The organism is Photobacterium lipolyticum (genome assembly GCF_003026475.1).
In the GTDB taxonomy this organism is placed as follows: Bacteria; Pseudomonadota; Gammaproteobacteria; order Enterobacterales; family Vibrionaceae; genus Photobacterium; species Photobacterium lipolyticum.
The window spans coordinates 346,029-576,714 of the sequence record NZ_PYMC01000001.1; the positions used below are offsets into that span (position 1 = coordinate 346,029).

Annotated in this window: 207 protein-coding genes, 1 other RNA gene, 3 pseudogenes, 1 riboswitch and 1 other annotated feature; of the genes and pseudogenes, 68 read left to right on the forward strand and 143 right to left on the reverse strand. The window is 46.2% G+C overall.

Annotation, left to right across the window (positions count from 1 at the left end; translation table 11 throughout):
* Positions 1-23 precede the first annotated feature (23 nt).
* The gene (locus C9I89_RS01465) at positions 24-611 is read left to right on the forward strand and encodes a UPF0149 family protein (protein ID WP_107281564.1); all 588 of its coding nucleotides are present in this window, start codon (positions 24-26) and stop codon (positions 609-611) included.
* Positions 612-718: 107 nt separating this feature from the next.
* Here the strand turns inward: C9I89_RS01465 and nadA are convergent, their stop codons facing one another.
* The 17 genes from nadA to aspS all read right to left on the reverse strand — a co-directional run bounded on the left by nadA (position 719) and on the right by aspS (position 16,829).
* Positions 719-1,780, reverse strand: coding sequence for a quinolinate synthase NadA (nadA, locus tag C9I89_RS01470; protein WP_107281565.1), 1,062 nt, complete (start codon positions 1,778-1,780; stop codon positions 719-721).
* Between the two features lie 169 nt (positions 1,781-1,949).
* The gene (gene ybgF, locus C9I89_RS01475) at positions 1,950-2,702 is read right to left on the reverse strand and encodes a tol-pal system protein YbgF (protein ID WP_107281566.1); all 753 of its coding nucleotides are present in this window, start codon (positions 2,700-2,702) and stop codon (positions 1,950-1,952) included.
* Positions 2,703-2,717: 15 nt separating this feature from the next.
* Positions 2,718-3,251: a peptidoglycan-associated lipoprotein Pal gene (pal, locus tag C9I89_RS01480; protein ID WP_107281567.1), complete on the reverse strand. Its 534-nt coding sequence runs from the start codon at positions 3,249-3,251 to the stop codon at positions 2,718-2,720.
* 37 nt (positions 3,252-3,288) lie between these two features.
* The gene (gene tolB, locus C9I89_RS01485; RefSeq protein WP_107281840.1) at positions 3,289-4,638 is read right to left on the reverse strand and encodes a Tol-Pal system beta propeller repeat protein TolB; all 1,350 of its coding nucleotides are present in this window, start codon (positions 4,636-4,638) and stop codon (positions 3,289-3,291) included.
* 11 nt (positions 4,639-4,649) lie between these two features.
* A complete protein-coding gene (tolA, locus tag C9I89_RS01490; protein ID WP_107281568.1) occupies positions 4,650-5,684 on the reverse strand; it encodes a cell envelope integrity protein TolA in 1,035 nt (344 codons plus the stop codon).
* Between the two features lie 12 nt (positions 5,685-5,696).
* The gene (gene tolR, locus C9I89_RS01495) at positions 5,697-6,140 is read right to left on the reverse strand and encodes a protein TolR (protein ID WP_107281569.1); all 444 of its coding nucleotides are present in this window, start codon (positions 6,138-6,140) and stop codon (positions 5,697-5,699) included.
* Positions 6,141-6,146: 6 nt separating this feature from the next.
* Positions 6,147-6,833 (reverse strand): protein TolQ, encoded by a 687-nt coding sequence (gene tolQ, locus C9I89_RS01500; protein ID WP_107281570.1) that lies wholly within the window; start codon positions 6,831-6,833, stop codon positions 6,147-6,149.
* Positions 6,830-7,237: a tol-pal system-associated acyl-CoA thioesterase gene (gene ybgC, locus C9I89_RS01505; protein ID WP_107281841.1), complete on the reverse strand. Its 408-nt coding sequence runs from the start codon at positions 7,235-7,237 to the stop codon at positions 6,830-6,832. Before ybgC ends, tolQ begins: the two co-directional genes overlap by 4 nt.
* A 292-nt stretch (positions 7,238-7,529) precedes the next feature.
* The gene (gene ybgE / locus C9I89_RS01510; RefSeq protein ID WP_107281571.1) at positions 7,530-7,832 is read right to left on the reverse strand and encodes a cyd operon protein YbgE; all 303 of its coding nucleotides are present in this window, start codon (positions 7,830-7,832) and stop codon (positions 7,530-7,532) included.
* Complete coding sequence (gene cydX / locus C9I89_RS01515; protein WP_006233074.1) at positions 7,825-7,932, reverse strand: cytochrome bd-I oxidase subunit CydX; 108 nt, start codon at positions 7,930-7,932, stop codon at positions 7,825-7,827. Before cydX ends, ybgE begins: the two co-directional genes overlap by 8 nt.
* An 11-nt stretch (positions 7,933-7,943) precedes the next feature.
* A complete protein-coding gene (cydB, locus tag C9I89_RS01520; RefSeq protein ID WP_107281572.1) occupies positions 7,944-9,080 on the reverse strand; it encodes a cytochrome d ubiquinol oxidase subunit II in 1,137 nt (378 codons plus the stop codon).
* A gap of 16 nt (positions 9,081-9,096) precedes the next feature.
* Positions 9,097-10,683 (reverse strand): cytochrome ubiquinol oxidase subunit I, encoded by a 1,587-nt coding sequence (cydA, locus tag C9I89_RS01525; RefSeq protein ID WP_107281573.1) that lies wholly within the window; start codon positions 10,681-10,683, stop codon positions 9,097-9,099.
* Positions 10,684-11,719: 1,036 nt separating this feature from the next.
* Positions 11,720-12,733 carry a Holliday junction branch migration DNA helicase RuvB gene (gene ruvB, locus C9I89_RS01530; protein WP_107281574.1) on the reverse strand — a complete coding sequence of 338 codons (1,014 nt, stop codon included), beginning with the start codon at positions 12,731-12,733 and terminating at the stop codon, positions 11,720-11,722.
* Between the two features lie 22 nt (positions 12,734-12,755).
* Entirely contained in the window at positions 12,756-13,376 is a 621-nt protein-coding gene (ruvA, locus tag C9I89_RS01535; protein WP_107281842.1) for a Holliday junction branch migration protein RuvA, read from the reverse strand.
* A 261-nt stretch (positions 13,377-13,637) separates the two neighbouring features.
* Complete coding sequence (gene ruvC / locus C9I89_RS01540) at positions 13,638-14,159, reverse strand: crossover junction endodeoxyribonuclease RuvC (protein WP_107281575.1); 522 nt, start codon at positions 14,157-14,159, stop codon at positions 13,638-13,640.
* Between the two features lie 4 nt (positions 14,160-14,163).
* The gene (locus C9I89_RS01545) at positions 14,164-14,907 is read right to left on the reverse strand and encodes a YebC/PmpR family DNA-binding transcriptional regulator (protein WP_107281576.1); all 744 of its coding nucleotides are present in this window, start codon (positions 14,905-14,907) and stop codon (positions 14,164-14,166) included.
* A 113-nt stretch (positions 14,908-15,020) separates the two neighbouring features.
* Complete coding sequence (gene aspS, locus C9I89_RS01550) at positions 15,021-16,829, reverse strand: aspartate--tRNA ligase (protein ID WP_107281577.1); 1,809 nt, start codon at positions 16,827-16,829, stop codon at positions 15,021-15,023.
* 331 nt (positions 16,830-17,160) lie between these two features.
* Here aspS and cmoA point away from each other — a divergent pair, with 331 nt between their 5' ends.
* The 7 genes from cmoA (at position 17,161) to C9I89_RS01585 (ending at position 23,860) form a co-directional block, all read left to right on the forward strand.
* Positions 17,161-17,889: a carboxy-S-adenosyl-L-methionine synthase CmoA gene (cmoA, locus tag C9I89_RS01555; protein WP_107281578.1), complete on the forward strand. Its 729-nt coding sequence runs from the start codon at positions 17,161-17,163 to the stop codon at positions 17,887-17,889.
* Positions 17,890-17,905: 16 nt separating this feature from the next.
* Complete coding sequence (gene cmoB / locus C9I89_RS01560) at positions 17,906-18,880, forward strand: tRNA 5-methoxyuridine(34)/uridine 5-oxyacetic acid(34) synthase CmoB (RefSeq protein WP_107281579.1); 975 nt, start codon at positions 17,906-17,908, stop codon at positions 18,878-18,880.
* A 90-nt stretch (positions 18,881-18,970) separates the two neighbouring features.
* Complete coding sequence (locus tag C9I89_RS01565) at positions 18,971-19,738, forward strand: ATP-dependent zinc protease family protein (RefSeq protein ID WP_107281580.1); 768 nt, start codon at positions 18,971-18,973, stop codon at positions 19,736-19,738.
* Between the two features lie 33 nt (positions 19,739-19,771).
* Positions 19,772-21,277 carry an inactive transglutaminase family protein gene (locus C9I89_RS01570; protein WP_107281581.1) on the forward strand — a complete coding sequence of 502 codons (1,506 nt, stop codon included), beginning with the start codon at positions 19,772-19,774 and terminating at the stop codon, positions 21,275-21,277.
* 3 nt (positions 21,278-21,280) lie between these two features.
* On the forward strand, positions 21,281-22,255 hold the full coding sequence (locus C9I89_RS01575) for an alpha-L-glutamate ligase-like protein (protein ID WP_170107594.1): 975 nt from the start codon (positions 21,281-21,283) through the stop codon (positions 22,253-22,255).
* A gap of 194 nt (positions 22,256-22,449) precedes the next feature.
* The gene (locus tag C9I89_RS01580; protein ID WP_107281582.1) at positions 22,450-22,959 is read left to right on the forward strand and encodes a VC2046/SO_2500 family protein; all 510 of its coding nucleotides are present in this window, start codon (positions 22,450-22,452) and stop codon (positions 22,957-22,959) included.
* A 211-nt stretch (positions 22,960-23,170) separates the two neighbouring features.
* On the forward strand, positions 23,171-23,860 hold the full coding sequence (locus tag C9I89_RS01585) for an SDR family oxidoreductase (RefSeq protein ID WP_245905379.1): 690 nt from the start codon (positions 23,171-23,173) through the stop codon (positions 23,858-23,860).
* Between the two features lie 136 nt (positions 23,861-23,996).
* On the opposite strand, the gene adhE is transcribed toward C9I89_RS01585, so the two are convergent.
* Positions 23,997-26,699 (reverse strand): bifunctional acetaldehyde-CoA/alcohol dehydrogenase, encoded by a 2,703-nt coding sequence (adhE, locus tag C9I89_RS01590; protein WP_107281584.1) that lies wholly within the window; start codon positions 26,697-26,699, stop codon positions 23,997-23,999.
* A gap of 628 nt (positions 26,700-27,327) precedes the next feature.
* Between adhE and C9I89_RS01595 the strand changes: the two genes are divergently transcribed.
* Both C9I89_RS01595 and C9I89_RS01600 read left to right on the forward strand, forming a co-directional pair.
* Complete coding sequence (locus tag C9I89_RS01595) at positions 27,328-27,966, forward strand: YchE family NAAT transporter (RefSeq protein WP_107281585.1); 639 nt, start codon at positions 27,328-27,330, stop codon at positions 27,964-27,966.
* Between the two features lie 133 nt (positions 27,967-28,099).
* Entirely contained in the window at positions 28,100-28,918 is an 819-nt protein-coding gene (locus C9I89_RS01600; RefSeq protein WP_107281586.1) for an ion transporter, read from the forward strand.
* Between the two features lie 124 nt (positions 28,919-29,042).
* On the opposite strand, the gene glpQ is transcribed toward C9I89_RS01600, so the two are convergent.
* Together glpQ and cysS are read right to left on the reverse strand one after the other, a co-directional pair.
* Positions 29,043-30,122, reverse strand: a complete 1,080-nt coding sequence (gene glpQ, locus C9I89_RS01605) for a glycerophosphodiester phosphodiesterase (RefSeq protein ID WP_107281587.1) — start codon at positions 30,120-30,122, stop codon at positions 29,043-29,045.
* Positions 30,123-30,444: 322 nt separating this feature from the next.
* The gene (cysS, locus tag C9I89_RS01610) at positions 30,445-31,827 is read right to left on the reverse strand and encodes a cysteine--tRNA ligase (RefSeq protein WP_107281588.1); all 1,383 of its coding nucleotides are present in this window, start codon (positions 31,825-31,827) and stop codon (positions 30,445-30,447) included.
* A gap of 366 nt (positions 31,828-32,193) precedes the next feature.
* Here cysS and C9I89_RS01615 point away from each other — a divergent pair, with 366 nt between their 5' ends.
* From C9I89_RS01615 to hisIE, 13 genes are all read left to right on the forward strand, one after another.
* Positions 32,194-32,691 carry a peptidylprolyl isomerase gene (locus tag C9I89_RS01615; protein ID WP_107281589.1) on the forward strand — a complete coding sequence of 166 codons (498 nt, stop codon included), beginning with the start codon at positions 32,194-32,196 and terminating at the stop codon, positions 32,689-32,691.
* Between the two features lie 42 nt (positions 32,692-32,733).
* A complete protein-coding gene (lpxH, locus tag C9I89_RS01620) occupies positions 32,734-33,468 on the forward strand; it encodes a UDP-2,3-diacylglucosamine diphosphatase (protein WP_107281590.1) in 735 nt (244 codons plus the stop codon).
* A gap of 358 nt (positions 33,469-33,826) precedes the next feature.
* Positions 33,827-35,047 carry an EAL and HDOD domain-containing protein gene (locus C9I89_RS01625; RefSeq protein WP_107281591.1) on the forward strand — a complete coding sequence of 407 codons (1,221 nt, stop codon included), beginning with the start codon at positions 33,827-33,829 and terminating at the stop codon, positions 35,045-35,047.
* Between the two features lie 2 nt (positions 35,048-35,049).
* The gene (locus C9I89_RS01630; RefSeq protein WP_107281592.1) at positions 35,050-35,592 is read left to right on the forward strand and encodes a YchJ family metal-binding protein; all 543 of its coding nucleotides are present in this window, start codon (positions 35,050-35,052) and stop codon (positions 35,590-35,592) included.
* A 217-nt stretch (positions 35,593-35,809) separates the two neighbouring features.
* Positions 35,810-35,992 carry a hypothetical protein gene (locus C9I89_RS01635; protein WP_107281593.1) on the forward strand — a complete coding sequence of 61 codons (183 nt, stop codon included), beginning with the start codon at positions 35,810-35,812 and terminating at the stop codon, positions 35,990-35,992.
* 254 nt (positions 35,993-36,246) lie between these two features.
* Positions 36,247-36,383: a sequence feature (His leader region), on the forward strand.
* A gap of 60 nt (positions 36,384-36,443) precedes the next feature.
* The gene (gene hisG, locus C9I89_RS01640) at positions 36,444-37,340 is read left to right on the forward strand and encodes an ATP phosphoribosyltransferase (RefSeq protein WP_107281594.1); all 897 of its coding nucleotides are present in this window, start codon (positions 36,444-36,446) and stop codon (positions 37,338-37,340) included.
* A 4-nt stretch (positions 37,341-37,344) separates the two neighbouring features.
* A complete protein-coding gene (gene hisD, locus C9I89_RS01645) occupies positions 37,345-38,676 on the forward strand; it encodes a histidinol dehydrogenase (RefSeq protein WP_107281595.1) in 1,332 nt (443 codons plus the stop codon).
* A 2-nt stretch (positions 38,677-38,678) separates the two neighbouring features.
* The gene (gene hisC, locus C9I89_RS01650) at positions 38,679-39,731 is read left to right on the forward strand and encodes a histidinol-phosphate transaminase (RefSeq protein ID WP_107281596.1); all 1,053 of its coding nucleotides are present in this window, start codon (positions 38,679-38,681) and stop codon (positions 39,729-39,731) included.
* Between the two features lie 18 nt (positions 39,732-39,749).
* Complete coding sequence (gene hisB / locus C9I89_RS01655) at positions 39,750-40,835, forward strand: bifunctional histidinol-phosphatase/imidazoleglycerol-phosphate dehydratase HisB (protein ID WP_425440397.1); 1,086 nt, start codon at positions 39,750-39,752, stop codon at positions 40,833-40,835.
* Positions 40,835-41,476: an imidazole glycerol phosphate synthase subunit HisH gene (gene hisH / locus C9I89_RS01660; protein WP_107281598.1), complete on the forward strand. Its 642-nt coding sequence runs from the start codon at positions 40,835-40,837 to the stop codon at positions 41,474-41,476. Before hisB ends, hisH begins: the two co-directional genes overlap by 1 nt.
* 23 nt (positions 41,477-41,499) lie before the next feature.
* Entirely contained in the window at positions 41,500-42,234 is a 735-nt protein-coding gene (hisA, locus tag C9I89_RS01665; protein ID WP_107281599.1) for a 1-(5-phosphoribosyl)-5-[(5-phosphoribosylamino)methylideneamino]imidazole-4-carboxamide isomerase, read from the forward strand.
* Positions 42,235-42,252: 18 nt separating this feature from the next.
* A complete protein-coding gene (gene hisF / locus C9I89_RS01670; protein WP_107281600.1) occupies positions 42,253-43,026 on the forward strand; it encodes an imidazole glycerol phosphate synthase subunit HisF in 774 nt (257 codons plus the stop codon).
* Positions 43,023-43,646 carry a bifunctional phosphoribosyl-AMP cyclohydrolase/phosphoribosyl-ATP diphosphatase HisIE gene (gene hisIE / locus C9I89_RS01675; RefSeq protein WP_107281601.1) on the forward strand — a complete coding sequence of 208 codons (624 nt, stop codon included), beginning with the start codon at positions 43,023-43,025 and terminating at the stop codon, positions 43,644-43,646. Before hisF ends, hisIE begins: the two co-directional genes overlap by 4 nt.
* A gap of 121 nt (positions 43,647-43,767) precedes the next feature.
* Here hisIE and C9I89_RS01680 read toward each other — a convergent pair whose 3' ends face one another.
* Both C9I89_RS01680 and C9I89_RS01685 read right to left on the reverse strand, forming a co-directional pair.
* Complete coding sequence (locus C9I89_RS01680) at positions 43,768-44,346, reverse strand: thymidine kinase (protein WP_107281602.1); 579 nt, start codon at positions 44,344-44,346, stop codon at positions 43,768-43,770.
* 189 nt (positions 44,347-44,535) lie between these two features.
* On the reverse strand, positions 44,536-46,131 hold the full coding sequence (locus tag C9I89_RS01685) for a Na+/H+ antiporter NhaC family protein (protein ID WP_107281603.1): 1,596 nt from the start codon (positions 46,129-46,131) through the stop codon (positions 44,536-44,538).
* A 97-nt stretch (positions 46,132-46,228) separates the two neighbouring features.
* Positions 46,229-46,412, reverse strand: a riboswitch (Lysine riboswitch).
* A 369-nt stretch (positions 46,413-46,781) separates the two neighbouring features.
* On the opposite strand from C9I89_RS01685, the gene C9I89_RS01690 reads away from it, so the two are divergent.
* Positions 46,782-47,177, forward strand: a complete 396-nt coding sequence (locus C9I89_RS01690; RefSeq protein WP_107281604.1) for an H-NS family histone-like protein — start codon at positions 46,782-46,784, stop codon at positions 47,175-47,177.
* A 396-nt stretch (positions 47,178-47,573) separates the two neighbouring features.
* Here C9I89_RS01690 and C9I89_RS01695 read toward each other — a convergent pair whose 3' ends face one another.
* Positions 47,574-48,545 (reverse strand): lytic murein transglycosylase, encoded by a 972-nt coding sequence (locus C9I89_RS01695; RefSeq protein ID WP_107281605.1) that lies wholly within the window; start codon positions 48,543-48,545, stop codon positions 47,574-47,576.
* A 9-nt stretch (positions 48,546-48,554) separates the two neighbouring features.
* Positions 48,555-48,833 carry a YcgL domain-containing protein gene (locus C9I89_RS01700; RefSeq protein WP_107281606.1) on the reverse strand — a complete coding sequence of 93 codons (279 nt, stop codon included), beginning with the start codon at positions 48,831-48,833 and terminating at the stop codon, positions 48,555-48,557.
* 223 nt (positions 48,834-49,056) lie between these two features.
* On the opposite strand from C9I89_RS01700, the gene minC reads away from it, so the two are divergent.
* Genes minC through minE form a run of 3 tightly spaced genes read left to right on the forward strand, consistent with a single transcriptional unit; the run spans position 49,057 to position 50,821 of the window.
* Entirely contained in the window at positions 49,057-49,719 is a 663-nt protein-coding gene (minC, locus tag C9I89_RS01705; RefSeq protein ID WP_107281607.1) for a septum site-determining protein MinC, read from the forward strand.
* A 22-nt stretch (positions 49,720-49,741) separates the two neighbouring features.
* A complete protein-coding gene (gene minD, locus C9I89_RS01710; RefSeq protein WP_107281608.1) occupies positions 49,742-50,554 on the forward strand; it encodes a septum site-determining protein MinD in 813 nt (270 codons plus the stop codon).
* A 6-nt stretch (positions 50,555-50,560) separates the two neighbouring features.
* Positions 50,561-50,821, forward strand: coding sequence for a cell division topological specificity factor MinE (gene minE, locus C9I89_RS01715; protein ID WP_107281609.1), 261 nt, complete (start codon positions 50,561-50,563; stop codon positions 50,819-50,821).
* A gap of 59 nt (positions 50,822-50,880) precedes the next feature.
* Here the strand turns inward: minE and rnd are convergent, their stop codons facing one another.
* The 6 genes from rnd to yoaA form a co-directional block, all read right to left on the reverse strand.
* Positions 50,881-52,011, reverse strand: coding sequence for a ribonuclease D (gene rnd / locus C9I89_RS01720; protein ID WP_107281610.1), 1,131 nt, complete (start codon positions 52,009-52,011; stop codon positions 50,881-50,883).
* Between the two features lie 209 nt (positions 52,012-52,220).
* Positions 52,221-53,912 carry a long-chain-fatty-acid--CoA ligase FadD gene (fadD, locus tag C9I89_RS01725; protein ID WP_107281611.1) on the reverse strand — a complete coding sequence of 564 codons (1,692 nt, stop codon included), beginning with the start codon at positions 53,910-53,912 and terminating at the stop codon, positions 52,221-52,223.
* A 184-nt stretch (positions 53,913-54,096) separates the two neighbouring features.
* On the reverse strand, positions 54,097-54,999 hold the full coding sequence (locus C9I89_RS01730; RefSeq protein ID WP_107281844.1) for an alpha/beta fold hydrolase: 903 nt from the start codon (positions 54,997-54,999) through the stop codon (positions 54,097-54,099).
* Positions 55,000-55,324: 325 nt separating this feature from the next.
* The gene (locus C9I89_RS01735; protein WP_107281612.1) at positions 55,325-55,606 is read right to left on the reverse strand and encodes a hypothetical protein; all 282 of its coding nucleotides are present in this window, start codon (positions 55,604-55,606) and stop codon (positions 55,325-55,327) included.
* A 67-nt stretch (positions 55,607-55,673) separates the two neighbouring features.
* Entirely contained in the window at positions 55,674-56,375 is a 702-nt protein-coding gene (gene tsaB / locus C9I89_RS01740) for a tRNA (adenosine(37)-N6)-threonylcarbamoyltransferase complex dimerization subunit type 1 TsaB (RefSeq protein WP_107281613.1), read from the reverse strand.
* A gap of 15 nt (positions 56,376-56,390) precedes the next feature.
* On the reverse strand, positions 56,391-58,334 hold the full coding sequence (gene yoaA, locus C9I89_RS01745) for a DNA repair helicase YoaA (RefSeq protein WP_107281845.1): 1,944 nt from the start codon (positions 58,332-58,334) through the stop codon (positions 56,391-56,393).
* 212 nt (positions 58,335-58,546) lie between these two features.
* Here yoaA and purU point away from each other — a divergent pair, with 212 nt between their 5' ends.
* Positions 58,547-59,380, forward strand: a complete 834-nt coding sequence (purU, locus tag C9I89_RS01750) for a formyltetrahydrofolate deformylase (protein ID WP_107281614.1) — start codon at positions 58,547-58,549, stop codon at positions 59,378-59,380.
* 50 nt (positions 59,381-59,430) lie between these two features.
* Here the strand turns inward: purU and C9I89_RS01755 are convergent, their stop codons facing one another.
* Positions 59,431-60,021: a VOC family protein gene (locus tag C9I89_RS01755; protein WP_107281615.1), complete on the reverse strand. Its 591-nt coding sequence runs from the start codon at positions 60,019-60,021 to the stop codon at positions 59,431-59,433.
* Between the two features lie 484 nt (positions 60,022-60,505).
* Here C9I89_RS01755 and argS point away from each other — a divergent pair, with 484 nt between their 5' ends.
* Positions 60,506-62,236, forward strand: coding sequence for an arginine--tRNA ligase (gene argS, locus C9I89_RS01760; RefSeq protein WP_107281616.1), 1,731 nt, complete (start codon positions 60,506-60,508; stop codon positions 62,234-62,236).
* A gap of 318 nt (positions 62,237-62,554) precedes the next feature.
* Positions 62,555-63,574 carry a GGDEF domain-containing protein gene (locus C9I89_RS01765; protein ID WP_107281617.1) on the forward strand — a complete coding sequence of 340 codons (1,020 nt, stop codon included), beginning with the start codon at positions 62,555-62,557 and terminating at the stop codon, positions 63,572-63,574.
* Positions 63,575-63,691: 117 nt separating this feature from the next.
* Here C9I89_RS01765 and C9I89_RS01770 read toward each other — a convergent pair whose 3' ends face one another.
* Complete coding sequence (locus C9I89_RS01770; protein WP_107281618.1) at positions 63,692-64,297, reverse strand: DUF924 family protein; 606 nt, start codon at positions 64,295-64,297, stop codon at positions 63,692-63,694.
* Positions 64,298-64,484: 187 nt separating this feature from the next.
* Here C9I89_RS01770 and C9I89_RS01775 point away from each other — a divergent pair, with 187 nt between their 5' ends.
* Positions 64,485-64,913, forward strand: a complete 429-nt coding sequence (locus tag C9I89_RS01775; RefSeq protein ID WP_107281619.1) for an HIT domain-containing protein — start codon at positions 64,485-64,487, stop codon at positions 64,911-64,913.
* A gap of 75 nt (positions 64,914-64,988) precedes the next feature.
* Here C9I89_RS01775 and C9I89_RS01780 read toward each other — a convergent pair whose 3' ends face one another.
* From C9I89_RS01780 to znuA, 6 genes are all read right to left on the reverse strand, one after another.
* A complete protein-coding gene (locus C9I89_RS01780; RefSeq protein ID WP_107281620.1) occupies positions 64,989-65,231 on the reverse strand; it encodes a FeoC-like transcriptional regulator in 243 nt (80 codons plus the stop codon).
* Complete coding sequence (feoB, locus tag C9I89_RS01785; RefSeq protein ID WP_107281621.1) at positions 65,228-67,504, reverse strand: Fe(2+) transporter permease subunit FeoB; 2,277 nt, start codon at positions 67,502-67,504, stop codon at positions 65,228-65,230. The genes C9I89_RS01780 and feoB overlap by 4 nt, the downstream gene beginning before the upstream one ends.
* A complete protein-coding gene (locus C9I89_RS01790) occupies positions 67,504-67,731 on the reverse strand; it encodes a FeoA family protein (protein ID WP_107281622.1) in 228 nt (75 codons plus the stop codon). Before C9I89_RS01790 ends, feoB begins: the two co-directional genes overlap by 1 nt.
* A gap of 499 nt (positions 67,732-68,230) precedes the next feature.
* The gene (locus C9I89_RS01795; protein ID WP_170107595.1) at positions 68,231-71,686 is read right to left on the reverse strand and encodes an AraC family transcriptional regulator; all 3,456 of its coding nucleotides are present in this window, start codon (positions 71,684-71,686) and stop codon (positions 68,231-68,233) included.
* A gap of 187 nt (positions 71,687-71,873) precedes the next feature.
* Positions 71,874-73,229 (reverse strand): murein DD-endopeptidase MepM, encoded by a 1,356-nt coding sequence (gene mepM, locus C9I89_RS01800; protein ID WP_107281624.1) that lies wholly within the window; start codon positions 73,227-73,229, stop codon positions 71,874-71,876.
* Positions 73,229-74,155: a zinc ABC transporter substrate-binding protein ZnuA gene (gene znuA, locus C9I89_RS01805; protein ID WP_107281846.1), complete on the reverse strand. Its 927-nt coding sequence runs from the start codon at positions 74,153-74,155 to the stop codon at positions 73,229-73,231. The genes mepM and znuA overlap by 1 nt, the downstream gene beginning before the upstream one ends.
* 126 nt (positions 74,156-74,281) lie before the next feature.
* On the opposite strand from znuA, the gene znuC reads away from it, so the two are divergent.
* Together znuC and znuB are read left to right on the forward strand one after the other, a co-directional pair.
* Positions 74,282-75,058 carry a zinc ABC transporter ATP-binding protein ZnuC gene (znuC, locus tag C9I89_RS01810; RefSeq protein WP_107281625.1) on the forward strand — a complete coding sequence of 259 codons (777 nt, stop codon included), beginning with the start codon at positions 74,282-74,284 and terminating at the stop codon, positions 75,056-75,058.
* A complete protein-coding gene (znuB, locus tag C9I89_RS01815; RefSeq protein WP_107281626.1) occupies positions 75,051-75,836 on the forward strand; it encodes a zinc ABC transporter permease subunit ZnuB in 786 nt (261 codons plus the stop codon). Before znuC ends, znuB begins: the two co-directional genes overlap by 8 nt.
* A gap of 92 nt (positions 75,837-75,928) precedes the next feature.
* Here znuB and sucD read toward each other — a convergent pair whose 3' ends face one another.
* The 8 genes from sucD to sdhC form a co-directional block, all read right to left on the reverse strand.
* Complete coding sequence (sucD, locus tag C9I89_RS01820) at positions 75,929-76,801, reverse strand: succinate--CoA ligase subunit alpha (protein WP_107281627.1); 873 nt, start codon at positions 76,799-76,801, stop codon at positions 75,929-75,931.
* Complete coding sequence (sucC, locus tag C9I89_RS01825; RefSeq protein WP_107281628.1) at positions 76,801-77,967, reverse strand: ADP-forming succinate--CoA ligase subunit beta; 1,167 nt, start codon at positions 77,965-77,967, stop codon at positions 76,801-76,803. The genes sucD and sucC overlap by 1 nt, the downstream gene beginning before the upstream one ends.
* A gap of 159 nt (positions 77,968-78,126) precedes the next feature.
* Entirely contained in the window at positions 78,127-79,344 is a 1,218-nt protein-coding gene (odhB, locus tag C9I89_RS01830; RefSeq protein WP_107281629.1) for a 2-oxoglutarate dehydrogenase complex dihydrolipoyllysine-residue succinyltransferase, read from the reverse strand.
* Positions 79,345-79,375: 31 nt separating this feature from the next.
* On the reverse strand, positions 79,376-82,186 hold the full coding sequence (gene sucA, locus C9I89_RS01835; RefSeq protein WP_107281630.1) for a 2-oxoglutarate dehydrogenase E1 component: 2,811 nt from the start codon (positions 82,184-82,186) through the stop codon (positions 79,376-79,378).
* 113 nt (positions 82,187-82,299) lie between these two features.
* Positions 82,300-83,013, reverse strand: coding sequence for a succinate dehydrogenase iron-sulfur subunit (locus C9I89_RS01840; RefSeq protein ID WP_107281631.1), 714 nt, complete (start codon positions 83,011-83,013; stop codon positions 82,300-82,302).
* A 14-nt stretch (positions 83,014-83,027) separates the two neighbouring features.
* The gene (sdhA, locus tag C9I89_RS01845; RefSeq protein ID WP_107281632.1) at positions 83,028-84,794 is read right to left on the reverse strand and encodes a succinate dehydrogenase flavoprotein subunit; all 1,767 of its coding nucleotides are present in this window, start codon (positions 84,792-84,794) and stop codon (positions 83,028-83,030) included.
* Complete coding sequence (sdhD, locus tag C9I89_RS01850; protein WP_107281633.1) at positions 84,795-85,142, reverse strand: succinate dehydrogenase, hydrophobic membrane anchor protein; 348 nt, start codon at positions 85,140-85,142, stop codon at positions 84,795-84,797.
* Positions 85,136-85,528 (reverse strand): succinate dehydrogenase cytochrome b556 subunit, encoded by a 393-nt coding sequence (sdhC, locus tag C9I89_RS01855; RefSeq protein WP_170107596.1) that lies wholly within the window; start codon positions 85,526-85,528, stop codon positions 85,136-85,138. The genes sdhD and sdhC overlap by 7 nt, the downstream gene beginning before the upstream one ends.
* Before the next feature lie 398 nt (positions 85,529-85,926).
* Between sdhC and C9I89_RS01860 the strand changes: the two genes are divergently transcribed.
* Positions 85,927-87,216, forward strand: a complete 1,290-nt coding sequence (locus C9I89_RS01860; protein ID WP_107281634.1) for a citrate synthase — start codon at positions 85,927-85,929, stop codon at positions 87,214-87,216.
* A gap of 51 nt (positions 87,217-87,267) precedes the next feature.
* Here C9I89_RS01860 and C9I89_RS01865 read toward each other — a convergent pair whose 3' ends face one another.
* Both C9I89_RS01865 and C9I89_RS01870 read right to left on the reverse strand, forming a co-directional pair.
* The gene (locus C9I89_RS01865) at positions 87,268-88,026 is read right to left on the reverse strand and encodes a Nif3-like dinuclear metal center hexameric protein (protein WP_107281635.1); all 759 of its coding nucleotides are present in this window, start codon (positions 88,024-88,026) and stop codon (positions 87,268-87,270) included.
* A gap of 119 nt (positions 88,027-88,145) precedes the next feature.
* On the reverse strand, positions 88,146-88,352 hold the full coding sequence (locus C9I89_RS01870; protein WP_107281636.1) for a DUF2517 family protein: 207 nt from the start codon (positions 88,350-88,352) through the stop codon (positions 88,146-88,148).
* 142 nt (positions 88,353-88,494) lie between these two features.
* On the opposite strand from C9I89_RS01870, the gene C9I89_RS01875 reads away from it, so the two are divergent.
* Positions 88,495-89,310 carry a DUF1853 family protein gene (locus tag C9I89_RS01875; RefSeq protein ID WP_107281637.1) on the forward strand — a complete coding sequence of 272 codons (816 nt, stop codon included), beginning with the start codon at positions 88,495-88,497 and terminating at the stop codon, positions 89,308-89,310.
* 117 nt (positions 89,311-89,427) lie between these two features.
* Here the strand turns inward: C9I89_RS01875 and pgm are convergent, their stop codons facing one another.
* On the reverse strand, positions 89,428-91,074 hold the full coding sequence (pgm, locus tag C9I89_RS01880) for a phosphoglucomutase (alpha-D-glucose-1,6-bisphosphate-dependent) (protein ID WP_107281638.1): 1,647 nt from the start codon (positions 91,072-91,074) through the stop codon (positions 89,428-89,430).
* 35 nt (positions 91,075-91,109) lie between these two features.
* Entirely contained in the window at positions 91,110-91,646 is a 537-nt protein-coding gene (seqA, locus tag C9I89_RS01885) for a replication initiation negative regulator SeqA (protein WP_107281848.1), read from the reverse strand.
* 104 nt (positions 91,647-91,750) lie between these two features.
* Between seqA and C9I89_RS01890 the strand changes: the two genes are divergently transcribed.
* The 4 genes from C9I89_RS01890 to fcrX all read left to right on the forward strand — a co-directional run bounded on the left by C9I89_RS01890 (position 91,751) and on the right by fcrX (position 94,366).
* Positions 91,751-92,515 carry an alpha/beta fold hydrolase gene (locus C9I89_RS01890; protein WP_107281639.1) on the forward strand — a complete coding sequence of 255 codons (765 nt, stop codon included), beginning with the start codon at positions 91,751-91,753 and terminating at the stop codon, positions 92,513-92,515.
* A gap of 53 nt (positions 92,516-92,568) precedes the next feature.
* A complete protein-coding gene (locus C9I89_RS01895) occupies positions 92,569-92,790 on the forward strand; it encodes a DUF2788 domain-containing protein (RefSeq protein ID WP_107281640.1) in 222 nt (73 codons plus the stop codon).
* A gap of 230 nt (positions 92,791-93,020) precedes the next feature.
* The gene (fldA, locus tag C9I89_RS01900; RefSeq protein WP_107281641.1) at positions 93,021-93,548 is read left to right on the forward strand and encodes a flavodoxin FldA; all 528 of its coding nucleotides are present in this window, start codon (positions 93,021-93,023) and stop codon (positions 93,546-93,548) included.
* A gap of 371 nt (positions 93,549-93,919) precedes the next feature.
* Positions 93,920-94,366 carry a ferric iron uptake transcriptional regulator FcrX gene (gene fcrX / locus C9I89_RS01905; protein WP_107281642.1) on the forward strand — a complete coding sequence of 149 codons (447 nt, stop codon included), beginning with the start codon at positions 93,920-93,922 and terminating at the stop codon, positions 94,364-94,366.
* A gap of 95 nt (positions 94,367-94,461) precedes the next feature.
* On the opposite strand, the gene glnS is transcribed toward fcrX, so the two are convergent.
* Entirely contained in the window at positions 94,462-96,126 is a 1,665-nt protein-coding gene (gene glnS / locus C9I89_RS01910; protein ID WP_107281643.1) for a glutamine--tRNA ligase, read from the reverse strand.
* 357 nt (positions 96,127-96,483) lie between these two features.
* Positions 96,484-97,977, reverse strand: a complete 1,494-nt coding sequence (gene nagE, locus C9I89_RS01915; RefSeq protein ID WP_107281644.1) for an N-acetylglucosamine-specific PTS transporter subunit IIBC — start codon at positions 97,975-97,977, stop codon at positions 96,484-96,486.
* Between the two features lie 259 nt (positions 97,978-98,236).
* Here nagE and nagB point away from each other — a divergent pair, with 259 nt between their 5' ends.
* The 5 genes from nagB to asnB all read left to right on the forward strand — a co-directional run bounded on the left by nagB (position 98,237) and on the right by asnB (position 105,224).
* A complete protein-coding gene (nagB, locus tag C9I89_RS01920) occupies positions 98,237-99,037 on the forward strand; it encodes a glucosamine-6-phosphate deaminase (RefSeq protein WP_107281645.1) in 801 nt (266 codons plus the stop codon).
* A gap of 85 nt (positions 99,038-99,122) precedes the next feature.
* The gene (gene nagA, locus C9I89_RS01925) at positions 99,123-100,265 is read left to right on the forward strand and encodes an N-acetylglucosamine-6-phosphate deacetylase (RefSeq protein WP_107281646.1); all 1,143 of its coding nucleotides are present in this window, start codon (positions 99,123-99,125) and stop codon (positions 100,263-100,265) included.
* Complete coding sequence (gene nagC, locus C9I89_RS01930; protein ID WP_107281647.1) at positions 100,262-101,476, forward strand: DNA-binding transcriptional regulator NagC; 1,215 nt, start codon at positions 100,262-100,264, stop codon at positions 101,474-101,476. Before nagA ends, nagC begins: the two co-directional genes overlap by 4 nt.
* A 120-nt stretch (positions 101,477-101,596) precedes the next feature.
* Positions 101,597-103,183, forward strand: a complete 1,587-nt coding sequence (locus C9I89_RS01935) for a cation:proton antiporter family protein (protein WP_107281648.1) — start codon at positions 101,597-101,599, stop codon at positions 103,181-103,183.
* A gap of 376 nt (positions 103,184-103,559) precedes the next feature.
* Positions 103,560-105,224: an asparagine synthase B gene (asnB, locus tag C9I89_RS01940; protein WP_107281649.1), complete on the forward strand. Its 1,665-nt coding sequence runs from the start codon at positions 103,560-103,562 to the stop codon at positions 105,222-105,224.
* Between the two features lie 149 nt (positions 105,225-105,373).
* On the opposite strand, the gene C9I89_RS01945 is transcribed toward asnB, so the two are convergent.
* The 4 genes from C9I89_RS01945 to htpG all read right to left on the reverse strand — a co-directional run bounded on the left by C9I89_RS01945 (position 105,374) and on the right by htpG (position 110,732).
* Positions 105,374-106,678, reverse strand: coding sequence for an inosine/guanosine kinase (locus tag C9I89_RS01945; protein ID WP_107281650.1), 1,305 nt, complete (start codon positions 106,676-106,678; stop codon positions 105,374-105,376).
* Positions 106,679-106,826: 148 nt separating this feature from the next.
* Positions 106,827-107,801, reverse strand: coding sequence for a ferrochelatase (gene hemH, locus C9I89_RS01950; RefSeq protein ID WP_107281651.1), 975 nt, complete (start codon positions 107,799-107,801; stop codon positions 106,827-106,829).
* A 219-nt stretch (positions 107,802-108,020) separates the two neighbouring features.
* A complete protein-coding gene (gene adk / locus C9I89_RS01955) occupies positions 108,021-108,665 on the reverse strand; it encodes an adenylate kinase (RefSeq protein WP_107281652.1) in 645 nt (214 codons plus the stop codon).
* 162 nt (positions 108,666-108,827) lie between these two features.
* Positions 108,828-110,732, reverse strand: coding sequence for a molecular chaperone HtpG (gene htpG, locus C9I89_RS01960; RefSeq protein WP_107281653.1), 1,905 nt, complete (start codon positions 110,730-110,732; stop codon positions 108,828-108,830).
* 200 nt (positions 110,733-110,932) lie between these two features.
* Between htpG and C9I89_RS01965 the strand changes: the two genes are divergently transcribed.
* Positions 110,933-111,802, forward strand: a complete 870-nt coding sequence (locus C9I89_RS01965) for a winged helix-turn-helix domain-containing protein (RefSeq protein ID WP_107281654.1) — start codon at positions 110,933-110,935, stop codon at positions 111,800-111,802.
* Positions 111,793-112,341: a regulatory protein ToxS gene (locus tag C9I89_RS01970; protein WP_107281655.1), complete on the forward strand. Its 549-nt coding sequence runs from the start codon at positions 111,793-111,795 to the stop codon at positions 112,339-112,341. Before C9I89_RS01965 ends, C9I89_RS01970 begins: the two co-directional genes overlap by 10 nt.
* 147 nt (positions 112,342-112,488) lie before the next feature.
* Here the strand turns inward: C9I89_RS01970 and recR are convergent, their stop codons facing one another.
* The 5 genes from recR to C9I89_RS01995 all read right to left on the reverse strand — a co-directional run bounded on the left by recR (position 112,489) and on the right by C9I89_RS01995 (position 116,908).
* Entirely contained in the window at positions 112,489-113,091 is a 603-nt protein-coding gene (recR, locus tag C9I89_RS01975; protein WP_107281656.1) for a recombination mediator RecR, read from the reverse strand.
* A 3-nt stretch (positions 113,092-113,094) separates the two neighbouring features.
* Complete coding sequence (locus C9I89_RS01980) at positions 113,095-113,424, reverse strand: YbaB/EbfC family nucleoid-associated protein (protein WP_107281657.1); 330 nt, start codon at positions 113,422-113,424, stop codon at positions 113,095-113,097.
* Positions 113,425-113,452: 28 nt separating this feature from the next.
* Positions 113,453-115,642 carry a DNA polymerase III subunit gamma/tau gene (gene dnaX / locus C9I89_RS01985; RefSeq protein WP_107281658.1) on the reverse strand — a complete coding sequence of 730 codons (2,190 nt, stop codon included), beginning with the start codon at positions 115,640-115,642 and terminating at the stop codon, positions 113,453-113,455.
* 174 nt (positions 115,643-115,816) lie between these two features.
* Complete coding sequence (gene apt, locus C9I89_RS01990) at positions 115,817-116,377, reverse strand: adenine phosphoribosyltransferase (protein WP_107281659.1); 561 nt, start codon at positions 116,375-116,377, stop codon at positions 115,817-115,819.
* Positions 116,378-116,509: 132 nt separating this feature from the next.
* Positions 116,510-116,908, reverse strand: a complete 399-nt coding sequence (locus C9I89_RS01995) for a YbaN family protein (RefSeq protein WP_425440398.1) — start codon at positions 116,906-116,908, stop codon at positions 116,510-116,512.
* A 381-nt stretch (positions 116,909-117,289) separates the two neighbouring features.
* Between C9I89_RS01995 and C9I89_RS02000 the strand changes: the two genes are divergently transcribed.
* A complete protein-coding gene (locus C9I89_RS02000) occupies positions 117,290-117,652 on the forward strand; it encodes a conjugal transfer protein TraR (RefSeq protein WP_107281660.1) in 363 nt (120 codons plus the stop codon).
* 208 nt (positions 117,653-117,860) lie between these two features.
* On the opposite strand, the gene C9I89_RS02005 is transcribed toward C9I89_RS02000, so the two are convergent.
* The gene (locus C9I89_RS02005; RefSeq protein ID WP_107281661.1) at positions 117,861-118,499 is read right to left on the reverse strand and encodes a YccT family protein; all 639 of its coding nucleotides are present in this window, start codon (positions 118,497-118,499) and stop codon (positions 117,861-117,863) included.
* Between the two features lie 164 nt (positions 118,500-118,663).
* A complete protein-coding gene (locus tag C9I89_RS02010) occupies positions 118,664-119,623 on the reverse strand; it encodes a porin (RefSeq protein ID WP_107281662.1) in 960 nt (319 codons plus the stop codon).
* Positions 119,624-120,157: 534 nt separating this feature from the next.
* Between C9I89_RS02010 and dinG the strand changes: the two genes are divergently transcribed.
* From dinG to C9I89_RS02030, 4 genes are all read left to right on the forward strand, one after another.
* Complete coding sequence (dinG, locus tag C9I89_RS02015; RefSeq protein WP_107281663.1) at positions 120,158-122,236, forward strand: ATP-dependent DNA helicase DinG; 2,079 nt, start codon at positions 120,158-120,160, stop codon at positions 122,234-122,236.
* 120 nt (positions 122,237-122,356) lie between these two features.
* Positions 122,357-122,908: a primosomal replication protein PriC gene (gene priC / locus C9I89_RS02020; protein WP_107281664.1), complete on the forward strand. Its 552-nt coding sequence runs from the start codon at positions 122,357-122,359 to the stop codon at positions 122,906-122,908.
* A gap of 64 nt (positions 122,909-122,972) precedes the next feature.
* The gene (gene rsmS / locus C9I89_RS02025) at positions 122,973-123,134 is read left to right on the forward strand and encodes a pleiotropic regulatory protein RsmS (protein WP_107281665.1); all 162 of its coding nucleotides are present in this window, start codon (positions 122,973-122,975) and stop codon (positions 123,132-123,134) included.
* Between the two features lie 235 nt (positions 123,135-123,369).
* Complete coding sequence (locus C9I89_RS02030) at positions 123,370-124,701, forward strand: hypothetical protein (RefSeq protein ID WP_107281666.1); 1,332 nt, start codon at positions 123,370-123,372, stop codon at positions 124,699-124,701.
* A gap of 73 nt (positions 124,702-124,774) precedes the next feature.
* On the opposite strand, the gene C9I89_RS02035 is transcribed toward C9I89_RS02030, so the two are convergent.
* Positions 124,775-127,549, reverse strand: coding sequence for a M16 family metallopeptidase (locus C9I89_RS02035; RefSeq protein ID WP_107281667.1), 2,775 nt, complete (start codon positions 127,547-127,549; stop codon positions 124,775-124,777).
* A 256-nt stretch (positions 127,550-127,805) separates the two neighbouring features.
* Here C9I89_RS02035 and dhaK point away from each other — a divergent pair, with 256 nt between their 5' ends.
* The 3 genes from dhaK to dhaM are packed head-to-tail and all read left to right on the forward strand — an operon-like array spanning position 127,806 to position 130,390.
* On the forward strand, positions 127,806-128,873 hold the full coding sequence (dhaK, locus tag C9I89_RS02040) for a dihydroxyacetone kinase subunit DhaK (protein ID WP_107281668.1): 1,068 nt from the start codon (positions 127,806-127,808) through the stop codon (positions 128,871-128,873).
* A 25-nt stretch (positions 128,874-128,898) separates the two neighbouring features.
* Entirely contained in the window at positions 128,899-129,531 is a 633-nt protein-coding gene (dhaL, locus tag C9I89_RS02045; protein ID WP_107281669.1) for a dihydroxyacetone kinase subunit DhaL, read from the forward strand.
* A gap of 19 nt (positions 129,532-129,550) precedes the next feature.
* Positions 129,551-130,390 (forward strand): dihydroxyacetone kinase phosphoryl donor subunit DhaM, encoded by an 840-nt coding sequence (gene dhaM, locus C9I89_RS02050; protein ID WP_107281670.1) that lies wholly within the window; start codon positions 129,551-129,553, stop codon positions 130,388-130,390.
* 131 nt (positions 130,391-130,521) lie between these two features.
* Here the strand turns inward: dhaM and C9I89_RS22385 are convergent, their stop codons facing one another.
* The 16 genes from C9I89_RS22385 to C9I89_RS02130 all read right to left on the reverse strand — a co-directional run bounded on the left by C9I89_RS22385 (position 130,522) and on the right by C9I89_RS02130 (position 149,664).
* Positions 130,522-130,695 (reverse strand): hypothetical protein, encoded by a 174-nt coding sequence (locus C9I89_RS22385; protein ID WP_170107597.1) that lies wholly within the window; start codon positions 130,693-130,695, stop codon positions 130,522-130,524.
* A gap of 115 nt (positions 130,696-130,810) precedes the next feature.
* The gene (locus tag C9I89_RS02055) at positions 130,811-133,009 is read right to left on the reverse strand and encodes a ferredoxin (protein WP_107281671.1); all 2,199 of its coding nucleotides are present in this window, start codon (positions 133,007-133,009) and stop codon (positions 130,811-130,813) included.
* Positions 133,006-133,980 (reverse strand): thiamine pyrophosphate-dependent enzyme, encoded by a 975-nt coding sequence (locus tag C9I89_RS02060; protein WP_107281672.1) that lies wholly within the window; start codon positions 133,978-133,980, stop codon positions 133,006-133,008. Before C9I89_RS02060 ends, C9I89_RS02055 begins: the two co-directional genes overlap by 4 nt.
* Positions 133,977-135,962 carry a 2-oxoacid:acceptor oxidoreductase subunit alpha gene (locus C9I89_RS02065; RefSeq protein WP_107281673.1) on the reverse strand — a complete coding sequence of 662 codons (1,986 nt, stop codon included), beginning with the start codon at positions 135,960-135,962 and terminating at the stop codon, positions 133,977-133,979. The genes C9I89_RS02060 and C9I89_RS02065 overlap by 4 nt, the downstream gene beginning before the upstream one ends.
* Entirely contained in the window at positions 135,959-137,473 is a 1,515-nt protein-coding gene (gene gltA, locus C9I89_RS02070) for an NADPH-dependent glutamate synthase (protein WP_107281674.1), read from the reverse strand. Before gltA ends, C9I89_RS02065 begins: the two co-directional genes overlap by 4 nt.
* A 275-nt stretch (positions 137,474-137,748) precedes the next feature.
* Positions 137,749-138,654 carry a sulfide/dihydroorotate dehydrogenase-like FAD/NAD-binding protein gene (locus tag C9I89_RS02075; protein ID WP_107281675.1) on the reverse strand — a complete coding sequence of 302 codons (906 nt, stop codon included), beginning with the start codon at positions 138,652-138,654 and terminating at the stop codon, positions 137,749-137,751.
* Positions 138,655-138,782: 128 nt separating this feature from the next.
* Entirely contained in the window at positions 138,783-138,971 is a 189-nt protein-coding gene (locus C9I89_RS02080) for a hypothetical protein (RefSeq protein ID WP_107281676.1), read from the reverse strand.
* A 266-nt stretch (positions 138,972-139,237) separates the two neighbouring features.
* Positions 139,238-139,726 carry a hypothetical protein gene (locus C9I89_RS02085; protein ID WP_107281677.1) on the reverse strand — a complete coding sequence of 163 codons (489 nt, stop codon included), beginning with the start codon at positions 139,724-139,726 and terminating at the stop codon, positions 139,238-139,240.
* Positions 139,727-140,115: 389 nt separating this feature from the next.
* Positions 140,116-140,802, reverse strand: a complete 687-nt coding sequence (locus C9I89_RS02090) for a Crp/Fnr family transcriptional regulator (RefSeq protein ID WP_107281678.1) — start codon at positions 140,800-140,802, stop codon at positions 140,116-140,118.
* A 117-nt stretch (positions 140,803-140,919) separates the two neighbouring features.
* The gene (locus C9I89_RS02095; RefSeq protein ID WP_107281679.1) at positions 140,920-141,645 is read right to left on the reverse strand and encodes a nucleoside phosphorylase; all 726 of its coding nucleotides are present in this window, start codon (positions 141,643-141,645) and stop codon (positions 140,920-140,922) included.
* A gap of 109 nt (positions 141,646-141,754) precedes the next feature.
* Positions 141,755-142,960, reverse strand: a complete 1,206-nt coding sequence (locus C9I89_RS02100; RefSeq protein ID WP_107281680.1) for a NupC/NupG family nucleoside CNT transporter — start codon at positions 142,958-142,960, stop codon at positions 141,755-141,757.
* On the reverse strand, positions 142,960-143,511 hold the full coding sequence (locus C9I89_RS02105) for an NAD(P)H-dependent oxidoreductase (RefSeq protein WP_107281681.1): 552 nt from the start codon (positions 143,509-143,511) through the stop codon (positions 142,960-142,962). The genes C9I89_RS02100 and C9I89_RS02105 overlap by 1 nt, the downstream gene beginning before the upstream one ends.
* A 486-nt stretch (positions 143,512-143,997) precedes the next feature.
* The gene (locus tag C9I89_RS02110; RefSeq protein WP_107281682.1) at positions 143,998-146,523 is read right to left on the reverse strand and encodes an ATP-binding response regulator; all 2,526 of its coding nucleotides are present in this window, start codon (positions 146,521-146,523) and stop codon (positions 143,998-144,000) included.
* A complete protein-coding gene (locus C9I89_RS02115) occupies positions 146,516-147,724 on the reverse strand; it encodes an acyl-homoserine-lactone synthase (RefSeq protein ID WP_107281683.1) in 1,209 nt (402 codons plus the stop codon). Before C9I89_RS02115 ends, C9I89_RS02110 begins: the two co-directional genes overlap by 8 nt.
* A 564-nt stretch (positions 147,725-148,288) precedes the next feature.
* Complete coding sequence (locus tag C9I89_RS02125) at positions 148,289-148,999, reverse strand: hypothetical protein (protein WP_107281684.1); 711 nt, start codon at positions 148,997-148,999, stop codon at positions 148,289-148,291.
* A gap of 65 nt (positions 149,000-149,064) precedes the next feature.
* Positions 149,065-149,664: an outer membrane beta-barrel protein gene (locus C9I89_RS02130; RefSeq protein WP_107281685.1), complete on the reverse strand. Its 600-nt coding sequence runs from the start codon at positions 149,662-149,664 to the stop codon at positions 149,065-149,067.
* Positions 149,665-150,015: 351 nt separating this feature from the next.
* On the opposite strand from C9I89_RS02130, the gene C9I89_RS02135 reads away from it, so the two are divergent.
* A complete protein-coding gene (locus C9I89_RS02135; RefSeq protein ID WP_107281686.1) occupies positions 150,016-151,002 on the forward strand; it encodes a helix-turn-helix domain-containing protein in 987 nt (328 codons plus the stop codon).
* A 225-nt stretch (positions 151,003-151,227) separates the two neighbouring features.
* On the forward strand, positions 151,228-151,989 hold the full coding sequence (locus C9I89_RS02140; RefSeq protein ID WP_107281687.1) for an AraC family transcriptional regulator: 762 nt from the start codon (positions 151,228-151,230) through the stop codon (positions 151,987-151,989).
* Between the two features lie 182 nt (positions 151,990-152,171).
* On the opposite strand, the gene C9I89_RS02145 is transcribed toward C9I89_RS02140, so the two are convergent.
* The 14 genes and pseudogenes from C9I89_RS02145 to C9I89_RS02215 all read right to left on the reverse strand — a co-directional run bounded on the left by C9I89_RS02145 (position 152,172) and on the right by C9I89_RS02215 (position 170,956).
* On the reverse strand, positions 152,172-155,264 hold the full coding sequence (locus C9I89_RS02145; protein WP_245905380.1) for a cache domain-containing protein: 3,093 nt from the start codon (positions 155,262-155,264) through the stop codon (positions 152,172-152,174).
* 419 nt (positions 155,265-155,683) lie between these two features.
* Positions 155,684-157,546, reverse strand: coding sequence for a methyl-accepting chemotaxis protein (locus C9I89_RS02150; RefSeq protein WP_107281689.1), 1,863 nt, complete (start codon positions 157,544-157,546; stop codon positions 155,684-155,686).
* 173 nt (positions 157,547-157,719) lie between these two features.
* Positions 157,720-159,792: a methyl-accepting chemotaxis protein gene (locus C9I89_RS02155; protein ID WP_107281690.1), complete on the reverse strand. Its 2,073-nt coding sequence runs from the start codon at positions 159,790-159,792 to the stop codon at positions 157,720-157,722.
* Positions 159,793-160,511: 719 nt separating this feature from the next.
* Positions 160,512-161,060: pseudogene (locus C9I89_RS02160) on the reverse strand (reverse transcriptase N-terminal domain-containing protein); the annotation flags it as partial.
* Between the two features lie 1,058 nt (positions 161,061-162,118).
* Entirely contained in the window at positions 162,119-163,327 is a 1,209-nt protein-coding gene (locus C9I89_RS02165) for a cation:proton antiporter (protein WP_107281850.1), read from the reverse strand.
* Positions 163,328-163,449: 122 nt separating this feature from the next.
* Positions 163,450-164,058, reverse strand: a complete 609-nt coding sequence (msrA, locus tag C9I89_RS02170) for a peptide-methionine (S)-S-oxide reductase MsrA (protein ID WP_107281691.1) — start codon at positions 164,056-164,058, stop codon at positions 163,450-163,452.
* A 160-nt stretch (positions 164,059-164,218) separates the two neighbouring features.
* Positions 164,219-164,767 (reverse strand): cytochrome P460 family protein, encoded by a 549-nt coding sequence (locus C9I89_RS02180; RefSeq protein ID WP_245905381.1) that lies wholly within the window; start codon positions 164,765-164,767, stop codon positions 164,219-164,221.
* Positions 164,768-164,848: 81 nt separating this feature from the next.
* Positions 164,849-165,253: pseudogene (gene msrB / locus C9I89_RS02185) on the reverse strand (peptide-methionine (R)-S-oxide reductase MsrB); the annotation flags it as partial.
* Positions 165,254-165,472: 219 nt separating this feature from the next.
* The gene (locus C9I89_RS02190) at positions 165,473-166,363 is read right to left on the reverse strand and encodes a LysR family transcriptional regulator (RefSeq protein WP_170107598.1); all 891 of its coding nucleotides are present in this window, start codon (positions 166,361-166,363) and stop codon (positions 165,473-165,475) included.
* Between the two features lie 509 nt (positions 166,364-166,872).
* A pseudogene (gene tnpC, locus C9I89_RS02195) lies at positions 166,873-168,400 on the reverse strand (IS66 family transposase).
* A gap of 59 nt (positions 168,401-168,459) precedes the next feature.
* Positions 168,460-168,813, reverse strand: coding sequence for an IS66 family insertion sequence element accessory protein TnpB (tnpB, locus tag C9I89_RS02200; protein WP_107281695.1), 354 nt, complete (start codon positions 168,811-168,813; stop codon positions 168,460-168,462).
* A complete protein-coding gene (gene tnpA / locus C9I89_RS02205; protein WP_107281696.1) occupies positions 168,810-169,133 on the reverse strand; it encodes an IS66 family insertion sequence element accessory protein TnpA in 324 nt (107 codons plus the stop codon). Before tnpA ends, tnpB begins: the two co-directional genes overlap by 4 nt.
* Before the next feature lie 201 nt (positions 169,134-169,334).
* Complete coding sequence (locus C9I89_RS02210) at positions 169,335-170,237, reverse strand: hypothetical protein (protein WP_146155035.1); 903 nt, start codon at positions 170,235-170,237, stop codon at positions 169,335-169,337.
* Between the two features lie 17 nt (positions 170,238-170,254).
* A complete protein-coding gene (locus C9I89_RS02215) occupies positions 170,255-170,956 on the reverse strand; it encodes a hypothetical protein (protein ID WP_107281698.1) in 702 nt (233 codons plus the stop codon).
* A 608-nt stretch (positions 170,957-171,564) separates the two neighbouring features.
* Between C9I89_RS02215 and C9I89_RS02220 the strand changes: the two genes are divergently transcribed.
* Positions 171,565-171,900: a site-specific integrase gene (locus tag C9I89_RS02220; protein ID WP_107281699.1), complete on the forward strand. Its 336-nt coding sequence runs from the start codon at positions 171,565-171,567 to the stop codon at positions 171,898-171,900.
* A gap of 170 nt (positions 171,901-172,070) precedes the next feature.
* Here the strand turns inward: C9I89_RS02220 and C9I89_RS23020 are convergent, their stop codons facing one another.
* The 3 genes from C9I89_RS23020 to C9I89_RS02235 form a co-directional block, all read right to left on the reverse strand.
* Positions 172,071-172,214, reverse strand: coding sequence for a helix-turn-helix domain-containing protein (locus tag C9I89_RS23020; protein ID WP_107281700.1), 144 nt, complete (start codon positions 172,212-172,214; stop codon positions 172,071-172,073).
* Positions 172,215-172,391: 177 nt separating this feature from the next.
* An RNA gene (gene ffs / locus C9I89_RS02230) (signal recognition particle sRNA small type) lies at positions 172,392-172,488 on the reverse strand.
* A 190-nt stretch (positions 172,489-172,678) separates the two neighbouring features.
* Positions 172,679-173,413 (reverse strand): VP0952 family biofilm-associated protein, encoded by a 735-nt coding sequence (locus tag C9I89_RS02235; protein WP_107281701.1) that lies wholly within the window; start codon positions 173,411-173,413, stop codon positions 172,679-172,681.
* A gap of 95 nt (positions 173,414-173,508) precedes the next feature.
* Between C9I89_RS02235 and C9I89_RS02240 the strand changes: the two genes are divergently transcribed.
* Positions 173,509-173,841: an MGMT family protein gene (locus C9I89_RS02240; protein ID WP_107281702.1), complete on the forward strand. Its 333-nt coding sequence runs from the start codon at positions 173,509-173,511 to the stop codon at positions 173,839-173,841.
* Positions 173,842-173,845: 4 nt separating this feature from the next.
* Here C9I89_RS02240 and C9I89_RS02245 read toward each other — a convergent pair whose 3' ends face one another.
* Positions 173,846-174,265: a YbaY family lipoprotein gene (locus C9I89_RS02245; protein ID WP_107281703.1), complete on the reverse strand. Its 420-nt coding sequence runs from the start codon at positions 174,263-174,265 to the stop codon at positions 173,846-173,848.
* 160 nt (positions 174,266-174,425) lie between these two features.
* Between C9I89_RS02245 and tesB the strand changes: the two genes are divergently transcribed.
* Complete coding sequence (tesB, locus tag C9I89_RS02250) at positions 174,426-175,289, forward strand: acyl-CoA thioesterase II (protein ID WP_107281704.1); 864 nt, start codon at positions 174,426-174,428, stop codon at positions 175,287-175,289.
* Positions 175,290-175,425: 136 nt separating this feature from the next.
* On the opposite strand, the gene C9I89_RS02255 is transcribed toward tesB, so the two are convergent.
* Positions 175,426-175,887: an Lrp/AsnC family transcriptional regulator gene (locus C9I89_RS02255; RefSeq protein WP_107281705.1), complete on the reverse strand. Its 462-nt coding sequence runs from the start codon at positions 175,885-175,887 to the stop codon at positions 175,426-175,428.
* A 317-nt stretch (positions 175,888-176,204) separates the two neighbouring features.
* On the opposite strand from C9I89_RS02255, the gene queC reads away from it, so the two are divergent.
* Entirely contained in the window at positions 176,205-176,903 is a 699-nt protein-coding gene (gene queC / locus C9I89_RS02260; RefSeq protein ID WP_107281706.1) for a 7-cyano-7-deazaguanine synthase QueC, read from the forward strand.
* A 74-nt stretch (positions 176,904-176,977) separates the two neighbouring features.
* On the opposite strand, the gene prmB is transcribed toward queC, so the two are convergent.
* Positions 176,978-177,910: a 50S ribosomal protein L3 N(5)-glutamine methyltransferase gene (gene prmB / locus C9I89_RS02265; RefSeq protein ID WP_107281707.1), complete on the reverse strand. Its 933-nt coding sequence runs from the start codon at positions 177,908-177,910 to the stop codon at positions 176,978-176,980.
* Between the two features lie 53 nt (positions 177,911-177,963).
* Here prmB and smrB point away from each other — a divergent pair, with 53 nt between their 5' ends.
* Positions 177,964-178,494, forward strand: a complete 531-nt coding sequence (smrB, locus tag C9I89_RS02270; protein WP_107281708.1) for an endonuclease SmrB — start codon at positions 177,964-177,966, stop codon at positions 178,492-178,494.
* A gap of 74 nt (positions 178,495-178,568) precedes the next feature.
* Here the strand turns inward: smrB and C9I89_RS02275 are convergent, their stop codons facing one another.
* Both C9I89_RS02275 and sixA read right to left on the reverse strand, forming a co-directional pair.
* On the reverse strand, positions 178,569-178,964 hold the full coding sequence (locus C9I89_RS02275; protein ID WP_245905382.1) for a hypothetical protein: 396 nt from the start codon (positions 178,962-178,964) through the stop codon (positions 178,569-178,571).
* 96 nt (positions 178,965-179,060) lie between these two features.
* Positions 179,061-179,534, reverse strand: a complete 474-nt coding sequence (sixA, locus tag C9I89_RS02280) for a phosphohistidine phosphatase SixA (RefSeq protein WP_107281709.1) — start codon at positions 179,532-179,534, stop codon at positions 179,061-179,063.
* Between the two features lie 354 nt (positions 179,535-179,888).
* Here sixA and C9I89_RS02285 point away from each other — a divergent pair, with 354 nt between their 5' ends.
* The gene (locus C9I89_RS02285; RefSeq protein ID WP_107281710.1) at positions 179,889-182,654 is read left to right on the forward strand and encodes an insulinase family protein; all 2,766 of its coding nucleotides are present in this window, start codon (positions 179,889-179,891) and stop codon (positions 182,652-182,654) included.
* 135 nt (positions 182,655-182,789) lie between these two features.
* On the opposite strand, the gene fadJ is transcribed toward C9I89_RS02285, so the two are convergent.
* Both fadJ and fadI read right to left on the reverse strand, forming a co-directional pair.
* A complete protein-coding gene (gene fadJ / locus C9I89_RS02290) occupies positions 182,790-184,952 on the reverse strand; it encodes a fatty acid oxidation complex subunit alpha FadJ (RefSeq protein WP_107281711.1) in 2,163 nt (720 codons plus the stop codon).
* Positions 184,952-186,262: an acetyl-CoA C-acyltransferase FadI gene (fadI, locus tag C9I89_RS02295; protein WP_107281712.1), complete on the reverse strand. Its 1,311-nt coding sequence runs from the start codon at positions 186,260-186,262 to the stop codon at positions 184,952-184,954. Before fadI ends, fadJ begins: the two co-directional genes overlap by 1 nt.
* A 600-nt stretch (positions 186,263-186,862) precedes the next feature.
* Here fadI and C9I89_RS02300 point away from each other — a divergent pair.
* From C9I89_RS02300 to C9I89_RS02315, 4 genes are all read left to right on the forward strand, one after another.
* Entirely contained in the window at positions 186,863-187,432 is a 570-nt protein-coding gene (locus tag C9I89_RS02300) for a sigma-70 family RNA polymerase sigma factor (protein WP_107281852.1), read from the forward strand.
* A complete protein-coding gene (locus C9I89_RS02305) occupies positions 187,419-188,132 on the forward strand; it encodes a DUF3379 domain-containing protein (RefSeq protein ID WP_107281713.1) in 714 nt (237 codons plus the stop codon). The genes C9I89_RS02300 and C9I89_RS02305 overlap by 14 nt, the downstream gene beginning before the upstream one ends.
* Before the next feature lie 297 nt (positions 188,133-188,429).
* Positions 188,430-189,680, forward strand: a complete 1,251-nt coding sequence (locus tag C9I89_RS02310; protein ID WP_107281714.1) for an outer membrane protein transport protein — start codon at positions 188,430-188,432, stop codon at positions 189,678-189,680.
* Positions 189,681-190,039: 359 nt separating this feature from the next.
* Positions 190,040-191,278, forward strand: coding sequence for an outer membrane protein transport protein (locus tag C9I89_RS02315; protein ID WP_107281715.1), 1,239 nt, complete (start codon positions 190,040-190,042; stop codon positions 191,276-191,278).
* Positions 191,279-191,443: 165 nt separating this feature from the next.
* Here C9I89_RS02315 and C9I89_RS02320 read toward each other — a convergent pair whose 3' ends face one another.
* From C9I89_RS02320 to ccmA, 10 genes are all read right to left on the reverse strand, one after another.
* Positions 191,444-192,256: an MlaA family lipoprotein gene (locus tag C9I89_RS02320; protein ID WP_146155036.1), complete on the reverse strand. Its 813-nt coding sequence runs from the start codon at positions 192,254-192,256 to the stop codon at positions 191,444-191,446.
* A 74-nt stretch (positions 192,257-192,330) separates the two neighbouring features.
* Positions 192,331-193,548, reverse strand: coding sequence for a c-type cytochrome biogenesis protein CcmI (gene ccmI / locus C9I89_RS02325; RefSeq protein ID WP_107281716.1), 1,218 nt, complete (start codon positions 193,546-193,548; stop codon positions 192,331-192,333).
* On the reverse strand, positions 193,548-194,054 hold the full coding sequence (locus tag C9I89_RS02330; RefSeq protein ID WP_107281717.1) for a cytochrome c-type biogenesis protein: 507 nt from the start codon (positions 194,052-194,054) through the stop codon (positions 193,548-193,550). Before C9I89_RS02330 ends, ccmI begins: the two co-directional genes overlap by 1 nt.
* The gene (locus C9I89_RS02335) at positions 194,051-194,605 is read right to left on the reverse strand and encodes a DsbE family thiol:disulfide interchange protein (RefSeq protein WP_107281718.1); all 555 of its coding nucleotides are present in this window, start codon (positions 194,603-194,605) and stop codon (positions 194,051-194,053) included. The genes C9I89_RS02330 and C9I89_RS02335 overlap by 4 nt, the downstream gene beginning before the upstream one ends.
* Positions 194,605-196,587, reverse strand: a complete 1,983-nt coding sequence (locus C9I89_RS02340) for a heme lyase CcmF/NrfE family subunit (protein WP_107281719.1) — start codon at positions 196,585-196,587, stop codon at positions 194,605-194,607. Before C9I89_RS02340 ends, C9I89_RS02335 begins: the two co-directional genes overlap by 1 nt.
* Positions 196,584-197,069: a cytochrome c maturation protein CcmE gene (gene ccmE / locus C9I89_RS02345; RefSeq protein WP_107281720.1), complete on the reverse strand. Its 486-nt coding sequence runs from the start codon at positions 197,067-197,069 to the stop codon at positions 196,584-196,586. Before ccmE ends, C9I89_RS02340 begins: the two co-directional genes overlap by 4 nt.
* Positions 197,066-197,272, reverse strand: a complete 207-nt coding sequence (gene ccmD, locus C9I89_RS02350) for a heme exporter protein CcmD (protein WP_107281721.1) — start codon at positions 197,270-197,272, stop codon at positions 197,066-197,068. Before ccmD ends, ccmE begins: the two co-directional genes overlap by 4 nt.
* A gap of 7 nt (positions 197,273-197,279) precedes the next feature.
* Complete coding sequence (locus C9I89_RS02355) at positions 197,280-198,011, reverse strand: heme ABC transporter permease (RefSeq protein ID WP_107281722.1); 732 nt, start codon at positions 198,009-198,011, stop codon at positions 197,280-197,282.
* Positions 198,012-198,057: 46 nt separating this feature from the next.
* Positions 198,058-198,726, reverse strand: a complete 669-nt coding sequence (gene ccmB, locus C9I89_RS02360; protein WP_107281723.1) for a heme exporter protein CcmB — start codon at positions 198,724-198,726, stop codon at positions 198,058-198,060.
* A complete protein-coding gene (ccmA, locus tag C9I89_RS02365; RefSeq protein WP_107281724.1) occupies positions 198,720-199,382 on the reverse strand; it encodes a cytochrome c biogenesis heme-transporting ATPase CcmA in 663 nt (220 codons plus the stop codon). Before ccmA ends, ccmB begins: the two co-directional genes overlap by 7 nt.
* A gap of 114 nt (positions 199,383-199,496) precedes the next feature.
* Between ccmA and C9I89_RS02370 the strand changes: the two genes are divergently transcribed.
* Entirely contained in the window at positions 199,497-200,342 is an 846-nt protein-coding gene (locus C9I89_RS02370) for a hypothetical protein (protein WP_107281725.1), read from the forward strand.
* 37 nt (positions 200,343-200,379) lie between these two features.
* Complete coding sequence (locus tag C9I89_RS02375) at positions 200,380-200,676, forward strand: EscU/YscU/HrcU family type III secretion system export apparatus switch protein (RefSeq protein ID WP_107281726.1); 297 nt, start codon at positions 200,380-200,382, stop codon at positions 200,674-200,676.
* 20 nt (positions 200,677-200,696) lie between these two features.
* Here C9I89_RS02375 and C9I89_RS02380 read toward each other — a convergent pair whose 3' ends face one another.
* From C9I89_RS02380 to C9I89_RS02520, 29 genes are all read right to left on the reverse strand, one after another.
* The gene (locus C9I89_RS02380) at positions 200,697-201,134 is read right to left on the reverse strand and encodes a DUF2802 domain-containing protein (RefSeq protein WP_107281727.1); all 438 of its coding nucleotides are present in this window, start codon (positions 201,132-201,134) and stop codon (positions 200,697-200,699) included.
* The gene (locus C9I89_RS02385; protein ID WP_107281728.1) at positions 201,134-201,619 is read right to left on the reverse strand and encodes a chemotaxis protein CheW; all 486 of its coding nucleotides are present in this window, start codon (positions 201,617-201,619) and stop codon (positions 201,134-201,136) included. The genes C9I89_RS02380 and C9I89_RS02385 overlap by 1 nt, the downstream gene beginning before the upstream one ends.
* Before the next feature lie 24 nt (positions 201,620-201,643).
* Entirely contained in the window at positions 201,644-202,987 is a 1,344-nt protein-coding gene (locus C9I89_RS02390; RefSeq protein ID WP_245905383.1) for a chemotaxis protein CheW, read from the reverse strand.
* Complete coding sequence (locus C9I89_RS02395; RefSeq protein WP_107281729.1) at positions 202,977-203,756, reverse strand: ParA family protein; 780 nt, start codon at positions 203,754-203,756, stop codon at positions 202,977-202,979. Before C9I89_RS02395 ends, C9I89_RS02390 begins: the two co-directional genes overlap by 11 nt.
* Positions 203,757-203,766: 10 nt before the next feature.
* On the reverse strand, positions 203,767-204,927 hold the full coding sequence (locus tag C9I89_RS02400) for a protein-glutamate methylesterase/protein-glutamine glutaminase (RefSeq protein ID WP_107281730.1): 1,161 nt from the start codon (positions 204,925-204,927) through the stop codon (positions 203,767-203,769).
* A gap of 93 nt (positions 204,928-205,020) precedes the next feature.
* Positions 205,021-207,291 (reverse strand): chemotaxis protein CheA, encoded by a 2,271-nt coding sequence (locus tag C9I89_RS02405; RefSeq protein WP_107281731.1) that lies wholly within the window; start codon positions 207,289-207,291, stop codon positions 205,021-205,023.
* A gap of 9 nt (positions 207,292-207,300) precedes the next feature.
* Positions 207,301-208,020 carry a protein phosphatase CheZ gene (locus tag C9I89_RS02410; RefSeq protein WP_107281732.1) on the reverse strand — a complete coding sequence of 240 codons (720 nt, stop codon included), beginning with the start codon at positions 208,018-208,020 and terminating at the stop codon, positions 207,301-207,303.
* A 37-nt stretch (positions 208,021-208,057) separates the two neighbouring features.
* Positions 208,058-208,429 carry a chemotaxis response regulator CheY gene (gene cheY, locus C9I89_RS02415; RefSeq protein WP_170107603.1) on the reverse strand — a complete coding sequence of 124 codons (372 nt, stop codon included), beginning with the start codon at positions 208,427-208,429 and terminating at the stop codon, positions 208,058-208,060.
* Between the two features lie 74 nt (positions 208,430-208,503).
* A complete protein-coding gene (locus tag C9I89_RS02420; protein ID WP_107281734.1) occupies positions 208,504-209,226 on the reverse strand; it encodes an RNA polymerase sigma factor FliA in 723 nt (240 codons plus the stop codon).
* Positions 209,219-210,106: a MinD/ParA family protein gene (locus C9I89_RS02425; RefSeq protein WP_107281735.1), complete on the reverse strand. Its 888-nt coding sequence runs from the start codon at positions 210,104-210,106 to the stop codon at positions 209,219-209,221. The genes C9I89_RS02420 and C9I89_RS02425 overlap by 8 nt, the downstream gene beginning before the upstream one ends.
* Positions 210,099-211,793, reverse strand: coding sequence for a flagellar biosynthesis GTPase FlhF (gene flhF, locus C9I89_RS02430; protein ID WP_107281736.1), 1,695 nt, complete (start codon positions 211,791-211,793; stop codon positions 210,099-210,101). The genes C9I89_RS02425 and flhF overlap by 8 nt, the downstream gene beginning before the upstream one ends.
* 109 nt (positions 211,794-211,902) lie before the next feature.
* Positions 211,903-213,999 (reverse strand): flagellar biosynthesis protein FlhA, encoded by a 2,097-nt coding sequence (gene flhA / locus C9I89_RS02435; protein ID WP_107281737.1) that lies wholly within the window; start codon positions 213,997-213,999, stop codon positions 211,903-211,905.
* 258 nt (positions 214,000-214,257) lie between these two features.
* Entirely contained in the window at positions 214,258-215,388 is a 1,131-nt protein-coding gene (gene flhB, locus C9I89_RS02440) for a flagellar biosynthesis protein FlhB (protein WP_107281738.1), read from the reverse strand.
* 224 nt (positions 215,389-215,612) lie between these two features.
* Positions 215,613-216,395, reverse strand: a complete 783-nt coding sequence (gene fliR / locus C9I89_RS02445) for a flagellar biosynthetic protein FliR (protein WP_107281739.1) — start codon at positions 216,393-216,395, stop codon at positions 215,613-215,615.
* A 113-nt stretch (positions 216,396-216,508) separates the two neighbouring features.
* Positions 216,509-216,778 carry a flagellar biosynthesis protein FliQ gene (fliQ, locus tag C9I89_RS02450; RefSeq protein WP_107281740.1) on the reverse strand — a complete coding sequence of 90 codons (270 nt, stop codon included), beginning with the start codon at positions 216,776-216,778 and terminating at the stop codon, positions 216,509-216,511.
* A gap of 23 nt (positions 216,779-216,801) precedes the next feature.
* Positions 216,802-217,659: a flagellar type III secretion system pore protein FliP gene (gene fliP / locus C9I89_RS02455; RefSeq protein ID WP_107281741.1), complete on the reverse strand. Its 858-nt coding sequence runs from the start codon at positions 217,657-217,659 to the stop codon at positions 216,802-216,804.
* A complete protein-coding gene (gene fliO, locus C9I89_RS02460; RefSeq protein ID WP_107281742.1) occupies positions 217,646-218,047 on the reverse strand; it encodes a flagellar biosynthetic protein FliO in 402 nt (133 codons plus the stop codon). Before fliO ends, fliP begins: the two co-directional genes overlap by 14 nt.
* 8 nt (positions 218,048-218,055) lie before the next feature.
* Positions 218,056-218,448, reverse strand: coding sequence for a flagellar motor switch protein FliN (fliN, locus tag C9I89_RS02465; RefSeq protein WP_107281743.1), 393 nt, complete (start codon positions 218,446-218,448; stop codon positions 218,056-218,058).
* 16 nt (positions 218,449-218,464) lie between these two features.
* Positions 218,465-219,517: a flagellar motor switch protein FliM gene (gene fliM / locus C9I89_RS02470; protein WP_107281744.1), complete on the reverse strand. Its 1,053-nt coding sequence runs from the start codon at positions 219,515-219,517 to the stop codon at positions 218,465-218,467.
* 7 nt (positions 219,518-219,524) lie between these two features.
* Positions 219,525-220,010, reverse strand: a complete 486-nt coding sequence (gene fliL / locus C9I89_RS02475) for a flagellar basal body-associated protein FliL (protein WP_107281745.1) — start codon at positions 220,008-220,010, stop codon at positions 219,525-219,527.
* A gap of 127 nt (positions 220,011-220,137) precedes the next feature.
* Entirely contained in the window at positions 220,138-221,961 is a 1,824-nt protein-coding gene (locus tag C9I89_RS02480; RefSeq protein WP_107281746.1) for a flagellar hook-length control protein FliK, read from the reverse strand.
* Positions 221,962-222,242: 281 nt separating this feature from the next.
* Positions 222,243-222,680: a flagellar export protein FliJ gene (fliJ, locus tag C9I89_RS02485; protein WP_107281747.1), complete on the reverse strand. Its 438-nt coding sequence runs from the start codon at positions 222,678-222,680 to the stop codon at positions 222,243-222,245.
* A gap of 75 nt (positions 222,681-222,755) precedes the next feature.
* Positions 222,756-224,081: a flagellar protein export ATPase FliI gene (gene fliI, locus C9I89_RS02490; RefSeq protein WP_107281748.1), complete on the reverse strand. Its 1,326-nt coding sequence runs from the start codon at positions 224,079-224,081 to the stop codon at positions 222,756-222,758.
* Complete coding sequence (gene fliH / locus C9I89_RS02495) at positions 224,081-224,881, reverse strand: flagellar assembly protein FliH (protein ID WP_107281749.1); 801 nt, start codon at positions 224,879-224,881, stop codon at positions 224,081-224,083. Before fliH ends, fliI begins: the two co-directional genes overlap by 1 nt.
* 30 nt (positions 224,882-224,911) lie before the next feature.
* Positions 224,912-225,955, reverse strand: a complete 1,044-nt coding sequence (gene fliG / locus C9I89_RS02500) for a flagellar motor switch protein FliG (RefSeq protein ID WP_107281750.1) — start codon at positions 225,953-225,955, stop codon at positions 224,912-224,914.
* Positions 225,948-227,696 (reverse strand): flagellar basal-body MS-ring/collar protein FliF, encoded by a 1,749-nt coding sequence (gene fliF, locus C9I89_RS02505; RefSeq protein ID WP_107281751.1) that lies wholly within the window; start codon positions 227,694-227,696, stop codon positions 225,948-225,950. The genes fliG and fliF overlap by 8 nt, the downstream gene beginning before the upstream one ends.
* Positions 227,697-227,711: 15 nt before the next feature.
* Positions 227,712-228,023: a flagellar hook-basal body complex protein FliE gene (gene fliE / locus C9I89_RS02510; protein ID WP_107281752.1), complete on the reverse strand. Its 312-nt coding sequence runs from the start codon at positions 228,021-228,023 to the stop codon at positions 227,712-227,714.
* 120 nt (positions 228,024-228,143) lie between these two features.
* Positions 228,144-229,562: a sigma-54-dependent transcriptional regulator gene (locus C9I89_RS02515; protein ID WP_107281753.1), complete on the reverse strand. Its 1,419-nt coding sequence runs from the start codon at positions 229,560-229,562 to the stop codon at positions 228,144-228,146.
* On the reverse strand, positions 229,559-230,644 hold the full coding sequence (locus C9I89_RS02520; protein WP_107281754.1) for a sensor histidine kinase: 1,086 nt from the start codon (positions 230,642-230,644) through the stop codon (positions 229,559-229,561). The genes C9I89_RS02515 and C9I89_RS02520 overlap by 4 nt, the downstream gene beginning before the upstream one ends.
* Positions 230,645-230,686 lie beyond the last annotated feature (42 nt).

Below are 230,686 nucleotides of genomic sequence, written 5' to 3' on the forward strand. Positions count from 1 at the left end.
AACAAACGAATTGAGATTCTACTATGTCCTCACAACCATCTTCACAACTGAGTGCGTTACTTCAAGACCCAGAGCTGGCAGATCAGCTGTTATCAGAAGCACAAACCCGAGGTTTTGTTACCGCGATGGCTGCGGCCCCTCATCTTCTTGATCCATCTGAGTGGCTTGCTTTTCTATGGGGCGGGGATGAAATATCACCGTTTGCCAGCCATGAAGATCTTGAAGCTTATGCTAACGCTATCATTAATATTTGGAATGAAAGCCGTGAAGCACTACTTTCTGGTAGCTGGCAGTGGCCAGAAACGTGTTCACTCGATGACAAAGAGCTGGTGTCTGAAGATACCCGTGATTTTGCAGAAGGCATGTTACAAGGCTGGCAACTAACCCGTGATGACTGGGAAACCATCATGCCTGAAGACAGTGAAGATAATGCTCTGCTAGGCGGCGTACTGTTGTCTATCAGCTTACTGTATGATCCGGAAAATGCCATGATGGTGCTGGCTGAAGAAGGTGCCGATGGTCTTGCGCAGTTTGAAGAGATCTTCAACTCAGTACCCACGATGTTATGTGGTCTTACTCTGCGTGCACAGGGTTTGGTAACGTTGCACTAATCAATCATACCGATGACTTAAGTGCAATATAAATTACTGCCCGTGTACTGCATATAAAAATGGCGGCTCAATTGGCCGCCACTTCAGAAAAGATCCAAAGAGTACGCTTAAGCGTTACCTTTTACCTTAAGTTGTAATTCAGCCGCAAAATCGAGCATACGGTTCAACGGGATCAATGATTTCTCACGCAGAGACTCATCAACAAAGATCTCGTGTTTTTCACCGCCTTCTCTCAGTCCCAGCTCAATCGCTTTCAGGCCGTTCATTGCCATCCACGGGCAGTGGGCACAACTACGGCATGTTGCTCCGGCACCAGCCGTTGGCGCTTCCATTAACTCTTTTTCCGGTACCATTTGCTGCATCTTAAAGAAGATACCTTTATCAGTCGCAACGATTAACTGCTGATTGGGTAACTCTTTAGCCGCTTTAATCAACTGGCTGGTAGAGCCAACAGCGTCAGCCAAAGCAACAACGCTTGCGGGTGATTCCGGGTGAACAAGAATAGCGGCATCAGGGTACAGGGCTTTCATGTCACGCAAGGCTTTTGCTGAAAACTCGTCGTGCACCACACACTCGCCCTGCCACAACAGCATCTCGGCACCGGTTTGCTTCTGAATGTAAGCCCCTAAATGGCGGTCTGGCCCCCAGATAATTTTCTTACCTTCACTATCAAGGTGCTCGACGATTTCAAGTGCAATACTAGATGTTACCACCCAGTCAGCACGTGCTTTTACTGCGGCTGACGTATTGGCATACACCACAACGGTATGATCAGGGTGGGCATCACAAAACTCGGAAAATTTATCTGCCGGGCAACCTAAATCAAGCGAGCATTCGGCTTCGAGGGTCGGCATCAGTACCTGTTTTTCAGGCGTCAGAATTTTTGCAGATTCCCCCATAAAGCGAACACCACATATAATCAACGTTTTTGCCGGATGTTGATTACCGAAACGGGCCATCTCCAGAGAATCACCGACAAAACCGCCGGTTTCTTCTGCCAGGGCCTGAATTTCGGGATCGGTATAGTAGTGGGCAACCAAAACTGCATCTTTTTCCTTCAGCAGGCTTTTGATTTTCGCTCTATATGTCAGTTTCTCATCATCTGACAGTGGTACTGGCTTAGGTGGAAACGGATAAATCATTTCAGAGGGATCGAATGTTAAGCTCATGACTTCTTGCTCTATCAGCTGGTCCTTACTAATCCGGGTATTATACCCAAATCATCTTAAGATGCGAAATTCAGCGTATTCTCTGGGTGCTCAATTCGAACGAAATGCTATATACAAAAAGACCAGCGTAAAAGCTGGTCTTTATCAATTAATAAATGAATTCCGGTGATCACTTACCAAGCTTCTTCAGGTGACTTTCAGCCTGACGAGAACTGGTTGAATCCGGATACGCAGAGATAACTTCTTGATAGTATTTCTTCGCCTGCTCGGGCTGTTTGCTACGTTCGGCAATCACACCCAATTTCAGCATCGCATCCGCGCGTTTATTAGAATCTTTAACACTGGCAACCGCGGTAAAGTTTTCACTCGCTTCCTGCAACTGATTCTGGGTAAAGTACAATTGACCCAGCCAGTATTGTGCATTCGGCTTATAAGCAGACTCAGGATAAGCGGTTAAAAATTCATTGAAAGCTGTCACAGCACCGACATAATCCTTTTCTTTCAGAATAAGATTTACGGCCTTTTCATACGCTTCGTTTTCACTCACGTTGCTGGTATAAGTTTCTGAAGATGCTGATTTAGCCCCTACATCTTCAGCCTCTTTTTTCTGAGGCTGTCGACTTAATGAATCAACTTCGCGATATAGTTCGCGCTGACGCTCGAGCATCTGACTTAAATCATAGCTATTGCGTTCAACCAAACCCCGGAGTTCATCCATTTCAGATGCAAGCTGATCCAGCTGGCGCTGCATATCAAGCTGTACCTGATTACGAGATTCAAGCATCCGCTCCAATCGCTCAAGGCTGCTGCCTTGAGCATTATTACTGTTAAGTTCAGTAACCGGAGCAGGTGCGGCGACCACCTGGGTCGCCGCACCAACCAGCAACGCTAATGCAATATTTCGCATAATGTTACTGTTCATAATGTTTACCTGTTATTAGTAAACAAGAACCGCACGACGGTTCTTCGCATAGTCAGTATCAGTGTGGCCCAGAACTAGAGGCTTTTCTTCACCGTAGCTAACGATTGAGATTTGGCTAGCAGATACACCTAACGCTTGCAGGTATTTTGCGACAGCGCTTGCACGGCGTTCACCCAGTGCAATGTTGTACTCTGGAGTACCACGCTCATCAGCATGACCTTCAACGATAACTTTCATCTCAGTATTGCTGCTCAGGTATTCAGCGTGAGCTTCTAGCATTGCCTGAAAATCAGCCTGAATTTCTGCATTATCAAACTTAAAGTAAACAGTTTGATCTTGACGAAGCTCTTGGCTACGTAGCTCTTGCTCAGACAGTGAAGCTGAACCACCATCTACCGGTGTTGCCACTACAGTTTGCTCTGTACTAGAGCCCGTTGTAGATGTTTCGGAAGCAGCTGAACTATCAGTGCTTTCAGTTGAGCTACATGCTGCAAGCGTCATCATTGGCAGCGCAATTGCCAGACCCTTTAAAATTTTATTCAGTTGCATTTTATTTTTCCTTTCTTATCACTATTTACGGTGAACGTTATTGAAACGGCCCCCAGGATGGAGCACGCACACGCCCGTTCGTCGCAGGTAATCGTGCTTTAAAACGTCCGTCAATCGACACTAACGACAACTCATTAGATTTATTATTTACTGAGCTGTAGATAACCATGCCGCCATTAGGAGCAATACTTGGCGACTCATCCAAAAATGTTTTTGTTAAAATTTGAAGAGCACCGGTTTTCAAGTCTTGTTTGGCGATGTTGTACCCAGAATCTGACCTGTGCACCATCACCAGGTATCGACCATCGGGCGTCAATTGACCCCCAAGGTTTTGACTTCCCTGCCAAGTCAGGCGCTTAGTAAGACCGTCAGCTAAATTTACTCGATATATCTGAGGTTTACCACCTCTGTCTGACGTAAAGATCAAAGACTGACTATCTGGGTCCCAAAATGCTTCGGTATTATTGGCCCGGCCACGGGTAACCTGAGTCAGTTTTTTTGTTGCCAGATCTTTTACGTAAATCTGCAAACTGCCGCTTTTCGATAAGACCATTGCCAGTTTCTTTCCATCAGGAGAGAAACGCGGCGCACCATTATGACGCGGGAAAGAAGTGATCATTTCACGGGTACCTTTATAGATATCCATGATAAAGATCTGCGCTTGTTTGTTCTCGAAACTTACATAAGCTAATTTGCTGCCATCGGGTGACCAGGCCGGTGACATCAATGGCTGTTGCGATTTGAGTACCAGGCGCTCGTTAAAACCATCATAGTCAGCAACGCGCAGCTGATACGGGTACTTCGCCTTATCATCAATAACCACATAAGCAATGCGGGTTAAAAAGGCCCCGCGTTCGCCGGTTAATTTTTCGTATACCACATCAGATATACGGTGGGCGTATTGACGCAGGCGACTTTCCTTCACGGTGGCACGGTTATTCACTAACAGGTGATCTTTGGTCAGCACCAATTCGCCATTGCTTAACCCACGGCTGTCACCACTGGTTAGCTGACCGCGAACCAGATCAACTAATTGATAATTGATTACATAGTTACCATCCGCATTCAGGCTGATCTTGCCCGTGACTAAGGCATCGACACCCAGCGATGTCCAGGCCGTGTAATCAACCTGCTCTTCACTGTATGGCGTTTGCGGCATTTTACTGGTCGCAATCGGACTGAATTTACCGCTTCGACGTAAATCTGAAGCAATGACCGATGAGATATCGGTGGGCAGTTTGCCTTCCCCTTCCCATTGAAACGGCACCACGCCTATCGGGCGGGCTGAGTCAATGCCTTCGGTAATGACCAGTTCAAGTTCAGCTTGTGCGATTTGGCTAAAACTCAAAAGAGCAATACACAAGCCCATAATCCAACGTTTCATCAACAGCTCCTTCATCATTGTGGGCTTACAGTCAGTCTGATATTGCGAAGTTTCTCGATGACCAGGGGATCCTCCGGCATATTGAACTGGCTCACTTTCACCACCGCCGCTTTCGCCGCTCGGCAAACATTTGGATCCCCACCTTCATCTGATATATCTAATACCAACCCATTAACCGATAAGCGCATTTTCACAACGCACTCTCTTCCCAAAAAACTCTCGTCGATTAACAAATTTTGTTGTATCTGCTGCTTAAATATAGCCCCATAACGGTCAGCTTCATCACTTGCAAACTGACCGCGCGCCCCGCCTCGTTGCTCGTTTTCCGCTTCTAAGCCGGAAAACATGTCGTTAAGCGCAGCTTCTTGCTGACGCTGTAACTCTTTCGCTTCGGCAGCCTTTCGCTGAGCTTCCTTCGCTGCAGCTTCGGCTTTACGGGCTTCTTCGTCCGCTTTTTTCTTAGCTGCAACTTTCGCCTTGCGATCTTCTTCCGCTTTACGCGCCGCTTCCTCTGCCTTGCGTTGCTCTTCTACTTTTTTCTGACGTGCTAATTCAGCTTTACGTGTCGCTTCTTGTTTTGCTTTCCGGTCAGCTTCGGCCTTTGCGGCCTGCTGCTTGGCAACGCGTGTCGCTTCATCCGCCTTGCGTTTTTCTTCCGCCGCTTGCTTTTCCTCTTTTTCTTTTGCAGCAGCAACACGCTTACGATCGGCTTCGGCTTTACGGGTTTCTTTTTCCGCTTGTAGCTTATCGGCTTTCAGCTCCCGCAGACGTTGCTCTTCCGCTTTACGCTGCTTCTCGAGTGAGTCCGCTTGCTGCTCAAGCCGTTTTAGTCGATCTTGTTCTGCTTGTTTTGCGGCATTACGTTGCTGGCGGATCTTCTGAGCCTGCTGGTTAACCAGCGCAGGATCAACAACCACTGCTTTAATCGTATTGCCGTGTATTTTCGGTTTGTTCATGGAGAAGTCCGTTCCCCATAACAGCGCAGCTAAGAGTAACGCATGTAGACATAACGAAATGATGACGGCCATACTGTAATTATTCTTTTTCATCCAGCCGCCTGCCTATTGCTCTAATGGTTCGGTCATTAAGCCAACAGAACCAACCCCGGCCTGATTTAGGGCATCAAGTGTTTCAATGATAAATGAATACGGCACCCGGCCATCCCCCCCCACCATCACTGACGACTTAGGGTTAATTTGCAACTCGGCCTTAACCCGGGTTAATAGCTCTCTTTGTACTAAACCGCGGATCATGTCGCCATTATCGACGCTCAACCCCAAATTTCCGTCTTGATCAACTTCAACAATAATGGGGGCACCATCACTGTTCTCAGCCAGTTCAGCAGCTGTTTTAGCTGTTTGCGTCGACGGTAGTTCCACATCTACACCCTGAGTGACAAAAGGAGCGGTTACCATAAAGATGATCAACAGTACCAGCATTACATCAATGTAAGGGACGACATTGATTTCAGCCGTCATTTTTCGCTTCTTAGGCTGATAATTCATGGCTTATTACTCCTGACCGGCGGCAAATGCCTGACGGTGAAGAATACTTGAAAATTCTTCCATAAAGGTTGCGTAGGTATGTTCCAGTTTCGAGACCTGATTGGTGAGCTTGTTATAAAACATAACAGCCGGGATCGCGGCAAACAGACCCATCGCAGTCGCAACAAGCGCTTCGGCAATACCCGGTGCGACCATAGCCAATGTGGCTTGCTTCACCGCACCTAAGGCGATAAAGGCATGCATGATCCCCCAAACAGTACCAAACAGGCCTATATAGGGGCTGATTGAACCAACGGTTGCAAGGAAAGGCAGGCTGGTTTCCAGCTCATCGACTTCACGAGACAATGAAACGCGCATTGCCCGGCCCGTACCTTCCATCACGGCTTCCGGCACCTTGCCATTGCTGCGGTGCAGACGGGCAAACTCTTTGAAACCCGAATAAAAAATCTGTTCAGTTCCCATCAGGTTGTCTTTGCGCGCCTGAACTTCCTGATAGAGCTGTGAGAGATCAATGCCCGACCAGAAACGATCCTCAAAACGCTCAGCCTTGTTGGCGGCATTTGACAGTATCTGGGACCGTTTGATAATCATCGCCCAGGAAGCCACTGACATACCAAGTAGTATCAGCATAACGATCTTTACTAACAGGCTGGCCTGCAAGAAAAGATCTAGGATCGAAAGTTCAGCACTCACTTAGATATCTCCGACTTTATATTTTCTGGAATAGCGATGGGTTTCATTGTCACAGGATTGATACAGGCTACCCTAACCGTAGCTTTACACAAGATTTGACCGTCATTGTTTACTAAATCCTGACAAAATTCGATGGAAGCTTTACGTACGGCGTCAGCTTTAGTTCGTATGACAAGTTTTTCGTCTAATCGTGCGCCTTTGAGAAAATCAATATTCATATGGCGTACAACGAAGCTGGCATTGTCATCAAACATGCTTTGTTGGCTAACCCCTATGCTTCGTAATAATTCAGTTCGGGCACGTTCAAAAAATTTGAGGTAATTGGAGTGATATACCAAGCCTCCCACATCTGTATCTTCGTAGTAAATGGTAATGGGCCATTTAAATACGTTTTCTTCTGTCATTTGCATTCCACAATCATGGCATTAAGTTAATAGCAGGATTCACGGACTAAGCATTACTTACAAGCTATATTTACAAACTACGCTTTAAGCAACTTACTATACCTAACTTAATGAGGTTTATGAACTTTATCGGAAGTAACTTGACCTCTATCAGATAAAAAATACCCTACCCCGAATTCAAATCCTCATCATCTTTCATCCATCCTTCATTTCAATGAGCAATTATGTATAAAAAAACAGCCTACTGCAAAACGCAATAGGCTGTTTAATCTGTTACTAGTTGTGACAATGTTTAAAACACGCGCAACTGTAAGATGTAAATGAGGATCGGCATAGCGATATATGGCGTGAAAATGAGCTGCCAGTACCAGCGGCGAGGAATAAAACCCACACCGAAAATCATTGCTGCACAGGTCGACCAGATCAATGCCGTCGATATGATCGGGCCAAAACCGCCTATCGCCTGAGCAAAATGCGAAGGATCCCACATCACCAGACCTGCCGACAATAATGCCAGCAGCAAAGACAATGCGCGTAGCAGCGCATTATCCAGTGGTTGATGCAGTCTCTTTACCCAGAAGCTCAGGTTACTCACCTTTGTTATCCATATCTTCGGTTGTTTCAAGCCATAGGGCATTGATGATACCGAACGAACAGGCTAGCAGAACACCTAAAATCCAAGCGAAATACCACATAGTCTGTCTCCTTAGTACAGTGAAGTCTTGTTTTCTTCGATAAACTTGTTATCAAGACGGCCAAACATTTTGTAGTAACACCATATGGTGTAACTAAGGATGATAGGTACCATTACAAAGGCTACGCCTGTCATTATGTTCAGAGTGAGTTCGCTTGACGTTGCATCCCACATAGTCAGGCTATGACTTGGAACTAAGCTTGAAGGCATGATGAATGGGAACAGAGCAAAACCAAACGTCAGGATAATCCCCGCCATGGTCAGGCTTGAGGTTAGGAACGCAAAGCCAGCACGATTAGCGCGAGAAGCGATAACCGTTAGTAACGGCATGACTACGGCGACCAATGGTGCAGCCCACAACAGCGGATACGCATCAAAGTTAGCAAACAATGCACCAGACTCTCGCATAACTTCTTTTGCTAATGGGTTTGACGGACCATTCGTGATGATCTCAGACGTAATAACGAAACCTTCAATGCTCTGTGCCCAAAAACCTGCAATCGCAAAACAGACAGCCGTCACCAGCGCGGTGATTGGCGCAACATTACGCGATCTAACATGTAGCTCGTCAGTCGTTTTCATCTGTAGGTATGTTGCCCCCTGAGTGACAATCATCATCAGGCTAACAATACCGCAAAGCAGTGCAAACGGATTCAACAGACCAAAGAAAGAACCTTTGTAAGTCGGGATCAACAGATCACTTAGCTCAAAAGGAACACCTTGGAGCAAGTTACCGAAAGCAACACCAAAGATCACCGGCGGTACAAAGCTACCCACAAAGATCGCTTTATCCCATGCATCGCGCCATTTTGGTGATTCAATCTTCGAACGGTAATCAAAGCCTAGCGGGCGTAACCAAAGTGCTGCCAGCGTCAGTACCATTGCAAAATAGAAACCAGAGAATGCCGTCGCATAAACCAAAGGCCATGCGGCAAACAATGCCCCACCGGCGGTGATTAACCAGACCTGGTTACCATCCCAATGCGGTGCAATAGAGTTAATCATAACTCGACGTTCTGTATCTGTTTTACCAATCACGTTAGTTAAAATACCAACGCCCATATCAAAACCATCTGTCACAGCAAAACCGATGCAAAGCACACCAATTAGTACCCACCAGATGAATCGCAATACTTCATATTCAAACATTGCTTACTCTCCCTGACTACGCTTCAACCTGACGCGATACCACATTCTGCGGAGCATCATTTTGTTCAAAGTGATAACGACCTGTTTTCAGGCTGCTTGGACCAAGACGAGTGAACTTAATCATCAGGTACATTTCAGCAATCAGGAAGACAGTGTATAGCGCAATCATCGCAACGATTGTTGTGATAATCGCTGACGGTTCTAGATTAGATACCGCCATTGATACTGGCAGGATCTCACCGACAGCCCATGGCTGACGACCATACTCGGCAACGAACCAACCGGCTTCAACCGCAATCCATGGTAATGGAAGACCATACAGCGCAGCGCGTAGAATCCACTTCTTGTCCGTGATTTTATGACGACAGGTCTGAATGAACGCAGCACCAATAATGCCCAGCATCAGGAAGCCAGCACCAACCATGATCCGGAAGCTCCAGAATAGCGGCCACACTGTCGGGATGGAGTCATCTGCGGCTTGAGCAATATCTTCTTCGGTTGCATCAACCACGTTATCGGCATACGGCTTGAGCAGGAAGCCATAACCAAGATCGTGTTTCACATCATCGAATGCTGCAACGTTTTCAGGTGAGCGATCGCCATTACGTAGTTTATCTAACAAACCGTAAGCAACCATACCGTTACGAATACGTACTTCGTGCTCTGCTTTCAGATCGCGCAAACCCGTAACTTCGGTGTCAATAGATCGCGTCGCGATAATACCCATCAGATAAGGGATCTTAACCGCATAATCTGTTTCCATGGTTTCCTGATTAGGCAGGCCAAACAGGGTAAAGGCAGCGGGTGCTTCTTCGGTGTGCCATTCAGCTTCAATCGCAGCCAGTTTGGTTTTCTGTACATCACCCAACTCATAACCGGATTCATCACCCAGAATAATAACCGATACAATCGATGCCATACCGAAAGATGCGGCAATCGCAAACGAACGACGGGCAAAAGGAATATCACGGCCTTTAAGTAGGTAGTAAGAGCTGATACCAAGAACGAACATTGCCCCCGTTACGTAACCCGATGCAACCGTGTGAACGAATTTCACCTGAGCAACCGGATTTAGAATAACCTCAGCAAAGCTCACCATTTCCATACGCATGGTTTCGAAGTTAAATTCGGCACCCACTGGGTTTTGCATCCAGCCGTTAGCAACCAAGATCCACAGAGCGGAGAAATTAGAAGCAATCGCCACCAGCCATGTTACGGCAAGGTGTTGACGCTTAGACAGACGGTCCCAACCAAAGAAGAAAAGACCAACTAGGGTGGATTCCAGGAAGAACGCCATTAAGGCTTCGATTGCCAGCGGGGCACCAAAGATGTCGCCGACATAGTGAGAGTAGTATGCCCAGTTTGTTCCAAACTGGAACTCCATGGTCAGGCCAGTACTTACACCTAACGCAAAGTTAATACCAAAAAGTTTACCCCAGAACTTGGTCATGTCCTTGTAGATTTGCTTTCCAGTCATTACATAGACTGATTCCATGATGGCAAGCAGGAACGCCATCCCCAGAGTCAGTGGTACGAACAAAAAGTGATACATCGCAGTTAATGCGAACTGTAACCGCGATAGTTCGACGATATCAGTGAACATTGAGAACTCCTTTTTTCGTCAGGCTGACTGACGACAGTACGAACAGTGTACCGATTATTGGGCTTAGCAAAAAAACGTAGCCTATATCACTTTTATTGGAGCAAAACTGCAATTTGGGCCAACTCCCTGGCAGTCATCTGATAAATCAATGATTCCACCCGTGTTGCAGTTATGTGCCAGATTAGTTGATTTATTGTTAAGCTACAGCTAATAAAGTCATTGCTAATATTACTGGTATTATGCGCCCACAGCAAAGGATTTATCGCACAATTTGCTTTGATGAAGATCAATAAACCCTGCTCGGTTTTTAATCAGTGTCGTTTAGATTGATATAAATCAAATTCCGCAACACACCTCAAGCTAATCTGTAAGTCGCAAAAAGACAGCTTTTTTCAAAATTAAATCACCAGGTCAACAGACATTCATATTCTATTATTCATTGTTCACACCCTTTATGGTTACTGTTAGAAAAAGAATGGAAAAATACCCACCACCCCCTTTCAACAACTGTATTAAATCTACACAATAACCTCAAAAACATTAACTTAACCAATTTACCAACCAAACCAAATGGATTAGATTTTCTAATAAAAAAACGCAAAAATTATTGCTTTCGCCCATCATAAAAACATCTATAATCAGCATCAGAAACAGGTTAAGCCGCCCAGACAATAAAACAGTCTCTTAGGCGGGTTGTAAACGGTTTCCCCAACATGACCTAAATAGATTGAGGAAGTAGTTATGGCTCGTATTTTTGAAAAAATCATCACTCTGTACCAACCATGCTTTGTTGAGTTGTACAAACGTGCCTATTAAACAGTACGTATATTTGTGATATTCAGACCAGCTTAAGCGGGTAGTATTTGAAAAATAACGCTGACGCTTAGCTTATGCCCCACCTGAATTGTCATTATTTTGTAAACAACACATACGATAAATGGCAACTTAGCAAAAAATAGCCCACACAAATAAAAAACGAGGCCAGTTGGCCTCGTTTTTTTACATTTGCGTTACCTGCACACATAACTGACTGGTATTAGCGCGCTTCGGGTATATCTAACCCAAAGTGTAAATAAGCACGGTGGGTAGCAATCCGTCCTCTTGGGGTACGCTGCAGGAATCCCTGCTGGATCAAGTACGGCTCAAGTACATCTTCGATGGTATCTTTCTCTTCACCGATTGCCGCAGCCAGATTATCCAGCCCTACCGGCCCGCCCATGAATTTATCAATGATGGCCAGTAACAGCTTACGGTCCATATAATCAAAGCCACTGCTATCGACGTCTAACATATCTAATGCTTTAGCCGCGGTATCCGGACAGATATGGCCATTGCCTTTCACTTCGGCATAGTCACGTACCCGGCGCAGTAAACGGTTAGCGATACGTGGTGTGCCACGGGCACGCTTAGCCATTTCCATTGCCCCCTCTTCTTGCATTGAGAGTCCCAGACAATTTGCACTTCGCTTCACAATGTCTTTTAAATCTTCGACTTTGTAATATTCCAGACGCTGTGTAATACCAAAGCGATCGCGTAACGGTGACGTCAGCGAGCCGGCCCGAGTGGTTGCGCCAATTAATGTAAACGGCGGTAAGTCAATCTTAATAGATCGCGCAGCCGGCCCCTCACCAATCATGATATCCAGCTGATAGTCTTCCATGGCCGGATACAACACCTCTTCGACCTGAGGACTGAGACGATGGATCTCATCAATAAATAGCACATCATTAGGCTCAAGGTTCGTCAGTAATGCCGCTAAATCTCCAGCTTTTTCTAATACCGGGCCCGAAGTAGTACGGATATTCACCCCCATTTCGTTGGCAACGATATTCGCTAATGTTGTTTTACCGAGGCCCGGTGGACCAAAAATCAATAAATGATCGAGGGCTTCTTCACGGAGCTGTGCCGCCTTGATGAAGATTTCCATCTGGCCACGCACGTGATCCTGCCCCTGATAATCATCAAGTAGCTTCGGACGAATCGCACGATCAATAACCTCATCGTCGCGGCTTTCGAATGTATTTGATATTAATCGATCTGCTTCAATCATTATGAACTACGCCTGTTTCACCTTACACCATTGAACGCAGTGCTTCGCGGATGATGCTTTCACTACTCATTTCAGGTTTCACTACCTGCGATACCACTTTTGACGCTTGCTGTGGTTTATAACCCAGAGCAACCAGTGCACTGACGGCTTCATCTTCGGCGCGAACAGAAACAGAGCTCTCAACGGATGCATTCGATGCCGCAGCATCTGAGGCCGGCGTAAAGAGATCACCTTCTCCCCACCCTTTCAGGCGATCCTTCATTTCAACCACCAGACGCTCGGCGGTTTTCTTTCCGACACCAGGGATTTTTACTAAGGTAGTAATGTCTTCATTCTCGACACTCAACACAAACTGGCTGGCAGTCATCGCAGACAAGATGGCCAGGCCCAGTTTAGGTCCGACACCATTGGCTTTAATCACTTCGCGAAACAGCTCTCGTTCGCTTTTTTTATTAAAGCCATACAACAGCTGAGCATCTTCCCGAACAATAAAATGGGTACAGAGAATGGCTTCCTGGCCCACTTCTGGCAGTTCATAAAAACAACTCATCGGCATTTGAACTTCATAGCCAATACCACCGACCTCGATAATTACTTCAGGCGGTTGTTTTTCTAAAATCGTTCCACGTAGTCGGCCAATCACGGCAAAATCTCTGTCTGAGTTGAAATTGGCTCTAGGATAGTAAAGTGCTGGATGGATATCCAGCACTTTATCCCTGTCGCATTTACGATGCGGTTTATATTGTTACTTACCGACGGGCGGATCAGATACCACCGCGCTCACTCCATCGGCAAATACTTGAAGGGCATCCACTTCTTTGCTGCTTTTCGCTGACAACTCGCGAGCTAGCATAATACAAGAACCATTTCATCAACAATCATTATGATAATGATCTATATGGCTTTATCTGTAACGACCTCGACGGACACTACGGGCATGACCTGCCATAGCGATAAGTGTCTTATGGGTATGGGCATGACAAATTGCGACCGCTAAGGCATCAGCAGCATCGGCTTGGGGTTTACCCGGTAATTTCAATACCGAGCAGACCATATGCTGTACTTGTGCTTTATCGGCACCACCCGTACCGACCACGGCTTGTTTAATCAAGCGGGCGGCATATTCACTAACCGGAAGATCACTATTCACGGCGGCAACAATAGCACTTCCGCGAGCCTGGCCAAGTTTCAGGGCTGAACTGGCATTTTTACCCATGAAAACTTCTTCAATGGCAAACGCATCAGGTTGAAATTGGGTGATGACTTCAGAAACGCCTGCATAAATTTGCTTTAACCGACCGGGAATATCTTCAGCCGAGGTACGGATACACCCGCTGCCAAGGTATTCGAGGTGTCGTCCGACTTGGCGGATCACACCATAACCGGTGATTCGAGAGCCGGGATCTATCCCTAAGATGACTGTCATTCAGTTATAGCTGCTCTGCAATTTCATCGGTGATATCACCGTTGTGATAAACTTCCTGAACATCATCCAGATCTTCAAGGGCGTCGATCAGACGCAACAGCTTAGGCGCAGTCGTGATATCCAGATCAGCTTTTGTCGAAGGAACCAGCGTCACTTCTGCATTTGCCGCTTCAAAACCTGCCGCATCCAGCGCATCTTTCACCGTACCGAAATCAGACGGGGTTGTGTAAACGTCGATTGAACCATCATCGTTTGATTCAACATCATCAGCACCGCCTTCCAGCGCCGCTTCCATAATTGCATCTTCATCAATACCCGGAGCATAAGAAATTACACCTTTCTTATCGAACAGGTAATTAACGCTACCATCGGTACCCAGGTTACCACCAGATTTGCTGAATGCGTGACGCACGCCTGAAACCGTCCGGTTACGGTTATCCGTCATACATTCAACCATTACAGCAGTACCTGCCGGACCGTAGCCTTCATAGATAACCGTTTCCAGGTCATCTTCACCTTCACCACCGGCACCACGCTTAACCGCGCGGTTAATGGTGTCACGTGTCATATTGTTTGACAGTGCTTTATCAACAGCCGCACGTAAACGTGGATTATTTTCAGCTTCCGGGCCGCCTTCTTTGGTTGCAACAACGATTTCACGGATTAGCTTAGTGAAGATTTTGCCACGTTTAGAATCTTGCGCAGCTTTACGGTGTTTGATGTTAGCAAATTTACTATGACCGGCCATGAATACTCCGAATTAGAATTAACTTGTAGGCTTAACATTTCACGAGGATGAAAAAATGGCCAGTGAAACCACTGGCCAAAATGAACACTGCGTTTAATTAAAGCACTTAGTCTTTATTCAGCACTGTTTTCTGTAGCATTGTCTTCTTTAGCGATGTCTTTTTTTGCAATGGCAACAGCAATAGACAGCTCTTCAAGTGATGCCGGGTTAGCAAGACTTGGTGCATTCGTTAACAGGCAAGAGGCTGCTGTTGTTTTAGGGAATGCGATAACATCACGAATGTTATCAGTACCACATAGCAGCATGACTAAACGGTCAAGACCGAAAGCCAGACCTGCGTGTGGTGGCGTACCATACTTCAACGCCTCCAGCAAGAAACCAAACTTCGACTGCTGCTCTTCAGCGTTAATACCCAGCAGATCAAACACAGCCGACTGCATCTCTGCATTGTGGATACGCACCGAACCACCACCAACTTCATAACCGTTGATGACCATATCGTACGCATTCGAGTTTACAGCCGCAGGGTTAATTGCTAATTCTTCAGCCGTTACGCCCAAAGGAGACGTGAACGGGTGGTGCATTGCGTGCAGGTTACCCTCGTCATCGTCTTCGAACATTGGGAAGTCAACAACCCATAGCGGAGCCCATGCATTTTTATCTGACAGGTCAAGGTCTTCACCCAGCTTCAAGCGAAGTGCGCCCATTGATTCCGTAACAATGCGCTTTTTATCTGCACCGAACAGGATGATATCACCCGTTTCTGCATTAGTACGCTCCAGAATGCCAGCCACAACTTCCTCGTTAAGAAATTTCGCTACCGGAGACTGAATGCCAGCCAGACCGGCTTCACGATCATTGACCTTCGCCCAAGCCAGACCTTTCGCACCGTAGATGGTCGCGAATCGAGTGTACTCATCAATTTGCTTACGAGATAGTGATGCACCGCCTGGTACACGGATCACAGCGACTCGACCTTTAGGATCGTTAGCCGGGCCTGCAAACACTTTGAAGTCGACATCTTTCAGTAGATCAGCAACGTCCACCAGCTCTAGCGGGTTACGTAGATCCGGCTTATCAGAACCGAAACGACGCATCGCTTCTTCATACGACATCGTTGGGAAAGCACCCAGATCAACATCCAGCAACTCTTTCCACATTTCGGTGATCATACGCTCAGTCACTTCACGCACTTGTTCTGCGCTCATGAAAGAGGTTTCAATATCGATCTGAGTAAATTCCGGCTGACGGTCAGCACGCAAATCTTCGTCACGGAAACATTTAACGATCTGGTAGTAGCGATCGAAGCCAGACATCATCAGCAGCTGCTTGAATAGCTGAGGAGACTGCGGCAACGCATAGAAGCTGCCTTTATGAACACGGCTCGGTACTAAGTAGTCACGGGCACCTTCTGGTGTCGCTTTAGTCAGAACCGGTGTTTCGATGTCTAAGAAAGCGTTGTCATCAAGGAAACGACGAACAAAGCTTGATGCTTTTGCACGCAGCTTGATGCGGTCGCTCATTTCAGGGCGACGCAAATCTAAATAACGGAATTTAAGTCGCTGTTCTTCAGTATTAGTCTGATTGAAGTCTAGCGGTAGCACGTCAGAACGGTTGATGATTTCCAGGCCTGTTGCCAAAATTTCAACTTCACCGGTTGCCATGCCTTTATTTACCTGGCTCTCTGGGCGAACACGTACTTCACCCGTCAGGTGAATACAAAATTCGTTGCGCAGTTGGTTAGCCACTTCGAATACATCTTTCATATCCGGATCGACGACTACCTGAACAATGCCTTCACGATCTCGCATATCAACGAAGATCAGACCGCCTAAGTCACGGCGACGATTAACCCAGCCGCATAATTCTACTGTTTGCCCTGCTAGGGACTTGTTCAGGTGACCACAATATTGGGTGCGCATATGAAATTCCCGATCTATTTACTAACTTTCCTGTGAGCGATTTCAGCAAGCGAATTACTTACCTTGCACAGGCTGATTCATTCCCGGCCACAAACCGCTCAATATTCATCCAATTTAAGACGTTAAGTGGGGCCGAGACGTAAAAATGACGAAACATTATAAAGCAAAAAATCCAATGAAGGAAAAATCACAGCCTTAAATCAAGGAAAAATACCAATAACCATTTCGCTAAAGACAAATGATCGCATTTTCTCTACAATACGCGACCTTTCAGGGGTCACCTTACTTAAACCCAGGGAACCCTGTTTTTTTAGTTAAGAGGTTCGTGAGAATGGCAGGCCACGATAATATTTTTGCAGCACCAATCGAAAAGCTGGGCGATTTTACATTCGACGCAAAAGTCGCTGAAGTTTTTCCGGATATGATTCAACGTTCTGTACCCGGTTACAGCAATATCATTTCTGCTATTGGCATGTTAGCGGAACGCTTCGCCAAACCCCATTCTAAGATCTACGATCTGGGTTGTTCGTTAGGCGCAGCAACCTTGTCGATGCGCCGTCATATCAATCAAGAAGGCTGTGAGATCATCGCTGTTGATAATTCAGCCGCCATGGTTGAGCGTTGCCGCCTTCACATTGATGCCTACCGTTCAGACACCCCCGTACAGGTGGTGGAAGCCGATATCCGTGATATCGAGATCAACGACGCTTCCGTTGTTGTTCTGAACTTTACCCTGCAGTTCCTGGTACCGGAAGACCGACAACTTCTACTGGAAAAAATCTACGCCGGACTGCGACCTGGGGGGATCCTAATCCTTTCCGAAAAATATATTTTTGACGATGAGCGTGCGCATGAGCTGCTGATCGACTTACATCACGACTTTAAACGCGCCAACGGCTATAGCGAACTTGAAATAAGCCAGAAACGCAGTGCTATTGAAAATGTCATGCGTCCTGACAACATTGAAACCCATAAAGCGCGCTTTACAAATATTGGCTTCAGCAGCAGTGAAGTCTGGTTCCAGTGTTTCAACTTCGGCTCTATGTTTGCCATTAAATAAGGTATTTCGTTCCAATATGTTTAGTTTTTCTGAATTTTATCAGCTGATTGCCCAGCACGACCAATTACGCCCTTGGCTAAATACCTTACCTAAGCAACTGAGCGACTGGGAAGAGGCCGAACATGGTGATATGGGACGCTGGATCCGCGCACTGAACAAATTTCCGACCTACAAACCGGATATTATTGATCTCAAAGAGGCTGTCAGCGTAAAAAATGAAGACGGTATTGCATCGGGAGAGCAAAAACGTCTGGAAAGCCTGCTACGTCTGTTACACCCATGGCGTAAAGGCCCCTATCAGATCCATGACATTCATATCGATACTGAGTGGCGTTCTGACTGGAAATGGGATCGCCTGCTACCACACATCACTCCGTTAAAAGGCCGCTCTGTGCTGGATGTGGGCTGTGGTAACGGTTATCACATGTGGCGCATGCTGGGTGAAGGCGCTGCACTCACCGTTGGTATCGACCCTTCCAACCTGTTCTTAATTCAGTTTGAAGCCATTCGTCGCTTAATGGGCAATGACAATCGTGCCTTTTTATTGCCTTTAGGCATTGAGCAGCTACCTGAACTGAAAGCCTTTGATACCGTTTTCAGCATGGGTGTACTGTATCACCGCCGCTCTCCACTCGACCATATCATCCAACTGAAGAACCAGTTGCGCAAAGATGGTGAAGTGGTGTTGGAAACCCTGGTTATTGATGGCGACGAAAATGACGTTCTGATCCCGACACATCGTTACGCCCAAATGCATAACGTCTATTTCTTCCCCTCCGCCAAAGCACTCAAAGTCTGGATGGAGAAATGCGGCTTCGTTGATGTTCGTATCGTTGATGAATGTGTTACCACTACTGATGAGCAACGCTCGACAGACTGGATGACAAATAATTCACTACCTGAATACTTGAACCCGGAAGATCCAACAAAAACGATTGAAGGCTACCCGGCCCCCAAACGCGCTATCCTGGTTGCCAGGAATCCTGACTAAGCACTGACAAAGGGATGCTGTTCGCATCCCTTTTTGTACGCTAAACTATCGCTGTCTATAGAAAAATAAGAAGTATCTCTGGGAGACACCATGCTTCGCCGCAGTATACCATTACTCACTTTTGCATTACTTTCCGGCTGCACCCTTACGCCGTCGCATGACCAAGAAAAAACGTTGAATGCCATCACAGCAATGGAAACTAACGTTAACGGTCGACTTACCGCAATGTCAGAACAAATAAATGAACAAAATGAATACATTGCTAATCTTGAAAAAGAGCTATCATCAATTGCAGAAGATTTGAATAGAGACAAGACGAGCGCCAATACTAAACCTCAGGTCATGGTTGAGAAAAAAATCATCCCGCGACCGGTGATCGAACCTGTCGTTGATCCCAAGGTGGCTCATGGTAAAGCTATTCTGGGCGAGGAAGAATGGGTTTGGCTAGACTCAATACAGTCACGGTTTAAAGCCCGAATTGATTCTGGCGCAACCACATCGTCACTGAATGCCGTCGATATACAGCTATTCGAGCGTGACGGTAAAGAATGGGTCCGTTTTAATCTGAACCATACCTCTGAGGTGTATGAGCAAAAGCCAGAGATCGTTGAAGCACCGGTTTTACGCTGGGTGAAAATTCGTCAGTCAACGTCTGAAAATGCTATTCGCCGCCCTGTTATTGAAGCATGGGTGAATCTGGGCCCACTGCATGAGAAAGCGCAGTTTGCATTGGCTGATCGTAGCCAGATGGTTTATCCAGTGCTATTAGGACGAGATTTTTTTAAAGATATTGCACTTGTTGATGTTGGCAAACGATACGTTCAAGGACTGAGTGTTCAAAAACCGAGTGTTCAATAGATAAAAACACTAACAAGAAATGATGAGGATGTCATGACGTCAAGAATACCGTTTTACTTTTTAATTTCGTTGCTCGTCATTGCTGGTGTTGCGCTAAGCCAATACCGTCATGATGTTTACGGTGTGCCGTGGACCCCCGGCGAAGAACGTGCGCTTTGGGAACTGGAAGCACGTATCGAGTTTGATGCTATTGGTGATCCGGTTAAAATCTCGATGGCTGCCCCTGAAACACAACAGGGATTCACCCTGATCGATGAAAGCACATCCTCTCCGGGTTATGGGGTGGCACTGATCGATACGGATAAAGGTCGTCGGGCTGAATGGTCAATCCGTCAGGCCACCGGCAAGCAAATCCTCTATTACAAAACCCAAATGTTGGTTGATGATCAAGCAAGCTATCGCGTGATACCACCGAAAGGCGATCCTATCGCCGTTAGCCTTGACAACCCGCAACAAACTGCAGCCACCGCGCTACTGACTCAGGCGCGTAACCTATCAGCAGACAACCTGACCTTCACTCGCGAGATCATTAAACAGTTTAATGATAAGCAGAACCAGAACGCATCGCTGCTGCTTAACAACCTGAGCCGCGAAGATGCCATCATCAGCTTGCTTTCACTTGAAGGGATTCATGCCCGTCTTGTCGGTGGCCTGCAACTTGAAGATGGGCGCCGCCGCCAAAGCATCAATCTTCTGGTTGAACTCTGGGACGGTCAAAATTGGCAGTTATTCGATCCGCAAACAGGTATCGAAGGTAAACCGGAAGATGTTTTAATCTGGAACCAGCAAAGCCATTCATTATTAGATGTCGTCGGTGGCCGCAATTCCAACATCAGCTTTTCGATCATTGCCCAGGATATTACGCCTCAGCAGGCCACCCGTGAAAAAGTACTGGCCGATGATCTGCTGAATTTCTCGATTCACAGCCTGCCGGTTGAAGAACAAGCCATGTTTAAAACCATTATGCTGGTGCCAATCGGTGCTTTAGTTGTGGTTTTCCTGCGTATTATCGTCGGCCTGAAAACATCCGGTACCTTCATGCCGGTACTGATTGCCGTGGCGTTTGTTCAGACTCAGCTGCTTACCGGTATTCTTGGTTTCTTACTCATCGTCGGCACCGGCTTAATCATTCGAAGTTATCTGTCTAATTTGAATTTGCTGCTGGTGGCCAGAATATCTGCCGTAATCATCACGGTCATTATGATCATTTCAGTTTTCACCGTTGTAGCCTTTAAGATCGGTCTGGTAGAAGGCTTGAGCATTACCTTCTTCCCGATGATTATCTTGTCATGGACCATCGAGCGTATGTCGATCCTGTGGGAAGAAGAAGGCGCGAAAGAAGTCTTGGTTCAAGGCGGTGGTTCACTGCTCACCGCAGTACTGGTCTACCTCGCAATGACCAATGATATAGTACGTCACCTGACCTTTAACTTTGTTGGTATGCAGCTGATTATCCTAGCTCTGATCTTAATGCTTGGTAACTACACCGGTTATCGCTTAAGTGAATTACGTCGCTTCAAACCACTTGCGGAGGACTAAGCTATGTCACTGTTTTCACAGTTTACCTCTCCGTTCAAGCTTCGTGACCGCGGCATTATGGGAATGAATAAGCGAAACCACAGTTTCATCGGCCGGTACAATGACCGTAGTCTCTATCCGCTCGTTGATGACAAACTCAAAACGAAGAAAATTGCTCACCGAGCCGGTGCGACGGTTCCCGAACTGATTGGGGTCATTCACAGTCAGGCCAACGTAAAAAAAGTTCACGATATGGTCAAAGACTGGCCCGGCTTTGTTATCAAGCCAGCCCAAGGCTCCGGTGGTAAAGGTATTTTAGTTATCATCAAGCATAAAGATGGTATTTATACCAAACCCTCCGGTGTCGAAATCAATAAACAAGATGTCGAGCGTCATATCACCAATACCCTGGCGGGACTCTTCTCTCTGGGAGGAAAGAATGACGTTGCTATGGTTGAAGATCTGATCCAGTTTGATGACGTGTTCGATGGCTTCAGTTATGAAGGTGTGCCAGACGTCAGGGTTATCGTTTTTAAAGGCTACCCGGTGATGGCCATGATGCGCTGCTCAACGGCAGCCTCAGACGGGAAGGCCAACCTCCACCAGGGCGCTGTCGGCGTAGGGATCGATATTGCCACAGGTAAAGCAATCCGAGCCGTACAGTTTGACCACCCTGTTGAACGCCACCCAGACACAGGCAGACTGCTTAGCGAACTGGCCGTTCCCAATTGGTCTAAATTGTTGACGCTGGCTGCGAGCGCCTGGGAAATGGCAGGGCTCGGCTATATGGGAACCGATATGGTACTTGATAAGGTAAAAGGGCCAATGGTGCTTGAGCTGAATGCGCGCCCTGGTTTGGCGATACAGATCGCCAACGGATGCGGGCTGTTACCGCGTTTGCACCATATAGAAAACTTAGGTACGCCAAACACGCCACCAACACCAGCCGAACGAGTGGCCTATGCTGCCGAGCAGTTTGGCGTGAAACCGATGTTCTAAGTTCACCGTCAATTGGCAATAAAAGCCCTGACATCACTGTCAGGGCTTTTTTATATCAGGCAAGGCAACGAGTGCACATTGCAATTGAAACCCTGTAGCGTCAAATAAATAACTATCCGATTTTTATTTAGAACTAAAGTTCTGACATCTGAAACCGATAAAGAGGAATCGTAACCAGGAACCTCTTTTATCAAATGCAGATCCACACGTTAGATAAAGCTATGCTGATCAACGAAGTGCAGCTCGGCAACCAACTCAACCATGCGGTTGAAGGTGGGCGCAGGGCTGATTTCGCGTTGATGCTGGCTATGCTATCGCCGGATCACCTGGAAAAAAACCCGACCGATGTTCCTCCCGGGCAGGGAAAAACGGAGGCGGAATTACGCGCATATTTTGAATTACCCGATCCGCAGCCGTTAACCAGCACCGAGAACTGCTACAGAAAAGCGGCGGCCCAAGCCGATGCTTTCCATCAAGGGGGGCTCGCCAGCTCTCAATTTCTTCATGATCTGCAACCAACGGCATTAACGTTCCCGCCATTAGGCACCAAAGGGATGCCAGAGGAGATATACCATAACCTTTCCGGTCATGAGCGCCGCCGCCTGCCTCCGACTGAAGATGCAACCATTCAAGCGTCACCACAAGATCTGTATTTATCTCTTATACAATCAAAACGTTATGCCGAGATGTATCAGACAGGGTAAATTACACAACAATTATTCCTATCTCACACAAATAAATATTTCGTGACCACCGTCATATCTTTGACACAACCAGCAAGTAGCACAGTCACAATTTACTAACATTTAATAACAAAACAACACAATATGCGTGCTTTTTCACATTATAACTAATCTGAAAACGTCACTATGACAAGAGTTGTTTCGACGAATCTTATTGGTACGGATGGTGATTATGAATATCGCGCACTCTGTTATATTAATAACCGCGGCAGGCAGCCCGATGGGGAAAGCTCTTTCGCTTCATTTTGCTTCGCTCGGAGCAAAACTGGCGTTAGTGGATATTGATGCTGAACGACTAGAGTTGTCTCACCAAGCCTGCCTGGCTATTGGTGGAACGAGTTACCCTTTACTGCTTACTTCACGGAATGAGCAAGCCATCGCCAGTTTAATGAATGACATTGATAAGCATTATGGCTCGATTAATGTCTTGATTAATTACTGGCTGGGTGCCGATCTGCCAACACTTTTCAGTCCTTCTTCTGTTGACATGTTTTGCCACTCAATGACTGAAGTGGCAACGACCTTTTTTACCTTTGGCAAACAGGCTGCGAATTATATGCGAGAGCATCATTGTCAGGGGGTTATTATCAACCTGGCTACCAACCAGCCCGATAGCCAGCATCCAATAGCAGGCTGTTCGAAAGCTGTCATTTCAGGCCTTACACAAAGCTGGGCCAGAGAATTAGCTGAATTTAATATTCGGGTGGGCGGTGTCGTGCCACTGGTGTTTAACGATGAAGCATCCCACTCACAGAGCACTGTTTTCAGTCAGTCCCTGCAATACGAAATTGTCCGAAGCGCCGAGTATATTGTGGAAAATGATTACTTCAATGGCCGGATGATAGAAGCAGAGGTGGTATAAGAGCAGGGTCTAGGGTCTAGCAGCGAAGCATACTCGAAACTCGCTACTTACTATTTACTACTGATCTAAAAAAGCCCGCCAAAGTGGCGGGCTTAATAATTTATGTCAAAAGAAATGCGCTAGCTATAACAGATGATTATGCTTTAGCTGTTTCTTTCTTTGCTTTAGCTGTCTTTTCAGCAACTACAACGTCTTTTTCAGACTTCTTGATAACAGTCGTACCTTCGAACGTTTCACCTTCAACGTACGGAGTACCGTAGTAAGCGGACGTTAGTACTTCTTTCAGCTCGCTGATTAGAGGGTAACGTGGGTTTGCACCAGTACACTGGTCATCAAACGCTTCAACGGATAGCTCGTCTAGTTTCGCCAGGAAGTCAGACTCTGAAACACCTGCCGCTTGGATAGATAGTGGAATATCCAAATCACCCTTAAGCTCTTCTAACCAAGTTAGTAGACGCTCAATTTTCTGAGCTGTACGGTCGCCAGCTTGAGACAGACCAAGGTGGTCAGCAACTTCTGCATAACGACGACGCGCTTGTGGGCGGTCATACTGAGAGAATGCAGTTTGCTTCGTTGGGTTATCGTTCGCGTTGTAACGTACAACGTTAGAGATAAGCAGTGCGTTAGCAAGACCGTGTGGAATGTGGAATTCAGCACCAATCTTGTGAGCCATTGAGTGACACACACCCAGGAAGGCATTCGCAAACGCGATACCAGCGATAGTTGCAGCATTGTGTACTTTCTCACGAGCGATTGGGTCAGCAGCACCATTCGCATAGCTTGAAGGTAGGTATTCTTTAAGCATCTTAAGCGCTTGAAGAGCCTGACCGTCAGAGTATTCGTTCGCAAGAACAGAAACGTATGCTTCTAGTGCGTGAGTAACTGCATCGTAACCACCGAATGCTGTTAGCGACTTAGGCATGTTCATAACCAGGTTCGCATCAACGATAGCCATGTGAGGCGTTAGCTCGTAGTCAGCCAGTGGGTACTTAGCACCAGTCTTGTCGTCGGTAACAACCGCGAAAGGTGTAACTTCAGAACCCGTACCAGATGTAGTAGTGATACATACAAGCTCAGCTTTCTTACCCATTTTAGGGAACTTGTAGATACGCTTACGGATGTCCATGAAGCGCATTGCCAGTTCTTCAAATGCTGTTTCTGGGTGCTCGTACATTACCCACATGATCTTCGCGGCATCCATTGGAGAACCACCACCAAGAGCAAGAATTACGTCAGGCTGGAAGCTCTTCATTGCTTCAGCGCCTTTCTCAACAACAGATAGCGTTGGATCCGCTTCTACGTCGAAGAACGTTTGTACTTCGATACCTTGTGCTTTAAGAAGTGATACCACTCCGTCAGCATAACCGTTGTTGAATAGGAAACGGTCCGTTACTAGGAATGCACGCTTCTTACCTTCAAGGTCGCTCATTGCAATTGGAAGGCTACCACGACGGAAGTAGATTGATTTTGGTAGTTTGTGCCACAACATATTCTCAGCTCGCTTCGCTACTGTCTTTTTGTTGATAAGGTGCTTAGGACCTACGTTCTCAGAGATAGAGTTACCACCCCATGAACCACAACCAAGAGTCAGAGAAGGCGCAACGTTGAAGTTGTAAAGGTCACCGATACCACCGTGAGTCGTCGGGATGTTTACAAGAATACGTGCAGTCTTCATCTTGTCGCCGAAGTACTTGATACGATCCTGATTAACATCCTGGTTAGTATACAGGCCAGATGTGTGACCGATACCGCCAATCTCAACCATTGTTACCGCTTGGTCTACCGCGTTCTCAAAAGAAGACGCACGGAACATACCCAGTGTAGGAGACAGTTTTTCGTGAGCGAATTCGTCTTCGTACTTAACTTCAACACCTTCACCGATAAGGATCTTAGTGTCAGCAGGTACTTTAACGCCTGCTAGTTCAGCGATTTTTGTTGCTGGCTGACCAACGATAGCTGCGTTCAGGTTACCGTCGATTAGCAGAACTTTACGTACTTTGTCCGCTTCTGCTTTAGACAGCACATAACCGTTGTGAGAAGCAAAACGTGCTTTCACTTCGTCATAGACTTCGTCCATAACGATAACAGCCTGCTCAGAAGCACAAACTACACCGTTATCGAACGTTTTAGACATAAGAACAGATGCGACTGCACGCTTAATGTCAGCAGTTTCATCGATAACAACAGGAACGTTACCCGCACCAACACCGATAGCTGGTTTACCTGAAGAGTAAGCCGCTTTAACCATACCTGGACCACCAGTCGCAAGGATAAGGTTAATGTCATCGTGCTTCATTAGCGCGTTAGAAAGCTCAACTGAAGGCTGGTCAATCCAACCGATGATGTCTTTTGGCGCACCAGCCGCAACAGCAGCATCAAGTACAAGCTTAGCTGCATCGTTCGTTGAGTTTTTAGCACGTGGGTGTGGCGAGAAGATGATTGCGTTACGTGTTTTAAGAGAAATAAGAGATTTGAAGATTGCAGTCGATGTTGGGTTCGTAGTTGGTACGATACCGCAAATGATACCGACTGGTTCTGCGATAGTGAATGTGCCTAGGCTCTCGTCTTCGTCAAGAATGCCACACGTTTTTTCATCTTTGTATTTGTTGTAGATAAATTCTGATGCGAAGTGGTTTTTGATAACCTTATCTTCAACAATACCCATACCAGACTCAGCTACAGCTTGTTGAGCTAGAGGAATACGAGCGTTGTTAGCCGCTAGAGAAGCAGCACGGAAGATTTTGTCAACTTGCTCTTGAGAGAAAGTCGCAAACTCTTTTTGAGCAGCTTTAACGCGGGCAACCATTGCATCTAGTTCAGCCATATTTGTAACAGGCATAGTTAACTCCTAACTTAATATTAAAAACTTTTTAGTAAGGATACGTCTTAAATCCTTTCAAGCGGCAGGAAGGTAGTGAACACATCCAACAATCCCGCAACACACATGCTTAGTAAATCGCTTTCAAAACTGATTATAAAATTTCACACCGTGAAATAATTTGATTTAGATCACTTGTCATTTAAAAGGAGTAAAAATCGTCAAACCTTGATCTGTAGAAGCCATATTCAACACCTTACAGAGTAAATTTGTGAGCTAGTTACTTGATCCCTCAGCACGATGTAAATTTTCTTGTCATCACAGGTTGTGAATATTACGTAATAAACTTACATTCATTACAACAAATAACACTAACTGTGAAACTGATCACGTTTTTTTAGGCTAATTGACTAATCTTTGATTCACCTTTAACTGGCACGTTGTTCACCCACTAAGAGTAATACAGTCACACGTATATTTACAGCCTATTAACACTTTAAAATCCATAAGATTGTTTAGGGTTTGATATAACTATTTTTAATTGGTGGATTTACGTTCTTTAGCTTAAAGTGTCGCCGATGACAGAGGCACTCTGCTCAGTTCAAGAAGCTATCTTCTTTTTTATCAACGTTTGTCTGATGGTCAAACAATGCAGTCTTTAGAATTCGCCATTTTCCTACAATTTTTCGTCGGTCTTATCGCAGCAGTAAACCCAATAGGTATCATGCCTATCTTCGTTTCGTTAACTTCGCACATGGGCCAAGAAGAAAGAAACAAAACCGCTGTTACGGCCAATATCGCAGTTGCGGTTATTCTGACCGTCTCACTACTCGCAGGACAATTCTTGCTGGATATGTTCAGCATTTCGCTTGATTCATTCCGGGTTGCGGGTGGTTTGCTACTGCTTACCATCGCCTTCTCGATGATGAGTGGTAAGCTGGGTGAGGATAAACAGAATAAACAAGAAAAATCTGAATCGGCAAGCCGAGAGCAAATTGGTGTCGTACCTTTAGCTATGCCTTTGATGGCGGGGCCGGGTGCGATCAGCTCAACCATTGTCTATGGCGCCCGTTTCCCAGGCTTACCAAATACAATCGGCATTGCACTCACCATCTGCATTTTTGCGTTTTGTTGCTGGCTGTTATTCCGCGGTGCCCCGATCATAGTGCGTTTTCTTGGTCAAACCGGTATTAACGTTATTACACGTATTATGGGCTTAATCCTTGCCGCATTAGGGATCGAGTTTATTGCCACGGGCTTACGGGCCCTGTTCCCTGGATTGGCATAACGTCGCACAAAGGAAAAGGGTTACGATAAAATCGTAATCCTTTTCAACAACCTTTCTTGCTATTGCTACTCTGGCTTAAGCCGCTTTTCTTCTTTATGCTAAGGCTAACCCTATAACTCAGCAAAGAAATAACATGTCCATACTCACCCTTCGGCAAAAGATCTATGAAGTCATTTTCGGTACCGACACCCGTGCGGGGCAGAACTTTGACATTGTGTTAATCCTCGCAATACTGAGTTCAGAGTTAATTCTCGTACTTTCATCAGTCACCCATATTCAAGAGCAGTACTCAGACATTCTCTTTTACGGCGAATGGGTTTTTACGCTCCTTTTCACCGTTGAATACCTGTTGAGGCTATATAGCTCACCTAAACCGCTTGCTTATGCGCGGAGTTTTTTTGGTGTCATCGATCTAATCGCCATTTTACCGGTCTATCTTGCGCTCATGATTCCCGGCGCCCACTACTTACTCATCATTCGTTTGATTAGAGTATTACGTATTTTCCGGGTATTGAAGCTGGCACGTTACCTCAAAGATTCCAATATCTTACTGCGTGCTTTACTTCAATCCCAACGCAAAATCCTGGTATTTTTCAGCTCCGTATTCATTCTTGTGACCGTTTTCGGCGCATTGATATTTGTTATTGAGGGGCCAGACAATGGCTTTACCAGTATTCCGCAAAGTATCTACTGGGCAATTGTCACCATCACTACCGTCGGTTATGGCGATCTTGTTCCGCACACCTTTCTCGGTAAAGCGGTTGCATCCATGACCATGTTGCTCGGTTACTCCATATTGGCCGTTCCGACCGGCATTATCACCGCAGAACTGAGCCAGGAGATGAAAGCTCAACGGGAATTGATACGCTGCATGAACTGCACCCGTGGCGGCCATGAGTCTGATGCGAAATTCTGTAAAAACTGTGGCAGTGAACTGCCTGAACAGCTCTAACACCGCATTTAATTCAAGACTAAAAATAAAAACTAATGAGCAATAAGGCGACGCCAAGCACAGCGTCGCCTTATTGCCACTACGAGTTACCGCCCTGATGGCGATCTATGTTTTATTTAACAGATTATTTCTGGACTGACAGATAATTTACAGCCCGATCCGGGAAGTCAGTAAAGACCCCATCGACGTTTGCGGTATTATAGAAAATATCTAACATATCGTTGAAATTATTTGCATACGCCGGAATACGACCTGTATCTGCACGGAATGTATAAGGATGCACTTGCATGCCGTGCTGGTGAGCGGCTTTCACCAAGCCCGTTAACTTGATATTCCCTTTGGTAGACTGATCAGATACCACCATTGGCTTCCACGGGCCAATACCATCAGCATATTTTGCGACTTCCTCCATCCCGCCTTTTACAAACATCCAATCGTAATTGTATGGCTGCGCTTGGCCTTTGCCGTTATACACCATAGTTTCGTTCCAGTCGGTGTATGCCAGTAGCTGAACCAGTTTCACATCCATATCCATGGCTGGCATTAGCTCGTCATGAATACGCTTAAGCTCATCAAAATCAAAAGTCTGAAGGTAGACTTTACTTGCTTTGTCGGTATAGCCGTACTCTTTAAGTACTTTTAACACCGCTGTACTGATATCTTTGCCTTCATGGCGATGGAACCATGGCGCTTTGATTTCTGGGTAAATACCAATGTCGTAACCCAGCGTTTTGTTCAACCCCTGGATCATCTCGATTTCTTCTTCGAAGGTCGGTACCTTAAAATCAGACTTCCATATCGGATAACGTTCCGGGAAGCCCTGGACTTGCTTGCCATCTTTAATGTTAAAGCCTTCAGTCACGCTCAGCTGCTTGATTTCGGCAAGAGTAAAATCAATAGCATAAAAACGGCCGTCTTCGCGGGCACGACTCGGGAAAATCTGGGCAACATTGGTAACGCGATCAAGGAAGTGATCGTGTAGCACCACTAGCCTGTTGTCTTTAGTCATCACCACATCCTGCTCAATATAGTCAGGCTTCATGGCATAAGCCATCGCTTTGGCCGGTAAGGTGTGTTCAGGCAGGTATCCCGAGGCACCACGGTGGGCAACCACGATTTTATTGGAGTCAGGAGTTGATTGGGCAAAAGCAGGAGACGCGAGCAAGGTGCTGCCAACGGCAGCGGCAAGCCATATTTTTTTCATTATTATCATCCTTAGCAATCTGTGCTTTCATCTGGGGGAACAAAGCACATCTGAGTTATACATCGGAAAGCATAATAATCAGAAATAAATGAACATTTTCGAATTTCTACTCTTAATGTGATCAATGACGCTCGAATTGGAGCGCGTGATTTTCGAACAGTGACACCGGATCAAATTTTATTGTTCATCTGAAAGATGATAGCGTACCGTCTTGATTTTATATTGGTTGGTAATTCTTTAGTAAGATCAATCGATAAAAGCCTTCCATCGGGCATAAAAAAACCGGAGCCACTGCTCCGGTTTTTTCATTGAGAACTAAGGTTTATTTACGACGCCATGTCGTACCTTGTGGGCCGTCTTCCAGAATAATTTCCATCGATAGCAGCTTATCACGGGCCGCATCGGCAGCTGCCCAGTCTTTCGCTGCACGGGCATCCAAACGCTGCTGGATCAGCGCTTCGATTTCAGCTACATCATCACTTTCACCTGCACCGCCTTGCAAGAAAGCTTCTGGCTCTTGGGATAACAGGCCAAGAATATCAGCCAGTTCGCGCATGCGTGCACCCAGTGCAGAGGCCACTGCCAGATCATCAGATTTCAATCGGTTGATTTCACGCGCCATATCAAACAGCACCGAGTAGGCTTCCGGGGTATTAAAGTCATCATCCATCGCTTCTTTAAAACGGGAAACGAACTCTTCACCACCTTCCGCTTTAGCCGTCAAGTCAAGACCACGCAAAGAGGTATAAAGTCGCTCAAGAGCAGAGCGCGCCTGCTTGAGGTTGTCTTCGCTGTAGTTCAGCTGGCTGCGGTAGTGACCAGACATTAGGAAGTAGCGAACAGTTTCGGCATCGTAATAGCCTAAAACATCACGGATGGTGAAGAAGTTACCTAATGATTTAGACATCTTCTCACGGTCAACCATTACCATGCCACTGTGCATCCAGGTATTCACGTATTGTGAACCTGTTGCGCAGCATGACTGTGCAATTTCATTTTCATGGTGTGGAAACTGTAGATCAGAACCACCACCGTGAATATCAAAGTGATCACCAAGAATGGCAGAGTTCATTGCCGAACATTCGATGTGCCAACCCGGACGGCCAGCACCCCATGGTGATTCCCATGTTGGCTCACCTGGCTTAGACATTTTCCACAATACGAAATCAAGCGGACAACGTTTCGCCGTGTCGATATCAACACGTGCACCGGCTTGTAGTTGATCTAAGTCCTGTTTAGACAGGCGGCCATATTCTTCGAACTTGCTCACTTCGAACATAACATCGCCATTGCTCGCAACATAAGCAAAGCCACGTTCAATCAAACGCTCACACATTGCAATAATTTCAGCAATGAATTCTGTTGCACGCGGCTCGATATCAGGACGTTTCATGCCCAGCGCATCAAAATCAGAGTGCATTTCACCGATCAAACGCTCGGTCAATGATTCGCAGCTCTCGCCGTTTTCTGCTGCACGCTTGATGATCTTATCGTCGATATCAGTGATATTTCGAACAAAAGTTAAATCGTAACCAGAGTAACGTAGGTAACGAGACACAACATCGAAAGATACAAAAGTACGACCATGGCCAATGTGACACAAATCGTAAATGGTAACCCCACAGACATACATGCCTACTTTACCAGGCTGAATGGGCTTGAATTCCTCTTTCTGTTTTGTCAGTGAGTTATAGATCTTTAACATATCTCGTAATTACTCATTTTATGGGGTTACTATTAAGAACAGTAATTACACCTTTTATGGCAAATGAAGGCAAGGAAAAATACCTCAGGTTATGCCGAACAATGGCAGGTTTCATCTATAAGATAAGAAAAAGCCAGCCTTACCTTCTTTATCTCGCTAAACCGCTTGACGTAATCCACTAAAAATAAAAGTATCAATCACCGTTCCAATACCGCTTTATGATTTTTACTAACCTTTTACCGCCCCCATTTGGGACACCACCAAACAGATCAAAATTTGTATGAACAGGTACTAATAAGATAAAATCCAACATTAAAGAAAGTTATATACTTTAAAAGCTATATACATCCATTAAAGGACAGACTCATGGTAACGCTTCACACTACTTTTGGTGACATCAAGATCCAGCTAAATTCAGAAAAAGCGCCTGAAACGTGTGCAAACTTCCTGCAATATTGCCGTGACGGTTTCTACGACGATACTATTTTTCACCGTGTTATCGATGGTTTCATGATCCAGGGCGGCGGTATGGCCTCTGGCATGGTCGAGAAAGAAACCCGTGCAACAATCAAAAATGAAGCGAACAATGGCCTGAGCAACAAAGTTGGTACGCTTGCAATGGCCCGCACAAATGCACCGCATTCTGCAAGTTCTCAGTTCTTCATTAATGTTAACGACAATAAATTCCTGGACTTCAAATCAGAAACACCTGATGGCTGGGGTTACTGCGTGTTTGCTGAAGTTGTTGAAGGTATGGACGTAGTAAATAAAATCAAAGCTGTCTCTACGGGTAACTGGGGTTATGTACACCAGGACGTACCAGTTGAAGAAGTGGCTATCAATAGCGTAACGATCGAAGATTAATTCTTCGGTCAGGGTGGCCTTGTTGCCACCCTATCCTTCCTTATGACTACACTTTTTATTGCAGATCTGCACCTAAGTGCCGAACGTACTGACATTACTGATTGTTTTCTCTCATTCATGCAGCAAGAAGCAAGAGGGGCCGATGCCCTCTATGTGCTTGGGGATTTGTTTGAAATGTGGATTGGTGATGATGACAACTCCCCCTTCCACCAGCAAATCAAAAATGCATTTAAGCAACTCACCGATTCAGGCGTACCTTGCTTTTTCATTCATGGTAACCGTGATTTCCTCGTTGGTTCGCATTTTAGCCGGGAAACTGGCGTACAATTGTTGCCACAACACAGCATCATTGACTTGTATGGTACACCGACCTTGATCCTTCATGGTGATACGCTGTGCACTTTAGATGAGGCTTATCAGCGTTATCGTAAAAAAGTGCATAACCGATTTATTCAGTGGCTGTTTTTCCGTTTGCCCCTGCGTTATCGCCAGAGGATCGGTGATAAAATACGAAGTAGCAGCAGTCAGAATAATCAAGCCAAGAATATGACGATCATGGATGTGACTCCTGATGAAGTGAGCAAAGTGATGGCAGAGCATAACGTACTCAGTATGATCCATGGTCATACTCATCGCCCTGGCGTACACACGTTAATCGTCGGTGGAAAAGCCGCCACTCGGATCGTGTTAGGTGACTGGTATGATCATGGTTCGGTGCTGGTATGCAGACCAGAAGGTAATCGGTTGGAGAAAAGGGATTTTTCTAATCAGTACTGACAAAAAACGGTACGCCCAGCGTACCTTTTCATTGTAGCCAGGCCCGTTCCGTCAGGAAGCAAGCCAACTATCAACGGCAATTATTTGAATAATAAAATATTTAGTGGGATTGGTATAAAATAAAGGCGGTCATATATAACCCAAAACATTAATAACAGAACAATATTATCCATCAATGTCTCATATTGTTCGATATTCTTCATCATTCTTTTAATATGTTACAACTATCACTATGTGTACCTATAATTATTTGTACTATTCGTAAGTTAAGACATCGCATCTGTTATCTGACTTGTCATTCGATATTATTACCTTAAATAATATTTCACTTATAAATCAAGAGCCTGCATTAGTCATCATGCATTCATACCATGCTAGACAGCCAATACTGAACAAAGAAAAAGCAACCGTAGGGTACGAATTGCTTTTTCGAGACGGGCCAGATAACTGCTTTCCGGATGTCGGTGATGAACAAGCAACCAATCGCTTATTAATCGATAACTTCATTACGTCTGGTTCATTGCAAATTACTGATGATAAACGGTTTTTTGTAAACTTCCCATATACAAGCCTAATTCAGCGCACTCCACTGATGTTTCCTAAAAAGAGTTTCGTCATTGAAATTCTTGAAACCTGTGAACCAACTGACGAATTGTTAGAAGCCGTGACAGAGCTTCACCAGAAAGGTTACATACTTGCTCTGGATGACTTTATACCAAGTAAAGAATGGAATCGTTTTTTACCCTATATTCATATTGTTAAGTTCGATTTACGTTCGACGCCTGTTGCAAGGGCTGGTTTTTTCATTCGTCGCCATAAAGACGGCAACCTTAAGTTTCTGGCTGAAAAAGTAGAGAGCCATGAAGAGTTCATTGCGGCTTGTGACGCTGGATTCGACCTTTTCCAGGGCTTTTTCTTTAGCAAACCAGAGATGGTTCAACGCAAATCTTTAGCCCCTTCGGCTTTATCGACGATCCGCCTCTATCAGGAGATTTGCCTGCCAGAGGTCGATTACGACAAGGTCGAAGGTATCATCGCCACCGATGTGTCGCTTTCCTATAAATTGCTGCGCCATGTCAACACCATGACTTCAGCACGCACCGAGGCGATATCTTCGTTTAAACAGGCTTTAGTTTATCTTGGCGAAGAAAAGCTACGACGTTTTATTTCCTTTGTTGCCGCCTCTCATGCGCTAGCAGACAAACCACAATCGTTATATAGCTTATCGCTACAGCGCGCCCATTTTTGCGAACGACTGGGAATACTTGTCACCCCTAAGATTAGCGGCAATCAGGCCTTTTTAACCGGACTCTTTTCATTGCTTGATTCACTGTTGGATCAACCTATTGATGAACTGATCACCCTCCTACCTTTAAGTGAAGAGATTCAACAAGCTCTGGTTAACCAGACCGGGACACTGGGCACCATTCTCAAATTAGCCACTGCCTACGATCTGGCGCAGTGGGACGACGTCAGCCAATACAGTAAACAACTTGGCATCAATGAAACAAACGTTGCAGATCGCTATGCCGAATCATTAAAATGGGCGACCTTTTTTGAAAAAGCAGCAACAAAATAATCATGTCAAACCCTCAAGAACCCTGCCCATGTGGCAGCCAGAAATCACTGGCAGAGTGCTGCCAGCCGATACATTTGTCAGCGATACAAGCTGAGCATCCAGAGCGACTTATGCGTGCCCGATACAGCGCGCATGTATTAGGCTTGGTAGACTTTGTTATCGCAACCTACCATCCAAGTTGTCAGGCAGAGCAATACCGTGAGGCTATTGCCGAATCGGTGGACTCTCAATGGCTGGGTCTTGACGTCATCAGCAGTGAAATTGCAGATACCGGCGAAGGCTTCGTCGAATTCAAGGCCTATTACCAAGAGGGGAAAAAACAATATTGTTTGCATGAGCGTTCTCGCTTTCTGAGAGAGCCCGTTAATGGTGAGCAACAATGGTTCTACATTGATGGAGACTATCCCGAGTCATCGACGCAAGAGCCACCATTATCACACGAATCGACTGCGCCAGTGGTCAGCCCTACAGTAAGCAATAAAGTTTGCCGCAACGATCCTTGTCCTTGTGGTAGTGGCAAAAAATTCAAAAAATGTTGTAGTTAATACCAATCGAGACAACGCCCCCTCTAGAATAATGCCAACCCTCAGAAGATAAGGAGTAAGTACCCGCTTACTCCTTGTACAGCTTAACATCCATATTTCAATCTCTAACATTACCCACCGTCGATTTCACAACCAAAAAGCGAACAAAAAACACTCAAGACGTACATTTGGTTGCCGATGTTGTAATCAGACACTTTCAGTTTGATGAGGCAATGACATGATCAACCCGAACAACAATCTGCCACCGCCCGCTCAAAAACAACTTAAAAAAGTAACTCAGGCATCACTCATTGATGAACGGCGACAGCGGGTCGAGCCAAAAAAAGAAAGAAACAATGAACAGGAAAGTGATCAACCCAAGAAGAAACCGCCTAAGGGTCTACTAGATATTTATGTCTAATTTCGATTAACTGGCCGCTATCTCTTACTATAAAATAAACAATAGAATGTCGGTAAACCAACAGGATATCGGCCATTTACTCGCTTGTTTTGCCATCCGCCTGTTACCAGCCGGCGCCACTTAAATATAAATTAAATATTTCCATAAAATTAATGTTGCAAAATCTGACAAGCTTCGTTAGTGTGAAAGACAAGCATTAAGTAAATAATGATTTAGACAGAGTACATAATTATGCGCATCCAAATGGTAAATCTACATCACCATCATCATCCTGACTAGTCTTTCGGGAGGATACGCCTCACTCTGGAAGACAGTAATAATTCTTCCAGCGTTTGATATAAATACAGAATTCAAACCCTTGGAAGAGCAACGCTTCCGAGGGTTTTTTCGTTTTAAGAGATAAAAATATTCACGGATTGGCTTTACAGAATTCAAACAGGGATAAATAACAATGCAAACACAACGACTTCGAATTGCGATTCAAAAGAAAGGGCGACTAAGTAAAGAGTGCCAGAACCTGCTGAAACAATGCGGTGTCAAATTTAACCTGGTGGGTGAGCGTTTAGTCGTACACGCTGAAAACATGCCTATCGACCTGCTTTTAGTCCGCGATGACGATATTCCTGGTTTAATCATGGATGGGGTTGTTGATCTGGGTGTCATCGGCGAAAACGAATTGGAAGAAGTCGGCCTTGAGCGTTCAGCCCTCGGAGAGCCAAGCGAATACCAGAAACTTCGCCGCCTAGACTTTGGGGGATGTCGATTGTCTATCGCGATCGATAAAGACGAAACCTACAGTGGCCCGCAAGATCTACAAGGCAAGCGCATTGCGACGACCTACCCCCAGCTGGTGAAACGCTATATGGACGAGCAAGGTGTGACATTCAGTCCTTGTATGCTCAATGGCTCGGTAGAAGTCGCTCCAAGAGCTGGCTTAGCCGATGCCATCTGTGATTTGGTTTCAACCGGTGCCACCCTTGAAGCTAACGGCTTGAAAGAAGTTGAAGTGATCCTCCGTTCCAAAGCCGTACTGATCCAGCGTAATGGCGAGTTCAGTGCAGAGAAACAAGCCCTGATTGAGCGACTGCTTACCCGCATGCAAGGGGTTATTCAAGCCAAGGAATCAAAATACATCATGCTGCACGCGCCAACAGAGTGCCTAGATAAAATCACGGCATTGCTTCCTGGTGCTGAAGATCCGACGGTATTGCCACTCGCTGCCGATAAAAGCCGCGTTGCCGTTCATCTGGTCAGCACTGAAAACCTGTTCTGGGAAACAATGGAGCAGCTAAAAGCGCTTGGTGCCAGCTCAATTCTGGTGCTGCCAATCGAAAAAATGATGGAGTAAGGCAATGAAAACGGTTGTTTGGCAATCCCTGAGTGAAAACCAGCAAGACACCTTGCTGCAGCGTCCGGCGATTGCTGAGGGCGCAAACATCACCGCGATAGTTGCCGCTGTGGTTGCTGATGTCCGTCAGCGTGGTGATGAAGCCCTGCTCGATCTCACTGAAAAATTTGACCGGGTACGGCCTGATTCGATTCGCGTTTCTGAACAAGAAGTCAGCGCGGCATCATCACGCTTAAGCGATAAGATGAAACAAGCGCTGCAGCAGGCTTATCAAAATATCGCGACATTCCACCAGGCGCAAAAGATGGATACCCTGCGCGTTGAAACCCAGCCCGGCGTCGTTTGTGAACAGGTCACCCGTCCGATCAATTCGGTAGGTCTATACATTCCGGGAGGAAGCGCACCGCTACCTTCAACAGTTCTCATGCTGGGCGTGCCGGCACAGATTGCGGGATGTTCCCAGGTAGTATTATGCTCACCACCGCCAATTGCCGACGAGATCCTCTATGTGGCTCAGCTATGCGGCATCAAAGAAATCTACAATGTCGGGGGGGCTCAAGCGATTGCGGCTATGGCTTATGGCACCGAATCGGTCAGTACTGTTAATAAAATCTTCGGCCCGGGCAATGCCTTTGTTACTGAAGCCAAGCGCCAGGTCAGTAATGACTTCCGCGGTGCGGCAATTGATATGCCCGCAGGCCCGTCTGAAGTTTTGGTGATTGCTGACAGCACTGCCGACCCAGCGTTTATTGCGGCAGATCTGCTCAGTCAGGCTGAACACGGGCCGGATTCCCAGGTCGTGCTGGTAACACCAGATCCAAGTATTGCCGATCGGGTTGCTGATGCCATTCAGCAACAGCTTAAAGAACTACCTCGTGCCGATATTGCACGTCAGGCATTGGGCTCAAGTCTGTTGATTGTCGCAGAAACACTGACTCAGTGTATTGCGATTTCTAACCATTACGGGCCTGAACACCTGATTGTACAAACCCGGGCCCCAAGAGAATTAGTGCCTCTGCTAGATAATGCCGGTTCGATTTTCTTAGGTGACTGGTCGCCGGAGTCGGTTGGTGATTACGCTTCGGGGACTAACCACGTATTGCCGACCTATGGCTATACCCGTACCTATTCAAGCCTGGGCTTAGCCGACTTTTCTAAACGCATGACAGTGCAGGAATTAACAGCAGATGGCCTTAAAATTCTTGCCCCGACCGTGGTTACGATGGCGGAAGCAGAAGGACTTGATGCACACAAACGCGCAGTGACCATTCGAATAGAGAAACTGCAGCAACAAGACGCGTGTAACGCATCGCTAGTTAACGAGAAAGAGGCGTAATCATGACTATCGCAAAACTGGCACGGAAAACCGTGCGCGAACTAACGCCTTACCAGTCTGCTCGGCGCTTGGGTGGAAGTGGCGACATCTGGCTCAATGCCAACGAATCACCATTTGCCAACGAATACAACATCAGCTGCAGCCGCCTGAACCGTTATAGTGAATGCCAGCCTGCAGAGCTGATCCAGGCCTATGCTGATTATGCCGGCGTACCAAAAGAGCAAGTACTGACTTCGCGCGGTGCCGACGAAGGCATCGAACTGCTAATTCGTACTTTTTGCGAGCCAAACCAGGAGAGCATTCTATACTGCCCCCCGACCTATGGCATGTATGCCATCAGCGCAGAAACGTTCAATATAGCGACCAAAACGGTACCGTTAACCGCTGATTGGCAGCTGGATTTACCAGCCATTCAAGACAATCTTGATGGCGTTAAGTTGGTGTTTGTTTGTAGCCCTAACAACCCTACCGGTAACTTGATGAAACGTCAGGATATCGAGGCGCTACTCGATATGACGGCCAATAAAGCATTAGTGGTCGTCGATGAAGCCTACATCGACTTTTGCCCTGAGGCCTCAACCGTTGATCTGCTAAACCAGTACCCGAATCTGGTGATTCTGCGCACTCTGTCAAAAGCGTTTGCTTTAGCCGGACTACGTTGTGGTTTCACCTTAGCCAATAACGATGTTATCGAGTTGTTATTAAAAGTGATTGCTCCGTATCCGGTACCCGTACCTGTGGCTGACATTGCCGTTCAGGCACTTTCACCTGCCGGATTAGCAAAAACCAAATTCCAGGTTCTCGATCTCTGTGCCAACCGTGCTTACCTTCAAGCGGGCTTGAGCATGCTAAATGACGTTCGCGTATTTGATGGCTATGGCAACTACTTACTGGTGCAATTCCCGAATGCAGACGCCTTATTTAATGCGTTGTGGGATCACGGCATCATTCTTCGGCGCTCCCCTATTGAGAACTGTATTCGTATTAGTGTCGGCAACCGTGATGAATGTGAAAAAACGTTGGCATTCATCCGAGAGCAACTCAAGCAGAATTAAGCATAAAGGATAAGCATTGTGAGCAAGGAAAAGATTTTATTTATTGATCGTGACGGCACCTTAATTGTTGAGCCCCCTATTGATTTTCAGGTCGATCGCTTAGACAAACTGAAACTAGTACCTTTCGTGATCCCGGCGTTGCTTCAACTGCAAGATGCTGGCTATAAGCTGGTTATGATCACCAATCAGGACGGCCTCGGCACGGATAGCTATCCACAGGCGAACTTCGACGCCCCGCATACAATGATGATGGAGATCTTCGAATCACAAGGTGTGAAATTTGACGATGTCCTCATTTGTCCGCATTTTGACGATGAAAACTGCACCTGCCGCAAGCCTAAACTTGGCCTTGTTAAAAGCTACCTGCAACAGGGGCGTGTCGACTTTGCAACATCAGCCGTAATTGGCGATCGTCCCACCGATCTGCAGCTGGCTGAAAATATGGCCATTCGCGGCATCCTTTACAATCCGCAGCCGCTCGATGAAAAAAGCATGAACTGGCCACAGATCGTTAAAGATCTCACGACCAACCCTAGGATCGCCGAAGTGGTTCGCACCACCAAGGAAACCGATATCCGGGTGAAAGTGAATCTCGATGAAACCGGTAGCAACAAGATTGAAACCGGTCTGGGATTCTTTGACCACATGCTTGATCAAATCGCTACCCACGGTGGTTTCCGCATGGAACTCACCGTCAAAGGTGATTTGCACATTGACGATCACCACAGCGTTGAAGATACCGCGCTGGCCTTAGGTCAGGCGTTAAAACAAGCGTTAGGCGACAAGCGGGGCATAGGCCGCTTTGGATTCAGCCTGCCTATGGATGAATGTCTGGCGCAATGTGCCTTAGATCTGTCTGGCCGCCCGTACCTGAAATTTGACGCAACATTCGGTCGTGAACAAGTCGGCGATTTATCAACAGAAATGGTACAGCACTTCTTCCGCTCACTGACCGATACTCTGGCCTGTACCCTGCACCTGTCCTCGACCGGCGATAACGATCACCACATTGTCGAGAGCCTGTTCAAAGCCTTTGGCCGCACGTTACGCCAAGCGATTCAGGTCGAAGGCAACGAATTACCAAGCAGTAAAGGAGTGCTGTAATGGTGAGCAAAAACCAGAAGATCGTCATTATTGATACCGGCTGTGCCAACGTCTCTTCAGTACGTTTTGCTATCGAGCGCTTGGGCTACACGGTCACCGTCAGCAAAGAGCCGAGCATCGTACTGGCTGCCGACAAATTGTTTTTGCCAGGTGTCGGTACCGCCAGCGAGGCGATGAAGAACCTGCAGGAACGCGATCTGGTCGAGCTTGTCAAGCAGGTCGACAAGCCGCTGCTGGGTATCTGTTTGGGGATGCAGTTGCTTGGGGCATTATCGGAAGAACAAGGCCAGAGTGGTACCGATCTCGTTCCGTGCCTTAGCCTATGCGATGCGCCAATAAAGAAAATGCAAACCGGTGACTTGCCACTGCCTCACATGGGCTGGAATACCATCACCCCCGTTGACGGTCACCCGCTGTTCAAAGATATCCCGGCGGGTAGCTACTTCTATTTTGTTCACAGCTATGCCATGCCAGTCTCTGAGGCCGTATTTGAAGAAAAGGGTTATACCATCGCCCAGTGTGAATATGGTCAGCCGTTTAGCGCTGCAATTCAGAGCGGTAACTACTACGGGGTGCAATTTCACCCAGAGCGGTCAAGCAAAGCCGGCGCTCAGCTAATTAAAAACTTTTTAGAGATGTAAGGACGACATAAAAGGACCTTATGATGATTATTCCCGCCCTCGATTTAATTAACGGTCAAGTTGTTCGTCTGTTTCAGGGAGATTACGGACAAGTTACTGAATACAAGGTAGATCCAGCTGAACAATTCAAACTTTATAACCAGGCTGGAGCCGACTGGCTGCATCTGGTTGATTTGACAGGCGCCAAAGATACCTCAGCCCGTCAGCTTGATCTGATCCGGCAATTACTTGCCAGCACCCCGGCCAATATTCAGATTGGCGGTGGAGTTCGCACCGAAAAAGACGTCGCTGATTTATTAGATGCCGGGGCACAACGTGTTGTTGTCGGCTCTACCGCAGTCAAGCAGCCAGAGCTGGTTAAAGGCTGGATGGAAAAATACGGTCCGGACCACATCGTATTAGCACTGGACGTCAACATTGATCAAGACGGCAACCGTAAAGTGGCGATCTCAGGCTGGCAAGAAGATTCCGGTGTCAGTATTGAAGCCCTGCTGGATGACTTCCTGACGGTAGGCCTGAAGCATGTACTCTGCACCGATATTTCTCGTGACGGCACACTTGCTGGCTCTAACGTCGAGCTGTATGTCGATCTTTGCGCCCGGTATCCGCAAGTCCAATTCCAGTCTTCCGGTGGTATTGGCGGCCTGCAAGATATCGAAGCCTTAAAGGGCAGTGGTGTCGCGGGTGTCATCGTCGGGCGCGCTTTGCTCGATGGTAAGTTTACCGCCGAAGATGCCTTCAAGTGCTGGAACAACTAACAAACAAGGAGTAATAGCATGCTAGCAAGAAGAATCGTTCCTTGTTTAGATGTCCGCGACGGACAGGTGGTCAAAGGGGTGCAATTTCGAAACCACGAGATCATCGGTGACATTGTACCGCTTGCCAAACGTTACGCCGAAGAAGGTGCCGATGAGCTGGTTTTCTATGATATCACGGCCTCGAGTGATGGCCGTGTAGTTGATAAAAGCTGGGTCGCCCGTGTTGCTGAAGTGATTGATATACCATTTTGTGTTGCTGGCGGTATTAAATCAGCAGAAGACGCAAGCCGTATTTTGCAGTATGGAGCCGATAAAGTATCAATCAACTCCCCTGCGCTGGCAAACCCGGATTTGATCACCGAACTTGCCGATAAGTTTGGCGTGCAATGTATTGTGGTCGGCATCGATTCCTATTTTGATGCCGAAACAGGAAAATATCAGGTCTACCAATTTACCGGTGATGAAACCCGCACCAAAGCAACCCAATGGGAAACCCGCGATTGGGTACAGGAAGTACAGAAACGTGGCGCTGGTGAAATCGTGTTAAACATGATGAATCAGGATGGCGTGCGTAACGGTTACGATCTAAAGCAACTCAACATGGTACGAAAAGTCTGCCATGTTCCTTTAATTGCTTCCGGTGGTGCTGGGGAAATGGTGCACTTTGCTGAGGCCTTCAACAAGGCCAATGTTGATGGCGCGTTGGCGGCTTCTGTCTTCCATAAACAAATTATCAATATTGGCGAGCTTAAGCTGTATCTAAAAAAACAGAATGTGGAGATCCGACTATGAGCCTGATAACAGCGATTAATTGGGAAAAGGTAGACGGCTTAGTCCCGGCGGTGATTCAAGATAACACCAGCGGCCAGGTACTGATGCTGGGTTACATGAACCAGGAAGCCTTAAATAAAACATTAGAAACCCAACAGGTAACCTTCTGGTCTCGTACCAAGAACCGCCTGTGGACCAAAGGGGAAACCTCCGGCAACGTCCTTGAGCTGAAAAGTATCAACCTAGATTGTGATCAGGACACTTTATTAGTAAAGGTGAAGCCAGTTGGACCAACCTGCCACCTGGGCACCCCAACCTGTTTTGACAATGATGCCGAGGGCAAACAAGACCAGCCTGCACTGGTGTTTCTTCATCAACTTGAACAAGTTCTGGCTAGTCGTAAAGGTGCTGATCCCGAGTCCTCTTACACTGCCAGTCTCTATGCTCGCGGCACCAAACGTATATCGCAAAAAGTGGGCGAAGAAGGCGTTGAAGTCGCGCTTGCGGCAACGTCGGGGGATAAGGCGGAGTTAGTCTGTGAATCTGCCGATCTGATTTATCACCTGATTGTTCTGCTGCAAGATCAAGATCTGACTCTGGCCGATATCACCGCCAAGCTTCAGGAGCGACACAATAAATAAGGCGGAAGTCTGAGGCGTTATATCCATAGGTATAATAAGAACGCACTAAAAATATGATGTATAAAAAGGAAGCTTACGCTTCCTTTTCCTTATTCATGGCTGTTTCCTAGCGAGACGTGTTTTAACGACCCAATGCTTCTTTATAGTGTTTGCGACAAACTGAGACATAGCGGTCATTACCGCCAATTTCAACTTGATCACCATCAGCAATCGCCTGACCGGACTCGTCCTGACGTATCACCATATTTGCTTTGCGGCCACAATGACAAATTGTCTTTAGCTCGACCAGCTTATCAGCCCATGAAAGTAAATATCGGCTTCCCTCGAAAAGTTCACCTCGGAAATCACTACGAAGTCCATAGCATAAAACCGGCACATGCAGTTTATCGACGACTTCCGTTAATTGGTAAACCTGATCTTTTGTCAGGAACTGGCACTCATCAATCAAAACACAGTCAATTTTGGATTCACGGTGAAGAGCTTGCAGTTTTTCCCAGAGATCGTCTTCGGGAGCATATAGCTCCGCATCTTCCTGCAAACCGATCCGAGAGCTGACCTTGCCCTTACCAAATCGGGTATCAATCGCCGCGGTGAGGATCACCGGAGACATACCACGTTCGCGATAATTAAAAGATGATTGTAATAACGTCGTCGATTTACCCGCATTCATTGCTGAGTAGTAGAAATACATCTGGGCCATGAGGCTCCCCAAAGGCTGAAAAACTGCCGAAATGCTACAGAAATTAACACGGAAATGAAAGAACATACCGCATGGAAAGCGAGGAATATAGAGTCTTCTCTTTTACCCACGAATGATACCAACGGGATACAAAAAAAGCCTGCGAAAACATCGCAGGCTTCGTCGCAGATTAAGGATCTGTTACTGGTATTAGACGTTTGCAGTCGTAGCTATAGGACGGCGAGAGAGCCACGATAGCATTACACAAACCACAATAAATGTGACAGTTGCTGCCATAAATGACACAGCCAGTGAACCTGTCATGCCCAGCACCAAGAAACCAATGGCTGAAATAAAGGCGACTGAAAGCGCGTAAGGTAGCTGAGTCGATACATGATCAATATGGTGACAACGAGCTCCGGTTGAAGACAGGATTGTGGTATCAGAAATTGGTGAGCAGTGGTCACCGAATACCGATCCAGCCAGAACCGCACTTAACATCGGCAGTAGCAGAGCAATATCTGTCGCGGCAGACAAATCACCTGCAATCGGTAGCATGATACCGAAAGTGCCCCAAGATGTTCCTGTTGAGAACGCCATAACACCTGATAGCAAGAACAGGATAACGGGTAGCATCATTGGGTCAATATTGCCTTGTACCAATGTAGACAAATACTTTCCGGTCGCCATATCGCCGATTACACTACCGATGCTCCAGGCGAACAACAGGATTAGAATGGCACCAAACATCGATTTCGCACCAATCCACAATGTTTTCACGGTATCAGCCATTGGGATTTTCTGACGCAGCACAGGAATAAGCGCCGACACCAAACCAAATAAACCACCGTAACATAACGATTTACCCACATCGGTATTTTCAAAAGCACCCAGAATATTGAATGCAATACCATCCGCGTCCAGAGCCTGATAACCTGTATAAATCATAAAGAAGAAAGTGGAGAGGATCAGAATCACAATCGGCATGACCAGATCAGCAACACGGCCATTATCGCTTTCTTCGATTTCCAGCTCATCATTCAGATCTTTAGCCTGACTGTCATCATCACCCTCATCGAACCCATAACCATGACTTGCCTGCACTTCATGCTTTTTCATGGAGCCAACATCGATTTGGAACCAAGCAACAGCGAATACCATCAGCAGAGCAAATACGGCATAGAAGTTCATTGGTGCCAGCTGCAAGAATGCACTTAATGCTGAATATTCAGTCACACCATGTGACACCAGAATGCCACCAATCACGGTAATGATATAAGCGCCCCAGCTTGATGCCGGCATCAATACACACATAGGTGCGGCCGTTGAATCCAGAATATAAGCCAGTTTAGCGCGTGAAACGTAGAAACGGTCAGTGACCGGACGAGAAATCGAACCTACCGCCAGACTGTTAAAATAGTCGTCAACAAAAATGAAAACGCCTAAAAATGCAGCCAGTAACTTCGCACCACGTTTACTTCTAATTTTAGTTTGTGCCCATTCGGCAAATGCGCGTGTACCACCCGATAAGGTCAGTAATGCAGTCATCATTCCCAATAAAACCAGGAATACCACAATACTCATGTTCCAACTATTAATTGCGCCATCTTCGATGAAAACGCTTTTGACTGTTGTTAACAAGTAATCTGCGGTAGCCCCCGCAGAGAAATCGGTTAATAACAACGCACCTAATACGACACCAACACCTAAAGAAACCAATACTTTACGTGTAAGCACAGCCAATGCTAATGCCACTAATGGTGGTAAGAGTGAAATGGAGGAATGGGAAAAATCTACAATATTCATGATCTCTACTACAACCGGTCTGGTCGGAGATCTACTGCTGAACACGGGAAAAACCGTGATTAAATGAGTATAAGGAAAGAAGATAAACCTCTCCCGACCCCACAGTAGCGCTCCATAGTTAATGTAATTATATACTATGGCAGTGTTGCCCCTATTCGGTGACAACCCCAGCAAGAAGGCTTGATAAACCTTTCTAACTTCGGCATCGGCTCCTTTCGCAAACTATCATCGGAATCACCCTACAGCTTGCTACTCATAGACAATGCGCCTCTACCCTTAGTCAAGGAATGGTTCATTCTACGGAATGTCGACTCTTTTGCAACAACTTAAAGTGAAAGTTTTTACAGGAATAGTGAATAATATTGCCGATATGGTGATTATTTAACCACAAAAGCCTAAACTATAATGCGATTATTATGAAATGGCGGGCATTTATATATCACGACAAATCACATTTTGGTTCTTATTTTCAAACCAAAATGTGATTACATTTTTCCATAATTGAGAATTCATTCGACAAACGAACATAATTTAATTATGAAACAAATAAATTGTTTGGCACTGACACGATAAAAGTATTATTATTGATAAATATTGCTTTTTGACTGCTATTATTAATGTAGCAAGTTTGAAATTAACAGGAAATAAAAATGTCTGATGTAATGAAAGCGCTATTAAACCTTCGTAGCCTTCGCGCACTTTCTCGCGAATATACACTTGAGCAGCTACAAGAAGCTCTGGAAAAACTACAAACAGTCGTTTCTGAGCGTGAAGAATCTGAAGCAGAAGAGATTGCTAAAGAGAATGAGCGTAAAGAAAAGCTGGATCATTACCGTGAAATGCTTCTGGCTGATGGTATCGACCCAGAAGAATTACTTTCTACCCTAGCTAAAGCACCAAAAGCTAAGCGTGCTTCGCGTCCAGCAAAATATAAATTCATCGATGAAAACGGTGAAGAAAAAACGTGGACAGGCCAAGGTCGTACACCAAGTGCATTGAAGAAAGCGTTAGATGCCGGTCAATCTATTGAAGATTTCGAAATCTAATAAGCTGTATACTAGTTGAATAAAAGCCCGGCTATCACGCCGGGCTTTCTATATTCAGTAATAGCCTTTTCATTTAATATCAATCTACTAATACTTCCTGGTTAATCACCCACCCCTCAGGCAATTTATAAAGCTACTAATAATCGCAATACTCATTGATGATGTTAATAATAGCCATTCAAAACCCTGCACAGTGAGCAGATCACCACTTTTCAGGAGAACAATATTTTATCCGCACACAGCTGCCATCTCTCGCCGAAACAGCCCTATAACATTGAAATAAAAGAAAATCCCACACCAATAAATCGCTTAATGATAAACGGTATAATGCCATTTGATCCAACGAAATAGAGCCAGGCATTAATGCCTGGCTTTATCTTTTTTTAAAATGAAATGCTATCGAATTCGATCAGCGAGATGACTCACCGCCAAAGCAAAATAATGCGAACGATTCCAGCTTAATAGGGTTTGATAATTACCATAAATCAGATATGCACGCCCACTTTCATCATCAGGTTGAATAAGCCATGCGTCAATATTAGCCTTGGGTAGGGCATGGCCATTTATTTTCCTGACTCCTAGCTTCTGCCATTCATCTAAAGGTCTCGCTTTTTCCTTTTCGACACCCTTAAAAGATTCACTTATTCCTTCAGGTGACTTAACCTGCCTTCCCCAGGTATATTCATCATTCCAGCCAGACATCTTCAAATAATTTGCCGCTGAGGCAAAAACATCCTCTTCGCTCTGCCAGATATCAATACGTCCGTCATTATTTCCATCGACAGCATAGGCAAGAAAAGATGTCGGCATAAACTGGGGTTGCCCCATCGCACCGGCCCATGAACCTTTCATCTCTTGTGGCGTAATATGACCATCATTCAGAATCGTTAATGCCGCCATTACTTGCTTGCGGAAAAAGGTTTCACGACGCCCTTCATAAGCCAGAGTAGAAAGTGCTTCGATCACATTGTAATTTCCCATCAAGCGGCCAAAGTTGCTTTCGACCCCCCATAACGCGACAATGAATCTTGGCTGAACACCATATTTACGTCCAATCCTATCCAGCGTCGGTTTATGCTCTTGGTATAAGCGATTAGCCTGCTTTACTTTCCAATCCGGTACTGCGCGTGGGATATATTCATCTAAGGTCAGCTTTTTCTCAGGCTGATTCTTATCGGCCTTTACAGCATGCTCTGTATATTTTATGCCTTCGAAAGCAGAGTTGATTATCGACTCTGAAATTCCATGCTCACGTGCTTCAGCTTTAAGCTCAAGCACATATTCGTCAAACCCTTCATCAGCCGCAAAAACTGTAGAAGATATCCCTAACCCTATGGCCACCAAGGCCGATATCAAACGCTTATGCATAGTTACCTTTTACGAATTAAGTTCAGCTTTTGCTGCCTTATGTTGTTCAAGTAAATTTGTCACTGGTGGTGGTATCTGAAGATAATAACCAACCGTCGCTAACGCCTGTTTAACCTTCTCGGCATCGGCCAGTGCTAACTTACGCCCTTCCAGCTTTAACACCATAACAAACTGCGGCATACCAAACGTTGTCATCAGAGATTCTGGTATGTCAGAAAAATCATCTTTTTTATTGATATATAAATATGTATTTTCTTTTTTGGAGCTTTTATAAATTGAACAAAACATCAAAATAGCCTGCTTGTTAAAGTCTTCATCTTTTCAGACACTCATTTTACTCAATCATTCCCCAAAAGTGCTAACTTTAAGGCAATGCAGATTGAGACGCTGGTCTTAAATTGCAACGCCAGGGCAAGGATAGCTTGCCGATACATCCTTTGGAATATACCATGCAAGTACCTTTGTGATAACGTACCTAATTGGCTAATTTTTCGTCAGTCATATAATAATCATGAGCAAATCGCCAGAATTAAAAGGGAGCACATTCACGCTCTCAGCCCTGCATTTAGTTGATGGGGATATAAAGCAGGCAACTGACCACTTAAAAGAGAAAGTGAGCCAAGCACCTAGTTTCTTCGCCTCTGCTCCCGTGGTAATTGATGTTACCCTTGCGGGAAGTCAAATTGACTTCAAACAGCTAAAAGCTGGTGTTGAAAATGCCGGTATGATCCCGGTCGGTATTAGCGGCTGTAAAGATCCGTACTTACAGACACAAGCAAAATCAGCAGGTTTTGCTATCATGAATGCTGCACGTCAGATGCAAGCGGCAGAAAAAGCCATGGAGCCAACGAGAATCATTCGCACCCCTGTGCGCTCAGGACAGCAAATCTACGCGAAAAACTGCGATCTCGTTGTGATGAACCACGTTAGCGCAGGCGCCGAAATCATTGCTGATGGCTGTATTCATGTCTATGGCGTGTTACGGGGACGGGCTATTGCCGGCGCAAGCGGTCAACAGCAAGCAACAATTTTCTGCCAGAACTTACAATCAGAGCTGATTTCCATTGCAGGTAACTACTGGCTCAGTGATAAAATCCAGGAAGAGTTCTGGGGTAAAGGTGTCGTTATCTCACTTGCTGAAAATAATTTAAACATAGAGCACCTTGCTTTATAACGTTTGATAAGGAATTTAATAGATGGCACGTATTATCGTTGTTACCTCGGGCAAAGGTGGCGTTGGTAAAACAACATCCAGTGCGGCAATCGCATCAGGCCTCGCTCTTTCCGGGAAAAAAACCGCCGTTATCGATTTCGATATTGGTCTGCGTAACCTTGACCTCATCATGGGTTGTGAACGTCGCGTCGTATATGATTTTGTTAATGTCATTAATGGCGAAGCGAATCTGAACCAAGCACTGATTAAAGATAAGCGCGTTGATAATCTTTTTGTGCTTCCAGCATCTCAGACTCGCGATAAAGACGCATTAAGTAAAGAAGGCGTTGAACGTGTTCTGAAAGATCTCGATGAGATGGGCTTTGATTTTATTATATGCGATTCACCTGCAGGTATCGAAACCGGGGCGCTAATGGCATTGTATTTTGCTGATGAGGCCATTGTCACCACGAACCCGGAAGTCTCCTCGGTTCGAGACTCCGATCGAATTCTGGGTATCTTAGACTCAAAATCTCGTCGCGCTGAAAATGCCGATCGGCCTGTTAAGCAGCACCTTTTGTTAACTCGCTACAATCCAGCCCGTGTGACTCTGGGTGATATGCTAAGTGTACAAGATGTAGAAGACATCCTTCATATTCCGTTGCTTGGTGTTATCCCTGAAAGCCAGGCAGTTCTGAATGCCTCCAACAAAGGTGAGCCGGTTATTTTTGACAAAGAATCAGATGCAGGCTTGGCATATGAAGATACTGTTGGCCGTTTACTGGGCGAGGAACGCCCGTTCCGTTTCTTAGAGGAAGAGAAAAAAGGCTTCCTGAAACGCTTATTTGGAGGCTAATTAATTATGGCTTTGTTAGAATTCTTCCGCCCCAAAAAAACAACGACGGCTAGTGTGGCGAAGGAAAGGCTGCAAATTATCGTCGCTGAGCGCCGTTCTGCGGGTCAGGCTGCGCCTTCTTACTTGCCTCAATTAAAACAAGATATTCTGGACGTTATTCGCAAATATGTGAATATCACGCCAGAGCAGGTAAGTGTGAACCTGGATCAAAGAGAAGAAGATCTGTCGGTTCTGGAATTAAACGTCACCCTGCCAGAAGACAAATAAAAAAATCCCCTGAAGCGAACCTTCAGGGGATTTTTACTATTTGAGACTACCTAACAGACTTATCGGGCTGACTTTTCCAATAGTGATAGTACGCGTTCTTCAAACAATGGCTTACGCCATGTTTTCAGCATGTCAGGCAACTTGTCTGCTGACTTCTGATGTTTCCACGCCCATGAAACAAGCTGGTTCACTTGCTTTTTCGATGCCAAAAATTCTGGGGCCAACCCCGTTTCTGCCTCGACGCGGGTAACTTCATCTTTAATTTGTTTAACAATTTGCTTATAACCCGGCAAATCAACCAGCCGAACAATTTTTTCCGGGTACTGTTCTGGCGGAATATTTTCAGCGTCGTGCACTATTTTCAACAAACGCCCGGCATGGCGTTGGATCTCCATGCTATCGAAACCTTCTTTAGCCATCACCGCTTTAGATGTGATGTTGTAACGCGCTAATTTCCAGATATTTAATTCTTTAACGATAAAGTTTAACGCGATGTCTCGTTTACGCGCTTCCAGGACCCGCCACTTCGCCACTTGTTGCAATACTGCAAGCTGCTTAGGACTCAGCTGCCAGGCATTTTTCACCTTCAGATAAGCTTGATCCGGGTCAACGGGCTGAACACGTTTCAACATCAGAGACGAACACTCTTGCTCTAATGCTTTCATCCAGCCTTTCGCTTTTACCTGTTCAATCAGCTTTTCATAAAGCGGGAGTAAATAGAATACATCAGCCGCTGCATAATCAAGCTGTTTCTCAGTTAAAGGACGGGCTAACCAATTGGTTCTGGCCTCACCTTTATCAAGCTCAACCCCCAGATACTCATTGACGAGTGTCCCGAACCCCGTTGAAATCCCGTGGCCCAAAAAGGCAGCCATCAGTTGCGTGTCTAGCATAGGTTCCGGCAAGCATCCTGCGTGGTACTGGAATACTTCTAGATCTTCTCCACAGGCATGCAAGACTTTAGTCACGGACTTATCTTGTAACAGATCCCAGAATGATGTCATGTCGTCAATTTCGAGTGGATCAATAAGCGCTAAATTAACCCCATCAAACAACTGGATCAGCCCGAGTTTCGGATACAAAGTACGTGTGCGTACAAACTCCGTATCCAGCATTACTACAGAGTGCGCACGCGCATGCTCACAGATTGTCTCTAATTGTTGGGTCGTCGTTATTATTTCGAAATTCACAGCAAACCTTTAAAAGAGCTGGTTGCAACAGACCAGCCGAAAGTACATAACTTGTAGTTGTTCTAATGGCCGCTATCTCGTTCAATAGCAATAGGATGAATAACTACCCGATCATAAGTGCCGGCTCTATAGCCGGCACTTACAGTATCGCTCAATTGTAACCTGAAAGGCTCATACGTGCTTGTTTTTTACTCGTAAGACATGTTCGTTCACGCTTCTTGCTCTTTAGCCTTTTTGTCGGACTCTTCGCGCAACACACGGCGTAAGATTTTGCCTACGTTGGATTTTGGCAATTCATCACGAAATTCAACAATTTTAGGTACTTTATAACCCGTCAGGTGTTCACGACAATGCATCAGCAACTCATCACGGGTCAGGCTTGGGTCGCGCCTAACAACACAAATCTTCACCAGTTCACCCGAAACATCATGTGGCTGGCCGATAGCGGCAACTTCGAGCACTTTGCCATGTAAAGCGACAACATCTTCGATTTCGTTCGGGTAAACATTAAAACCGGACACTAAGATCATGTCTTTCTTGCGATCGACAATGTGCAGGAAACCTTCGTCATCAAAACGTACAACGTCACCCGTCGATAACCAGCCGTCATCAGTCAACACTTCTTTCGTGGCTTCCGGACGCTGCCAGTAGCCTTTCATGACCTGCGGACCACGAACTTGCAGCTCACCCGTTTGATCATTGCTTAAGACGTTGCCCTCGTCGTCAACAATTCGCACATCTGTCGACGGGACCGGCAGACCAATGGAACCGTTATACTCAACAAGATCATATGGGTACGCAGCCACCAGCGGTGAACATTCCGTTAAGCCATAACCTTCCAGCAAGTAATTGCCAGTGACACTTTTCCACTTTTCTGCCACCGCACGCTGAACAGCCATACCACCGCCGACCGATAAACGGAGCTTACTGAAATCCAATTCATGAAAGTCTTCATTATTGAGCAGAGCATTAAATAACGTATTCACTCCCGTTAATGCGGTGAACGAATAACGCTGTAGCTCTTTAACAAAAGTCGGAATATCTCGCGGGTTAGTGATCAGCAGGTTCTGGCCTCCGATTTCAATAAACAGTAAGCAGTTCACGGTCAAAGCAAACACGTGGTACAGCGGTAATGCCGTCACGATCAGCTCACGACCTTCAGTGAGAACCGGACCATATGCCCCTTTGGCCTGCATCAAGTTCGCCAGCATATTGCGATGCGTCAGAATCGCCCCTTTGGCCACCCCTGTCGTACCACCGGTATACTGTAAAAATGCGGCATCATCGCCAGACATAAACGGCTTCACATACTGCATGCGTCGCCCCTTTCTCAAGGCGGCACGCATTGATGTCGCATGAGGCAGGTGGTACTTGGGCACCATTTTTTTGATGTACTTCACCACAAAATTGACCACAGTGCCTTTCGGGCGGGACAGCTGATCACCCAGGCTGGTTAAGATAACGTGCTGAACGCCTGTTCTCTTCACGACCGTTTCCAGGGTGTGAGCAAAGTTCGAAACAATGACAATGGCTTTCGCCCCGGCGTCATTCAATTGATGCTCAAGCTCTCGCGGGGTATAGAGCGGATTAACGTTTACGACAACACATCCGGCACGGAGAATACCAAACAACGCGATAGGATATTGAAGCAAGTTCGGCATCATTACTGCGACACGATCACCTTTTTTCAGTTTCAGATCGTTCTGTAAGTAAGCAGCAAAAGCACGGCTACGCTCTTCCAATTTCCGGAAGGTCATGACCTGGCCCATGTTAATAAACGCGGTTTGGTCAGCAAACTTGTGGACCGATTGCTCAAACATATCGACCAGCGATGAGTATAAATCAGGGTTGATTTCTGCCGGTACATCTTCCGGATAGCGGTTAAGCCAAACCTTATCCACTTGCACTCTCCTTACTTTATTCTGGCGCTATCGCCACTTTCTATGAGGTAGTTCAAACAATTGATACACCCGCCACGACAGCGCGGGTAACAAAAACTTAACACCAACCAATTAGACTAATCACTCTAAAATTAAAGTGACAATTAATATATTGCTCTACAGGGCAATCGAATGTTCTTAGCATTTAAAATCTAGCGGTAAACATCAAGATATGACGACAGACATCTTGCGGGCTTTCCATATGACAGTGATGACCACCTTTCACTTGTACTTGCCTGAGCTGCTGAAACCAGCTTTTCTCCGGCCCTGTCCGTTGCAGGTGGGAGAAACCTTGATCACCAACAATGGATAAAACCGGACATTGGATCTGTGACATTAAAGCTTGCGCATGTTCTGCCGCCATACGATATAAAGAATCACAGCGTAGCCGGTCATCATGTCGCCAGTACCAATGTTCGCCATCAGTCTCCGTTCCTCTTAAGACCAGAGGCCGTAAACAGGATTCGGGTAATCGATTGACCGTACAACGCAAATCAAGCGCTTCCTGCAGCGCTTTCATTTTGCGTGCTGGCCGTCTGGTAACACGCAGACGATAACGCTGGCGACTTTCGATGCCTTGTTGCAAACGGGCTGCAGCATTATCGGGCTGCTCATATAACGGTGCCAGCCCTTCAATCATTACCACGCCCGCTACCTTGTCGGGAAAAGCAGCGGCATAACAACCGGCAACCAGCGCGCCTAGCGAATGACCCACTAAATACAAGGGGGACGCCGACAGCTGTTCAACGATCTGGTGCAGATCATCAATATAATCAAAAAAATGATAATAGTTATCTGCATCACGTTTATCAGAATAACCATGTCCCGGCCAGTCAATCGCAACTAGATGGAAATGTCTTGCTAAAGACGCAAATAACGCATCAAAACTGGCAGCATTATCTTGCCAGCCATGCAGCAGCAACAGTGTCGGTTTTTGATCACCACGGCCACCCTCTACAGGCGGAACCTGCACTTCATTAGCTGAGTGTTGAAACGAGCAGAGCCCGGCCAGCTGTTTTTCAGCTAGCTGGAAAAAAGTGTTATACATCACCATGTCGTCTCTATAACAGATTCTTGGGTTACGCGCTGATGGATGACACCTTGGGTTTTCAACCTGTTTTTCAGGCTAGCTGGCGCACTTGCGCAGCCTATCATAAACACCGTAGACAGCCCAAGAAATAGCTTTATAAACATTAGGTTCTCCATCATAAATGTTCAATATACGCTCAACGGTCTATTATACCCACTCCATTAATTATCTAACCGTTAGGCCATAACGATCAGCAAAAGCAGCGAGTAATGGTCAGTTAAAAAAGGTACCAAGGGGGACTTATCTATTAAGGGGGGGATAAATCAGGGATCACAATGTCAGTTCACACGTAAACATCAACGCCCATCAGGTTAGAGAATTCATCTTTTTTATTTTGATACATCACGCCCAGATACGATTCAAGCGCTTCGCGATTATTCCCTTCGGGTTGATCATATTGAATGTGGGCATGAGCATCGCGGATCGACTCAGGGCTGCGAACCGATTTTGATACCGCACTAGCGACTGCGGTAGGTTGAGCAACGCCTGACGGATGAGCAGGCGCTGAAACCCGCGGCTTCTGCTGCGGATTTATCGAAGGTGGTAAGCGATGAATTGAAACCATAACGTCCCCCTGAGAACAACGAGCAGTGTGGTGCTTGATCTAGCCTGTTACTGCTCGTCTCTGGAATTTATTCCCGACCCGGCAGTTTCTTCCAGGTCACGGTATCACGCACATAAACCGGGCTGGCCGCTTCAGGTGCTACTGCTTCGCCACGAGCAAGGGCGAACTTTGCAAGCAATACCATATCTTGAGAATCCGGATATAAGATTGTGCCTTTCTCAGTTTGGACTTTCAGTTGACTGAGAGCGTCAGCATAACTTTCCCAACCTGTACCTGCCGTATACCAGATCCCAGATACAGTCTCAAATTCATTAACGAGAGTATCAGGTGCAATGACTTGCTCCGCACCAACCACTCGCCAGTCACCATCAGCCTGACGTTGATACTGGCCCCAGTAGATCTCTCCCATACGGGCATCAATCGCAGTCAGTACTTGCTCGGACTGATGCTTACGGAAGGTCCCCTGCGCCATTGTTGCTAACGTAGAAACGCCGACCATCGGCAGATCAGCACCGAAAGCTAAGCCTTGCGCTATACCAATACCAATACGTACCCCCGTAAAACTACCCGGGCCACGGCCGAAAGCTAATGCATCAAGCTGATTTAATTTTACACCGCCTTCTGCCAGTACGGTATCAACCATTGGCAAAATTTTTGTTGTATGTTCACGTGGTGCATATTCGCAACGTGAGATAACTTCATCGCCCATAAGTAAGGCAACAGAACAATTTTCAGTTGCGGTATCAACCGCAAGAATTTTGGTGCTCATTCAAGCCTCTGAATGCTAATCGTCACAATGAATGGCTGTAGTTTCACCATTCACTTGTGACAGAAACTGCCCGACACCACTGATATTCCGCGTACGCGGGATCGGCGGCAGGCTTCTTAAAAATACCGCGCCATACGGGCGCGTTACCAGTCGATTGTCGCAAATGACCAGTACACCTTTATCCCGCTTATCGCGGATCAGGCGTCCGACCCCCTGTTTCAGGGTGATCACGGCGTCAGGTATCTGGACTTGCGAAAACGGATCACCACCTCGCAGGCGGCAATCCTCTATTCGCGCTTTTAGCAACGGATCATCCGGTGCAGTAAAAGGCAATTTGTCGATAATAACACAGCTAAGGGCCTGGCCTCTAACATCAATCCCCTCCCAGAAAGCACCGGTGGCAACTAATAAAGCATTCCCACGCTCTAAATATTCGGCCAGTAACTTCTGCTTGGTCGTTTCACCTTGTACTAACACTGGTAATTCAAGCTTCGCGCGAAAACCTTCCGCCAAATCACGAACCATCTGGTGAGAAGTACAGAGAAAGAAACAACGGCCATTATTTTCTTCAATCAATGGCGTCAGCATCCCCACCAGCTGATCGGCAATACCAAAGCTATTGGGCTCAGGCAGAAAACGAGGCACACACAGCAAGGCCTGCTGCTGATAATCAAACGGACTTTCCAGTGAGAACTGCTGTTTCGGCTCCAGCCCCAGTCGGTGGCTGAAATGGCTAAAATCGTCATCAACAGCCAGCGTCGCGGAGGTGAAGATCCATGCACCTTTCTGTTGCTGCATCTGTTCACGGAATTTTTCTGCTACTGACAACGGCGTGATATGCAACGTAAAATGACGAGGCGTACATTCAAACCAATAGGAATAGCCCGTTATCGTGGTATCGCACAAACGAGCCAAACGAGCTTTTAATAAGGTTGCCCGTTCAAATGCGGCATCTAACAACTGACTGCGGCCCAGAACCAACTTCAGCACATCATAAGTTAAATCAAGGGCATCATTTAACCGGGTCAGCTCTCGCTGGATCACCGGGCTTCTTACCGCATCACGCCAATTACCACGAAAACCCGGCTCACCAAGTACAATACGTAAATCGAATGCCGCCTGGGCCAGTCGGTCGGCGGTCTTTTGCAGTTGGCGCATATCTCTGGCTTCTGTGCGATAGCCAATTTCGACATCTTTCGCCAGCTCCTGCACCTGGCGACTGGATAAGCTCTGACCGAAATACTGGCTGGCAATATCTGGCATCTGATGGGCTTCATCAAAGATAAAAACATCGGCTTCAGGGATCAACTCACCGAATCCGGTCTCTTTAATTGCTAAATCGGCCAGAAAGAGGTGATGATTCACCACCACGACATCGGATTCCATGGCTTTACGACGCGCTTTAACCACAAAGCAATCTTCATAAGACGGACATTCCCGCCCAAGACAATTGTCGTTGGTAGAAGTAACCATCGGAAGAACAGGACTGTCCTCCGCAATGGCTTCACACTCGCCCAAATCACCACTTTTAGTCGATGACGACCAGCTGCGAATTTTGACCAATTGGCTAAGCAACGTAGGATCGACATGAGTACCATGGCTTTCGGTCACTTGCCGGCTAAGTCGATCGAGGCACAAGTAGTTAGATCGCCCTTTTAGCAGTGACACTCGTCCGGTAAAACCAAGCGCGTCGGTCATCAGCGGTAAATCACGGTGAAACAGCTGTTCCTGTAAGTTTTTCGATCCGGTGCTGATTATGATTTTTTTCCCACTAACCAGTGCAGGCACCAGATAGGCAAATGTTTTACCGGTTCCCGTGCCCGCTTCAATTACCAGTTGAGTCTGCTCGCGAATAGCATCATCGACAGCTTGTGCCATATCAATTTGCGGTTGTCGGGCCTGAAAGCCGGGAAGGGCTTTGTCCAACGCGCCTCCAGAGGCGAAAAACTTGGCAATCATGATGTCAAAACTATTGGTTATATATACAGTGAGAGACTCACCATTATGCCAAGTTTGTCTGCAGCCGACCATGATTAATTCACAAGGAGCTGCCTGCCATCTGCATACAAGTGGACATTCACTTACGTGATAATTCATTTATCTTTTGACGCTGAAATAAATAAAAGGTAAACAATAAGAAGTTGAATTAAAAATACCGTTCAAGGAAGACCATGGAAAAGAAAACCCTGCTTACCGATTGTCCTGATGCCGTCGGCCTTATTTCAAAAATCACCAACATCTGTTACAAGCACCAACTTAACATCGTACATAACAATGAGTTTGTTGATAACACCAATAAACAGTTCTTCATGCGTACAGAACTAGAAGGCTATTTTAACGATGAAACCTTCTTGGACGATCTTGACCACGCCCTACCGGCAGGAAGCCACCGTAGCCTGGTGAGTTCGGCACGCAAGCGCATCGTGATCATGGTAACCAAAGAAGCCCATTGTATCGGCGATATTCTGGTGAAAGCGTATGACGGCACGCTCGATGTAGACATCGCAGCCGTTGTCGGTAACTACGACACTTTGGGTAAGTTAACTGAAAAATTTGATATTCCGTTCCATCATGTTAGCCACGAAGGGCTAAGCCGTGAAGAACATGAAGAGAAGCTACTTGCTGCAATTAAGCAATATGAACCGGATTACGTGGTACTCGCAAAATACATGCGCATTTTAACGGCCGATTTTGTCGCTCAGTTCCCACACCAAATCATTAATATTCACCATAGTTTCCTGCCTGCATTTATTGGAGCGAAACCGTATCAGCAAGCCTTCGAGCGTGGGGTAAAAATTATCGGCGCAACCGCACACTTTGTTACCAATGATCTCGATGAAGGGCCGATCATCACCCAGAGTGTGATCCCGGTTGACCATAATTTCAGTGCCAGTGACATGGCACGATCAGGCCGCGATGTCGAAAAGTCTGTACTAAGTAAAGCGCTCGGTTTAGTGCTCGATGATCGGGTCTTTGTACACGGTAACAGAACCGCAATACTCTAGGTCCGCGTATCGAGTTGCGAGAATCCTTAAACTCGTAACTCGATTCTAAGTTATACTTCTTCGCTCTCAATCACATCCTTCAGAGAGCAAGGATGCAGCTTAATGCACACCCCGTTTTTCTTAAACGCGTAAGTCGGATTTGGTAAACGCTCTTTTTCACCCGATGGTGAGCTGGCTTTGACGCTAATCCCTTTATCTGCCATTAATGCCCACTGCTGTTCAAGCTGAGGGAATGCCTGCTCCAATACCACTTTCAATTGATCGGTGTTGCCTGCTTTTGCCGGGATCACAAATTCTACATGCTCCCACCCTTCCTGCGGATACGCTTTATCACCAGGATAGGGTAATTCCAGGCATTCAATCACCCAGCTACCCACCTGAATCGGCTGGTGAAAACCAATAACAATAATCGGTCTGCCATTGATAATATTATTCGACCACTCTTCACCATAAACGAGCCACGACTGATGCAGCGCTTCTGCCATTTCCCGGTCATTTACCCGCAGTGCAATATGGTCAGCCTGATATTGCTCAAGAGAAAAGCCTAATTCACTGGCCAACGCCATAATGCGCGCCATGAAAGCAGGTAAATCCACCAACATTTGTTCAGGGTGAAGACCCGCTTCTCTCAGCTTCTGCATGTTTTTTCTCCAATTAATTTTGTATCCGAGGCTAATACTAAATCCATTAATTATCTGATCAATGGTTAAATTAATTGATAGAATTGGTATGACGCATAATTATCCACAGTTTAGATATCAACGGAACCCCGAACCATGCTACTACAGACCTTGTAGCATCTTGATCCATGCATATTTTTCATCAAGCCTTTAAAGCAAAAAAAAAATTGCAAACAATGGCCTTTTCGGGTTGCCAAAGTACCTAAATATGTGGGTATTATTAGGAAATACTATTTGTGTATTCAAGATACCACCTCTGACTCAAGAGGATGCCCCGTCAAAAATACTCACGAGCTCTTCATTTGCATTAATAACATTGAATTAATGTAACCACTTTCGTGACTATTTTTGACGTTTTTTGCTTACTGGCAACTCTTGAATACTGTAACGTTGATGCCTCACTAATGAATACATTGGCGTTACAAACGATTTAAAGGATCAGCGTGTGAACATTCAAGCACTAATTAATGACAAAGTATCTCAGGCATTAGAAGCCGCAGGCGCACCAGCAGGTAGCCCGGCAGCTGTACGTCAGTCTACAAAGGCACAGTTTGGTGATTACCAGGCTAACGGCGTAATGGGCGTAGCAAAAAAATTAGGCATTAACCCTCGCGAGTTTGCACAGAAAGTTATCGATGTTCTGGAGCTTGACGGTATCGCTGAAAAAGTAGAAATCGCCGGCCCTGGTTTTATCAATATCTTCTTATGCAAAAGCTGGCTTGCAGCACGTGCTGAAGAGGCACTGGCTGATGCACGTGTTGGCGTTGCCACTGAAGAGCAGCAAAATATTGTTGTTGACTACTCTGCGCCAAACGTAGCGAAAGAAATGCACGTTGGTCACCTGCGCTCAACCATCATTGGTGACGCGGTTGTTCGTACTCTTGAGTTCTTAGGCCACAATGTTATCCGTGCTAACCACATCGGTGACTGGGGTACTCAGTTCGGTATGCTTATCGCAAACCTTGAACGCGTACAGAAAGAGACGGGGGAAGTTTCGATGGAGCTTTCCGATCTTGAAGCGTTCTACCGTGAATCTAAAAAGCTGTACGACGAAGATGAAGAGTTCGCAGCCCGTGCTCGTGGTTATGTGGTTAAACTGCAGGGCGGCGACGAATACTGTGCTGAAATGTGGAAGAAGCTGGTTGACGTTACGATGGTTCAGAACCAGCGTAACTATGATCGCCTGAACGTATCACTTTCTCGTGAGAACGTGATGGGTGAATCCATGTATAACGACATGCTGCCGGGCATTGTTGCTGACCTGAAAGAAAAAGGTCTGGCCGTCGAAAGTGACGGCGCGCAAGTGGTATTCCTGGACGAGTACAAGAACAAAGACGGCGATCCTATGGGTGTTATCATCCAGAAGCGTGATGGCGGCTTCCTGTACACAACTACTGATATCGCATGTGCTAAGTACCGCTACGAGCAGCTAAATGCTGACCGTGTACTTTACTTCATCGATTCACGTCAGCATCAGCACCTGATGCAAGCGTGGTCTATCGTTCGTAAAGCGGGCTACGTACCAGAAGAGGTGACCCTTGAGCACCACGCATTCGGTATGATGCTGGGCAAAGACGGTCGTCCTTTCAAAACCCGTGCGGGTGGTACCGTGCGTCTGACGGATCTGCTTGATGAGTCAGAGCTGCGCGCAGCTAAACTCATCGAAGAGAAGAACCCGACACTGGACGCTGAAGAAAAAGCAAACATTGCAAAAACAGTTGCGATGGCCGCGGTTAAGTATGCGGACCTGTCTAAGCACCGCACAACTGACTACATCTTCGACTGGGATAACATGCTGGCGTTTGAAGGTAATACCGCGCCATACATGCAGTACGCTTACACGCGTGTTGCTTCTATCTTCAAACGTGCTGACGTTGAGCTGGCAGATCTGACTCACCCTGTTGTTATCAACGATGAGAAAGAACAAGCACTGCTATCTGCACTTCTGCAATTTGAAGAAGCAGTACTGGCGGTAGCTCGTGAAGGCCAGCCACACCTGATGTGTACCTACCTGTTCGAACTGGCAGGCAAGTTCTCTAGCTTCTACGAAGCATGTCCAATTCTAAATGCAGAAGAAGCTGTTAAGCAGAGCCGTCTGAAACTCGCTCTTCTCACCGCGAAAACAATTAAACAGGGTCTGGATCTACTTGGTATCGAAACCCTTGAACGTATGTAATTAACTGTATAATTACAAACTAATAACTTAAAGCCTTCTAGGGTAACCTTAGAAGGCTTTTTTGTGGCTGTTGCAATCATTATTCTTTCTATCTGAAATTAAAAATATGATTACATACTAATAATTTAGAGCCTTCTGGGGTATCCTTAGAGGGATTTTTTATAGCTGTGTATATCTTTGTTATTGGTATAACAGATTGAGGCTAAATATCTTCACGGTCATTTGTTTCCGCTCAGGCAATCCAATGAATTCTGTTCCATCAAGCGGTCTCACTATGACAAGTTTTTTATATTTGCTGCAACAAATGGAATTCGTGTTATGAGCAACGATAATTTTGTGGAATCGACAAAAACGTTAAAAAAAACGGTTCCCTTGATGATCAAACACAAAGTACCGACGACGCCCACCAACTATGCACTTTGGTACACTTATGCAAAACAACAGCTCCCAATTCTCAACCAGGCGATTGATCAGGGAATTGCCGAACTAGGCCTCTGTACACCAACGCTATGTGACACCCTCTATCAAGAGCATTTGGCTAGTCAGACCGATAAAGACATGGCTCAGCTAAAACAGAGCCTGACCGCGATGGTACAAGAGATCTCCCATAGCATGGCAGATACTCTATCGGATACAGAAGACTTTCAGGGCGTATTAACCAAGACTTTCGGCAAACTCGAAACAGCGGAACAAGATGGACTGTCACTAGAAGAAACCATGAAGCTGGTACGCGAGCTAGTTCGCGAATCCCGTCAGATTCACACTTCAACCGGTACCTTTAAAGGGCAACTGAGCAGCACGCAACAAGAGATATCGGCCTTGCGTCAGGCGCTAATTGAAAGCCAGAAAGAAGCGAATGAAGATGCGTTAACCGGCATTTTGAACCGCCGCGCTTTCGACCGTGATTTTCAAAATTACATCCAAAATAATGTCCCCCTAAGCCTGATACTGTTAGATATCGACAGGTTCAAAAGTTTTAACGATAATTATGGCCATTTGCTCGGTGATCAGGTCCTGAAAATCGTTGCCCGCAGACTCAAAGAAAGCTGCCGAGATTATGCCCAGGCCTACCGCTTTGGCGGGGAAGAATTTGTATTAATTTTACCACATAAAATGAAGTCATCTGCCAGACAGCAAGCCGAAACCCTCCGTCGCACTTTAGAAAAAATATCGGTTCTGGACAAAAAATCGGGCCAACGTATTAATTCGGTTACGGCTTCATTTGGTGTGGCAGAAAGGCAGGAAAATGAACCGGGGGAAAGTATGATTAACCGTGCCGATGCATTTATGAATCAGGCTAAAAAACTCGGTCGTAATCGAGTATTGCCGCTCACCTAATCCCTGAACATTTCAAAAACAACTCTTACTTCAAAGATAAATGCAAGGCTATGCTCATAAGCATAGCCTTGTTTCCTTTGGAAGGAATATATTCCTGAGGACTGTATTAAATCAAGACTATTGGCCGAATCGCTGACCACCGTTGCTCAACCACCTTAGCTCTTCCTGAGTAGATAAACGCCCCAAGGCGGCGTTACGGTGCGGAAAGCGGCCAAATTTATTAACCACATCACGATGACTGACGGCATACTGATAGAAGCCTTCAAAAATAATCGCATTTTCTGGTGAAACAGCCTGACGCAACTGATTAAAGCAGAATACTGACTCTTCCTGATCTTCGATGGCTTCAGAATGTTCTAATGGCAAATAAAGAAATACCCGTTCGATTGGTGTTAGTCCTTCATCGCGGTTTTGAGCCAGTGCTCGTTTACAAATAGCCTGAGCCAGCGAATCATAACGAAATGCGGCACTGAGTCCGCGATAAATATTACGGGTAAATTGATCAAGCAAAATGATCAGAGCAAGAGATCCTTTCGCGGTCTCAGTCCAATGGCCTAATCCGCCACGACCCGCCAGACTGACTAAGTGTTGAAACTTGTCGGCGATGAGCTTATCTGTCTCTTCTTCGCCTTTAAACCACAGGGCATTTTTGTCGGTTATTGTGACTTCCTTATCTAACTCACCAAACCAAAAATCTAAGACTTGCTGATATTCATCCGCCATCTTTATCTCCATTATCACTACAACAACCACAAACGCATGTACCTGTATATCAAATGGCCAGACTATTATCGCGATTGGTATAATATATTTATCTCAAAGATAATGTCAGAATACCGAACTACCTATTTTAAAAAATCAGCAATGTTCCAGCTTGTGAGCGGCACTGTACTCTTAAGGAATATTTACAATGAGTTTCACCCTACACCCGCAATTAGCGACAGATACTACGATTTTAGGTGACTTACCACTGAGCCGGGTTCTGTTGTCCAAAGAGGCCTTAGGCCCGTGGCTAATCCTTGTACCTCGTAAAGATAATCTAACCGAGATCCATCACTTATCTGTTGACGAACAGTACCAATTAATCCGTGAATCAAGTGCTGTGGCGGCTTTATTAGAAAGTGACTATCAGGCCGACAAAATTAACATCGGCGCACTCGGTAATCTGGTCCCGCAATTACATATCCACCATATTGCACGTTTCACCACCGACATTGCCTGGCCGGGCCCGGTTTGGGGCAATACCGATGGCACCCAGCGCAATGACGAACTACAACAAGCTTTAGCAGAAGAGCTACGTGATGAGTTGAACAGTATAGACGGCTTTGTTAGAGCTTAAATTTGATCAGTTTCTGCAGAGATAGCAAAAAGGCAACCGAGTGGTTGCCTTTTGTTTTCTAATGATCAGACGTGATTATCGCATCACCGTTACCGACAGCTCGTTAGCATGTAAACAACGATACCAAACCTCTTTGGCTGATTGAAAACAATTATCACTATCGCAGCCAACCAGCTCTTTACCAACAGAGCCTTGGCGAACCCAAACATCGAGCATTGCTTCGACGCCATCTTCAGACATACCAAAATGAGTCGCCAGGTTTTTACGGCTCGAACGCCCATGTTGTTCAATATACTGTTTCAGCTGCTGAAGAATCATAATACAACCAACTCTTTTTGTTGTTTCTTACCCTGATGTTTGAACACGGCAAATAAACCTGCGTTAATCAGAACAAAGAAAGCAATCCAAGACATACTGGTAACAGGGTGATCGGCGAAGTGCGCAGCTTGATAGAAAACAGTGGCAAATGTATAAGCTAATAGCATTGTCCAACCCGCGATGAACACAGAGAACCTTTCACCAAACTCACGAACATAAGCCCCCATCGCGGCAGCACAAGGCGTGTATAACAAGATGAAAATCAAGTATGCCATCGCTGCAGCAGAACTCACGAAGTGCGCTTGAATGTTACCAAATATTGATTGGTCAACTTCTTGCTCTTCAGCAACTGTATTCAAGTCATCTAACTCACCCACTGTAATACCCAGTGGATCTGAGTAACTAAGATCAGCCAAGTTGGCCGGAATGGTAGCTACCGCTTCGTGCAAACTGGCCAATAGATCATATTCCGCATCATCGTCACTGGCAGATGGCGCATATAAACTATTCAACGTTCCTACTACCGCTTCTTTGGCAAAAATACCGGTAATAATACCCACGGTTGCAGGCCAGTTATCTTCCTTCACACCGATTGGTGATAGCAATGGTGTTACAATTTGTGCCGCTTTCGATAGCACTGAATTCTCAGAGTCTTCATTACCGAATGTGCCGTCCGTACCCAATGAATTGAAAAAGCTGAGGCATGCAACAACCACAACGATCGTCTTACCCGCACCAAAGACAAAACGCTTCAGTTTCTGCCAGGTTTTAATCCCCACATTACGCATAGTTGGGAATTCGTAATCTGGCATTTCCATGATAAAGCTATCGCTCTTACCAGGGTAAAGCGTGTAGCGCAGAATAATACCGGTCATTACTGCGGCAGCAATACCCAGTAAGTAAAGGGCAAATACAATATTCTGACCGTTTTGTGGGAAGAACGCTGCTGCAAATAACGCGTATACAGGAAGGCGAGCTCCACACGACATGAATGGTGCCATTGCTGCCGCCAGCTTACGCTCACGTTCCTGTTCGAGAGTACGCGTTGCCATGATCGCTGGAACGTTACAACCAAACCCCAGCACCAACGGTACGAATGCCTTACCCGGCAGGCCCACTTTCTGCATCACTTTATCAAGCACAAACGCCGCGCGAGCCATATAACCAGAGCTTTCTAACAACGCCAGAAACAGGTACAAGCAGGCAATAACAGGAATAAAGGTCGCAACAGTCTGAATACCGCCACCAATACCATCAGCAATCACGGTTACCAGCCACTCTGGCAAATGACCGTCAAATAGATAATGACCACCGTCGACAAAAATGGCACCAACGCTGATATCAAAGAAATCGATAAATGCACTACCAATGTTAATGGAGAACATAAACATCAGATACATCACGACAAAAAAGAATGGTATACCAAACGCACGGTGTAAAAGAACACTGTCAATTTTGTCACTGACACTGCGGCTCAGTTTGCCTTCTTGACGGCGAACTTTCTGACAAAGCTGATGCAGGAATGTGTAACGAACATCAGCGACCTGAATATCAGGGTCTACATCCACTAGCAATTTATTGCGGATATTACATGCCAGGCCCTTATCGGCTTCAGATAATCCGTTAATAACCAAGGTATCATTTTCAAGCATACGGATAGCTTGTGAACGCGCTTTTAACTGGCCGTCAGAGAACAGACCTTCAAGCTCAGTAACAGCATTTTCAAAGTGCTCGCCGTAATTTAATGCCAGATCGCCAACAGCCACGCCCTGTGCCAGCATTTTGTGCAATCGAATTTTAAACTCGCTAACCTGTTTTTGGTTATGTGCTGAGAGGGATAACACGGGGCAACCAAGGGCTTTTTCCAACGCTTGGATATCCAGAACCTGACGCTGGCGCTTTAACACATCCATTTTGTTCAATACCACCACCATTGGGCGGCCAAGCTCACGCAGCTGAAGAGTCATATATAAGCTGCGCTCTAAGCAGGAAGCGTCAACAACATTGATAATGACATCGGCCGGTGTCGTTAAAATCGCTCGAGAGGCAATTGCTTCATCTAAGCTATTGGCGTCATTGGCACTGTCTAAATTGTAAATGCCCGGAAGATCGGTCAGAGCAAAAGTGTCACCCGCACATTGGTAATTACCCGTTTTTTTCTCAACAGTTACCCCTGCCCAGTTACCCACTTGCTGTTTAGCTCCGGTAAGACCGTTAAATAAGGTCGTTTTACCGCTATTCGGATTACCAACGGTAAGAATGTTGTACTGCATTAGCGCACCTCTACGTCAATATTCGCGGCAATTTGTTTACGGAGTGCTATATCAACACCACGAACCCGAACTTGCAGAGGATCGCCAAGGGGCGCTAACCGAATAACAGTTACTTCAGTGTTAGGTAATAAACCCATAACCATTAGTTTTTTCCGGGTGGCGGCAGGGAGTTCCGACATACCTGTTACGACTCCATTTACGCCGCACGACAACTCTGAAAGTTTCATACTAAACCGACACCTTAATGAGAATTATTAGCATTTCTACTCGCTATCTTACACATCTGCCGGATGCGGGTCTTGTTTTAAATCAAAAATAACACCCAGCCAAAATGAAAACATTGATTGCAGAAATGAAACCCTCTCGACGCCTTGGATAATAACTTACAAATAAACATTTTGACGTTTTTAGCGCACAGAAACAACTAACCACTGTGCATTGATTTTATAGTGATTTTTACTGTTGGCGTATTTTCATAGAAAGCTGGCGGGTATCTTATAACAGGGGGATACTCAAAAACGTTATATTGATTTCAACACAGAGCAACGGGCTCTTTTGTTATTCCGAAGACAATATGGCACACCATATTGTCTGGCAGCAAGCGAAGGTGTCATTGACACCCGTGGTGTAGTTTCTATAACTACACCACGTTTTTTTTCATTCGTCATCTTGATTGAGCCATCAATCTTCCCGACAAATTCCCGTCATCTTATTTATTTCGTGCCTTTATTTACACCCTTGTGCCGAAGCAACAAACTGCGATGGCGTCATCCCAAAACTATTTTTGAATCTGGCACTAAAGTATGATGGATCATTGAAACCACAGGATAACGCGACATCAGAAATCTTATCGCCTTGCTTCAACATCAATTGTGCCTGCTCAAAACGAAACTGAATCACGTAATCTTTAAAAGACATATTGAATTCTTGCTTGAACTTGCGCTGCAAACTGCGCTCTGAGGTAAATATTGCCTTTGCCGCCGCCGCCGTACCAAAATCGGCATCATGGAAATGCTGCTCCACCAACGCAATGACTTCTTTACGCCACGATGTTGAATTATCAGTCGTAGTATTAGGTGCCACTTTTGTCATCGGTAAATCATCGATATACGGGCAGTCATTCGCGGCTGACGCAACGCCGCGTTTATCATATCGGTATAACGGAAGCTTCAGTACAAACTCACTGCCAACCCCCTTGTAGCTAATAACCGAGATATCACCTTCGTAACATTCCACCAGCTGTTTCACCGAAGTCAAGCCAAGTCCGAACCCAGATTCAACGTTAAATTCAGCCCCTTCCTTAAAGTACTGAGTAAAGATACTGTCACGAATATCTTCAGACATCCCTTTACCTGTATCTGCCACCGATATTGTCAAATAGACACGATCATTTTTAGCCGTCACTGTAATACAACCCCTAGTAGCAGTATATTTCAGTGCATTTGACAGCAGGTTACCGACCATAATTTCTAAATGGTAAGGGGCGGTTTTAATACTGGCACCTTCGGTTTTATCCTCAAGGCACAAAATAATATCTTTTTGATCCGCCTCCATCTGCCAACTCATTACCGTGGCCTGAAGAATCGGGCTGACTAACTGCTCACACAATTTTTCCGGCTCAAGAAATGCCAATGCACCTTTTGCCAGTAACTGATCCGCCAGATGCAGCGAACGCTCAACATTACGGGCAATCATACTGAATTTCTCGGCCTCCTCACCATGGCTAGCCTCCTGCATTTTCTTAACCGGGCCTAAAATTAAAGTTAACGGTGTACGCAACTCATGCGATAACTGGGCCATGACGTTTTGGCGAACATTTAAAATATACTGTAACTGCTTATTGCTTGAATGAAGCTGCTGCTTTTGCCGTTCTATACGAACTGTCTTACGGAAGACCGCTTGTTTTAAATGTAGATTTTGTTCTTTAACATTCTTTGAGCGCCAGGAAATCAACAACATAATAATTGAACAGATTAATAAGATGAAGGTACCTATTGTCCAATAAGAAAGGTACCAGGGCTTCAGGATCTGAAATGGGAATGTCGTGACTTGTTGCAATTCACTATTCAGTGAATCAATTCTGAGTTCTAACGTATAGTTACCCGGATGCAATGTATCAAAGATCAGCAAATAACCATTCAAAGAATGCCAACTGTCATCCTCATTTCCCGATAAACGAAATTGCAGTTTAGTCGGTCCGGAAAAGGGGAAAACACCTAAATTAAAGCTGACTGAATCACCAAACGGTACAAGCAGTAACTCCTCGCTGGCACCAGCAAACTGACGTAATTGATGATTGATTCGTATTTCACCAATCACAACCTGCGATAACTCAGTATCTAACTGAAGTAACTTATCAGGGGTGACTTCCAACAGCCCTTCACGACCACCAAAAAGTAACTTACCCGACAATAATCGCTCACACGCTTGTGAATAAAATTCATTTTCAATGACCCCAGCCGGTGGTGCAAAATGCTGACGTAAATCAGCATTAAATGAAAAATGTGACATACCTTTACTTGAGCCTAACCACACTCCTTTATTATCACTCACCACGCAATAAGGATTGGCTCGCTCACCCATAAGTTTGATGGTGGATGGCTGCAAGTTTTTCAAATCAGGTGAAAACTGCAAACTATGATTATTCACAATCCAAAGCTGCGCCATCTGATCTTCATATAAATCTAAAACTCCGCCTTGACCTCGGGTTTGCTCAATAACTTGAAGACGTCCGGCGTCAAAACGATACAGCGCGTAGTCCGTTCCTATCCATACTTGTTTTGCACTATCTTCAAAGATAATTGTGGCCAGCTCATCGCCCTTCGGATCCAGCTGCCAATGACTGCCAAATGAAACCAACTCCTGGCTATCAGGCCAGTAGCGATACAACGTTGATCGCATACCAATCCAAACCGACTCATAATGATCAACCATAATGCTGACGACGTGCTTATTGTTAAACCAAGGAGGCAGTTCATAAGAAACCTGTTCATTGCTCGATAGTGAAAAAACTTTCAGTCCACGCTCGGTCGCGAGCCATAGCTCATTATTACGATAAGCTATATGGTTAACGACTCCCAGACTGGTAATTTGGCGCACAATATCAAGCTCGGCATTCAGCTCAACCAGCCCCAGATCAGTAGCCAGCCAAATATCGCCGTCAGGCAATTCGATCACATCATTGATCTGTCCAGCCTGAATCAGATCAGCCTGCATACCGTAACGAAGACGTTTAAATAGGGTTGTGATGTTAGGAAAATAATTGATCCCATTATTGGACGCTATCCATAAGTCCCCTTGGTCATCACGGTGTAAGGCCTGGATCTGATTGCCATCAATGGAAAAAATATCATGCCGACGGGCTAGAAACTGATGCAGTTCACGACTCTCTAGTTCGAGTAGATTCAGCCCTTTTTTTGTACCAATCCACAATCCTGAATCTGTTTCAGAAATACTCGAAATATAATGATGACTTAGCTGTTTGCGATCTTTAAACAAGTAAGGCTTTTCAATGTGATTCACGAAAAGTCCTTCATTGGTACCCACCCAGAGCTGGTTGGCTTTATCGGCATAAACCGCCGTCACCTGATATTCAGGGTACGTCATGGGTTCAATCAGCTGATGATCTTTAAATTCGTAAAGACCGCTTTCTCCGGCAACAAACAACGACTCACCGGCAAGATACAAACCCGTAGCAATAAAGCCTTCCGGCAAACTAAAAAATGCCGGACGAACCTGACGTTCTGTAACGAGATAAAGACCTTTGTCATTGGCAAACCAAACTTCTCCACCTTTGCTAATAACATGTTTCAGTGGGATCTGACTGATCTTGAGATTACGTAATCGAGTTTCTGCCGGAGAGTATTGAAAAGCTTCCCCATCTCTGATCAACCACAGTGACTGGTTCACCATAACAGCATCCGTTACGCCTTTAATGATATTGCCTTGCCCGTCAACAGTACTATGCAGAATACGACCATCATAAAAAATCAGCTCCCCCTGAACGTCAACAAACCATAAACCACCGTTGGTGTTATTAATAATTTTGACTGCCGAAACAAGACTCCCCTGCTCTTGGTGAGGTAATGGATAAAAGGCGTGATTCGCACCAGCGTTAGCGGCAGGGAGCCTGCCAAGCAGTGAAAACAACAAACAAACAATTGCGATAAAGGCTTTATTCATATTCATATTCTTAAGTGCGAGTAACATCAACAACACACCAGTAACTTGCGAACTGGTACATTATTGAATCTGCTATTATGCAGTATGAATGATTCTAATATAATCTCAGTTTTATAAATTACACCCTCTGACATAAAAAAAGCGCACCTCGTGCGCTTTTATATGCCCAAACCTCTCAATAAGAAAACTAACCGGGCATCACCGCCAGTAATTTCTGTCTTTCGCTATTGGCCAGTTGCTTATATTTAGACCGCGCGTTACTTGGAACAGGATCCGCTTGAGGCAATGGTACTTTCATTGCGTTAACTGGACGATTCTTCTTGATTAGCTCAAAGTGAAGATGCGGGCCGGTCGAACGTCCTGTATTGCCACTTAACGCAATACGCTGGCCCATGGTCACTCGGTCCCCGACTTTTACCAGCAACTTATGCAGGTGCAGGTAACGGGTCATATATTCGCGGCCATGCTTGATAACAACATAGTTACCTGCGAGTCGGTGCTTACTAGCTTTAACCACCACACCATCGCCTGCCGCCAATACCGGGGTACCAATCGGAGTCGCGAAGTCAGTACCATTATGTGGCGAAATACGACGGGTTACCGGATGCTTTCGCGTCGGATTAAACGACGAGCTGATACGATAGCGCTTCGCTAATGGAATACGGCGTAATGCACGATTCAAGCTATTGCCATCGGTGTCATAAAACTGATCGTCGCTATGACGCATCACGAAAATTTCACGGTTATCACTCAGATAGTAAAGCGCTTTCAGTTCACCTTTAGTCACCGCCTTACCATCAATGAACTCACGCTCTACTGATACGGCAAAACGATCGCCTTTACGCACTTCCCGGCCGAAATCAAAACGCCATTGTAAAACCTGAACTAAGGTTTGAATCTGATTAGGTGTTAAGCCAGCGGCAAGTGCTGAATTATAGAAGCTTCCTGTAATCCTTCCGGTTAAGAAGACAGGCTTAATCACACCGTTTTCTTCAACCTGTTTGAACTGATAGCCCTTGTTAACCAAGGTATAGCTATCAGTGATTTTTTTACTGCGCTGGATATTAAATTCTTTTACCTGCCCATCATCATTAACAGACCATTCTATCGTCTGCCCGACCCGAAGATTCTGAATCGACTTGTTGACCTTGATCAGTCGGTACATATCAGAAATAGGCAGCGCATATTGCGAGAAAATCGAACCTAATGTTTCACCTGACGTAATTTTATGCTTATGAGCAACGTCCGTAACTTGCTCTAATTTCTGCTCAAGTGCATCTTTTGGCGCTGAAAACTCAGGATCTTCCGGATCCAGATCAGCCCCCAGCGGCTCACTGTTCTGTTCTGATAATACTTCAACTTTCTCGTGTGGCAGCTCAATTTCAACCCGTTCAGCGCGTTGAAATTTTGGTGTCTGATACGTTTGTTGGGATGGCTGCCACATAAGTGCAGCCATCACCAACAGAGAGGTTGAGGCTAACGCAATCCGATGCTGACGAGGTAATTGTTTTATTGAAGAGACCGCAACCTTATACAATTTCATTATTCAAGACACTTGGTAAAACTCGCACCCAATTCTGTAAGAAAACGTGCATATCCTCCCTTGCCCTCTGCAATCTCAGTTGCCATTGGGTCAAGAGTTCCTATTTTAACGTCAGTACCACTAACAACACTATTGACTACAGCTGGAGAAAACTGGGGTTCGCTGAATACACAAAAAGCTTGTTGATCTTGCAGCGCACGACGTATTGAAATTAACGTCTTTGCACCAGGTCGTCGATCTGGCTTAACCGTGAAATGTCCAAGATTATTCAGCCCAAATTGTTCTTCAAAGTAGCCATAGCCATCATGAAAAACAAAGTAGCCATGCTCTGCTAATGGTTTGAGTTTATTATTCAACTCAGAGATAGTTTGATTGACCTCTGATACGAACATCGTGAGATTATCCTCATACCCCTTTTTATGCAATGGATCATGTTTAACAAGCGCCCCTGTGATCACATTTGCAGCCTGAATTGCTTGTTTTGGCCCCAACCAAAGGTGTGGATCAATACCGTCATGGCTGTGATTGTGATCATCGTGATCATCGTGATCATTATCAACTGCATGCTCATAATGGCGGAAATCAATAGAATGCTGTTCAGTTAACGCCAGACTGTTTTCTTTACCTTCAAGCATATTGGCAAGAAACATTTCTAGTTCAGGCCCCACCCAAATCACTAAATCAGCGTCTCGCAACTTTTTCATATCAGAAGGGCGTAATGCATAATCATGCGGTGACGTACCAGGTGGTAGCAATGTGTCACTGCGGGTTATTCCTGCAGTCAGATCCTGTACAATCATATTCAGTGGTTTTACCGTTGTGACTACTGAAAATGCTTTCGCTTCATTAGCAAAGGCAGGTCCGGCATAAACAGTGCCAGAAAATACCAGAGCAACAGCACAGCACCATGAAGTAAAGCGACGCATAACGATGTCCATTAAACAATGCCTAATAAAATTAAAGAATACTAATAAGAAAATGAATGTTATATTATAACATCTCATTTTAGCAAACTCCTTCTCCGTATTCTTTCATGACAGCCTATTTTTCTTATGACAACATTAATTGAACTTCAGTCGGTCACCGTCACTTTCGCTGATCGGCATGTCCTAGATCAGGTTTCTCTAAAACTTGAACGAGGTCAAATCACCACTTTAATCGGGCCTAACGGGGCTGGTAAATCAACCTTGGTTAAGGTGATCACCGGTTTGCGCAAGCCCACGATAGGAAAAGTGATTCGTCAAAAGGAAGTACGTATTGGCTATGTTCCGCAAAAGCTGCAACTGAATACGTCTTTGCCTCTAACGGTAGATCGTTTCATGCGATTAGCAGGCCGTAACAAAGAGAGTACCAGAGTCGAAGCCTTGAGCCTTGTCGGCGGTGTCCACCTCCAGCACAGTGATATGCATTCACTATCAGGTGGGGAAATGCAACGGGTACTGTTGGCCAGGGCACTGCTGCAAAAACCGGACCTGCTCGTTTTGGACGAACCTGTACAAGGTGTTGATGTAAACGGCCAGCTGGAGCTGTATAACTTAATTCAGTCCCTGAGAGATAATCTTAACTGTGCCATCTTGATGGTTTCGCATGACCTGCATTTAGTCATGGCAAAAACCGACAATGTCATCTGTCTGCACCATCATATTTGCTGCTCGGGAGAGCCCGACACCATTACCAGCCACCCTTCCTACGTGGCTTTATTTGGTCAGCAGCAAAGTGAACAACTGGCTTTATACCATCATAATCATAATCACGATCACGACCTTGCGGGTAGCCCTGTCGGTCCATGCCTGCACCATAAAGAACATCACGGTGATCATAATGCTTGAGTTTCTTCTTCCAGCCCTTGCCGCGGGCATTGGCATTGCCTTACTGGCAGGCCCGCTAGGCTCATTCGTCGTCTGGCGCAAGATGGCCTATTTTGGTGACACCCTGTCCCACGCCTCGCTGTTGGGGATCGCTTTAGGTTTCTTATTTGATGTCAATCTTAACCTGGCCCTGATCATTTGCTGTTTAGTGTTAGCGGTCATTCTGGTCGCTTTACAAAAGCAAAAATATGTTGCCACCGATACTTTATTGGGGATTCTTGCCCATAGTGCGTTATCGCTGGGTTTAGTAGCGGTCAGCTTTCTCGATCATGTTCGTATCGATCTGATGGCTTATCTGTTTGGTGACTTATTAGCCGTCACCGCGACAGATCTGTTATGGATATACGGCGGCGGATTGCTGGTGCTGATCGCACTGTTCACCCTCTGGCATCCTTTGCTCTCCATGACAATTAATGAAGATATGGCCCAAGTTGAAGGGGTCAATGTTGATTTGATGCGCCTTTTGCTGATGCTGATGGTTGGTATGGTTATCGCTGTCGCAATGAAATTTGTCGGTGCGCTGATCATCACTTCGCTACTGATCATTCCGGCCGCAACGGCTCGCCGCTTTTCTCATAGTCCAGAGTTTATGGCAGGCTTAGCCTCTGCTATCGGTGCAGTTGCTGTCGTCATTGGCCTGACCATGTCGTGGCATTACGATACACCGGCAGGCCCCTCAGTGGTCGTTGCCGCTGCCGGAATGTTCATGCTAAGCCAGCTAAAACGTACCGAAAGTTAGACTTTTTGTTTGGGGCACAAAAAACCGCCAGGCGGCGGGTTTTAAAAACAAGGTCTGATACCAATCGGGGCTATTATCCCGATTGGTATTAATTACCAACCTGTTACTTCACGTAGTGCTGTACCGATCTCGGCCAGGCTTTTCACCGTCTTAACACCCGCTTCTTCAAGGGCCGCAAATTTATCTGCTGCTGTACCTTTGCCACCAGAGATAATGGCACCGGCGTGACCCATCCGTTTGCCCGGAGGCGCAGTAACACCCGCAATGTAAGAAACAACGGGCTTAGTAACGTTCGCTTTAATGTAAGCTGCCGCTTCTTCTTCAGCGGTACCGCCGATCTCACCAATCATCACGATTGCTTCAGTCGCGGGATCTTTCTCAAACATTTCCAACACGTCGATGAAGTTCGAGCCCGGTATTGGGTCACCGCCAATACCGACACAAGTAGACTGGCCGAAACCTTCATCAGTAGTTTGTTTGACCGCTTCGTAAGTTAAGGTACCAGAGCGAGAGACAATACCAACTTTACCCGGCTTGTGGATATGGCCAGGCATGATACCAATCTTACACTCGCCAGGAGTGATCACACCCGGACAGTTAGGACCAATCATACGCACGCCAGCTTCATCAAGACGCACTTTAACATCCAGCATATCCAGTGTCGGAATGCCTTCAGTAATCGTTACGATCAGCTCGATACCCGCATCGATTGCTTCAAGGATAGCATCTTTACAAAATGGGGCAGGTACATAGATAACCGTGGCCGTTGCACCAGTAGCTTCAACTGCATCACGAACGGTGTTGAAAACCGGCAGGCCCAGGTGAGTGGTTCCCCCTTTACCGGGTGATACACCTCCAACCATTTTCGTACCGTACGCAATAGCTTGCTCTGAGTGGAAAGTTCCCTGACCACCCGTGAAGCCCTGACAGATCACCTTAGTGTCTTTATTGATTAAAACTGACATTATTTACCCTCCGCTGCAGCAACAACTTTTTCCGCAGCTTCAGTTAAGGAAGTCGCAGCTATAATATTCAGACCACTTTCAGCTAGCTTAGCCGCACCTACTTCTGCATTGTTACCTTCAAGGCGAACAACAACCGGTACTTCAACGCCAACTTCTGCGATTGCACCAATGATGCCTTCTGCAATAAGGTCACAACGAACGATACCGCCGAAGATATTTACCAGTACCGCTTTTACGTTGCTGTCTGACAGGATAATTTTAAATGCTTCGGTTACACGCTCTTTTGTCGCACCACCACCAACATCCAGGAAGTTTGCAGGCTGGCCTCCGTACAGGTTGACGATATCCATCGTCCCCATTGCAAGACCTGCGCCGTTAACCATGCAACCAATGTTGCCGTCTAGTGCTACGTAGTTCAGTTCCCACTGTGCGGCATGCGCTTCACGTTTATCTTCCTGAGTTGAATCATGCATGTCACGCAGTTTTGGCTGACGGTACATTGCATTTGAATCGATGTTAATTTTACCATCCAGACAAACGAGACTGCCATCACCTGTAACAACCAGCGGGTTAATTTCAAGCAGCGCCAGATCGTAATCAGCAAACATGTTACCAAGACCGAGGAAGATTTTTGTAAACTGCTTAATTTGATCCCCTTTCAAGCCAAGCTTGAATGCCAGCTCACGACCTTGATATGGCTGTGGGCCAACCAATGGATCAATTGCCGCTTTGTAGATCAACTCAGGAGTTTCTTCCGCCACTTTCTCAATTTCCACACCACCTTCAGTTGATGCCATGAAAACGATACGACGAGAAGCGCGATCAACCACCGCGCCGAGATACAGCTCATTAACAATGTTTGATGCTTCTTCGACCAGGATTTTTCTAACCGGCTGACCATTGGCGTCTGTTTGGTAAGTCACCAGGTTTTTACCCAGCCATTTTTGGGCAAACTCTTTCAGTCCTTCTTTCGTGTTGTGCAGTTCAACACCACCCGCTTTACCACGCCCACCAGCGTGAACCTGACATTTGATAACCCACTTGCCACCACCGATTTTACCAGCAGCCTCAGCTGCTTCTTGCGGCGTGTCACAAGCATAGCCTTCTGGAACTGGCAGACCGTACTCAGCGAAAAGCTGTTTTGCCTGATATTCATGCAGATTCATGATGTTCTATCCATTTTCATATCCCTTTGGACTGTTATATCCATTTGAGACTGTTATATCCATTTGAAATACTCTTGGGTATTTCTTCGTCAGTGATACCTGACAGCGTAATGTAAGCCGGACGTTGAGCCTGTCCGGCTTAAGCTGCAAAAACAGGTATTAAACGTCTAGGAGCAGACGGGTTGGATCTTCTAGCAACTCTTTAATCGTAACCAGATAACCTACCGACTCACGGCCATCAACCAAACGGTGATCGTAAGACAGTGCCAGATACATCATTGGAAGGATTTCTACTTTGCCATCAACGGCCATTGGGCGGTCGGCTATTTTATGCATGCCCAAAATAGCGGCTTGTGGCGGGTTAATGATTGGTGTCGACATCAGTGAACCAAACACACCGCCGTTAGTGATCGTGAAGTTACCACCTATCAGTTCGTCAACCGTTAGCTTACCGTCACGACCTTTGATGGCTAGCTCACGGATCCCTTTCTCGATTTCAGCAAGGCTAAGCTTGTCACAGTCACGAAGTACCGGAGTCACCAGGCCACGGGGAGTCGACACAGCAATGCTTATGTCGAAGAAGTTATGATAAACAATATCATCACCATCAATCGAAGCATTGACTTCAGGATAACGCTTCAGCGCTTCTACAACCGCCTTCACGTAGAAAGACATAAAGCCCAGGCGAATGCCATGTCGCTCTTCAAAAATGTCTTTGTACTGCTTTCGAAGATCCATGATTGGCTTCATGTTTACTTCGTTGAACGTGGTCAGCATTGCGGTACTATTTTTCGCTTCAAGCAGACGCTCAGCGACACGCTTACGTAAACGCGTCATAGGAACACGTTTTTCGCTGCGATACGCCAGCGGTGCTTCCACTTTCGCTTCAACGGTCGGGGCTGCAGGTACCGGAGCGGCTTTACCTTGCTTCAAAAAGGCTTCGACGTCTTCACGTGTGATACGGCCGCCAACACCTGTCCCTTTCACCGCTGATGCTTCAATGCTGTGCTCACCAAGCAAACGACGAACTGCTGGGCTTAACGCTTCGCTAGTCTCTTCACTTAATGAGGCGGTACTACGCTTAGTCGGCGATGCCTCAGCTTCTGCCGGTACATCCTTCGTTGGTTCACCAGCAATAACACCGGCTTTAATCTTACCGATTAACTGCTTGGATAAAACCGTTGTACCATCGTCTTCAAGAATTGCTTCTAAAATACCGTCTTCCGGTGCCGGAACTTCCAGCACCACTTTGTCTGTTTCGATATCAACCAGAACTTCATCACGTGTAACGGCATCACCAGGCTGTTTATGCCAAGTTGCCACGGTTGCATCAGCAACTGATTCAGGTAAATCGGGAACCAGAATTTCGATTGTCATATCGGCTTTGTCCTTTTTGTTCCAGCTCTTATTAGGCAATTGTCAGAGCGTCTTCAATTAACGCTTTCTGTTGTTTCAAGTGAACCGACATGTAACCTACAGCCGGTGATGCGGATGCCGGGCGACCGGCATAGTTCAGCTCAGCACCTTTCGGCAACGCAGAGAGGAAGTTATGCTGGCTAGAATACCAAGCGCCTTGGTTCTGTGGCTCTTCCTGACACCAAATAAAATCAGTGACATGCTGATATTCAGCTAACGCAGCTTCAACATCATCTTTAGGGAATGGGTATAACTGTTCAATCCGAACAATGGCAACATCTGTCTGTTCGTTTTTACGACGTTGATCAAGAAGATCGTAATAGACCTTACCAGAGCAGAAGACAACACGTTTTACTTGTGTCGGATCAAGTGAGTCGATTTCCCCGATCGCAGGCTTAAACGTCCCCTCAGCTAAATCTTCCATTGTTGATACACACAAAGGATGACGTAGCAGTGACTTCGGCGACATCACGATCAACGGGCGACGCATCGGACGAACAACCTGTCGGCGCAGCATATGATAAACCTGTGCCGGCGTCGACGGTACGATAACCTGCATATTTTGCTCAGCGCAAAGCTGCAGGTAACGCTCAAGACGTGCAGAGGAGTGTTCTGGCCCCTGGCCTTCATAACCGTGCGGCAACAGCATGGTTAAACCACACATACGTCCCCACTTCTGCTCACCAGAACTGATGAACTGATCGATCACGACCTGAGCACCGTTGGCAAAGTCACCAAACTGCGCTTCCCAAATAGTCAGGCCGCCGGGTTCTGCCGTCGCATAGCCATATTCAAAGGCTAACACCGCTTCTTCAGATAACACCGAGTCAATAACTTCGAACGGTCCTTGCTTATCATGTAGATTTGCAAGAGGAACATAAGTGCTTGCATCGCCTTGATTATGCAGTACGGCATGACGGTGGAAGAATGTACCCCGACCAGAATCCTGCCCCGTAATACGAATACGATTACCTTCATCAACCAAGGTGGCATAAGCCAATGTTTCAGCCATCCCCCAATCAACAAGCTTATCGCCCGCAAGCATTAATAAACGATCGTTATAGAGTTTCTGTACTCGGCTCTGAAGCTTGTGACTTTCAGGGAACTGACAGATACGCAGACCTAATTCGTGAAGTCGCTTGCTATCAACTTTGCTTGCCCAATCCACTGTCCAGTCATGCCCGAGGTACGGAGACCAGTCAACAGAGTGCAGCTTCATCGGACGCCACTCTTTCACCACGCATTCACCGCGGTCAAGTGCATCACGGTATTCGTTTATAAGGCCCGTAGCAGTTTCCAGATCCACACTACTGCCATCACTTAATGCATCAGCGTAAATCTTACGAGGGGTAGGATGCTTCTTAATCTTCTGGTACATCAAAGGCTGAGTGGCATTCGGCTCATCAGCTTCATTGTGGCCATGACGTCGATAACAGACGAGATCGATAACGACGTCACGCTTGAACGTATTACGGAAATCAAACGCAATGCGGGTGACAAAAGCCACCGCTTCCGGATCATCAGCATTGACATGGAAAATGGGGGCCTGCACCATCTTCGCGATATCAGTACAATAATCTGTTGAACGCATATCGTGGGGGTTGGAAGTAGTAAAGCCAATCTGGTTATTGACAACGATACGTACAGTACCGCCAACACGATAACCCCGGGCCTGAGACATGTTAAATGTTTCAGCCACCACGCCCTGCCCTGCAATTGCCGAGTCACCATGAATGGTGATAGGAAGCACTTTCGAGCCATCGGTATCGCCTAAACGATCCTGACGCGCACGAACAGAACCCACAACGACAGGGTTAACTATTTCGAGGTGAGACGGGTTAAATGCTAATGCCAAATGCACATCGCCACCCGGCGTTGCGAAATCAGCAGAGAAACCCTGATGGTATTTTACATCACCGGTCCCCCAGCTCTCGCCGTGCTTACCCGCAAACTCATCAAACAAGTCTTGCGGCTTCTTGCCCAGCACGTTGACCAGCATGTTCAGGCGGCCACGGTGGGCCATACCAACAACAACTTCACGAATACCCTGACCACCCGCATGGCGGATCAGCTCTTTCATCATCGGGATCAGTGCATCGCCACCTTCCAACGAAAAGCGTTTAGCGCCAGGGAATTTTGCCCCAAGGTAACGTTCAAGACCTTCAGCGGCCGTTAACTCTTCAAGAAAACACTGCTTCTCTTCTTTACTGAATGTCCCCGTCCCAACTACTGATTCAAGACGCTGCTGAACCCAACGTTTCTCATCGGTGTTAGTAATATGCATGTACTCAGCACCAATTGAACCGCAATAGGTTTTCTTGAGTGCATCGTAGATTTCAGACAGCTTCATTGTTTCTTGGCCGACGGCAAAAGAGCCGACATTGAAGCTTTCGTTAAAATCATCTGCCGTTAGGTTGTGGAATTCAGGATCTAATTCTAAAACTCGTTCCTGTTGCCATAACCCCAGGGGATCTAGGTTTGCATGTTGATGCCCACGGAAGCGGTATGCGTTAATGAGCTGCAATACCTTAACCTGCTTAGCATCCACATCCGGATCACTGACGGTAGCGCTTAGATGGGTTGTTTCTTTCGCCAGACGTCGGAAATAATCACGAACACGAGAATGAGGCTGTTCAACCACCGCTTCATTCACTACCGGCAATTCACCAAAAACGCCTCGCCATTGTTCGTCAACTAATTCTGGGTCGCTAAGATACAACTCGTAGAGGTCTTCTACATAAGTCGCATTGGCGCCAGCTAGGTGTGAAGACTCGAGCCATGCCTTCATAACGCCGTTCTGCATTTTTTTCCCTTAACCACTAGTTATCGCCATTTACTCCGGCCTCTTGGCCGGGCTTAAAAGCTGGCCTCTGAGTGTGAAAATCAGGAGGCCAGCATATCGATAATTCGATTTATTTATACTGCCCGTTTTAGCAGCATTGATTTAATATGACCAATCGCTTTTGTCGGATTTAGTCCTTTAGGACAAACATTTACACAGTTCATGATGCCATGGCAACGAAAAACACTAAAAGCATCGTCAAGATCCGATAATCGTTCCTCGGTGGCATTATCTCGGCTATCAATTAGCCAGCGATAGGCTGCCAACAAGCCGGCTGGTCCGATGAATTTATCAGGATTCCACCAAAATGACGGACATGATGTCGAACAACATGCACACATAATACATTCATACAGACCATCAAGATGTGCGCGTTCTTCCGGTGATTGCAGGTTTTCGCGAGCCGGAGGCTGCACACCATCATCAACAAGGAACGGCTTCACCTTCTCATAGTTGACATAGAACTGTTCCATATCAATGATCAGATCACGAACAACAGGTAGGCCCGGTAATGGACGAATGACAATGGTTTTTTCACCCGTCAACGCCGAGAGCGGAGTGATACATGCCAGGCCGTTTTTGCCATTCATGTTAAGACCATCAGAGCCACAGACTCCTTCACGGCATGAACGACGGAAGGCTAAGCTTGGATCTTGTTCTTTCAACAGGATCAGCGCGTCCAGTACCATCATGTCAGAGCCATCAGGTACTTCCAGGTTATAGCCCTTCATATGGGGGGCATTATCAACATCTGGATTGTAACGATAAATTGAGAAATTCAGGTTCATCTTTCTTCCCTTCCCTAGTATGTGCGAGCTTTCGGTGGGAATGCTTCGCGATGAATAGGCTCCATATTTACCGCCCGCTTGGACATTTCTTCTGTCTCAGGGTTGTAAATTGAATGGCATAGCCAGTTCTCATCATCACGTTCAGGGAAGTCGAAGCGAGCATGGGCACCACGACTTTCCGTACGGAAATTGGCCGCGACCGCTGTCGCGTATGCCGTTTCCATCAGGTTATCAAGTTCCAAACACTCAATACGCTGAGTGTTAAATTCGGTAGAAGTATCATCCAGGCGTGCTTCTTTCAAACGCTCACGGATAACTTTAAGTTCCGCTAAACCATTCGCCATGGCTTCACCTTCCCGGAATACCGAGAAGTTGTTCTGCATGCACTGTTGCAAATCTTTACGGATTTGCACCGGATCTTCGCCTTCTTGGGTTGAATTCCAGCGATTTACACGTGCAAGCGATGCTTCAATATCCGATTCTGTTGCTGGACGAGCCTCAGATTGTGCTGCCAGCGTTTCGCCAAGATGAAGACCAGTCGCACGACCAAAGACCACCAGATCAAGCAGTGAATTACCCCCCAGACGGTTGGCTCCGTGAACTGAAACAGAAGCGATTTCACCACAGGCAAACAACCCTTGAATTTCCTCATCAATGCCCGCGCTATTTTGCTTCAGAGCCTGACCCGAAACCTGAGTCGGCACACCGCCCATCATATAGTGACAAGTCGGAATGACGGGGATAGGTTCTTTAACCGGATCTATATGGGCAAAAGTACGAGAAAGCTCACACACACCAGGCAGACGAGATTCGAGTACGTCTTTACCCAAGTGATCAAGCTTAAGTTTAATGTGTGGGCCCCAAGGACCATCACAGGCACGCCCTTCCCGGATCTCAACCATCATTGAACGGGCAACAACATCACGGCCAGCAAGATCTTTGGCATTGGGTGCATAACGTTCCATGAAACGTTCACCGTCTTTATTGAGGAGATACCCCCCCTCACCACGGCAACCTTCCGTCACCAGCACACCGGCACCAGCAATACCCGTGGGGTGAAACTGCCACATTTCAATATCCTGCATTGGGACGCCAGCACGCAGAGCCATACCGACACCATCACCGGTATTGATATGGGCATTGGTCGTCGACGCATAGATACGACCGGCCCCCCCTGTCGCCAAAATAGTGGCTTTTGATTTGAAATAACAAATCTCGCCGGTTTCCATACAAAGGGCCGTACAGCCTAGAATGGCGCCATCCTGATTTTTAACCAGATCCAACGCGTACCACTCAGAGAAAATCGTCGTTTTATGTTTGATGTTCTGTTGGTACAGCGTATGAAGAAGCGCATGGCCAGTACGGTCAGCCGCAGCGGCAGTTCGTGCCGCCTGCTCACCACCAAATGCTTTTGACTGACCGCCAAACGGGCGCTGATAAATAGTACCATCATCAAAACGAGAAAAAGGCAGCCCCATTTGTTCAAGTTCAATCACAGATTTGGGGCCATTCTCACACATATACTCAATGGCATTCTGATCACCAATATAATCAGACCCCTTGACCGTGTCATACATGTGCCATTGCCAGTTATCAGGGTGCGAGTTACCTAGCGCAACGGTAATCCCCCCTTGTGCCGACACGGTATGGGAACGGGTAGGAAAGACTTTAGATAACAAGGCACATTTAAGGCCTTGTTCAGAAATTTGCAGTGCGGCACGCATACCTGCACCACCGGCACCGATTACAACGGCATCAAACTCACGAACTGCAATGCTCACTTACACACCCCACAAAATGAAGAAACCTGAAAACAGGTAAACAAAAAGGACCACTACAACGCCAAACTGGATGCCCGCGCGCATTGCCGCTGGCTTGATGTAGTCAGTCAGCACCTGCCAGAGGCCAATCCAGGCATGGATCAGGATTGACATCAACGCCAGCATGGTGAAAACCTTGGTACTCAGCTTGCCAAAGAAAGCCGTCCAGGTTTCGTAGCTCAGATCCGGGCCGAATGCGAAGAATCCGATCATATAAATGGTGTAAAAGGTTAAGATGATTGCAGTAGCGCGGATCAGGATAAAATCGTGAATACCATTACGGCCGACTGTTGATACATTGTTTACCATACTAGGCCTCCAGCGAAGACAGCAAGAACCGCTACAATTGCGAAGCTCACTTTGGTGCTCGCAATGCCGGTATCCATTTCTTCAAAATATCCCATGTCCATCAGTAAATGACGCACACCAACCACAATGTGATAAAACAATGCCGTCAGCACTCCCCACAGAATAAATTTCACAAAAAAACTGTCAACAATGTTGGCAGCACTTGCGAAACCTTCCGGGGTAGAAAGGGAAAGGCCTAATAACCAAAGTAGTATTGCAACAGAAACAAACGTAATAACGCCTGATACACGATGTAAGATCGACGCAATCGCTGTCAGAGGGAAGCGAATCGTCTGTAGGTCGAGGTTGACAGGTCTTGGCTTTTTAACTTTCACGTGTTTGCCCACTCAGCTCCATTGAAGCATATTATTTTTATTAAACTCTCCGGCCCAGTGCTACGCCAACGAATAAGAGTAACAATTCCATAACCTTTGGTTGCGATTTTGTGCCTTTAGTAACAAAAAAAAACTCTCAACCTAAGTAACTAATATTGTTGATAACTTATCCATTCACTTCTGGCATCAGCATAACCAGATACCTGCCGCGAGTATACGCCCCGTAACAAGCAAACACAAACCGTGTTACATGACCTCTAACACGATTTGAGATATTTGTACCATTTACTTCAAAGTTATTAACAAGCGCGTACAAAAAATCACGAAAATTGACAATTGCCGTGGCAAACGGTACAACTAGCATACATCCGTCTTGGATCAGGATTATAGAAATAGCAAAGGAGATTGTTATGGCAGATAAGAAAGCTACTCTTCACATTGAAGGGAAAGCACCTATCGAACTGCCGATTATCGGGGGCTCCCAGGGGCCAGAAGTCATTGATGTGCGCAAACTTGGCGCTAACGGTTACTTTACATTCGACCCTGGTTTTCTAGCCACTGCATCATGTGAATCTCAAATTACCTACATTGATGGCGATAAAGGTATTCTGCTTCACCGCGGTTACCCTATCGACCAATTAGCCAATAATGCAGACTATTTAGAAGTCTGTTACGTACTTTTATATGGCGAAGTCCCTACTCGCGCCGAGTACCAGCAATTCCGAACCACGGTTACCCGTCACACCATGGTTCATGAACAAATTGCCAGCTTCTTCCACGGCTTCCGTCGAGATGCTCACCCTATGGCAGTAATGTGCGGTGTGGTTGGAGCCTTAGCGGCGTTCTACCATGATTCATTAGACATCAATAATGATGAACACCGTGAAATCACGGCATTCCGTCTATTGTCAAAAATGCCGACACTGGCTTCAATGTGTTACAAGTATTCAATCGGTCAACCGTTCATTTTCCCAAGAAACGATCTCGATTACGCCGAGAACTTTCTGCACATGATGTTTGCAACGCCATGCGAAGAATATGAAGTCAGCCCTGTCGTTGCCCGTGCAATGGATAAAATATTTACTCTGCATGCAGATCATGAACAAAACGCATCCACCTCGACAGTCCGTCTGGCAGGATCTTCTGGTGCTAACCCATTTGCATGTATTGCTGCGGGTATTGCCTCACTGTGGGGCCCTGCACATGGTGGTGCGAATGAAGCATGCCTGAGAATGCTGGAAGAAATCGGCAGCGTTGATAAGATCCCTGAGTTTGTTGAGCGTGCGAAAGATAAAGATGACCCATTCCGCCTAATGGGCTTCGGTCACCGTGTTTATAAAAACTATGACCCACGTGCCACTGTCATGCGTGAAGCATGTCACGATGTATTAGATGAGCTTAATATTCAGGATCCACTACTTGACGTCGCGATGGAACTGGAGCGCATCGCGCTTTCCGATCCGTATTTTATTGACAAAAAGCTGTATCCGAATGTTGATTTCTACTCAGGTATTATCCTGAAAGCGATCGGTATTCCCATTTCGATGTTTACCGTTATTTTCGCGATGTCCCGTACCGTTGGCTGGATTGCGCACTGGAGCGAAATGCACGATGACCCAACGAACCGTATTGGTCGACCACGTCAGCTTTATACCGGTAAGCTTCAGCGTGAATTTAAGCCTATTCACGAAAGAGAGTAACGAGTAAGCGAGTGATGAGAATCTAGATTCTCGTCACTCGCTACTTACACTCTAAACAGGATTATCGATATCAATATACCCCACTTCCAGTTGATGTTCCCGGGCTAACCACTCTCCCAAGGCTTTTATGCCATAACGTTCGGTGGCATGATGGCCGGCACTGAAATAGTGAATACCCATTTCACGTGCGATATGAACGGTTCGCTCTGATACTTCACCAGAAATAAAAGCATCAAGCCCTTTGTGTCCAGCCAGCTCAATAAAATCCTGCCCACCACCAGTACACCAGCCGACACTTTGAATACTTGCTGGTGCATTATCACCAATATGTAAGGGTTCGCGATGCAGGGCAATCGCAATGCGTGAAGCAAGATCTTCACCGCTCACCGCTTCATCCAGCTGACCATACATGGCAACAGAGTGCGGATTGCCCTCCTCTAATCCGCCGAGGACTTCAAAATCCAGTAGCTGCGCTAACCGCGCATTGTTACCCAATTCGGGATGCACATCTAACGGCAGATGATAGGCATAAAGATTAATACCATTTTCGATTAGTGCTTTAATGCGGTTGAATTTCATCCCACGGATTTCGGAAGGCTCTCCTTTCCAGAAAAAACCGTGGTGTACCAGAATGGCATCAGCGTTTGCTTCAATCGCGCGATCAATCAACGCCTGGCAGGCAGTGACACCGGTAATGACTTTCTTGATTTCTGACTTGCCTTCGATCTGCAAGCCATTCGGGCAGTAATCTTTTATCAGGTGCGGACTTAGCAGCGCATTTAATACAGCTTCCAATTTCAGGTTATTCATTGTTGATCCCTTTTTCCAGTCACCAATATTATATCAAATCCACTATCAGCTTATACCAAATAGCAAAAAAGCTGCACCGCTGCAGCTTTTTCAATATATTAGAACAAGTAAGACTCAAATTAGAAAAGCTCTTTAACACCGTGTTCAGTCTGTTTTAACCAAACCGGTTTTGTGCTTGTTTTCAACCAGACACGATGCAGATAACTGTAAAAACGTGATCGTAGTGAGATCGGCAAGAAGACAACAACCGGGAATGACAGAACCCCGGCAAACACAACGAAAGTACGACGTAATATGATGCTGTAAAGTGGAAATCGAGTGTACATTTTGCCCCCTGGTAACTGGTCTAACCTGTCATTACTTTAATCCATTTACTGTAATAACACTACGGCACATAGTTCAATTATCGACCATATTGCGCTATTAATAAGAGATATGCCGAGCAAATAGAAGACACTGAGAGTAAAGATGTCATTTATTTACAATGATGCAACAACCCACCAGCAATATGAAAGCAACGTCAAGGCGGTATTGCATTGCCCGCCTCTTACTCTCAATATACCTTACCAGGTCGATGAGAAATGGTTTGCGCATTTTAGAAAAAATGCGTTGATACCCGAAGTCACCCCCTATCAAGGAAATAGGCGTCTCGGCTTTTACTACCAATGGTTATGGCAGCAAATCATTGAAGCACATCCCCACTATCAGTTAGTTGCTGAAGAAATCCAGCTCCACTGGCAAAATAAAACCTTAGGGGCGATCGACTTTTTTGTATTGAATCAGCAAACCAACCAACTTGAGCATTGGGAAGTTGCGATTAAATTTTATCTCGCTTATCAGAGACAATGGCTGGGACCGAATGCGGCCGATCGGCTTGATAAAAAAATAAGCCGGATGGTTGAGCATCAGCTGATGTTGTGTGAGCACCCTGCTTACAAGGAACAATTGCAAGATGTGTACGGCCAGCCAAAAGTAAAACGACTGATCATGCAAGGCCGGTTGTTTAGCTCCTATAATGATCGTGAACAGGGATCTGAAATAGCGATTAACCCCAACGTATTAACCGGTCGGTGGTGTTTTCATTCTCAATTAAATGAGATCCTGGCTGAGGAAATGCCATTAAAGGCATTGGCTAAACCACAATGGTTAGCACCGCCACGCTATGATCAGCTGTCAAAACCGTTGGATCTTAACGGGTTGGTTACACCTACTCAAGCGGTATCAGCTGATAACCAGATATGGTTTGTAATGCCGGATCACTGGCCCGCGCGTAATACCAGTTAATACCAAATCCATAAGCCCTAGTCATAAAAAAACGCCCTCTATATATTCAATATAAGGGCGTTTTTATACTCGCAGTGCTTAATTACGAGCACATCATAGTAATTGCTTCACACTCAATTACAATCCAGCATCAGCAAAGACTTTACTGACAATTTCTTGTGCTTCTTTTTCAATAAGGCTCAAGTGCTCCTTACCCTTAAAGCTTTCACAATAAATCTTGTAAATGTCTTCCGTACCTGACGGACGAGCAGCAAACCAGCCGTTATCAGTCGTGACTTTCAGACCACCAATCGCCGCACCGTTGCCTGGCGCATGCGTCAGGCGTGCAGTAATGACATCACCCGCTAACGTTTCAGCGGCAACCATCTCAGGAGACAGCTTACTCAGTACCGCTTTCTGCTCACCATTAGCAACCGCTTGCAGACGGTTATACTCAGAGGCACCATGCTTAGCAGCAAGTTCTTCGTAGTATTGTTGCGGGTTCTTACCCGTTACCGCCGTAATTTCTGCCGCAAGCAGACACAGAAGAATACCGTCTTTATCTGTTGACCATGGCGAACCGTTCATACGCAGGAACGAAGCGCCGGCACTTTCTTCACCACCGAAACCAAGCTTGCCAGAATACAAACCATCAACAAACCATTTGAAACCAACTGGCACTTCACACAGTTCACGGCCAAGATCTGCCACAACACGGTCGATCAGTGCACTTGAAACTAAGGTTTTACCAACGGCAACATCCTGACTCCATTCAGGGCGATGGCGGTACAGGTAATCGATACACACAGCCAAGAAATGGTTAGGATTCATCAGACCAGCCGGGGTTACAATACCGTGGCGATCATAATCAGGGTCGTTACCAAACGCTAAATCGTAATTGTCTTTATGCGCAAGAAGACCGGCCATTGCGTATGGTGAAGAACAATCCATACGTACCACACCATCTTTGTCGAGAGACATAAAACGGAATGAAGGATCGATAGACTCATCAACCAATGTCAGATCAAGACCATAATGTGTCGCAATTTGACGCCAGTATTCGATACCGGAACCACCAAGCGGATCAACACCAATTTTCAGATTCGCTTTTTGGATCGCAGCCATGTCGATAACATTTACCAGGTCGTCAACATAAGGAGCAACAAGCTCTTTCTCGACAACCAGATCGCTGGCAAAAGCATCTTGAATAGAGACGCGCTTAACATCCACCAGGCCATTGGCAATGATTTCATTGGCGCGCTTTTCAATGGCAGAAGTCAGCTCACCTTCCGCAGGACCACCATGCACAGGGTTGTACTTAATACCACCGTCTTGAGGCGGATTGTGAGATGGCGTGATCACAATACCATCAGCTTTATCAGCATTTGCCGCGTTATGGCAAAGAATGGCGTGGGAAACACCTGGGGTTGGGGTATAACCTTTACCTTCCTGAATCACAACTTTGACATTGTTAGCAACCAGTACTTCTAAGGTAGAAGTAAATGCTGGCTCTGATAATGCGTGGGTATCTTTACCTAAGAAAAGTGGACCAGTTACACCATTTTCAGCACGCACTTCAGCAACCGCCTGAGCAATAGCCCAGATATGATGCTGGTTAAACGTCCCTTTATCAGCCGTTCCACGATGACCAGAAGTACCAAAGGCAACTTGCTGCTGTGGATTTGAAGCACTCGGCTCAATGAGAAAATAGTTTGCAACTAATGCAGGGATATTGTGCATATCTTCTTGCTGAGCGCGTTGGCCAGCACGAGGATGGATCGCCATTAACTTATCCTTGTAAACGAAAGGCATATTGCCTGTTATATTTCACCGCACACTTTTTCGATAATGTCAGCATTAAAGCTCATTTTGGCCATAAACTGATCAACCATCTGCCGTTTGCGATCTGTATTGGTATTCGTGATCACCCAGAAAGGAGTCTCTGGAATAACTTTCGGCTTGGTCGTTTTACCACTCGCAAGTAAAGTTTCTTCGTTATCAGCAAAGTAAACGCGGGTACGACCCTTAATCGAAGCAGCTTCGATAAAGCCTTCCGGATCGATGCGATAAAGTGAAGACAAGATCAGCATAAAACGGCCTATGGCTTTCTCTTGTGCCGCAAATTCATCAGAAATAAGCAAAGATCGCATTTCTTTCACTCGATCTATTCTTGGCTCATTACCTGCGTCTTTGCTTACCACAATACCTTTAGGACGCACAGGCAGCACAACCTCACGCTGTTGTTCTTCAGTCATCAATAGTAAACGACGCAAAATATCGGATGCGCTTTCCCCGATATGCTGGGTTTGACTGGCAATATAACGATATAGCTCTTCGTCTACTTCAATAGTCTTCATCGTAGTGTTCATTATCGTTCCGTTTAAAAATCACGGTGCGATTATAACGTGAACCGGGGTTATACTCTACGGTAAATACCACACCTAATAAGAGAAAATAACCAGTGAATCTTCATTATCGTGTTGAAGGCCAAGGTGATACGATCATTTTGATCCATGGTTTGTTTGGCAGTTCAGATAATCTGGGGCTGCTCGCCAGGACATTGAAAGATAATTACAAAGTGATCAGCATCGATCTCCGTAATCATGGTAAATCCCCTCACACTCAAACATTTACCTATCATGAAATGGCTAACGATATCTTAACCGTTGTTGAACAGTTAGATATAGAGCTTTTCTCAGTGATAGGACATTCAATGGGCGGCAAGGTTGCGATGGCGCTGACGGCATTAGCAGCAGCACGGATGAATCATCTTATCGTGCTTGATATCGCGCCTGTTCATTATCTGGTACATCGCCATCAAAATGTCTTTGCCGGTCTGCGTGAAGTGGCAAATCGGACGGTGAGTAACCGCAGTGAAGCTGAGACCTACCTGGCCCAGCATATTATCGAGCCGGGTGTTCGTCAGTTTTTGCTGAAATCTTTTGCTAAAAGCGAAAACGTTTACCGCTGGCGCTTTAATGTAGAAGGATTAATTGCCAATTACGACACCATTATGGGTTGGGATGAGCTACCACCGTTTCAAGGGAAGACTTTATTCATCAAAGGTCAAGGATCTGAATACATTTTACCGGAACACCGCGAAGCGATTACGAAGCAATTTCCGCAGGCAAAAGCCCATATGGTGGCAAATACCGGCCACTGGCTGCATGCCGAAAAACCAGAAACCGTGAATCGGATCATTCTCACCTTTTTACAGCGCCCTTAACGTTACAGTCATGTTATAGTCTGCACTTACCTCAGATATGGTCAGGAGAAAGTATGCTGTATGAATATATGAATTTGCTTGAATCTATCGGGCTAGATTTGTTATTTGCCGCAATCTTCTTCTTTATCGGCATGGCCATCAAAGATGTCTTGAAACAAGGTAACGTCCCGCCATTTGGTCGCAAGGTTGTTTGGCTGGTGCTATTTTTAGGCTGTACTGGCTTTATCACTAAAGGTCTCATCCAGCTTATCTGGGAAGGTACTGGGCTGAGTTAAAATCTGAAGGCCAGATGTTCACGAACAGCAATGATTTTCTTTGTAAATCTGGGGGCAACTCTAATCTGATTGACGTAAATCGTGCATACCGAAATTGTTTCAGCGCACAATAGCTATGCCCTCAACAATTTAACTCGCGATCAAACGACTGATGCAACGCTGAGTTGTTCACTTAATTAGTGAGATCGGTATAATAACGGCCAATAATTAATATACGGGTAATCTCTACTATGGCGAGTGTAGGAATCTTCTTTGGTAGCGACACAGGTAATACCGAAGCTGTCGCGAAAATGATTCAGAAACAACTAGGCAAAAACCTTGTTGAAGTAAAAGATATCGCGAAAAGCAGCAAAGAAGATATCGATAATTTTGATCTACTGCTTCTCGGTATCCCAACGTGGTACTACGGTGAAGCACAATGTGATTGGGATGACTTCTTCCCTGAGCTTGAAAGTATTGATTTCTCTACCAAACTTGTCGCTATTTTTGGTTGTGGTGATCAGGAAGATTACGCAGAATACTTCTGTGATGCCATGGGTACTGTTCGTGATATCGTGGAAGCGCGCGGCGCAACGATTGTTGGCCACTTCCCAACAGATGGCTTTGAATTTGAAGCCTCTAAAGCTTTGGTTGACGACAACACCTTTGTCGGCCTATGTATTGATGAAGATCGCCAGCCAGAGCTAACTGAAGAACGCGTTGAAAAATGGGTTAAGCAAATTTACGAAGAAATGTGCCTTGCTGAATTAGCAGACTAATTCGTAGCCGTTTATCCCCAAACCTCTTCGATTATAATGAAACGCGCCAACCAGGCGCGTTTTTTCTACTTCTCGACCAACTATTTTCCTCATCCTCCAAACCGGCTCCCTCATCTCCAGACTCTTCCTGCCGGCTATAATGTGTTTTTTTCGAATATACCGTCTCCGTTTAACTTATTAGGTTACTTATCCATGCATATCGATGAAAAGCACATACAAATACCCAACATTTTCATAAACTAAAGAAAAATTACATATCTCATAGATTCATTTCTTATTAAGGTTTATTGTTACTCTGTCGTCACTTATAATGAACAGATATGCGAAAGACTATCTCAGCGTGTTTTGCGGATAGCCAACAGGAAACTCGAATGTCAGATAATAATCAAGCGCTTAAGCAAGCAGGCTTAAAAGTTACACTTCCTCGTCTTAAGATCTTGGAAGTGCTACAACAACCTGACTGCCAACATATTAGTGCTGAAGATTTGTATAAAAAATTGATCGATATTGGTGAAGAAATTGGCTTGGCGACGGTTTACCGCGTACTAAACCAATTTGATGATGCGGGCATTGTAACGCGCCACCACTTCGAAGGCGGCAAATCTGTTTTCGAATTAGCGACTCAACATCATCACGACCACCTGGTTTGTCTGGATTGTGGCAAAGTTATCGAGTTTTCTGATGAAATCATCGAACAACGTCAAAAAGAAATCGCTGCTAGTTTTAATGTCCGCCTGACTAACCATAGCCTGTATCTATATGGTAACTGCATGGACGGTGATTGTAATGAAGATCCAAGCCTGCATAACGGCAAATAAGATCTTCTGCCAACAAGGCTCTCACTGCTAGTCTGACTACCCATCAATAAAAACCAGCCAATTGGCTGGTTTTTATTTGGTCATTGTAACTGGCTTTAGTCGCCAATCTTAGCCCAAGTATCACGCAGACCTACGGTACGGTTGAATACAAGATTCTCAGCTGAAGAATCTTTGTTATCCGCACAGAAGTAGCCCATACGTTCGAACTGGAACGCTTTTTCAGCTTTCGCAGTCTTCAGGCTCGGTTCAACAAAACCTTGCATCACGGTGAGTGACTCAGGGTTAATAACCGATACAAAGTCATCTTCTGCCGCAGGGTTTGGTACTGTAAACAGGCGATCGTACAGGCGAATTTCTGCTGGAATACCTGCCTCTGCAGATACCCAATGAATAACACCTTTCACTTTGCGGCCGTCTGTTGGGTTTTGGCCCAATGTCTCGTTATCGTAGGTACAGAAAATGGTAGTAATATTACCTTCCGCATCTTTTTCGATACGCTCAGCTTTAATCACATAGGCACCACGTAATCGCACTTCTTTACCTAATACCAGACGCTTGTACTTCTTGTTCGCTTCTTCGCGGAAATCTTCACGCTCAATCCAAACTTCACGGGTGAAAGGGACTTCACGCGTGCCCATTTCTGGTTTGTTTGGGTGATTGCTTACGGTTAATGTTTCAGCATCGCCGGTAAAGTTTTCAATCACAAGTTTCACAGGATCAAGAACAGCCATTGCACGTGGTGCATTTTCGTTCAGATCGTCACGAATACAAGATTCTAATGAACCCATTTCAATGGTGTTTTCTTGCTTCGTTACACCGATTCGCTTACAGAATTCGCGAATTGAAGCAGAAGTGAAACCACGACGACGCAGGCCAGAAATCGTTGGCATACGAGGATCATCCCAACCTGAAACCAGTTTATCCGTCACCAGCTGGTTGAGCTTGCGTTTTGACATTACCGTGTACTCAAGGTTCAGGCGGCTGAACTCGTACTGATGTGGCTTGCAGTCAATAGTGATGTTGTCCAGTACCCAATCGTATAAACGGCGGTTATCCATAAACTCAAGCGTACAGATAGAGTGCGTAATACCTTCCAGCGCATCTGAAATACAGTGCGTGAAGTCGTACATAGGATAGATGCACCACTTGTCACCCGTCTGGTGGTGGTTGGCAAAACGCACACGGTAGATAACCGGATCTCGCATTACCATAAACGGTGATGCCATATCGATTTTCGCACGAAGACACATTTTACCTTCTTCGATTTCGCCGTTCTTCATCTTTTCGAACTGCTGAAGGTTCTCTTCTACGCTACGATCGCGGTATGGACTATTTTTACCAGGCTCTGTCAAGTTGCCACGGTATTCACGCATTTGCTCGGGACTTAGCTCATCAACATACGCTAAGCCTTTATTAATTAATTCAATAGCGAACCCGTATAGCTTGTCGAAATAGTTTGATGAGTAACAAATCTCACCGCTCCATTCAAAGCCCAACCAGTTAACATCGTTCTTAATAGACTCAACGTATTCGATGTCTTCTTTCTCAGGGTTAGTATCATCAAAACGAAGATTACATTGTCCCTGATAGTCCTGAGCAATACCGAAGTTCAAACAAATTGATTTAGCATGACCGATATGCAGGTAACCATTGGGCTCCGGCGGGAATCGGGTATGTACGCTTGTATGTTTGCCACTTGCTAAATCCGCATCAATAATCTGGCGGATAAAGTTAGTTGGACGAGCTTCAGAATCACTCATCAATTAGACCTCGTGTGCTTACAGGATTTTAGAACTCACTATGATCCATAAATATGGGTCACTACTCAACAAATAGTATGCATTGTTTATCGATATGTATAAAAAAACCCCGCAAAAGCGGGGTTACGTATGCCCAAACCACTTCAAGGTGCCATGGTCAGCACCTTGGCGTGCTATGGGGATCAATTTTATGGCCCCAAATCAGGTACCAAACAACAACATTCCACTCGGCAATTCACCGTTAAGGGTTGAGACTACAACAGCAGCTTCTTGATAAGCTCTTATTAAGAAGCAGGCTCCCAATCGGGAGCCAGCTATTACATTGTTACTAACTCTTTAATTACTACAAAAATCGAGTTATTTAGGCAGTCTTACAGAAGTTAGGTCTTCTGATGCCGGGATTTTTTTCATTTCGCCAGCTACGATTTCGGCTAGTGGGCCCAGGATAACCTGCAGGTTATTTGAACCTAGTTTAACCACACCCATTGCACCTAACGCTTTCAGCGTCTTCTCATTAGCAAGAGTGCTGTCTTTCAGAGTAAGACGTAGACGCGTAATACAGGCATCGATGTTATCCAGGTTGCTGTGACCACCAAGCGCTTTCAGGTATTGCTTAGCCAGTAAACCGGTTTCTTTTGAACCGGTAATGCCACTTTCTTCAACATCGTCATCTTCACGACCTGGAGTCTTCAGGTTGAACTTAATGATGACAGTGCGGAAGATTACGTAGTATAGGCCGAAGAATACCAGACCTTGTACAATCAGCATGTACCAGTTAACAGCTAGTGGGTTACGGCTAGAAAGAACCATATCGACTAGGCCAGCAGAGAAGCCGAAACCAGCAATCCACTGCATTGATGCCGCAATATATACAGACAGACCAGCAAGTGCTGCGTGAACTACGTATAGAGCAGGTGCAAGAAACATGAAGGCAAATTCTAGCGGCTCAGTCACACCGGTGAAGAATGATGCAAAACCAGCAGCAATCATGATAGATGCAACTTTTTCTTTGTTCTTCGCCTTAGCCGTATGGTACATCGCAAGTGCAGCACCTGGCAGACCAAACATCATGATTGGGAAGAAACCAGCCTGGTACATACCTGTAACACCTACAGTTGCAGTACCTTCAGCTAGAGATTTCGCGCCGCCAAGGAAGTTAGGAATATCGTTGATACCAGCCACATCAAACCAGAATACGGAGTTCAGAGCGTGGTGCAGACCAACAGGAATTAACAGACGGTTAAAGAATGCATAGATACCCGCGCCCGCTTCGCCCATACCCTGGATACCTTCACCGAAGCTTACCAGTGAACCGTAAACAGCAGGCCAAACGTACATCAGAACAAAAGCAATAAAGATACCAGCGAAAGACGTCAGAATAGGAATCAGACGTTTACCACTGAAGAACGCCAGTGCTTTGTGCAATTCAACGTGTGAGTAGCGGTTATAAAGTTCAGCAGAAATGATACCGACAAGGATACCGACAAACTGGTTTTCAATCTTACCAAATGCCGCCGGCACGGCACTTGGGTCGATACCTTGGATCTGCGCTACCACACCAGGCGAACAAAGTGTTGTTACAACCAGATAACCCACAAAACCAGACAATGCCGCTGCACCGTCCTTATCTTTAGACATACCATAAGCAACACCGATGGCGAACAGTACAGACATGTGACCAATAATTGCTTCACCAGCTTTGATCAAAAATGCAGCTAAAGCGCTGTTTGCACCCCAGCCAGTTGGATCCATCCAGTAACCAATACCCATTAAAATTGCGGCGGCAGGCAGAGTGGCGACTGGCACCATCAACGCTTTACCTACTTTTTGAAAATACCCAAGAATATTCACCGTTAGTTCCCCCTAATTGGTTTTCTTAGATTTGGCTATCATATAACTTACTTTTGCTATTTGATAAAGTCCTCATCAGTGTAAGAAGATTATTTCGCACCGCAAATTAAAACATCATCAATTGTGATCTTAGTCACCTGGCGGACCAAGATCTAGGCGATTTTGCTAGCCCGATCATAAAACTTATTTTATGATTCGAAACAAAGGCGCTACGCCACTACAATTATTTTGTTTTATCTATTTTTAATGAGGTGTCACCGTGAGACTAATCCCACTTAATAACGCGAAAGATGTAGGTTTATGGTCTGCTCGCTATATTTCTGATTCTATTAATAAATTTAAACCAACAGCAGAGCGTCCTTTTGTTCTTGGTTTACCTACCGGTGGTACCCCTTTAACTACATACAAGCGCCTTATTGAACTTTATGTTGCGGGTGAAGTAAGTTTCAAGCATGTTGTGACTTTCAATATGGATGAATATATCGGCATTCCTGCTGATCACCCTGAGTCTTATCGTAGCTTCATGTATAATAACTTCTTTAACCATATTGATATTCAAGAAGAAAACATCAACCTTCTTGATGGCAACGCAGAAGATCACGAAACTGAGTGTCAGCGTTATGAAGATAAAATTAAATCTTACGGCAGAATTAACCTGTTCATGGGCGGTGTCGGCAACGATGGCCACATCGCATTCAATGAGCCAGCATCTTCATTAGCTTCTCGCACTCGTATCAAAACGCTGACGCAAGATACCCGCATCGCGAACTCACGTTTCTTTGATGGCGATATCAATCAAGTTCCGAAATTCGCACTGACTATTGGTGTCGGTACGCTGCTTGATTCTGCTGAAATCATGATTCTAGTGACCGGCCATAACAAAGCACAAGCTCTTGAAGCCGCCGTTGAAGGCTCAGTAAACCACCTGTGGACGGTTTCGGCGCTGCAACTGCACCCTAAATCACTGGTTGTATGTGATGAACCCGCGACCCAGGAACTGAAGGTGAAAACTGTTAAATACTTCCAGGAACTGGAAGCAAAAAATATTAAAAATCTATAACTATAAATGATCACTTTCTTGCTATTCATCGATATAGCAAGAAGGTGAATCGTTACAATAACCTTTAACATAATAGGAAATGTTCATGTACGCGCTTACCAATTGTCGTATTTTTACCGGTAGCGATGTGCTGAATAACCACGCCGTCATTATCGACGGCGTGAACATTCACGCTGTTTACCCGGTAGCGGAGCTGCCAAATGATATCAAATCCGTTGATCTTGAAGGGGCTAACCTGACCCCTGGTTTCATCGACCTGCAGTTAAATGGTTGTGGTGGGGTGATGCTAAATGACAAAATCAATGCTGACACCATCCATACCATGCATCGAGCCAACCTGAAATCTGGTTGCACAAGCTTCCTGCCGACTCTGATCACCTCGTCAGATGAAGATATGAAAGCGGTGATCACCGCAACTCGCGAGTATCACAGCAGGTATCAGAACCATTCGTTGGGTTTACACCTTGAGGGCCCATACCTGAATGTGATGAAAAAAGGTATTCACAGCGTTGACCATATCCGTCGTTCTGATGATGCAATGATCCAAACCATCTGTGATAACGCCGATATCGTGACCAAAGTAACCCTTGCCCCTGAACAAAACGCTCAAGAACATATCGAGCAACTGGTTGACGCCGGTATTGTTGTTTCAGCTGGCCATACCAATGCATCTTATAAAGAAGCACGTAAAGGTTTTGCGGCAGGTATCAGCTTTGCAACTCACCTGTTCAATGCCATGACCCCCATCGCCGGCCGTGAACCGGGGATGGTTGGCGCAATCTACGACACGCCAGATGTCTATGCCGGGATTATTGCCGATGGTTTCCACGTTGATTATGCCAATATTCGCATGGCACATCGCATGAAAGGCGATAAACTTGTTTTAGTGACTGATGCAACTGCACCTGCAGGAGCAGACATGGATCACTTTATTTTTGTCGGTAAGAAAGTATATTATCGAGATGGCAAGTGTGTTGACGAAAATGGCACACTTGGTGGCTCGGCACTTACCATGATTGAAGCGGTTCAAAACAGTGTCGAGCATGCAGGTATCGCCCTGGACGAAGCGATTCGCATGGCAACTCTTTATCCAGCACGGGCAATTTGTGTTGATAAAAAACTGGGTGCCATCAAAAAAGGCATGGTTGCAAACCTGGCTATTTTTGATCGCGATTATAACGTTCGGGCGACTGTTGTTAACGGTGAATACGAGCAGAACTATCTATGACAGGCGGACAAATTGGTAATGTAGATCTGGTTAAACAGCTTAACAGTGCTGCTGTTTACAGACTAATAGACTTGCAAGGCCCTATTTCACGGATTCAGGTTGCAGACGTGAGTCATCTTGCTCCGGCAAGTGTTACTAAAATTACCCGTCAATTGCTTGAACGCGGCTTAATTAAAGAAGTCGCGCAGCAAGCATCTACCGGTGGTAGACGTGCCATATCGCTGACAACGGAGTCAGCGCCTTTTCATTCAATTGCGATCCGTCTTGGACGTAATTACATCGAAATGACCCTTTATGATCTGAGCGGCAAATATATTGCAGGTGCTGCAGATAAATTTAGCTATTCTAACCAGCAAGAACTGACCGATGGTTTACTTGACCACATTCGTCAATTTATCTCTGATAATCAGAATGTAATGAGAGAGCTGGTCGCATTCGGTATTACCCTGCCTGGTCTGATCGATCCTGAAAAAGGGATTATCGAATACATGCCCAATATCGAGGTTGATAATTTCCCGCTGGCGGAAATTATCCGAGATAAATTTGGCGTGTCTTGTTTTGTTGGCAACGATATCCGTGGACTGGCTCTGGCCGAACACTATTTTGGATCCAGCCGTGACTGTATCGATTCGATTCTGATCAGCATGCACCACGGCACAGGCGCAGGTATTATTGTTAATGGCCAGGTTTTCCTAGGCTATAACCGTAATGTCGGTGAAATTGGTCATATCCAGATTGATCCTCTTGGTGATAAATGCCAATGCGGTAACTTCGGGTGCCTGGAAACTGTCGCCTCCGATCCGGCTGTTATTACTCATGTACAGCAGTTACTTGATCAAGGCTACCCGAGCAGCTTGCAGGAATTAGAAGATCTCACTATGCCCGCGATTTGTGAAGCCGCAAACAAAGGTGACGAACTGGCAACCCAAGCATTAATTAAAGTGGGCAACCAGTTGGGTAAAGCATTGGCAATGACCGTCAACTTATTTAATCCACAAAAAATTGTTGTGGCGGGTAATATAACCTTGGCACAAGACATTGTTTTCCCGGCTATTCGACGTTGCGTCGAAACCCAGTCTCTTTCCACGTTCCACAAAGATCTACCCATTGTCGCATCGGAACTTTATGGTCAGCCAACCATTGGCGCTTTTTCGATGATCAAGCGTGCGATGTTAAATGGTGTATTACTGCAGCGTATGCTTGATGACTAATTCAGAGTAACAAGTTCTACTGTAGCAGCTTAATTCGTAACACTTTATCGGGGGATGGGTCAGACAGACACATCCCCCTTGTGCTATATTGAGCGCCAATTTTGATCACAAAGGTCAGTTATGGAACTCGTCTTCATCATTGCCGCTTTTCTAGCTGGCTTCATCGCGTTGCGATGTAAACTCCCCCCTTTAGTGGGATTTCTGGTTGCAGGGTTTGCCCTCAATAGTGCAGGCTTTCACTCAACCGAAACCCTCACTACGTTGGCAGATCTGGGTGTCACCCTTTTACTGTTTACCATCGGTCTGAAATTAGACGTTAAAACCCTGCTGGCTAAAGAAATATGGGGAGGAGCAACGCTTCACAACCTGCTTTCAACTGCCCTGTTCACCTTGTCATTGCTCGGTTTAAAACAACTTGGCCTTGGTGTGCTCACAGAGCTTGGCATCGCGCAACTTGTCCTGCTCGGCTTTGCCTTGTCTTTTTCCAGTACTGTCTTTGCTATTAAAGCCCTACAAGAGAAAGGTGAACTTAACGCCACCTACGGTACCTTAGCAATTGGTATTCTGGTCATGCAGGATATATTTGCCGTTGTCTTCCTGACTGTTTCAATGGGGAAAATACCGGATATCACCGCATTAGGCCTATTTGCCCTGCCGCTACTGCGGCCATTATTGTTCAGGATTCTTGACAAGGCGGGACACGGCGAAATGCTGGTTCTGTATGCCATATTCCTGGCTTTGGTCGCCGGAGCAGGCTTATTTGAGCTGGTCGGCATCAAGGCCGATCTTGGCGCCCTCATTCTCGGCATGATGCTGGCCGCACACCCTAAAGCCTCTGAGATGTCAAAGACTCTCTTTAATCTGAAAGAGCTATTGCTGGTCTGCTTCTTCCTCAACATTGGATTAGCAGAAGAACCTACCCTTGACGGCTTTTTAATGGCAATTGTGCTGCTTTTGCTGCTTCCGATTAAAGGGATCCTTTATTATCTTATTTTCAGTCTGAGCCGTTATCGTGTCCGCACCTCATTGCTCGGCACACTCACCCTGTTTAACTACAGTGAGTTCGGTCTGATCGTCGGTGGAATGGCCTATAAACTAGGCTGGCTGCCCGGCAGTCTTTTGGTTGCAATTGCCATATCGGTTTCACTCTCCTTTTTAATTTCCGCACCGCTCAACAGTATGGGCCACAAACTCTATACAGAAGCCTCAAAGTGGCTAAAAGAATATGAACCGGAAAAGCTCAATGCCAGTGACAAGTTGATCGACCTAGGTCATGCCAAAATTTTAATTTTAGGGATGGGGCGGATCGGCAGCGGAGCCTATGACGAACTGGTACAGCGTTATGGGAAACAAGTGATTGGTATCGATACTCGCGAAGACTCTGTCGAAGGCCACCGGGCTGAAGGTCGTAACGTGATCCATGGTGATGCAACCGACCCGGACTTCTGGGCTCGTGTTATGGCTGATCATCGTGTCAAATTGATTTTACTTGCCATGCCACACAGCCAGGCTAACACCTTTGCCCTGGAGCAAATTCACCTGCGTGATTATAACGGTAAAATAGCAGCCATCGCCAAATACGATGATGATGAAGAGTTGCTCTATGAGCTGGGGGTTGATGCGGCTTTTAATATCTATAACGAAGCCGGAAGCGGTTTTGCTCGCCATGTTTGTAAAAACTTAGCACCTGATATCGAGCAAATTTAATTCTCGCCTTCAATAGATCTTATATCTTAGTTAACAACGGCAGCCTCGGCTGCCGTTTGTTTTTACGGTTAAAAAACGCCCCAAACTAGATCTCATTCGGAAAAAGCCGAAATAAACGAATACCATTCACCAACCAGTCTTTTCTTTGATTGATCGAAGGTTTTTTATTGCATTTAGTTACCGAATACGCAATTTTAACAAACAAGCAAGGGGATAAAGCGAGAGACAGTGGCTAGTGGCGAGTAACTAGAAACTAGAAACTAGAAACTAGAAACTAGAAACTAGAGACTAGAGACTAGAGACTCGTCACTAAAAGCTCGACTCCCCCGAAAGAATTAGGGATAGCACCAAAGATATTAAGGTTGGAGTGGAAAATATGTGTTCAGTATTCGGTATATTAGACATTAAAAGTGATCCAGCAGCACTACGTGCTACAGCATTGGAAATGTCAAAAAAAATGCGTCACCGCGGGCCCGACTGGTCCGGGATCTATTCATCAGAAAAAGCGATTTTAGTCCACGAGCGTCTTGCTATCGTTGACCTGAATAGCGGTGAACAACCACTATACAACCAAGACAAAACCCACGCTTTGGCGGTTAATGGTGAAATATACAACCACAAAGAGCTAAGTGCGGAATTTGCACCGGATTACCCATTCCAAACCGAGTCAGATTGCGAAATCATTCTTGCGCTTTATAAAGAAAAAGGTCCTGAACTACTCGATTATCTAAACGGTATCTTTGGTTTTATTCTTTATGATGCAGAGCAAGATGCTTACCTGATTGGCCGTGACCATATTGGTATCATCCCTCTGTATCAAGGCTACGATGAGCACGGTAACTACTATATCGCCTCTGAAATGAAGGCCTTAGTACCTATATGTAAATCCATCAGTGAATTTCCTCCGGGCCACTTCCTGTGGAGTAAAAAAGGCGAACCAGTGCGTTACTACAAGCGTGACTGGATGGAATATGACGCAGTTGCTGATGCGCAAACAGATAAAGTAGCACTGATAGACGCAATGGAAAGTGCGGTAAAACGCCAGTTAATGACCGATGTACCCTACGGTGTTCTCTTATCAGGCGGTCTGGATTCTTCAGTGATCTCAGCTATCACAAAGAAATTTGCGGCGCGCCGTATTGAAGATGATGAACAGTCACAGGCCTGGTGGCCTACCCTGCACTCATTTGCCATTGGTCTTGAAGGCGCACCGGATCTAAAGGCCGCCAAAGTCGTAGCGGACAGCATTGGTACTGTTCACCATGAACTGACCTATACCGTTCAGGAAGGGCTGGATGCGATCCGTGACGTGATTTACCACATCGAAACCTACGACGTGACCACCATTCGTGCTTCAACACCGATGTACCTGATGGCGCGTAAGATCCGTGCAATGGGGATCAAAATGGTATTATCAGGTGAAGGGGCTGACGAGATCTTTGGCGGTTACCTGTATTTCCATAAAGCGCCGAACGCCAGAGAATTCCACGAAGAGACGGTGCGTAAGCTCCTTGCGCTGAATATGTTTGACTGCGCACGGGCCAACAAATCTATGGCCGCCTGGGGAATTGAAGCACGTGTACCGTTCTTGGATAAAGATTTCCTTGAAGTCGCTATGCGTCTGAACCCTGAAGATAAAATGTGCGGCAATGGCAAAATGGAGAAACACATCATCCGTGAATGTTTTGGCCACTACCTGCCTGAATCTGTTGCATGGCGTCAAAAAGAACAGTTCTCAGATGGCGTTGGCTACAGCTGGATTGATACGCTAAAAGAAGTGGCAGAAGCAAAAATTACGGATAAGCAACTGGAAACAGCTAGTTTCCGCTTCCCGTACAATACGCCAACCACGAAAGAGGGGTATGCGTACCGTGAAATCTTCGAAGAGCTTTTCCCTCTGGAAGATGCTGCGAAGTGTGTACCTGGCGGCCCGTCTATCGCATGCTCAAGCGCTAAAGCGATAGAGTGGGATGAGAGCTTTAAAAACAGTGCTGATCCATCTGGCCGCGCCATTGCAGCCGTGCACAACGAAGCCTATTAAAAATAGAGTAGAATTACGAGGAGCGAGTTTCGAGAAAAGAGATTCGCAAGCTTAAATAAACAAAAAACCGCCAACTTCGGCGGTTTTTTATTTGGGATACTAAGTTGCTTTTCCTAGGGCCGAGAACCTGCTCTTCCTAGGATCCGCACTTATCTCTCCCAGTATGCTTCTTCCAGACTATCTTCGCGCTCTGGTAAACCACGAGATAAACGCGGCGAGTGCTGAGCCAGTACTTCATAGCTCACACGGTTTGCGTACAGACAAACTTGCGAAAACGATGAATAGGTCAGGAAGTTATGCTGATGCTTACTTGAATTCGGCACATTGTCTTTGTGATAACGGTTTGCCGACATATCATGTAGTACGGCAGACAGTGCGCCATCACCAGCACCATTGGTATTCTTAATACGCTCTGGGCCACCCATGTATGGTGCAATGTGTGAGTACACCTTAATTGGATTCTCACAACCGGACTTCAGCATCGGACGGCTGAACTCATAGCGGTTGAATTCAGGAATGTCACCTGGCAGCAACGGCAAGCTCGTTTCACGCTTCGCCGATTCCTCGGTATAACCTGCTGTATATAAACCAATAGGACCGGCGGTACACAGTACTAAATCAACCCATTCCAGCGTTTTATCTGAAGCGAGCAGTGGATCTGATTCACCCGTCAGTGCTTCTGCTTCATCTTCATTCATCGCAACCACAGTGACATGATCGCGTAAGAAATCACGCCACCACTGCGGATCGTCAGCAATCACAAACTTGGTGCCCAATGTCAGAACAACTGGCACATCATATTTCTTCGCATACTCAATAGCACGCATGGTCGCATCAGGCATCGGATCGCCATCTTTACAACGCACCAGATAAGCCGTTAATACCAGCGCCGACGCACGTTTGAAAATATCTTCCGAGATATTATCAGGGTGCAGTTGGTTCATGCGGCCTTCATTGATTGCGAAGGTACGCTCACCATCTTTGGAAATCAGAGCAAAACAGCGACCTATCGGGCCTTCAACTGCCTGCAGGTGATTCATATCCATACGGCTTGAGGTGTTGCAAAGATAGCGGTATGCATAGCTGCCAATTTCAATATCTTTACTCATGACACCTAACAGCACCGATTTATCATCGGCCAGTACAGAGTAGTTATGCAAAGTGTTACCAATCGTGCCACCCGCAAACTCGTGGGTGATCAAATCGTTTTCTTTTAACTCTTGATAAAGTGCTTCCGCTTTATCATCCGTAATGACCAATGAGTGGCCTTTACTCAGCTCATAGCGCTCCAGGAATTCATCACCCACATACGCTTCAATATCAACCAATGTCTGATCAATACCCACCACGTGGGCGCGTGTCAGACGCTTTTCTGGTTTAGTTTGACTAATAAGTGGATCACGCGCATGTACAGGAAAGTAATGCTTTGATTTACGTTGGCCTGGAAATTTCATGGGAATGAGCTGTCAGTTGTGAATTTTTGCGGATTCTATCACAGAATATCGAACAAAAAAGGAAAAGCTCTCACAGTTTGTGAGAGCTTTCTCGCTTCAACAGGAAACTTTTTAATACAGCTAATACCCTAACCTGCTCAAGGTGCAACTACCAACCCTGGCTATGCTGTTCGACTAGACTGACCATCATATCAATATGGGCAGGGCTATCATTCAGGCATGGAATTAAATTAAACTCCTCTCCTCCCGCCTCGATAAACATTTCTTTACACTGCTCAGCAATTTCTTCTAATGTTTCTAAGCAATCGACAGAGAACGCCGGACACATTACATCTAAACGCTTAACGCCTTTTCTCGCCAACGCTTCAATGGTTTTATCGGTATATGGCTGTAGCCATTCTTCACGACCAAAGATCGACTGATAGCTCATGCTCATCTTGTCACGACTCAGTGCTAACTTTTCGGCCAGCTTCGCCGTGGTACCATTACAGTGCTCCGGGTATGGATCGCCATTATCGGCATAACGCTTCGGAATACCGTGATAAGAGCAGAGCAGATAGTCAGGCTCTCCTTTTTCCGCCCACAATTCATTGACTGACTTCGCCAACGCATCAATATAATCCGGATGATCAAAGTAGTGGTTAACAAAGCGAAGCTCTGGAATCTCGGGCTGCTCTTTCAGTACCGTAGCGACTTTGTCAAACACCGCAGCCGTCGTCGTGCGCGAGTATTGGGGGTATAGCGGTAAAACCAGTACTTTCTCACACCCCTGCTGTTTCAGCTCTTGCAAAGCAAATTTAATACTCGGGTTGCCATAAGTCATCCCCAATGCAACAGGGACATCAAGACGATGAGCTAATTGTTGCTGCTGACGGCGGGAATATACCATCAGCGGTGATCCCTCATCCATCCAGACTGATTGGTATAATTTAGCAACTTTAGGCGCACGAATAGGCAAAATCACGCCATGTAAAATTGGACACCACAGCCAGCGGGTCATATCGACAACACGTTGATCATGTAAAAATTCAGATAAAAAACGCTTTACCGCGGAAGGGGTTGCTTCGTCTGGAGTGCCTAAGTTTACGAGTAGCACACCATATTTATTATTTTCCATTCCCATCTACTGACCACTTGTATCAATCTGAAAAAGCTTATTTTATCACTAAGCGATTAGCACTAAACACTTAATTATGTATTACTGCCGCATGTGTGACTTCTCATTAATTTATTGGGTATTAGTACGATAATTAAGACAAATTCGATCACTTCTTACCAGGCATAAAAAACGGGCGATACCATTGGTATCGCCCGTTTTTTTATTGATAGAAACTATCAATAATTAGGCAAGTTCTTTTTCTAGCTCGGCACTAACGGCTGCAACGTCCTGAGTACCATCGATTTTGATGTACTTAGTGTTGCCAGCTTCAGCTTCTTTACCGTAGTAAGCGATCAACGGAGCAGTTTGCTCATGATAAACGCCTAGACGTGCTAGAACTGTTTCAGCTTTATCGTCTTCACGAACAACAAGATCTTCACCTGTTTCGTCATCTTTGCCTTCAACCTTCGGCGGGTTGTAAACAACATGATAAGTACGACCAGATGCCAGGTGAGCACGACGACCCGCCATACGCTCAACGATAACTTCGTCAGCTACATCAAATTCGATAACGTAATCAACAGCAACGCCATTTTCCTTCAGGCCATCTGCCTGAGGAATAGTGCGAGGGAAACCATCTAATAGAAAACCTTTTGCACAATCGTCTTGGGCAATACGCTCTTTAACCAGACCAAGAATGATATCGTCAGACACCAACTGACCAGCATCGATGACTGATTTTGCTTGTTTACCTAGCTCAGTACCTGCTTTGATCGCTGCACGTAGCATGTCACCAGTAGAAATTTGAGGAATACCAAATTTCTCCATGATGAATTGTGCCTGAGTACCTTTACCTGCACCTGGAGCGCCCAGAAGAATGATGCGCATCGTGATCCCCTTTCAAAAAAATAAGCCGGATTTATCAAAAATCGTTGCTTCTCAAAAAACATGCAAAATACACTGATTAGCCAGTAGTCGCAAGCCCGGTACCGTGACCGGGCCTGATTACATGCTTTATCAGGATACTATTTGAGTCGCGAGTAGACGCGATTAGACCTTAGTCAGAAGTTTGTTCACTGCCGCAACAAACTGTGACGGATCTTCCATTGAACCTCGTTCGGCCAGCATTGCCTGACCCAGCAGTAGCTCAACCCAGCGCCCGAAGGTTTCTTCATCTGATTCGTCTGCCATTTGCTTCACCAGTGCGTGATCCGGGTTCAATTCAAAGATGTACTTCACTTCAGGCGCATCGTGGCCAGCCGCCGCCAGCAATTTCGCCATTTGTGTGCCCATTTCGTTCTCATCAGTCACCACAACAGCCGGAGTGTCGTGTAACTTAAACGTAGTGCGCACATCTTTAACGCGCTCGCCCAAATAACCTTTCGTGCGCTCAACAACCGACTTGAACTCTTCTTCGGTTTCTTTGTGCTTCTCTTTTTCTTCTTCGTTTTCAAACTTAGACAGATCAAGATCCGCTTTAGTAATCGCCTGGAATGGCTTGCCGTCGAAATCCGCCAGGTGCCCCATCAACCACTCATCGATACGGTCGTGCATTAGAATAACTTCTAAGCCTTTCGAACGGAATTGTTCCAAGTGGGGGCTGTTCTTCGCCGCAGTGAAACTATCTGCCGTCAGGAAGTAAATTTTCTCCTGACCTTCTTTCATGCGTTCAACATACGCTGCCAGTGATACATTTTGCTCGGCGGTATCGTTATGCGTAGAGCTGAAACGCAGTAAGTTGGCAATCTTTTCACGATTAGAAAAATCTTCAGCCGGGCCTTCTTTTAACACCTGACCAAATTCCGCCCAGAATGTCTGGTATTTCTCTTCATCATTCTTCGCTAAGCGATCAAGCATCGTCAGGGCACGCTTAGTACATGCCTTACGCAGTGCCTGAGTCACTTTGTTATCCTGCAGAATTTCACGGGATACATTCAGCGGCAAATCGTTGGAATCAATCAAGCCTCGCATGAAGCGTAAGTAGCTCGGCATAAACTGCTGCGCATCATCCATAATGAACACACGCTGTACATACAGCTTAAGACCATGCTTGCTATCGCGGTTGTTCATGTCCCACGGTGCTTTAGACGGGATATAAAGCAGGCTGGTGTAATCCTGGGTACCTTCAACCCGGTTGTGGCTCCAGCTTAACGGCTCGGCAAAATCATGAGACACATGCTTATAGAACTCGCTATATTCTTCGTCAGTAATATCTGACTTATTACGCGTCCACAATGCCTGAGCTTTATTGATCTGTTCCCACTTGGAACCTGTTGGCTTGCCTTCCTCATCATATTCAGTGGTCTGGATATGGACAGGAATGCCAATGTGATCAGAATACTTACCAATAATGCTGCGCAGACGGTGTTCATCTAAAAATTCTTTTTCATCATCACGAAGATGAAGAATGATATCGGTGCCACGGCCGGCTTTCGTAATATCTTCAACTGTGTAATCGCCTTCACCTGCAGAGTGCCAGCTAACGGCTTGATCGGCGGCTACACCCGCTGCACGCGTATTAACCGTGACAGAATCTGCAACAATAAAGGCGGAATAGAAACCCACACCGAACTGGCCGATTAGTTGTGACTCTTTAGACTGATCTTCACTCAGCTTGGCAAAGAAGTCTTTCGTACCAGATTTGGCAATGGTACCCAAATGCTCGATCACATCGTCACGAGTCATACCGATACCATTATCACTGATGGTTAACGTGCCAGCCTCTGCATTGAAAGACAATTTAACCCCGATATCTGCGTCATTTTCGTAGAGATCAGGTTGAGAAAGTACACGGAACCGAAGCTTATCGGCAGCATCTGATGCGTTGGAAATCAACTCACGTAAAAAAATCTCTTTATTTGAGTATAAAGAGTGAATCATCAGATGCAGAAGCTGTTTCACTTCCGATTGAAAGCCACGGGTTTCCTTGTTTTTATGTAAATCTTGCTCGCTCATCTAAACTCCAAACTAGTCATTTTACGTATTCTCAAGTTAACTCATTACAGATATGTGGCCTCTTGATAGGTTTTCAACCTAAAATAGCGGCTTTTACATGCTTTACCTTTTTTCAGCGCGTTTTTTCATTTTTTTACATTCAGATTGTGTTCAGCGAAATATGGTATATAAGTATCTGAATTATACCTCCGGGGCAAAAAATGCACACAATCTCCACCAAACATTTGATCGGGCAACGCTTCCTTTTTGACCCTTATGACAACAGCCTGATTGATCAGCACGAGAATAATGCACTGACACGGCTTGGCAGCAATGAGAGCCGAGCATTAAGTCTGTTGATTGAAGAGCCGGGAGCAATTATTACCCGAACGCGCTTACATGAATACGTCTGGCGAGAGCAAGGCTTTGAAGTTGACGACTCCAGCCTGACACAAGCAATATCTACTCTGCGTAAGGCTTTGAAAGATTCGACAAAAGCCCCGGGGTTTATTAAAACCGTACCTAAACGCGGCTATCAAATGATCGCCGTTGTAAAAGAATGCCAAGACAGCCCCGTTACGGTTCCACAAGATACTCTCGATGAGCAGCCAACGGCAACAGCGCAGCCAGTGTTCTCCGACACCGAGCAAGTTCAGCTGCAACATGATGTAAATTCAGCAACCAGCACAGGCGGGCAAAAGACTTCCACCAGCCCCGTTCAGACATCAACAAAAATGAGTAAACTGACATGGCTGGCGCTGGCCGTTGCAGGTCTGTTGCCGTTGCTGGTAAACATGGGCTTTCCGCCTAAATCAACCGCTTTTCAACCGCTTTATGAGGTGGAGGGGGTAAGAGTCTTAACGCCAAAATATCACCCTGTACTTTCAGATTGGCAGCCAATAATTTCAAGCTGTGTTCGTACTTATCTTGAGTATCATCAAGATAAGGTTCGCCCAGTAGAAGTCATTGTAACTGGCGGCCAAAATAATCAACTTTGGCTCAACTACATTCACGATACCGCTGTTCCTGATGAGAACGTCACACTTCGCTTGCTCACAAGCCAACAGGATAATTCCAAGATATGTCGATAAAACGTAAACCAGTACAAATGCCTGCACTATTGAAACACTTCTGGCCGTTTATTGTTTTAGCCTGCTCTGCCATTTTCAGTACTTGGCTGTATTACTCCAGCGATTACAAGCAAGAGCAGTTGTTGATATCGCGTGAATGGCAATCAAATACAGTGAGCCGAATCGAAAAGACCCAGCTGGATCAACTCGGTATGCTCCGCCGTATCGAACAAACCAGCCATATGGTTTATCTGCCGAATAGAATGTATTCACGCATTACCCTGATGAAACTGTTCAGTGCCACGGATGAACCACTGACAATGCATATTTCCGAAACAGGTAAATGGGATGTCAGTGGTGGTTATTTGCTAACAGAGCCTGTTGAATTTAAAGACATCACTTCAGGTCGCAATGAAGACTTCAAGAAACAACACTTAGCCACAGTGAAGCAAATATTCCGTATGGATGCACAGAAGAGCCGTCGTATTGATGTGCTTAATGAAAAATCGATGCTGTTAACCAGCTTAACTTACGGATCGAGTATTTTTTATTCATTGTAATATAGCCAAGTAAGCGGTCAGGGGTCTCCCTCTGCCCAAAGAACAAAAGAGGAGCCGAAGCTCCTTTTTTCATCACAAAGAATTTAAGACAAAAAAATACCAACCGTCAGAGAGTCTCTGGCGATTGGTACTTACCGCACAGGCTGTCTAATATAATTTGTGGCGCCCTGCAATAGAGTGAGACAGAGTAGTGCCGTCCACCAGCTCTAATTCACCACCAACCGGAACACCGTGAGCAATTCGGGTTGCAGTCACGTCATACTCATGACATAACTCAGCGATGTAATGTGCCGTCGCTTCACCTTCAACTGTCGGGTTCGTTGCCAGGATCAGCTCGGAAATCTGTTCTTTTTGCAGACGAAACTCAAGAACATCTAAACCGATATCTGAAGGGCCTATACCGTCTAACGGCGACAAGTGTCCCATTAGCACAAAGTAGCGTCCGGAAAACTGTCCAGTCGCCTCAACGGCAACAATATCTGCTGGCGTTTCTACAACACAGATCTGGCCATTTTCCTGACGGCGAGGATTGGCACAAACCGCGCAGACATCGTCTTCGGTGAAAGTGCGGCAATCTTTACAGTGGCCGATTTCTGTCATCGCCTTGGTAAGGGCATCAGCAAGTTGCAGACCCCCCTGACGATTTCGTTGCAACAAATTGAAGGCCATCCGCTGCGCTGACTTGGGACCAACCCCAGGCAAGCAACGTAAGGCCTCCATTAATTGTTCCAGTAATTGACTGGTGCGCATTGATTAAAATGGCATCTTAAAGCCAGCGGGCAAGTTCATGCCACCGGTAACACCAGCCATTTTTTCTTTCTGAGCATCTTCAACACGGCGGGCTGCGTCATTAAACGCAGCAGCGATCAAATCTTCAAGCATGTCTTTATCATCTTCCATCAAGCTGTCATCCAGCTCAACACGACGAACACTGTGACTGCCCGTAATTGTTACTTTTACCAGGCCAGCACCAGATTCACCTGTTACTTCCATATTGGCAATTTCTTCTTGCATCTTCTGCATGCGCTCTTGCATTTGCTGCGCCTGCTTCATCATGTTGCCCATACCACCTTTACCAAACATATTATCTCTCTCTATTGGTCTGGTTAATTTATAACGGCCTAACGCTGTCTTCATCCAAAACAGCGGCAAAGCGCTGACAGATAAAGTTCACATTTGGATCACTCAATAAACTCTGTTTCGCCTGATTAAGCTTCTGTTGATAAAGCGCTTCCCGCCATTCTAGTGGCGATTGGCCCCTGTCACTCAGCTCAATCGATAATTCTACGGGAACCGCCAGCAACTCATTAAGTGCTTGCGTCAACTGCTCCCTGGCTTTAGGACTATCCAGGTGTCCCTGTGACTGACGTAAAGACAAAATAACCTGATTGCCATTCTGTTCAAACGCTGAATTCAACGCTAACTGCTGGACCAATCGCCCTACATCTAGCTTAGTCACTAAATCGGACCAACTATCCTGATTTGCCGCTTCTTTGACAAGCAGTTTCGCCATCTCTGGCGTTTTTTCATGCTCTAATGCCTGCTTGATATTACGAGGTGCCACATCAACCTTCATCGCTTCAGGCTCTGCTGCCACCATCGGTTTCCAGCGATACTCATCCTCTTCTAATGGCTTTTCGCCTTGAGAAAAATTGTCCGCTTGAGATGAAGCCATCGACGCTGGCATCGCAGTGTTTCCCGAGACAGGAGCAGCACGTCCTGAGGCCGATAAGTGCGATCCAGAATGCTTATTTGCAATCCGATCTAACACATTCGTTGCGACTTTTTTAGCTAACGTCGATTCATTTTTTTTTGGCGATTGCTCGTCATTACCGCGTTTAGTATGACTGCGTAATTGATTACGCGCTGCTAACAACCCCGATGCCGACGATTGCGGCGGTTGCGGCGGTTGCGGCGGTTGCGCCAGAGTAACCGTTGGTTCAGCCGGCGGTACCATTTCAGACGATGTCATCAACGGCTGAGAAGCGGCTGGTGCCATATCCGGATGGCTAGGTTGAACCGGTACTTGCGGCTGTGAGTTCATCTGCGCTTTCAATGCCTGAACCCGCTGTATGCCCTGCTGCGGTATCTGCTGCTGTGGGGCCTGTTGTGCATGCCCCTGATTCAAATGAGCAGCATTCACTGGTGCCGGGTTTACAGGTGCCGTCGGCTCACTAGCCGGTACCGCAATAGCCTGAGGGATGATCCCCTGCCCTGCAACCGGACGGAAAGCCAACATCCGTAGCAATACCATCTCTAACCCGGTACGCCCATCGGGGGCAAACGCCAAATCCTGACGGCCTTGCAAGGCAATCTGATAGCACAGCTGTACATCTTGCGGAGACATCGCCGTACTTAAGGTAACAATACGATCAGCATCGGGGGCACTTTGATCCAGCGCAGCCGGTAATGCCTGATACATCGCGACCCGATGTAATTGCGCAGCCAGTTCACGCAGCAGGCTATCCCACTCAACGCCGACATTCGCCAGCTCTTCAAGGCTCGCCATCGCAGGTTTCGCATGACCTTGAGCGACCGCTTCCAGCAGGTATAACGCTTGATCGGTATTCAGGGTTCCGAGCATCGCTGCGACAGAAGCCGCATTTATCTGCCCATTACCCAGCGCAATGGCTTGATCGGTCAGGCTCAATGCATCACGCATACTGCCTTCAGCCGCACGCGCCAGCAGGTTCAACGCCTTCGGTTCAAATTCAACGTGTTCTTGAGTTAATACGTTATCAAGCTGAGTTTGGATCTGGGCGTTATCCAGATGCTTAAGGTGGAATTGCAAACAACGGGATAAAATCGTCACCGGCAATTTTTGCGGGTCAGTCGTTGCGAGAATAAATTTGACGTATTCCGGTGGCTCTTCAAGGGTTTTCAGCAGCGCATTGAAGCTATGACGAGATAACATATGTACTTCGTCAATCAGATAGACCTTAAAGCGACCGCGAGCCGGTTTATACTGAACGTTATCAAGCAGTTCGCGGGTATCTTCAACTTTTGTTCTTGATGCCGCATCAATTTCTAACAGATCAACAAAACGACCTTCGTCAATTTCACGGCAAGTATCACACTGACCACAAGGTGTTGCTGTAACTCCCTGCTCACAGTTCAATCCTTTGGCAAAAATACGCGCAATTGTCGTTTTACCCACACCCCGGGTACCACTAAATAAATAGGCGTGATGAAGGCGGTTATGTGCGAGCGCGCTGGCCAGTGCCGTTAATACATGGGACTGCCCTACCACATCAGTAAATTGATGCGGTCGCCATTTACGTGCCAGAACCTGATAACTCATGTGATATAACCTTACTGAATCGATATTATTCAGTATATTTCCGTAGCGATTCAAGCCGTCAATGCTAACACAGTGAGGAAAATGGAGCGAGAGGGCACTATCGTGAGCGCCCAATCATTAGCCAAATTCACACAAACCTGACCGTTAACGTTTTAAGTTTTATATGAATCAATATTAGTGACCGTCAAAATCACACAGGCTAAATACATTCAGCCCCATGCCGTTCAGACGCTCTTCTCCGCCGATATCTGGCAGATTAATGACAAACGCTGCATCTTCAACCAGGCCACCTAAGCGGCGTACCAGCTTAGTTGTCGCCTCAATCGTGCCGCCCGTTGCTAATAAATCATCGACGAGCAGGATCTTATCGCCTTCAACAATCGCATCAATATGAATTTCTAACGTATCTTTGCCATACTCAAGATCGTAACTCTCGGAAATCACTTCACGCGGTAATTTTCCTGGCTTGCGAACGGGTACGAAGCCAACGCCTAACTCAAGCGCCAATGGGGCACCAAAGAGAAAACCGCGCGCTTCTGTACCAATGATTTTGGTAATTCCTTTATCGCGGTATTGCTCAACCAGTACCTGCACAGTGGCGCGATATGCTGCAGAATCTTCCATCAGACTTGTGACATCACGAAACAATATGCCTGGCTTTGGGTAGTCAGGGATAGATTTGATGCTATTTTTAATCAGGGTTAACTGGTCTTGAGTCGCGTATTCTTGAGTCATAATTGTTTTCCGTGCACCACAATTCGCCCTTCTACAGGCCTGGTGCTTAAAGCGAGTTAAACGCCCGCGACTGTAAAATGCCAGAAGCAGACGGGGATCCTAATACCAATGACATTATGTCAGCACGCAATACTATTGATTTTTTTTCACGGGAGCAACTGACTCTATGATTGGCAAACGATTAAACCAGAGAAGTAATGTTGCACCGATCACAATCAGCATAATTTTATGCCAGAGGTGAGGCACCAGGGTAAGAGAGAGGGCAAAACTAAGTACTATCGAAATATTGCCGCGGCGTTTCACCGTTGGTGATACCGCCCGGTTTTCGTGCCAGTTAGTCAGAACCGGGCCAAATTGTGGATGCTTATGCAACCAGCAACTCAGCCGGGGCGAACCGCGCATAAAACAGGCGCTGGCCAACAGCAAAAAAGGTGTCGTGGGTAATAAAGGAAGAAAAATTCCTGTCATACCTAAAACCACACACAGCCAACCACAAGTGACCAGCATGGTTCGCTTGATCAGCTCTTTCACTGCCAACTCATTTCCAATGCCCCATTCACACAAATTATACCCGAAGTTCTAATGCGTTATAGCCCAATTCCCGGTGACTGTGTCAGTATCCCGATACAGGTTAAACTTGCCCTTCGGGAGTGATCCAGCCAGCCCACTTCCGCGTCAAATGCACTCGAAAGGACCTGTCATTCCTTCGCACATTTTCCTTGAATTGAACTGCCTGGCATCACTCTGAATCCTGCATCTTGAGGTAACTTGGGTATAACAGGCATGAAACAGACAAAAAACGAAGGAAAATACAGGTATTCGGGCGAAGACTCATAAAGATTTGATTCAAATCACAATCAAAGAATAAAAGCGTTTTAGACTAAATTCATCATCAATAAATAAAAAACAACTATGACAACGTCAGAAGCTATCTACCAACAATTACAAACGACTTTGGAACAACAGCACGTTGCGTTAGCCAAAGAACTCAAACACGAAATACTTTTAGACACCTTGGTGCCTTCAGCGACGGCGATCAAAACTGCGGATCTCAATGATCTGATCATGATGGCAAAATCTTCTTTTATTCCTGACTTATTTGATCTGGCGATCAGAATGGAAAAAGTTGACGCTGCAGTCTGCTCGGTCAAATTAGGCATGTATGGCTTGTGCGTCGATTGCGAAGAAGAAATTGAGATCGATGACTTATTAGAAGACCCGGCCCAACCTCGCTGCCATGCCTGTCGTGATCACAGCCGGTATCACCATGACTGACCTCAGATTTTCATTCAATAAACCAGTCTAATTCAGGGCAACCTAGCTAAGCGGTTCTGTTGCCCGTCACTCTATCATATAACCCAGAGAACCTGCTGTAGGTATAATGCATGTTAGCTGTAATGAATGTTCAGGTACCAAGCATATTTATGAAAAAATGGCTTTGCTGTAAACACACATCTCTATTCCTGACAATACAATAGCCTGGTTAATTAAAGTCGTGCTCAGCCATCCAAATTTTAAAGGCTTTTTTCTCTTTTACAGACGCTTTGGTGTACCACATTTTAAGCTGAGTCAGCGAGTCTCCGGTGATTTTCACCTCACCCTGCTCGGTAACCTGAACGGCTACTTTTTCCAGATCTACCGCGTAACCCTGCTCGAAAACTATACCGTTCTGACTGTTATATTTAGCGACTAAGGCTTCCATATCGCTGAAAGCTGCAAACCCTGCCCCCTGAAGTTCAGTATATTTGATGGTTTTTTTCATCCCATCCGCATATTCCAGCGACCAGTCGGCGCCACGATCAAAGTGTGCTTTTGCCTGTGACAAGGTCGTCAAACGCGGCAACACAATCGTCGCATCCTTATCGGCCACATCCATATCGAACAGGTAAGGCCGGGTAGTAAATACGGTGTTTTTAGAGCCATTTTTAACTTCACCGTCAAACTGAACCACAATCTGATGTTTACCTTCAGACAGCTCCACATGTTCTGTTGGTGACCAGAATGACGATTCCACTTTTTTACCATCAACTACCAATAACTTTATATTCTGGCTGGTCGATATAGTTGCCGCTTGAGCGCCCATAGAGAGTAAAGCCAGGCTTGCCAGTGCTAATTTCTTCATCTGAATCCTTTTTATGCCAACCGCATTAAATCATAACCTACTCGAGTATCTCAGTTTTTTTAACACAAAGGTATTGGTGAACAACGATAAATATCAAACTCAAGATAGCAGAAAGCCGCCATGGCGGCGGCTTTCTAAAGAAGTATTCTCAGATTACATCAATCTTAGAATGATACTTCCATACCAGCTACGTAACCGAACTCTGAATTGTCAGCATCAGAGCTACCGATTTCGCCGTAAACTTTAACATTGCTATGCAGCTGCTGAGTTACGTTCGCATAGAAAGCGCTAACATCGTCTGCTTCAAAATCTAGGTAAGTATAACCAACAGCAAATGTGGTTCTGTCCATAGTGTAAGAACCAGCTAGTGCCGCGGTGTCAACGTCAACCTTGTCAGCAGAGTTTGCAGCATTTTTATACTCAACCTGACCGAAAGAAGCTGCAAATGCAAATGCATTGTAGATGTATTCTGCTTCTAGGTTGAAGCCCTCAACGTCAATAGCTACGCCATCGAGTACAGAACCAAAGATATCACCACCATCCACGTCAGAGCTAGAGTATAGGTATACACGTGCATCCAAGTCACCGAAACGTGCACCTAGACGGCCGTCAAAAACGGTAGTTTCGTCTTCAGCTTTGCCTGTTTCTTTTAGCAATGCAGAAGCACCCGCGTAGAACTGGCCATTGTCAAATAGGTACTTGATCGTTTGGTCACCATTAGCAACAACAAAATCAAGACCGTCACCACCTAGCTCGTAGTCTTTACCGATACCTGAGTCATCAGCAATCAGGTACTGACGACCGATAGTCAGCGTACCGAAATCACCGGCAAGACCAACCCAAAGCTCATCGTTAGTTACGTCGCCAGATTCCATTTCGAAAGCAAGGCCAGCAACTGCGTTAAGGCTGCCAGAAACAGCAACTGTTGTATTAACAGCCAGGTCGCCATCATCCAGACGGATTTTAGCATCTGAATTTTCTTCATAACCCTGGAAGTACTGAACTTCTGCCGCACCTGAAAGGTCAGTTTTAACGCCGTCTGCGTCATATAGGTTAACGCCTGCAGTTGCAGAACCTGCAGCTAGTAGAGCTGGTACAGCTAGTGCTAATAGAGTCTTTTTCATGATATCCACTGCCTTATTCTTATTGAGTATGGAATTTCCGTTTCCAGAATTCCTTTTCTTATATTCCCCTGGCCATCTATCTGCTTTAAACATCAAGAGAAAAAACAACCAAGAGTGAGTAACTTGTGGAGCTCATCGTGCAGAACTTCAAACCGCATGTCAAATCTTCTAAAAACATGCTCAAAAAACATCAAAATAGTTATAAACCAATAACTTGCACCTGAATGAGACTAATTATCAGACAAAATTAAGCACTGAGATATCAAGGTTGACTTTTTAACAAGGCAAAATAAACAGAATATAATCTCGAAATAAACACAAACACACAGCAAATAAACCTAAATTATCACAAAAAAATACCAGTAATGGTTATATCATTGCTTTTGAATGAACCGCCCCCCCCTCAGACAAAGGTTCAATCTTATTTCGTGATGAGAATCTCATTTTATTTATAAACTATTCGAAAATTTGTCTCCGCTCACATTTAGGGCTTCATGCTATAATGCCCATCCCTGCCACAACGAAGTTTGAGAAATGTTACACAGCCAGATCAAAAGTGATATCAAACAATGCTATGAGAACCTGGGAAACCAGCTGGACAATTTTATTCCCCGTCGAGCACAAAACTACCTGGTCGCAGAAATCGCCAAAACTCTGGCTGGTGAATATCATCCGAAACACCGTATGTTAGTGGCAGAAGCGGGAACAGGTATTGGTAAATCGCTGGCTTATTTGCTGGGGGGGATCCCTTTTGCACAATTTAATAACAAAAAATTACTGATCTCGACCGCAACAGTGGCATTACAAGAACAGCTGATAAACAAAGATCTGCCCCTGTTTAACCGAATTTACCCCAGAGAATTCAGCTTCATTCTGGCAAAAGGGCGTCAACGCTATTGTTGCACCCATAAACTGGAAGCATGCTGTACGACAGACAGCGACCCGCAAGTGGCATTATGGGAAGAAAAACCTAAAAAGTCTGATTTAGAACTTTTTCGACGAATGCTAACAGCCTGTCAGGAAAGGAAATGGGATGGTGATCGTGACAGCTGGCCGACAACGATTCCCGATCGCGTCTGGCAACAAATCATGGCCGACAAGCACAGTTGCCATGCCGGTATGCCGAAGCACCGTAGCTGTCCGTTTGCCAAAGCCAGAGAGCATATGGACAAAGCCGATGTTATTATTGCCAACCATGCCCTGCTGATGGCAGATATAGAGCTTGGGGGGGGCGTGATCCTGCCTGAGCCCGAGAATACGATTTATATCATTGATGAAGCGCACCACTTGCCGCAAGTCGCACGAGATTTCTCCTCTGCAGCCGCCAGTCTGAAAGGTGCTGCCAGCTGGCTGGAAAAACTGAACCAGTCCGTCAGCAAACTGGCCGAGCTGGCTGAATACAGTAAAGCCGGGCGCTTTCAGAACACCTTACAAGAGAATATCCAGCATCTGATCCCCACGCTGCGCCAGATGGCTACGAATATCAACCCGACCTTGCTAAATAAAGATGGTGTCTATCGCTTCGAACACGGTGAACTACCTGCCTGGCTTGAAGAAGAAGCCAAAGGCTGTAAAGAAGCGAGTAAAAAAGCAGGGCAATCACTGGGTAAAATCCATGATTTAATTTCCGAACGGTTAAAAGAGAACGAGATAGTGCCTCGATTGGGTGAGCAAGCCCTGGCTGAATCTGGATTCTACCTACAACGTCTTGAAAATCTGGAAAAGGTCTGGACATTAATGGCTCAGCCTAACAAAGAAAAAGGCGCGCCTTTAGCGCGCTGGATAGAAAAAAGTCCAGAGCGGGAAAATGATTTTATTGTAGAAGTTTCCCCCCTTGAAGTGGGATATCGCCTCGATCAGTTACTGTGGAGCCGAGCGGCTGGCTCAATCTTGGTATCGGCAACCCTGCGCGCGCTCAATCAATTTACCTATTTCTGTCGTCAGGCCGGTATCTCAGAAAATGACGGTACTCGCTTCCTGGCCTTAGCATCACCGTTTGACTATCAGAACAACGCCCGTTTAGTCATTCCGGCACTGCCACTGGAACCACAGGCAGATAAATTTACCGACTTACTGATCAAAACGTTGCCAGAATACTTAGAAGGAGAAACGGCAAGTCTGGTGCTGTTCTCTTCCTATTGGCAAATGAACAAGGTCACTGACGCGCTTCGCCCTCTGGCGAAAAAAAATAAGTGGCAATTATTGGTTCAAGGCGAAGAATCTCGCCATGTTATTCTAAAAAAACATAAAGATAACTGTAAAAACGGCAAAATCAGCATCCTTTTTGGTACGGGAAGTTTCTCTGAGGGCCTTGATTTACCAGGTGAGTTACTTACCAATCTCATTATTACCAAGATCCCGTTTGCAGTACCGACATCTCCGGTCGAAGAAGCACATGCGGAATACATTGAAAGTCGTGGTGGCAATCCGTTTTTACAAATTTCCGTTCCTGAAGCCAGTAAAAAACTGATCCAGTCGGCAGGCCGTTTACTGCGAAAAGAAGAAGATTCTGGTAGAGTCGTGCTGCTTGACCGCCGGGTGATCAATCGCCGTTACGGCAAGGCATTACTTGATGCCCTGCCACCTTTTAAGCGTGTGATTGAGTATAATTGAAAATAGTAATGGCCTAGATTCGAGTTTCGAGTTTCTAGATACTCGATACTCGATACTCGATACTAGCTTAGAATACCGCTTTGCCCATAAAGAAGACACAAATACGCAAGGGACACGCCAATGTCTGATCTCGCTCGCTTAGAAGCAATCATTAACCAACTGACGACCGAAGCAGCTCAAATTGACCGCCAGCGTGGTGAAGCCTCGCGGCCTTTGTTTGATGAGCAATTATTTCGTTGCCGCAGCAAACTACTAACGCCGTGCGTTGATGAAATCCACAGTGAAATAACAGCATTGCGTAAAGAGCGCCAGGCCGGAAAGCTGTTAGCCTCTCGGACTCAACATATCTGCGAGAAAGTCATCGCTCAAATTCAGGCGGTTCAACGCGAACTGGCGACGTTGAAAATCCGTAAAAATGAACCCCAAAGACCAGGAAGCTGGCGCCGTCCAATCAATGAGCTCTATCAGGATCTGTCCCAGCATAAAGATTGGGAGCGCCGGTTGGCAGCAATGCTACGGGATAAAGAACTATTGTTCAGCCACTGCTCGACAATTGCTGAGCAGCAAAAACTGCAAAAAGAAATACTAGCACTTGAAGGGCGCTTATCACGTTGTCGTACCGCGCTGGTAAAAATTGAAAAGAGCATTAGTCATCGCGAACGAAAAGGGTAAAAGTGTTCACTGTGCCCTATCCCGCAGCAACTCGTACATCACAATCACCAGTAAAAAGGTCAGTATGACAAAAGACAATTCCTCAGCATCGCTGGCAGAAGCCCCCGAAGACATTCAATTGGCTGTCGATCTTATTTATCTGCTAGAAAGCAATGAGATCGAGCCTCAGGTGGCCCTCTCAGCCTTAGAGATCGTAAGGAAAGATCTGGAAGCGAAATTAGAGTAAAAATTCGGTATTTTGCTCTTATTCATTCGGGCTTAAATAAAGAGTCATAATATTGACTCTTTATTTAATTTAAGCGTCATTCAATTAACGTTTTTTGTGCTGACAGCACATTATTTAAAATATCATTTCATCTTTATTCAAAAATAAATAGAATAGACTTTTCAGGTCATCATTAAATGTCACTCAATAATAATAGTGATGGCTAATACTATTTTTCCATCACTAAGGTTTATTCATGAAGAAGGAATTTCGTATCGCTGCGATTGTTGCAGCCATTACGCTATCAGGTTGTGCGTCAGATTCTAATTCAACGGCCAGCCTACCATTAGAAACCAATCAGACTCAAAACGAAAATCAATTTCAGGATGTAACCCAAGCACTTGATTTAGCTAATAATACATTAGAAAAATCACACAAGATGGAATTAGCTTGGTTTGCAACAGAACAATTAAAAGATGCCGTCGATGCGCTGAATGATGCCAAAGAGTATTACGCTGAATTTGAACATGATCCATCAGAAGCAAATAGCAGTGCCGGTATATTCAGTTCTAAAACCAATATTCAGGCAACTCAAGATGCATTAGCACAATTTAATGTTTATATTCAAAAGGCTAACGCTATACGTAGTGAAGCTTTAACGGTATTAGAAGAGGCCTTTAGTTATCGCAAGCAACTGGATAGCATTGAAGCTGAGAAATATTACCCGACTACAGCCAAACAATTAGAACAGCAACTTAAAAAATTGGTTAATTACGTTGCCGATGACAACGCTGAAAATGCAATCAAATACCAACCAGAACTCGTGCGAAAACAACGTGCTCTGGAAGTCAAAACAGTTACCAAAATTTACCTGTCTGAAAGTCAGAAAGAGCTGAAACGCCAAAAAACAGCGGATATCAGCAGGCATGCACCAGAGACCCTGCGCCATGCTGAAGCGACACTGAAAGCGGCCGAAGCTTTTATTAACGCAGAACCAAGAGCCGTCTCGCGCATTGATGATAAAGCAGAAGAAGCCCGCTTTGCGCTTGCTCATTCACAGCAAGTTGCTACGGCCGTGAAAAAGCTGAAAGCAATGCCGCAGAGCGATTATGAGCGCCACATTGTCAGCTATGAAAAAATTCTGCTGGAAGTCAGCGTCGCTCTTGGCTCAGGTGATCTGCGTGACCAGCCTATATCCCTGCAAGGCAAACATCTGGTCAATCACATCAGAACTAACCTGCAAGGACAAAACGACAGCCTGATTGCACAGAAAGAAGCCGAAGCTGAGTTAGAAAAAACGCACGATCATAACAGTGCCCTACAGTTGAAAATCGCCGAACTTAAAGCAACATCCGCCAAAGAGCGCCGGGTGCTCAGCGAAGAAAATAACCGCTATTTACAGCAGATCGCCGAACTGTCTGCACAGCTAAGCCAGGCTAAATCGCCACAAGCCGTCCAGCCAGAGCAAATCTCTCCGGTGAAAAATACGGCGGCAGAGCAAAATCCGGTACAAAAGACGGAGGTTTCAGCAGCGGAGACACCTGCTGAGAATACGCCGGCAGAAACCACCGCTGAAGCAACAAGTTAACCTAATACCTTCTATTGCATAAAAAAAGAGCCTTTGCTCAGCAAAGGCTCTTTGTTATTTTTCCCGGAAGAAATTAAGATTTCGGCATTAATATATGTTCAAGCTGTGTTGTCTTACTGCCCATTAACCGCTCGATTAAATGGTTAATGTCATCTCTGCTGATCTGCTCGATCTGCTTGTCAGGATCATTAACCGCATCCAGGCCGTATCCATGTACCAGATAACGTGTCATAAACCACGCGGTATCAGGGGCATTGGTCGCCATTGGCTTCAAATCACTGGCCATCTGCTTCGCGGCAGAATCTCGCTCCTCCTCGGTGATGCCTGAACGTAAATCATTGATAAGCTCGGTCATCGCGCTGCGTACCTGATCCAGTTTCCCGGCATCGGCATTAATCTCAAGCATCAACTGAGAAACCTTACTTCCATCCGGCGTGATAGTAATGGCAGTAGGCGAGTAACCTAAGCCATATTTCTCACGTAATAACGTTGTTGCTCGCTGAGAAAACACCCTCAGCATCATATCTTCGGCAAATACATCATCGACGGTTTTGGCGTTACCTTTGGCAAGAAAGCTCACACCGTAAAACATGCCGGATTCATTCGAGATCGGTAGCAAAATATCTTCAGGCTTATTATCAAATTCAACATCATGACTGTAATCATCTGGCTTGCTCATCGAAATATTCGCAACATAGCGGGTCAGTAACGGCACTAATTCTTCCGGTTTAATATTGCCGACAATCACCAGTTTGAAACCTCGGTTCTCACCAAACAGTTGGTGATATACTTGCTGAACCTGCTCTGCGGTCACAGCTTGATAGGTTTTACCGTCATGAATATAACGCAGGCTATCAGGCGTATAGAGATGACTATAAATCTCTGCATTAAACCTGCCGCCTGGCGATGCCAACCAGGTATCACGCTCGCTGGCAAATTGTTGTTGCACATGCTTAAACTGAACTTCATTCACCTCTGCATGACTGGCCGCTTCTCGCAATGCCGCGAAAGCCAGCGGTACTTTGTCGTAGCGAGTCTGAAGATAAAAACCGTGTTGGGTTTCATCGATAAATGGTTCGAGCATCGTTTCATTACGCGTCATATATTGATTCAGCTGCGCCGCGTCAAAGTCTCCTAAGCCACTACGAAGAAAAGTATTAACCGTCAAATCAGCCGCCGGATACAACAGAGGATCAACGGCCGAAAAACCGCCGAGCGACGAAAAGTACATATATACTTGCTTTTCCGCTGCAGGCATCTGCTTCAGCCACACTTCCACTCCATTGCCTAATTGCCACTGAGTAGTATCTGGGCTTATCTGCTCAATACTATCAATGACTCCCAACGTTGACGGAACCGGAAAGTCCGTCATAGTTTTAGCCATAAGAAGTGGCGCCCCTTCAACAGCGAAGAGTGCATTGTAAGCCTGGCTGTTTCGCTCCAATTCAAACGGTTGTTCTTGCTGTTCGGTACCAAAAAATAGTGTTTTAGTCGTTTTAACCAGCCTTTTTTTTAGCGCCTTATTTGTTTGCGCCAGCTCGTTGGAGTCAATAAAGGCTGTCAGGTTGGTTTTATAATCCTCTTTTGCCTGCACAGGCACTTGATCAATCAAGGCGTATACTTTTACATCCGCTATTTCACCGGACGTCATCTGCCGCCAGTCACCATCAATATTTTCCAAATCACTGTTAAACAGGGCTAATGCCGTGCTTAACTCAACAGCTCCCACCCCGTGATCACGCAGGCTCGCCAGCTCTTTTGCTAAGAAATCCTGACTCTGTATGCGGTCTGATGCGTTAAATGTAATATCAATGACTGCCTGCTTGCGATCCAGCAGATCAAACGGCATGGCCATTACTTCGTGGATTGGGGTATTGGTGGCTAAAATGCGTTCACGTAATCGTTGCTCAATCAGAATATTCAGCAAATTATCATTCATGATTTTCTGCTGATCGGCATGATCGCTAAATGCTCTCGTCCCCAGATCAAACACGATACTCATGCTTGCAAGCTGACCTTGCGGTGCGAGCAGGGCTATCGGATTCTCACCGACAGGATTCACCTTAAAGTCGACTACTTGCTGGGCATCCGGCTCTTGCTGCCAGCTCGTAAACATCTCACTGACAAGTTGCTCGGCTTGGATCGCCGGAAAGTCGCCGGAAATAACCAGTTCAGCATTATCAGGCTGATACCAGCTGGCATAAAAGGCCGCTAACTCTGCCGCATCAATATTTTCAATTGAGGCTTTGGTTCCCAGCACATCACGCTTACTGTGTTCACTATTGGCCAGCAAGGCAAAATAAGCCTGGAGATCAAGCGGCATTTCATTTGGTCGTGATTGACGGATTTCACCTAACACCACCCCTTTTTCGGCTTCAATGGCGTCGGGTTTTAATGACAGACCATCGGCAATATCTCTAAACCAGGTCAGGGCCGGCTGCAGCTCGGTTTGATCCGGCAGAGCTATTTTATAAACCGTACTGTCATAATCAGTAAAGGCATTTAAGTCATTGCCCCAATCAACACCCGTTTTTTCAAACAAGGCGACAACGTCATTTTCGCTGAAATGCTGACTGCCGTTAAATGCCATGTGTTCGAGGAAATGGGCATACCCCTGCTGTTGCTCTGTTTCTTGCAGGCTACCGGCGTGGATCAAAAAACGAATTTCTACCGGCTCTCCGGCTTTAGAGTAAAAATGATATTTCATCCCGTTGGCCAGCACACCTTGCTGCCACCCCGGATCAGGCACTATTGCCTTCTGCTCAGCAAGCTTGGTTTGGCTGCAACCAATCAAGACAATAGCCAAAAAAAGCAATACGACTATTCTCGATATAATGCCTTGCCTCATGTTTTAGTCCTATATAAATAAATTAGTCAGCATTTTAGCTCCCCCTAAAATGATGTTAAAAATATCAATAAGACATAGAACTCCTCTAATGCAAAAACACCGAACAGATTCACACTTCCAAAAGAAACAGCGTGCAATATCAGCTCATTCTCATTGCATTATCCCTTAAATGACGCCAATCGAAATAACATCACAATAAAAACGTCTTACACTTAAAGAAGTTGCATGCTGCCCCGGAGCACATAAGGACACTATGATGAAAAAGATGATTAATCATGTTGATAACGTCGTAAGAGAGCAACTAGAAGGGATCGCTAAGGCGCACCCGGAGCTACAAGTAAATCTTGACCCTTTTTATATCCGTCGCAAAATACGCGGCAAGCCTAAAGTCGCATTAATTTCAGGCGGCGGTAGCGGTCACGAGCCAATGCATGGCGGCTATGTCGGTTATGGCATGTTAGACGGAGCATGCCCGGGTGAAATGTTTACTTCACCAACGCCGGATCAAATGTACGAATGTGGCCAGCAGGTTAATTCCGGAAAAGGGGTTCTGTTTTTAGTTAAAAACTATACCGGCGATGTGCTGAATTTTGAAACCGCCGTCGAGCTGCTTCATGGCGACGGCATTAAAGTTCAAGCCGCATTAATCGATGACGATGTCGCCGTAAAAGACAGTTTATACACTGCAGGTCGGCGCGGTGTCGCCGCTACCGTACTGGCAGAAAAAATATTGGGAGCTGCGACAGAAGAAGGTTACACCCTGGAGCAATGCACCAAACTAGCCAAACGCATCGCTAACCGTAGCCGCTCAATCGGTATTGCCCTCTCTGCCTGTACCGTGCCTGCAGTAGGTAAACCGGGCTTTGATTTGGCAGACAACGAAATTGAATTTGGTATCGGCATTCATGGCGAGCCCGGGATCAGACGAGCGCCTTTTACTGACAGCGACACCGTTACCACCGAGATGATGGCTGAAATATTTGATAACGCCCCATATCAACGCACCGTTCGCCACTGGAACAACGACGCCGGAGAGTGGCAAGAAGAGAGCTGGACCACGGAAAGCCTGGATAGAGGCGATAAAGTGATTGTGCTGGTAAATAGCCTGGGCGGCACCCCTCTTTCTGAGCTCTATTGTGTCTTCCGTAAAGTCGCTGAATTACTTGAGCAACAAGGTATTACCATCAAGCGTAACCTAGTCGGCGCTTACTGCACATCACTTGATATGCAAGGTGTCTCTATTACCGTTCTGAACGTCGATGATGAAATGCTGTCACTGTGGGATCGGCCCGTAAATACACCAGCACTACGCTGGGGCTGTTAGCTAAAGCAAATGAAGGAGGCCCGGCATGATAGTGACTAAGCAGCAGATTGTGAAATGGCTGGAAACCGCCGCTGATATTTTTGCCCGGCAAGAGAATTTTCTCACCGAGTTAGACCGCAAGATTGGCGATGCCGACCATGGCTTAAATATGAATCGTGGTTTTCGCAAAGTGATGGAAAAGCTCCCTGCCGTGGCCGACAAAGACATTGGTAGCATATTAAAAGCCACCGGAATGACACTGCTGTCAAGCATCGGCGGTGCCAGCGGGCCGCTATATGGCACCTTCTTCATTCGCGCAGCCTCCAGCGTGATGGGAAAAGAAGAACTGACATTAGAGGAGCTTGTGACAATGCTCGATGACGGTGTCAAAGGCGTGCAGCTACGAGGTAAGGCTGTCGCGGGCGATAAAACCATGGTTGACACCTGGCTCGCGGTGATCAACAGCCTACGGCAGCAACCAGGTAGTGGAATGGACCTCGCGCTGGAACACGCAGCACAAGCGGCTGAACAAGGCATGAAAGCCACTATAGAAATGCAAGCTCGTAAAGGGCGGGCAAGCTATCTGGGTGAACGCTCTATCGGCCACCAAGATCCCGGTGCAACCTCGTCATACTTCTTATTTACCGCCCTGTGTGACAATGTATTACTGTCACGGTAAGGTCTAACCAAGGTTTAACATGGTAAATATTGTCATTGTTTCTCATAGCCAGCGTTTAGCTGAAGGCGTTGCAGAGCTGGCCGCTCAAATGACCCAGGGACGAGTCAAAATGGCTATTGCCGCTGGTATCGACGATCCCGACAACGACAACGGCAAAGACATCGGTACCGATGCCGTTGCTGTGATGTCAGCCATTGAGCAGGTCTATTGCGCAGACGGGGTATTGGTGCTGGTTGATATGGGCAGTGCCATTCTCAGTGCTGATATGGCACTGGAATTACTCGGTAGTGAACAGGCTAAAGCCGTATACGTCTGTGCCGCACCACTGGTTGAAGGCTCTATTGCCGCCAGTATCGCCGCCGCCGCGGGCATGACGATCGAGCAAGTGATCCATGAAGCCCACGGTGCGCTCGCCGCCAAATACCAACAACTGAATCAAACCATGCCGCTCCCCCCAGAAATATCATCAGTTGCATCTCCCGCAGCTGCGCCTCTCTCTTCTGCTTCTATTTCTACTGATAGCCGCAAAGCGGTGATCCCGCAGCCTGCTGAGCAATTGCAGTTTTCATGGCAGATCCAAAATCCACACGGCATTCACCTCCGTTCGGCCGCTGCGATTGTCACCGCCGTCAGTCCGTTTGATGCCGACGTATGGCTCAGCAAAGGCGATCAGCAGATCAATGCCAAAAGCATCAATAAGATCGCCCTGCTTGGCCTTAAGCATCACGACACAGTGATTTGCATCACCCGGGGAAAAGAAGCGGTGCAAGCCCTCAATGCATTTCGGGCGCTGGCCCAAAGGCATTTCGGAGAAGACTTTTCCGGCGAAGGCTTTCACAGAGAAGATATGGCTCAGTAAAATGAGCAGGCTGATTTACCGTAACCAAAATTGTCGAATGCAATTTTCATATTTTTATCATGGGAGTTTTTCTGGTTCCAATTCTGCCAATCAGCCGCGTTTCAGATCAACGCCGGAAAAATGAAGCAGACTCATTTATTCATTTTATCCGGGTGTTCCATATCACCAAGATGTTCTGTATGGCGTTTTTGCTCCTCGGCTTGTTTTTCATGCAGGGCATCAATCAATTTCCGGTTTAGTTCAGCAAAATAGATATCTTCTGCAGCCTTTCCCTTCAGGCGCATACTCTCAGTGAAGTCAGCCATGTTGTATGCCTCAAATAACCCACACACCTTAATAGTAGCTTATGACACCTGAGTTAGGCCGTATCTACATTAATAGACACAGCCAGAATAAAAGGAAAATTCGTGTATTCAGAGACTAAGTGCTGAAAGGCTCTGCACGTGCTATCAGCTTTTCCAGCCCGGGTTCATCAAGGTTTATGGGTTTTCCGGGGTGGATAATGGAGACTTGGCAGTTTTCGGCGGCTTCAACCAGTTCACGATAGCTGCCCGCTTCCGGATTGGCGATATACGCTCGCTTGTTTTCGTCGTAGGCGAACATCCGGTCGTTAAGCTCGGTGCACTCGTTACAACTGGTGCAGCGAATGGTCTCAATCCAGGGAGCATCGGAGGAAATCGCGGGATCTTGATCGGGAGCGATTTGCGCTGTTGCTTCAATGGCGGCGGGTGCTTGTTGCGATCCCGTATTCACGGTTTCGTCTGATGTGGTTGTGGTGGTCGCCAGAGCTAACGCCTTCAATGCATGGGAATTATTGATCCCACCCAGTTCCTGCAGGTTACGCCACAGGTCACGACAGCGTTTTGCCGCGTCGATAAGCTTGATATCGCAGACTGCCCGGTGAATCACGTCGTCTTCGTCGATCAACAGCACATAGGGCACCTTGCCTTTACGCGAATTTGAATCGAGATCCAGAAATGCGTCTACGGGCAGCATATTACTGCTCCAGTACGCGGGCTCAATACACGCGAAGTGCTCTGCGAAGCGACTGTCGCAGGCGATAAAATCAAGCAGGGTAAATGCGGTCTCTTCTCTATAGCCGTTTAGTTCAGAATCTTCGAACTTAAGCTGATGTCTCGGCCAGTCTTGTTCTGCTCTGGGGTTACCAACAAGGTGGAATCGTGATGCCATATCTTCGCCACAAGCCGGGTCGAAAACAAAGCAGGGAAAAGCACGAGATTCGGTGGCTGCGGCGGCGGTAAGATAACAAGGCTGTTTAGCCTTCCCCGGGGAATAGACACTGAACAGGGCCGGTAAGTCGCTGGCCAGCCCCTTCATAACGTGCTCACGTAACGGGTAAAGCGATGAAGCAGCCGACTGCAGCACGAATACGGTATTCAGGCCCAAGGCCATCCGTGCCAGCTGCTGGCCTTGGGTACCGAAAGTCAATTGGCCCGGCGCCGTTGACAGCTCACCGATAATATTCTCTGTCTGGGCGATGATCTTGAAAGGCAATCCGCTGCGTAGGATATCAAGCACGGCGTGCTGATCCGCGGCATCAATTTTATCTCCAAGAACCACCAGATAAGACGGAAATTGCGCCAGTTCTTCGGGTCCCAATTGATTCTGGTCAAATCGACGATAGAAGCTATCGTGCTGTGATTCGTCATAACGGTTTTCAATTTCTAACTCGGCGATGCTGATTGCCTTAACGAGCATCGCCATCTCAGGCAAACGCGTCCGGAAAGCCTCAAGTGCCAGCTCGCAGCTTTCGAAAGCAAAGCTGAATGAGTTTTTGCCACCACTGTTGGTGACAAAACGCTGGGACTTGAAGACCGCCATGGCCTCTCTGATCCGGAGTGAGCGTTTTTTCGGCAGAGGTTCACCAACGGGCGCTGATTTCAGAATGCGGGCCATGGCCTGGAAATCAAACTCGACCTTGTCGCCAGTACCCACAGAGCGTTCGAGATGTCCGGCATCACGGGCCTCGCTGGAACGCAGGTAATCGATACGCAGGATATCTGACAGTTTCTGCATCAGGTAATCGATCCGGGAACACAGTTGCATCGATTTCACACGCTGGCTCTGCTCCCATCCGTGGGTGAACACCCGTTTTGGAAACTCAGCATCGCAGTCGATGATTTCTCCATCGAAGTCCAATTCTGCGTGTGCTTTGGCGAGGTTTTCACCTAGCGTTGAGCGCATCGTTTCGCTCACCTCTAGCTGCAGCTTTAGCCTCGCCCCTTCCCATAAAGACGACAGGGAACCATTTAGCCCCTGGCTCACCAGATTCCTGATTTCCTGCTCCTGGTTGAGAACCTGACGCCGCCGCTCTTCGCCCTTAATGCCCCGTGGCGCGACTTTCTGTAAGCTGCCATCGATAGTGTCGGCCAGAGACCTTACCCATTCTTGGCCCTGGTTGTCGTGTACCAGGATCAGCGGGAAGTCATAGCGAAGTCGCGACAGATCGTGATAATTTGCAAACAGAGCTGGCCGCAACAACTGGAAGCAATTTCTTTCGACGGGCAATCCCGTGCAGTCACCGAGCTGATAAAAAGCGACCAGATTAATGCTGGGAACCGCAGTTGCGCGCGGTAAAGAAGCTGTTACCAAGTTCATATTGTTGCTCCTTTGGGGTTAATGGTCACTTTGTCGAACTCGGCCTCAAGGAAGTCGCTCACCCCCTCAGAGGTATTCATTGTGTCCGGAACTTGCAGTTCTTCATAACAGGGGATATTCGGGTTCTTATACAATATCCCTACCGGTATCGGGTCGTGGCCCGAGGCGATTTCGCGAGCCCGATTGCGGTCGGAGGGATCGTGGAGTTCCTGGTTGCGATATACCCGCCCTAGTTCCGGGCCAATATGGAGACCGTTGTCATGTTTGAGTAACAACATACGCTCAGGATCCCTTACCCAATCGTCGTAGCGGTGGGCCTGAAATTCCGGACAGCGCTGGAGTATCCGGACAAAGGAGAAGCCTTTGTGGCGAAAGGCCTGTTGAATAATATCGTGCGTAACATCTGGCATCCAGTCCGCAGCCTGGGCGACGAAAGAGGCGTTACTGATGCCCAGCGTTACGCTGATGGGGTTCAGTGGCTCCAGGCGTGAGCCTGTTGGCGTTGTATTGCTGATTTGGCCGATCTGTGATGTCGGTGAAGCCTGGTTCTTGGTCAGGCCGTATATGCCGTTGTCCAGCACAATCGCGGTCATGTTCATGTTATAGCGAACCGCATGGATCCAGTGCGCCGTACCAATGCTGCAGCAGTCGCCGTCACCCATGATCACGAATACGTTCAGATCCGGGCGCTTGATTTTGACACCCTCAGCGATCGGCAACGCTCGGCCATGCAAGCCATGAAAACCGTAGGTACTCATATAGTGCGGGAAGCGACTTGAGCATCCAATCCCGGAGACAAACACGGTCTTTTCTGGGGGCAGTTTTTCGTCACGGCACAGTCGTTGTACTGCGGTAAGCACGCCATGATCACCACAACCGACACACCAGCGCGGCACGACGCACTGGTAGTCTTCGAGAACGTAATTATCGTCCAGTAAGTTTATCATGCAGGAAGAAATGGTCGTGTTCATGATTGCCCCTCCCGAGACTGCAGCTTGTCGATAATCACCCGTTCGACGGTTCCGGGTTTTAGCGCCTGCCCATTGACCTCTGAATAGCAGTCGATATCTACCAGGAATCTTGCTCTTAGCATCAGGGCAAGCTCAGTATAGCGGCGGTTGTCCTCATCGATTAGTTCGCTGTCAAGCCTGTCGGACCAATTGTTCTCGATGGTCATCACCTGTTTGAAACGTCCGAGCACCTCACGAATACCGGAGGCCATAGGTTGAATAAATTTCAGATGCAAGGAAGAAACCTGATAGCCTTTTACACGCATTCGGTCTACCGCTTCCTGAATTGCCCCCTTGGTGCTACCCCAACCGATCAACAGTAGATCGCCGTCCTCGGCGCCGTAAACCTCTGGTGTTTTCAGGGTCTTTTGCAATGCAGCCAGCTTAAGGCTCCGGTGTTTCACGCCTTCCACATTTGCTGCGCTGTTGTAAGCGACACAACTCTTGCGGTTATGTGCCAAACCCGTCAGCGTATGCATACCGCCGGGTTGTCCCGGGATGAAGCGGCGAGCGATCCCGGTAAGAGGATCCCAGTCATAAGGCAGGGCGTCATCAGGGACCGGGCTTTGGTCAAAGGGTGGAGCATGCCAGTCTTTGCTATAGACGGGGCGTGGAAATGGCTGCTGAGCCGATGCCAGATTGGCGTCAGACAACACCACGACCACCACATTGAATGTTTCTGCGATCTTACGGGCAGTGATCACAGAGTAGAAGCAATCCTCGATGTCGGAGGTAGCAATGACCACTTTAGGATTGTCACCATGGCCACCAAAACTGGCAAACAACAGATCCGACTGCTCGGTTTTGGTTGGCAGGCCGGTACTGGGACCGCCGCGCATGACGTTGACGACCACGAGCGGAATTTCTGCCATAACTGCCAGTCCCAATGCCTCCTGTTTAAGGGAAAAACCAGGGCCCGAGGTTATTGTTACCGCGCATTTCCCCGCATAGGATGCGCCGATGGCGAACGCGCATGCAGCAATTTCGTCTTCTGCCTGATGTACCAGGCCACCGGTTTTACTGAATACTTCGCTGAGGTAATGGGATGCCGAGGTTGCCGGCGTGATCGGGTACATCGCGCAGACTTCCATACCTGATGCCACGACACCCATACCGATAGCAACATTGCCGTTGACGACGATCTGGGGCTCTGTGACCGTTGAGGGCGGGATCTTATAGCGGATATCGAGATGATCGGCAGCCCAGTGATAACCGGCTTCCAGCAGTCCGATATTGGCGTTGACTATGATTTCGCTTTTTTTCCTGAAGATACTGGCAACCTGGTTGCGTCCATCCTGCAGATCCAGCGAGTAGATATGGCATAACATCCCCAACACAAACATGTTTTTACCGCGCCGCGGCTCACTGACCAACTTCAGGCATTCTTGTTCCATCGGGATTTCGCGGATGTCATAACCTCCTTGGACCATTTCGTCCACAGCATCGGCGTACATTGCCGCTATGGCCGGATCCGGATGGGTCTTCCACTTGTTTTCCAATAGCACGGTGCAGCCGGGTTTTAATTCATGCTCTCGTGCTCTGCGTAGCATGACCTGGTCATTAAACGCGATCATCAAATCTGCCTCGTCACCACCGTTGCTCATCTTGCGTGATGCCAAACGGATCCGGTTGCCGCTGGCACCCTCAATACTGCGTGCCGGCGGTTGTATTTCTGCAGGAATGATCTCGACGGTCCAAATACTATTACCCGAGCGGGCGGCAATTGTGCCAAAAGACTGGCCGCATTTTTGAGCCCCTTCACCGGAATCACTGACAATTTCCACGGTGTGCTCTTCCAGAACCACTGGGGATTGGCGCTTACCGACTGCATCTATTGGCTGGATCTCGACAGTTTGAGTATCGGACGGACTGTCAGCGCGAAGATCACTCACCGGCACATTGGCTCTGCCTATAACGGCGTTGTCTGTAAATAAAGTCTTCATTCGGCCTCCTGCCTGGTGGTTACCCGGGTAAAATTATGCTCTTCGCGGACGATCCCAAACAGCGTATTTACCGGGGCTGACCGTTCATTCTGGTACACCACTTCGGTATCCCGAATTCCAAGGTATTGCTTCATTGACGCTGCCGCCTGGCGCCCCGCCCCCATTGCCAGGATCACGGTTGCTCCGCCGGTCACTATGTCCCCGCCGGCATAAACGCCAGCAAATGAGGTGGCCATGCTCTCATCGGTTTCAATGAATCCCCGCATATTGAGTTTGATGTTGGACGTTCGTCCCATGATCGGATTCGCACTGGTACCTATGGCATACACAACCGTGTCAGCTTCAAATTCAAATTCACTGCCCTCAACAGGTACGGGGCGCCGTCTTCCGGACTCATCGGGCTCCCCCAGTTCCATCCGGATACAACGCATACCCGCCACGTTGCCCTTGCCATCATCGAGGATCTCAAGCGGGTTGCTGAGCCAGTGGAACTCGACCCCTTCTTCTTCAGCGTGCTCGATTTCCTCGTTGCGGGCAGGGCTTTCCTCGATAGTACGGCGGTAAATGCAATAGACATTTTCAGCGCCCATGCGCAGCGATATGCGCATCGCATCCATCGCCGTGTTGCCTGAGCCGATTATCGCAACACGCTTGCCCAGTCCCAACGGTGTGTCGTGATTTGGGAAGTCCCCGGCTTGCATCAGGTTGCAACGGGTTAACAACTCGTTGGCAGATAAAACACCGTTGAGAAACTCTCCCTGGATATTCATAAAACGGGGGGTGCCGGCACCAGTGCCGATAAAGACCGCATCGAAGCCGAGCTCATTGATCATTTGGTCTATGGTAAACAGGCGGCCAACCAGGGTGTTGCATTCGATCTTGACACCCAGCTTGACCAGCTTGTCGATTTCGGCCGCGATCACGGTATCGGGCAGACGGAATTCAGGGATGCCATAGCGCAGCACACCTCCGGGTTTGTGGAAGGCTTCAAAAATAGTGACATCACAACCCGCCTTGGCCATGTCCGCCGCACAGGCGATACCAGCAGGCCCGGAGCCGACGACGCCGACCCGGTAACCATTGGGTTTTATGTAAGGGACATTGGACCACCCCTTGTCGATGGCCTGATCGCCAACCCACCGTTCAAGCCGTCCAATAACGACCGGCTCCAGGGATTGGCCGACAGTACATACGCCTTCACATTGATTTTCTTGTGGACAGACCCGACCACAAATGGCTGCCAGCGGGTTGGCGTCGCTGAGGACGTCATAGGCACCACGGTAGTCCTTGTCGATAATTTTCTGGATGAAGCCAGGGATATCAATGTGCACCGGACACGCGGGCACACAGGCTGGTTTGGGGCACATCAGACAGCGTTCCGACTCGACCAAGGCGTCTTCCAGACTGTAGCCGATGGCGACTTCGTCAAAATTCGTTACACGCGTTGCTGGCGTTTGGACTGGCATCGGCGTACGGTCTTGAGGGATGGTTCTGATGGTTTTTTTTGCCATGGTCAGATCCTCTTTTTACATCTATACCCAAGTAACCTCAAGATGCTCGTTTCAGCGAGAATTTCCAGGTGCTAAGGTCAGGCGCGGATTTGCCGATATAGTCGCTCTACATCAAAAATCAGCAACGCAACATTAGTGCATGGAAAACTCGCCCTTCGGGAGTGATCCAGCCAGCCCACTTCTGTGTCAAACGCACTCAAAAGGACCAGTCATTCCTTCGCACATTTTCCTTGAACTGAGCTGGCTGGCATCACTCTGAATCCTGCACCTTGAGGTTACTTGGGTATATCCGTCCATTTTTCGACGGCAAGTTTTTCTTCTTTGGAAAAACGTTTTAACCGGTTGATCAGATCGGTGAAATCCACCTGGTGACCATCAAACTCAGGTCCGTCGACACAGGCGAACTTCATCTTATTATCCCCCAGCTTGACGCGGCAGCCGCCGCACATTCCGGTGCCGTCAACCATCACCGGATTCAAGCTGACGGTAGTCTTGATCCCATAAGGCCGCGTGGTTTCGGCGCAGGCCTGCATCATGATCGGTGGGCCTATAGCCAGTAACTCCCGGATGTCCGGGTGCTTTTCGATAGCCCGCTGAATACCATCTGTAACTCGACCCTTGATGCCTACCGAACCGTCATCGGAACAAATAATGAACTCATCGCAGTATTGGAGGAATTTGTCATCCCAGAAAACCAGATCTTTATTGCGGAAGCCGACGATACCGATAACGTAAGCCCCAGCTTGCTTGTATGCCCGCACTTGGGGGAACACCGGGGCAACACCAAGACCGCCGCCTACGCAGACGACTTTCCCGACATTGCTGATGTGACTTGGCTCACCCATCGGGCCGGTTACGCTGTAAAGCGGAGTGCCTACCAGGCAGTCTCGTTGCATCTCTTTGGTGGTTTTTCCAACCGCCTGTATAACAAGCGTAATGGTGCCATTTTCACGGTCGAAGTCTGCAATAGTCAGTGGAATTCGCTCGCCATCTTCGTGCGACATTACAATCACGAACTGCCCGGGTTGGGCAGCTTTCGCAATCATCGGATGCCGAATTTCCAGCAGGTAGGTAACGTCAGAGAAGTCTTCGCGCCGAACGATCTCAATAGCACAAGCATGATAGCCCTCGGGCGTCGATGAATTGATCTGGTGAAATTTTCGATTTTTACTTGAGGACATAACGATCTCCCTTCGCTAATAAGTCCGACAATAAAAATATATACGCAATTATCAATGCTATGGCCAAAAAGAAACTATGTTTGATACAGGTCAATGGCTAATGATTTGCGCGAGAGCCTCTCTGATTTCTACTCTTGCTTCTTGGATGCAAACCAAGCCAACGCAATACCCATAATTGCGAGAGGAATGACGATCCACCCCACTATAGAGAGGTGTTCAGGAACCAAGACAGCCAACATTAAGACGGTTATAAAAATGAATGCACCGACAGCGCCTGCAATCTTGACTGCGGGATGCTCAGGCTTTCTCTCTGACATGGTTTCCTCCGCTTGCTATATCCTGAATCTAAGACATAACTAAGTTGTAGCAAATATATGCCGTAACACAAAAAGCATACCAACGTAATTAGCTTGAGGAGGGGAGGAGGGGAAGACGCGAGATAAGATTGAGTTTGAGTGAAGCTGCGTAAGGCATCAACGCAGCTTGGCTTTAGAGCGAGTATATTCAAGGTAAAACTGAGGTTGCTTGTGTGAATTAAGCAAACACTAGGGCCAGCCCTGCAACCTCAGATTTAGTAGTCAGATTAGATGCCTGCGCGCTTTAACAAGCCAGTCATCAATGGTGAGCTAGCTTTCACCTGCTTGGACTTGTTCTTGAATTCACGAGCCAATGCCACATCATGCATTTCGTTAGCGATATAAATCATCGACTGGTACATATCGCGTGGTGTTTTGATCCGTGAAGAATCGTTTAACGGACTGATAATTTTAACAACATCACTCCCCTTTTTGTTGTTCTTATTGGCGTACTCAAGAACAGAATCAAGCAGCTTATTCAAATCAAGCATAAAGTCAGAGTTCTCTACGCCCTGCTTCTGCATCTCTTTCAGGTTTCTCTTTCTTACTTGCTTAATGATAAATGAAGGCGTATTCATTTTGCGATAACCGAAGAAACCGGCAAGAACCAGTAAGACAGCACCACCTGCTACATACCCCCAAATTGAACCTGAAGATTCAACAACCGGCTGAACCACCTCGACAGCATTTGCAACAGACACTGGCACATCAGACATATTTGTAACCTTTAACTTTAATAAATCGGAACATCAGAGACATTATGCATGCAGCGACCAAAGGGCCATGCGTTTTATCAAAATTTAAGTCAAATAGAGTGACGGAGGTCAAAAATTTGACAATTGCTCGATACTAAAAAGGCGTCAACACCCTTATTACCCCCGAAAAACGTCATAAACCATGGTCACCTCATGAATCCGTTCAAGCTGAAATATGTTCTGGTAAACATTATCTGATCACTCCGCAGTGCGCTTACTGACTTCGGATAGTTCATTACTCTCCCTCAATGACTCAGGCTATCTGAGGGCAACAAATGAATCTGTTTTTTTATGAAAAAACACCGATATTTAACCAATCCAATTAATAATCAGGTATTGGTAATACCTCTTTAATTCCCTTCATGTATCGCGATAAAACGCTCTAAACCACACCGATCAATAATCGTTATTTGATTATTATTTTTTTCAATAAAACCTTGGTCTATTAATGTTTTTACAGCACGGCGATAAACTCGACTAGATGTACCAAAGCGTTCCGCTTCTTGTTCAACCTTATCGAAAGCCCCCAAAGTAACGCATGTTTGTTGGCGCTGCCATAAGTCATATGCAATATTATAAGCAATTGGATGAAGTAATCTATTTGTGTAAATGTCCATGGATTCTTGATAATCACAGGCCAGTGCAGAGGTAAAGAATAAAGATAAATGGGGCTGTTCAATCAAACATTGTTGCAATTTTTTAGCACAAATGACTTCTACTTCCATCGAATCATCTGCGACAACATTCCATTGACATTTATGCCCTGTAAAAAACTCCATTTCACCAAAAACATGGTGATCACAATTCACTTCACCTAACTGAAATCTTCGTCCATTTAATGCACAAATATTCATTGACACTTTTCCAACAGATACAACATAAAGAGCCTCAATATCTTGCCCTTGCTTAAGAATTATATCACCGGCCTGGTAGTGTTGAGTATGCGTTTGACATGCATAAAGAGTGTCACAAAAATCACGATAATGCTGTTCTAAGTATGGGGTAAATCGAGTCGAAGCATAAGGTGATAATTGCATAATTTATCAGCGTCAAAAAATAAAACCCGGAACATACGCGCTTTCAATACAAATAGATAGTTATAGCATCACAAAAAAAAGATTCGCAGTAACATGAATTAATACTGCGAATAGCAATTAACATGTTAATGCATAAAGAGCGGCTTGAGTTGCTATTTTTTCTCCTTCCACCATGATTTCATTTTCAGTAATATAATCCGTTACTCCCTCTTTCACATCCTGCTGATAAAGAACAACATTGGTGAGAATAGAAGCAACTTTCAGCCCTCTCAAACGCCCCACAGTTAATAATGCGGATGTTTCCATGTCGGCACCTAAAACACCTTTTTTATGCCAATATTGACAAAGTTTCTCTTCATCGTCGGTATAAAAGCTATCATGTGAGCGAACAACGCCTTGATGATATGGATACTTGTTATCTACACAAAAACGTTGCAACCCATTGATTAGCTCAAATTCAGAGTACGCGGGAAACGCAGCAGGAACATAACAGGTTGATCCCCCCTCATCGCGTACTGCCGCCTCCGCAATAATAAGATCGCCTAAAGCAATATTCGCCTGAAGCGCACCAGAAGAGCCGACTCTAATGATTTTTTTTGCACCGCACTGATAAAGCTCTTCTAAGGCAATGAGCGCAGACGGAGATCCAATACCAGTACTGCATATCGTGATAGGAATACCATTATATATTCCTTTCATTAGACGATATTCTCTATTATCTGAGAGTAATTCAACTTCAGACAAAAATTTAGCGATTCTGTTTACTCGATTAGGTTCTCCACAAACAATGACACTGTCAGAAATTTGCTTTGAATCTACTAATAAGTGGGGCTGTTTATTCATAAAAAACCTTTCTTAAAATGGTTAAATACATATTTGAAAATTTACGCTTGAAGAAACATAGATTAATGGCTAGAGATTATCGACACCCTAGCCATTTAATATTCAAGAATTAGACAAACAGACCAACTATTGTCGCGTTCATTAAATTCGCTAATGTAGCGGCAAGCAATACTTTCATTCCAAGCTTGCCAATAACACCCGCTTGAGTGGGGATCATTTTACTCAGAGCGCCACATACCATAGCTACTGAGCCAATGTTAGCAAAACCACACAAAGCGGTAGTCATAATTGCAGTTGAACGTGCGGTTAGCTCTACATTGCCCATGTTTGCGAATGCCACAAATTCATTCATAGCAATCTTTTGACCTAAAAATGATCCAGCAATCGTTGCTTCATCCCACGGAACACCAATTAACCACGCAACAGGTGAGAATAGCGTTCCCAGAATCATATCAACTGACAGCCCAGAGATATTGATCATTTCACCAATCGCATTTAGACCACCATTCAGCAATGCCATAAGACCTATACAGGAGATGATTACCGCGCCTACGATAGCAGCAATACCTACACCTGCAATTGCCCCCTTAGAAATAGCATCAATAAAGCTACTTGGTTTTTCATCATCGGGTAATTCAGGAACTTCGTTAATAGTCTCTTCCGTTTCAGGAATGATAAGTTTCGCAAACATTAATCCGGCTGGTGCAGACATAAAACATGCCATAATTAAGTAGCTTAGCTCCACACCCATACCGGCAAGGCCCGCTAAAATGGAGCCCGCAATCGATGATATCCCCCCCACCATCACAGCAAAAATTTGAGCACGAGTCAGCACACGATGATAAGGTTTAATCAGTAAAGGAGCTTCCGTTTGACCAAGAACGATATTACCGGCAGCATTCATTGATTCCGCACGCGATGTTCCTAGCACTTTTTGTAATCCGCCGCCAATTGCATACACAAACCACTGCATAATACCAAGATAATATAGCAGTGATGTTAGTGATGCCGTGAATATGATTTGTGGCAATACTTGAAGAGCCCAGACAAATCCAATTCCATCAACACTAAAATCAACCAAACTACCAAAAACAAATTTAATCCCTTCAGCACCATAACCAAAGACATTGCCGACAGTGTTCGATATAGAAAGTAATACTCCAGCCCCCATATCGGTAGCTAAAACAAAAAAAGCAACAACTAAAATAATCGCAAAGGCTCCAACAACGGCACGCCAACTAATTGCTTTACGATTTTCAGAAAAAACAAACCCAACACTCAACAGAGCTATAATACCTAGCACAGACTGAAACATTATAATTTCCCTATTAGTGTATTAACTGTATTAATCACTTCTTTGGCATGATGTTGTGCGAGTTTTATTGTGTTGTCTTTATCTCCACCTTCATCGGGATTCGCATTCATTTCAAATGTAACAATAGTATTAGTAATATCCATTTCAGCAGCACGAAATACATGTTCGAAAGCTTGCTGATAGACACTGAAAGGCATGAAATTAAAGCCTGTTTCACTGTATGATTCCGCTGTTGCCCCGGCGGTTATAGAGAAAACTAATTTTTTATCTTTTAATTTACTGCCATTAGGACCAAAAGCAAAACCGTAGGTAAATACGTCATCAATCCATTTTTTTAAAACAGCGGGGAAAGTGCTCCAATACAATGGGAACTGCACAACAACAATATCAGCATTTAGTAACGCCGACTGCTCTTGGTCTATATCACCTTGATAACCAGCACCTAAATGTTGAATTGACCAATCAGTAGTCTGCTGATAGTGGCTATAAGTAACTGCGTTTGCAGTCGATTTCTGTAAGTCTGGATGCCCATCGATAACCAGTACATTCATGTGAAAAATCCTATAATGTAAATAAGCATATGTAGTTATTCATGCTTTTAGCTTATGTAGATCAAAGAAATAATAAGCAGGCTAAAACCTCTATTACTTCAGCCAGGCTTATATTGCTCGGTTTAACTGATGCTGATTATAAAAGGCTTACTAACTAAAAAGTGAGGACATTTGTCCTTCTCTTATAGAGTCAGCTCATACTATTGACAACAAAATAGATAATCCATAAACAATGCAGGCAAAACTCACCAAAGAATTACATTGTATGCACGTTGTGGCATTATTGGTTTGCCGCCTAATCAGAGGTGATATCATGGTTGTCGAGTTCGAGGAGTGATATTAACGAGGTAGTTGACTTACAACCAGTACGCAGTTCCGCAAACAGAAGCCAGCTGGACTTGATGCCTTCTGTCGATACCAATAGCAGCATGGGCATCTTTTATAATCATCCGGCTCTAAGGTCTCGACATCATGAGATGTTTGGCGCTAACAGCTCACCGGAGACTTTTCAGTCAGCCATTCGTTCAACATGACAGTCAAAGCAGGCTTAGAGGTCGGTTTGGTCAGGCATCCATCCATCATTTTGCTGATAAGTTCCAGCTCTCGTTTCCCAGACTCTCCTGATAGCGCTATGACGGGTGTGGTTGGGCTAAGCTGTTTGATTTTTGCTGCGGCGTCAAAACCATTCATCACTGGCATTTGGATGTCCATGAGGACAAGGTCGATAGGATTGTTCTGGAATATCTCGACCGCGATTTTGCCATTGTTTGCCTGAATTATATCAAAACCCAATTGTTCGAGGTAGAGCTTTATCAAGGCACGTTGAACCTCTTGATCGTCTACGATCAGAATGGTTTTTCGTTCATAAACACCTGTTGCTGGAGCGGATTGCGGTTGAATGGCAACAGAACTTGGCTGACAGTGTGCTGATTCAATCACAGATGAATGATTCACTATCTCATCGTAAATTGGACTATCAACAGACAGGATAGGGAAAATCAAATGGAACTCGGTGTATTCTCCATGCTTTGACTTGCACTGAATACTGCCGCCGAAGGAGTTCATGACTCGTAAACAATACCCAAGGCCAAGACCACTACCGCCATTTTTGTTATAACTAAAAAAGTCATCAAAGATCCGCGCGTGGATGTTCTCTGGTATGCCAGGCCCCGTATCTCTGAAAATGACCCTATTTGGGTAACGGTTGGAACAAGACGTTATTTCAATTCGGCTCTCTGGATAGGAATCAAAATAATAAATAGCATTACGAAATAAATTGAAAATCACAAAGTTGAATAGGGTATCGTTCACCCTGACAGAAAAGTCTTTCTGGATATTCAGATGAACCCTGTTTTCAATTTGTTCACTCTCAAAACCATATTGGTTAAAGGCCTGCATCAGTAAGCGCTTGATCGATGATGTCATCATTGGTTCTTGATCGAGCGATGAGTTGTTCACTTCTCGCAAAATGATATTGATCAGTTGCCTCCCCCTGTCAATTGCAATCTTGCCTTTTTCTATCTGATCCAGAAGCGTCTTGCTGTCAGCCTGCGTTTCCACCTGAATTTGAAGTGTTTCCAAGTTGAATTGCAATTGAGTCAAGGGGTTGCGCATTTCATGCGCGATTGAATTTGCTAATGCCTGAGATTGACAAATACGTCGCTCAAAATTGATGTAACCTTGCGCTTGTTTCAGCACTTTTTCTAATACGACTAACTCTTCATTTGAAAACAATCGACCGTCTTGCTTATGGGGTGAGATCAACAGATGCGAAATCATCTGGCGGCTGTCAAAAAGAGGCATAATGATAGCCGCTTCGTTCTGGCTCATTTTATGATGTAATGCAGCAAGGGTATCTTGGCTTATGTTGTTGTCGAGCTTCTCTTTAATCTCTTCAAATACCAGGGGTTCTCGGCTCTTTGACAAATAATTGGTATAAATATCTGAATCATGGGAGTTCTTCACTAGCTGTATTTTATTGCTGGGTACATTCAACAGTGTTGCCAGCTTCTGAATAGCCGTTGTCGGTGATGATTGAAACTCTTCAACCAAAGAATATATTTGCTCTGTTGGTGACATGGGGGAATTGTACACCATTAAGCTGGTGTATTTTTTCACGCAGTTAAACAGTTTTAGCCACGAGAGTCCAAGGATTACGCTGTAGGCGACAATAAGCTCAAAATGGTACTGCGTGAAAGCCATCACAATAGATAGCGGCACCAGATAAAGCGCACTGGTCACCACTATCGTTAAAAATTGGAAAAACATATACTTGCTGCTGTAAAAGCGAGAAGTAAGCAAGGCGTAACCCATCAGCAGCATTTCACTGATCGAAAAAGCGGGTGGTAGCCAGGTAAGGGAAAAATCACCGAAGAAATAAGTCATTCCCAGATGAATCGTTACCGTCGACAGCATAAACACCACAATACCGGCAATCATGTAATTGTTTTTGGTCCGGTTTAACCTGCTACTTCGCCTGCGCATTGCAATAAGGTTAGTCAGGGTGAGTACGACCAACGTTATCATGCTCATAAAGAACATGGAGGTTTGCGGTCCAAATTCGATAATGAAATCGCTTGGGGCCACGATCGAAACATTCTTTACCGTTAGATTTGGATGTAAGTTTACGTACAGTGAATAAATGGAAAATCCAAAAAAGACAATAAATTGCCATTTGAAAACATTCCGCTTTTCCTCTCCGGCCGAGAGACGACATGAAAAATAAAACGCAAATGCAAAAGCAAAAAAGGATGCCAGATTAGCCAATTTTGCCATGAATATGCCGCCGGCATCACCAAACTCGACAAGGAGGTCAGTGTGGAAATAAGCATTGCTTAAAATCCACAAAGTGATGCAGCATGAGTACGCAATATATGCTGCGTGATAAGTTTTGTGATTTTTTAGCTTTAGGGTATAGCAATAGTAGAGCAACCACACCATAACTATACCGGCAGTGAGCAGTAGGATAATAGCTTTGGGGTATATAATTGATTGCAGATTCAAGTCAAGCATTCATCACCAAGAGGTTCGCCTTATTGTTTCGTCCAATTTGAACCGCCCGCTTGTAATCTCGGAATAAGACATTTTCAAATACTTTGTCCATATAATCGAAGTTCCAAAAACCACGATAGGTAATCACTCCTTCATCATTGATATCACAATAACAGCTATGAAAGTAAGCTCTCTTATCAATGGCTTTATAGAAGTTAAGCATAAATGGTTGCTCTATGATCGTCAGACCGACGACATAACCCGCATTAAGCAACGTGCTCATAAGCAATTTTTGAGTCAGATATAAAAAATACAGCCTTTGTTGGTGTGTCCCACTTACGGTCAGACGTAACACTTCGCAGATTGATGCTGCATTATCAAGGTTAAAGGCTAATCTCTGATTGAATTCAGAAGCCGTATTACAGATTTCCATAAGGGGAGGGTTAAATAATTTATGCCGATTCAACTCACAATATGCATGTGGTGGTAAGCACATTGTCCACTTTTCGCTTTCAAATTGGGGGGCCAAACTCAACCAGGTTTCTTTTTGGTTCCAATCTTGAATCAAAGCTGATGCGACGATAAGTCGTGTTTCGCTATCAGCGAGGTCGCTAAAAAGTACGAAGTGTTTCCCTTTATTGGAAAGCGACAGAGAAAACAGCATTTCATACCATTCTTCTCCACGGACAAAAAGCTCCAGGTTTATCAGGCATATTGCGTCGGAGAGTTTCATGGGAGCATCATGATAAAGGGTATTAAACAACCGATAATCAATTTCAATGTTATCGATCAGCTCACCTCGATAGTCCCTGTCTTCATAACTTAGGGAATCATGGGATGAGTGCTTCAATAGCACCATGGCGTACCTGGCTTTCACCTCGTGAATTTCGTAATCACACCAAAACGCTAGCCAATGCGGATACAAAGAACATGCCGCTTGCTCTATGAGTAACAGGTCATCCGGTAGGCCTTCGCTATCCCACAGACTTAGCTCTGAATAATTAACTGCTTTGAATATAGTAGCTAGATTAGCGCGGTGAAGTTCTGGTTTGAGTTCTAGAATCTGTGCCTTACGCTTGAGGGTCAGTTTTTGAAACAAATTCGTGCATGTTCGATGGGCAAAACGGTCTTTAATCCAAGAAAATAACTCAATACGGCATAAGTCTTTAGTCATAGCGTTGCCGAATAGAAATGGCGTTTGAACAGAAGTCTCAATCTTCATAGTACTCTTTAGAGAGAATGTTATATTTATACCTTATTATCAAACATATATGCACACATTTCACTGACACCAGTCACACATGCCACTGTTATTCAAACTAGTTTTGATCTGAACCAACAATTTCGACACCGAATTAAGCGAGTAAAATCACTTAACGAGGTAAACAATGACAAACACTAAAACACGCATCAAGCACGCCGAAGAGTTTAAGGAACAGGCGCTTAAGCTCGCTGCAAGAACATCTGTTCCAGAGGCAGCACAATAACTCAATCTACAGGCATCCCAAATATACGTAAGCGTGCAGTTAACCAATATGAACTGATAACGACCAAAAAATGATGCGGAAAACGATGGTTGAATATATTGAGGTTGATTGCAACCGAACAAGAAGGCACGATGCTCTTGGGTATTTAAACCCTGTCGATTTTGAACAGAAAAAGGTCGCTTAGCTTCGAGTCCAATCTTATTGGGGCAGATCAAGTAATTTATGCAAGATAATCTGGAAGGGGGGGCATGTACATCCAGGGTGAATCCATGCACCCTGAATCATACTTTGGCAGTTAACTAGCTTTGACGAAAAGAGGTCACAAGCAATGATGCCTGATTGGCAAAAATGCCAAATAGATAATAGTTATCTGCAATATTTAATGTAATCAATGCACCATAGTAACTGCCATTTTCTGCAGAATTATTACATGATACAGCAGAAGCACTGTTAATATTATAATATGCTCCTTGACGCTTTATATTACCTGATATTATACAGCTGCCGTTAATAACAAACGAGCCATCTTCGTTAATTTCCCATGTACTACCGTCATCTGGATTCGTATGTGTACCAACAATTTGCTCTAAAGGTAAAGAGTCCTCAGCCCGATCCATGGAATAAATAAAGTTTTGGTCTTCTAATTGTGCCGTAATCGTAACAGTGTCAGGGGTAAAATTTGCTGTTGCGACAAAATCTTCGACTCTGGAAATATTACCATTATCTGAATAAGTCAGACCTCGGGTTATCATCTGTGTTTCAGTTGCGGTTGAATTGTCTACAACATAAAACTCACCGCTATCGAGGTCAGCGAGAAATACATTATTATTGGCCCGAGTCGAGTCGACTAACATAAAGTCATTTCCATCCCCTTTATATATCCCATTCCCGATAAATGATTCACTGGAACTACTGGGACCAGAAGCACTAGAAGAACTCTCGCTATCACTGTTACAACCGGAGGTTAAAAGCACTAACAAAATGCCACCAATAATACTAAACCCTTTCATTTTAACTCCTAGGAATGAGAAACTTGCAAAATTACAATATCAAAGTGATGTTATTTAACAAAAAATTAAAACTTATAATTTAAGCCGGCGGAAAAAATATTAATATCTGTCGCGACATTGGCACTTATACCATTATAAGATCCAAGTTCTAACTCTGGCCTTAAGTAATCCCAGCTTACACGCACTGCAACGGAGTTATTCAATGCATATTCAGCTCCAAGTGAGAACATTTGCGAAGTCACGCTGTCATCCGTTGTGTAATCTCCCCAAGCTCCTGCATTAATGATTGTCTCAGCAGAAAACTGTGCAAGACCCCATTTGCCAAAAATTTGAAAATTTCGACCTAATGGATAACTTACTTTGGGAGCTGCCGCGACATACATCATCCTGCCAACGGACACAGAATCCACATTAATGGCATCAATTCCACCAGCCGTAAGTTCAATGGCAAAAAATGGATTAAATTGATAGCCTGCGTACAAGCTACCCGCTATGCTGCTTTTATCGATATCGACCTCAACATCCATAAAAGTTTGACCATAGCCAGAAGCATTCAATTCCGTTCCTCTGAATTGTCCTTGCCCTACCGAAAAACCTATATAAGTTTCTGCAAAAGAAGTCGTTGGCAGCAGAGCAGCAGCCAAGACCAAAGCCTTCACCCTCATGGCTATACCTTTTATATAATTAAAAATTCACAAACCAAATCATGTTTGATTTAATTGTCTAATTTTACCGATAGAAAATATCAGCGACTACATAAAACAAGACAATAAATAACAGAAATCAGACACATCTTCATAAGCTTCTAAATTATTTAAATAAAATATACGCCATAGAATGCATAGCTCGTTAAGGAAGTATTACTAGTGATATTTAGAACTGTATCTAAGTGGGAACACAATACACAACCAGTTTCATCTATAAATTATCATGTATCGTTTTCCATACAGGACTAATTGACTTTCATTGGTTTTTCATTATTCTTAATATTTGCTCGCAACAATTAAATTAAGTAAATGCTAAAAAAAGTTACCGAATTACCTCTAGCCAATTCTATTATATTATTACCTTTCTTAGGGTACTATGAGGAATCAGGCTTTAATCAATACAATTTGCTAAAGGGTTGTGGCCTTTCTCCGCAACTCATTCGTCCCGACAATTTTATTCCTACCTTTCATTTATGTAAGATTATTAACGATGTCTCTGTAAAAACTAGGACTGACAATATTGGAATAACCGCTTCGCAGCTACGAGGGTATCCCAGCATACATCCTACAGTTGCATCTAACATTCCAAAGGCAGACAGTTTTTTTGACCTGTTTTTATTTCTATCATCAAATCAAACGCTACAAGGCTCTCACTTCAAGTTGTGGCTCACATATAATAACGACACCTGTTATATATGCCATAAAGGCCAAATTCCTTATAATGCTCTAGGCCCAGAGCAAACAGAGTATTTTCGAACACTCACACTGCTTAATGTAATTAAAAGCTTTCTTGGGGAGAATTGGAAACCAGAAACATTGTCTTTAGTCTCGCCGTTAGCGCCTCCTCATGACATCATCAAAACAACTAGATCTCTAAAAATTTACACTAACCTGAGTTATAGCTGCATACCGGTAAACATTAAGCTTGATAATATTGCCGAGAAAATAGCGATAAGCCAACTAAACGCCGCTACAGATCCAGCTGCTTTTGAGAGGCTTATCATGGCAACAGAAACGTTTATTGAACATGGGGATCTGAGCTTACCATTCCTGTCTGAAGTCTTTGGTTGTTCACAAAGAAGTTTACAAAGGATCCTAAAAAGCCAAGGTTCCAGCTTCCAAAGTATCATCAAGCACCTTAAATTCAGGCGCGCGAAAAAATACCTTCATCAAGAGATGAGTATCGAGCATATTGCTACGAAACTTGGCTATAGCGAACCTTCAAACTTCGCCCGAGCGTTCAAAAAACATACTGGTCATGCTCCATCATTCTTTCACCAACATAATTACAAATAGTTATCATATAAAATGACAAAATAGCCATCACCTCCTCCGCTTTTCATCATGATAATTAACCACTATATGCAACTTGAACCGAGGGCGTATCCTGCACGAAATAGTCATGAATTGGCGTAAAATGACAGAGACATAAATTGCTCCTACCTATAAATTGCTCAATAAAGAGATTAAACATACTTCCAATCTTGTGCAATCTCCTAGTCTGCTAGCTGAGTACAGAACATGTATATTAAAAACATAAATAACTTCAATTCTGAAATAATTCATGCTCCGTTCATCGGTATAGCTGCTAAATTATCAAGATTCAATTCAGGTTGGCACCTGCACTCTAAACATCAGTTACTGCTTGCTAAAGACGGAAGTATCGTTATTGAAATCAATCAATATCGTTACTTTATACCGCAAGGTTGTGCAATTTGGATTCCTGCACAGACCAAACACAAGACATTGGCTCAAAATGAGACAGAGCTCCGCTCTCTCTTTTTTAAAGAGAACCTATCACTTCCAGATAATGTGCTAGTCATTACTGTTACCCCATTACTTAGAGAAATCATTGATACGATGGCCCATTGGCCATGGGATAAACCACATAATGAACAGTTTTCATTAATGACCGTTTTCAAGGAAGAATTAAACACGGCTTTACAGCACTCACTAAAACTAATGCTACCGCAAGACAGAAGAATAGCGCCACTACTTGAAATGATTAACCAAAACATATTTCCGCCTAAACTGACAGAAATTGAAAATACTATAGGGGCGAGCAGTAAAACTATTGGCAGAATTTTCCTGCGAGAAACAGGCTTAAATTACCAAGCATGGCGACAACAATGGCGCTTGATGAAAGCGATGGAACTGCTCGCAGCAAAGCATGCTGTCAGCACCGTAGCTCAGCAACTGGAATTTTCTAGTAGCAGTGCTTTTATTGCATTCTTCGTTAAACATACGAACCAAACGCCTGGGCGATTTTTAGCATCACTTTGAACAATGTCCAAGCCTGCCTATCTAACAACAACGTATCAAATTCAATATTAGTCTAGAGATCCCGCTCAGTAACGGGAGCCACTAAATTTTTGCTAGAGTATTTTTAACGTTAGTCAAACTGTATTTCACCGCAGTCCTGTTTCCACATCGATTTGGGCACTTTTCGAGTTAAAGTCTTGGCTTTAATATACGGCCTTATCCATTACTTTTGTTGCCTGAAATTCCTCTTCCAGTCTATCGATAGAAGGGATATAAATAGCAAGTAAGGCCGCTGACAATGTATTTAACTCCAGCTCATCAGCACCATGCTTACAAGCTATTTCAAGTTTTTCACAGGCTTTACTCAGGGCGATTAGGCCAATGGCGCCAGCCGAGCTTTTAAGGCTGTGAGCTGGCGACTCAAGGCCGTCGGCCGAACTCTGGATTTCTATTTCTTTGGTCAGTGTCGCCGAACGTTCGTAAAACATCGCCACCATCTCGTGTACCAGCCCATCTCCGAGGATCTGCCGGTCATTCTCCAACACCGAATGGTCGAAAAGAATTGCGACAGGCTCTTTATCCACGTTATCGACTGTATCGAACTTGCTTGGTTGGCCGTTATAAACATTGGCGATAATTGTTTCCATTTGCTCAAACTGTACCGGTTTACCTAAGAAACCATCGAGGCCGGCCTCTAGGTATGATTCAATTTCTTGCCGGAAAACATGGGCAGAAAAGGCAATCGTTGGTATATAACGATTAGCTTTCTCTCTCAGTTGACCCGTCAGCGTAACACCGTCAATATCCGGTAGATTAATGTCCATCAAGATGATATCGACATGATGATTCTCTATTGCGCTTTGTGCCATTTCGCCTGATATGGCCACAACAACCTTGTGGCCAAGCTTGTTCAGGAATCCTTCCGCGACCAAGACATTCGTTTCATTATCTTCTACAAGCAAAATATTCAATGGCGGGACAGACAGTGGAACAGTTTCATCTGTGGAAGTTGGTTCGCACTCCTCGGCAGCGCTCAACGGCAGTGTGAGAATAAATCGGCTACCGATATCCGGCTCACTACGCACCGTTAACTCTCCGCCAAGTATCTCAGCGAATCGCTTACTGATAGGCAAACCTAATCCTGTACCGCGTTCTGAATGAGTCGCCTGCTCAAAAGGCTCAAAGATAACCATCTGCTTTTCTTCAGGAATTCCTTTGCCGGTGTCTAAAACCTCAAACGTGAGCAAAAATCGTTTTTCCGCCAGTTGCTCCTTGATCAACACACGGATTAGAACGCTTCCCTGTTTCGTAAATTTAATGGCATTTCCAACTAAATTGGTGAGAATTTGGATGATCTTGTTGGCGTCACCATATAAACAAATTGGAACATCGCTTGCGACTGCATAGGTTAGTTTGATGTTCTTTTCTTTGGCTCTGGCTTTAAGCAAGTTGACAACATTGCCCACCATCGCGTTGGTGCGGAAATTGGTTTCATTAATATCGAAATATCCGGCTTCGATTTTAGAATAATCCAGAACATTATTGAGTACCCCCATCAGAATTTCGCCTGATGAAATGATGGTTTTAGTGTAATTTTTTTGTGCGTTGTCTAAGGTTGTATCATCAAGAAGGTATAGCGTCCCCATTATCCCGTTCATGGGGGTGCGAATCTCATGGCTCATGTGCGCAAGGAAGGACGATTTGGCTTTGTTAGCCTCTTCAGCTTGTTCTCGCGCTTTTGCATGCATTGCGACTTCACTGTTTAGTGCGTCATTGGCTTCTGTCAGCTGCGTAGTACGTTCATCTACCAGTTTTTGCAGTTCATTCTGGTGCTCTCGCAGGGCTAAAGCATTTTTTTTAAATACCCATATTGCATCCGCGAGGTGACCAATCTCGTCACTCTCCCCCTGCGGAATATCAACGGAGAGATCACCAGCCGCCAGTTTTCTTATTGCAGCTGTCATACTGCCAGGTGCCTCTCGCACATCATCTTTTAACAGCAGTGCTTTGGGTTTATAGCTATTAACGGCCCCCCCGATAGCACTCTGTGCGACTGTCTCAGTCGTTGCGCTCATTTCAGTCATGACTGCGACAACTTGATCCGTCTCAGACGCGTGCTTGATACCGTCAGAGATATGAGCAGAGGCTTGCGAAATTTCCAGGACCATCGACTGCAGATAGATAATGAAGTTGTTTACCGAGTTGCCAATATCACCCAACTCATCATGAGACGTAATATCAATCCGCGATGTTAAGTCGGCTTCGCCGGTCGATAAGGTATCAATGCGCTCTTTGAGAATGACTAAGTCTTGCACAATTGCGTTAAGTGCCCATACAGCCACAAGCAAAGAGATTATGAGTAGTACTGCAACAATAGTCGTACTCGTGTACACTTTTTCGGCAAAAATCTCTTCTGTGGTGTTCGTTAAGCCTTCCTGAATGCTGGTGATGTCGCTCTCATAAGCTCCGGTGGCAATGGTCCATCCCCATTCAGGGAAAATATTTCGGGCATAGACAATTTTGCTTTCTGTTTTTTTTGTGGTTGGATTTTTGTGATCTGTTTTAACAAAAGCTTCGGATTGACCTTGTATGCTGTTCGCAATTTTTTGGGTTGTTGATGGAATAATTGTGCCAACAATAGACGAATCGGGATGAGCCAGAATCCTACCGTCTCTGTCCTGTACCCAAAAGTAGCCATTCTGCCCGTATTTAGATGAACTAATGGTATCAAGAGCCGCCTCAAGTTCATCTTTCCTTAGTGTACTAATGTACTCACCCGTCGCTATAACCAGGTCTAAAGGTTCGAAATAAACCGATGCCGTCAGTTTTTCTTCGACTTTTTGGTTTGCCGGGTTTAAGAAATGGTAACTGGTAAACCCAATGGTACTGGCTTTGGCTGCACTGACAATATTTCGACCGTAGTATTTGCCATTGATGTCTTTTTTGTCATATTCACTCGTGCCGATAGTGCTGGCGTTGCCTCCATCAGCCGTACTAATAACCGTCGCGGCATCATATGCGAAGATATAACGGCCATTGTCCCAGTGGTATTCATTGATAAAAGCGTACACGCTGGTTTGTGCATCGACAACAGAAGCACTGTTATTATAAATACGTTCAATTGTGTCTCTAATCGTAGCTATATCAACCGATAATTCTACCTTGATATTTTCCTGCTTCGAATTTTCATAATAATAAGAAATGGAGCGGGTCACAGTATCGACTTGCCCATTTAAGTTATCATTTAGTAGCTCTGTAACCCTTTTGTTAACATTGCTGTGTTCTGCCTCGACCACGGATTTCTCTGTGTTCTCAAGACTTGTAATAAAAAAGCCACTCATCATAAGCATCGGCATGCACAGCATTGTCATCAGCTTGGTTTTTATTGTAAGTTTAATAGATCTAACCCTCTGATTTATAATACGTATGTGGGTTCCACTTTTTTTGCAACTCTGAATTCACTTAAAGTTGAGATCGCGACTCTCTAGCCTAAGATGTTTACACCCCTATCATCCTCATCGCTTTGTCAGTCTTTCTGACTCTCGCCTTAGACTTAACAGCAAAAGAAGAGCAGCTATTGTTAACAGGGTTTGCTGCTCTTTCTTAAACCGATCTGAGGTTATTTAATAAAGCCTGCCGTTTTTATAGCAGCATAACCCGATGTCATTGCTGCTCTCTTTTCTTTAATTTAACACAATATGCTGATATCAGGGGCTTATAGCTTGAATTGACCCACCAAGCTCTTTAACTCATGGGTCATAGTTGCCAATTCCTTGTTAGCCACGGCCAGCTGCTCAATACCGGTCGCCGATTCTACGCACACCTTGCTGATATCTTCCATATGATGGCTGATTTCATTACTGGTATGACCCTGCTGCTCACTCGCAACCGCAATTTGGCTGTTCATTTCACTGACGCGCTCAACAATTGCTGTAATATCGAGCAACGAACCATTGGCCAGTTTGGTCTGAGATACAGCATTCGTTGCCTGGGCTTGGCTGTTTTCCATAACTCGGGTGGCAGCTTCGGCGTCGGTTTGGATCCCATCGGTAATCGTCAGGATTTCTTTGGTAGCTTCCTGCGTTCTCAATGCTAAGGTACGAACCTCGTCAGCAACAACAGCAAAACCTCTGCCGGACTCGCCAGCGCGAGCGGCCTCGATAGCAGCATTTAACGCCAGCAGGTTAGTTTGATCAGCGATACCTTGGATAACACTAAGTACTTCGCCGATATTTTGGCTATGTATCACCAACTTCTTAATCACATCGGTAGCACTTCCTACCTCACTGGCGAGTAGTACAACGCCTTGGATACTCTGCTCTGTTACCTCACATCCTTGATGGGCTTCTTGCTTGGCTTGCATTGCCGCACCCTCGGCTTGGCTAGTATGCTGTTTGACCTCTTGCACCGCAGCATTCATCTCTTCCATGACGACGGAAATTTGGCCGATCTCGTGCTGCTGTTTGAATGCCCCGTTTTTCGCCTGCTCCATTACAACCGACATCTCCTCTGTGGTTGAGGCCAATTGCAGGACTGAGTTTGCGACAACATTGACCGTGTGGTGGATCTTACCCACAAAGTTGTTGAAGGCGAGTCCCAGTTCGGCGATCTCGTCATTACCTTTGGTATCCAGTGCAACGCGAAGATCGCCGTCACCGTGCGAAATTTCGTTCATGGTCTTGGTCACTTGGTGCAGGCGGCCTGAGATCCGGCTGGCGAGGTAAAACACCAAGGCAGAGATAATGATTGTAATTCCGACACCGAGAATAAACAGGAAAGATTTCGCTTCATCTTGAACCTGGGTTATTTTTCCTTTTAGTTGGGTCGCTTCCTCAGTCAGTAGGGTTTCTGTTTTTTTGATGGTGCTTCTCAGCTCGCCAATCATCCCTTCATCATCGGTTAAGCCTTCTTGGCGCGAAAGGGAGACAAGCTGATTAAACGCTTGCTGATACTGATTTAACTGCGCGGTCAGCTTAGTTGCGACTGCCGTATATTGAGGTGTAGCAAGCAGGCTTTGCATGCTTTCTAAGCGACGAGTAAAGGTGTCAGCGTATTTATCCTCATGACGCAGCATAAAATCCTTCTCATCACGACGCAGAAGTAGCAACTGAACATGCAAGGACTCATCGTCGAAGCGGTTGATTTGATCTTCTACTTCCTTTGCCGCATCTCGCAGCGAACCGTAGAGGCCACTGTTTTTGTCCAGGCCAATTTTTTGTTGAATTGAGACAACATCGTCAAAACGGCTGCTGTATTCGTTAAAGGCGGCTGTTAGTGCTGGTAGCATTTCAAATGGAATGTCGGCGTCAGCTAACGTTATCTTTAGCTTTTGAATATGGGTATGTAGCTGATCAAGACTTTTGTCAAATTGCGCCTTGTATTTTAAATCTTTACGCGCAAGGAAATCTTTTTCTTCCTTGCGCAAGGTCAGCACGTCAACTTCAACTATATAAACGAGTTGAGAGGCCTCCATGACAGTTTCAATTTTTCCGATAAAATAGTGCGAACTTATCATTAAGGCGGCCATGGCGAGTAAAATAATGGCCACGATGCAGTGTAGTGTTCTCTTTATTGACATTGTTGTTATTTATTCCAATTTATAATTATTAGTAGCAATTTTACATTTCAATTTGTTTGGTAATGAGGAAATGCAGGGGGGGACCTTTAGATGCCTTTACTGAACAGTATTTTCGCCGTGCTTAAACGCCCTTTTGTTATATCATTCTTAACAAAAGGGCAAACATTGGGTTATTACAATTTAAACTTACGGACCAGAACGTTCAGTTGGGCGTTGGCAGCTGCCAGGCTCTGTGTACTGTCTACCGTGGCTTGTCCGTTTTGGGTCAATTCATGAACCATCTCGCGGATGTTATTCATATTACGGCTTACTTCTTCGGTTACCGAACTTTGCTCCTCGGAAGCGGTTGCAATTTGGGTGCTGAGATCATTGATTTCGACAATCGAACCGGTCACCGCATCCAGGCTGTTTGATACCCGCTCTGCATTTTCTGCTGTACGTTCACAGCTCGTTTTCGTCACATTCATTGCAGCAACCGCACTAGCAGCATCCTGACGTAATGTCGTTAAGATCTCATTGATTTCAGCGGTGCTGGACTGAGTACGTGCAGCAAGCGATCGTACTTCATCAGCAACTACAGCGAAGCCTCGTCCTTGTTCCCCGGCGCGTGCAGCTTCGATGGCGGCATTGAGTGCCAGCAGGTTAGTCTGATCGGCAATTTCACCAATCACACCTAGCACACTGACAATCTGCTGAGTATTCTCGTTCATGGTGTTAATGCTTGATGATGCTGCATCCACTTCATCCACCAGAACAATCATACTGCCAGATGCCTCAAGCACATCGTCTTTTGCCAACATCGCATCATCATTGGCTTTTTGGGTGTTCGCGGCGGTCTCGGTAGCATTCTGTGCGACTGTCTCGGCCGTTGCGCTCATTTCAGTAATCGCCGCGACGACTTGATCCGTCTCAGACGCGTGCTTAATTAACGCCTGGTTATTTTGCTCTGACTGTACATCAAGCTGCTTGATACCCTCAGTGATATGAGCAGAAGCTTGAGCAATTTCCAGGATCATGGATTGCAGATAAATAATGAAGTTGTTGACCGAATTGCCAATGTCGCCCAACTCGTCATGCGACGTAATATCAATCCGCGAGGTTAAATCTGCTTCGCCAGTCGATAAGGTATCAATACGCTCTTTGAGCATCACTAAGCCTTTAACAATCTTATTGATCGACCAGGCTGCAACCAGCAGTGCAATAACCAGCAATCCAGCGGCAATAGCAATGCTCATAGACACTTTGTCACCAAAAATGTCTGCCGTAGCGTTCGTCAAGCCTTCCTGAATACTGGTGACGTCGCTATCATAAGTGCCGGTGACAATAGTCCAGCCCCACTCCGGGAAAATATTTCTGGCATAGTTAAATTTGCTTTCTGCCTGTTTGGTGGTCGGGTTTTCCTGAACTGTTGTAACAAGAGCTTCGGATTGACCTTTGATGCTGTTGGCAATTTTTAATGTTGTTTCCGGAATGACAGTACCGATAATGTCTGCCTTAGGGTGAGCCAGGATCTTGCCATTCTTATCCTGTACCCAGAAGTAGCCATTTTGACCATATTTTGATGAACTGATGGTATTAAGAGCCGCCTCAAGTTCATCTTGCCTTAGGGTACTGATGTACTCACCCGTCGCAATAACCAAGTTCAACGGTTCGAAGTAGACCGATGCCGTCAGTTTTTCTTCGGTATTTTTGGTTTTTGGATTGAAGAATTGATAACTGGTGAAACCAACTTTATTGGCTTTGGCAGAACTGACAATATCCTGAGCATAATAGTTGCCATTGGTATCTTTTTTATCATAAGAACTGGTGCCGATAATACTGGCGTTAGCACCGTTAGCCTTGTTAATAACCGTTGCGGCATCATAAGCAAAGATATAACGGCCATCGTCCCAACGGTATTCATTGATAAAAGCATATATACTGCTTTCTGCATCGGCCGCAGAAGCACTGTTGTTATAAATTCTGTCTATAGTGTCTCTAAACGTCGCTATCTCGGTCGCTAACTCTGCCTTGATATTTTCCAGCTTCGAATTCTCATAATAATAAGAAAGGGAGCGGGCAACGGTATCAACCTGCCCCTTTAAGTTATCATTCAATAATTTAGCTACCTTCACACTGACATTGCTACTTTCCGCCTCAAGAACAGCATTTTCCGTATTCATAAGACTTGTAATAAAAAAACCACTCATTGTAAGCAATGGAATGCATAGCAATGCAGCCAGCTTGGCTTTTATTGTTAAATTCATGGGGCTAAACCTTTGTTTGTACTCGCGTTATTTAAAAAACTGTTTTCTATTTATTTCTCAGTGAAATCGCCAATAGAAACATATTCGTTTCAGGCTTGCTGTAAAAATTGAATTGAACGAATTTACCTATTTTTAAATGTAACTTACTGATATGTTGCCTCAACAACTGACGATCTCCCCACAAAGCCGGAGCTCTTCCGCCCAGCTGAGTTCAGAACTTTCGATTGCTTTAAGCTCTTTGAGGACATCTCCTGCTCAGTTAATCCACGCCTAGCGCTTATGCAACAACTCAGGTGCAACCAATTGAAGTGCAGATAGTGCATTTATTTTATGAATAAGTATTATAGAAATGTGTAGAAATATGAATACCCCATTGCCTACTATTGCGCGTCGGCTTTATTACGTAAGTGTTAGTTATTTAAATATAAATTAACGCTTATCCAGCCAATGCAGATAAACTCCAATCTTGCTCGCATGCTTGTTTTTCGTGGGAATGGCAACGGTTAAAGAATCAAGAAAACTTGCCTCTGTTGATGAACTGATCGCATCGAAGCTGTCGTCTCGCCTCAGATATGCGATATACCTGTTAATAAAACGCCTGATCGTCAGCAATTCACGCTCACAGCAGCGCCGAGTCTTATTCAAGGTGTTCACGTAATGGTGACAGGTGACGAGGGGGGCATTGCATTGACTGGGGAATGAAGAAGTAAAAGAAGTGCCTCAAGGATCCATTGATTAGACTTTTTGTGGCTCAAACATATGAAGCATTGGGCGATGGCATCTGCCGTACTTCTGTTAGGGCGAAAGCCGTAGCTATTTGGGTCAGCGAGAGTTTCAGATATCGGTTCCAATGCTAGAAGGTGAAGAGCTTGTTGCGCTCTATCAATCATGCAGGGAATACCAAGGGGTCTGAGCTTACTGTTTTTCTTGGGAATATAGATACGCTTGAGTGGTTTAGCTTGATAAGCCTTGCGACTCAATTGATTAACTGCTTTCATACGGCGTGCATCTGTGTTCCAGACGACGCCATCTATTCCAGGCGTTTTACTGCCTTTATTTTGAGAGACTCGTTTAACAGCAAGAAGTTTTGCTGAGCGAGAATGAGTGAGTAACCACTGCAACGCTTTCGCTTTGCTGTGTTTACCTTCTCTAGTTGCCTTTGCGATACGCATTTGAAGCTTTAAGACGTTCGCCTCTACGGCCTTCCAGTTAATGGATTGCCATTGTGCGCCGTCAGAAGATGCACTAATCTCATTCGAAATCATCATTTGCTTTTCTTCCTTAATAAAGTTCTTCAAACTCTCTCGCAACGAGAGACCAGTTGGAAGTGGGCTCACTTTCGTGACCAGACACAGGTCTGTATCTGCATAATTACAATGCAGCCTTTGCTTTTTCCAACCTCCTCTACCTGCATCACTATAGGCCACAGAGGCTTTCCCATAGGGAGCGATACAGGCTTACCATGTTCCGTATGTCACGCAATGTCAGGGTAGACGCCTGCTATAGTGCGGGGAGCATAGCGATCACGAAAGGGTAATCGGGTAACTCCTTTCCTTCTCCCGTGCCTTTTGGCCACAGCGTATAAACCACTTCCGCTGCTTCCACAGTAACGCACCTTGCACAGATTCACTTGTGTTCGTCATACTGACTACCTAGCACTCACCCGACTTATGTGGTTGTCAGGAGAATCAACCTCTCACGATTTAGATCCCGATTGGTCTGTGACCAATCTTCGTTACATTGTCAGAGCCGCTACTTTATTCAGGCTCCTAGGTTCATCTGGTGATACAGATGGTTCACTCGTTGAGCGGTGAACAGCGCTTCATACGACGTCATGTAGCACACCCAATTTGTGGTTATCAGGAGGAACGTCCTCTCACGATTTCATTCCCGTTCAGCACGCTGCTGAACTTCGTTACATTGTCGAGTTCGCTGCTTTATTCAGAACCCTAGGGTCATCTGGTGATACAGATGGTTCACGCTTATCGCGGTGAACAGCGCTTCATACGACTTCAGGTCGCACGGACAAAAGTCAGTTAGAGTCATTAACCTAGCTGTCACCTTTGCCATGAGAAGAAATATCGACAAAGCTAGGAGTGTTGCCAGCAGATGTAAATTGTAAGCATCCAGCCAAAACCGTCCGCAAACGGAAAGCGTGTATGCTATGTCCCGTTTTCACTAGTGATAATTCAAAATGACGGAGTTGGTTTGCGCTAATGTATTCAGAGTCTATTTGAAACAGTGTAATTAATTCCGGCTCTACAATAAGAGCCGCTCACGAAGTCGATAATAGTTCCATATTTCCTTCAATATTTCTGAAAATCAATTAATTAGCCCTTCTTTGTAGTCTTTGTATGACTAACGGGTATAGCACCAGAGAAAACAGGATCATTACGAAAGCAATCGACAAAAATGTTTCTTTCAACTCAAATGAATCGGGTAACAACAAAATAAGTGCAATTGATACTGCTCCTCGCGCACCAGCAAAGTTCAGCAACCAAAATTCTTGATGAGTCAGGCTCTTACCTTCAAGGCTAATAAAAGGCAAAAGTAGAAAAATAGCAATTAACCGCGCAACCAACAGCAGTACTAAAGAAGCTATTACCAAAGAAAAGGTAAGCAGCTCGAATGAAGCGAGTCCGATGAAACTTGCTCCTAACAAGAAGAACAGGCAGGCGTTGGCAATATATTCAAAATAGTCCCATAGATGTCGCTGAATAAGGGTATTATTATCGGGTTCTGGGCGTTTATAGCCATAGGCTAGAGCTGCCGCAAACACCGCCAGAATACCTGAAAAATGTAGGCTTTCAGCTAGCAATAAACTGCCATAGGCTAGAGCCATAGTCATATTAGTTCTTAACGTAAAGTGTTCCCCACGCCAATAAGCCAGTAACCAACGCGCGGCTCTCCCCAAAACCACACCGATGATTAAGGCACCAATAATGTGGGTTAACAAGCTTGCACTGCTATTTATTAGGCTGAATGTTTCCCCTTCAAACATAAGCAACACAAAGACTCCAAAAACCGTCACCACAAAGCCATCATTAAGGATGGATTCCCCCTCAATCAGCAGTTTACGTGACTCTTGAATTTCTTTATTTTCATGTAATAGCGCACCAATTGCTAATGGATCTGTTGCTGAGATAATAACCCCGAACAGCAACGTTGCTAGCCATGGCATGCCAAACACAAAATGAAGGACGGCTCCAATAACTGCCATGCTGATCAGAATGCCGACACTTCCGATCAAACTGGCCGGAACCAGCACATTTCGAATATGATGCAAGCAGATTTTTTGTGTAGATGCAAAAATCAACAAGGGAACAAAGGCATAGAGGACTAATTGGGAATTTAGTGTGATTTTAGGCAACCCCAATCCTAAATAGGTAGACAGAAATCCGTACAAAACCCCCAGTAATAGCACCCAAACAATATCAGGCAACACCATAATGCGGTGTGAGTAGTAGGTCAGTGCATTAAGCCCTACAAGACCCAGAACCAAAAAAACAATTACCAGAAATGAAATATCGTGCATAACCTGAGCCCCCGGAGACTTAAACACTCGACAATTCCACCGGAACAGAGCGCATAGTCTGACAGTTCTGCATCAGCGACAATTGCGCTCATGAATACTCAAAGCCGGAGGACATGTCCTGATTATCCATACGTCACACCGCTTCCGCCTAGCCCACAGTAGCCGAGAGGATGCTTAGCAAGATACTGTTGATGCTTCTCTTCGGCGTAATAAAAAGGCGGCGCGAGCTCAATCTCTGTCGTGATTCGACCATAGCCGGACAGCGAAAGTTGTTTCTCATAGCGCTCCAGCGACACTCTCGCCGCCCTGGCCTGCTCATCGGACGTCGCAAAGATAACTGAACGGTATTGCGAGCCGATATCGTTCCCCTGGCGAAGACCTTGCGTGGGATTGTGTCCCTCCCAAAAGCACCCGAGCAACTGTTCATAGCTAATCAGCTCTGGGTCGTAAACGACCAGCACAACCTCGGCATGTCCGGTGTCTCCTCCGCATACCTCTCGATAAGTCGGATGCAATAGCTTTCCGCCAGCATAACCAACCGCCGTGGTGTACACTCCCTCAAGCTCCCAGAAGCGCTTTTCAGCGCCCCAAAAGCAGCCCATGCCGAAAATGGCCGTTTCAAGCCCAGGAGGGAACGGCGGCTTTAATACCGTTCCATTGACAAAGTGGCTAGCCGGAACGGCCATTGGCACTCGTTGTCCCTGTATCTTAGTATCGTCTGAATGGCTCATCGCTTGTGTCTCCTGGAGTAATCGTAGTGCCTTGCTACATGTCCTTCCCCTTGGCAGCCCGCAGCACAGGGTAATATTGGGTAAAGACCCAGTCATCTTCAGCCAAGTTCTGATGACAGGCTATGTTGCACGAAGCCACGGGTTGGACATTGAACGTTACCTAGTCTGCATCCAGTGTCGGGTAAGCCTCCTCATATACCAAGTCGGTACTTTTGGCAGGAATATGGCAGCCAAGACAATCCACTTTGTAGTCAGTGGCTACGTTTTTTGTGGGAGCATCAGGTTTATACAAGGCCCAGCCCCAAACATCACCCCATAGCGGATTATCGGTAAAGCGTCCCTTAGTGTCTTTGACCATCACAAACCATTGTTTAAGACCATCGGTTGCATAGCTGATATCACGGCCAGTGGTGTAGTTGCCCGTTTTGGCAGTCCGAAGCTCCTTGACAAGCGTGGCACCGTCGGGAAACTTTCGGTATGCTTCAACTGTCGCTTTTTCGGTATACACATCGTGGAAACCGCTGGCATCGCCCTTGGGTACAAACCAGGATCCTAGGTGTACCATGGAGGTACGAAACTCAGGCGGTAAACTGATGTTGCCTTGTCCATCAAAATAAGGAGAAAAGTTGTCGTCTGCCATGAGCAGAGGTGCTACCACGACGATCATCGTGAACACCAAGCTAGCACTGGTTTTGTAAAGTCGAATCAAAATCTTCTCCCCATTTCAGTAATATCTAAATTGGAATAGATTATCGACACAGAAAAAGTGAAGTAGTGTGATGCCTACTCACTATTCATCGGAATCGAAAAGATACAAATATTCACCATAGCCTTGCGCCTTAAGCTCAGTACGCGGAACAAATCGGAGCGCGGCAGAATTTATACAGTAGCGTAAATTGGTTGGAACTGGGCCGTCTGGAAATAGATGACCGAGGTGCGAATTAGCATCACGAGAACGAACCTCGGTGCGGATCATTCCGTGACTTCGATCGCTGATTTCGATGATGCGCTCGGCAGCCAGTGCCTGGAAAAAGCTGGGCCAGCCACTGCCGGAGTCGTACTTGTGTACAGAGGCAAACAGCGGCTCGCCGCTTACGATGTCTACGTAGATCCCTGCGTCTTTGTGATCCCAGAATTCGTTGTCGAATGGCCTCTCGGTTCCGGAGTTCTGAGTTACCTCGAACTGAATCGGTGTGGGATTCGATAGTTGACTAGATTTATCGCTCCGCTTGGTGTCAGACATAGCCCTCTCCTCGAAATAATCGGTGCTGGCTCCACAGATGGTAGCGCACGATAGGTGTGTAAAAAGAGAGTAGTTGCCAACGCAGTTATCGACCAATATCGATTTGTTAAATGTCGATAAGTGATGCTTATAGTACGGCTTGAAGCTCAAGGAGGAGCAAACAACGCTTGTCTAGGACAGCTTTGATACTGACCAATCGTACTTGGTTGCATGCTCAATCAATTCATCCAGTGCGGGCGGGATTTCGGTTTGGTTGACGACGGCGAACTCTACTCTGCGAGACAGCGGCGGGTCAATAATCGGTCGATGGTCGATTTCTGTATGCAAGAGTGAAAATCGCGGAATCACGCTGACCCCCATACCGTCTCGGACCATGCTTTGAATCCAATCTTCACGCTGACTTCGGAATGCAACATCCTGTTGGAGATCGTGTCTGTCATAAAATTCAATCATCTCTTGCCTGAATTCACAGTGCAGCCTGTCAACATAGCGTTGCTTTGCAATCGCCCTAAGGGGAACTGCATCCATCTTTGCAAATGCATGGCCTAAAGGAAATGCGACAACCATTGCCTCCTCAAATAATTCGACGTAACGCAACTGTGAGTGGGGCGAGTTATGATGTGCGCAAAATGCACCGTCGAGCGCTCCGGAGAGCAATAGGCTCGGAATAGACTCTGGGGTTACATCGTGTAACACGATCGAAACCATCGGGTGCTGTATCTGAAACGTGTCTAGCATCGCGGTGATCAACCATGGACCGATCGTGCACATAACCCCAATGTTCAGCTCAGCGATTTCACCTGAAGTTACCGCTTTCGCGGTGGTCCGCACCAGGTGTCGGGTGCGGTCGATTTGTTCGAAATATCCTCGTAACGACTTACCCAGTTCAGTGATTTCGGTATACCGGCCGTCGCGAAGAAAGAGCTCACCGCCTAGCTCCACCTCCAAGCGCTTGATCGCCTGGGTCAGTGCTGGCTGAGAGACATAGCATTGCTCGGCTGCACGGGTAAAATTCAGTGTATCTGCGAGTGCCAGGAAGTAGCGTACCTGATTGAAATCCATGATTACTCCGATCATTGGCTAATAGCTGCCGATATTCACGAGGGCTCGTTTCTAAAAGAGTGGCTACCTTATCTGTACAAAATGCCGTCAGCGTTGCAACAAGAACAAGTTGCGCCCGTGAGATCAGAAACTTCCATTCTGTTTAGAACAGTTTAACTGTATCTTTAAGCCCAACTTCCAGATATTTAACGATGCTCTGAAGTATAGTGTGTCCTAGTAGCAATTGTATTCCTCACATTTATTTGTCTGGATAGATAATTGAGGCTCTTGCACACCTTAGATAATGGGGGCTGCATTGTTAACTACTCAAACCAATGTCTTCAACCTACCGTTTCACGATTCTAGCGTAATATGTATAGCTAATAGGTGAGTCTGGAGTACTTACTATGTCAAATCAAAATCGATAAATATCGTTCTGTTTTAGGATAATATTCGTACACAGTAAGCGCATGTTTACTCGGCAAGTATGGGATGTCTAATGTATGCGCCCCATGATCCCACGGGGCGTTTTAGTGTGTGAAGTTCCATGGTAGAAGTGAGGCGACATCTGGTTCTGGCTTGGCTAGCTCTTTCATGCACTTTACCAGATAGTCATACACGATGAGGTCATTTGCCTTTGCGGTTTCGATGATGCTATAGAGCATTGCGCTGGCATTCGCTCCTTTAGGTGTATCAGAGAACAGAGTTCTTTCGGCCGATAACCAGCGGTTTGATTGCACGTTCAGCTCGATTGTTATCGATAGATAAATGCCCATCCTCAACATAACGTATCAGTTTAGGCCACTGACCCACCGTGTATTTTATCGCCTTTCCTAGCTGGCTCGACGAGACTATTTTTTGTTTGCTAAGCCATTGGAACAAGTCATTCAGCATCGGGATGGCGTGTTCTTGTCGTTCAACTAACCGCTGAGCAGCAGTGAAGCCTTTTATCCTCGACTCCAATGCGTAAAGCTTCTGGATCTTGGCCAGCACAACATCCGCTTTACCTGTTTTCCCTTTCCCTTGAAGCTTCTTGGCATCCATGAACTTACGACGAGCGTGTGCCATGCACCCTAGATGCTCAACGTAAGCTAGACCGTCATAAGCTTTATAGCCATCCGTTTGCAGATAGCCGTTATACGTTCCGAGGAAAGCCGTTGGGCAAGCCTGTGCCCGACTGTTTTGGTAGTCGAACAACACGATGTTTTTCACACCTCCAAGCGATGCCTTGGGTGAGTCAGCCCCCGAGCAGTAAACCCACATATAACATTGCTTATTTTCCTTTAGAACATTGAGTGGTGTTTCATCTGCCTGCACTACTTCTTGACTCAGTAATGTCTCTTTTAACCGTTGGTACAGCGGAGTAAAGCACTCACTGACCTGCATAACCCAACGCGCCATTGTGGTTCTTGGTAGATCGATGCCCGCCAGTGAAAACAGCATTTCCTGACGATAAAGCGGCAAGGCATATTGGTATTTACCGAGGATAATATTGGCAAGCAAGGTTTCTGTGGCATAGCTTTTCGGGATAAGAGCTGTAGGTGCTGGCTGTTGTTTGATAGCAACGCTTTGCGCATTTTGTTCGCATTGCCGACAGCCATATTTCGGACGAACGTATTCCAGTACTTTTAATACAGCGGGGATGAACTCAAGCTTTTCACTGACATCCTCACCGATTTTGTGTAACTCTCCTTGGCAGCACGAGCAGACTTTCTCTTCCTCGGTTAGATCAAGAACGATGCGTTCACGAGGGAGATCTTTAGGAAGAGGCTTGCGCTTACCACGAACTTTCTTGCCTGAAGTGGTGACCACTTCTGTCTGCACTGGTGCAGTTGCTTCTTGCTCCACTTCATTGAACAAGTCACCTTGTGCTTCATCATAAGGCTTAAGGGATTCAGCACGTTTAGCGAACTGGCGATCCAAGGCCAGTTTAAACTGCTCAACAAGAGATATCTTTTCTGTTTCTAACCGTTCACATTTATCCATAAGAGACTGCACCATCGCTTGAAGCGCAGTGACATCTTGGCTTTGAGGATTAATATCAGGCATCGTTTTCATGGTGTTTATTATACTAAAAGCGGTATAACAACACCCGGCACACCTGTCTTTTATAGCGTTTAACTCATTGTAAAATCGTGTATTTCAATGGGTTCATGGCCGATAATCGTGAAGCCTGCAAGTAACTGTTCAAGCTCCATTTTGCTTAAGGTAAACACCTGATTTTTCTCTTTTGACGGCCACTTGAACTTGTTCTTTTCAAGTCGTTTGTACCAAAGAGCGAAGCCTGTTTTATCCCAGTAAAGTATTTTGATTTTGTCACGTTGTTTGTTGGTAAACAGGAACAACGCACCAGTATTAAGAGGCAAATCGGTATCACTTTCAACCAGCGCAGCCAGGCCGTTAATCGATTTACGAAAATCAACAAATGCGCGATATAGATATATCGCAGGAGGATTGATGAGCCCATTCATGATCGCAGTGCCTCAATAAGTTCAGCCAGATAAATGGCAGGGGTTCCTTGAGGGATGCTTAATTCCATGTCACCAATACTTAGCGCCATATTTGCTACGGGAGCTTGTGCAGCATGATATTGCATTGTGCGCTCGGTGATCTGCGCACGCACAAAGCCGCTACCTCGCTGCTCATTGAATACTTTTAATTTCTGTCGTTTAGCGTAAAAAGCTGAGGTGGTAAGGTTATTTTGACGGCAAAACTCTTTAATTGTGAGAGAACTTTCCTCACACTGATGAAATAAGGTTTTCCATTCCTGGTCGCTACAGCGTGGTGCCATGATCTCGCCTCCGTAAATCATTAAAGACAAGATCATAAGATGTGATTTCAGTTAATTGAATGCGGGGTTTATGGCTCGCTTACAACTTTTCAAAACTAGGACATTACTGCTGACTATAATGGCCAGCAGTAATGATCACATATTGAACTTATATGTACAGCAATTAACCACATGCAAAAGTACAACTACTTACACCCCAGATTAAAAAGTTGAATAACATTCAGTTGTAAAATCGTAATCTGTACTAGAAGTAGCCTCAGGTTTAGGATAGGCGATCAGCCAAGAATGAACATCTTGGATTATTTGGTATTCACATTTTTCCTCAACAACTGTACCTCGAATGACTTTTATACTAGAATCATCCTCAATTACAAAAGTATGAGACGGATTTTTAATTTTATAATACTGACCTGTTAGTTCATTTCTAGTGATATACAGTGCAGTTTTTAGTAAAGATGATAATACTTCAGATAAATACTCACTGTCTCCCTCGATGAGTTTTTGACTTTGAGAGTCAGTTAACTTAGGACTGTATACCTGAATCAGGTTTTTATACTTTAACTTTTGTTTCCGACTATTGCTTTTTTCTTGTAATGGTAACCAAACAATCGATTTTAGTGAAAGCTTCGTCATGCCACTATTACTAAAGAAAATAGGCTTGATATTTATAGTGTCAGGGTCTGCATTTTCCTGACTTACCAGCTGGAAGCTATAATCCCCTATGAGGTCAATTAGAGATATCTCTTTTGACATGCTTATTAGAGGTAAGATTTTTTTGTTAGCTTGTTCTTGCTCCTTAGTTAGCTTTTCATTCCTTTCAGATTCCACCAAGGAAGAGTGTGTACCAATCTGAACTAGCAAACCGATTAATCCAGCTCCACCTTGATACATCATTGGCGAGGCGTCAGCGGTGTTGTTTTGTAAATATAGCCCGCGCAAATCGACGTTTGTGTTTTTCGCAAAACTAAACTTAAAGTTCGCTTTATCAATATGGTTGCCTGCTATTAGATTTACATGTTTAGCGTAATCATCTCGGTAGGGTGTGCTGCCACACCCTATCAAAGTTATAGTGAAAATTATTAATAAAAATCGCATATTTTTCATTCAATAACTAACATGAATTAAATGGCGCTTTTGATTTTTTTCTTGCCATTTTCAATTGCTTGGTAATAAGATGTCGTCACACTTGGAAAGCTAGTTGGCTCATCCCACTCACCAGATGGCTGAATTATTTCATTGATTACCATATATTGAACGTATGCATTGGTGTTTAGGTCAACTGAATACAGTAGTCCAGCGACGTGACCTTGTGGATCTCCATTAGGTATATAATTACTGAAACTACGATACGCTCCATGACGAGATATCTGTAAAACCACTAATAAATCAATGTCAAAGTTTTCTTTTAATACTCTGAAATCTTTTTTAGCAAAACCCAGTTCTCCATTAAAGTCATTTAACTCGTTTATCGAAGTTGGTAACTCTATCAACTCTACATTTTTTGAACGCTCAGAGTATTCGGATAGCACCAAGTCTCTCATCTTAGTTAGTTCATCAGTTGTAATCGTAGTTTCTAGATGAGTATCCAGTTCACTTGTTAATGCAGATGCTACACCATAGCAAAGCAAACAATCTGCTCCAAATATATGGGTCGTTGCTTTTTCCTCAGGAGAAGTATAAACAACACCAATTTTCAAATCATCCTTGGAAAACAAGTTAGTGTTTAATGTAACGGTTGGTTGAGGTGTGCTACTACATGCTGTCAATAGTAGAGCTAAGCCAGCAATAGCAAGGTGTTTAAATTTATACCCTAAATCTCTCATTTTATCTCCTAATGTATTGTTTTTTAAGCGCGATTAGCCTTATATAATGCACATGAGCGCTTATTACTTCAAACCAGTGAAAAACCAGCGCTAATTTTCAATTTTTTCAGAGAGATAACCATTTCGCACAGATAATATCATGAGCAAAGTGAGCTTTTTTGTTATCTTTCCGAAATTAGCCTGTTATTCATGCAAATTTTTGGCGCAAGTTACTGTATACCCTGCAAATATGCAACAACAATGATAAGGAAAACCCATAGAACTCACATATCGTGCATAAATTCTCAGTATTTAGATAATGCTATATGCACACTCGGCAAAGATGTAAGACAACAAATGACTAACAGCCCTTTTCTTGAACCTATCCATAGCAGTTTGTATTTTGGTTGCATGAGAAAAAATAAGGTATTTTGTCATTGATAAAGTATGAATGAGTTCTAGCTCTAGCAGAACGCACTCAGGGTTTTTCTTGAAATTGTGGGTGATGTACGAACGATAAGTTCGACTTAAACCAGTCGCTGTATTACAGGGACGGCCTCATTAAAAACCCCTACAAAAAGCACGATACTAAACGATTTCAAGGTAAGACCTTATCCCAAATTGCCAAGATGGAATATCGAACTATTAGCCTGACAACAGTCACTAACCATATCAGAAAGTTAAATACATTCAGCAATTGGCTGGTTGAAAATGGTTACTTGCAGAAAAACCCACTCGCAAAAGTTAAGGTGAAGAAGGATCGCTCTGACAAAGAAGCCGTCCGGCCATTCACCCAAGAAGAACTTTCGATATTGTTTCAGACCGATATCTATACCAAAAAGAAATACTATCGAGCCTATCACTATTGGCTGCCATTGCTCGGCTACTATACAGGAGCCAGGAACGAAGAGTTATGCCAATTGTATACTGATGATCTTGTCCTAGCCGAGGGGAGCTCTACATGAGATTATGAAGCTCTAGCAAGAGAGAAGACTATCTTACTTACTTACTTACTTACTTACTTACTTACTTAGATAGTTTTTGACTTCATAGATCCCCACAAGTTTCTTCTGCAGAGGACACTTGCTTTGCTTCTCTTCACCCACCTCACTCACTAATCATATGAAAGATACAATTAGCAGCCTTGTTCGCTAGCTTTCAGTATCTTATAAACCTGCTGGCGGCTTATACTATGTTTGTCTACTATCTTGCTCTTTGGCATACCAGAAACAAGATCGGCTAATACTGCTTCACGGTCAGTAGTTCGCTTGGTGAGCATATCAATGCAAAACTGGTTGCCTATTTGAGCAGAGTATAGGAATTTGAATTACACTTTTGATTGGAGGTGATAGGTAAAAGTTAGTGTGATCTGTTTTGTGATCTATAATGTGTTACAGGAAAGAGGTTGGACCAGATAGCTTATTGAAAAATAAGTATATTTCAGATGGGTGGAAGCCCCCACCAGCCACATCCCGGCACACACGTCACCCGCTGCGGTTGCTCCCTTCCGGGCCTGGCCGAGTTCACAGGTTAGTGTTGCGGGAGGACCAATGGGGGCCTCCATAGATTCTTTGTCTCTGTTCGAGAACGGAACAGATTATCCAACAAGGCAGAACACAATGCAAGGTGATAACGCCCTGAACCATGTCAACTGCTGATTTATTACCCAAACTGGCTGCTAATCTGTTTGATAGGATGTTTCTTAGTAAGATTTAACGCTTTCTGTCGCGGTTCACTAACGGTTTACAGCTCTTCTTCAGGCTCTTCGAGCAGGAACTCTCCAAGCAATGCCGCACCCAAAATCAACAACCAGGCCACTAACACCGGATTCGGGACTTCAAATTGCGGTGTGACAACTAGCGTTGCAAAACCGACCGCCGGTAAAATCCAGACTAAGCGTGGGATCCAATCACCAAGCTTCACTTTCTTCATACCTTGCAAGGCTGCTATCAGGCCAGTAATACATAACGCCACCAGCGCGGCATGCTCCATGCCTCCGACCCACAACGGGATCACCAGAAACAATGGCCACCAGGTATTACCGTCTACATAACGCCAGTTTCTGGCTGTGTACCAAATCGCGGAAACAGCAACAATCTGAACTACCGTCGCGAACACGCTGCCAGCAAGCTTGCCTTCGCTCTGAAGTGCCATCAGCCCGACATCCATCGCGAGCACAACCGAGATTAATAGCGCCCCCAGCTGCCAATTGCTTTTGGGCGAGAAAGTTACTGAAAAAATAGGTAACATCATAAAGATGCTGATGGAAAGCGCGAGTGGTTGTTCAGGCAGTACAATACCAAAAGAAGCAAGTGCTATCAGTAACAGCCAGGCCGCAACACCACCTTGCGGCAATAACCATAGCGCGGGTATAGCAAGGGCCAGTGCGGGCAGATCTCCCTGGCTATGGCCTAATGCACTAACACCTAGTGCAGTCAGCGCAATACTGACCAAAACGAGTAACGCGGCATACAACATGGCAGCACCTCCTTGCGTTATCCGATAGTGCGAAGGAGAACGAATAGAAGCCAGCAACTATCGGTATATATCTTATTTTTGCTTCAGGTTTAAATATGGACGACTTTCCAAGTCAAATCTACACCCAAATTCACCAAATTCCTTTCGGCAAAGTCACAACTTACGGGGATATTGCTAAATTTTCCGGTTTTCCTGGTTATGCACGTCAGGTCGGGCGCTTAATGGCTAACCTGCCAGAAGGTTCAACTTTACCCTGGCATCGCGTGATTAATGCGAAAGGGATGATCTCGATGACAGGCAACGATTTGACCCGTCAGAGAGTGAGACTGTTGGCTGAAGGGGTGGAGGTGTCAGAGACAGGCAAGATATCACTGCAAAAATACCGCTGGAATGGCGTGCCGGTCTCAAACGAAAGAGTAAAGAACTGAGTGTTTACTTTACTTTAACTAAGATTAAATTTAGCTTGTTTGTTGCTGCGGGATCGGTGATCACATGGTTGGCAGTATCGGTGATAAACATCAGCTTACCATTGACTTCGATACGTGCGCTTACTGCATAGGTATGATTTTGCTTAACTTCATCCAGCTTATAGTCCAACTGGAAGTAAAAAGGCACTTGTTTACCGTCAGCAATGAATGACTGGCTACTGATCACCTCTGCAGCTGCGTCCATTTTAGACACATCAGCTAAAGCCACGGTAATGCGTGCATTGTCTGGTAAAGAAATCAGCTCAGCATAGGACAGTGAACCTTCAACATTGCTCATATCAGTGTCGGTCTGAACCAGGTTAGTACAAGCCGTAATAACAAGGGCAAATACTAATGCAAACATTAGCGCAATAATTTGTTTCATGATGATCCCTGATTAAAACCAAAACACAATTTAATAAAAGTATGATTACTATTAAATAGCACTTGATTTTGTGCTGTAGTTTCGTAATAACACTATCCCGACCGAGTAATTGAGTGATCACTCAGAAGGGGTCAATAATAGCATGGTAATTGGAGCCACAATGAGCAAAGAACTGAATGAACTTCTCAATCTGTTACATTTAGAGCCTCTGGAGCAAGGGTTGTTCCGGGGCCAGAGTGAACATTTAGGCTTACCTCAGGTGTATGGTGGTCAGGTTATCGGTCAATCACTATCTGCCGCAAAAGAAACGGTCGACAGTCAACGCCATGTTCACTCTTTCCATAGCTATTTCTTATTACCCGGCGATCCTGAAAAGCCAATCATCTATGATGTCGAAAAACTGCGTGACGGCAGAAGCTTCAGTACCCGCCGTGTGAAAGCAATTCAGAACGGACGTCCCATTTTTTATCTCACCGCATCTTATCAGGCAGTAGAAGAAGGATTTAATCACCAATCAACCATGCCAGATGTCGCCGGACCTGACGGGCTCGCTTCTGAAAAAGAGCTGGTTCAGTCAATCGCGCACCACCTGCCCCAACAAGCCGTAGATACGTTCGGCCGCGATCGCCCGATTGAAGTTCGTCCTGTCACGGTCATTAATCCGCTGAAACCACAAGCCGCAGAGCCAAAGCAGTATCTCTGGATCAAAGCCAACGGCGAAATGCCAGATGATCCGCGGATCCACCAATATCTGTTAGCCTATGCATCTGATTGGGGGTTTCTGGTAACAGCACTACAACCACACGGCGTCACCTTGCTGACGCCTAAGATGCAAGTTGCCACGATCGACCATTCAATGTGGTTCCACCGCCCGTTCCGCCTCGATGAATGGCTGCTGTATGCCATCGACAGCCCGTCAGCCAGTGGTGCCCGTGGCTTAGTGCGTGGCGAGATATATAACCAGAAAGGCGAACTGGTCGCTTCCGCTATTCAGGAAGGCCTAATGCGCCAGCGCCAACCATAACGGTGGCAGCCGCAGGGGCTGTTTAACCCGGCCCCTGTCGCACCCATGGTACGGAAAAATAGCAGAATATTAAAAAAAATTATTAATCATTAGCTTGCCGATAGTTGGTTTTATAAATACCACTTTATACCGTGAATTAAACCGGTAGCGCAGTGGTATATTTTAGCGGTTCCATGGCAAAGGTAGAGGTCACATTGGTCAGGCCTTCTACACTGTTAACCAGCTTCTTATAGAACAGATCAAACGCCGCCATATCGGCTACCTGTACTTTCATCATGTAATCGTATTCCCCTGCCATGCGATAGAATTCCATCACTTCCGGAAACTCCGACACCGTTTCGACAAAGCAGTGGTACCACTCTTTTGAGTGATTACTGGTTTTTACCTGGACAAATGCTGTAAAAGATAATCCCAGCTTAACCGGATCAAGCAGCGCAACTCGCTGACGTAATACCCCGTTTTCTTCTAACCGCTTCAAGCGCTTCCAGCACGGCGTGGTGGTCAGGTTAACGGCATCGGCCAGCTCCGCTAAAGCCGTGGTGCCATCTTGCTGTAATAATCGAAGTAACGTTCTGTCTATGTTATCCAAGCCACTCATTCGATTTCCTTAAATCAAAATTATGGAGAAAAATATTCCCCATACTAAGCTCGTAACAGTAAATAAAGCAACGTTTTTTCCTTTAGTTGCAGTGACCATACTGACAATATGATCGTTTATGGGGTAGACCTTCATTCATGATCTGATTGACAAAATCCTCCTCATCCGGCACTGAGTCTTTTCTCTTATGTCGCTCTGCGGTAGCATTGCAACTGCCAGCAGATCACGCTCTGGTTGGTATTATCTTATTTATATAAATCAGATAGTCGGTACCGACTGTTTTTCGGTAAGGCTACATAACACAGGACACATCTCCCATGCGTAAAGCCGTAGTAGTATTCAGTGGCGGTCAGGATTCCACTACCTGCCTTATTCAAGCAATCGCCAACTACGATGAAGTACACTGCATTACTTTTGACTATGGTCAGCGCCATAAGCTGGAAATTGAAGTTGCGCAGTCAATCACCAAAGAACTCGGTATTACCGCCCATAAAGTGATGGATGTCGGCCTGCTAAATGAGCTGGCAATCAGTTCGCTGACTCGCGACAACATTGAGGTATCACACGAACTGCAAGCCAATGGCTTGCCAAATTCGTTTGTTCCTGGCCGAAATATCCTCTTTCTCACCCTAGCTGGGATCTATGCATACCAGATCGGCGCTGAAGCGGTGATCACCGGTGTCTGTGAAACTGATTTTTCCGGTTATCCGGATTGCCGTGACGAGTTTGTAAAATCATTGAACCAGTCGCTGGTATTGGGGATGGATCGTCAATTAAATATCGACACCCCTCTGATGTGGCTTAATAAAGCAGAAACCTGGGCGCTGGCGGATCAGTACGGTAAGCTCGACTTTGTACGAGAGAAAACCCTGACCTGCTACAACGGTGTGATTGGTGATGGTTGCGGTGACTGTCCTTCTTGCGATCTGCGCCGTGCTGGCCTGGAAGATTACCTTAACCATAAAGAAACGGTCATGGCCGAGCTCAAAGCCAAGCAGGAAAAAGGCGACGCCTGATATAAATGCCCTAATTTAAAAGATAAAAAAACCGGAGTGATTACTCCGGTTTTTTATTGTCCGTCATTCTTCGATTAATCGCGGTAGAGCGAAAACTCGTCCTGACATTCAAGCAGTTGTTCACGGGTCATCATAAATACCCCGTGGCCGCCATTTTCAAATTCAATCCAGGTAAGCGGAAGATGCGGATATTGCTCTTCCATGTGGACCATGGAATTACCCACTTCACAGATAAGCACACCATCATCTTTCAGATAATCGGGAGCGTTAGCAACAATACGACGCATCAGTTTCAGGCCATCAGTACCCGCTGCCAGGCCCAGTTCAGGCTCGTGGCGGAACTCTTCAGGCAAGCTTTCCATATCTTCCTGATCTACGTACGGCGGATTCGTCACGATCAGATCGTATTTATCTTTTGGTACATCACGTAACAAATCCGATCGCAGCGGGGTTACCTGCTGCTCTAGACCGTGGTCTTGAATGTTCTGCTCAGCAACATCAAGTGCATCCGTCGAAATATCAACCAGATCCACTTCCGCATCAGGAAATTCATACGCACAGGCAATGCCGATACAACCACTGCCGGTACACAAGTCCATAATACGCGTTGGTTCTTGCTTCAGGAATGGTTCAAAGTGATTTTCAATCAGTTCGCCAATCGGTGAACGAGGCACCAAAACACGCTCGTCGACGAAAAATTCCAGGCCACAGAACCAAGCTTTATTGGTCATATAGGCAACAGGTGTATGATCGTTAATGCGCCGGATTACACGCTCCACCACACGCAAGCGTTCGCTGCCTGTGAGACGCGAGAAACGTACTTCCGATGGAATATCTATCGGTAAATACAAGGTTGGCAACACCAGTTGTACTGCCTCGTCCCACGCATTATCAGTGCCATGACCATAAAAAAGACCTGCAGCATTGAAACGGCTGACCGTCCAACGTAGCATGTCCTGCAAAGTATGAAGTTCGTTGACGGCCTCGTCGACAAAAATCTTATCCAAAATAGCCTCCGAATAACGCTACAATACCGCTATATAGTTGTTGGAATTTCATTATGAGTAAAAAAAAACCAGACTTAGAAGATGATTTTGAACTCTTCCAAGATGCGGTAAAAGGCGTAAAAAAGTTCACGCATGATACCATAATCACACCACGTCGACAGGGAACAAAAGTTGATAAGGCGCAAGTCTTGGCCAAAGAGACGCAAAACCATGAGTTTTATTTTTCTGATGAGTTTGAACCGCACCTTAATGAGCACGGGCCGACCCAGTATGCCCGTACCGGAGTCTCTAAGTACGAAGTGAAAAACCTGCGTCGGGGGGTGTATGTTCCAGATATGTTCCTGGATATGCACGGAATGACTCAGCAAGAAGCCAAGCGCGAACTTGCGGCTTTAATTGCAGCCTGTATTAAGGAAAACATTTCTTGTGCCTGCGTCATGCATGGCATTGGCAAGCACATTCTGAAACAGAAAGCGCCCCTGTGGCTGGCACAGCACCCTGACGTAATGGCCTTTCACCAGGCACCACTAGAATTTGGTGGTAACGGTGCCCTGCTGGTATTGATTGAAATTCCGGAGAGATAGACGTTGAGATGCGAGAAGCGAGTCGCTAGAACCGAGGATAAATGCTCTCGGAACTCGTCTCTCGCTTCCCGTCACTAATAAACATATTTAGCAAGCGCGCCAACATTAAGCACCCGACCATCCTGAATCAGGGTAACTTCACCGCTGTCACAAATCTGCATCCGGGTCTTCAACGCACCCTCGCTGTAATAATGCTCACAAGAGCCATTACGGGCACTGTCGATACGCGAGAAAATAGTGATCCCGCCTGGGCTTAAGATATTGGAAGGCGCGGAAAATGTTAATGTACTGCCCGATGTCGAAATATGCATTTCTTCACTGACACCATTTGCCCATTTAATAGCACCATTAGCATTGATACTGACTGTTTTTGGTCCTATCACACAACCTGCTAATAAGGCTGAGCAGATAATAACGAATAATTTACCTTTCATTGCAACGCTTTCTTCTGTCTTTGATGCGTGAATCATAACAAACTCGACAAGTGAATAAACCGTGTCAGGTTGGATAATCCGCATAAGAATACCCATTAATGGAATGAATAGCTGAATTTGCTCAATAGCCCGTTATCCCGCAGGGATGTCTTGCCATAAAAATTCTGAGGTCTCTGTATCGGGATTATATTCAATTGCTGCCATAGCCGATGTCTGGAACATTGGCGGTGACATGCCAGACACCACTTCTGCCGTCAGGTAACCAACCAGAGGTAAATGTGAAACCAACAATAAGGTTTCTGGCCGTTCAACAGCAATAGTCGCTTTAAGGTAGGCGGCGACTTCTTGCGCTTCGCCATATGGCGTGATTTCATCAATGTTCACTACCGCCTTGGCCGCGGGTAAAAGATCGGCCATTGCTTGCCAGGTTTGCTGAGCACGTAAATACGGGCTGACCCATACGATATCCAGCCTCTCTCCCAGATGAGACGCCAGCTGGTTCGCCATCTGCTTCGATTCCAGTTCGCCACGCATCGTTAACGGACGTTCAGCATCGCTAGGAGCAAAATTCTGTGCTTCACCATGACGCATGATAAAAATTCGCATATATCTTATCCAAAAATCAATCTTTCTGCCGGTATGCTAACAACTCCTTTCATGGCTGAATACTGATTCTGACATTTCTCTTCCTATTCCGTGACCTCGTATTAATAAAAACGAATAACATTGTATGCATGTGGTTGATATCTCAATTTCAACAGAAATGATCGCCGTGTCTCAAGCGTCTCTCCCTCATTCACGTTAAGCGCGGTGAATATATGGTCATTTTATACTCAAGTCAGTTCAAAAGTCAGAATCCCGTATAACGAGATGGTTGGGGGATATATAATTTCAGGATTTGCCAGCCTGCCCTCTGAGCGTCATACTTAGCCTAATTCCCTTAGAAAGTAGGCCCTTCCTGTGCACATTAGTCCAAACGATAACAAGCAGTACCGCTATTTGACCTTAGATAATAAGCTCAAGGTACTTCTGGTGCATGACATCAATGCACCTCGTTCTGCTGCAGCACTTTCTGTCAAAGTCGGGCATTTTGATGATCCTGCTGACCGCCAAGGTATGGCCCATTTTCTTGAGCATATGCTGTTTCTTGGCACAAAAAAATATCCGAAGGTCGGTGAATTCCAGACTTTCATTAACCACAGCGGCGGAAGTAATAATGCCTGGACGGGCACAGAAAACACCACTTTCTTCTTTGAAGTGAGTCCGCATAATTTTGAGGAAGGGTTGGACCGTTTCGGCCAGTTTTTTACGGCGCCGTTATTCAATGAAGAAGCCGTCGACAAAGAACGGCAAGCTGTTGATTCTGAATATAAACTAAAATTAAAAGATGATGTGCGCCGTCTTTACCAGGTGCACAAAGAGACCATCAATCCAGCCCACCCTTTTACCAAGTTTTCGGTGGGGGACCTGACCACATTAGATGACAGAAACAATCTTTCTGTCCGGGAAGAGTTGCTGGCCTTTTACCATACTCACTATTCAGCAAATTTAATGGGGCTGGTACTGCTTGGGCCACAATCGCTAGACGAATTAGAAAACTATGCCCAGACGTACTTCAGCCACATTAACAACACAGACGAGCCTAAACCTGTCATTACAGCCCCTCTGGTAACCGAAAAAGAAAACGCTCAATTTATTCAGATTGAACCCATTAAAGAAGTGCGCAAACTGACGCTGTCGTTTTCGTTGCCTTCGGTAGATGAGTTTTATCAGCAAAAACCGCTCTCGTACCTGGCGCACTTATTGGGCAATGAAGGGCCAGGCAGCTTAATGTCATTGCTTAAAAGCCGAGGACTTATCAATACATTAGCGGCAGGCGGAGGCATTAACGGCAGTAATTTCCGCGAATATACTGTCAGCCTCAATTTAACCCCCAAGGGGCTGAATAATGTCGATGCCATCGTGACGTCAGTTTTTCAGTATATCGCCCTGATCGAGCAACAAGGCCTCGATGCATGGCGCTATAAGGAAAAACAATCGGTTTTAGAATTGGCTTTCCGCTATCAGGAAAAAAGCCGTCCGCTTGATACGGTCAGCTATCTGGTGATGAATCTGCTCCACTATGCTCCGGAAGATGTCATCTACGGTGATTATATGATGACAGATTATAATGAACCGCTACTGCGTGATCTACTGGGGTATCTACGCCCCGATAACATGCGCCTTGTACTCGTTGCGCAAGGACAACATTACGATAAGATCGCGCAGTGGTACCACACCCCATATTCTGTGACGCCGTTTACTGCAGAACAGTTATCTCGATGGCAACAGGTCAAACTGGATCCCGAGTTATTACTGCCAGAACCAAACCCCTACATTTGTGAACAATTAGATCCTCATGCTCTGGCGCCGGGATCTGAACTTCCCCCGCAGCTGATCCAGGATCTCCCGGGATTCCGTTTATGGTATAAGCAAGAGCATGATTTCCGGGTTCCCAAAGGAGTTGTCTATGTTGCGATTGACAGCCCGCATGCCGTCAACTCTCCACGTAACATTGTGAAAACCCGTTTATGTGTAGAATTGTTGCTTGAGGCTATCAACGAAAAAGCTTACCCGGCAGAAATTGCGGGGATGTCTTATAACCTGTATGCCCACCAGGGCGGTGTCACCCTGCAGCTCTCTGGCTTCAGTGAAAAGCAGCCCCTGCTGATGAAGTTAATTCTCGATCGCTTTGCCAACCGTACATTTAATCAGGACCGCTTTGATAACATTAAAGCTCAGATGCTACGAAACTGGCGTAATGCCGCGCAAGATAAGCCGATTTCTCAGCTGTTTAATGAGTTGACCGGGCTGCTGCAACCCAATAATCCCCCTTACCCGGCATTGATCGAAGCACTGGAGTCGGTTGAAGTCGATGAGCTCCCGGCCTTTGTTGAGGCAATGTTTGCCGAGCTCCATATTGATACCTTTATCTACGGCAACTGGCTGAAAGATGATGCACTGGCACTGGCTGAAATCCTGAAAAATGCATTCCGCGTGACCGATCAGCTTTACGGCGAATCACAGCGTCCGCTGGTCCGTCTGGCCCAGTCAGGCACCAGAACTTATGAGATCATCTGCAACCATGCTGATTCTGCTATTCTGATGTACTACCAGTCGCGACAAACCACCCCGCGCAAGATTGCCATTTACACTCTGGCCAATCACCTGATGTCGACGACCTTTTTCCATGAGTTGCGAACCAAGCAGCAGTTGGGCTATATGGTAGGCACGGCAAACCTACCGCTAAACCGCCACCCTGGATTGATCTTCTATATTCAGTCGCCCGTTGCCGGTCCGCAGTATTTGTCCGAGGCCATTGATGATTTCGCCAATGCCTTTGCCTTGGTGTTATTAGAGCTCAATGAAGCGCAATGGCAAGCCAGCAAGCAGGGGCTGATTGCACAGATTTCGGAGCCTGATACCAATTTACGCAGCCGCGCTCAACGTTACTGGGTGAGCATTGGCAATAAAGATAATGAATTTAACCAGCGTTCAAAAGTAGTTCATGAGCTAACCGCGCTAAGCCGTGCCGATATGGTGCGTTTTATTGTCGATATCGTTAAGCCCCGAACATCCAACCGTCTGGTTATGCACTGTAAGGGCCAAGCGCACGCAAACCTTGAGCCATTAGATATCGGCCAGCCAATTGAATCAATAACGGAATTCCAGCAACAAGCCAGGTAATCCAATTCTCAACGACCATCTCCCTCCACCTCTAAATCAAAAGGCCTGCAGATGCAGGCCTTAAATTTAGGCAGGCAAGAAATTATGCCCGTTGAAAGCTTCGATCGTTAAAAGCTACGATCGTTGAAAAAAGCGTTAGCCATAAAAAGACTGCTCTTCGTTGGCCATTGCCACCAGCTTTTCACAAGGCGTAAAGCGCTCGCCATACTTGTCAACGTGCTCCGTGAGCAGTTCAACCACCCGTTTCGCGCCGAGTTTATCCATATAGCGGAACGGGCCGCCAAGGAATGGCGGGAAGCCAATCCCGAAGATGGCACCAATGTCGCCGTCGCGAGGAGATTGGATAACCCCCTCATCAAGGCAACGGGCCGCTTCATTGAGCATCATCAGCGTACAGCGCAGTGCAATATCTAGCCCGGCCGCCTTTTGCTTTGGCTCCAGAGAAAGCAGCTTATAAACGGTTTTATCTACTTCTTTCTTCTTGGCATTGCTCTGCTTCGCATTGTAAAGATAGAATCCTTTACCGCTCTTACGCCCTTTTCGGCCATCATTAAGCAACAAGTCAAACACATCCGGCGCTTTAAACCGCTCGCCAAGTTCAGCAAGCAGGATCGGGCTGATCTTAGCGCCAATGTCCACCCCGACTTCATCTAACAAGGTGATGGGGCCGACCGGGAAGCCAAAGTCCAGCAACGCATTATCGATATGTTCAATCGGCTCGCCACTCAATAAAACCGATGCCGCTTCATTCATATAAGGCGCCAGAATACGATTAACGTAAAAACCCGCTTTATCAGCCACAACAATCGGTGTTTTGCCCTGTTTTTTCGCCAGTGCCACCGCAGTTGCGATAGTCTCTGCAGATGTCCCCGCTCCTGTTTCGGTACCCAGGTGCGGGATCACTTCTACCAACGGCATTTTTTCTACCGGGCTGAAGTAATGCAGGCCGACCACATTTTCAGGGCGCTCTGCCGCCGCGGCAATCTGGTGGATAGGCAATGATGACGTATTCGTCGCAAAAATGGTGGTTGGCGAAGTCTTTTGCTCAACATCCCGCACCATTTGATGCTTCAGATCCAGATCTTCAAATACTGCTTCAACCACAACATCGACATTAGCAAAACCTTTAAAACTGGTGCCACCAGTAATTTGCATCATCTGGCTTTGCAGTTCTGCCTTATTGATAATTCGACGTTTGCACTTTTTATCCAGTAACTTGAAGTTATAGGCCAGTGCATTCTGAATACCATCGTTGGCGATATCTTTGATCCGTACCGGGTAACCGGCCTTGGTTGCCGTGACATGGCTGATCCCACCGCCCATCAGGCCACCGCCCAACACCCCGACTTTGCTGATTTTTGCAGGTTGAGCATCTGAACCCGTTTCTTTCTTCATCGCTGTCGTGGCAAAGAAAATACTCCGTAATGCCGCCGACTCAGGTGTCATCACCAGCTCACCAAAACGTTTGGCTTCTTGTTGCAGCCCTTTTTTCACGCCATGCTGTAAGCCATATTTGATAACTTCGAGGATAGCGTCAGCAGCGGGATAATTGCCACGGGTTTTCTCATGGGTCTTTTTCGCTGCCTGATCAAAAACAACAGAGCGGCCTAACGCATTGCCCCCCATCGCCCAATCCTGAAACGAATGTTTGCGCTTTGGCTTCTCTGTCAAAGCTTGTTTCTCAGCGACCTCAAGCAGAATGCTATGCGGTACGACTTCATCAGCCACACCAAGTTTCTTCGCTTTTTTTGCCCGAAGTTGTTTACCGGTCAGGATCATATCCAGCGCACTAGCCACTCCAATCAGGCGAGGCAAACGCTGGGTTCCACCTGAACCGGGCAGCAAACCCAGCTGTACTTCAGGTAGTCCCAATCGGGTCTTGTCATCATCACTACAGACTCGGCTATGACAGGCCAGTGCCAGTTCAAGCCCTCCCCCCAGACACGGTCCGTGAATTGCCGCAACCACATGGAACGGCAGCGTTTCTAACTGTGCAAACAGCTCCTGCCCTTTCGTTGCGAGTTGCTGGGCCTCTTCAGCCGTCGTACAGGCATCAAGCATGCGAATATCGGCACCGGCGATAAAGTTATCCGGTTTGCCGGAATACACCACCATGCCTTTGATGTCTTTCTTGGTTTTCAGCTCAGCCAGCACGTCTGAGACTTGGTCTGCAAACGCTGACTGCAAGGTGTTCATCTTCTCGCCGGGCACATCAATCTTGAGCCAGGCGACACCATTTTCACTGTATGACAATGAAAATGCAGAAGGTCGTTCATTTGAAGATTCATACTGTGTCATTATTCTGCCTCCAAGATCATTGCTGCGCCCAGTCCACCTGCGGCACAGGCCGTATTGAGTGCCAAACCGCCCCCCCGACGCTGCAACTCACGCAAGGTTTGGGTGATCATCCTTGCACCCGTTGCGGCAAACGGGTGACCGTAAGCCAGAGAGCCGCCAAGGACATTGAACTTATCCATGTCAATCTCACCGATAGCCTGGCGGCGTCCTAATTTCTCTTCAGCAAATTTCTGCGAACCAAACATCTTCACGTTGGCCAGCGTTTGAGCCGCAAACGCTTCGTGCATATCAATCAGGGTAAGATCTGCCAACGTGATCCCGGCACGATCCAGGGCGATAGGTGTCGCATATGATGGCCCCATCAACATATCTTTTTCCACGCCTATGGCAGAAAATGCATAAGAGCGGATATAGCCCAGCGGCGTCAATCCAAGTTCCTTGGCCCGGCCTTCACGCATCAATAAAATAGCGGAGGCACCATCGGTCAATGGCGTACTGTTCGCGGCCGTTACTGAGCCGAACTTACGGTCAAAAGCCGGACGGAGTTTGGCATAGGATTCAAGCGTTGATTCCTCACGAATATTATTATCTTTATCAATCCACTGACGATACGGTTCAGGAAAAGCGGTCATCACTTCATCGCGTATCAGACCATCGTTCCAGGCTTTTGCGGCCAGGGTATGGGAGCGGTGTGCCAGTGCATCTTGCTCTTGACGGCTGATCCCATACGTTTTAGCCATCTGCTCGGCAGTCTGGCCCATGCTAATCCCTGTTGAGTACTCAGCAACTGCCGGTGGCACCGGCATCAAGTCTTTCACCTTCAACTGACTGAGTAGTTTTAAACGCTTCCCCATGGTTCGCGCTTTGCTTAACGCCAGCAAGGTAGCCGCTAATTTTTTAGATACGCCGATAGGCAACACAGAAGAAGAATCTGCCCCGCCTGCAATACCAATATCGATGGTACCTGAGATGATGCTTTCCGCGACATTGGCTGCCGCTTGAAAACTGGTCGCACAGGCCCGGGAAACGCTGTAGGCATCAGTACCGATATTCATGCCAGTACCAAGAACAATTTCACGTGCAATATTAGGGGCTTCAGGCATTTGTACCACTTGGCCAAATACAACCTGTTCAATTAATGAAGGGTCAAAATCAAGCTCTTGAAGCATTTCATTGACCACCATTTTCCCCATATCCAGAGCCGGCACACCATTGAAGGCGGTGGCTTGACGAGCAAACGGGGTACGTAATCCACTTACAATGGCGATGCGCTCACCCTGGCGGGTGGTGAGATCCTGGAGACGTGTCATCGCTACTCCTTATTGTTAGGTTGTAGGGCACTGAGATGTGCGCTAGAGGTCAGACCACAATAATTGTAATTGAGCTGTTATACATTTCAAATAAATGTTTCATTTTTGTGGAAAAGAACAGAAAAGAGAGATCAGAGGCGAGAATGTTGCAAAAACGCAAAACGAAAGATTAGAGGCTCTATACTTTGCTTTAGATAAAAAAAAACCATACCTATATGGTATGGTTGTAATTTACGTGGGAAGCTATTTACCAAATAAATGAGCCATCTACGTAAAGATTGTAAGTCAATTAACATAAAGCCAATTGCAAATCAGGATAAACCTGATAGGAGAAAGTAAAGTCAGCCTTCAAAAGGAAGTTGTCATCTTGCTCAACAGATAGTAATTATTGAAAACAATGTCTGATCCTCAGAACTTGTTCTCTCTGACCACTATCAGATGACAGGTACTACTATAGCTTCCCGACCAAGACACAATTTGAACCAGATCAATTTTAGGGCTGATTATCTAATTAATCGCACGATCGCTGAAAAAACTAACGAAAATCGGTGCCGCGGTTACCATCTTAATGGGTTAAACACCCTATTGACGGGTAAATTTATGATTAAGCAATTTTTTCGCAAGAAAAAGTCAGATGCCTCGGTCTCTGTTGATATGAATAAACAAAGACGATATGAAGCCCTTGTCAGGGCATGGCATCGAGATTTATACCGCTACGCCTACTGGTTATGTCACGACCCTCATATAGCTGAGGATCTTGTACAGGAAACCTGTTTGCGCGCCTGGCGCTCTCTTGATAGCTTACAGGATGACAAAGCAGCAAAATCATGGCTGATCACTATATTACGCCGGGAAAATGCGCGTCGCTTTGAGCGCAAGCAGCTGGACTTAGTCGATATTGACGACTATCCCATTGCCGATACCCATCAGCAGGGAATGGGAATAGATATTGAACAAATGCTGCGCCGCCAAATCATGAAATTAGCGCCAGAGTACCGAGAACCTTTAGTGTTGCAGGTAATGGCAGGCTTTAATGGCGATGAAATAGCGGAGATATTGGGGTTAAACCGCAATACCGTAATGACACGCTTGTTCCGCGCAAGAAATCAGCTAAAAGATCAAATCGAGAAACAGTCCGAGCGGAGGGGGCAACAAAATGGACGATCTTGAATTCCGTCGCCGTATCTTGTCTGATCCTAACGATAATAGCCCAGACATGGCAACGGCCAGAAATTCTTCAGTGAACAATCGAAAGTTATCTGATGAATTACAGCAATTAGATGCACAAATCGACAATATCCTAAAAGTGGATGTACCGGATGACCTTGCCGACCGCATTTTATTTCATCAATCGGGACAATCACCCGACAAGCCGAATAAAGCCCGTTTCCACCTGGCTATCGCTGCGTCTGTTGCTTTTGTCTTCGGGCTCTTATTGGGACAATACAATCTCCAGATACTGCCGCCGGCTGAAATTACCGGGATTGGACAGATCGCCTTGCAACATATACACAGTGAAGCCCCTTTCATTGAGGGGGTAGATGAATCGGTCAGCCTCAGGCAAGTAAATGCCAAGTTGCAGCCTTTTGGAACCAACCTGACCGAGCTGCCTGGCCATGTGTACTATGTTAATCACTGTGGCTTCGGCGGTCAGAATGCGCTGCATATGGTTATGGAAACTGAACAAGGCAAGGTTACTGTTTTTGTGGTACCAGAAACAACCACAACCTCTTTAAACTTTAACGACAGTCAAATGGAAGGCGTTGTCGTACCGCTTCAACATACCAGCTTAATTGTGGTCGGCGAAAAAGGCCAGGACGTCACCCCTATTGCCAACACCATAAAATCAGAGATGCGCTGGAAAATTTAACCGCTTAGAAGCCACACCCAAAAGCCATTATCAAAACTAATGATAATGGCTTTACTTATGCCCCTGAAATATACCCCTTATTTTTATGCTACCCCTGTTGCATACTTGAGATTTCATTATCACGCCGTTTACCTTAAATTCGGTACACTCGACCGCGAAATTGTTCACTTCACAATAACAATCAACGAAATAACAACTGGTCAGATTTGATAGTTCAGGTTACAGACCTACAATCTTGCGCGATCTGTCAATATAGACAGGCACATATGCACGAAACGATTAGGAATAATAATAAATATGAACAAGAAGCGTCTGTTTTCACAATCACTGATTGCTGCAGCAATTACTCTTGCAGCATCTCAGCAAGCACTTGCTGCAGGTTTCCAATTAAATGCACAATCCGCTACAGGTCTGGGCCGTGCATTTGCAGGTGATGCCGTTATCGCTGATAACGCCTCTGCCATGTCGCGTAACGCGGCGGCAATGTCTCTTTTCAATGCGCCGGCCATCTCGCTGGGTATTAATGCCATTGATACTGACATTGAAGTAAAAAATGCTAACTATACAAACGTATTCGGACAAACTAGCTCGTTAGATAACCAGCAAATTGGCGATACGTCTTATGCACCGAACATCTTCTACATCCACCCAATTAATGAAAAGTGGACGGTTGGTACAGGAATCTATTCTAACTTCGGTACCAAAACCGAATTTAGCAGTAACTACCCAGCTAGTGAATATGGTGGCATGACAGACGTTAAAAGCGTTAATTTTGCGCTAAGTACCTCTTACCGCATCAACCAGCAATGGAGCGTCGGTGGTGGCTTAGATATTATCTACGGTGAAGGTAAACTTCAGCGCAGCAACGAAACACTAGAAAACCTAATTGCATTAAAAACAGGGAAGAAAGGTAAATTATTAGATGTTGATGCGAATGGCGTTGGCGTTGGCTGGAATATCGGTACGGTCTATGAGCTAAATGAAAACAATCGCTTCGGCCTGTCATATCGCTACAGTCCTGAACTGGAAACTGAAGGTGATATGACTTACATGGGTAACGACATTAGTAACGATAAGTTAATAATGCCACTACCTGATATGGCTGAATTCTCTGGCTTCCACAAGCTGAATGATCTATTCGCCGTCCATTATAGCGTTCAGTGGATAGGTTGGAGTGCTTTCGACAAACTGGAAACCGAAGGTAATGCAAATGCAACGTTAAACACTTACGAGTGGCAAGATGGTTGGCATTATGCGATTGGTGGTACTTATTACCTGAACAACGACTGGACCCTGCGGGCGGGTTATATGTATGACACCAGCGCTCAGGATGAAATCACCTCAATTTCAGTGCCGGATTCAGATCGTCAGTGGTTCTCAGGTGGCTTTACCTATCACATCAGCGCTAAATCCAACATCGACTTTGGCCTGACTTACCTGCTAGGTAAAGATGTTGCTGTTAGCGAAACCAATGGCCTTACTAGCATTCAAGCAACTACCCGCGCTAACGCATGGTTATACGGTATTCAGTACAGCCGTTCGTTCTAATTTCAGCGAACAATTGCTAGCTATATAATTAAGGGAGCCTCAGGCTCCCTTTTTGTTTATTGACTCTTTCATTGCTTTTTTGGGTTGATAACCAAAGTGCTTCACTTTATTCAAGGCCTTGTCATAGCCTACTTTCAGTGAACACATGATCGCTGAAACCCTCCAATTCAGACACAAGTGTACGCTGAAAACAGATCTGACCAGAACAACAAGAACAAAAGATACCACTTATTAGCCCACAAAAAGTAGAATAAACAGCATAAAGCACTAAAGAGAAATTCAAAACCAAGAAAAATTTAAAGCTTTAACTCTAAAGAGTATGATTTGCCAATTAAAATTTCAGCGAACAAAGCACGACCATGAACAAAAATAAAATCACATTAGCATTAGCGTTAACACTTGGCATGAGCGCTAATGCCTCAGCAGCGGGCTTCCAGCTAGCAGAATACTCAGCAACTGGCCTGGGCCGTGCTTTCGCAGGCGAGGCCGCTATGGCTGATAATGCTGGGGCACAATTTCGTAACCCGGCGATGATGACGTACCTGAATGGAACACAAGTTTCAATAGGTGCTATTTACGTTGACCCGAATATTGATGTTGACGGTAAAGTAAACGGTGTCGTATCTACCGAAGCGAAAGATATTGCCGATTCTGCAGTGATCCCTAATTTCTATCTATCACACCAGCTAAATAACCAGTGGGTGGTAGGTCTTGCGATTGCAACAAACTACGGGATGGAAACCAAGCTCGACGGCGACTATCTGGCAACTCAGTTTGGTAACCAGGCGATGGTGAAATCGATGGAGATCAACCCGAATCTTGCATACAAGATCAATGATCAGTTCAGCATCGGTGGTGGTGTGCGCTATGTGATAGCTGAAGGCCACTTCGGTGCAGCAATGCCAGAAGCTGCTGGCGGTGCTGATCTGAAATACATGGAAGGCGATGATACCGCATGGGGCTGGCAGCTGGGCGCTGCTTGGCAGATCAATGGTTATAACCGCATTGGGGTAAACTACCGTTCTGCTGTTGATCTGACCTTAGACGGTGAGGCTTCTGGCCTCCTTTATGGCAACAAGACCCTGCCTGGTAGTATGGATCTGACATTACCTGCAACCGCTGAAATCTCCAGCTTCCACCAGCTGACAGATAAAGTCGCTGTACACGTCAGCTTTAACTGGACCGACTGGAGCAGCTTCGAAAAACTGGAAGCTAATATTCCCGCATTTTCTTCTAAGCCAGATTTAATTAAGGAAGAAAATTGGGAAGATAACTACCGCCTTGCCCTTGGTACAACTTACCAGTACACCAATACGCTGACTCTGCGTACCGGTGTTGCCTACGATACGTCAGCCGTCAGTGATAAGCACCGTACTCAGACGATTCCTGAGACCGATCGTCTATGGCTGAGCATGGGGGCTGGTTATGCATGGTCTGAAAACCTGACTCTGGATGCAGGCTTGACCTATATTTTCGCCAAAGATGCTTCGATGAATGAAGAATTAAAAGATGCAAAAGGTAATACTCTTTCAACATTCGAAGGTGAAACCACCGGCAACATCTGGCTGGTAGGTGTTCAGGCTAGCTACCGATTCTAAAAACAGTCGCGAGAGTAGAGAAACGAGTTTCTCTACTCTCACTGCTTGATAATAAAAAAGAGAGTCGCCTTCAACAGCGACTCTCTTTTTTTGCTTATACAGAAGCTAGTTTTGAGTCTCGAGGATCTAGGTTCTAGTCTCGAATCTAATATCTAGTTTCTAATCTTAATAATCATCGACTTCATCTAAGAAGTCATCGAGATACTCTTCATTGACTGGCTCTTCTTCAGAGACTTCTCCGCCACTGGCTTTGAAGTTTTTATGCTGAATATAAGCATCACGAGTAAACACATACGGATCAGGAGAGTCTCTCAGCATAGATTCCTGAGATACTAATGCTGCGCGATCTTCCATCCCTTCAACTGCCCACTTACCTAAGCTTTGCCAGAAAGTGAGCAGACTCAGCGGCAAATAGAAGCCATCTGCGGTATCACCCACCCCTTCACGTAAGGTGACAGGTCCGTAGAAAGGCACCATGAAGTAAGGACCGTTACCAACACCATAATAACCAAGGGAATCACCGAAAGCACGACCGCCAGGCGTGGGAATATCGGCAGCTGTTGCAATATCGATAATTCCAGCCAGACCAAACACCGTGTTAATCCAGAAGCGGTTAAAATGAGTCACAGCATCCTTCGGATTTTGCATGATTATACTGTTGACCATACTGGCGGGTTCATCTAAGTTCGCCAGGAAGTTAGAAAGGCCTGTACGCAGAGGGCTAGGAACATAGTCGACATAAGCCAGTGAAACAGGTCGCGCGATGTATGGGTCGAGATAGTTATAGTTCAAGTCCCACATTACACGGTTAAAGCCTTCTAACGGATCGTAGACATCACTATGAGAGCCAGACTCCTCCAGCTCGATATAATCCGCTACGTTTGTAGCACCCGTTTCTGCTTTCTGATCCTCAGGGGTTCCGGCACAACCAGCTAGGGTGATCAGCAGGAAAACAGAAAAAATAATATTCTTACTCAAGGGGTTATTCGCATCCAATAAAAAAGCAGACGGGACATGATATCCAGCCTGCTTCATTTGTGCCAGTGTTGTAATCAATATTGTTTATTGATTGTCACAATTGTTGAACCGCCTAATTGTGTTTGATCGCTCTGGCCGTACCAATCACCTTGCTTGGTCATTACATTGCCATCGGCATCAATCCGAACCTTCACTATCATCTCCGGCAATGACGATAACTTGCGCTCAGGGATCATGCTGTCACTGTCGTCTAACGTCACTGTCAGCGGAAACGTGCTAGATAATGGAAGTCGGCGTGCAGCCACAGGCATAGGAGATCCGTCGGCAGTGTGTATCGAAATAATCACGAGCCCCTGCGCCGGTAATGAAACGGCCGGATCCAAATTCACTTTCACCGTTACGCTGGTTGCTGTATTGGCCGCTTTGCCTAAGCGCGACTGGGCACGCTCAATACTGCGATTTAGCATATTTGCCCGCGGATCGTCTTCACCAATCAGATTTTTCATCATGGTCCAGTAAGAGACCGCTTGCTGGTAGTCACCGGCTTCAAACGCATCAAATGCCAGCAAAGACATCGCGTGAATATTGCTGTGATCGCGCTTAATAACTGAACGTAATAACTGGCGAGCGTAATCACTTTGTCCCGGATCGCCGATCAACATCAGTGTCTGGGCGTAACCTAACTGAATGTCCAAATCGTCAGGTGCAAGAGCATAAGCGCGCTTCATCGCTCCCTCTGAAGTTGCAGCATCGCGGTTAGCCATACCGATCCGTCCCAGCAATAACCACCCCATTGCATCATCCGGGTTGTTATGCAGCCGGGTACGCAGTGCCAGAGTCAGATCCACCATTTCCTCTTCGGTTAGCGGTGCTGTACCCTGTTCGTCCATCAGACGTTTTGAGAGCTCAGGCAAACGTGAAACCGTCTGCTGCCAGCTTTCCACCTTATTGATATTTCCAACAGCGAAGTACATGCCATAGCAAATACCGACCAGCAGAATTAACCCCGGAAAGAGCATTAACGGGCTCACCTTCATGGCTTGCTGCTTCGAGCTGACAGGGACATCATCCAATAGCGATTGTTGCAGCTCCACAACCAACTCTTGCTGATCGACCACCAAACCTTCGCTGTCTTCTTCATTCAATTCGTTAATGCGATCTTTAAAGAACGCTTTATTCAGCTCGTCACGACTTGCAACGTCATCCTGATCTTTCCCAAAGTACATAGGAGCAACAAAAATAACAGCAGCTATCAGAACCAAAATGACCGTTAGTATCCAAAACAGCGTCATTATTTCACCTTACCGTTTTCATTCGGGTTTTGTTGTTCTATCTCTTCTAATAGCGCTTGTAAACGCTGCTCTTCTTCAGCTTCCAAAGTAACCTTGCATTTCGCGTCTTCCGTTTTACGTGAGCGCATAACCAAGATGGTAAAACCGATGATAATGAACAGAATTGGGCCCAGCCACAGGATCAGCGTCGATGCCATGAGTGGTGGATCATAGGTTACAAAGTTGCCATAACGTGCAACCATGTAGTCGATCACATCTTGCTGACTCTTACCTTCATTCAACAACTCGAAAGTTTTCTGACGCATATCTTGTGCAAGGGTGGCATTGGAATCGGCGATGGTATTGTTCTGACACTTTGGACAGCGCAATGTCGCCGTCAGCTCCTGAAAGGCCTGTTCTTGCTCAACATTCTTAAACTCATAAACATCAATCGCCGCTGATGCCGGCACCGCGGCCGCAACGATAAACCCCAAACCGGCAAGCATGGCGAATAAACGTTTCATCATCCTTTCGCCTCCTCTTGCAGCGCTTTATACATAGGCGCTAATGTGCCTGCCCAGTTACGCTCATTCACATCACCGACATGGCGATAACGAACAATACCTTTTGCATCAATCAGAAATGTTTCTGGCGCACCATAAACACCCAGATCCATGCCCAGCATACCGTTACCATCAAACAGGCTATGGATATAAGGATTACCTAGTTCATTTAACCAGTTAACGGCTTTCAGGCGTTCATCTTTATAGTTAAGGCCAATGATTTTTACCCCTTTGCCCGCTAACTCATTAAGGTAAGTATGCTCAGCATAGCAAGTCGGGCACCAGGTCGCCCAAACGTTCAGCAGCAAAGGCTCTCCGATAAAGATATCTTGCTGGTAGACCTTGCCCGCTTCTACCAGATCTTCAAGCTTAAATTCCGGCACCGGTTTGCCGACCAACACTGATTCCAGCTTGGTGGGATCATCACCGCCGGCATTACGCGTTAACTGGATCATAAAGACGACCACGAGCCCAAGAAACAGGACTAACGGTATAAATAACAACTTCTTATTCATTAGTTCACCTCTGCCTGTTCAGCCACTGCAACTGTGCCCACTTTGGCTTTTTTCCGGAAGCGGTAACGTTTATCACTGATCGCAAATGCACCACCTAATGCCATTAACACGGCACCAAACCAAATCCAGTTAACAAATGGTTTATAGTAAATACGCACAGCCCAAGCGCCGTCACCGAGCCTCTCACCCAGTGCAACATACAGATCTCGGGTAATACCGCTATCGATAGCCGCTTCTGTCATCATCGAGCCTGCCGTGCTGTAAAAACGTTTTTCTGCATGCAGGGTTGTCACGTACTTGCCGTTTTGAGTGATGTTGAAATCGGCAATATAGCCATCATAGTTAGGGCCATCAGCATTACGCAGACCGTCAAACGTAAAGTCATAACCTTGCACCTGGACGGTCTCCCCCGGAGCCAGACGCACATCACGCTCAAGATCGTAGTTGGATACCAGCGTAATACCGATAACCGATACTGCCATACCTATATGGCCCAGCATCATCGCCCAGTGACTGCGGCCGAGTTTACCCAACCCAGCGATGAAACTGTGGCGGTGAGTCGCACGCTGATAAAGCTCAAAGCAGTGCATCACTACGATCCAAGTTGCCATCACTAGGCCAAGAACGGCCATTGGCTCAAGCGTATCGGCAAACACCAAGACGGAAACAAATGCAAACGGCAGGGTTACCACAGCGGATATCAGCATTTGCTTGCTGACATTAGAGACCTGATCACGCTTCCAGCGCACCAGGGGACCAATACCCAGAATAAAAGCAAACGGGATCATCAGCCAGGTAAACAGCATATTAAAGAATGGAACACCAATCGAGACAGACCCCAGGCCGATCTGTTTATGGATTAGCGGCAATAGCGTACCAATCAGTACAACCAATAATCCTGCGACTAATAACAGGTTATTCGCCAACAACAGATTCTCTCGCGAGAACAGGCTGTAGCTACCACGCGAACGGATTTGACCGCCTCGTAAGGCGTATAACAGCAACGAGCCGCCAATCACCACGATCAAAAAGCCTAGAATAAACATACCGCGAGCGGGATCAGAAGCGAAGGCGTGAACCGAGACTAAAACACCGGAACGCACCAGGAAAGTACCCAGCAGGCTTAAAGAAAAAGCAGAAATAGCCAGTAGTACCGTCCACGCTTTAAAGGTACCGCGCTTCTCCGTCACCGCTAACGAGTGCATCAGAGCGGTGCCAGCCAGCCAAGGCATAAAAGAGGCGTTTTCGACGGGATCCCAGAACCACCAACCGCCCCAGCCGAGTTCGTAGTATGCCCACCATGAGCCCAGCGCAATACCTAAAGTCAGAAATGACCATGCTGCGATTGTCCATGGGCGAGACCAGCGAGCCCATGCCGTATCAAGACGACCAGTCATCAGTGAAGCAATCGCAAAGGCAAAGGCTACCGAGAAACCCACATAGCCCATATACAGCATAGGCGGGTGAATGATCAGACCCGGATCTTGCAACAACGGGTTAAGATCTCGACCATCAATTGGAAAATAGGGCAAGGTACGCAGGAACGGGTTGGACGTTACAATAATAAACAGCAGGAAACCTACCGATATCATGCCCATTACCGCCAACACACGGGACACAGATTCCAGTGGCATATCACGACTAAACCTCGCAACAGCAGCTGCCCATCCGGCCTGGATTAACACCCACAACAGCAATGAGCCCTCATGCGCTCCCCACACGGCGGTTATGCGGTAATACCAAGGCAATAAACTATTGGAGTTACTGGCAACGTAACTCACGGTAAAGTCATTGGTATAAAACGCCCAGCACAATGCAACAAAAGAGAGCATCAACATGCCAAACACGCCGTATGACAACGGCCGAGCCATACGCATCAATGACTGGTTACCGACAGAGGCACCGTACAACGGATAGATACAGGCTAAGACCGACAGGCCAAGCGCAGCAATGAGGGCAAAGTGCCCTAACTCAGCAATCATTGAACACTACCTTGTTTTTGTACATCCGTGTATTCAAGAGGAGCATGGGTTTTCTCCATCGCTGCCGCGACCTCAGGAGGCATATACTCTTCATCGTGTTTTGCTAATACTTCATGCGCCTCAATCGTTGTAGGATTAAGCAGTACACCTTGTGCCACGATGCCCTGACCTTCACGGAACAGATCGGGCAGGATACCGTTATATCTAACCGTCACTGCCGGACCGACATCGGCCACGTCAAAACTCACTTCCAATGACTGGGGATCACGCTTAACCGATCCCGTTACCACCATGCCGCCGATACGCAAACGCTGACCAACTTGAGGCTTGGTTCCGTCAGGCTTGCCTTGTACCAATTCGGTTGGGGTGTAAAACAAGTCCATATTCTGGCTTAACGCATACAGCATTAAGCCTACGGTTGAGCCGAGGCCAAAAACCAGCGCCAGTACTAAGGTCAGGCGCTTTTTACGTCTCGGGTTCATAATGTGTTCTCCAGTTTTTTCGCGTCTTCAATACGTTGTTCACGAGCCATTCTATTTCTAATATCAGCCAGTAAGCGGCGCTTTTTACTTAAACTCGTCAATAAAATCCATAACATTGCGGCAAAAGAAATCCCGTATGCACCCCATACATAAGATGCATAACCTCCCATCGCAAAAAAGTCACTCAATGATTCAAAATGCATTCTGGCCTCACTTCACTAAGTTACGTACCCAAGGTCGATGACTTTCACGGGCAATGATTTCATTACGCAGGCGAACTAACGTCAGTGCACCAAAGAAACAGGCAAAACCAATGGCATTAATAAGCAGTGGCCAGAGCATGCTTGCGTCCATGGATGGTTTATCAAATTTAGTGATCGTGGCCCCTTGGTGTAAGGTGTTCCACCACTCGACCGAGAAATGAATAATAGGCAGGTTAATCACCCCGACAATCGCCAGAATACCCGCCGCTTTAGCCGCCGTTTTCTGATCATCAAAAGCACTATGAAGGGCAATGACTCCGAGATAAAGGAAAAGCAAAATCAATTCAGAAGTCAGGCGCGCATCCCAAACCCACCAGGCCCCCCACATAGGTTTGCCCCAGATAGCGCCGGTTAATAATGCTATCACCGTAAAGACCGCTCCGATTGGGGCCATTGCTGCCGCAGCCAGATCTGACATTCTGATTTGCCAGACTAACCCGATAAATGCCGCTATAGCCATAGACATATATGCGCCCATTGACCAAATCGCCGCCGGTACGTGCAAATAGATGATTCGGAAACTATCTCCTTGCTGGTAATCAGTTGGTGCAAACATCAAGCCCCATGCGGTACCGACAATAATCGATACCAAGGCAATGACAGAAAACCACGGTAACAGCTTGCCGCATAAACGGTAACAGTTTTCGGCTTTAGCATAGGGATGTAACCACTTCCACATAAATCTACTCTACTCAGTTTTGAAAGTATTTAATAATAATAGGTTATCAATTAACGCTTATGCGCAACGATGCAGCTACGGCAAACGGGGCTAATGTCGCAGAGCCTGCCAACATAGCCCCCATCAAGGCTAACTGACCGTTATATGGCATGCCCAGACTGGCTGCATCAATTGCTGATGTGGCAAAGATCAGAACTGGAATATACAACGGCAATATGAGCAGGCTCAATAAAACTCCGCCTTTTCGTAATCCAACAGTTAATGCAACCCCTATCGCGCCCAGAAAACTTAACGTTGGAGTACCGATAAGCAAAGTCAATACCACGGCTTTCCATGTTGCCCAGTCTAACGACAATAAAATCGCCAGTAACGGACTTATCACCAGCAGGGGGACGCCGGTCAGCAACCAATGGGCAATCATTTTTGCCAACGCCAGAATCGCAAGTGGCGTTGGCATCAATAACATCTGTTCTAAAGAGCCGTCGACATAATCATCCCGGAACAGTCGCTCCAGCGATAATAGTGCCGCTAATAATGCAGCAACCCAAACAATACCCGGAGCAATACGCGCCAGTAAGCCTGGCTCGGGACCAATCCCTAACGGAAACAAGGTGATCACTATAATAAAAAACCACAGCGGGTTAAATACATCGGCCTGACGGCGAAAAGCGATCAGTAATTCGCGGCGAATTACTTGTGAAATGGCATTCAACATCCTAACTGCAGCCCCAACCTAATCTTGCGTAAATGGTTACTGTCCGCAAACATATCCTGATGGGTGGTTAAAATCACTATTCCCCCCCTCGCCACATGTGATAGAAATAGGCTTTCGAGTACTTTCACCCCTTGCTTATCAATAGCCGTCAGGGGCTCGTCAAGGATCCAGAACTTATGATTGCTGATCCACAATCGCGCCAGTGCAACTCGCCGTTGCTGACCTGCAGATAACTGACCTGCCGTCACATCTTCCCGTCCGGCCAATCCGACCTGTGCCAGCGCTTGCCATAAGCAGTTATCACCTGAAACTTGCGGCTGGCCTGTCAGATCCTGATCGGTCTTATCAGTGTGCATCGCCTGAAAAAAAGCCAGGTTTTCATAAGCTGTCAGCTCGCGTTTGACTCCGGTCTGGTGGCCAAGGAATAATAAATCCTGATGGTAATCATCGCGTGCCGATTCGATATTTTCGTTATTCCAGCAGACCTGGCCGCTATCTGCATGGCCTAATCCCGCAATAATTCTCAGTAAAGTAGTTTTACCGGCACCATTATGACCTTCAATCTGAACCAATTCCCCGTTCGATACGGTAAAATTCAAATTGTCGAACAGTACCCGCTCATCACGAACACAGCTTAATTTTTCTACTGACAGCATATGTAATGATGCATCCTAAGTGACACAATTGAGAACTCATATTACCACAACTTGCAATTTGGTTAGAGACCGGGTTGTATAGATTGGTGACGAAGATAAGTAAATGTGATGTTAATGCGTATCTATAGCCCCGCAGTAAACTCCCCTCTGAAAAATACCCATGCAGAAGGGCAACAGAAGATAGAAAAGATACCCTTAAGTGGTAGGGTTTCGGCTGATGTTAAAGAAGTTAAAGCCTTTTCAGGAACGAACAGCCAGACAACACAGCTAGCTCAGCTATTGTTCCGATTTGATGCGCTGCAACGTTTATTTACAACATTATCACTAGTTTCGTCATTACCGGGACGCTCTCCCTCCCCCATCACGCAGCTTTTGCCGCAATTATTAATCCCGCAACATCAGGCACTGCTGGTTAACTGGCTAAAACACGGCGCTGGAAATAAAATGCTGGGCGAAATACTCACCCAACTTGCCACCCCAAAAAGCACGTTAAACCAATGGCTTCAAACTCTCCCTGAAAGCCATCAAGATGACCTCAAGGCACTATTGCGTCTGGCTGCCGAGCAACGAGTGGGTGAGCCGCCCCAACATTCAGATGATACCGTTATTCAGCTCCTCTTCCCACAACCAAGCGGGCGAGAACTTCGGCTTAAAATTCACCACCAACAGGCAAATGCCAACCGCAAGCACAAAGACTTGCCCAGCAAATGGATGGTAGAATTAACGTTACCAGTCGGCTCGTCTGATGCATTCAATGCAACGGCCGTATGGTGTGATGGTCGGCTAAATCTGGCCTTTGAAAGTGAAAACGCCGCAATGATTGACCGAGTAGAGCACCTTTCCCCACTGCTGCTTAAACGATTAGGTTCAATGGGAATAACAACCGACACGATTCATTTTAGCGTGAGTCAGGACACCGGAGTCCCTTTGCCAACCAAAGGCTTATCAATCATGGTCTAATAGCAAAGCAGGCTAAGATGAAGAGTTGAGCGTGAATATGAAAAGCAGTAAAAAGGCGATAGCCCTAACCTATGATGGACAGCAAGCTCCGCATGTCAGTGCCAAAGGCTTTGAACACCTGGCAGAACACATTATTGAGCAAGTGAAACAGCAAGGCGGGTTGATCCATAAAGACGAAATACTCGCCCAATACTTGAGCCAGTTAGAAATCGGGGATGAAATTCCAGAAACCTTATATCAGATCATTGCAGAACTGATAGCTTTTTCCTGGTACTTAAACGGAAAAACCCCTCCGGGATGGGAGGGGCTTAGAAATATCAATCAGAACGTATAATCTCGACCGACAGGCAACAACTAACGACGTCTTGCAGCTGGCGCCATTTTTTGCTGAAGCCTTAGCAGTAACTCCGCTTCGGCTTGTGGCAAATCGCACTCTTGCATTAACTCGTTAACGTCAGCACCGAGTTCAACCATCTTACTGGCGCGGCTGTAGAGTTTTCCATCCGGATCCTGCATTGCCATTTCACCTTGACGATCAGCAACCTCCTCAAGGTGAAGGGCCATATCAGCCATTTTCTGACTCATAGCCATAGTACCCGCACGTAACTCATTAAACTGCTTTAACAAACTTTCGTGCTGCTGACGGGCATTTCTCGACACCAGCTCAATCGCCTCGAATTTAGTTTCGAGTACCCGACGAGCCTTTCGCTCCCGTCGAACCAATGCGAAAGCGATCACGATGGCTAGCACCGCAATCACAATAGGCAACCACTGTATGACCAGGTTCAGCATTATAGGTACGCCATGTCATCCCATTCTTCATCTGACAATAGCTTGTTCAAATCAACCAGGATCAATAGCTCACCGTCTCGGTTACTGACACCTTGAATAAACTTAGCGCTTTCTTCGGTACCAACACTCGGCGTACTATCGATTTCAGAGCCTCGCAAATAAACCACCTCAGCAACACTATCAACAAGAATACCAATAACTTGCTTTTCTGCTTCGATGATCACGATACGTGTATTGTCAGTAATTTCACCTTGCATCAAACCAAAACGTGAACGGGTATCGATAACCGTGACCACATTGCCACGAAGGTTAATAATACCCACTACGTAATCTGGCGCGCCTGGTACAGGAGCAATTTCTGAATAACGTAATACTTCACGAACCTGCATTACGTTAATGCCATAGGTTTCATCTTCCAGCTGGAAGGTAACCCACTGTAGTACTTCGTCTTCTTTCTGAATCTCGGCTACACTAACCTGCGACATGTTTTTTTCCTCTTTGGCCCATCGTCACATAATACCCTTAACATCTAAACCCTCATTCAGCATTGAGATAAGAGCATTAACATGAATTAGAGCACACATTTTTTCTTTAACCATTCCAGCAAGCCAAGGCCGTTTTCCTGCCTTTTCCCGCCAGCGAACACTTTGCTCTGTCAGGGTTTCAGTGCCATGGAGCTTATCACAAGCCAGCCCCCACTTACTCTCACCTAACATCACGATATAACGATAATTTTCCTGGTATTCATCCGTATCTAGTCTTTCTGGCATCACCCAACAAGCCGTATCCACCACATCGAACTGTTGTTCTCGATTAGTCAGCAACCCTAAATACCAAGCTGGTCGACCGAGTAAATGGTTCAATTCACCCATTTGGTGAATACCACCCAGCTCATTCAACGCCACGGCAAACGTTACGCCATTAACCTCGAAAAACAATGCTTGAAATGCCTGCTCAGAGCCAAGTTTACACCATTGCTCAGGCGGCACATCACCACCTTCTTTTGCCTGAAGTAAGGTTGACACGTCGGGTTTAAAATCAATCTGTGACTCTTTCTGAACAACAGACTCAATGTCCTGTTCTGTTATTGCCGGTTGAAGCACCGCATTGTTAATCTCAGCAAAAGCTTCAACCTTAGAAACCGCTTCAAGATCAGGCGCAACTTCAAGCTCTGAAGTAATGTCATCCTCAGCAACGGCCAGAAACTCCGCCTCAGTCTGTGAGGCAATCAGCACATCACTTTCCAGTTGGATCTCTTGTTGTATCCGGCTCATCTGACTCAGCAGCCGTTGAACACCTTGTAATTCCGAACGTTCATTGTCGAATACAGCTGTTGCCGGTGAACTGTTGCTCGACTTCGGTTGCAACTTCGCAACAGGCTCTGCCTGGGGCACCCATCCCGACGCCTGACTTCCTCTCGCGGGCCAAGGCCCTTCAGAAGCCATAGCACCAAAACCACCGTCAATTTCTGATAACGCAATCACCGAGTCTGATGGCTTTTCTAACTCATCCGATAAATTTCCTATATCACCAGATAACTGGTCAAAATCAAACGGTGCCGCGGTTGCCCCACTGTCATTATCCGCCGAGTGAACACTCTGCAGATCCCGGCCATCCTGCTGTTCAGCAGGGTGATAGCCTTTTATAACCGTGGAATCTTCGCTGAGATTACCGTTATTATGGCAATCTTGCTCGATAGCAGGAACAGAAGAAAGCGCATCTGCACTTTCTTCAATTACAGCTGTCTTTTGCTCCGCCGCCGTTTCCTCGTCAAAAAATGACGGTTCAACCAGCAAATCAAAAAAATAATCGTCCAGCGCTTGCTCGCTGGATAACCGATTTTTATCGTTCATCTTGTTCTAATCGCTCAAGATAATTTAATAAGGTTTTATAAGCAAAAACACCGCGGCAATTACGAGCAAACAAAGATGGCGGCATATGTTTGATGCTGGCATCACGGAACTTGGTATCGATAGGGACAGCCGAAGCCCACACCTGTTCGGGAAACCTGACTTTAAGTTCCTGCAATGTCTGCAATGATGCCCGGGTTCGCTTGTCGTACATCGTTGGCACAATACAGACCTTAAACCCTGCAGGTTTTGATTTCTGCATGATCTGCAATGTGCGCATCATGCGTTCCAGCCCTTTCATAGCCAGAAATTCAGTTTGTACCGGGATCAGAATCCGATCACTCGCGGCCAAAGCATTGACCATCATGACACCCAGGATAGGCGGGCAATCGATCAACACATAGTCATAATCATCGACCAGACTCTGCAATGCCCTTTTCAGCACCAACCCCATACCGCCCCGATTTCCCATTACCCTGTCGAGGGTTGCCAGAGACATATGAGCAGGAATAATGTCGATCCCTTTAAACGCAGTGCTCAATATTAAAGGCTGCACGGCGGTACGAGAAATCGCAGGTAGCTGAAACAGGTCAAATAAACTTGCTGGTACATGATCAGCGTCAAAATTCAAATATGTAGTCAGCGAAGCATGGGGATCGGTATCAACTAACAATACCCGCTTATTTCGCTCGCTTAACAAGCCAGCTAAGGCCACCGTCGTTGTCGTTTTACCAACGCCGCCTTTTTGGTTAGCAATGCTCCAGACTATCAATGCCTGCTCCTTATCCTAGTCCAACCTCAACCAGAATACGCTCCGCGATACGCTCCAGTGGCAAGTCTTCACTAGAAATCCCCGCTTTAGCAACTGCTTGCGGCATCCCGTAGACCACACAACTCTCTTCATCTTGGGCCCAAATGGTCGAGCCATTAGCTTTCAGCATACGCGCACCTTCCCGGCCATCAGCCCCCATGCCAGTCAGTACCATAGACAATACTTTGTCATGGTAGACTTTGGCAGCAGAACCGAAGGTGACATCAACACATGGTTTATAATTCATGCGTTCGCCACCATCAAGAATGCGAATACGTGCAGCTCCCGGACGTCCTTCCACCATCATTTGCTTACCGCCAGGTGCCAGATAAGCGACCCCAGCTTGTAAGGTATCGCCATCCTGAGCTTCTTTAACTCCAATCTTACAGAGATTATTCAATCGCGCCGCAAACGCCGCGGTAAACGTCGCTGGCATATGTTGGATAAGTACAATTGGATACGGGAAATTCGCGGGAAGCTGGGTCAATACTTTCTGCAGTGCAACAGGCCCTCCGGTCGACGTCCCGATTGCCATTAACTGGTATTTTTTTCCCGAGGCTTTAAAACGAGCCACCGGCTTAGCCGTTGCCGGACGCGCTAACGGACGCGTCGTCGCAGCAGGTCTCAATGACGTCACAGCAGGTGCTGCCTGTCCTGTCGAAAGAGGTTTAGTAAGCTCGCGAGGCGCCTTGGCCGCAGGCGCCGTCGTACGAACAGTACGACGCATAAATAAACGCTTACGGGCTAATTCTGCCACGCGTTTTTGTAATAAACCGACCGCTTCGTCGCGATTACGCGCGATATCTTCAAATTTCTTCGGCAAAAAATCCAATGCACCGGCATCCAGTGCATCTAACGTTGATTTCGCGCCTTCGTGAGTCAGTGATGAGAACATTAAAATTGGCGTTGGCGCAATTTTCATGATTTCACGCACAGCCGTAATGCCATCCATTACAGGCATTTCAATGTCCATAGTAATGACATCTGGCTGCAACTTCTGAGTTAACTCTACGGCTTCTTTACCATTAACGGCATTACCGATCACTTCAAGACGAGGATCCGAATTAATGATTTCACTTACTCGGCGACGAAAAAAACTCGAATCATCCACCACCAATACTTTTATTGCCATGTAGTATTTATCTCGTCGTTATAGATTACCGGATCTTAATATTCAGTCAGGGGCGCGAGCCCCTAACGTTACTCGCAATTAACGAGTTACCGATTAATGACCAACGTAATGCTTCAGCAAGTTTGGTACATCAAGGATCAGTGCAATGTGACCATCACTGGTGATGGTTGCACCAGCCATGCCTGGCGTGCCCTGAAGCAGCTCATCCAGAGGTTTGATCACGACTTCCTCTTGACCGATTAAGGCATCAACCACAAAACCAATTCGCTGGTGACCAATCTGGACAATAACTACATGCCCATGAGCGCGCTCATTTTTTGATACGCTTGAACCCACTAACCAATCTTGCAGGTAGAACAGCGGGATTGCCTTATCACGAACAATGATCGTCAACTGACCGTCTACGGTATTCGTCTTGCGCAGATCCAGATGGAAAATCTCGTTAACACTAGCCAGAGGCAGAGCAAATGGCTGATCAGCCACACCCACCATCAGCGTTGGCAGAATGGCGAGCGTCAGCGGTACCTTAATGTCGATACGAGTGCCTTTACCAAGCGCTGAATCAATATAGATAGAACCGTTTAACTGGTTAATCGCTGTTTTCACAACGTCCATACCCACGCCACGACCAGAAATATCTGAAATCTCTTTCTTGGTCGAGAAGCCCGGTGCAAAAATCAGGTTATACGCTTCGTGATCAGAGATACGGGACGCCGCATCAGCATCCATCACACCGCGCTCAACAGCAATTTCACGCAGTCTGTTCGCATCCATACCACCACCATCGTCTTCGATCGTGAGTAAGATATGATCCCCTTCTTGTGAAGCAGAGAGCAATACGGTACCAACGCGTGGCTTACCGGCTTTCTCACGAATGTCCGGCATTTCAATACCGTGATCGACGGAGTTCCGCACCAAGTGAATTAATGGATCCGCTAGGGCTTCAACCAGGTTCTTATCAAGATCGGTTTCTTCTCCGCGCATTTCCAGCACGATATCTTTCTTCAAAATACGCGCAAGATCGCGAACCACGCGAGGGAAACGACCGAAAACTTTCTTGATGGGCTGCATACGGGTTTTCATTACCGCGCCCTGCAGATCGGCGGTCACCACGTCCAGATTGGATACGGCTTTTGACATTTCTTCGTCGTTAGTGTTCAAGCCAAGACTAACCAGGCGGTTTCGTACCAATACCAGCTCACCCACCATATTCATGATGGTATCAAGCGTTGAGGTATCAACTCGCACTGTTGTATCAACTTGCGGTTTAACTTTATCTTTCGCAGCCACTGGCTTTGCTTGACGCACGGCAACTGGCTGGCTCTCTGGCGCAGGAGCCACCGGTGTAGCCGGTGCTGGCGTCGACGTGGATGCCGGTGTTACAGAAACCATTTCCGGCGCCGGATTAATTTCGGCGATCATGTCAGCAACGGGTTTCGTCGCCATTTCTAATTCTTCTGCTGTAGGGCCTTTGCCACTACCATGCAGTTCATCTAACAGGCGTTCAAATTCATCGTCTGACATCAAATCATCGCCAACGGCGCTCGAACCGCTGTCAGCAGGAATAGATGACACCTGCGTAGCAACTGGTGCCGAGGCGACGGGGGCAACTGGAACACCCGGACTATTCGCAGGTCCGTTGCCCGCACCATGTAATTCATCAAGCAAGCGTTCAAATTCATCATCAGTGATATCGCCAGTTTCAGCCTGGATTTGAGAAACCACATTCTGATTTGCCGCTGATGGTGGATTGATGGCTTGCGATTGCTCAACCGATGGACCAGAACCTTGACCGTGAAGCTCATCAAGCAGACGTTCAAATTCATCCTGAGTCATATCATCAACGGAACTGCCCGCCATTGCTGATGCTGCCGGGGCTGGCTCAGCCTGCACTTCGGCGATCGGTGCGGGGGCTGGCGCGGGCTCTGCTGCTATAGATTCTGCCACAGCGGACCCAGCTAACTCAGCTTCCGTCGGCGGATGGCTAAAACGATGCAATGCATCAAGCAAACTTTGCTCTGCCGGGTCAAGGGGTTCATGTTCCTGAACCTGACCAAACATCACATTGATCGTATCTAGCGCTTCTAAAATCACATCCATCAATTCAGACGTAATCTGGCGCTTGCCAGTACGAAGCAAATCGAACACGTTTTCCGCACCATGGCACGCATCAACAAGTTCAGCTAAAGAAAGAAAGCCTGCGCCACCTTTGACGGTGTGGAAACCGCGGAAAATGGCATTCAGCAGCTCTGAATCGTCAGGGCTGCGCTCAAGCTGAACCAGCTGCTCAGAAAGCAGCTCAAGAATTTCTCCTGCTTCAATCAGAAAGTCCTGCAGGATGTCTTCGTCTAAATCAAAGCTCATAAATTTCCCTTAAAATCCAAGACTGGATAGCAAATCATCAACGTCATCTTGAGAAGCCACCACATCAGAGCGTTCTTCAGCATTGACGATTGGCCCTTCAGCGGCAAGTGCATTCACTTCCCTGAGGGCTTCAGTTCTATCATCTTGTTCCATGCCAAAAGCTTTCAGGATATCAACCAACCGATCTTCAACTTCATGTACCAGTTCAATCACCCGGCGAATAATCTGACCGGTAAGATCCTGGAAATCTTGAGCCATCAGGATTTCCGTTAAATGGTTTCGAAGCTCACAGCTATCACCTTCGACCTGTACCAACAGATGATCAATGCCATGACACAGCGTTTTGAACTCACTGAGTTCAATCTGCCCATTCATCAATTGTTTCCACTGTGGGTGAACTTGCAGCAAGTTCTGATGCAGTTTATCAGCGATAGGCAATGTGATTTCAACTGCATCCATTGTTTTATTTGCTGCCGCTTCGGTTTTGTCTATCACATAGGACAAACGACCACGAGCATCAGGTATTTCGGTCTTCGCTAAATCATTGATGCGGGGATCCAGGCGAAAATTTGCCAGCGAGTCATGTAACTGCCGGGTTATTTTGCCCACTTCCGCAAACATGGGGTCATGACTATCGGAAACCAAAGTCTGCACAAGCGAATTAGCATCTGCCTGTTTGCCTTGTTCCAACAAACTGACCAGCTGTTTTGCCTGATCGAGTGAAATCATTATTATTATTATCCTTTTAGCATCCGACTCATGATGATTACTGCAACCGCTCAAAAATCTTATCTAATTTCTCTTTTAGCGTTGCTGCGGTAAATGGCTTAACAATGTACCCATTTACACCGGCTTGTGCGGCTTCAATAATCTGCTCGCGCTTTGCCTCGGCCGTGATCATCAGTACCGGCAGGTGCCTTAATTCAGCATCTGCACGAATGTGCTTCAGCAAATCAATACCTTGCATACCCGGCATATTCCAATCGGTAACGACAAAGTCAAAATCACCTTTCTTCAGCATTGGTAGTGCAGTCAATCCGTCGTCCGCCTCAAGGGTGTTATTAAAACCCAAGTCACGTAGCAAGTTTTTAACGATACGGCGCATTGTTGAAAAGTCGTCAACAATGAGGATTTTCATGTTTTTGTTCAAAGTTGCCTCCACTGAGGTCACAGTGTTTTTATCTAGGTTTAATTTAGTAATACTAAACAGTATTAAGCAGCCCAAGCTTTCAGCTTGGATCGTAAACGTTGCATAGCCTGACTCTGAATCTGGCAAACCCGGGATTCACTCACCCCGATAACGGCCCCGATCTCTTTAAGATTGAGTTCTTCGTCATAATAAAGAGACAGAACCAAAGCCTCTCTTTCAGGTAATGTCTTGATGGCTTCAGTCAATGATTGACGAAAATTATCATCTACAACGCCCTGAAAGGGAAGATTTTCTTCCAGTGACTCTTCACTTGCCACTGCATCTTCTGACACACCGAGATCATCCATCCCAACCAGACGTCCACAATTAACATCATTTAACGCCTGATGGTACTGATCGAGTGTCATTTCGAGATATTCAGCGATTTCCTGGTCATTCGGGTCACGTCCCAGTTCATTTTCTAACCGGGAAATGGACTCACTGATACGTCGGCCATTCTTATATACAGAACGGGGGACCCAGTCGCCACGACGAAGATCATCGAGCATCGCTCCCCGAATACGAATACCGGCGAAGGTTTCGAAGCTCGCCCCTTTCGTCGGATCGTAGTTTTTTTGTGCTTCCAGCAAACCGATCATGCCGGACTGAATCAAATCTTCTATGAGCACGCTAGGAGGAAGCCGACCCATAAGATGATGGGCAATACGTTTAACCAGCGAAGAATAACGCTCGATAAACGCTTGCGGACTTTCCTTGTAGCGTCCGTAAGTGAGGGCTTTATTCACCGACAGACACCTCAACAGGTGCTTTTTTTACGATTAACTTCTCAACAAAAAATTCTAGGTGACCGCCTGCATGGGTGGGGATAGGCCAAGTCAGCGCTTTGTTGGACAGAGAAGTTAACGCTAATGATGCCGGACAACGAGGGTATGCTTCAACGACAATTTTCTGACGCTTCACAGCCTGGCGGACGCGATCATCAAGCGGAACACATGCCACTAATTCCAGATTTGCGTCTAAAAAACGCTCTGTCACCCGGGTCAACTTGGTGAATAAATCACGACCTTCGCGATAACTGCGTACCATATTGGCGACAATTTTAAACCGTTGAACATCGTATTCACGGCTCAATAATTTGATTAGTGCGTAAGCATCTGTAATTGACGTCGGTTCATCACACACCACAACCACCACATCCTGGGCGGCACGAGAAAAACTCAGTACCATATCGGAGATACCTGCGGCAGTGTCAACTAACAGCACATCAATATCGTCCTGCAAGCTGCCAAACGCACGGATTAAGCCAGCGTGCTGTGCTGGGGTTAATTCTGCCATATTTTGCGTACCAGATGAAGCTGGCACGATTTTTACACCATAAGGACCTTCAACAATAATATCCTGAAGCTCACATAACCCCGCCAATACGTGCGACAAATTGCGTCCGGACCGTAACCCTAACATAATATCGACATTGGCCAGACCTAAATCAGCATCGAGCACCATGACTTTCTTACCCTGGCGGGCCATAGAGATCGCCATGCTTAGCGTAACATTGGTTTTACCAACCCCGCCTTTGCCACCCGTCACTGTTATAACCTTGGTGGATGATAATTTTGTCATACGGCGCAAGCCGCTAGCTTGATCGTGCATCATGTTCTCAATCATAAAAATCCGCCGCCTGATCTTCTGAGTTATCACTACTCCAGAAATGAGATTGCTGGCTAATTTCTTGTTCTAATAATTCATTAGCGCGTGAAACAAGGTAGTTACCGGTGGCAACTTTTATGTCTTCCGGCACACGTTGACCGTCTGCTAAATAGGCAATAGGCAATGCATTTTGTATTGTTACGCACATCACTTCGCCTAAACTTAACGACTCATCAAGTTTTGTCAGCACACACCCTGAAAGCGGTATCCGACGGAAGTGTTCAATAGTTTCCTGTAATACCCGACGTTGTGCCGTTGATGGCAATACCAGGAAACTACGGATATGTGCGCCACTGTTTTGCATTAATGTATCAAGTTGCTCAGATAAGCGAATATCCCGCTGTCCCATACCGGCAGTATCGAGCAACACTAAACGGCGGTGTCGCAACTGATGAAGTATATCGGCAAGTTCTTCAGCATCTTTAGCAACTCGTACTGGACATCCCATAATTCGGCCGTAAGTGGCTAATTGTTCATGAGCACCAATACGGTAAGTATCTGTTGTAACCAGTGCAATCTCATCAGGGCCGAAGTCCATAGCCGCTCGTGCTGCCAGTTTTGCAATGGTGGTGGTTTTACCCACGCCAGTCGGCCCCAGAAGCGCCACGACACCGCCGGTTTCTAAAATACAGTCGCTGGTGGTGATGATCTGATCTGACAATAAATCTAATACTGCCGGCCAGGCTTCATGAGCCGGTACATCTTCAGGAATATAACAAGCCAGCTGATCTGAGAGTTCCGGGGATAATCCCATTTTTTCCAGACGTTTGATCATCATGGCGCGCATTGGCTCTCGGCGTTCAACTTCCTGCCACATCAAACCGGACAGCTGATGTTCCAGCAAACGACGAATGGATGCCATTTCATTGCGCATCACATCAAATTCATCATTCTGACGGCCAGATTTTGAGTCATAACGGGTAGGATCAAGGCGTGACTGACCCGTCCGATCGGCACCACGGCCAAAATCAGATTGCGGCTTATGGCGCGAAGCAGAAGGTCGACGAAAATCACCGCTGTCCATGACTGAATTTGGCTGGCGTTGTCCCGGACCGGCAGATCGAGACTGGCGCTCATCAGCACCTCGTCGCGCTGCTCCTTGCCTGAAACTATCAGCATTCATGTTTGTTTTTGGAGCATGTCGAGGTTCGTTCTGGCTGTAACCGTTGCGGTTCGGACTCGTATTATTACGATTCTGGCTGCTGCCGCTACGATTAAGGCTATTACGTTCGGGCTGCGAACTATGTGCACCATGCTGCTTCGACTGGCGCTTTAACAGCGCTGATAATGAATCAATTTCACTCTCGTCTTGGCCATCATGATATGACTCACCCGCTTGCGGTTTATCACCGGTATAGCTTTGCAGCACATTGGCAAAGCGGCTGACCGCCGACGGCTGTTTTAACTGCACCTGATCATCAGCCAGCTTGCGCTTAGCTTGTCCGAGGCGGCTGGCCAGTGCATCGCGAGTCGCCTGAAGGGCTTTCGGCGGCTCATTGGCAACGTCTGTATCAACGGCGGCAACAATTTCAACCCCACCCGTGACTTTCTTATTCGACATGATCACGGCATCAGCACCGAGCTCTTCTTTCACTTCGCTCAGTGCAGTCCGCATATCCTTGGCAAAAAATCGTTTAATTTTCAATTTTGTCTTCCCGTCAGATGGCGCTTCACCATGCTTGTACGTTTTACTCAATTACCGACTTGTTCAGTTGTCTACTGACTTAGCCACAATCTGTTTCGTTGCTACGGGCTTAGTTGCCCACCGCATTCACAATACGTATCTGTTTTTCATCAGGCACTTCCTGATAAGACAGTACGCGTAGACTCGGAATGGTATTTTTAACAAACTTCGCTAAGGTGGATCGTAATACCCCAGAAGTCAGCAGTACTGCAGGCTCCCCTTTCAGCTCTTGCTGCTGGGTTGCCTCGGTGAGCGAACGTTGTAGTCGTTCTGCCAAACCAGGTTCAATGCCTGATGATTCACCACCGGCAGACTGCATTGTTTTATGCAAAAGTTGTTCCAATTCTGGAACCAATGTAATCACCGGCAATTCAGGCTCTATTCCATTGATTTCTTGTACGATCAGGCGTTTTAGGCCAATTCTGGCTGCGGCTGTCAGTATGTCAGGATCTTGACTCTTCGATGAATATTCAGACAAAGTCTGAACAATTGTTCGAATATCGCGCACCGGGATAGCTTCATTGAGCAGGTTCTGCATCACTTTCACCACAACGCCCAGAGGTAGCTGATCCGGTACAAAGCCATCGATGAGCTTAGGCGTTGATTGCCCCAGCATCTCAAGCAGGTTTTGTACCTCTTCATGGCCCAGCAACTGAGACGCACTATTGGTTAAAATCTGACTTAAATGGGTGGCCAGCACCGTTGCCGAATCCACCACGGTATAACCCAGCGCCTGAGCATGCTCCCGTTGGGCTTCCATGATCCATACCGCTTCCAGGCCAAAGGCCGGATCGGTTGTGTTTTCCCCGTCAATGGTACCGAATACCTGGCCCGGGTTAATCGCCAGCTCCATATTGGGATGAATATCCGCTTCACCACAAGCGACCCCCATCAAGCTGATACGGTAGCTATTCGGCGGCAATTCCAGATTATCCCGAATATGGACTGGCGGAATAAGAAAGCCAAAATCCTGGGATAGTTTTTTGCGGACCCCTTTGACTCGGTCAAGCAACTCACCGCCCTGCTCTTTATCTACCATAGGGATCAAACGGTAACCGACTTCAAGACCGATAATGTCAACAGGTTGAACATCGTCCCATGAAAGTTCTTTTTGTGATGGTTGCAATGCCAGTTCGGTCGACGGTTCCTCTTGCTCAACCAATGCCGCTTCTTTTTCTTTTTTCGCGCGCCAATAAGCAAAACCACCAATCATCATTGCAAAAAACAGGAAGGGAACATGGGGCATGCCTGGCACAATGCCCATTACAAATAAAATACCCCCCGTAATAATCAATGCTTGCGGGTTATTGAATAACTGGAAGTTCAGTTGCTGCCCCATGTCCTCGTCAGTATTTTGACGGGTCACCATCATTGCCGCACCAATAGACAATAATAGTGAAGGAATTTGAGCGACCAGACCATCACCGATCGTCAGCAAGCTATAAATTTCAATGGCATTACCAAATGACAGGCCATGTTGACCCATACCGATAATCAGCCCCCCCACGATATTGATCACCAAGATCAAAATACCGGCAATGGCATCACCTTTTACGAATTTAGACGCACCATCCATCGAACCGTAAAAGTCGGCTTCTTTGGTTACTTCAAAACGGCGGGTACGTGCTTGTTCCTGATCAATCAGTCCGGCATTCAAATCAGCATCGATCGCCATTTGTTTACCCGGTAAAGCATCCAGAGTAAAGCGGGCACTCACTTCTGAAATACGTCCCGCCCCCTTGGTGACAACCATGAAGTTAATGATCATCAGGATAAGGAATACCACCAGACCTACAGCATAGTTACCACCAATGACCACAGAACCAAAGGCATCAATCACCTGGCCAGCAGCATCTGAGCCATCATGTCCATACAATAAAACCACACGCGTCGATGCCACGTTCAGTGCCAGGCGAAGCAAGGTCGCGATTAACAACACGGTTGGAAATGCGGCAAAGTCCAGTGGGCGACGCGTATAGATGGTGACCAGCAATACCACTAAAGACAAAGCAATATTAAAGGTAAATGTCATATCCAGTACCAGGGGAGGTATCGGCAATATAACCATCGCTAAGGTTGCAAGCACCACGATAGGCGCACCAACAGCGGGCATAGACTGTAATCGGGATAACGGTAATTTATCCGTAAAAGGTATCAAGAACTTCATGAAATATAATTATTCGGCGCGCTACTGAAATTGCTATTGAAAGACTCTTTTAAAATGTTTGAGCCTGATTAGGAACCATGCAGGATGCAAAAACCATGCCCTAAGTTGCTGTCATTTTTTTGACCCCGAGAGAGACTAACAGAAGTCCGGATAAGCCACGAGAAGACGAGTGAGTTCTGTGACATTTAGCCTGCTTTAAAATAATTTTAATTTTACATAACGTCCCGATGCACCGGCTAATATGAATCATGTCTAGCATTAGTGACGTAACTCTGGTGGAATATCCATCGCTTCTTTCGCTAGCATTGGTCTTTTTCCTCGCCCTTTTCGGTACTGTTTTAACTGGAAGACATACGCTAAAATTTGCGCCACGGCGGTAAATAACCCGTCAGGTATCTGCTGCTCCAATTCTGTCGAATGATAAATCGCTCGCGCCAACGGGGGGGCCGGCACGATATCAATACTGTGCTTATTGGCAATCTCACGAATTTTAAGTGCCAGATGATCGATCCCTTTCGCAATAACAACCGGCGCCTTATCAAGATCAGGATCATAGCGTAAAGCAACCGAAAAGTGTTCCGGGTTAGTGATCACGACATCGGCTGTAGGCACATCTGCCATCATCCGACGCTGTGCCATTTCCCGCTGCAACATACGAATACGCCCTTTCACTTCCGGTTTACCTTCAGAGTCTTTATATTCGTCCTTCACTTCCTGTTTGGTCATTTTCAGCTGTTCATTGTGCTGCCAGATCTGATACGGCACATCAATCGCCACAACCACCAGCAGTGAACAACAAATCAAAATGACAAAGTTCAGCAAAATATCTAACGCATGGAAAATATTGGTCGGATACGTTTCAACGCTAAGCTGGAAAAAATCGTCGAGACTGGCGTACATCAAGTAAAATGCCACACCAGCCACTAATCCGATTTTGAGTATTGATTTTATCAGCTCAACCCAGCTTTGACTGCCAACCATCCGCTTGAGGCCACTGAGCGGGCTCATCTTTGACAACTTCGGTCTCGCCGCCTCAGCAGAAAAACTCACCCCGCCTAGCCCCGCAGCACCAATTAACGCCGCGGTAAAAAGAAACAGCAGCACTAGACTCAGCGGCAATGCAATGTGCCACACAGCCAGGCTAATGATCGAGAACAGCTTATTAAGATCAAAGATGTCATCACGACTTAACGAGAACATTTTCGTCATAATCTGGGCGAGCGACGTCCCCAGCCCTTCACCAAACCACATCAGCGCCACAGCACCTGCAATCAGTACCGCAACTGAAGCCAACTCTCTTGAGCGCGGAACCTGACCTTTCTCCCGCGCCTGCTCCAGCCTTCGCGGGGTGGCGGATTCGGTGCGTTCCTGACCGTCTGAATCTGACATTTAGATATCTTCTCGTTATGAGGTTCTAGGTTCCAGTACTTAATCACAGAAGTTTTGACCAGTTCAGCAACAAAACTTCGTCATTCCGTAAAGTGAGGAACGAACTTATACGGAATCTAAGGCGCACACGGTTAGAACTGGATCCCGGATATCTCGTTCCTCGATTCCGAGATGACGTCCTTCAACTAGTCAAAACTTGTGTGAAACGGTTCTAGATTCTAGGGCTAGCAGTCAACTCGAACCAGGCTACATATTTGCTCAAAACCAAACTGCCAGTTGTATTCATACTGTGGCAGCATTCCCATCACCAAAAACCAGCTGATCAACAAGCCAAGTAACAGCGCCAATGAAAAACCAAGCGAAAAAATATTCAGCTGAGGTGCCGCCCGGGTCATAACACCAAATGATAAGTTCACCGTCAACAAGGCAATAACACCCGCCAGCGCCATATTTAACGCCGCTTTGAACATATAGCCAAACCACTCGGTCAACTGATAATAATCCACCGGCTGTAACATTGCCTTACCAATCGGTAAGGTTTTAAAACTGAGCACCACCACGTTGAGCATGGCCAGATGGCCATCGGTCGACAGAAACAACATGATGGCGAGAAACAGGTAGAGCTGACCGAGTACCGGCGTATTCTGCCCATTCGCCGGATCAACCATCGATGCGAAACCGAGGCTCGATTGCATACCGAGGATCTGCCCCACCAAGACAAAAGTCTGGGTAACAAACTGAGTCACCATTCCCATCGCGACCCCGATGATCACTTGCTGGCCGGTCGTTATAAAACCTTTCAAAGACAATAAGGCAAGATCTGCCGGCACCTGAGGCAAAACGGGCATCACGGCAAACGTGATCGTTACTGCCAGATACAGGCGAATTTTAGGAGACACGAACCGTGCACCAAAGAAGGTCATCGCCATCATCATGGCTGAGATGCGGGTCAAGGGCCAAAAATAATTGGCGATCCAATCAAGGAGCAGCTCGGATGGGTAGGCCATCGGGTTATTTGCCTATCTCTATACGATATGGTTTTTTCATACATGACACTCTGATACACAACCCTTTGATATACAATGCAGCTTTCATATGCTGACTACCTTTTTTTCGTCGACTAATATAACAACTGGGGTATTTGTTCGACAATCCGGAAAAAGTAGTCCATCAGCATCTGCGTCATCATATGGCCGAAAAACATCAAGGCCAGCAAGGTAACGATCAGACGAGGCAAAAAGCTCAACGTTTGCTCGTTAATGGATGTCGCCGCCTGAAAAACCGCAACCACCAAGCCAATCAGCAAGCCCGGAACCACAATTGCACAAACCATTAGCAACACCATGTACAAGGCTTCTTGGAAAATTTCGACAAACGCTTCAGGTGTCATAACATTTCCTTTCTGAATTGGTATCAGATACCAAAACTCCCCGCCAAGGTAGACAAAATCAGGTTCCAGCCATCAACCAGCACAAATAACATCAACTTAAACGGCAACGACACAATCATGGGCGACAACATCATCATTCCCATCGCCATTAGTACCGATGCGACAACCAAATCAATGATTAAGAAAGGTAAAAACAACATAAAGCCGATCTGAAAAGCTGTTTTCAGCTCAGAGGTGATGAATGCCGGGATCAGTACCGTCATCGGGACGTCTTGCGGATCGGTTGCCGTTGAGCCCGACATGTTAACAAAGCTTTCCAGATCTTTGACCCGGGTCTGTTTCAGCATGAACTGCCTGAGTGGCTGCTGAGCAGCGTCGAAAGCTTGCTGCGCGGTGACTTCTTCATTGATATACGGCTGGATGGCATCGGTATTGATCTTGTCGAGTACCGGTGACATGATGAAAAAAGTCAAGAACATCGCAATACCGATAATCACCTGATTCGACGGTGTCTGCTGTAAGCCCATTGCCTGCCTTAAAATCGACATCACCACCACAATACGGGTGAATGATGTCATTAAGATAACAATCGCCGGCAAGAAGCCTAAGGCTGTCATCAATGCCAGGATCTGCAGGGTTACCGAGTAATCTTCGGTGCCGTCTGGATTGACGGTAACAGAAAAAGCAGGAATACCGCCACCACCGCCTTGGGTCAACAAACGAGATGCACCTTGTTCCTTTTGCATCGCGCTGGCAGTGACACTTTCTCCACCTGCCGACAATGCCGGTAACTCGTTAGCCGTAGTTTCCGCCATTACCGACAAGCTAAAGAAAAAGGCAAAAGCCGCCAAAATGGCGGCAATAATATTATTTCTTATCATTGATTTTTAACAACTTGCTTAGGTGGTTAGAAAAATCCCCACTTTGCTGTTCAGCCAGTGGCAACGGCTCTTCTAACTTGGTTAGCAGCGAGATATTGTGTTGCGTTACCCCGACGAGCAATTGCTCGTTTCCGACCTGCAATAACACAATGCGTTCCCGCTGGCCGATAGGCAATTGCTTCAGCACTTTCAACGAGCTGTCTGCCCCTTGAATACCTGGTAACTTCATTCGTCTTACCAGCCAGGCTAAAAACAAGATAAGCAGCACAACTAACATCAACGAGGCTAACGTCGTCGCGACATTGATCTCGGATGCTGGCGCAGCCAATACAGGTTGGCTGATAAAGGCAAAGCCAGCACCAGCGAATAGAGATAACGGATATTTCATGGTTAACCTTAACGAAGTTTCTTAATGCGCTCGGTCTGACTGATCACGTCTGTCAGACGAATACCAAACTTGTCGTTAACCACAACCACTTCGCCGTGAGCAATCAGCGTACCGTTAACCATCACATCCAGTGATTCACCGGCAATACGATCTAACTCCACCACGGAGCCCTGATTCAATTGCAGCAAGTTACGAATACTGATTTGAGTACGGCCCACTTCCATCGAAATGGTCACCGGAATGTCCATTATCGAATCGAGCTTACGCCGTTCATCATCCGAAATTGGCGTGCTTTCATCTGTGAGCTCTTCGAGAGGAGCCGGCTGCGCGGCTTCTTCAACCACCTGCTCTGCAAGTGCAGCAGCCCAATCATCAGCAATCTGTTGGTCATTTTGAGACATAACTTACACCTGTCATTTAATCGTCTGATTTATCTCTATTAATTTCTGTCAATGCCGAACCTAACTCATCACGGTCGAGAAAAGCCAAATCGGTTTTCATCATATCCGGACGCTTAAGTTTTTCGGTCACCTTCAAAGCGATGTTATCGCCAGATTTACCCATTTTAGCGCGGTAGGTTGGCAGATCTTCGACAAAAACAGTCGCCGATTCCGGTAAGTCAATCGGTATAATATCGCCGGCCTGCAACTCCATCAAATCACGCAATGATAAATCAAGCTCCAACAGATTGGCGCGAATATTCACTGGAACATCCATGATTTCATCACGCAAGGCTTTGCTCCAGCGTACATCGGTATCCATCTTGTCACTCTGCACACCGGCATCGAGCAGTTCGCGGATCGGTTCAACCATGGAGTAAGGCATCACTACGTGGAAATCCCCCCCACCACCATCCACTTCAATATGGAACGAACTGACGACAATCACTTCTGTTGGACTCACAATGTTAGCCATGGTCGGGTTTACTTCTGAGTCAAGATATTCAAACTCAACGCCCATAACCGGCGACCAGGATTCACGGTAGTCTTCAAACACCAGTTTCAGCAGCATCTGGACTATGCGACGCTCTGTCGGGGTAAACTCTCGCCCTTCGATCTTGGCATGGAATCGGCCGTCACCACCAAAGAAGTTTTCCACCAGGATAAAGACAAGGCGGGCTTCCATAGTAATTAATGCCGTCCCTTTAAGCGGCCTGAATCGCACCATGTTCAAACTGGTCGGAACGTACAGTGTATTCTGGTATTCACCAAATTTGATCATCTGTACGCCGTTAATTGATACTTCTGCAGTTTTGCGCAGCATGTTAAACAAGCTTATGCGCATATGTCGGGCAAAACGCTCGTTGATCAGTTCCAACGTTGGCATTCGGCCACGGACTATTCTGTCCTGAGATGAAAAGTCGTAATCGGCTACACGGCCGCCATCGGCAACCGCGGGCTCTTCATCTTCTACGTCATCAACACCATGTAGCAGGGCATCAATTTCGTCTTGAGTTAGTAAGTCACTCACATTAAACCTATTGCATTACGAAACCAGTGAAGAGCACTCGCTCGACGACTTGTTTACCAGAGACTTTCATCATCGCAGATTGTATCGCAGACAGTGCCTGCGTACGTAAGTCAATACGACCACTTGGGGTACGTAATTGCTCTACCGTTGCCGCACCAAATGCTTGTAATAACGTACTTTCAATCAACGGGGTATGTTGCATGGCTACAGCTTCATTACTATCACCACGTACCATTAACTGTACTTTGACTTGTACCAGACGATCGCGTTTATCACCCGTGACATTAAAAATAAATGGTTGCGGAAGAATAACGTAATAAGCAGGCTCAACCTGAGTTGCTTGCTGTGTCGCGACAGTGCTCTTTTCCGGCTCAGGGGAATCATCCCCCGTCAGTAACCATGCACCGACGCCACCGCCCAGTAGCACAACGACGAGTGCGATGATAATAATAAGCTTTTTTTTGCTTCCCGTATTTTCAGCGCCTTCTGCCATTCTTCCTGTTATCCTTTATTATCTATAATTTTTCGTAGTTTATTTAAAATCAGTCACTTAAAAAGAAAACTTATGTTCAGTGCCTCACCGTTCTCTAATAGTGGCACCTTCTAAGTTTAGCTATTTTCTAAGCATAATAATCCACCCGGTCATCAGCCTGTTTCACAAACATTTCTATCGCTTCTGAGCCTGAATGCCCCACTTCCGATTCACTGCCTGTGTGATGGCTGCCGCCAGATTGTTGCTGGGTACCACCTTGCTGACCAGATTGGCCTGCAAATTGTTGACGCGACGCGTCTTGCTGCACCGTGCTTTGTGCTAACTGTAATCCTTGCTGGTGAAGCATCTCACGTAATCTGGGCATTGCCTGTTCAATCAGATCACGGGTTTGCTGATTACCGACCGTAAACTGGACCGAGGCCTGATCCTGATTAAGTGAGAGTTTAATCTGTAACTTACCTAACTCTGGTGGATCTAAACGGATATCAACATGTTTGAGGTTCTTCGACATCATCATGTTTACTCGCTCAGCCACTTGATCACCCGCTTGTTCTTTAGACAACTGCAACGGGCTTTGTGCCTGCACTAAGGCTTCACTTTTTGCTTGCCCGTTAATACTCTGTTGCCCGGACAAAGAGCTGATCTGATGTGAAAGATCGGCTGGTTTCGTCTCTGCATTCATGTTGGTCGTATCATCAACCGTCGCAGCCAGAGCAGCACTGTTCATCGCCGTATCCATCAGCCCCGTATCACCGGAAATCGGATCTGCTGATCCAGCAGCTGTCATCACCATTGCGCCCGCCAGTAGCGGCGATGCCTGAGTAGTTGTCCAGGGGATTACCGGTGCACTGTCTACCGGAGCCGCCTGAACGGTACCATTGACGACGGTTGCTGGTGTTGCAGCAGCACCTGAAACCGCAGACGTATTTGCCAAGGCTCCCATTGCCAGCCCTGACGTACTCAGTGACGGCTTATTTAGGTCTGCGGTATCGTCAGCATCAACCCCCGTCTGCATTTCTGCCGGTAACATATCCGCAGGCAACGTGACTTTGCCTTCGACTGCCAGCTCACCCTCGGTTGGCACCGCCATACCCGCGATCACTTGAGGAATGATATTTTCACTGATTTGTTGCGGTTGCGTCAACTCAGTGGATAGCTCTGCCGAAATCGCAGCCGTTGGTACTACCATACCCGCGATCACTTGAGGATCTATGCCTTCACTGTTCGGTAACGGTTCGCTCGCTTGGCTATCCGACGCAGTCACCTGTGCAGATGACGCTGCAAACACATTAGCCAGTTGCTCCTGACTGAGCTCCGATTTGTTCTTAACGTCCGCTTCAGATAAAGGTAGCCCAGCAAGATCCTGCCCACCAGTCACCATCGCTGTTGTTGCCGCCACACCGCCAGTGTCTGGCGGCAAAGTCTTGCCAGCAGTTGAATCCGGCTCAGACAGTTGCTGATTGGCTGCCGATAAGCGGTTAAGCAATTCTTCACCGTCCGCCATTATCTGCTGCTTACCCTCCGAATCAAGCGCTGTTTCTTGTGAGTCAGCCTGCATGCCCGAGATTTGTTCGCTCTCAGTAGCAGATGCGCTCAATTTGCTCACTTCGGCGTTCGGTTTTATTTCAGCCAGCTGAACATCATCACTCACCGCATCAGAATTAATCTCGCTAGCTAGGTTTTGAGCTGAAACAGAATCAAGCTCCTGATTTTCTGAGTCAACGTTATCTGAACTTACCTTTTTGGCCGCACTCGCTGGCGTGTCTTGTTCATCACTGATTACGCTTTTCAGCTCACTGGCAAAACGGTCTGATCCATTGCTCGCCGAAGACAGTTGCGGATTACCCTTTACGCTTTCAGCCGTCGCTTTTCCTTCAGCGGCCACTTTTCCTTTACTCGCTCGAGGTAATGATGTTGAAAAATCTGCTGACAATAGGCTAGACGAATTCATTGCGACTCTTTACATTGAAAATACCAGTCATCTTTTTATGCAAAAAACGCACCAGATCACATAGTTCGAAAAGCGACTAGCTAGTACCCTTTCACAAAAATTATGAATGGTTGAACAGCTAAACACGTCATCCCGGAATCGAGGGACGATATATCCGGGATCCAGCTCTAACCGTGTGCGCCTTAGATTCCGTATAAGTTCGTTCCTCACTTTACGGAATGACGAAGTTTGGTGGCTGAACTCCGCAAAACTTCTATTATGAAGTACTCGCCTCCCGCTCCCTAGCGCCTGCGAGAAAACTGCAGGGTCGCAAATTCATCCATCATCAGTTGTTCTTGCCGATCGAGCTTTTGCTGCCGTTCCGTCTGTTTTTTGTCTAACAGCCATTCGATCGAACGACGCTTTTTTCTTACCTCGTGCCAATGTTCGCTGCACTGTTCCACCTGAAAGTCAAACTGATAGCCGGCTTCTTTTTGCTTAGCAAGCGTCTCATCAAGCTGAGTCAGGAATTTTTGTAAATGACTATACGAACTGGCCGTCAACCCTTGCTGACCACGCACTGAAAACTGTTTACAGTAATCAAGTCGGTACTGTTCAATCTGCTGCAGCTGCTGAAGATAATTATCCCGTTCTAACCGGGCCTGATTCAACGCGAGCGATGCCTGGTGTTCTTCATCTTTGGTTCTACTTAAAATCAGTTCTAATGCACTGTCTGACATAGCCGTTCCAATCTTCTCAGTCCATTAGCCTCAGGGGCTGTTTATCTTTCAACATAGTTGCTGCGTTTTAGTCTTTTATTGACCACTTAAGGTTGATCGCAACATATTGACGCACATATCGTATGGTACAGACTCTTTCATTTCCTGCTGCAGATAAGCGTCTAGTTTTGGCTTGAAGATAAAGGCTTGGTCGATACTTGGATCCGTGCCGGGTTTATACGCCCCGATTGAAACCAGATCCTGATTCTTCCGACAAATGGACAAAATCTGCCGCACGGCTTTTGACATCAACATGTGCTCGTCACTCACAATCGCAGGCATTACGCGGCTAACCGAACGTTCAACATCGATGGCCGGATAATGCCCGGCATCGGCCATTTCTCGGGATAATACAATGTGACCATCGAGGATCGCCCGCGACGCATCGGCGATGGGATCCTGTAAATCATCCCCTTCGGTCAGCACAGTAAAGAAGGCTGTAATTGACCCCTGACTCTCACTACCATTCCCCGCTCGCTCTACCAGCGCCGGTAATTTGGCAAATACTGAAGGCGGATACCCTTTCGTCGCCGGAGGCTCACCCACCGACAAGGCAATTTCACGCTGAGCCTGAGCAAATCGAGTCAATGAATCCATCAACAACAGAACATCTAACCCCTGATCTCGGAAATATTCCGCGATAGTCAAAGCTGTCTGGCAGCCTTTTAAACGCATTAAAGGTGACGCATCAGCAGGAGCGGCAATAACCACTGCACGCTGGCGTCCCTCTTCACCGAGGATCTCGTCAATAAACTCTTTTACTTCCCGGCCACGTTCGCCGATCAACCCGACCACAACAACCTGCGCTGTCGTGCCGCGGGTCATCATGCCTAGGGTCACCGACTTACCGACTCCTGAGCCGGCAAATAATCCGATACGCTGCCCTTTACCAACCGAAAGCAAACCATTAATGGCTTTAATACCCACATCAAGCGGCTCTTTAATCGGCTTACGCGCTAATGGGTTGATCGGAGTAGCATTGAAGGATGCGCGGGTGGCGGTAAAAATCTCGCCCAAACCGTCAAGCGGATTACCGACGCCATCGATCACCCGGCCTAATAATTCAGGCCCGACGGGTAAGCCGCTGTCCTGTAACACCGGAGTCACTCTGGCACCGGGCATCACACCAGTAAGCTGTTCACTGGGCATCAGAAATAAGGTTTCACCCGAGAAGCCAACAACTTCTGCTTCCATCTCACCGTTTAAGGTTTCCACCCGACATAGGCTACCAACAGGCGCACGGCAGCCAATGGCTTCTAGCGTTAACCCGACAACGCGAACCAGTCGTCCGGAAGCAACAGGGCGACACGCTAACCCTTCAGTCTGGTGTTGAGAAAGTCGCGTTGCCAATGAAGAAGGCATTACTGCCCTCCTGCCGTCTGGCTGTTGACTCCATTAAATTGTTGCAGTAGGTGGCGAATACGATCTTCAATAAAATAATCGACTGTGGAGTCCTGTGACTGCACGTGAAGATCACCACGATTGAGTGACGGCTCCGGTTGTAATGACCACTTTCGCTCTGCCAGATCTTCTTCCCCGTATGCCTTGCGCACCACTTCAAGATCATCAGGGTGAAGACTTAGCTTTGTCTGACGCTCGGCTATCGGCAAAGTAGCAATCACTTCACGGATGGTATTGAGTATGACTTGAGGATTGGTCTGCACTTCTACCCGTATTAATTCACGGGTCAGGCTGGTTACCAGATTCAGAACCTGATTTTCCACATCGGTATCGAGTTGTTGTAATGGCGTGGCAAGCTGCTCGATCAACTGAGTGAGATGCGATACCTGCTCACTAATTTGGGTTTGCCCCTGCTCCAGCCCTTGTTCCAGCCCTTGCTCACGGCCTTCTGTCAGGCCCGTTTCAAGTCCTTCGACCTTACCTGCCTCGAAACCTTCAGCATGCCCGGCAGCTTTGCCCTCTGCAACGCCTTCATCATAGGCAGATTGACGGATCTCTTCTAAGTCAGAAGCCGTTAACGGGGGGGGGCCTTGCTCTTCTTCCTCTTCAAGCTCCTCTAGCTGCCAGCGCGGATCGTAATTAAGGACATTATCACTTGGTGCCTCTTGTTGCTGGCTGTAGTCCGGGTATGCCCAGCGTTCAAGCTCCTGCGCCTGATGCTCAGAAACACGAAGAAAACCGCGGCGGCGTTCATTCGTCATACTGGTAACCTATGACAGGAGTTCATTAGCTTACAGGAATTCATCAGCACCACCGCCACCTCCGAGCATTAATTCACCGGCATCGGCCAGACGACGGGCGATAGAAAGAATTTCTTTCTGTGCCGCTTCCACATCGGCCACACGGATAGGACCCATTGCTTCCAGGTCGTCTTGCAGCATTTCTGCTGCACGTTTTGACATATTACGGAGAATTTTCTCACGCAGGGTATCATCGGCACCTTTAAGGGCTTTCTGCAACAGATCTTGCGGTACGTCACGCAGTAACAACTGGATCCCGCGATCGTCCACTTCGGCAAGATTTTCAAATACAAACATCAGATCTTGGATTTGTGTTGCCATGTCCTCGTCATTTTCGTGGATCTGATCCATCAACAAGCCTTCGACATTGTTATCGAGGTAGTTCATGATTTCAGCCGCTGCTTTCAAGCCGCCAATTTTGGCAGCCTGAGTACCAGCCTGACCGGCAAACTGTTTCTCCATAATGTCATTCAGTTCATGCAATGCTGCTGGCTGAACTTCTTCAAGATTGGCAATACGCATCATCAGATCAAGCCGCACGCGTTCTGGGAACTGAGACATTATTTCAGCAGATTGCTCTGGCTCCAGGTATGACAGCACGATAGTCTGGATCTGCGGGTGCTCATTAAGAATAATACTGGCAACCTGACGCGGATCCATCCATTTCAATGAATCCAGCCCGCGGGAACCACTGCCCATCAGGATTTGATCAACAAGGTTATTCGCCTTATCTTCTCCTAATGCAGCAACCAGGGTATTACGGACAAAGTCTTCGCTGCCCGAACCGATACTGCTGTACTTCTGAATATCTTCAAGGAAATGGCGATGGACTGCAGAGGCCTTCTCCTGGCTCAAATCAGCCATACCTGCCATCGAGCTACCGACTCGCTGTACCTGTTTCGGTTCAAGATGGCGAATAATACTGGCCGCATCCTGCTCACTGAGGCTGAGCAATAAGATCGCCGCTTTCTCAGTGCCACTTAAGGTCATGACATCAAATTTTTTATCTTCTGTGGTTGCGACTTCATTAGCCATCTTCGTTTAACCAACCTTTAACTACTTGCACCGCTAAATCTTGCTCGTTCGCCACCAACGCTCTGACCGCTTTAAGCAGATCTTCATCTTTATGCAGGTTTGGCAGATCTAAATTACTGCTACTCAATTCAAAACTTTCCATACCATCGAGCTCAGCACCAATCAAACCAATCCCCTCTTCGCTATTGGCAAGAATCGGTAGGCCATTTTCGTCAAGCGGCGTACCATCTGAGGCCTGATTCGGATACAACAATTTTTTCATCGCCGGACGAACCAGCACAATGATCACGACAATAATCACTAGGGCCGCAGCCAACCAGCGTATCCAGGTATTGAAATTCGGATGATCCCAAATTGGCAAATCAACCAATTGCAGCTCTTCCGGCACCGCAAATGCAACCGAGATGACTTCCAGCAGATCACCCCGTGACTCAGCAAATCCAACCCCGCCCATTAACAATCTGCGAATTTTGACCAAATCAGCTTCACTGACCGGTACCCGGGTCATTTCACCGGTTTCAGGGTTAATCACTTGCTTGTAATTGATCGCCACAGATACCGTCTGACGACTGATAGTGCCTGATTGGGCCCGCTTATGACTAATCGTGGTATCTAATTCAAAGTTACGGGTGGCTTCACGGTGGACGGAGCCGTTGTTTGAACCCTTGCCTGACTGCATATCGGCAATATCTTGCGGGATAGATGCGTCTGCGGGAGGCTGATTACTTAATGCTCCGGGAATGCCCGCAACCACATTGCCGTTATTGTAATCTTCCAGCGTGTATTCACTGCGGGTTGATGACGTCGCGGGATCAAACTTTTTACGCGTTTCTTCAATCGCGCTGAAGTCCATAGAAATATCGACCTGAGAGGTATAATTTCCCAGACCTAAAACAGGAATTAAAATTGCGTCAATTTTTTCACGCAGGGCTTTTTCCTGTTTACGCTCTAATTCGTATTCTTTACGTTTCGCCGTCGCAGCCGGATCTTCAGTGCCCGAACTCAACAGCCGACCATGTTGATCGGTCACTGTCACTCGGGTTGGTTTCAGACTTGGAACTGCCGTTGCCACCATATCAACAATGGAATCAACTTCTTGCTGACCCAGCATGCCATTCGATGACAAGGTCAGAAATACAGTTGCTGACGCTTCCTGATTATGGCGTACAAACACGCTTTGCTTAGGCATAGCCAAAAGCACCTGGGCTTTGCGTACCTGACGGATCTGTTCAATGGCACGAGCAAGCTGACGTTCCCGACTAAGCTTCAGCCGCTCACGTTCAAGACGCTGGGAAACACCAAAGCCCATATCTTGCAGCAGAATATCATCGCCTTCAGACACCACCGAATTTAACCCCGTACGGGTTAAGTCCAGCTTAATTGCAGCAAAATCATCAGCCGGAACGCGAATCGTGTTCCCTTCAAGTTTGTAGTTCACTTGCTTCTGATCAAAATGATCAAGGATCGGAATGAGTTCATCGGTGGAATACGTGCCGAGCGGACGCATCTCGGGCTCTTTTATCCACATCACCACCATGACAATTAATGCCACACAGATAGCGACAGACAGCACGAGAATAACCTGACGTAATAAGTCCAGGTTGCCTAGCATGCTATCGACACGAGTGGCGCTTTTTTCATCCGCATCGGGATTATGCAGTTCAAGTTCACTGTCTGTGATAGCAGGAGCCGGTGCATTTCCTGCTACAGCTAATTCGTGATTTGGTGTTTGTTCCGACACTAACTATATCCTGGATTACACTGGCATATTCATTAATTGTTTATAAGCTTCCACCAGTTTATTGCGAACCTGTACGGTAGCTTCAAAAGCAACACTCGATTTATTTCTTGCAATCATCACATCGGATAACGACACACTGCGATCCCCTTGATCGAAACGGGTGCTGAGATCGCTCGATTGCCCCTGAAGCTGATTAACCGACTTAACCGCATCATTAAGCAATGCACCAAAATCGGCACTGACCTGCTGCCCCGTTGCCGGGCGAGAGGCATTTTGGGCTTCCAGCTTCAGGCTTTGCATTTCGGTTTGTAGTCCATTGACGTTCATTGTCTTCCTCGTGCTGTCATTATATTGACGTTGGTGTCGATTATCACTGCTTTTGCTAATTAAATTGCAAACTTAACGCCAGTTTTATGAATAAACCGTAATAAATCACGATTAATCTAATCAGAGTGGGATCTCAATTCCGGCATCGCGCATTTTTGCTAACTTGTAGCGCAATGTTCGCGGGCTGATACCCAATTGTTCAGCCACGTCTTTACGTCGGCCTTCACAGGCTTTAATGGTATCAAGAATAATAGTGAACTCCTGCTCGCGAAGTTCACTTCCTAATCCGTCTCGTGACGTTGCAACCGAGGCAGGTTCGATATTACGTCGCTCTACATGCGATTGCACTTCTGCATGCAATTGCACCTCTGTGTGTGATTGTACCGCGGACTGCAGGCTTTGTGCATCCAGCCAGTCAAGTCCTTCCAATAAAATATGTCCACTTTCAACACTGAGGCTGTCACATAAAATTAATGCGCGCTGAATGACGTTATCAAGCTCACGCACATTGCCCGGCCACTCATATTGCTGCAATTTCACTTGCGCACTCTGGTTCAGTACCGGTACCGGTAACCCTTGCTTCATACAATGGCGTTCAATGAAATATTGTGCCAGCGGTACGATATCCCCTTTACGCTCAGTCAGTGCCGGCCATACTAACGGAAACACATTCAGACGATAATACAGATCTTCGCGGAAATGTCCTTGCGCCACATACTGTTTTAAATCGCGGTTACTGGTCGCCAGAACACGGATATCCAGCTTGATGCTTTTACGACTGCCCAAGCGTTCAACTTCGCGCTCTTGTAACACCCGGAGCAGTTTTGCTTGCAGGTTTAAATCCATCTCACTGATTTCATCCAGTAAAATAGTGCCACCCTGCGCTTGCTCAAATTTTCCCGGACACGCTTGCACAGCCCCGGTAAATGCGCCTTTTTCATAGCCGAATAACGTGGCTTCCAGCATATTATCCGGGATCGCCGCACAGTTAATTGCAACAAATGGGCCTTCGCTGCGGCCGGAGTGATCATGGATATAGCGCGACATTACTTCTTTACCGCAACCGCTAGGGCCAAGCACCATCACATTGGCGTCCGTTTTAGCCACCTTATCAGCTAAAGCGAGTAGTTTGAGACTCTTCTCATCGGCCACAATAGCATGACTTGACTCACTCTTCACTGGCGCATAACGACTCACCATGTTGAGCAGCACTTCGGGGGCAAATGGCTTAGCCATGTAATCAATCGCCCCCTCTTTCATTGCCGATACTGCATCTTCAATGTTGGCGTAGGCGGTCATTAACAAAACAGGTGTCTTCGGCCAGTGCAGTTTGATATTACGTAATAACCCCAAACCATCCATACCGGCCATCTGCACATCAGAGACGACAATATCAACCGGTTCAGACTTCAATATCAGTAAAGCTTGCTCTGCACTGTCTGCTTCTAACCATTGGTAGCCAGCCAACGCTAATGTATCAATCAAGGCTTCACGCAAGCCTTCATCATCTTCTACGACTAATACGCGGCTTTGATTCATCGCAATTCTCCTAGCGCTGCCGGCTTGTAGGCCTGTTGTTCATTGTCCGAACAGGTATTAGCCTGTAGCGGCTGATTTTCCGCCAGGGGGATCTTTAAAGTAAAACACGCCCCGTGACCTAGTTCTGACTCTAATAAAAGGTGCCCTTTATGGGCATTTGCCACCATCTGTACCACAGCCAGCCCCAATCCAGTCCCTTGCTGGCGAGTAGTAAAAAACGGTTCTAATATTTTCGTTTGCATATCAGCCGCGATACCCGGCCCGTTATCTGTTACCGACAGATAGACATCATTGTTATACCGCGTGCAACTCACCGCGACTTTACATTGTTTACCCGACATCTGGATCGCGTTGGTAATTAGATTACTTAATGCACTGGCTAATGCATTGGCATTACCTAAAATCATTGCACTTTCATCATCGCAATCAATACTGAAGTCAACCTGGTTCGCCACCACCTGCGCTTCCACCATAGGTTCCAGCTCATTAAGAAAACTGTCGAGATCAAAGCGGTTAACCACTTTGTTATCTCCGCCTTTGGCAAACAGCAACATGTCGTTGACTTGCTTCTCCAGGTCGTGCAGGCGATCAACTAATTTTGTCTGAAATCGTTGCCGGGTCTGCGTATTCAAATTAGGAGCCGATAAATTAGAGGCATACAGCATCGCACTGGATAAAGGGGTACGCACTTGATGCGCCAGTGAAGCGACCATTTTCCCCAGAGATGATAATCGCTGCATTTCACTGAAACGGGATTGCAGCAGACGTGTTTCGGTCATATCGGTTATCAGAATCAGCTGACCGGCATCAGAAGCCGAAATTGCTAATTTAACTTTACGTCCACTGCGTAAAGACACTTCGTGACCATCATCCTCCTGTGGAGCGAAAGCTCGCTGGATCACAGAGAACCAGCGCTCTCCTTCAAGCGGCCCGCCTAACAAGCGGTGGGCTTCCGGGTTTGCTTCACACACGCACCCCATAGGATCAAGCAAGATCACTCCCGCAGGCATGACATCCAGTACTTGTTTATAACGGCTGATTTGCTGAGTTAGCGTTCCCAGCGGAGATTCGATTTCACCCATGCGATACCTAACAAAAGCGCACAAAATGTCTTATAAAGCATT

Coding starts and splice junctions, on each gene's coding strand:
- znuC (WP_107281625.1), top strand. CDS start 74,282: ATGACAACATTAATTGAACTTCAGTCGGTCACCGTCACTTTCGCTGAT.
- cysS (WP_107281588.1), bottom strand. CDS start 31,827: ATGTTAAAGATCTATAACTCACTGACAAAACAGAAAGAGGAATTCAAG.
- C9I89_RS02390 (WP_245905383.1), bottom strand. CDS start 202,987: ATGAACGATAAAAATCGGTTATCCAGCGAGCAAGCGCTGGACGATTAT.
- C9I89_RS02155 (WP_107281690.1), bottom strand. CDS start 159,792: ATGAATTTAACAATAAAAGCCAAGCTGGCTGCATTGCTATGCATTCCA.
- tnpA (WP_107281696.1), bottom strand. CDS start 169,133: ATGGCACCACGCTGTAGCGACCAGGAATGGAAAACCTTATTTCATCAG.
- adhE (WP_107281584.1), bottom strand. CDS start 26,699: ATGCCTGTTACAAATATGGCTGAACTAGATGCAATGGTTGCCCGCGTT.
- fliN (WP_107281743.1), bottom strand. CDS start 218,448: ATGTCTCAAAATGACCAACAGATTGCTGATGATTGGGCTGCTGCACTT.
- odhB (WP_107281629.1), bottom strand. CDS start 79,344: ATGACAATCGAAATTCTGGTTCCCGATTTACCTGAATCAGTTGCTGAT.
- C9I89_RS02235 (WP_107281701.1), bottom strand. CDS start 173,413: ATGTTGTATGCCGCGTTACTCGTTTTGGTCAGTATTGCGCTGACTGCA.
- C9I89_RS02240 (WP_107281702.1), top strand. CDS start 173,509: ATGGACGACTTTCCAAGTCAAATCTACACCCAAATTCACCAAATTCCT.
- C9I89_RS02060 (WP_107281672.1), bottom strand. CDS start 133,980: ATGAACACGACCATTTCTTCCTGCATGATAAACTTACTGGACGATAAT.
- minE (WP_107281609.1), top strand. CDS start 50,561: ATGGCTTTGTTAGAATTCTTCCGCCCCAAAAAAACAACGACGGCTAGT.
- C9I89_RS01795 (WP_170107595.1), bottom strand. CDS start 71,686: ATGAATAAAGCCTTTATCGCAATTGTTTGTTTGTTGTTTTCACTGCTT.
- C9I89_RS01575 (WP_170107594.1), top strand. CDS start 21,281: ATGTCACTGTTTTCACAGTTTACCTCTCCGTTCAAGCTTCGTGACCGC.
- C9I89_RS02405 (WP_107281731.1), bottom strand. CDS start 207,291: ATGAGCTTTGATTTAGACGAAGACATCCTGCAGGACTTTCTGATTGAA.
- flhB (WP_107281738.1), bottom strand. CDS start 215,388: ATGTCAGATTCAGACGGTCAGGAACGCACCGAATCCGCCACCCCGCGA.
- C9I89_RS01625 (WP_107281591.1), top strand. CDS start 33,827: ATGCATTCATACCATGCTAGACAGCCAATACTGAACAAAGAAAAAGCA.
- C9I89_RS02385 (WP_107281728.1), bottom strand. CDS start 201,619: ATGTCGCAGGTTAGTGTAGCCGAGATTCAGAAAGAAGACGAAGTACTA.
- C9I89_RS02055 (WP_107281671.1), bottom strand. CDS start 133,009: ATGAACTTGGTAACAGCTTCTTTACCGCGCGCAACTGCGGTTCCCAGC.
- ybgC (WP_107281841.1), bottom strand. CDS start 7,237: ATGACAGAAGAAAACGTATTTAAATGGCCCATTACCATTTACTACGAA.
- C9I89_RS01780 (WP_107281620.1), bottom strand. CDS start 65,231: ATGATTCTTCAGCAGCTGAAACAGTATATTGAACAACATGGGCGTTCG.
- hisG (WP_107281594.1), top strand. CDS start 36,444: ATGCAAACACAACGACTTCGAATTGCGATTCAAAAGAAAGGGCGACTA.
- C9I89_RS01770 (WP_107281618.1), bottom strand. CDS start 64,297: ATGGCGGATGAATATCAGCAAGTCTTAGATTTTTGGTTTGGTGAGTTA.
- nagA (WP_107281646.1), top strand. CDS start 99,123: ATGTACGCGCTTACCAATTGTCGTATTTTTACCGGTAGCGATGTGCTG.
- seqA (WP_107281848.1), bottom strand. CDS start 91,646: ATGAAGACTATTGAAGTAGACGAAGAGCTATATCGTTATATTGCCAGT.
- C9I89_RS02220 (WP_107281699.1), top strand. CDS start 171,565: ATGGAATATCGAACTATTAGCCTGACAACAGTCACTAACCATATCAGA.
- C9I89_RS02335 (WP_107281718.1), bottom strand. CDS start 194,605: ATGAATAAGAAGTTGTTATTTATACCGTTAGTCCTGTTTCTTGGGCTC.
- pal (WP_107281567.1), bottom strand. CDS start 3,251: ATGCAACTGAATAAAATTTTAAAGGGTCTGGCAATTGCGCTGCCAATG.
- hisA (WP_107281599.1), top strand. CDS start 41,500: ATGATTATTCCCGCCCTCGATTTAATTAACGGTCAAGTTGTTCGTCTG.
- tolA (WP_107281568.1), bottom strand. CDS start 5,684: ATGAAAAAGAATAATTACAGTATGGCCGTCATCATTTCGTTATGTCTA.
- C9I89_RS02035 (WP_107281667.1), bottom strand. CDS start 127,549: ATGAGGCAAGGCATTATATCGAGAATAGTCGTATTGCTTTTTTTGGCT.
- htpG (WP_107281653.1), bottom strand. CDS start 110,732: ATGAGCGAGCAAGATTTACATAAAAACAAGGAAACCCGTGGCTTTCAA.
- C9I89_RS01570 (WP_107281581.1), top strand. CDS start 19,772: ATGACGTCAAGAATACCGTTTTACTTTTTAATTTCGTTGCTCGTCATT.
- ccmD (WP_107281721.1), bottom strand. CDS start 197,272: ATGCATTTTGAATCATTGAGTGACTTTTTTGCGATGGGAGGTTATGCA.
- fcrX (WP_107281642.1), top strand. CDS start 93,920: ATGTCAGATAATAATCAAGCGCTTAAGCAAGCAGGCTTAAAAGTTACA.
- C9I89_RS01730 (WP_107281844.1), bottom strand. CDS start 54,999: ATGTATAACACTTTTTTCCAGCTAGCTGAAAAACAGCTGGCCGGGCTC.
- dinG (WP_107281663.1), top strand. CDS start 120,158: ATGTTACACAGCCAGATCAAAAGTGATATCAAACAATGCTATGAGAAC.
- fliJ (WP_107281747.1), bottom strand. CDS start 222,680: ATGTCAGACAGTGCATTAGAACTGATTTTAAGTAGAACCAAAGATGAA.
- C9I89_RS02255 (WP_107281705.1), bottom strand. CDS start 175,887: ATGAGTGGCTTGGATAACATAGACAGAACGTTACTTCGATTATTACAG.
- C9I89_RS02100 (WP_107281680.1), bottom strand. CDS start 142,960: ATGTTTCAGTCTGTGCTAGGTATTATAGCTCTGTTGAGTGTTGGGTTT.
- C9I89_RS01935 (WP_107281648.1), top strand. CDS start 101,597: ATGGAACTCGTCTTCATCATTGCCGCTTTTCTAGCTGGCTTCATCGCG.
- nagC (WP_107281647.1), top strand. CDS start 100,262: ATGACAGGCGGACAAATTGGTAATGTAGATCTGGTTAAACAGCTTAAC.
- smrB (WP_107281708.1), top strand. CDS start 177,964: ATGAGTAAAAAAAAACCAGACTTAGAAGATGATTTTGAACTCTTCCAA.
- C9I89_RS02135 (WP_107281686.1), top strand. CDS start 150,016: ATGCTAAAAAAAGTTACCGAATTACCTCTAGCCAATTCTATTATATTA.
- znuB (WP_107281626.1), top strand. CDS start 75,051: ATGCTTGAGTTTCTTCTTCCAGCCCTTGCCGCGGGCATTGGCATTGCC.
- C9I89_RS01545 (WP_107281576.1), bottom strand. CDS start 14,907: ATGGCCGGTCATAGTAAATTTGCTAACATCAAACACCGTAAAGCTGCG.
- mepM (WP_107281624.1), bottom strand. CDS start 73,229: ATGAAATTGTATAAGGTTGCGGTCTCTTCAATAAAACAATTACCTCGT.
- hemH (WP_107281651.1), bottom strand. CDS start 107,801: ATGGGAATGGAAAATAATAAATATGGTGTGCTACTCGTAAACTTAGGC.
- C9I89_RS02140 (WP_107281687.1), top strand. CDS start 151,228: ATGTATATTAAAAACATAAATAACTTCAATTCTGAAATAATTCATGCT.
- asnB (WP_107281649.1), top strand. CDS start 103,560: ATGTGTTCAGTATTCGGTATATTAGACATTAAAAGTGATCCAGCAGCA.
- C9I89_RS01695 (WP_107281605.1), bottom strand. CDS start 48,545: ATGCATAAGCGTTTGATATCGGCCTTGGTGGCCATAGGGTTAGGGATA.
- C9I89_RS02340 (WP_107281719.1), bottom strand. CDS start 196,587: ATGATTGCTGAGTTAGGGCACTTTGCCCTCATTGCTGCGCTTGGCCTG.
- C9I89_RS02210 (WP_146155035.1), bottom strand. CDS start 170,237: ATGAAAAATATGCGATTTTTATTAATAATTTTCACTATAACTTTGATA.
- C9I89_RS01600 (WP_107281586.1), top strand. CDS start 28,100: ATGTCCATACTCACCCTTCGGCAAAAGATCTATGAAGTCATTTTCGGT.
- fliH (WP_107281749.1), bottom strand. CDS start 224,881: ATGACGAATGAACGCCGCCGCGGTTTTCTTCGTGTTTCTGAGCATCAG.
- C9I89_RS02300 (WP_107281852.1), top strand. CDS start 186,863: ATGATTAAGCAATTTTTTCGCAAGAAAAAGTCAGATGCCTCGGTCTCT.
- cmoA (WP_107281578.1), top strand. CDS start 17,161: ATGGCAGGCCACGATAATATTTTTGCAGCACCAATCGAAAAGCTGGGC.
- msrA (WP_107281691.1), bottom strand. CDS start 164,058: ATGAGCCATTCAGACGATACTAAGATACAGGGACAACGAGTGCCAATG.
- C9I89_RS01840 (WP_107281631.1), bottom strand. CDS start 83,013: ATGAACCTGAATTTCTCAATTTATCGTTACAATCCAGATGTTGATAAT.
- C9I89_RS02095 (WP_107281679.1), bottom strand. CDS start 141,645: ATGAATAAACAGCCCCACTTATTAGTAGATTCAAAGCAAATTTCTGAC.
- C9I89_RS02370 (WP_107281725.1), top strand. CDS start 199,497: ATGCGTATCTATAGCCCCGCAGTAAACTCCCCTCTGAAAAATACCCAT.
- dhaK (WP_107281668.1), top strand. CDS start 127,806: ATGAAAAAGATGATTAATCATGTTGATAACGTCGTAAGAGAGCAACTA.
- C9I89_RS01685 (WP_107281603.1), bottom strand. CDS start 46,131: ATGAATATTGTAGATTTTTCCCATTCCTCCATTTCACTCTTACCACCA.
- hisD (WP_107281595.1), top strand. CDS start 37,345: ATGAAAACGGTTGTTTGGCAATCCCTGAGTGAAAACCAGCAAGACACC.
- C9I89_RS01765 (WP_107281617.1), top strand. CDS start 62,555: ATGAGCAACGATAATTTTGTGGAATCGACAAAAACGTTAAAAAAAACG.
- C9I89_RS02190 (WP_170107598.1), bottom strand. CDS start 166,363: ATGGATTTCAATCAGGTACGCTACTTCCTGGCACTCGCAGATACACTG.
- sdhD (WP_107281633.1), bottom strand. CDS start 85,142: ATGGTAAACAATGTATCAACAGTCGGCCGTAATGGTATTCACGATTTT.
- hisIE (WP_107281601.1), top strand. CDS start 43,023: ATGAGCCTGATAACAGCGATTAATTGGGAAAAGGTAGACGGCTTAGTC.
- C9I89_RS01595 (WP_107281585.1), top strand. CDS start 27,328: ATGCAGTCTTTAGAATTCGCCATTTTCCTACAATTTTTCGTCGGTCTT.
- sucA (WP_107281630.1), bottom strand. CDS start 82,186: ATGCAGAACGGCGTTATGAAGGCATGGCTCGAGTCTTCACACCTAGCT.
- C9I89_RS02165 (WP_107281850.1), bottom strand. CDS start 163,327: ATGCACGATATTTCATTTCTGGTAATTGTTTTTTTGGTTCTGGGTCTT.
- ccmE (WP_107281720.1), bottom strand. CDS start 197,069: ATGAACCCGAGACGTAAAAAGCGCCTGACCTTAGTACTGGCGCTGGTT.
- C9I89_RS02000 (WP_107281660.1), top strand. CDS start 117,290: ATGACAACGTCAGAAGCTATCTACCAACAATTACAAACGACTTTGGAA.
- C9I89_RS01580 (WP_107281582.1), top strand. CDS start 22,450: ATGCAGATCCACACGTTAGATAAAGCTATGCTGATCAACGAAGTGCAG.
- C9I89_RS02075 (WP_107281675.1), bottom strand. CDS start 138,654: ATGTCCTCAAGTAAAAATCGAAAATTTCACCAGATCAATTCATCGACG.
- C9I89_RS02425 (WP_107281735.1), bottom strand. CDS start 210,106: ATGATTGAGAACATGATGCACGATCAAGCTAGCGGCTTGCGCCGTATG.
- C9I89_RS01700 (WP_107281606.1), bottom strand. CDS start 48,833: ATGTTTTGTTCAATTTATAAAAGCTCCAAAAAAGAAAATACATATTTA.
- C9I89_RS02215 (WP_107281698.1), bottom strand. CDS start 170,956: ATGAGAGATTTAGGGTATAAATTTAAACACCTTGCTATTGCTGGCTTA.
- dhaM (WP_107281670.1), top strand. CDS start 129,551: ATGGTAAATATTGTCATTGTTTCTCATAGCCAGCGTTTAGCTGAAGGC.
- ruvC (WP_107281575.1), bottom strand. CDS start 14,159: ATGACAGTCATCTTAGGGATAGATCCCGGCTCTCGAATCACCGGTTAT.
- fliG (WP_107281750.1), bottom strand. CDS start 225,955: ATGGCTAATGAAGTCGCAACCACAGAAGATAAAAAATTTGATGTCATG.
- fliQ (WP_107281740.1), bottom strand. CDS start 216,778: ATGACACCTGAAGCGTTTGTCGAAATTTTCCAAGAAGCCTTGTACATG.
- C9I89_RS01945 (WP_107281650.1), bottom strand. CDS start 106,678: ATGAAATTTCCAGGCCAACGTAAATCAAAGCATTACTTTCCTGTACAT.
- C9I89_RS01980 (WP_107281657.1), bottom strand. CDS start 113,424: ATGTTTGGTAAAGGTGGTATGGGCAACATGATGAAGCAGGCGCAGCAA.
- C9I89_RS01630 (WP_107281592.1), top strand. CDS start 35,050: ATGTCAAACCCTCAAGAACCCTGCCCATGTGGCAGCCAGAAATCACTG.
- C9I89_RS02480 (WP_107281746.1), bottom strand. CDS start 221,961: ATGAATTCGTCTAGCCTATTGTCAGCAGATTTTTCAACATCATTACCT.
- cmoB (WP_107281579.1), top strand. CDS start 17,906: ATGTTTAGTTTTTCTGAATTTTATCAGCTGATTGCCCAGCACGACCAA.
- C9I89_RS02515 (WP_107281753.1), bottom strand. CDS start 229,562: ATGAATCAAAGCCGCGTATTAGTCGTAGAAGATGATGAAGGCTTGCGT.
- ccmB (WP_107281723.1), bottom strand. CDS start 198,726: ATGTTGAATGCCATTTCACAAGTAATTCGCCGCGAATTACTGATCGCT.
- C9I89_RS02080 (WP_107281676.1), bottom strand. CDS start 138,971: ATGTCAGAGAGAAAGCCTGAGCATCCCGCAGTCAAGATTGCAGGCGCT.
- tolR (WP_107281569.1), bottom strand. CDS start 6,140: ATGAATTATCAGCCTAAGAAGCGAAAAATGACGGCTGAAATCAATGTC.
- fliI (WP_107281748.1), bottom strand. CDS start 224,081: ATGCCTTCTTCATTGGCAACGCGACTTTCTCAACACCAGACTGAAGGG.
- yoaA (WP_107281845.1), bottom strand. CDS start 58,334: ATGATTGCCAAGTTTTTCGCCTCTGGAGGCGCGTTGGACAAAGCCCTT.
- ruvB (WP_107281574.1), bottom strand. CDS start 12,733: ATGATTGAAGCAGATCGATTAATATCAAATACATTCGAAAGCCGCGAC.
- tsaB (WP_107281613.1), bottom strand. CDS start 56,375: ATGAGCACCAAAATTCTTGCGGTTGATACCGCAACTGAAAATTGTTCT.
- C9I89_RS02315 (WP_107281715.1), top strand. CDS start 190,040: ATGAACAAAAATAAAATCACATTAGCATTAGCGTTAACACTTGGCATG.
- fliE (WP_107281752.1), bottom strand. CDS start 228,023: ATGAACGTCAATGGACTACAAACCGAAATGCAAAGCCTGAAGCTGGAA.
- purU (WP_107281614.1), top strand. CDS start 58,547: ATGGAAAAGAAAACCCTGCTTACCGATTGTCCTGATGCCGTCGGCCTT.
- cheY (WP_170107603.1), bottom strand. CDS start 208,429: ATGAAAATCCTCATTGTTGACGACTTTTCAACAATGCGCCGTATCGTT.
- tnpB (WP_107281695.1), bottom strand. CDS start 168,813: ATGAATGGGCTCATCAATCCTCCTGCGATATATCTATATCGCGCATTT.
- pgm (WP_107281638.1), bottom strand. CDS start 91,074: ATGGCGATCCATCCTCGTGCTGGCCAACGCGCTCAGCAAGAAGATATG.
- C9I89_RS01875 (WP_107281637.1), top strand. CDS start 88,495: ATGTCATTTATTTACAATGATGCAACAACCCACCAGCAATATGAAAGC.
- hisF (WP_107281600.1), top strand. CDS start 42,253: ATGCTAGCAAGAAGAATCGTTCCTTGTTTAGATGTCCGCGACGGACAG.
- fliP (WP_107281741.1), bottom strand. CDS start 217,659: ATGATAAGAAATAATATTATTGCCGCCATTTTGGCGGCTTTTGCCTTT.
- queC (WP_107281706.1), top strand. CDS start 176,205: ATGCGTAAAGCCGTAGTAGTATTCAGTGGCGGTCAGGATTCCACTACC.
- C9I89_RS01635 (WP_107281593.1), top strand. CDS start 35,810: ATGATCAACCCGAACAACAATCTGCCACCGCCCGCTCAAAAACAACTT.
- C9I89_RS01790 (WP_107281622.1), bottom strand. CDS start 67,731: ATGAAACTTTCAGAGTTGTCGTGCGGCGTAAATGGAGTCGTAACAGGT.
- minC (WP_107281607.1), top strand. CDS start 49,057: ATGAGCAAATCGCCAGAATTAAAAGGGAGCACATTCACGCTCTCAGCC.
- apt (WP_107281659.1), bottom strand. CDS start 116,377: ATGACTCAAGAATACGCGACTCAAGACCAGTTAACCCTGATTAAAAAT.
- dnaX (WP_107281658.1), bottom strand. CDS start 115,642: ATGAGTTATCAGGTTCTGGCACGTAAATGGCGACCGCATCAATTTACT.
- C9I89_RS02010 (WP_107281662.1), bottom strand. CDS start 119,623: ATGAAAAAGACTCTATTAGCACTAGCTGTACCAGCTCTACTAGCTGCA.
- C9I89_RS02355 (WP_107281722.1), bottom strand. CDS start 198,011: ATGTGGAAGTGGTTACATCCCTATGCTAAAGCCGAAAACTGTTACCGT.
- C9I89_RS01690 (WP_107281604.1), top strand. CDS start 46,782: ATGTCTGATGTAATGAAAGCGCTATTAAACCTTCGTAGCCTTCGCGCA.
- glnS (WP_107281643.1), bottom strand. CDS start 96,126: ATGAGTGATTCTGAAGCTCGTCCAACTAACTTTATCCGCCAGATTATT.
- C9I89_RS01965 (WP_107281654.1), top strand. CDS start 110,933: ATGCACACAATCTCCACCAAACATTTGATCGGGCAACGCTTCCTTTTT.
- C9I89_RS01970 (WP_107281655.1), top strand. CDS start 111,793: ATGTCGATAAAACGTAAACCAGTACAAATGCCTGCACTATTGAAACAC.
- gltA (WP_107281674.1), bottom strand. CDS start 137,473: ATGGCAAAAAAAACCATCAGAACCATCCCTCAAGACCGTACGCCGATG.
- C9I89_RS02245 (WP_107281703.1), bottom strand. CDS start 174,265: ATGAAACAAATTATTGCGCTAATGTTTGCATTAGTATTTGCCCTTGTT.
- C9I89_RS02305 (WP_107281713.1), top strand. CDS start 187,419: ATGGACGATCTTGAATTCCGTCGCCGTATCTTGTCTGATCCTAACGAT.
- flhA (WP_107281737.1), bottom strand. CDS start 213,999: ATGAAGTTCTTGATACCTTTTACGGATAAATTACCGTTATCCCGATTA.
- C9I89_RS02150 (WP_107281689.1), bottom strand. CDS start 157,546: ATGTCAATAAAGAGAACACTACACTGCATCGTGGCCATTATTTTACTC.
- ybgF (WP_107281566.1), bottom strand. CDS start 2,702: ATGAACAGTAACATTATGCGAAATATTGCATTAGCGTTGCTGGTTGGT.
- fadI (WP_107281712.1), bottom strand. CDS start 186,262: ATGACACGTCTCCAGGATCTCACCACCCGCCAGGGTGAGCGCATCGCC.
- C9I89_RS02380 (WP_107281727.1), bottom strand. CDS start 201,134: ATGCTGAACCTGGTCATACAGTGGTTGCCTATTGTGATTGCGGTGCTA.
- aspS (WP_107281577.1), bottom strand. CDS start 16,829: ATGCGCACCCAATATTGTGGTCACCTGAACAAGTCCCTAGCAGGGCAA.
- C9I89_RS02105 (WP_107281681.1), bottom strand. CDS start 143,511: ATGAATGTACTGGTTATCGATGGGCATCCAGACTTACAGAAATCGACT.
- feoB (WP_107281621.1), bottom strand. CDS start 67,504: ATGCAGTACAACATTCTTACCGTTGGTAATCCGAATAGCGGTAAAACG.
- priC (WP_107281664.1), top strand. CDS start 122,357: ATGTCTGATCTCGCTCGCTTAGAAGCAATCATTAACCAACTGACGACC.
- sucD (WP_107281627.1), bottom strand. CDS start 76,801: ATGTCAGTTTTAATCAATAAAGACACTAAGGTGATCTGTCAGGGCTTC.
- recR (WP_107281656.1), bottom strand. CDS start 113,091: ATGCGCACCAGTCAATTACTGGAACAATTAATGGAGGCCTTACGTTGC.
- C9I89_RS02065 (WP_107281673.1), bottom strand. CDS start 135,962: ATGAAGACTTTATTTACAGACAACGCCGTTATAGGCAGAGCCAATGTG.
- C9I89_RS02005 (WP_107281661.1), bottom strand. CDS start 118,499: ATGAAGAAATTAGCACTGGCAAGCCTGGCTTTACTCTCTATGGGCGCT.
- C9I89_RS02400 (WP_107281730.1), bottom strand. CDS start 204,927: ATGGCAATAAAAGTATTGGTGGTGGATGATTCGAGTTTTTTTCGTCGC.
- C9I89_RS02130 (WP_107281685.1), bottom strand. CDS start 149,664: ATGAGGGTGAAGGCTTTGGTCTTGGCTGCTGCTCTGCTGCCAACGACT.
- fldA (WP_107281641.1), top strand. CDS start 93,021: ATGGCGAGTGTAGGAATCTTCTTTGGTAGCGACACAGGTAATACCGAA.
- hisC (WP_107281596.1), top strand. CDS start 38,679: ATGACTATCGCAAAACTGGCACGGAAAACCGTGCGCGAACTAACGCCT.
- C9I89_RS01735 (WP_107281612.1), bottom strand. CDS start 55,606: ATGGTTTCAATTCATCGCTTACCACCTTCGATAAATCCGCAGCAGAAG.
- cydA (WP_107281573.1), bottom strand. CDS start 10,683: ATGTTCACTGATATCGTCGAACTATCGCGGTTACAGTTCGCATTAACT.
- C9I89_RS01565 (WP_107281580.1), top strand. CDS start 18,971: ATGCTTCGCCGCAGTATACCATTACTCACTTTTGCATTACTTTCCGGC.
- C9I89_RS23020 (WP_107281700.1), bottom strand. CDS start 172,214: ATGCTCACCAAGCGAACTACTGACCGTGAAGCAGTATTAGCCGATCTT.
- C9I89_RS02520 (WP_107281754.1), bottom strand. CDS start 230,644: ATGGGTGAAATCGAATCTCCGCTGGGAACGCTAACTCAGCAAATCAGC.
- sucC (WP_107281628.1), bottom strand. CDS start 77,967: ATGAATCTGCATGAATATCAGGCAAAACAGCTTTTCGCTGAGTACGGT.
- sixA (WP_107281709.1), bottom strand. CDS start 179,534: ATGCGAATTTTTATCATGCGTCATGGTGAAGCACAGAATTTTGCTCCT.
- glpQ (WP_107281587.1), bottom strand. CDS start 30,122: ATGAAAAAAATATGGCTTGCCGCTGCCGTTGGCAGCACCTTGCTCGCG.
- hisH (WP_107281598.1), top strand. CDS start 40,835: ATGGTGAGCAAAAACCAGAAGATCGTCATTATTGATACCGGCTGTGCC.
- C9I89_RS01775 (WP_107281619.1), top strand. CDS start 64,485: ATGAGTTTCACCCTACACCCGCAATTAGCGACAGATACTACGATTTTA.
- C9I89_RS01895 (WP_107281640.1), top strand. CDS start 92,569: ATGCTGTATGAATATATGAATTTGCTTGAATCTATCGGGCTAGATTTG.
- C9I89_RS01870 (WP_107281636.1), bottom strand. CDS start 88,352: ATGTACACTCGATTTCCACTTTACAGCATCATATTACGTCGTACTTTC.
- C9I89_RS02310 (WP_107281714.1), top strand. CDS start 188,430: ATGAACAAGAAGCGTCTGTTTTCACAATCACTGATTGCTGCAGCAATT.
- C9I89_RS02085 (WP_107281677.1), bottom strand. CDS start 139,726: ATGTCTGATGTGCCAGTGTCTGTTGCAAATGCTGTCGAGGTGGTTCAG.
- ccmI (WP_107281716.1), bottom strand. CDS start 193,548: ATGACGCTGTTTTGGATACTAACGGTCATTTTGGTTCTGATAGCTGCT.
- C9I89_RS01680 (WP_107281602.1), bottom strand. CDS start 44,346: ATGGCCCAGATGTATTTCTACTACTCAGCAATGAATGCGGGTAAATCG.
- C9I89_RS02275 (WP_245905382.1), bottom strand. CDS start 178,964: ATGATTCACGCATCAAAGACAGAAGAAAGCGTTGCAATGAAAGGTAAA.
- adk (WP_107281652.1), bottom strand. CDS start 108,665: ATGCGCATCATTCTTCTGGGCGCTCCAGGTGCAGGTAAAGGTACTCAG.
- rsmS (WP_107281665.1), top strand. CDS start 122,973: ATGACAAAAGACAATTCCTCAGCATCGCTGGCAGAAGCCCCCGAAGAC.
- cydB (WP_107281572.1), bottom strand. CDS start 9,080: ATGTTTGAATATGAAGTATTGCGATTCATCTGGTGGGTACTAATTGGT.
- fliO (WP_107281742.1), bottom strand. CDS start 218,047: ATGAAATATCCGTTATCTCTATTCGCTGGTGCTGGCTTTGCCTTTATC.
- dhaL (WP_107281669.1), top strand. CDS start 128,899: ATGATAGTGACTAAGCAGCAGATTGTGAAATGGCTGGAAACCGCCGCT.
- znuA (WP_107281846.1), bottom strand. CDS start 74,155: ATGCGTCGCTTTACTTCATGGTGCTGTGCTGTTGCTCTGGTATTTTCT.
- C9I89_RS02410 (WP_107281732.1), bottom strand. CDS start 208,020: ATGATTTCACTCGATCAGGCAAAACAGCTGGTCAGTTTGTTGGAACAA.
- ccmA (WP_107281724.1), bottom strand. CDS start 199,382: ATGCTGTCAGTAGAAAAATTAAGCTGTGTTCGTGATGAGCGGGTACTG.
- C9I89_RS01465 (WP_107281564.1), top strand. CDS start 24: ATGTCCTCACAACCATCTTCACAACTGAGTGCGTTACTTCAAGACCCA.
- C9I89_RS02330 (WP_107281717.1), bottom strand. CDS start 194,054: ATGATGAAACGTTTATTCGCCATGCTTGCCGGTTTGGGGTTTATCGTT.
- C9I89_RS01615 (WP_107281589.1), top strand. CDS start 32,194: ATGGTAACGCTTCACACTACTTTTGGTGACATCAAGATCCAGCTAAAT.
- minD (WP_107281608.1), top strand. CDS start 49,742: ATGGCACGTATTATCGTTGTTACCTCGGGCAAAGGTGGCGTTGGTAAA.
- C9I89_RS01585 (WP_245905379.1), top strand. CDS start 23,171: ATGAATATCGCGCACTCTGTTATATTAATAACCGCGGCAGGCAGCCCG.
- C9I89_RS22385 (WP_170107597.1), bottom strand. CDS start 130,695: ATGGCTGACTTCACTGAGAGTATGCGCCTGAAGGGAAAGGCTGCAGAA.
- C9I89_RS02110 (WP_107281682.1), bottom strand. CDS start 146,523: ATGCTTGACTTGAATCTGCAATCAATTATATACCCCAAAGCTATTATC.
- C9I89_RS02115 (WP_107281683.1), bottom strand. CDS start 147,724: ATGAAGATTGAGACTTCTGTTCAAACGCCATTTCTATTCGGCAACGCT.
- lpxH (WP_107281590.1), top strand. CDS start 32,734: ATGACTACACTTTTTATTGCAGATCTGCACCTAAGTGCCGAACGTACT.
- C9I89_RS02125 (WP_107281684.1), bottom strand. CDS start 148,999: ATGAAAGGGTTTAGTATTATTGGTGGCATTTTGTTAGTGCTTTTAACC.
- C9I89_RS02375 (WP_107281726.1), top strand. CDS start 200,380: ATGAAAAGCAGTAAAAAGGCGATAGCCCTAACCTATGATGGACAGCAA.
- fliR (WP_107281739.1), bottom strand. CDS start 216,395: ATGGCCTACCCATCCGAGCTGCTCCTTGATTGGATCGCCAATTATTTT.
- C9I89_RS01860 (WP_107281634.1), top strand. CDS start 85,927: ATGGCAGATAAGAAAGCTACTCTTCACATTGAAGGGAAAGCACCTATC.
- C9I89_RS02090 (WP_107281678.1), bottom strand. CDS start 140,802: ATGCAATTATCACCTTATGCTTCGACTCGATTTACCCCATACTTAGAA.
- fliL (WP_107281745.1), bottom strand. CDS start 220,010: ATGGCAGAAGGCGCTGAAAATACGGGAAGCAAAAAAAAGCTTATTATT.
- fadJ (WP_107281711.1), bottom strand. CDS start 184,952: ATGACACAGTATGAATCTTCAAATGAACGACCTTCTGCATTTTCATTG.
- cydX (WP_006233074.1), bottom strand. CDS start 7,932: ATGTGGTATTTCGCTTGGATTTTAGGTGTTCTGCTAGCCTGTTCGTTC.
- C9I89_RS02030 (WP_107281666.1), top strand. CDS start 123,370: ATGAAGAAGGAATTTCGTATCGCTGCGATTGTTGCAGCCATTACGCTA.
- tesB (WP_107281704.1), top strand. CDS start 174,426: ATGAGCAAAGAACTGAATGAACTTCTCAATCTGTTACATTTAGAGCCT.
- C9I89_RS01755 (WP_107281615.1), bottom strand. CDS start 60,021: ATGCAGAAGCTGAGAGAAGCGGGTCTTCACCCTGAACAAATGTTGGTG.
- C9I89_RS01865 (WP_107281635.1), bottom strand. CDS start 88,026: ATGAATAACCTGAAATTGGAAGCTGTATTAAATGCGCTGCTAAGTCCG.
- nadA (WP_107281565.1), bottom strand. CDS start 1,780: ATGAGCTTAACATTCGATCCCTCTGAAATGATTTATCCGTTTCCACCT.